Origin of the sequence: Thermodesulfovibrio thiophilus DSM 17215, from assembly GCF_000423865.1 — a bacterium.
In the GTDB taxonomy this organism is placed as follows: Bacteria; Nitrospirota; Thermodesulfovibrionia; order Thermodesulfovibrionales; family Thermodesulfovibrionaceae; genus Thermodesulfovibrio; species Thermodesulfovibrio thiophilus.
Genome location: NZ_AUIU01000014.1, coordinates 1 through 220,938 on the forward strand (window position 1 = coordinate 1; position 220,938 = coordinate 220,938).

Genomic DNA, 220,938 nt, shown 5'->3' on the forward strand with positions numbered 1-220,938 from the left:
TGTTCGCAATAAGGATGGAAAGATGACACCGTTTTCATCTCTAGCCAGTGGGAAATGGATTTATGGATCACCGAGGCTTGAACGATATAATGCTTTTCCATCCATAAATATATGGGGTGAACCAGCTGAGGGAAGAAGTTCAGGTGAGGCAATGAAGGCAATGGAAGAGATTGTATCAAAGCTACCACAGGGGATAGGGTTTGACTGGACAGGGCTTTCCTATCAGGAAAGACTTGCAACAGGGCAGGCACCGTTACTTTATGGTTTTTCATTGTTTATGATATTTCTAGCACTTGCAGCTTTATATGAAAGCTGGACAATTCCTATTACGAATCTGATTTTGTTACCATTTGGCATATTTGGTACTGCAGTGGCAACGTGGTTACTTGGTTTTAAGAATGATGTTTACTTTCAGATAGGATTTCTTGTAACAATGGGACTGTCATCCAAGAATGCAATACTTATCATACAGTTTGCCCGTGACAAGATGCATCAGGGAGAAGATTTATACAAGGCTTCTGTTGAAGCAGCAAGTATAAGATACAGACCAGTTGTTATGACATCACTTGCTTTGATATTTGGAGTATTGCCACTTGCAATATCAAGGAGTGCAGGAGCAGGAGCAATGAATGCTATTGGAGTAGCGATTGAAGGTGGAGTTATTGCAGGAACATTTATTACAATATTCTTCGTACCGTTATTTTTTGTTAAAGTTTTAAAATTCTTTAAAGTGAAGAAGTGATATGAAAAAACTAATGATTAGTTAGCGAATGAATTTTAATGTCTTATAATTTTTCTTTATATTTTTCACGTTTTTAAATAAACACTACTTCTTTCAAGAAACGATCAATATGGAATAAGATATCAAGTTTTTGACAGAAGAATAATTAAGATCATTTGTCAATCTGAATTTTTGACCATACAACATCAGTATCAATTAATTTATGTTTATAATATATAATATAATATAATAAGAAAAGAACAGTTACGTAGAAAAAATTTTAAGGTTTTTTAATCAGTGAGGAGGTATAAGATGAAAAAATTAATAATTTTTCTGTGTTTAATTCTTTTTGCATCCTCTGTAATGGCATTTGATCGCGGTTACAACCCCAAACCCAAACCTATTGGCCCTTATAGGGACCACAGGAGTACTAACTACAGACATTATAAGGAAATGTTTAAAGATTCAAATAGAGATGGCGTTATGCGTAATTTTGATTATCACAATCGAAATTTATATATTCAGGGTCCTTATCAAAAAAATTATTATGGAGATGGCTTTTATAAACACAAAAAAATTTATAGATATTATGGACGGTAACATATTATAAATTTGCAATAACTGATTCTCTAATATAAAAACAGCACTTTTTATAAGAGCTTAATTCTGAATAAAACCGGTTATACAAATTAAGAACTTATTTAGAAAAGAGCTAGTTTTGACCTGGTAATCCATTAGTGTCAATCTGTTTTTGAACGTGTGGATTAAGTGTAACAAAAATCTCAACAGTATTATCCTTTTTCTTGTACACTGTTTGAACAGGTTCTAACACTCCATACACCCATGGAAAATATATCGATTTCAATTCATAGCCAATAATATTGTCTTCATCCTTGATTATTGAACATTTCATTGCACTTACAGAAAGAGAGTTCTTTAAAATTTCGTTTGCTGTCTGTAATGCTGATTTCTCATTTACATTTTTGATAATCATATATTTAAATTCAGGTGCGTATGGAATAATATCAATGTTATCATCAACTCTATCAAGAACTATAAATGTTTCAAGATCATGATCGTATGTATTTGAATAAATAATAAAATTGTAAATACCCTTTATATCCTGCTCATTGCATTTTTCTAGGGTGATGGCATATAAATTTAAAGGTAAAATTAATGCTATTAAAAAACATTTTATTACTCCAATGAGTCTCATAAGTTTATAATACTAAGATCTATGGCTTTAGTGCAAGCAAAGTTGTGCTCTATTTTAAGAGTTTTTTATCATAAAAACCTGTTTACGTACTCATATCCACATTGAGGACATCTAACTCTGCTTGTTGTAAGCCTCCATGTAGAATATAATATTCCAGGTAAAATAAAGCATATCCAGAGTAATAACTCAGCATCTGATGAACCCTTCATAGTTTTTTTTTGCAATACCTTTAAAATTGCAGTTTGGACAACGGATTGTATAACTTTCTTTTGAAATTAACCTGATAATAATAAATCCTCCAATCAGAATAAATAGAAAGGTTAACAGACTTCGATAAGCAACTGCTATTAAAACGATAACTAGAAGAACAAGAATTAATATTATACGCATATTATTCATTTCATTTATATTAAAAATTTTTCTTGCTTTTTTGGGTTTCTTTGATTTTTATCACTTCAAATATTTTGCTATATCTTATTATTAAGATGCCAATTTCATATCTTAACTCATTGTAAATAATGAACACAAATAAAAAGATATATTCCATATTATGGAGAGTTTCCAGTTATAAAGGCTGTAAAACAAAGAAGCAAAAAATAATGTTATAATTAAATATTGCATAATAACTGGGGAATCCTAAGTATGTGATGGCAAAATATGTTCAGATTTTTTTAACAGTTTTTATTGTCTTTTTACTTAAAGAAAATGTCTTTGCTGTTGATGAACTTCAGGAGTGCTTTAATTATCTTAATACACAGAACTATGAACAAGCTATTTCTGAAGGACAGAAAGCGGTAAAGCTTTATCCTGTAAACCATCTTGTGTATGTGTGTCTTGGAAGAGCTTATCTTTCTAGAGAAGAATTTAATCTAGCGATTGATAATTTAAAACAAGCAGAAAAATACGCTATATCATATTCTGATTTGATGTATATCTATAACTGGCTTGGGATTGCATATGACAATAAAGGTGCTGTTGAGCAAGCTCTTTCTTATTACAATAAATCGCTTTCCTTGGCCAGAAATCTTAAAGAAAGGGATATGGAAGCAGCAACAATTAATAATATTGCAGAGATTTTTCACAATAAAGGTGATTTTGAAAAAGCCCTGTCTTTCTATAAAGAATATTTAATTGTTATATCCAGTGAACGATATAAAGCTTTTGCTTATAATAACATTGCCTTGATTTATGCGGCTAAAGGTGATTTTAAAACCGCAATTGAATATCTTCAAAAATCTCTGGATATTTATGAAAAAAATAATGATTATCACGCTTATGCACATGTTGAGCTTAATATGGGTAATACTTACAGGAAATTGAAAGACTTTGATATTGCTCAAAAATATTTATTTGATGGACTGGAAAAAATTCAACAACTTGGAGATAAGGAATGGGAAGGTACCGCATATAAGTATATTGGATGGTTACACTTGGATCAAGGGAATAAAGAACTTTCTAAGGAATATTTCAACAAAGCTCTGGAAATTTTTAAATCAATAGGTGTACAAAAAGACATAGCAGATGTATCGATGGCTCTTTCTATAATTAATGCTAAATAATATTGAAATTAGTCATAAGATTAAATAAATTTAGACCAATGAGTCTTGACAGAGTGACAATACTCTATTTTTAAAGATTAGTTGTTCCAGGAGGATTGACTTCTTCTTCAGAAGAGGAGATTAGTCCAAGATGTTTCATTTTTGTACGAAGTTGTTTACGAGAAATTCCAAGAATTTCAGCAGCTTTTGTTTGGTTCCAGCCTGTTGAATTTAATGCTTTAAGAATAATTGATTTTTCAAGTTCAATGAGATTGAAACTATTTTCTGCAGGTATTGCCCATCCAGTTTTTTCCTGTATTCTTTTCGGTAAATACTTCATGGATATAATGCCAGATGCAGAAAGTACTATAGCTCTTTCAATAACATTAGCAAGCTCTCGAATATTACCTGGCCAATCATAAGATATCAAAGCATCCATAACTTCAGGCTCAAGCTGAGGAATTGGTTTATTGTTTTCTTTTGCAAACTTTTTAAGAAAATGATTAACCAGAAGTGGTATATCATCCTTTCTTTCTTTTAAGGATGGTAGATTTATTCTTACCACATTTAGTCTCCAGTATAGGTCTTCTCTGAATATATTTTCTTTCACATCTTTTTCGAGATTTCTGTTTGTGGCTGATATAATTCTTACATCAACTTTTATTCTTGAAGTTCCTCCTATCCGCTGAAATTCCTTTTCCTGAAGGAAGCGTAAAAATTTTTTTTGTAAAGAAATTGGTAACTCTCCAACTTCATCAAGAAAAACAGTTCCTCCATCCGCAAATTCCATCAAACCAATTTTTTTATCTGTGGCACCTGTAAATGCACCTTTTTCATGACCAAAAAGCTCACTTTCAATGAGATTTTCAGGAATTGTTGTACAATCAACAATTATAAAAGGTTTTGAACTCCTCGTAGATTTTCTGTGAATTGCTCTTGCTACAAGTTCCTTGCCTGTTCCGGTTTCTCCTGTTATAAGAACATTTGCATTGGTTTCTGAAACCATCTCCATAATGTAAAATATTTCTTCCATTGCTTTGCTTTTTCCTATAATTTCAGGAAAATTATGCTGCAATTGTGTGGATAAAACATCTTGCGAATAAAGAGAGTACTTATTTATAGCTTCATTTATAACATTAATTAAAAGTTCAGGATCAACAGGTTTTATTAAATAGTGATATGCTCCTAACTTCATTGCTTCAACTGCCTTTTCAATTGTTCCATAAGCAGTAAGCATTACTGTAGGGACTTTGATTCCTTCTTGCTTTAACCATTTGAGCATATCTATCCCATCCATACCCGGTAAACGATAATCAAGAATAATGCTATTTACCTCTGTTTTCTTCAGAAGAGATATGGCTTCTTCGGCAGTAGAAGCTGTTATGACATCAAATCCTGCTTTTTTAATGATAGCTGATAGAACTTTAAGCGCACTTACTTCATCATCTACATATAATATTTTTGCTATTTTATTCATAGTTTGATAGGTAATTCAATATTAAACTCTGTTCCCTGCCGATTTTTATTGTTCATAACAATACTTCCACCATGATCTTTTACGATTCTTTCAACACAGGCAAGTCCCAGTCCTGATCCAGTTGTTTTTGTGGTAAAAAATGGTTCAAATATTTTATTCACTAATTCTTCAGGGATTCCTGTGCCTGTATCTTTTATTGTTATTCTTACTAGTTTATCAATTTTTTCAGTAATTACTGAAATTGAATCTCCTTTCCCAGTAGCATCCATAGAATTTACTAATAGATTTAAGACAGCCTGTTTTAGTTGATGATGATCAAAATAAAACTGAGGAATGGATTTGTCGAAGTTTATATTGAGAAACTTACCATCTTCCTGAATTTCTGTTTGAACAAGTTTTATTACATCATATAAGGCATTATTAATATCTCCCCTTGTTAAATTCAAAGGAACAGGTCTTGCATAGGAAAGGAAACTACTGATAAGTTCATTGAGACGTTCTGCTTCTTTATCAATTATTGAGAGAAATTCTTTTAAAACCTCTCCTTTAAAATTTGTTTTAAGATAAGATGAAGCAGCTTTTATAGAATTTAAAGGGTTTTTGATTTCATGTGCAACAGTCATTGCCATTTCTGCCATAGCAGAGGATTTTTCCAGTTTTAGTTTTTCCTTTGTAGCTTTATCGAGTTCTTCAAAAGATTTTTTCAGTTTTAAAATCATTTCATTAAATGCTTCAATTAAATATCCAATTTCATCACCACAGGAAGTTTTATATACAAAACAGTTTTTACAATCTATATTATTAACATTTTTACAAGATTCTCTTGCTTCTTTTATGAACCAGCATCTTTCCTTACCATAAGCAAAACAGTCAGTTTTGTCACATTTCCAAATATCTTTACAAAGAACAATAGATTCGTTATGACAAAGTTCAAGTCTGTCTGTTTGAATATTCGACATTTTATCTTTAAGCTTTTGAAGAGGTTTTATTAATGTTTTTGAAAGTTTAAAAGATATAAATACAGTAAGTCCAAGTGTTAATATACTGAGTATAAAAATGTAATTTCTTAGGTTTTTAGTGGCTTCTGTGACATATTGATTTATTTTTTCCTCTGAAATCCCCACCCTTAAAACCCCAATAAATGTATCTCCAGCAAGAATCGGAATATTTAAATGTCTTACTTCACTGTTATCAATAGACTGCCACTTTCTAAAAATATCATCTGTTATTTTTATAAAACTACCGAGTTCTTTTTTATTACTATGGCCGATTATTCTTCCATTTTTATCTGTTATCATAATATAGTCTATACCTGGATTATTCATAACAAGTGTTATTTTTTCGTCAATTGCCAGAGGATCAAAAAATATAAGGTTATCTATAGCATCCTTTGATAAATTTTCTATCAACAGATTTATATTTTTATTAACTTGGGTTTTAAGGGATTTTTTTTGATAATTCAGTATAAGTAAATTAATAGCCACCATTAATATTAAAAAAAGAGTTAAAAAAGAAAAAAAGATTTTTTTCCCAATACTAAGTCTTTTAATTTTTTGTGATAACTCTCTAATCACTGAGTTTTTTAAGAGTTGTAATATCTTCATCTGTAGCTTCTTTAAAACTTTTAATTCTTGCTTTTTTTAATATGAACGGGTCGTCCAATTGTGTAAGTAATTTTTTAACTTTCATTGTTAAATCTGATGCATTATTATTTACAACTGCAAATGGCCAGTTTGGAAGATACTCTCCATAATCAAGAATTTTTATCTTTGATAGATCAACCTCATCTGACCATACGCTTAAGGCTGCTTCTCTTATAAAACCTGCTTCAGCTTCCTGCTTATAAACTCCAATTATTACTTTTTCCTGTCTCTTGGCATCTATAAGCTGAAAATCCTTGTTAATATTAAATCCTCTTTTTTCAAGGTAGATTTTCTGTGAAAGAAAACCACCAGCAGATGTAGGAGAAACTATCATAATTTTTTTGCCTTTAAGATCTTCTATTTTATGAATATTGTTATCTTTTTTTGTAATAATCACTCCTCTATATCTTTCCCCTCCGCAGATCCCTTCATCAGATGTACAATCCTCACCTGCAGTTATTGTAAGAACCTTAATAGGATATTGTTTTGAAACAATAGAAAAAACATACGGATTCTGATATGAAAAGTGAACTTTACCTTCACTGACAATTTTTATAAACTCTTCAAAGTTTTTTGGTATTACCAGCTTGAACTCATAGCCTGTTTTCTCTGAGAGGTATCTCATTAAAGGATCATATCGCTTATAGATTGTTAATGGACTGTAAAGTGGAAGTATGGCAACTTTTATTGTTTTTGGGCCATATTCAATATAATCTTTGCCTTTCAGATTTCTAATAAGTACTCTAATATAATCAAAATCTCTGTCTTCAGCCTGAACAAATTTTTCAACACCTATAGATATTAAAACTTGTTTATCTATCTGACCTAGAATAGTATTTTTGATTGTTTGAACTTCCTGTTGTTGAAAATTGTTAATATAGGCAATTAAAAATCTCGGAGTTGGTTCGGAGTATCTTATTATTTTAAGCCCATCTTTTAGGTATGTATTAGCTGTTATTTCACTCATGGCTCCTATATCATGTTCTCCGATAAGAACAGAAAGAGCTATTTTCTTCTCTTTTTGTAACATATCAACAGATTTAAAATCTTTAATAGAAATATCAACATCTCTTAACATTGAAAGAGGTATCAGATAACTGAATGAGGATTTTTCATCTCCTAATGCAAGTTTTTTGCCGAGAGAATCAAAAATTTTATCTATATTTTTACCCTGTTTGGTAACAAAAACACTTCGTATCTCTGCTATTTCTCCTTCTGGTTTTAGGAGAGGAAAAATTTGCTTCTTCATAGACCATTTAAGCTCGCAATATGTGGCTGGATCAATAATAAGTAGATTAACTTTGTTTTCTCTGATTTTATTCTCTAAATCTTTAAAATCTTTTGCAATCTCAATTAATACTGGTCTTTTGATGCTCTGTGATATAAATTTTTTAAGTGGATAAAGTTTTTCATAAATTACTTTAGGAGACTCCTCAGCAAGTATGCCGATTATAATAGGTTTTCCACTAATTTCTTCAAGCTTGTTTTTAATGTTCTCATTTTGTGAATTTTTATCGCAAGACAAAAGCAGAATACAAATTATAAAAATAAATATTTTATACAACTTCATGATAAAAAGGATTTGTTTTGATTTCAATCTCCAATTTTGTTTTAGGTCCGTGCCCTGGAAACACAACAGTTTCTCCTGGTAAAGAAGATATTTTTTTTAGTGAATCGAGCAATTCTTTCATACTTCCTCCTAATATATCTGTTCTTCCCACTGAACCTGCAAAAAGTGTATCTCCGGTAAATAAATTTCCATTCATATAAATACAGATACTTCCCGGAGAATGCCCTGGAGTATGAATAATCTGTAATATTGCATCATTAAATTTTATATTTTCGCCATCTTGAATAAGCCTATCAGGTTCTGGCTGAGGGTCAATGGCAATGCCGAAAAATTGAACTGCCACTTCAGGAGATTTTCTATATATTTCAAGGTCTTTTTCATGTAAAAGGATTAAAGCGCCTGTTTCTTCTTTTATTTCTTTTACAGCACCAATATGGTCAAAATGACCATGTGTGCAGATGATATATTTAACATTTAAATCATTTTCTTTTAAAAAATCTAGCATTAAATCTGGCTCATCTCCAGGGTCTATTATTATTGCCTGCTTTGCATTTTCATCATATATGGCATAGCAATTTTCAAATAAAGGACCCACTTCAAATTTTTTTATATTCATTTTTCTCTCCTTCTCTTTTTTAAAATATAACCCAGTTCTTCATGTTTCATCAAATAGCAAAGAAGAAGATATAAGAATATCGCTATTATGATAACAGTACCAAGATAGAAAAATTTTAATAGCATTTTCTCACCGTGAGACCAGATGTCAGGGTTCAACTGACATATTAATTTAGCGATGCCTATGCTTATAAGTGATGCAATAGTGCTTTTCATAAAAGATGGAATAATGGAGGAAAATGAAATTTCCGGGACCTGTTTCTTCAAAAAACTTCCAAGCATTAAAAGCTGGGTAGTTGCAGCAAGAGAATAGGCAAGGGCTAATCCATTATGCTTCATTGATTGCATTAATAAAATTGAAAAAATAATATTTATAACCATACCAGAAATAGCACAGATTACAGGAGTTTTTGTGTCCTGTAGAGAATAAAAAGTTGCAGTGATTATTTTTGAACCCACAGTACCAAGAATTCCTATACTGTAAAACAGTAATGCTGAAGATGTTTTAACAGTAGCAGTTAGATCAAAAGCTCCTCTTTGAAATAATGTATTTACAATGGGTTCTTTAAGCATCATCAATCCAATAGTTGAAGGAATAGTAAGAAACAATAGAAATTTCAAAGAAAATATAAAATCGTTTGTGAGCAAATCCCGTTTACCTTCTGCTATATGTTGAGAAAGAGCAGGAAGAACTGCCATGCCAATAGCAACTCCAAAAATTCCTATTGGTAGCTGTATAAGTCTCATGGAGTAGTAAAGATATGTGACACTGCCTTCAGGAAGAAAACTTGCGATAATTGTACTGACAAAGATGTTTATTTGATTGACTGCCATGGCTATAGTGGTTGGAATAACAAGAATAACAATCTTTTTCATTGCGGGATGAAACAAAGCAAAACCAAGTTTGAAATTATTCTTATAAAATGAAGGTAGCTGGACAATCCACTGAAAAATTCCACCACAGGTAACACCAACTGCAACTGAGACTATAGGATTAAAAAAAAATGAACTAAAACCAACAACAAAAACAATTATGGTAATGTTTAAAAAACATGGTGCAAGGGCAGGTACAAAGAATATATTCTGTGTATTAAGTGTACCCATTGTGAGTGCTGCAAAACTTACAAACAGTAAAAATGGAAACATTATTTTTGTAAGTAAAACTGTAAGTTCAAATTTTTGATAATTTTCAATAAACCCTGGTGCAATTACTTTCACAATAAGAGGACTGAAAATGATTCCTAACATGGTTATTCCACCTACAACAATCATGATAAAGGTGAACAGGCTTTTTACAATTTTCTTAGATTCTTCAGCACTTTCCTTAATTTGATATTCTTTTAAAACAGGAATAACAGCTGATGACATAGAGCCTTCAGCAAAAAGTTCTCTCAATAGATTCGGTATACGAAAAGCAACAAAGAAAACATCACTGATTCCTGTGGCTCCAAAGTATTTTGCGAGAATCATATCCTTAATATAACCAAGGATTCTGCTTAGAGAAGTTGCTAAAGAGATTGCTCCAGCAGCTTTTACAATGGTGCCTTTTGCCATTTTTTAGTATTTTAGTATTTCAATAAGGTCGAGGATATCCTCTTTTGACATATTTGCATCACCTGTTTTGAGATCAGCTTCGAGATTTTTTATAAATTTTGCTGTATCTCCTTTTAATGATGGATCAACTTTAATGGCATTATGCAGTGTTTTGGCTGCTTCTGAATATGCATTAAGTTTTTGATATGTAAGAGCCATATATAGATGAGCTGGAATTAAAAGAAAATTTCGTTTTATTGCTTTATCAAACGATTGTTTTGCATCTTCATATTGACCGAGTCTGTAAAAAGACAATCCTTTTCCAAAATATGCCTTGTCTTGAGTAACAAAAACCGGATTACTTAATGCTTTATTGAAAGCATCAATCGCTTCCTTGTGATTATTTAGTTTTTGATAGCATATACCAAGATTAAACCATGCATCAGCATAGTTGGGATCTATTGATAAAGTTCTTAAAAATAAGTCTCTTGCCATCTCATATTCCTGAAACTCCATATGAACAAGTGCCAGTCCATGAAGAGCATCTTTGTTATTTTGATCAACCTCTATAGCTTTGTGGAATTCAGAATACGCATTTTGATATTTTTTTTCAATATAGTATGCAAATCCCATCTCTTTATGAAAATCGGATTCATTCATTTTTCTTACCGTTTCTTCAGGTGTACAGGCAATAACAGTTAAGAGCAGTAATAATAAGATAAAACTTTTAATCTTCATAATTTTAATAGTATATCATTTTTGATCTTCTAACTTTGCAACTATTCGTTTAATCAATAAAATTAATTCATCAAAATCATGAGCAGAAATTTCAAAACCATCTTCATAAAATTTCAACTTTTTTATAATATCTTTCTTTTTAAATCCTGTCAAAATATTTATTAATTGTGGAACAAAATTATTATCAAGATTTTCTTCCATTGTAAATCTGAATGTTTCTTTTTTCTGTTTAATCTGTAAAGCCTTAATTTTTGAAGCAAGTATCCTTACACGTGTAATTTTAAATAGATTTTCAACTTCCTCAGGAAGCCTTCCAAATCTATCAAAAAGTTCTGAATAAGTTCTGTCTATATCAGATTCTTCAGAAATCTGACTCAGTTTTCTATATATTCTTATCCGCATAGAAGTTTCTTTTATATATTCTTCTGGTATAAATGCCTGAACTGAAAATTTAATTTCAGGAAGTTTAATAGAAGGCAAGGCTTCGCCTTTTAGCTCTTTCACAGCTTCATTAAGCATTTCTATGTAGAGGTCAAATCCCAATCTGTTTATTCCAGATTGTTCAACACCAAGAAGCTCTCCAGCTCCTCTTATTTCTAAGTCTTTTAAAGCAATGTGAAATCCTGCTCCAAGATAACTCATTTCCTGAATAGCTTTCATCCTTTTTTTTGTATTTTCAGTGAGCTCTTCTTCTCCGGGAATTATCAGATATGCATGAGCCTGTCTTGATGACCTCCCAACTCTTCCTCTTATTTGATAGAGATCACTCAATCCAAACATATGAGCCTGATCAATTATAATTGTGTTTACATTAGATATGTCTATACCTGCAGCTATAATAGAAGTACATAATAAGACATCAATTTTCCCATCAATAAAATCAAGCATTACCTTATCGAGCACTTTCTCTTTCATTTTTCCATGCGCAATTGCAATACGAGCAGAAGGAACAAGTTGTTGGAGTTTAGAATGGACCAATTCTATGTCATGTATTCGGTTGTGAAGAAAGTATACCTGGCCACCTCTCTGGAGTTCTCTTTCAATAGCCTGTTTAATTATAGCTTCATTTTTTTGAATAATAAATGTTTTAATTGCAAGTCTTTCCCTTGGTGGAGTCTGTATAGTAAAGATATCCCATAATCCGCTTAAGCCTATCTGAAGTGTTCTTGGAATAGGTGTAGCAGTTATTGTAAGGAGATCAACTTTTGGATATTTTTCTTTTATTTTTTCTTTATGAATTACACCGAATTTCTGTTCCTCATCAATAATTAAAAGTCCAAGATCGAAAAATTCAACCTCTTTTAAAATAAGCATATGCGTTCCTATAAGAATATCAACCTTTCCCAGTTTTGTATCTTCGATAATTTTTTTTATCTCTTTTTCAGAGCGAAATCTACTCAAATATTCTATTCTTACAGGGAATGCTTCAAATCTTTTTTTAAATACTCTGTAATGCTGTTCGCACAAAAGGGTTGTTGGAACAAGTATGGCAACCTGTTTACCATCATAAACCGTTCTGAATGCTGTTCTCATTGCAACTTCTGTTTTACCATATCCTGCATCTCCACAGAGAAGAACTTCCATAGGATAAGAGTTTCTCATTTTCTTCAGAATTTCTTCAATCGCTTTCTGCTGGTCCTCAGTTTCCTCATATGGGAAGAATTCATCGAAATTTTTATGCACATCAGTATCTTCAGTATAAACAAAATCTCGGGGAGTTTTTCTTTGAGCATAAAGCGTTATAAGTTTATCCGCAATATCGTGTATTTTTTTTCTTTCTCTTTCCTTTGTTTTCTGCCAACGATTATTGCCTAATTTATCTATAGGAGGAATAAAACCTTCTTTTGCAGAATATCTGTAAATCTTTTCAATTCCCCATATCGGAAGATAAAGGATATCGTTGTCCTTGTATTCAAGAACAAGTACATCTTCTTCAGTACCCTCATATTTCTGCCTTCTTATTCCACGAAAAATTCCTATTCCATGGTCTTTATGAACTACATAATCACCTTCATTTATCTCAAGTCCGTCAACCGGGATTTTCTGGACAGCTGTTTTTTTCTTTTTAAATGGTTTTTCAGCGAATAATTCAAAGTCTGTGAGTATAATCAGGTTTTCTCTGTACAATCCTTCCTGAAGATCAGATATTGTGATCACATATTTACCAGAATATATTCCGATATCAGTTTTATTAATTATTGGAGCAATAATGTCATGAGAAAAAAGAGCTTCCTTTATTGTTTCAGCTTTTCCTCGAGAACTAACAGAAAAGATTATCGGAATGTCTAATTTTTTTAAATTTCTGGGAAAATCAAAAATGGTTTTTCTTTCATTTGGTAAAATTCCCATTCCATACAACGTTTTATCTCCTGTATCGACTGCCTGATTAGAGAACTGAAAAGGTAAATGAGATAATTTTTTAACAATAAATTTTTCGTTTTCAAAATTCTTGTCAGTTGTGAAAACTATATCGAAGTTGAGTAAATCAAGTAAATCAGTGGTCGGTTCTTTTTCTGAGGCGGGTATTATCCATATATCATTTATATCCTTAAATGAACGTTGAGTATCAGGATAAAAAAGTTTTATTCCCTCTATTTCATCTCCAAAAAACTCAACTCTGGCAGGATATTCTTCACCAAGTCCCCATATATCAAAGACCCATCCATGATGAGAAAATTCTCCTTCCTGAGCAACCATTTCAACTTCATTGTATCCTGAACTTAGAAGTCGGTTTTTAAGAATTTCTCTCTCTACAATGTTTCCTTTTTTCAGGTTTAAAAAGATACATTTTGTATCAGGAGATATTCTGGCTGCTTCATATGTTGTGATTATTTTTTTATTTTCACTGTGAAGAATTTTAAAGATAGCAACCATTCTTTCTGTTTCATTCGAGGGTAAAAAGACTATGTTATCAGGTAAATTAAAAAATTCTAAAAAATTTTTTAAACTTATATAAAGTTTGTATGCCTGGTCTTCATTTTCTTCAAATACAATAAATTTATTTTGTTGGTGCGACAAAAAAAGAGCAAACGATGTTATTGAGAGATTATAAAATTCATTACTTGAATCGATAAGAAAAGAAAGTTCTTCAATCTCTTTTTTCAGAGCTTTCTTAATACTCATTTATTATTTTATCACATGTTTTTTGTCAGAAAACGTGAACCTCCCACGACTAAAGTCGTAGGCTTCTAACCTCACGATTAGAATTTCCTGCTTCGTCGTCCTCGTAACCTACTAACTCCACAGGCGTCTTAATTCCGGTAGTTCCTACCGTACTTTGTACCATGTTTAATTCTCTTAATCCTTGATTAAGTATATTTTTAGCAGCGTTTTCATCTCTTTGATGAATAGTACCACAATTACTGCAAACCCATTCTCTTATTGACAATAATTTTACATCTTTGTTTATATGCCCACATTCGGAACATGTTTGAGATGAAGCAAACCATCTGCTAATCTTATGATACGTCCTTCCATACCACATTGCTTTATATTCCAGTTGCCTGCAAAATTCACTCCATGCTACATCTGATATTCTTTTAGCAATGTGAGGATTTTTTATCATACCACTTACATTTAAATCTTCGCTGATTATTACTTGATTTTTGTTAATAATCTTTGAAGATAACTTATGCTGAAAATCCTTTCTGATATTGCTTATTTTTTCATACAACCTTGCTATTTTAATTCTTTGCTTGTTCCAGTTTTTACCTCCTTTTTTCTTTTTAGCGATTTGCCTTTGTAGTTTTGCTAATTTGTTTTCATATTTTGAAATTGCTTTAGGATCTTCTATGTGGTTACCATGAGTATCTATTAGAAATTCTTTTAACCCTAAATCAAAAGCATATACATTATTATTTTGTGGTAATTGTTTTATTTCTGTATCAACTAATATAGATACAAAATATTTCCCGCTTGGTACTTGACTTATTGTAGCTGATTTTATTTTCCCATTAAACTTCCTGTGTATCTTACATTTTACCCATTTAAGTTTCGGAAGTTTTATTTTATTATTATCAAAGTCTACTTCTATATTTCCATTGGTAAAATTAGTTGTATAACTATATCTATATGATTTTTTGCGTTTAAAATCAGGAAATCCAGAATGTTCTTTAAAAAACTTTTGAAAAGCATTATCCAGATCATAAATAGCATTAGTTAAGGCAAATTTATCTACTTCTTTAAGCCATACAAATTCGTTTTTTAGTTCTTTATTACAATGATTATTACAATCTATCTTAGACATGAATTTTTGTTTTGTTTTATATAATTCTATCCTTTTAGCAAGATAATAATTATACACAAACCTGACACAACCAAAAGTTTTAGATAATTGTATTTTTTGTTCTTCGTCAGGATATAAACGATATTTGTATGCTTTTAACATATGGATATATTTACCTACCTTTCTTTTTGAGAATTAATATAGTTTCTTATTTGTTCTTCAGTATTGTCACTAACAGTTGCTACGAAATAAGATGGATTCCATAAATGTCCGCCCCAGAGTTGTTTCTTTAATTCCGGGTATTGTTTAAACAATAACCTTGCACTTACACCTTTTAATGCCTTAATAATATCTGGTATATAGTGCTGTGGATTACATTCTATAAGTAAATGTATATGGTCTAAATCTCCATTGATTTCTTGTATAACAAACCCATTTTCTGTAGAAATTTTATATAGCAATTCTACTAAAGTTTGTTCTATTTTATCACTTAATATCTTGTGCCTGTATTTTGTACACCACACTATATGATATTGAATAGAATAGACATAACCACGTCCATAATGTACTTGTGCCATGTGTTACCTCCTACTTATAGGAGTAACATATGTATAAGTAAAAATCAAGTATTTATATAAGTATAAGGCTATACTATAATTAACATAGGCTATAGCATCCTTACTCATGACTGAAGTCACGAGAATGTGGATGCTAAATTATTCAAATAGAAACAGCCTTAAAAATATTTGTACAGAGTATAGTAAAATACTATTTTTAAGACAGTGTTCTGACAACGAAGAGGAGAATTATTCATGGATTATACAGTTGATTCAATAGGAAGTCTTAAAATTTGTCAACCAATAGAAGGCTACAGATTCAGTATTGATGCTTTGATTCTTGCTCACTTTATTAATTTGAAAAGATTTAGTAAAGCCCTGGATATTGGTGCAGGAACAGGAATTATTGGAATCATTCTTGCAAAAAGCTATCCAGAAGCAAATATCACTTTAATTGAAATTCAGTCAGAACTTGCAGAACTTGCAAAAAATAATGTGAAACTCAATAATCTTGATAGTCGTTCAAGAGTTATATGTATGGATGCAAAAGAGTTTAATGAGACAGATTTTGACATTGTAGTGTCAAATCCTCCTTTTCGAATCCCAGGGACAGGGAAACTAAGCCCACATGAAAAGAGAGCATTAGCAAGGCATGAAATTAGTCTTACTGTGTTAGATATTACAAAAATTGCACAGAAAGTTTTAAGACATAGAGGACGCCTATATATGATTCATCTTCCTGAAAGATTGATAGATATCATCAGGATAATGAGTAAACACAACCTTGAGATTAAAAGAATTCGTTTTGTTCACTCAAAAGAAGGTACAGCAGCAAAGATGGTTTTGATTGAAGCGGTAAAAGGGGGCAGGGTGACATTGAAGGTTGAACCTCCGCTTTTTATTTACGATGAAAAAGGAAATTATACAGAAGAAATACAGAAAATATATATGTTTTAACGTAGTAGTAAAGACATTACATATACGGGTGAGTTCAGAGAAAGTAGTTTTCTGTTTTAGTTTTGCGCAAAGACAATCTGGCAAAATTAGAAATCAAGAGAGGATTAATAATAACGGTATTAATACCTTTAATAACATATTCAGGGTTGGTTGGCTAATTGTGGAATTGCAACAATTTTTTCCACACAAAGTTAAGCACATTTGAAATAACCTCTATAATATCTTTCTAAATATTCTTTTGGGCTATTATATCCAGGAGCAGAATGAAGCCTCTTAGAGATAATAAAAACATTCTATATATTCAAAGATCTCCATTCTGGCATCTACTCTTGATTTATAACCACTTTTAGTATCTGGCACATTTTTTCAAAAGAATATTTATTTTTATAATATTTCATGAAATTATATTTCTCCGTGGATTTTGTGAAAAAATGGCCAAAGCTTTTTTTAATATGTCTCGCTCCTCCATTTGCATAATAAATGGTATGAAACTCCTAAATCTGTAGAATCTAAAGTATGTTCTACTGCTTCAATTTTAAATTGTTTTGTGTAAACTCTTCTTTTAATCATTTTTATTCACATCTCTACTTATTTTTATAGTTGCCTTATCTTTTTGTCTACTAAATTGTAGCAAGTTCAGTAGCAAGTTCACTCTTCGGAGAGAGAAAGGAGGGCTATATGTTAGCCTATGTAATTAACAGACATGGCAAACCTCTTATGCCGTGTCACCCTGCAAAAGCAAGGTTATTACTTAAGCAGGGCAAAGCAAAAGTTATCAAGAGAACCCCTTTTACCATTCAACTTATCTATGGGCTGTTCTGGTGTAGCTTGGTATTTATTTTGGCTTACCGGGTACTCCAGCGGCATATATGGGCTGGTATTTCTTTATGTGGGGACTTTTTACCTTTTTTATGTGGTTCGGAACTTTTGGAAAGAACCGGGCGATCCAATTTGTATTCTTGAGCCTGACGATCTTGTTCTGGCTTCTGGCCATCCGGGATTGGACGGGGGGTTCCGGTATCGGGGTACTCGCCGGTTGGGAAGGCATTATCTGCGGACTTTCGGCGTGCTATCTGGCCATGGCGGAAGTGTTGAATGAGTCCCACGGTAGGATTGTGTTACCCATCGGCGAGATAAAAAAATAATCCACGTTTCCATGTCTTGTAAACAGTGAAAGGGGGGTCCCCCTTTCACTGGGTCCCATAACTAACGTTAGTCGTCTCCGACTATCTTCCAGCCCGTTCCGTAAGGGTTGTTAGGGCTATCGGGAGAGAAGGGATTCCCGGCACCGCACGGATTGTTGACACTATCGGGTGAAAAGGGGCTACCGTACCGTCCAAAGGGGTTAGAAATGGAATCCGGATCATAAGGATTCCGGCTCAACTTGCCTCGGTAATTACCTTTACTGTCATATAACTTCGGCGCACTTGTGGTGTATGCATTGTTGGCGGACCAGGGACTGAATGGGCTACCGTATCGACCGTATGGATTGGTGACGCTTTGGAGATTAAACGGATTTCCTGCTCCGAAGGGGTTACTTATAGACAGCGGATGATAAGGATTTTTGCTCAAGTATCCGAGCTCTTCCGCCGGTGAAATCCCGGCTACGGCAAATACCATCACTATTCCCATAATTAATTTGTTCATGCTTCACCTCCTCCCTTACTTCCATCACGTTATCTGTATTATAGCCAACATCGATTATTTGGGTACGTCCTCGATCCGGTCTCTATTCTCGCTTTCCATGTGCTTTGCCCAAAGCCCCGTGCCGCAATCCCGTTCCGGAAAAGAGGGGAGCCACATCGCGCCAAATCTTATCCGTATCTTGCCGTATCCGCTCTACGATATTTTCAGGCAACGTCCCCTGTTCAAATGCCGCTTCTAAATCGTAGGCCTGCTTTTCCAAAGGGGATTCACGATAATGGTATTGGATCAAGCCCGCGGCCGTAAGCCCGTAGAAAGTTCTCGACCCCCAGGCGTTCCCATTGGACAACATGAACCAACTCGTGAAAACAGAGCCATTCCGGTAGACGTAGAAAACGTACGAAGAACGTATCCTTATACGTAATTCCCGCTAAGTCTTGTTGTTCCATTTCGGCGAATGCCGTCAGACCCATTTGACTGAGAGGAGGGAGCGGGACCGTACCCAATACGGCAACTACTTTTGCGCGCTGGAGCAAGTCTTCGGGGAAGACATGGCCCAGTCTCGGTAAACGAAGGCTCGCCACCGGTACGGCGCAGTTTTGGTATTTGTGTAGCGTATCATCAATCCACGCGACCACGGACGGCAAAATGCGCTCGTATTCCTTGATTAGGGTGGTGACTCTCATTTGTTACCCATATCGCCAAATCATGTTGAGATCCTTACCCACCAGCTTCCTTTTTAAGTATAATTTTTCCATCTATGCCTTGTCAATTTCAACCGTCATGGGTTTTTATATTTAGTCTCGAGTAATTCGTCATTCCGGCGCGTCACCTCGGTGAAAAAGCGGGACGGTATATAGGCTGCCCAATCTTATTTTGTTCCACCGTATCGCAGCCTGCCCCGGAGCATCAACAGCTTGCGGTTAGGTGCAAGCCCCTGAATTTATTCGGGGGTAGTTGACTGTTTACCTTTCCGTTCCTGCATATATTTCTTTATTACTCCTTCATCCCATCAATAAATTAATGGGCTTTCTGTGTGGTTTCTTCGTAAACTTATAACACTTCCCTTTTTTGCTCATTTCCTCTCCTTGAAAAACTTAACTTAATCCCTGTAAAAGTATTACTCACATTGCAAGGTCCTATTCGGGTCTTAAATCGGACCAAATCGGACTGAATAGGACTTTGTTAGCCACTCCCGAATAAATTCGGGAGTATCATTAGCCAATTCCATGATTTCCCTGCCTGATGGGGTAGTTGACAAATGCATGGAGTAATTCTATATATAGATAAATGTAAGGAGGGTTAAGGTCAATCACTGGAATTGCAACAATTTTTTCCACACAAAGTTAAGCACATTTGAAATAACCTCTATAATATTTTTCTAAATATTCTTTTGGGCTATTATATCCAGGAGCAGAATGAAGCCTCTTAGAGTTATAAAAACATTCTATATATTCAAAGATCTCTCTTTTGGCCTCTACTCTTGATTTATAACCACCTTTCTTTAGATAAATAAGTTCTGTTTTTAATGTTTTGAAAAAACTTTCAGCCACAGCATTATCATAACAATTTCCTTTGCTGCTTATGCTCTGTTTCATACCATATGAAATCTCTTTTCAGTCTTTGTAGAATCTAAAGTATGTTCTACTGCTTCAATTTTAAATTCTTTTATGTAAACTCTTCTTTTAATCATTTTTATTCACCTCTCTACTTATTTTTATAGTTGCCTTATCTTTTTGTCTACTAAATTGTAGCAAGTTCAAAGAGTAAATAGGCTATCTGGATATGAACCTCTAGATGACAAAAATTGTATAAAATTGATAGTATGGTACAATAAAAAGTGAAAATTCTTAAACTTTATTTTGATAAAGCTGTTGATAATTATGAGAAAGCAGGCAAACTCCAGAAAACAGTAGCAGAAGAACTTCTTAAGAAAATTAATAAAGACTTTTATTCAACTGTTGTCGAAATTGGAAGTGGTAATGGATTTTTAAGTATTCCTCTAAGTAAACAAATCTCATTTAAGAGGTTTATTAACATTGATATATCTTTAGAATTTCTTAAGAGGTTGAAATTGGAATTAAACGACAAAGCCCTTTTTATAAATGCTATGGCAGAAGCAATGCCTTTAAAGGAAAATCTGGCAAACTTATTAGTAAGTTCATCAAGTCTTCACTGGATTCATAATCCCACAAAAAATTTTAAAGAACTATTTAATATCATTAAAAATGATGGAAGATTTTACTTCTCTATTTTCACCTCAAATACCCTGAAAGAACTTAGATATGTTTCGGAAGTAACAGGTTTTGGTTCTGTTTATCCATTGAAAAAAGCAGAGTTTTATATTGAAACTATTGAAAAAATGGCAATTTCTTTCAATTATGAAACAAAAATTTACAGAGAAATATTTGCTTCTCCAAAACATCTACTTATTTCTCATAAGCTTACAGGAACAAACTATACTGAAAATAAAAATTTTTCTGGTAAACTTTTATTTAAAAAATTTTGCGATTTATATGAAAAGCTTTTCACAACCCATTATGGCGTTTACGCAACATATGAGGTTTTATTTATAGAAGGTCAAAAACTATCTCCCTTTCATTAAGACTTATTATTGAAATTTTTATTGGACCTCTTTTTTGTTGTAAAATTTAGACTATGCTTTTTTATCTTTTAAAAAGGGTGGCTCTTATGATACCCATTCTATTCGGTATCACTCTTATATGTTTTGTTGTTATAAATCTTGCGCCTGGTTCACCTGCAACATTTCAGGAAGAACTTTCTCCTAAAGCTTCTCCTGAGGCGATGGAATCTCTTAAAAAACTTTATGGACTTGATAAACCAATTCATGAGAGATATCTTAACTGGTTGAGAATGGTTGTTACATTAGACCTTGGTAAAAGCTTTGTTGATGGAAGAGCAGTAAAAGAAAAGATTAAAGAAAGACTTCCAATTACTATAATTCTAAATCTGCTTTCGCTTTTATTAATTCTGGTTGTTGCAATTCCAATTGGAATCTATTCTGCTTTTAAATCAGGAAAACTTTTTGATCGATTATTGACAGTTTTTGTTTTTACAGGATTTTCTGTTCCTACTTTTTGGCTTGCTCTTCTTGCAATGATTGTTTTTGGTATAAAATTTGGATTACTTCCTATATCAGGAATTCAAAGCATCGGCGCTGAAACAATGCCTTTTTATGAGAGAATATTTGACTGGATCAAACATCTGATTTTACCTGTAACAATTATGTCCTTTGCAGGACTTGCTGGAATGTCGAGATATACTCGCTCAAGTATGCTTGAAGTGTTAAGACAGGATTATATTCGTACAGCAAGAGCTAAAGGTTTACCCGAAAGAGTTGTAATTATAAGACATGCTTTGAGAAATGCATTGCTTCCAGTTGTTACGCTTCTTGGTCTTGCAGTTCCTGGACTTATTGGAGGAAGTGTTATTTTTGAAAGCATTTTTTCAATTCCTGGAATGGGTCAGTTATTTTACTCATCTGCAATGGCAAGAGATTATCCAACCATAATGGGGATTTTAGTGATTGGAGCATTGTTAACTTTAATCGGTAATCTTCTTGCAGATATTGCATATTTTATTGTTGATCCTAGAATAAGAGTAAAACGAAATGGTTAAATATATTATAAAAAGAGTTTTAAAAAATAAACTTGCTTTAGCGAGTTTAATATTGATTTCTGCAATTTTTATTATTGCAGTTTTCGCTTCTTTCATATCACCTTATGATCCATATAAAATTGATGTTTATCATGTTCTTGAACCTCCTTCAAAGGCTCATTTGTTTGGAACAGATGAGCTTGGGAGGGATGTTTGTTCAAGAATTATTTATGGAGCAAGAGTATCACTTAAGGTTGGATTTCTTGCAATGGGTATTGCTATATTTATTGGCACGTTACTCGGTGCTATAGCAGGATACTATGGAAAATGGGTGGATACAATCATAATGAGGATTGTTGATGTTATGCTTGCGTTTCCTTCATTATTTTTAATTTTGGCTGTTGTGGCTGTTTTAGAACCAAGTATTTATATAATCATGGTGGTGATAGGTCTTACAGGATGGATGGATGTTGCAAGGCTTGTAAGAGCTGAGGTTCTCTCACTCAAGGAAAGAGAGTTTGTTCTTGCTGCAAAAGCAATTGGCGCAAGTTCTAGTAGAGTTATTTTTAAACATATTCTACCAAATGCCATATATCCCGTTATCGTAGCTGCCACTTTCGCAGTTGGTGGAGCAATATTGATTGAAAGCGGATTGAGCTTTCTTGGACTTGGAATTCAACCACCTGAGCCAAGCTGGGGTGGAATTTTAAGTATTGGCAAGGACTATATCACTGTTGCATGGTGGATGAGTTTGTTTCCTGGAATTGCGATATTTTTAACTGTCCTGTCGTTTAATCTTATTGGTGAAGCCTTGAGAGACGCCCTTGACCCAAAACACTGGATAGAGGATTAAATTATACAACCTGTGCTGAGAGTTCGAAATTAAAATACTGCTTTTCTTTTAACTCATAACAGCCTGACTCAATCAGCATTTTTAAAAAGTTTACGTGAGATGTATGACCACCTTTTTCAAAGATAAAGTGTCCCTGTAATGGAAAACCGAATAAATATAAATCTCCAATGGCATCAAGAATCTTATGTCTTACAAATTCATCTTTAAATCTGAGATTTTCTCCAATAACTCCTTTTTCATCCAAAACAAGAGCATTATGCAAAGAACATCCATATGCAAACCCATTTTTAAGCAGATACTGAATATCTTTTAAAAAACCGAATGTTCTTGCTGGGGCTATTTCCTTGAGAAAGTTCTGTTCATTAATATCCAATGTTAACAATTGTTCTTTAATTAGAGGATGTTCGTAGAAGATTTTATATGTGATTTTGAATCCTTTATAAGGTTTTGCAATTATTTTTGAATGAGATTCTTCATAAAATACAGGTTTTGTAATTTTAAGTAGAGGTATTGTTTTGCCCTGTTTTGCAATGCCAGCTTTCAAAATCGCTCTTGCAAAATCAGTAGCACTTCCATCCATTACAGGAACTTCTGAACCATCAATCTCTATAATAAGATTTGTTATTCCAAAGGCATGAAGAGTTGCAAGGAGATGCTCCACAGTTCTTATCTTAATTCCATCAATTCCGATAGTGGTAGCAAATGATGTATCAACTACGAATGGAAGCTTTGCTTTGATTGGAAACTCTTTATCTTTTCTGTAAAAAACTATTCCTGTATCTCGCTGTGAAGGAATCAGCCTGAGATTAATTTTTTTGCCTGTATGTATTCCTACACCAGATAGTATAATTTTTGATTTTATAGTTTTCTGAAAAAACATCAATATAATGCAAACAAGAAAGATGCCAAAATTGATTCGTTGATATTACAGGCTATAACATCTGATTATTGTGGAAATAAGACTACAGGAATGGAAAAAATAAAACAATTACTGTATTTCACCTCCAATAACAATTTCCGGAATTCTTACTGTTGGTATTCCATCTGTGACAGGTACTCCCTGTGAGTTTTTACCGCATGTTCCAATTGAAAACCCAAGATCATTTCCAACCATATCAATATTTTTTAAAATTTCCTGACCTGTTCCAATTAAAAGTACCCCTCTTACTGGTTCACTAATTTGTCCATTTTCAATTAAGTAACCTTCCTGAACTTCAAAAACAAACTCTCCTGTTACAGTATTTACCTGCCCGCCACCCATTTTATTAACAAAAAATCCTTTATCAACTGATCGAATTATTTCCTCTGGAGAATGATTCCCGGGTGCTATTAATGTATTACTCATTCTTGGAATAGGATAGTGTTCGTAAGACTGTCTTCTTCCATTCCCTGTTGATGCTTTACCATCGTTCATTGCTGTATATTTATCATACAGATAATTAGTGAGTATACCTTCGTGAATCAGAACAGTTTTCTGAGAAGGTGTGCCTTCGTCGTCAAATAGGTATGAACCACGCATGTTTGGCAGTGTTGAATCATCAATCACTGTTATAATCTCTGAAGCAATTTTTTCACCAAGTTTTCCGCTATAAACTGAAAGTCCTTCTTGAACAAGATCTGCCTCCAGTCCATGTCCAACTGCCTCATGAATGATCGTTCCGCCTGCCTTTGAAGAGATAACCACAGGCATTCTTCCACCTTTAATTTTTCGTGCGTTAAGCATCATTAGTGCTCGTTGTGTGGCTGCATTTGCGAGGGTTTCAGGTGAGATTTCATCAAAAAGTTCAAGTCCTTTAAGACCTCCATATGCTTCATATCCTGTTTGAATAACTCCATCTTCTGAGGCAACAGCATGAATCAGAAAAAGTGTATGAACTCTTTCTTCTTCAGTAAAGTATTGTTCTGAATTAGCAATCTTTATTTTCTGAAATGTTTCTCCATAAAGAACTTTCACCTGTTTTATTTTCTTGCTTTGCGTCCATGAAATATCATTCGCTCTTTTGACAAACTTAATTTTCTCTGCAATTTCAACATCCTGAGGGTTCTTTTTAATAACAAATTGAGTGGAAGGAAAAACTTTCTTTAAATTTATAATACATTCCGAATGTCTATAGTTCTTAAGAGATGACAATAATTCATCAATTCCTCTTTTTGTTAAATCATTTGTGTATGCATAGAATGTTTTGCCATCAATGATTAACCTGACACCCAGTCCATTATCAAATACTGTCGAGCATTTTTGAACTTTGTTTTCTTCCATTTGAATCTGATTAGCAGTTTTTTCTTCCCAGAATATATCAACATAATCACCTTTCAACGTTTTGAGTATATGATTAAAAAGCTCCATATATCCCTCCACAACGATATTTGTCTTTTATAATATCAGATTATAAATTTATAGACATAAATTTTAATTATAAAAAACTATTTTTATTTGTTTTCAAGAAGTTCCTTTGCATGAAAAAGTGAACTCTGCGTGATACGGCCACTTAACATTCTGGCAATTTCCTCTTTCCTATTCGCTCCTTTAAGAGTTTCAACATTAACAATGGTTTTATTGTCTTTTATGACTTTTTCTACTTTCAAATGATGGTCACCCAGTGCAGCTATCTGGGGCAGATGTGTAACGCATAATACCTGATGGTGTTTTGCAAGCTCCTTGAGTCTTTTACCAACATTTTCTGCAGTAGCTCCACTTATCCCAGCATCAATCTCATCAAATATAAGTGTTATTGATTTGATCATTTTTTTTGCAAATTTAAGCTCAACACATTTAAGGGCAAGCATAAGCCTTGAAAGTTCACCACCAGATGCCACTTTAATTAATGGTTTTGGAGGTTCTCCGGGATTCGCGGAAAAATAAAACTCTATATCATCTTTTCCATTTAGAGTTATGTCTTTTTCCGTTATTCTTATTTCAAAAACCGGATGCGAAAAGCCAAGAAAGTTAAGCTCATCAATTATTTCTCTTTCAATTTCAGTTTTTATTTTTTTACGATGATCTGAAATTTCATCTGCTTGAGATTTTAAATTCTCTGATAGCTCTATTAATTCTTTTTCCTTTTCTTTTAGCTCTTCTTCAGATATTGAAATTCTATTTAGCTCTTTTTTAATATCTTCTGCATAGTTTAAAATCTCTCTTGTTGTTGGACCATATTTTGTTTTCAGTTTATTTATAAGAGTCAATCTTTCTTCAATTTTTTCCAGTGTTACAGGGTCCGATTCATAGCTGTCTTTAAGTTTTCTTAAAATATAAACCGCTTCCTCGCTCTGTGTCAGAGCAGATTCAATTAAATTTTTGGCTTCTTCTGCTTTTGAATCAAACTGGGATAATTCTTTAATAAGATTGAGAACTTTTGATAAAACTGTATAGACTGAGTTTTTGTCTTCATAAAGAAAGCTGAAACATGACTCTGCAAGTTCCTTAAGTTTTAAAACATTTTTAAGAATCTGCCTTTGCTCTGTTAGTTCTTCTTCCTCTTTTTCGTTTAAATTAGCATTATTTATTTCTTCAATCTGAAACTTAAGAAGTTCAATCCTCTGTTTTTTTGAGATGACTTCGTTCTTTATTTTTTCTAATTCCTGTTTGAGAGCTTGAACATTGATGTAAAGTTGATTAAATTTCTCAACTTTTTCCTGCAGTCCAACGATTGTATCAAAGAAAAAGACGTGGTTTTCTTTTTTTAGAAGATAGGTATGTTCATGCTGTCCATGTATGTTAATTATTCTTGAAGCTACTTTTACAAAGCCCTGAGCAGTAAATGCAGAGTCATTTATATATGTTTTTGTTTTACCATGAAGACTGAGAATTTTTTTAAGAATAATGGTGTTATCTTCAATTTCCAAATTTTTTAAATCCACATCAGAGGCAATAACTTCAATTTTTGATTCATTTTCACCATGTTTGACAAAGTCAACTGCAGAGATTTTTTCTCTTAACAAAACACCAATGGCATCTACAATTATGGATTTTCCTGCTCCGGTCTCTCCAGTGAGAACATTAAACCCCTTTCTCAGGGAAACTGTAAGATTATCAATGATCGCAAAATTTTTAATTCTCAGTTCTTCAATCATTAAATTCTAGTATGATTGTCATTAATGAACACACTATCACTTAACTATTATTTAATCAAACCAGCGTTTCGCAAAACCTCCGCAAGTTTTTCCTTATTTGACTGAGACATTTCACATAGAGGAAGTCTGAATTCTTCCGCTATCTTACCTATCATTGAAAGAGCTGTTTTTACAGGAATTGGATTGGTCTCAATAAACATGACTTTATTAATTGGTTCAAGCTTATAATGAAGTTGTCGTGCTTTTGCAATATCGCCTCTTTCCCAGGCATTAAAAAGTTCTGCCATATCCCCTGGACAGATATTTGCTGTAACAGAAATAGCACCTTTACCACCAAGCGCAAGAAGTGTGAGATTGGTAAAATCATCTCCTGAAAGAACAGTGATTTTATCTCCACAGAGGCGTATAATTTCACTTACCTGTTTCATGTCTCCTGTAGCTTCTTTAATGCCCATAATCTGTGGTATTTCAGCTAAACGGGCAACTGTTGATGGAAGAAGATTTACTGATGTTCTTCCAGGAACATTATAAAGAATAATAGGTAAACCGGTTGAACTGGCGATTGTTTTAAAGTGTCTATACAGTCCTTCCTGGGTTGGTTTGTTGTAATACGGAGTTACAATAAGAGCAGCATCTGCACCGAGTTGTTCAGCTTTTTTTGTAATCATAATTGCTTCTTCTGTAGAGTTTGAACCAGTTCCTACAATAACTGGAATTCGCTTATTGACAACTTTTACTGCGATCTCTATTACTTTATAGTGCTCTTCATAATCAAGAGTGGAAGCTTCACCTGTGGTACCGCAGGGGACAATTCCATGAGTTCCTTCTTTGATATGCCATTCTATGAGGTGTTCAAAAGCTTTCTCATCAATTTTGCCATTTTTAAATGGCGTTACAATTGCAACCATTGAACCTTTAAACATTTTTATAACCTCCTGCTGAATTTTTAAAAAATTATAACATTTTAATTATCTGTTTATTATATTTTAATTGCAGATATAAATGATACACTTTTTTATCGCACAGGTGTACTCTGTTTTTTTTAATTAATCGGTAAAAAATGTTATAATTTTTTATGCAGGACATTTTAGAAATAATTAAAACACGTAGAAGTATAAGAAAATTTAAACAAGAGTCTCCTCCGGAAGATTTAATCAAAAAATGTATTGAGGCAGCACTTTATGCACCTTCATCAATGAATTCTCAGCCCTGGTATTTTGTAATTGTCAAAGATAGAACAAAAATTAAAGAAATTGCAAAAGTTCAAAAATTTACAAAGTTTCTTGAAAATGCGCCATATATTATAGTTGCACTTGCTGATGAAAAAAGAAGTAAACACTGGCTTGAAGATATGGGCTGTTCATTGATGGCACTTTTGCTTGAAGCTCACAGTCTTGGGTTGGGTGCATGCTGGGGAGCAGTTTATAATCCTGATAATAAAGACAGAGAAAATTATATCCGACAGATAATTGATATTCCAGAAAATTTAAGGATTATTTCATGTATTGGCATTGGATATCCTGACGAGATTCCTCACCCAAAAAAAGTTAAAACTCTTGAGGAAGCAATAATAAAAATTATTTGAATTATCTTTTTAACACAGATAGCAAAAAACCTTGCTATTCACTATATCAAAATCCTATCAACCAGGTAATCTGCCTTATTTTGATAACCTTGCAAATAATTATAAAGATTTTTAGTGTTTTAAATTATAATGATAGGGATGTGTATGGAACAATATATCTTTAAACCAATAGGCTATATTAAAACAAATACAAAAAATATTCCACGACACTGGACAATTTCAGATCTTGAAGGAGAGATTATTATTAATCCTGAGTATAAAGATGGGTTAAAAGGTATAAAAAAAGGAGATAAAATTGTTGTTATTTTTTATTTCCATAAATCACCCCCATTTACATATGATAAGCTTATTCAGAAACCAGCTCATATTAATGAACAAAGAGGAGTCTTCAGCATCTGTTCACCGCATAGGCCAAATCCAATAGGGCTTTCAGTGCTTGAAGTAGTTGATATTTTCGATAATGTAATCAAAGTACGAAGAATTGATATGTTTGATGGAACTCCTGTGCTCGATATAAAGCCTTATATTGAGATTCAATCTTAAAAAACTTTAATTTTCGTTTTATACTATATTTTCCTTCTATGGTCAAATTAAATTCAAATTAGATTATAATGGTTGACAAATTTTTTAAAAGTAGATAAAATTAGTCTACAATAAGAATTGAGGAGGGAGGTATGGATACAGTTTTATTAAGCAGGTTGCAGTTTGCCATAACTGCAGGTTTTCATTTTATTTTTGTTCCATTGACACTTGGGCTGTCTGTGCTTGTGGCTTACATGGAGAGCAAATATCTTGCAACAGGAGATAAGGATTATTTAAGAATGACTAAATTTTGGGGAAGACTTTTTCTTATTAATTTTGCATTGGGAGTTGTTACCGGTATTACTCTTGAATTTCAGTTCGGAATGAACTGGGCAGAGTATTCTCGGTATGTTGGTGACATATTTGGTTCTCCTCTTGCAATTGAGGCGACTGTGGCATTCTTTCTTGAATCAACATTTCTTGGAGTCTGGATATTTGGATGGAATCGAATTTCACCAAAACTTCATGCCATCTCAATATGGCTTGTTGCACTTGCGACAAATCTTTCAGCATTATGGATTCTGATCGCAAACGGATGGATGCAACATCCTGTAGGTTATGTAATTAATAATGCAAGAGCTGAAATGGTTGATTTTTGGGCAGTTGTTACGAATCCATATGGTTTGCTAAAGTTTGCGCATACTGTGCTATCTGGATGGGTAGTTGCAGGATTTTTTATACTCGGTATATCTGCCTATCACTTGTTACGAAAAAGTGAAATTAATTTTTTTAAAAAATCTCTGAAAATCGGTGCAGTTTTTGCTCTTCTAAGTTCAATATTAGTGGCTGGAGTGGGGCATTTTCATGGACATGAAGTTGCGCATACACAACCAACAAAAATGGCAGCTATGGAGTCTCTTTGGGAAACAACAAAGGATGCACCAATGTATTTATTGCTTATTCCTGATCCTGCAAATGAGAAAAACTCTGTCGAAGCAATAGGCATTCCTTCAATGCTCAGCATTCTTGCAGGACAGAAAGAGGTGAAAGGTTTAAAGGATTTTTCTCCGTCAGAAAGACCTCCTGTAACATTAACATTTATAAGTTTCAGATTGATGGTGGGACTGGGGTTTCTTTTCATTATTATTTCTTTATGGGCTTTTTTTAAATTTAAAACAGTGGAACACAGTAGAACACTTCTGAGGATTTTACTGTGGTCAATTCCATTGCCTTATATTGCGGCACAATTTGGATGGATTGTTGCTGAAGTTGGAAGACAGCCATGGATAGTATATGGAATACTGAAAACATCAGATGCTGTTTCCAAAGCTGTTACACCAGCACAGGTTGTGGCTTCTCTAATAGGATTCACAATATTTTATGGCGCTCTGGGAATAATTGATATTTATTTACTGTCAAAGTATGCAAGAAAAGGACCTGAAAAGGAGGTATAAGATGGAGTTTCAAATTATATGGTTTATTTTATGGGGATTACTCTGGGCAGTTTATTTTGCCCTTGATGGATTTGACTTCGGAGCAGGAATTTTATATCCTTTCATATCGAAAAATGAAATGGACAAAAAAGCTGTAATTCATGCAATAGGGCCTATCTGGAATGGTAATGAGGTCTGGCTTATAACAGCTGGAGGAGCAACTTTTGCTGCGTTTCCCACGACCTATGCTTACATGTTCAGTTATCTTTATACTCCGCTTTTAATAATTCTTTTTGCATTGATTTTTCGTGGAGTTGCTCTTGAGTTAAGAGGTAAGGCAACCACAGATATGCAGAAAAAATTTTGGGATTTCTGGATATTTACAGGAAGTTTCATCCCGGCATTGTTATTTGGTGTTGCATTTGGAAATATTTTCATGGGATTGAAATTTGATGATTCAGGATATTACGGAACACTGCTCAGTCTGCTTAATCCATATGGATTACTTGTTGGTTTGCTTTTTTTATTCACATTTATTGTTCATGGTAGCTTATGGATTTCATTAAGAGTTCCGGATGCTCTTGCTGAGAAAGGAATGAGAAAGGCTAAAAAATTCTGGTATCTTCAAACAGTATGCGCTGTGTTGTTTTTAATTTTGACTGCACCATTTACAAATTTATATGACAATTTTATTAAAATGCCGATCTGGTTTGTTGTTCCTGCTATAGCTGTAGCTTGCCTGCTTTTTACTGGTTTATGCATCAAGAAAAACAAAAATGGTAAGGCCTTTGTTTTTTCTGCTTTATTTGTTATAAGTCTTGTTTTCAGTGGTATTATAGGGCTTTATCCAAATCTTATTCCATCAGCGATTGATCCGAAATACAGTCTGACAATTTTCAATTCATCATCAAGTCCATATACTCTTAAAATTATGACAATTGTGGTTGCCATATTTGTTCCAATTGTTCTGTTGTATCAGGCCTGGACATATAAGACATTTATGTACAAAATAACTGAAAAAGAGTTAAAGGAGGAAAGTTATTAAAGGATTACAGATTACAAGAGAAACAGATTATGCCATCCGAACTGTCCTTTATCTTTCAGGAAGGGAAAATTATTTTGCAAAAGCAGAAGATATTTCAAAGACTATGGATATTCCCAAAAGCTTTTTAAGAAAGATTCTAAAACAGCTGGAAAAACAAGGTCTTCTAAGGATCAAAAGGGGAGTAAGTGGTGGTATAACATTAATAAAGAAACCGGAAGAAATAACGCTTTATGATACTATTATTGCAGTGGAAAAAAATGTTGCTCTTAACAGATGTGTGGTTAATAAAACAGTTTGTAGATTTTCGTCTCAATGTCCTGTGCATCCTGTATGGTTTAAGTTAAGGGACGGGTTAATTAAGGCATTAAAGGAGATTAATTTTTCAGGACTAATATCTCAAGGGACTGTCTTATAGGCAGTCCCTTCAAAAATTAAAAGCCAGTTTTTGAAAATATTTACCTTTTCTTCTCCATATTTTGAAAGATCCTGTATGATTTCTTCCACTGTTCTTATTCTTACTGAACCATCTGGCTCCTTAGAGAAGAATTTATCCGCAAAAGCTATTATTTTTTGTTCCGTAGTAATAGGCATCATATCGAGTGGAGGCAGAGGAAGTTTATTTTTTATAATCTCTTCCTTTGTTATTCCAACTCCAGTATGCCTTTCACATACAAGAGCATGTTCTGGATAGCCTTCTTTTTCAACTATTTCTCTACCAAGGTAACCATGGGCAATATAGGGGAAACTGCCATGACAGTCCAGTTTTGGAGTATCTGTCATAAAAATTCCGATGTCATGTAGCATTGATGCTTCATAAATAAAATTTTTATCAACTTTAAATTTCTCAGCAACCTGCAATGCTTTTTCAGCAACTTTTTCTGAGTGATTTAATAGTATTTTAAATGCCAGAGTATCTGGATTGTAATATTTTTTTATGATGTCCACGGGATTCATTTTTTTTCATTATATCATGCTTTTTGGGATATTTTAAATGCTAACATTCTAAAGATTAGACCTTTTTTGTCATTTTATTTTAAGTGGCTGGCCAGCAATTATTAGATACGCTGTATCTGCAATCTCCATTACTCTCTGATTCATCTGACCTGACAGATCAATAAATGTTCGTCCAAGTTCAGTAGCTGGAATTATTCCAGTTCCAGTTTCATTGGATATAATGAATAAATGAGCATCTTTTTTCAATTTATATGATTTCAATGAACAGAGAAATGATTCTAGGAACTCATCGATAGGATTGCATTCAATAAGCAAATTGGTCAGCCACGCTGTCAGACAGTCAATTATTATGATGGATGACTCAGGAATTTTTTTTAAAGCAGTAGATAAATCAATAGGTTCTTCAATTGTAATCCATCTATTATCACGATTTTTCTTGTGATTCTCAATTCGCTCCTCCATTTCACTGTCTGTGGCTCTTGCTGTTGCGATGAAATAAAAATTTTTATGTGGAAGTTTTTCAGCCTCTCGTAATGCAAAACTACTTTTGCCGCTTTTCATGCCACCAATAATAAATGCGATCATTTAATTCACCAAAAAGAATTTATTGTAAAATAAAAACATATTCTTGGTCAGAATGAATTTTATCATTCAAGCTTTGATTTTAAAAGTAAGAACAGGATTTCATCAATTTTTTCTATAAGTTCTTTGTAACGTCCTCCATAGCTTTTAGTTTTTCCGAAAAGTTTATCCCTGAGCAAATTTATTTCATAGTCATTGCAAAGATTATAAGTTATTTTCTCTTTCTGAAGAGCGATTCTCTCTCTTATTAGAAGTTCTCTGGATTCTGAGAGAAAACTTTTAAGCTCTGAAGATATTTGTGTTAATGCACTATTAATAAATTCAAGATAGTTTAAAGGAGGTTCCTTTATTTCAGTAAAAATCCTGTCAATCATGTAGTGGAGATTTATATATTCAAACCCTCTTATCCCTCTTCTCCACTGATACATAAATGGATATCGTTTAAACCACAAAAAATTTCTTTCACCGAACAAAATAAATGTTTTTATCTGTTCCGAGATCTGTTGTATTAAATGGAAAAGCGATTCTGTATTACCAGGTTTATTATTTATAGAGTCAACAAATGTATTTGAATGAGAAAAATCAGATAATTCAAACAGGCTTTTAATATTTTTAAAAACCTTCAGTCCATCTGAATTTAAAGGAGTATCAAAATGAATCAATGATAAAAAGACTTTGCCTCTTCCATACTCTGTCTCAATCATTATTGGTGCATCTTTCATTTTTTTAGGATTAAGATTAATTCCATAAATAGATTCTAATTCATTCCAGTGTCCCTCAAAATCAGATGCAGGAATATCAGAACTGAATGCACCATCACAGTAATCATTAAAACTTGCAAGAACTTTTATATTTTTATCATTAACAAGAAACTCAGATGGCCACCACAGGTAAAACTCAGGGTTTTTAATATTAATCCATAGTGAATGATCATAAAAAGCTACTTTTACAGGGCCACTAAATCCTGGAACTCTATCTTTTTTTCTTTTGATATTTACAATTCCAATTCCTTCAATGGTTGCAAGACCTGCTCCTCCGCATATTCCAAAATATATGCCTCCATCTTTTATGAACTTTTTTATTAAATCTGCTCCGTTAGTTCCAATTCTCTGAAACTTATTTTTTGCCCAGCCACCTGGAACAAAAAGGACTTTATATTTATGAATGTTTTTTAAATCTTTTGATTGTATAAGCTTAAAAGAAATATCAGTTTTTAGTAATGCATCGTAAAGCCATATCCCCCATAGGTAGGATTCATCCCATAGAAGAGCTGCCAAGTTTGTATTCTCTCTCATATTTTGCCTCATAGCCTCGTGGAGTTATTAACCAGTTTTTATATATAAAACTTTTTGAGTTTCCAATTATAACTGTTGTCTGCATATCAACAGAATGCTCATCCATTTTTTCAAGAGTTGTGAGAACTATAGATTGCTCATCACGAGTTGCTCCTCTTACTATGGCTACAGGAGTCGTATTTGTTCGATACTTCAGTATAATCTCTTTGGCTCTTGTAAGATGATCCTGCCTTGCAGTACTTTTTGGATTGTATAATACAATCACAAAATCGGCTTCTGCTGATTTATCAATTCTTTTCTCAATAACATTCCATGGAGTGAGTCTGTCAGAAAGACTCAACACAGCAAAGTCATTCATAATTGGAGCACCGGAAATAGCAGAACAGGCATTTAAAGCTGAGATGCCAGGTATTATTTCGATTTCAAGCTCAACATTATTTTTGGCAACAATTTCAAGAATTATTCCAGCCATTCCGTAAACTCCAGGGTCTCCTCCACTTATCAGGGATACAATTTTCCCATTTAATGCCTCATTAATTGCTTTTTTAGCTCTCTTTACTTCATCTGTCATCGAATATGCTAATACCTGTTTATCCTCAATCAGAGATTTGATATGTCCGATATAAGTTTTGTAACCCATTATTAATTCTGAATTTCTCAATGCTTTTACAGCTTGCGGTGTTATTGAGTTAAGATTACCAGGTCCTGTACCAACAATGTATAACTTTCCTCTTACACTAAAAATACCCTCTGCTACTGCCACTGTCATATCTTTAAGAATTTGTTTGGCAATAATGAGTTTTCCCTGACTTGCCAGCAGACACGCTTGTTCTGAAACAGATGATACTCCAACAGATTTATATACAATATCTGAATGACTAACAGTTGTAATGCTGTTAAGCTCTTCAGAAGTGTAACTATAAAGTTTTAATCCATATTTTTTACAAAAAGAAAGAAGGGCAGGGTAAGTTGATTTTTTATCTATTGTAGCAATTGCCTGAACTGCTTTAAATTCGAATCCATTTCTATTTAACGCTTCTTTTATTCCTCGTTCAATTTTTTCTTCGGTAATCCATTCATGAAGTCCAATTCCTATAAATAGATTTGTGGGTACAAGAATTAATTTATCTCCTTTAGAGATTTTATTTGTTATGACAATATCCGCTTCTGAGATATTTTCTGTTAATTGAAAACAATTAAGCAGCGGGATTTGAACACTATTTTCCATAAATAACATTAGGTTTTTGTTGTCAATCAATTTTGACATTATCTTTGAAAGTATCTCAGGATTCTTTACTTTAAGAGAGCATCTTTTAATCCATAAATCCAGTGCTGGCAGGTTATTCAAATCTGAGGCAGTTGTTATAAAAGGGGTTGAGTTTAAAAATTTTGCAAGAGTTTTTGCAAGTTCATTAGCTCCTTTAAGATGTCCTCCAATAATTGGAATTATATATTTTCCTTCTTCATCAATTGATAAAACAGCAGTGTCATTTTTTTTGTCTTTTATAAATGGAGCAATGCTTCTTACAGCAATACCTGTTGCCATTATGAATATTATGAATCTATGGCTGTTCCATATTTGAGAGATATCTGTACGATTAAATTTATAAAGTTTGCTATCAGGAAAATACTGTATAATTTTTTCAGCCACAGTTTTTCCTCTTTGAGTCAAATAAACTATAGCTTTATTTCCAGTTGAATTCTCTGTCATAGAGCTTTGACCTTTTTTTAAGTTGCTGATTTATAGCTTTTAGACTTTCTCCAACAAAAATGAGTGATGTTTTCTTTATGTTGTTTTTTTTCATCAGTTCTGAAAGGTCAATGAGTGTGCCATGAATGATTTTTTCTTCATCCCATGTAACCTTGTTAACAATTGCAATAGGAGTTTGAGGAGACATTACTTCAAGAAGCAGTTTCTCAACTTCTTCCACAAGACCTGAGCTAAGAAAAAAAACCATCGTAGCCCTGACAGAGGCAAGTTTTTTAATATCTTGAGAAGATGTTCCTCCAGTTTTTCCTTCGATTCTCGTAAATATGACTGTCTGAGACACTTCAGGAATTGTGAGTTCTATTCCCATTTTTGCCGATGCAGCAAATGCAGATGATATACCTGGTATTATTTCATATGGAATTGATTTTTCTTTTAGTATTTCAATCTGTTCCTGAATTGCACTGTATAAAGAAGCGTCTCCACTTACAAGTCTTACCACTGTTTGCTTATTTTTTATATATTTTTCAATAACTTCAATGATTTGTTCTAATTTCATTTTAGATGAATCATATAGGTCTTTCCTTATACCTTCAATGATCTTTTTATTTAAAAGACTGCCTGGATAAATCACACATTCAGCGGAATTTAATATTTTATATCCTTTAATTGTAAGAAGTTCAGGATCTCCTGGACCTGCTCCAATAAAATAAACCTTCATTTTTTGATTACCACCATCGAAAAATAATCAAGATCAGATTCTTTTATTTCATCAAGACCTGAAAATATAGCTTCTTCGGGCATGGTTGCTTTCTTTATATAAAATACTCTGCAATTTTTAGTTTTAAGAGCTTTTTTTATTCTATCAAGAGTTTTATGCGGTTTCATAAGGACAATAGTATCAAAATTTTCTATATAAAAATCAATTTCTCTATGATAGTTAGCAGGAACAATTGCTATTCTTTCATCTCCAAGAGCTAAACTTGCAGGCAGTCTACATGAACTCGCATTTATGGAACTTACACCCGGAATTAATTCAATCTGAATTTTATCTTTAAGGTATTCATAAAGATAAAAGAATGTGCAGTAAAATGAAGGATCTCCAAGTGTTATAAATGCAGAATCCTCAGTCGCCTGTTCGATTATATTTTCTGCAAGTTCATTCCATACTTTGACCAGATTCTGTTGTTTTGTTTTTAACATTGGAAATTGGAGAGTTATGATTTTTTTTTCTGATAAATCAATCGTTTTTTCAACAATTGAAAGTGCGATGCTATCTTTGCCACCTTTGGGACAGAATATTGTATTTACAGATTCAAGAATTTTTTTTGCCTTAAGAGTGATTAGTTCAGGATCTCCTGGACCTATACCTACAACATATAGCTTCATCTTTGTCCTCTGATAATAAAAACAGGATTTAAAGCCTTAAAAAGCTTTCTTCCATACTTTGTTTCTATTCTTGCCACGTTTATCTGTGATATATCAACCATAAATTCTTTACTTTCAAGTAGATTAATAGCATTATTCAGTGTTTCCATTGATATGCCAGCTATAACAACTATTTTAAGTCTGTGTAGTTGTGAAATAAAATCAAGTATTTCATTTAGTTTTCCTCCGCTACCGCCTATGAAAACTCTGTCAGGTTCAGGAAGTCCGTAGAGAGATGAAGGTGCTTCGCCTTCGATGATTTTGAGATTTCCTAGTTCCAGATTTTCTTTATTTCTTTTTATCAGATCTGTTGATTCTTTTTCAATCGCATAAATTTTTAAACTATCTGAAAGCATGGCAAGTTCAATACTTACAGCACCAGAGCCAGCACCAATATCCCATATTACACCTTTTTTTGGAGGTTTTAGCCTATGAATTATTGATGCTCTTATCTCATCCTTTGTTATCATTCCATTTTCATGAATGATTTCTTTTTCTTCAACTCCGAAAAGATATTTAGAATGAATATTTTGAACGGAATTTTTATTCTCACAGGAAAGAATTACAAAATTAGGTTCATTAAAAGTCTCTGCTGTAACCTGCTTTAAAGAAGCAACTGTAATTTTTTCATCTTCATATCCAAGCCTTTCAAAAACATAAAAATTTAAATCTGTGTATGCTTCTTTTTTATTCATAATTTCTCTTGCTAAAGTATCCGGACTGTTTATGGTATCTGTTAAAATAGCCACTCTATCATGTTTTAATAATGTATCAATAATAAGCTCTATATCAAGCTGCCTTCCATGAAAACTCAATGTTGAAATTCCGTACCAGTTCTTTTTTATAATGCTCAATGCTTTCTGCAGGCATGATAGATCAGGATAAATCTCGATATTTTCATCACCAAAAGTTTCAATTGCCTTAATTCCGATTCCAAAATAAAGCGGATCCCCACTTGCTATTAAAGCAATATTATGGTTTTCAATCCCTTTTTTTATGAAATTAAATGTATCTTTAATTGTTTTTATGTTGGCTATTCTACTTCTAACTGCATCGTATATATCATATTTTTTAAAAACTTCATTAAGTCTTGGAGATACAACAATGAAAGGGCATTGAAGAAGAATATGTTTAACCCTTTCTTCCAGTGGTTTGAACCCTATGCCCACTATGTAAAGTTTATTCATCATTGGTTAATAGATATGTTTCCATAATCCAGCCATTTTCTTTTTTTAATCTGCGTCTTAAGTCAATAAGTTGTTCAATGCATTGATGTAACTGTCCTGAATAAATAGATTCCTTTTCCGTGCCGAGATATGCTCCCCAGTAAATTTTTGGATTTTTTTCTTTAAAAAGTTTGAAAGTTTCATAGTTATCAAGAAGCACAACTATGTTGTCGTTTAAATCTTTTATTTTTTTTAATCCTCTCGGTGTTGTTAGAATCACTGAGCCTGCTATTTTGCTAAGAGAGATTTTATGTCTGGCTGAAAGAAGTTGAATTGATGAAATTCCAGGGATAACCTCAAACTCTAATGAAATATGCTTTTTAAGTTCAAGCATTATATCAATATGTCCATCATATAAAGATGGATCTCCAAGTACAAGGAGACCTGCTTCCTCAATATTCTCTAATGCTTTTAAAATTATCTCAGTTTTTTGGTCTCTCCATTGCTTTACAGATTTTTCATATGGACTGGATTTTTTTCGCTCAGGAAAATCAAGCTTGATTAATTTATAATCTCTATCAGGATGACAATAATCAATAATTCTTTCTCTTATATCTGTGAGTTCTTGTTTCCCACCTTTTTTTAAAGGTACAAGAAAGACATTCAATTTCCTGATTGTTTCAATGGCTTCAACTGTTAAATATTTAGGATCTCCAGGTCCTATTCCAATTAGATAGATTTTTTTCATTGCCTGTTCAACATTTGTAATATCAACATTTTTGCATCCCTCACAGTTAATGGAAGCTTTTTTATATTATCAGATTTATCCTTCAAAGAATAAATGAGTTCAGCAATGAAGGGAAGCCTGAGTCCGAATTCTTCAACATCCTTTGATGAAAAGACATCCTCAGGAGCACCATATTTTACAACGGTTCCGTCATGAAGCAAATAAATTTTTTTTACAAAAAGTGGAATAAGATCAATATCATGTGTTGCAATTACAAATGTTATACCATCAGCATTTAATTTTCTAATTAACTGAACTAATTCTTTCTGTCCTTCAGGGTCAATTCCAGCAATTGGTTCATCAAGAAGAAGAATTCTATGTCCCATACTTAATAAACATGCTATACACAACCTTTTTTTCTGCCCGAAACTCAGTGAATGTATTTCCTTCTGCTCGAATCCTTCAAGGCCAACCATGGAAAGTGCTTTTTTTACTCTTTGCTTTACTTCCTCATCATTGTAGCCCATGTTATATGGACCGAATGCTACATCATCAAATACAGTACTGGCAAAAAGTTGCTCATCAGGATTCTGAAAAAGAAGTCCCATTTTTGAATAAATCTGGCGTGGTGTTAAACTCTTTACATTTTCTCCATCAACTAAAACTTCGCCACTGAAATCCTTTAGAAGTCCGTCCATTATCTTTAAAAGAGTTGTTTTCCCCGACCCATTTTTCCCAACTATTGCCACAATATCGTGTTCTTTAATATTTATTTCTATATTTTTTAAAACTGGATTATTTTTGAAGTATCCAAACTGATTAATTTTAACCTTCAATTTTAACATACGTTTTTTATCATTCGCGAAATTATATAAAACATAGTGTATTTTATCATTTTTCATTTTTATTAACTATTTTATGTCAGCAATATCTGAATGATACATAATTTTGTATTTATTTATTAATTTTAAAAAAGTTAAAATAGATAATAAATGATTCAGCAACCTGTAATATACAATTTCTCTCTATTTACAGATTTTGATATATACCTGTTTAAAGAAGGAAATTACTTTAATGCATATGAAAAGTTAGGTTCTCATATTATTGATTTAAATGGAACAATAGGAACTTATTTTGCTGTATGGGCTCCGAATGCAAAGCAGGTTTCTGTAATGGGAGACTTCAACAACTGGAACAAAGAATCTCATCCATTAACTGCCCGATGGGATAATTCTGGAATCTGGGAGGGTTTTATTCCCGGGATTGAAAAAGGGACAAAATATAAATATTATATAGTATCAAGATATGGCTATCTTCTTGAAAAGGGAGACCCGTATGCATTTTTCTGGGAGACTCCACCAGCCACAGCTTCATTTGTATGGGATTTAGAATATAAATGGAATGATGAAGCCTGGATGAAAAACAGGGCTAAAAATAATAACCTGAATTCACCAATCTCAATTTACGAGATGCACCTTGGTTCCTGGAAAAGGGTTCCTGAAGAAGGGAACAGATTTCTTACATACAGAGAAATGGCTTTATGGCTTGTTGAGTATCTGAAAGAAATGGGATTCAGTCATGTTGAATTTTTACCGATAATGGAACATCCATTTTATGGTTCCTGGGGATATCAAACAGTTGGATATTTCGCACCAACAAGCAGATATGGTACTCCGCAGGACTTTATGTATCTTATTGATCAGTTGCATCAAAATGGGATAGGAGTGATTCTTGACTGGGTTCCATCTCATTTTCCTGATGATGGACATGGACTGAGTTTTTTTGATGGCACATATCTTTATGAACATCAAGACCGCAAAAAGGGATATCATCCTCACTGGCATAGCTATATATTTAACTATGGAAGAAATGAGGTCAGGAACTTTCTAATAAGTTCTGCTATTTTCTGGCTTGAAAAATATCATGTTGATGCTTTGCGAGTTGACGCTGTTGCATCTATGCTTTATCTTGACTATGGAAGAAACGAGGGGGAATGGATTCCTAACAAATATGGTGGGAAAGAAAATTTAGAGGCAATTGGTTTTATAAAACAAATGAATGAAACAATTTATGAAAGATATCCTGACACACAAACAATTGCTGAGGAATCAACTTCATGGCCAATGGTGTCAAAGCCTGTATATTTAGGAGGATTAGGATTTGGGATGAAATGGAATATGGGTTGGATGCACGATACACTTGAATACTTTTCAAAAGATCCGATATACAGAAAGTATCATCACAATAAACTGACTTTTAGCATCTGGTATGCATTTTCGGAAAATTTCATACTATCCCTTTCGCATGATGAAGTTGTTTATGGCAAAGGTTCTCTTTTGACAAAGATGTCAGGAGATGACTGGCAGAAGTTTGCCAACCTAAGGCTTCTTTATGGATACATGTATGCTCATCCTGGAAAGAAACTTCTTTTTATGGGTGGAGAAATTGCTCAGAGGGATGAATGGTATCATGAAAAAAGTCTTGACTGGCATCTTCTTGAATATGAATCCCACAGAGCTATTCAGAGATGGGTGAAAGATTTGAATAATATATATAGAAATGAATTAGCCCTTCATGAACTTGATTGTGAACCATCGGGATTTGAATGGATAGATTTTAATGACTCGATACATAGTGTAATAAGCTTTTTAAGAAAAGGGAAAAATTCAAAAAATATAATTCTTGTTGTCTGTAATTTTACACCTATTCCAAGATTTAACTACATCTTGGGTGTTCCCGAGAATGGTTATTGGAAAGAAATTCTGAACAGTGATTCTGAAGTTTATGGAGGAAGTAACCATGGAAACATAGGAGGAGTAGAAGCATCTATGACTCCCTCTCACGGCAGGCCGTACTCTATTTCTGTCACAGTTCCTCCGCTGGGATTGATATTTTTTAAGTGGATGGCATAAATAATTTTCTAATAAGAGAAAGATTATGGAACGATATATCTGTATTCATGGACATTTTTATCAACCGCCAAGAGAAAATCCCTGGCTTGAATATGTGGAGCTTCAGGATTCAGCATATCCTTATCATGACTGGAATGAAAGAATTACTGCAGAGTGTTATGAGCCAAATACTGCTTCAAGAATCTTAGATCCTGAATGGATGGTTGTTGATATTGTAAATAACTACTCAAAGATAAGTTTTAACTTTGGCCCAACTCTTCTTTCCTGGATGGAAAAAAAACAACCTGAAGCATATGAAGCTATAATAGAAGCTGATAAATTCAGTAGAGAGAGATTTTCTGGACATGGATCAGCAATTGCTCAAGCATACAACCATATGATTATGCCCCTTGCAAACAGGCAGGATAAATATACGCAGGTTTTATGGGGAATTGAAGACTTTAAAAAGAGATTCGGAAGATATCCTGAGGGAATCTGGCTTCCTGAAACTGCTTGTGATACAGAGACTCTTGAAGTTTTGGCAGAATTCGGGATTAAATTTACAATACTTGCCCCAAGACAGGCAAAAAGAGCTAGAAAAATAAAAAGCGGTGCTAGATGGTTTGATGTAAGTGACGGGAAAATTGATCCCTCGACTGCATATTTATGCAGGCTACCTTCAGGAAAAACAATATCAATTTTTTTCTATGATGGCCCTATATCTCAAGATCTAGCTTTTGGAGGTTTACTTGTAAATGGGGAGACTTTTGCTCAGAGGCTTGTTTCCGCATTTAACGAAAGTAGGCAATGGAATCAAATTGTACATATTGCCACGGATGGTGAAACCTATGGACATCATCAAAAATTTGGTGATATGGCCCTTGCCTATTGTCTACACTTAATTGAGTCACAATCCCTTGCAAATATTACAAACTATGCAGAATATCTTGCAAAAAATCCACCTACCCATCAGGTTGAAATTTTTGATAATTCTTCATGGAGCTGTATTCATGGGATAGAAAGATGGAGAGAAAATTGTGGATGTAATACTGGTAGATTTTCTGGGGCATTACAGGCATGGAGAAAGCCATTAAGAGAAGGAATGGACTGGCTCAGAGACTTTCTTATTCCTCTTTATGAAGAGAGGGCTAGAAATTACTTGAAAGATCCATGGAATGCAAGAAATGAGTACATTCATGTGATACTGGATCGCAATAAGGATAATGTGGAGCAATTTTTTAGAGAAAATGCTTTAAGAGAGCTTAGTTTTGAAGAAAAAAAAGACGTGTTAAAGCTTCTTGAAATTCAGAGAAATGCTATGCTTATGTATACAAGCTGTGGATGGTTTTTTGATGAAATTTCTGGTTTAGAAACCACTCAAGTTATGCGTTACGCAGCAAGGGTTATTCAGTTAGCAGAGGAGATATTCGATGTTTCTGTGGAAAAAGAATATCTTCAGTTTCTTGAAAAAGCACCAAGTAACATCCCTGAATTTGAAAATGGCGCAAAAGTTTATGAAATGTTTGTAAAACCGAGTATGCTTGACCTGTTAAGAGTTGGAGCTCATTATTCTATTTCTTCACTTTTCAAAGAATATCCTCAAAGCACGCAGATATTATGTTATCAGGCAGAAAACGAATTTTATGAAAAAACAGAAGCGGGTAAACTGAAGCTTGTAGTGGGAAAAACAAAAATTAAATCTGAAATAACATGGGATGAAGACCTTTTCAGCTTTGCAGTTCTTCATCTTGGTGATCATAATGTAAATGGAGGGATAAGAAAATTTATAGGTGACGAATCATTTTCTTCTATGCACAGAGAAATCAGAGAATCCTTTGATAAAGGAGATATTCCTGAAGTAATACGACTTATGGATAGACATTTTGAAACAAATAACTATTCTTTATGGCATCTCTTTAAGGATGAACAAAGAAAAATCTTACATCAGGTAGTTTCACCTGTTTTTGAAAGCGTTGAAATGTCATTTAGAAAAATATACGAAGACAATTACTCTCTTATGAATTTCTTCCATAGTCTTCAGATCCCTCTTCCAAAACCGCTGGCAGTAACAGCAGAATATGTGATAAACAAGGATCTCAAGAGAATTTTTGAAAACGAGTTAGATATTGAAAAACTGGAAAGTCTGATAAAGGAATTAAAAAAGTGGTCGATAGAAATTGATAAAGCAATAATTACCTTTGTCAGCACATCATGGCTTAACAGTTTTCTTGAGAAAATAAAACAACAGCCTGAAGAAATTTCATATATTGAAAAGGTCGAAAAAATTTTGAGTCTGTTAAAATCATTGAATATTGAACCCGATATATGGAAGCTTCAAAAAGAAATTTTATTTATTGGCAAAAATATCAGTAGTTTAATGAAAGAAAGAGCATTAAAGGGAGATGACTTTGCAAATAGATGGATTGAAGTATTTCAAGCATTATGCAATTATTTAAAAGTAAAAATACAGTAATATTCAAAAGGTAGGTAAGTTGAGAATTCCATGTTCTACATATAGGTTACAATTTAATCATAGATTTACTTTTTCAGAGGCAAAAAAAGTTATTAAATATCTTTATGAACTTGGCATTACTGAAATATATGCATCTCCTTATTTAAAAGCGAGCAAAGGAAGTCTGCACGGTTATGACATTGTTGACTACAATAGTCTGAATCATGAAAGCAGAGTTAAAAAATTTTTATTAACAAAATGGTGCTTTAAAACTTGTAAAAGAATTGATAGAAAACAGAGAAGATGGGAAAATAAAAATGTATGTGATTTATAAAACTCTTAATTTTAGAAAACGCCATAGATATCTTTTTGAAAAGGGAGAATACATACCCCTTGAAGTATTTGGAGAAAGATCAAATAATATTTGCACTTTCGCGCGCCGAATAGGTCAAAAGGTAGTAATAGTTGCTATAGCAAGATTTTTTACAGAACTTATTTCAGACAAAGAAGTTTTTCCTTTTGATGTTGAATGGAAAAACTCATTTATAGCAGTTCCATTTGCTGAAAAGGGAGAAAAATACAGGAATATTTTCACTGATGAAGTAATTGAAGCAAATGATAATGAGAGAACGAATATTTTAATGCTTTCTAAAATATTTGTTACTTCTCCTGTGGTTTTACTTGAGAAGATATAAAACATGTTCAAAGTAAGTCTTGAATAAAATAAAAATAGAAAATTAGTAACTACAACTGTAGCAACCTTTTTGTCTTTTCTGATTCTGAGGAATTAATTACTTTGCAGAGAGATTATATTTGAGGAACATCTAGATTGACTAAAATAAATTTTTACTGGTAAAGTATTTATTAAATTCTTAAAAGAGAGGAGGGGATGAACTGGATGCCCTCTATAAATGTTAGGGATATGGATTCATTTGAATCGGCGTTAAAAATGTTCAAAAAACAGTGTGAAAGGGAAGGAATCCTTTCTGAAATTAAAAAAAGAGAACATTATGAAAAACCGAGTGTTAAAAGAAAAAAGAAAGTTCTTGCCGCAAAAAAGAAATTAGCAAAAAAAATGAAAATGTTATCTAAGTAAATTCTATGTGGTGAATGTAACAGGAGATTCTCATAAAAGAGAATCTCCTGATTTTATTTAATTTTAATCAGGAGGACTAATGAAACTTATAAAGTTATACCAAAAAGCCATTCAAGTAGGGATTGAAAATGATCCAAGAGGTAAAAACGAAGTTTTAAAAACTCTTGAAAAAAGAAAAAAGGATTATCAATCGCTTTCTGACAAGAAAAAGGAGTTTTTTGATATAGAGTCTCTTAAAAATCCATACAGTGATTCGAGAATTCTTTATGGTACAGGTGAGGAAGACATCAAGAACATACTTGTTGGCATAGATATGGAAGTTGGAGAAATTGTTCTAGCAGATTCATTGAGAAAAAATGGTAACAAAGTGGATCTTATTCTTGCACATCATCCTGAAGGTGGCGCATATGCTCGACTTTTTGCTGTAATGGATATGCAAGCAGGTATTCTTGGAAGATTCGGAGTTCCTATAAATATAGCTGAAAGCCTTATAGAAGGGCGGATGAAAGAAGTCGAGAGAAGGCTCATGCCCGTAAATCATACCAGGGCTGTAGATGCAGCAAGATTGTTTAATATTCCATTTATGTGTTTGCATACACCAGCAGATAATATGGTGGCAACATATTTACAGAAACTTTTTGATGAAAAAAAGCCCTATACACTTGATGATGTAATAGAACTTCTTCTTGAGATTCCAGAATACAGAGAAGCTGAAAAGAATAGCGCTGGACCAAAAATTTTAATTGGTAATAAAGACAGAAAAGCAGGAAAAATATTTGTTGATATGACAGGTGGAACAGAAGGCTCAAAAGATATATTTCAGAGCGTTGCTTTAAGTGGTATAAATACAATAGTAGCAATGCATTTAAGCGAAGAACATCGAAAAGAAGCAGAAAAGAATCATATAAATGTTATCATTGCAGGACATATAGCCAGTGATACTGTTGGATTAAATTTACTTCTTGACAGAGTTACTGAAGGAGAAAATATAACATTTTTAGAATGCTCAGGATTTAAACGTATTAAAAGGCATTAAGCCTTTTGGAATGCATTATCAACAACTTTTAGAAGAAATAAAAAATAGGATAGACATTGTTGATTTAATCACTGAATATATTGATTTGCAGAAAACAGGTCAAAATTATAAATCTCTATGTCCATTTCATGCAGAGAAAACTCCTTCATTTGTTGTAAGCCCTTCTAAACAAATTTTTCACTGCTTTGGCTGTGGAAAAGGCGGTGATATTTTTACTTTTCTTATGGAATATGAAAAAATCAGTTTCATTGAAGCTGTTTCAATGCTTGCTAAAAGAGTTGGGCTGGAATTTAAACCTGTAAACAAAAGCATGTCTCAAATTTCTAAAGAAAAACTTTATGAACTTTATGAAACGGCAAGTAATTATTATATTGAACAGTTAAAGTCGTCTGAAAAAGCAAAAAACTATCTGAAAAGTAGAGGAATTAATGAAAAGAGCATAGAAATATTTAAAATCGGATATGCTTCTGGAGAAAAAAATCTTCTATATACCTTTTTAAAGGGAAAAGGCTTTGATGATAATTTAATTAATTCATCTGGTCTGATCAATAACAATAATGACTTTTTCAGAAATAGAATTATTATTCCAATTCTGGATTTAACAGGTAGAGTTGTAGGATTTGGTGGAAGGCTATTAGATTCAACATCCCAACTTCCAAAATATATTAATTCTCAAGATACTCCGATATTTAAAAAAGGAGAAAATCTTTTTGGATTGTGGCACTCAAAACAGTATATTCGTGAAAAAGGATATGTAATGATAATGGAAGGTTATATGGATGTTATTCTCTGTCATCAGTATGGTTTTAAAAATGCAGTTGCACCTTTAGGAACCGCTCTCACTCAGGAACAATTAGAAAAAGCAAAAAGAATTTTTAATAATTTGAAAAAATTTACTAACAGGATATTATTAATATTTGACGGAGATGAAGCAGGAGTTTTAGCTGCGCAAAAGTCGTTATTGCCACTATTTTATGGAGGATTTATTGCAAAAATAGTGTTATTGCCTGATAAAGAAGACCCTGCAAGTTTTTTACAAAAATACGGAGAAAAAGCATTTAAAAATCTTATTTCAAAAGCCTTGTCTCCTGTGGATTTAATTATGAAAATTTATCTAGAAAAAAATTTAAATGAGGGAATTCATAAGTTTCTTATCATTTTAAGCTATATCGAAGATCCAATATACTGTGATGAACTTATAAGAGAACTTTCTGAAAAAACCGGTGTAAATGAGAGTGCACTTAGAGATCAACTTAAAAGGATTGTTTACAGTAAAAGCTCAAAAAGCCACAAGAATTATAATAATGATATCAAAATTCCGTCAGTTCCTAAAGAAGAGGAGATTCTTCTTCGTATAGCTATATCATATCCAGAAAAAATCAATTACATATTTCAGAAGATTAATATTGAAGATTTTGAGAATGAATTGATAAAGAACATTTTTCTTAAAATAGAGACACTACACAATCATGGTCAATTTTCAACAAATAAATTGTTAAATATTCTTAATGAAGCTGAAAAAGCCTTTATATCAAAATTGATCATTAATTCTCAGATTGATGAAGATTTGATAATACAAAATATGAATGATTGCATTAAAAATCTTGCACTAAAATCAATTGATAAAAAAATAAAAAAAACTGCCAAAATAGGTGATGAAAAAATTCTCAGCGAACTTATTAAAATGAAAAAGACTATTATGAGAAACTACAATGGATGAAGATTGTGTAGAGAAGTTTTCAGAAGATGACATACTTATTGATAAATCATCACAAAATTATGATTCCTTAAAGCTTTACTTTAAATGCATAAGTTCATTTCCTGTATTATCAAAACAGGAAGAAACAACTCTTGCCAAGACTATTAGTAATAAAAAAACTGAATTAATAAAAGAACTTCTTTATATTCCTTTTATTCAGAGAAAAATTTATGAGCTAAGTAATATTTTTTCAAGTAATCCTGAAAAAGCTAAAGAAATATTATCTGATGATGAAGAATTAGACATTGAACAAATTAAAGAAATATTTATTAAAGTTTCAGAAAATGTAAAAAAAATTATGCGAAGAAAAAAAACTCGCAAGGATATTTTAAAAACAATTTTTGATATTCCATTGAGAGATGAATTGACAAATATGTTTATAGAAGAGCTTGATCATTTTAAAAGGGAAATCAAAAAGGGCTCTGATTTGCAGATAACTACTGGAATGTCAAATGAAGAATTTCTTAAACATTTCAAAACCATTAAACAGATATTTAATGAATTCACAGAAGCTAAAAATAAAATGATAGAATCAAATCTTAAGCTTGTTATAAGTATTGCTAAAAAATACACTGGAAGAGGATTAACTCTGGAAGATTTAGTTCAGGAAGGAAACATAGGACTTATGAAAGCAGTTGATAAGTTTGAATATAAAAAAGACTTTAAATTCAGTACTTATGCTACCTGGTGGATAAAACAGTCAATTAATAGAGCTATTTCAGAGCAGTCTAAAACAATTAGAATACCTGTTCATGTTATAGATAATATAACTAAAATCAATAAAATATATCGCGAGTTATATGAAAATTCAGAAAAAGAACCTGATCTTGAACAAATTTCATCGACTTTAAATATATCCCGTGATAAAATTGCAGATTTTCTTGCAATCAGTAAAGAACCTGTATCCATCGACATATCAGTGAGAGACGATGACTCTCTATTGAGAGAGTTTATAGAAGACATAAACTCTCCTAATCCATATAAAGAAGCACTACACAATGATTTGAAGTTTTTAATTAAAAACCTTTTTAAAATTCTTAGTCATAAGGAAAAAGAAATATTAATGAAACGATATGGACTAAATGAAGAAAGCCCGAGAAGTCTTGAAGAAGTAGGTAAAACCTATTCTGTATCACGAGAACGAGTCAGACAGATTGAACTAAGGGCAATGAGAAAATTAAAACAGCTATCCAGATTTAAATGGCTTAGAGAATTTATCAGAGAATCTTGACTAATCTACCTTCCTAAGGTTATAGTAATTTGTAATATTTTTATACAAGGGCCCATAGCTCAGCTGGCCAGAGCTACCGGCTCATAACCGGTTGGTCCCAGGTTCGAATCCTGGTGGGCCCATGTTTTCAAAGGGAGATAGTTTAAAGGTGATAGAAGAGCTCAGCAATCTTATTAAGATTCAGGACATAGATTCTCAAATAATCTCATTAAAAAACAAACTTGAACTAATTCCTGCAGAAATTCATAAACTTAATCAAACTATAGTAGAAATAGATAAACAATTTAATAATGAACAGAAAAAACTTACTGATTTAGAAAAACAAAAAAGAGATAAAGAAAGACAAATTGAAGATCTAAATGAAAAAATTAAAAAACTCAAAGAAAGAACCTCCCAAATTAAAACAAACAAAGAGTATCAGGCATTGTTAAAAGAAATTGAAGAGATTGAAAGAGAACTTAAAAAACAGGAAGATAACCTCTTGATTATTTTATATAACATTGACGAAACTAAAAATACTCTTAATGAAGTTAAATTAGGTATAGAGTCAAGAAAAAGGGAAATTAACATCAAAAAAAAGGAGTTAGAAGAACAGATAAATATTCTTAATCAACAAATTGAAGTCTTTAAAGACAGTAGAAAACAGCTTATCTCAAAAATTCCGATAGAGCTATATGACGAATATAGAGAGCTTATGAAAAAGCATAAAGGTCTGGCTGTTAGTGAAGTAAAAAATTCTGTGTGCCAGGGGTGTTTTCTTCATATCCCTCCTCAACTTTATGTAGAAATTAAGATAAACCAATCTATTTATCACTGTCCTCAGTGCGGGCGATTTCTTTATTACAGAAATGAAGATAAATTAGAGGAAACAAAGGTTCAAGCTGAATGAAGGCGAAGATTTACTGCGATGGTGCATCACGCGGTAATCCTGGAGATGCAGGAATTGGCTGTTTAATTATTTTAGATAATAAAAAAATAGAGATTTCAGAGTATATCGGTAAAACAACAAATAATGTAGCAGAATATACAGCATTAATTAGAGGATTAGAAGAAGCATTAAAAGAGAGAGCTGAGGAAATAGAAATAATCTCTGATAGCGAGCTTCTTGTCCGTCAGATTAATGGAATTTACAAAGTAAAAAACACAAAATTGATACCCTTATACGAAAGAGTTAAAGAACTTCTAAATAAATTTAAAAAATATCAAATATTTCATGTCTATAGAGAAAATAACTTCATAGCTGATAGTCTTGCTAAAGAAGCTTCATGCAAACAACAAAAATAAGGTGTAAAATCTGCGGTGCTCTAAACGAAGGAGTAATTCTTAAACACTACAATTTGAAAGTTTGCTTGGACTGTTTTCAAAATTTTTTCAAAAAAAGAGTTCAGGAAATCATAGAAAAATTTAAAATGTTTGACAAAAATAATGATATCCTAATTGCTATTTCAGGCGGAAAGGATAGCATGAGTATAACAAAAGCCTTAAAAGATATGGGGTATACTATTACAGCATTGCACATTAATACTGGTATAAAAGATATTTCAAAAAAATCACAGGAAATTGTTCAAGTATTCTGCAAAAAAGAAAATATCCCTTTAAAAATAATAGAACTATATGCAGAACTTAATGCTTCACTTGAAGAATTATCAAAAGTGTCAAGAAGACCAGTTTGCAGTGTATGTGGCATGTTGAGAAGATATTTATTGAATAGAGAATCAAACAATAGAATCATTGTAACAGGACATACATTGAATGATGAAGTTTCATTCATTTTGAAAAATATGCTGTTCTGGAATGATGAACTCCTTTCAAAAACCTATCCTGTTTTATATGAACGGGAAGGGTTAAGTAGAAAAGTCAAACCGCTTTGTTTAATTACAGAGGAAGAAACCAGATATTTCTGTAAAATATCAAATATACATTATATTGATGAATCATGTCTTCACAAATCTGAAGTTTATGAAGTATTTAAAAATGCAGTAAAACAATTTAATGAAAATTTTCCTGGCTCAATCATTGGATTTTATAAAGGTTTTTTAAATAGAGTAGGAACATTTTATTCCGAAACTGATAAAGATGTGCCTCCTCAAAAATGCCAAATTTGTGGTTATCCAACTACTGGATTAGTTTGTAGTTTTTGCAGACTTAAGGAAAAGTTGTTACAATATAAACATGGATGAGGTCTTAAAAGCAGCAAAAGAAAGAAGAAGCGTGAGGTCTTTTCTCAATAAAGATATTCCAGAAGAAATAATTAAAAAAATTATAGAAGCCATCATTTGGGCACCATCTGCTGGAAATCTTCAGGCAAGAAAATTTTATTTTGTAACAAATAAAGAGATAAAAGTAAAAATTGCTCAAGCAGCATTAAATCAGATGTTTATTGCAGATGCTCCTTTAGTTGTAGTCGGATGTATTGATAAACAAAAAATATATCCAAGATATAAAGAAAGAGGAGTAAATCTCTATGCAATTCAAGATATTGCATGCAGTATTACAAATGCTATGCTTGTAGCCCATGAAAATGGACTTGGTACAGTCTGGATTGGTGCTTTCAGAGAAGAAGAGGTGGTAAAAATGTTAAAATTATCAGAAAATTTCAGGCCTGTTGTGCTTTTACCTATTGGTTATCCTTCCTATATACCTTCTCCTCCTCCAAGAGTTTCATCTAAAGAAGCCATTGAGTTTATTAAATGAAAGATTATCTTTCTATTGGAATACAGGCAGCCAAGCTGGCTGGAACAATTATTCAAGACAGAATTGGTACAATTTCAACAGATGAAATTACTCAAAAAAGTGTATCAGACTATGTAACAGATGTAGACGTTACTTCTGAAAAAACAATTATTGAGCATATAAAAAAGTTTTTTCCCTCACACCAAATAATGGCAGAAGAATCGTCAAATAGTTATCAAAAAACAGAATATCTCTGGATAATAGACCCTCTTGATGGAACAACAAATTTTATTCATGGATTTCCTGTTGTAGCAGTTTCAATTGCATTAATGCACAAAGGAAACATTGTTATTGGAGTAGTTTATGATCCTACAAGAGATGAACTTTTTTATGCTGAACAAGGTTCAGGTGCATTTTTAAATGAAAATAGGATAAAAGTTTCTTCTATAAAAAATGCTTCTTTAAGCCTTATTTCTACTGGCTTCCCTTTCAGAAATAAACAATACATTGACCAATATATGAAGATATTTCGTGAACTTCTTTACTCAGTTAGTGATCTTCGCAGGCCTGGTGCTGCAGCAATAGACCTTGCCTATGTTGCAAGTGGCAGGGTAGATGGATTTTTTGAGTTTGCATTAAGCCCCTGGGATATTGCAGCAGGAAGTATTTTAATAAAAGAAGCAGGAGGAACCGTTTCAGACTTTGAAGGTGCTGAAACTTATCTTAAAACAGGACATATAATTGCTGGAAATCCTGAAATACATCTATTCTTAGTAAATAAAATAAGAAATTATTTTTTATAAATACATTCTAAATTTAATAGTGTTATAGTTAAATAAATTCAGCTGGTGTGCACTTAAACTGCAGGGAATAATTTAGTAGATTTTTTTGAAAATGTAAGATTCTAAATGCTACAATAAAAAATCTGGAGAGGTGCCGGAGCGGCCGAACGGGCGCGACTGGAAATCGCGTGTGGGGTCTAAAAGCTCCACCCAGGGTTCGAATCCCTGCCTCTCCGTTTTTTAATTGTAGGGAGGAAAAATTATGAAGGTAATTGCTTTTAACGGAAGTCCAAGAAAACATGGTAATACTTATCATGCTATTAAAATAGTAGCAGAACAATTGAGCCAAGAAGGTATAAATGTCGAAATTATTCATGTTGGAAATAAACCAATAAGAGGATGTCTTGCATGTTATAAATGCGATCAAAATAAAGATGAAAAATGTGTTATTGACGATTATGTAAACGTATGGATACAGAAAATAAAAAAATCAGATGGGATTATACTGGGCTCTCCTGTTCATTTTTCAGGTATTTCTGGAACTTTAAAATGTTTTCTTGACAGAGCCTTTTTGGTATCATCTGTCAATGGAAATCTATTCAGACATAAAGTAGGCTCTGCCTTAGTAGCTGTAAGGCGTTCAGGAGGAGTAACTGCTTTTAATCAACTTCTTCAATATTTAACTTATGCTGAAATGCTTATCCCTTCTTCAAATTACTGGAATGCTATTCATGGCATGAATCCAGGAGAAGTTTTAAAAGATGAAGAAGGAGTTCAAATTATGAGAGTGCTCGGACAAAATATAGCATGGTTATTAAAACTTGTTAAAAATGGAAAAGATAAAACAAAGAAACCTGTAAAAGAACAAAAAATATTTACTAATTTTATAAGATAAACTTTCTAATTGCCTTGAAAGAAATTTAATGCATTAATTAATTGCTTCTTATTGCCTACATATACAATTATATCTCCTTCCTTTAAACTGAAATCTGAAGGAGGGTTCAAAAATGTTTTTTCACCTCTTTGAACGGCAATTACAGTAACTCCTGCTTTTGATCTTATATCAATTGATTTTATAGATTTACCTATTAGCCAGGAATTTTTTTCTATCTCAAAGCTATCCATCTCTAACCCTTCGAAAATAACACATTCAAGACCTGTTCGTGTTTCAGATATTTCAGGTATCCTTAAAATTTCATATCCTTCTACTCTTATCTGTTCAAGCATTTGAACAATTTTATTTCTGGGTATTCCAAAGTGGTGAAGAACTCTTGAAAAAATCTCCAGAGATGTTTCAAACTCTTCAGGAATCACTTCATTAGCTCCAAGTTTTCTAAGTTCATCAATTTCTGTTACAAAACGTGTTCTAACTATTATATGGATTTTTGGATTTTCTGTTTTTGCAATCTGTACAATTTTTCTTGTTGCTAATGGATCTGATATGGCAATTACTAACATTTTTGCTCTGTGTATTCCCAATTTATGAAGTATTTCAGGGCTTGTTCCATCTCCATAATATATTGGTTCACCCTTTTTTTTCATTTTTCTGACCGTATCTGGATTAAGCTCTAAAATAACATATGGAATGTTTATTTCTTTAAGAATTCTTGCAAGATTTCTTCCATTTAAACCAAATCCAATAATTATCACATGATTTGATTTTTTAACAATAATATCAGTTTCCTTTATTCTTTTTATTTTTTCAAGATTCTTAAAAAAATTTTTTTGCATTAGATAATCAACAACATAAGGAGAGTATCTAATTATCAAAGGAGTAACAAACATTGTTATTACAGATGCAGAGATAAAGCTTTGATAGGCTGTTTCATCTAAAAGTCCTATAGATTTTCCAGTAAAGGCAAGTATAAAAGAAAACTCTCCAATCTGAGAAAGTGCTAAAGCTGATTTAAGTGATAATTTAATAGAATGTATAAAAACATAAACAATCAAAACAATAATTAAAGATTTCAGAATAAAAATATTTCCAACAATTATAGTTTCTTCAACAATATGTTGTTTTATATAATTAATATTTAGTAACATTCCAACAGAAATAAAAAATATTCCAGAAAAAGTTTCTTTAAATGGCAAGATATCTGATACAGCCTGTGCTGAATACTCAGATTCAGAGATAACAATTCCAGCTAAAAATGCACCAAGTGCAAGAGAAAGTCCTAATTTGTATGTAAAAAATGCTGTTCCAAGACATATAAAAATTATAATTATTATAAAAAGCTCTCTACTTCTGGTCTTTACAATTTCATGAAGAATATATGGCACAGCTGCTCTTGAAAATATAAAAACAACCGAGAGTATCAGAAGAGCTTTAAAGATTACTATAAAAAAATTATAATAATTTCCATTTTGACCTGAAAGCATCTGAGTGAAAAGCATCAAAGGAACAACACAGAGATCCTGAAAAAGTAAGATTCCGAGACATACTTTTCCATGTGGAGAATTTAGTTCTCCTCTGTCAAATAAAAGTTTCATAACAATGGCAGTGCTACTTAAAGCGACTATAAATCCATAAAATATGGATATGTTTAAAGATATATTAAAAGCAAGTAGACTTATTAGAGTTATAACAATTATTGTAGTTATGACTTGAAGACTGCCAAATAAAAAAACTTCCTTTTTTAGTGACATTAATCGTGGTATAGAAAACTCAATACCAATTGTAAACATTAGTAACATCACTCCAATTTCAGCAATTACTTCCACATCCTGAGGTTCTTTAATAAAAGCCATCCCATAAGGACCTATAATTGCTCCCGCAATTAAAAATCCAACAACAGAAGGTATCTTAATCTTTCCAAGAAGATATATGATTAGTCCTGAAACACCGAAAATAATCAATATTGGTTGTAAAAAATTATAATCCATTGATCCTCTTTTATATTATGCTTGAAATTTTAAACCATGTTCAAATTATTTAATTTTGAAAAGAGTATATTATTGCCTGTTATAATAAAAAAATGCAGGGTAGGGCAGTATATATTAAAACATTTGGATGTCAGATGAATGAGCATGATAGTGAAAGAATGCTCGGAATTCTGGAGTCAAAAGGATTTATTGAAGTTGATGAACCAAAACATGCTGATATTATTATTTTTAACACCTGTGCGATACGAGAAAAAGCAGAACAAAAATTTATGAGCAGTCTTGGACGAGTAAAATATTTAAAAAAGAAAAATCCAGAGTTAAAAATTATTATTTCTGGATGCATAGCTCAGCTTCAAAGTGAACATCTCTTAAATAAAGCACCATACATTAATTATATTATAGGTCCTGATAATCTGCATATACTTGCAAATATTGCTGAAAATGAACTTCCACAAAAAGTTTTTACTCATGAAAATACTGATATGGCTAATATTGAATTGCCAGCTGTAAGAAAAACTCTGGTAAAAGCATGGGTGAATATTATTTATGGATGCAATAACTACTGCGCTTATTGTATTGTCCCATATACACGGGGTAGGGAAAGAAGTAGGCCAATGGAACGCATCATTGAAGAAGTGAAAGCTCTTGTGGAACAGGGTTATAAAGAAATTACACTGCTTGGTCAAAATGTCAATTCTTATAAAGATAAAGAAGTTGATTTCCCAGCATTGCTTGAAGAAGTAAATAAGATTGAAGGAATCGAAAGAATTCGTTTTGTTACTTCTCATCCGAAAGATTTATCACAACGACTTATTAAGACAATGAAAGATTGTAACAAAGTGTGTGAGCATATTCATCTGCCACTTCAGGCAGGTTCAAATAAAATTTTAAAGCTCATGAATAGAAAATATACCTACGAAGAATATTTTGAAAAGGTTAATCTTCTTCGTGAAAGTATTCCTGATATTTCAATTACTTCAGATATTATTGTTGGGTTTCCTCAAGAAACAGATAAAGATTTTGAAAAGACTCTCAACGCATTAATAGAAATTCAATTTGATGGTATATTCGCTTTTAAGTTTTCAATGAGACCCGGAACAACTGCAGCAAACCTTGATGGACATATTTCAAACGATATTAAAACCAAAAGACTCTCAACTATTCTAAATATTCAAGACGAGATAACGGAAAGAAAAAATAAGTCATTAGAAGGGACAATTCAGGAAGTTCTTATTGAAGGTAAAGATGAAGATGGGTTGATTATCGGAAGAACAAAAACAAATAAAATTGTAAAAATATCATCAGAGCTTCAACGTGGAAAAGTTTTCAAAGTAAAAATTACAAAAGCCAACAGACATACTTTAGAAGGGAATGTTCTTTAATGAAAGTCTGTTTTATAACTTATGGATGCAAGGTTAATCAAGCAGAAGCTCTAAGATGGGAAAGTCTTTTAAGATTTCAAGGCTACATAATTACAGATAACTCGGCAGAAGCAGACTTCTGGGTTATAAATACATGTGCTGTGACCCAAAAAGCAGAGATTCAATCAAAACAAATCATAAATAAAGCCAGAAAACTCAATAAAAAAACTCTTGTTACAGGATGCTACGTAGAACTGTACAAGCCACAACAGACTGAAAATTTAAAAATCATATCAAATTATAAAAAAGATTGTTTAATCAACTACTTTCAGCCAATAAATAAAACTGATACTTCAAATATATCAAGACACAGGGCTATTGTCAAAATTCAAGAAGGTTGTAATCAATTCTGTAGCTATTGTATTGTTCCATATTTAAGAGGTAAGCCAAAAAGTTATCCTGTGAAAGAAATCCTACATCAAATTAAAGATTATGAAAAAATGGGCATTAAGGAAATAGTTTTAAGCGGAGTTAACCTGGGGCTTTATGGAATAGGGCTTGAAGAAAGAGTTAGCCTGAACAGCCTTATTAAAACAATACTTAAAGAAACATCAGGTTTTAGAATGAGATTGAGTTCTATAGAAGTTAATCATATTAATGATGAATTTCTTGAAATCATTTCTGATAAACGCATTTGTGGACATCTTCATATTCCACTTCAACATGGAAGTGATAGAATATTGAATTTAATGAATCGGCCTTATACAATAAGGGAATTCATTGAAAGAATAGAAAAAATTCTAACACATTATCCGGAAATATCAATTGGCGTAGATATCATAGCAGGTTTTCCATCTGAAACTGAAAAAGATTTTAGAAAAACTTTACAATTGATTGAAAATATAGGATTTTCATATTTACATGCCTTTACATATTCAGGAAGACCTTTTACGAAAGCTTCAGAATTGCCAGAACAAATTCCAGAAAATATTAAAAAGGAAAGGACGAATATATTAATTGAGATTGGCAAAAATAAAAAAATAGATTATATAAAAAAATTTATAAATTCAGAGTTAGAGGTTATTGTGGAAAACAGAAAAAAAAATGTATTCTCAGGTACTTCTGATAATTATATCAAATGCCTGATTGATAACAAAGAATTAGTTGAAGGCTCACTTATTAAAGCTTTTGTAATTGGAATGGACGGACAGCATTGCCTTTGCAAATGAAGTTTTAAAATTACAACTTTCGATAAATATTTATAATTCAATCTGCTCAATAGATATTCAAATTATGAACTCCCTATAAAAACAACTAACTTTTGTATTGTTTCAACAACACTATTAACAGATTATTAACATTTTTTGTTTATAAAATTTAGTCCGATAATGTATATTATGTTAAATTTTTAATAAATCAGAAGGAGATAAGATGCAAGATAAAGGGTATTTTTTAAAAGGCTTTGCCGCCTATTCTTTGGTGTCTGGATTACTCCGTATTTAGTGAAATTTATGATATACTTATTTAATATTAAGTTAGTAAAAATATTGGAGGATTTTTATGAGATACTCTAGGCTCTTTATCCCTACAATGCGAGAAACTCCTTCTGGGATTAACGCTATATCGCATATTTTAATGTTTAAAGCAGGATATGTAAGACAACTTGCCGCAGGTCTATTCATATTTCTTCCTCTTGGATGGCGCGTATTAAATAAAATTAATACAATTTTAAAAGAAGAGATGGAAAAAATTGGGGCACAGGAGATATCAATGCCAATTCTTCATCCGGCTGAAATATGGCAGCAAACTGGAAGATGGTACACAATAAAGGAAGAGATGTTCAGACTGAAAGACAGAATGGGGAGAGATATGTGTCTTGGAATGACTCATGAAGAAATCATGACATGGATTGCCTCTAAAGAAATTAAATCATACAGGCAATTACCCCAGATATGGTATCAGATTCAAACAAAATTGAGAGATGAAGCAAGGCCTCGTGGAGGAGTATTAAGAACCAGAGAATTTATAATGAAAGATAGTTACAGTTTTGATGCTGAGTGGGATGGTTTAACAGACAATTATAAACTTCATGCAGAAGCTTATAATAGAATCTTTAATAGATGCGGATTAAAATATCATCAAGTTGAATCAGACCCTGGTGTTATGGGCGACTTAGAGTCTCATGAGTTTATGGCACCTACTCCTGCAGGAGAGGATGAAATTGTTTTATGTGACAAGTGTGGTTATACTGCAAATATTGAGGTAGCAAAAGCTAATCCCCCTACTCTTTTACCTACGAATTTAGAATACAAAAATATTTTTACTCCAGACCAAAAAACTGTTAAAGATGTTTCAAAGTTTATAGGCATTGATGAGTCCTATTTTATAAAAACTCTCCTCGTAATTTCGGAAAAATACGGACCTGTATTAATAATGTTGCGAGGAGATCAAGAACTTAATGAAAAAAAACTTGCAAGAATTATTGGTGATTTTTATTTTGCCACTGCAGAGGAAGTAGAACAATTTTTAAATGTTGAAACAGGATTTATAGGACCTGTAGATCATAAAATAAAAAAACTTGCTGATTTATCTATCCAAAAAGACGTTGCTTATATTTCTGGAGGCAATAAAAAAGACTATCACACTCAAGGAATTATTCCTGGAGTTCACTTTGATGCTCAATGGGTAGACATGAGAAAAGTGAAAGAAAAGGATAGTTGTCCCAAATGTGGAAGTTCTTTACGAATTGAAAAAGCTATAGAAATTGGAAATATATTTAAATTAGGAACCAAGTATTCAGAACCTCTAAAAGCCTATTTCTTGGATAAAGACGGTAAAGAAAAACCAATTATAATGGGAAGTTACGGCATTGGACCTGCAAGAGTTGCAGCTGCTGCAATTGAACAAAATAATGATAAAGATGGCATAATATGGCCTAAAAGCATATCTCCATTTGATATTGAGATTATCCCTCTTAATATGGCTGACAAAAAAACAGTTAATATTGCAGAAGAATTATATGAAAAAATTAACGAAATTTATAACAGTTTTGCAGACAGACATATGGAAGTTTTAATTGATGATAGAGATGAACGTCCCGGAGTAAAGTTTAAAGATGCAGACCTTATTGGAATACCAATTCAGGTAATTATTGGTGAAAAGAATCTTAAAGAAGATAAAGTAGAAATTAAAAAAAGGAGAACAAAAGAAAGTAAAACTGTTACTGTTAATAAGGCAATCATTGAGATAGTTAATAGTTATTATGAAACCTACTGAAAATATTGCTGTTATAGATATTGGAAGTAATACCTTAAGACTTCTTATAGGTAATATACTAAACAATAAAATTAATAAACTTTATTCTGATAGAGTTATTACCAGACTCGGCGAAAATCTGACTAAAAATAGCTTTATTAATATTGAATCAATAAAAACATCGATCGACTCTTTGAAAAAATTTAAAAAACTATCTGAAAAATTTAATGTTTCTTATATCATAGCTGTTGGGACAAGTGCTTTAAGAGAAGCTAAAAACAGCAAATATTTCTGTGAACTTGTAAAAACATCTACAGGAATTAAAATTAATATAATCTCCGGTGAAGAAGAAGCATACTATACAATATCTGGACTGATGGATGAAGAATTCAGGAAAGAAACATGTTTCATAGTAGATATTGGAGGAGGAAGCACAGAGTATGTATACTGGAAGCATCAAGAACTAAAAACAGGCTCTCTTGTTATTGGAGCATTGAAAATTAAAGAAAAGTTTTTCGTTGAAGACCCTCCACCTAGAAATGCTATATTTCAAGCTAAAAACTACATTGAAAAAATAATTAGAACAATATCTTTTCAGTCAAGAATTGATAAATTTATAGCAACAGGTGGAACTGCTTCTACCCTAGCAATGATCAACCTTGGATTATCCAGATACTGCCCTGAACAAACTCATATGAGTGTAATTTATACCAGCAAACTTCAACAATTACTTGAAAAATTATTGTCTCTCTCTTTAGAAGAACGAACCAAGATTGGAGGAGTTCCTGATGAAAGAGTTGATATTATATGTGCAGGATTGCTCATTTTAAATGTAATTGTTTGCTACTTAAACATAGATAAATTATTTATTAGTGAAAATGGCATGCTTGAAGGAATAATGAAAAATTACAAGAATTTTTGCTATAATATCCAATTATGAAAAAGATATTTTCAAAGCCACAATCATTAAAGAATGTCGCATTCAAATACTGTCCTGGCTGTGGGCACAGCATTGCTCACAGGCTTATTGGAGAAGTTATTGATGAACTTCAAATAAGAGAAATAACAATTGGAATCGCGCCTGTAGGATGCGCTGTTTTTGCTTATAATTATTTCGATATTGATATGCTTGAAATACCACATGGCAGACCACCTGCTGCAGCAACAGGAATGAAAAGAGTCTATCCTGATAAAGTAATTTTTGCATATCAGGGTGATGGAGACCTTGCTGCCATAGGAACTGCAGAAATCATTCATGCTGCCAATAGAGGAGAAAACATCACGATATTTTTTATAAATAATGCAAATTATGGAATGACAGGTGGTCAAATGGCTCCAACAACTCTAAAGGGGCAAAGGACAACAACAACTCCACTTGGAAGAAACCCTAAAGTAGCTGGCTATCCAATTCATGTATCTGAACTATTATCACACTTTGAAGGAACTGCATTTATCGCACGAGGATCACTGGATAGTTATAAAAACATCGTGATAACAAAAAAATATATTAAAAAAGCACTCCAGTATCAAATTGATAATAAAGGATTCAGTTTTGTAGAGATGCTATGCCCCTGTCCTACTGATTGGGGAATGAGTCCAGAGGAAGCTCTAAAATGGCTTAGAGAAAATATGATGAACGAATTTAAATTGGGAGAGATAAAAGACAAATGGAGCAACGTATAATAATAGCCGGTTCTGGCGGTCAGGGAATTCTTTTTCTCGGTAAAGTCATCGCTCTTGCTGCTATGAAAGAAAACATGGAAGTAACTTGGTTTCCTTCTTATGGAGCTGAAATGAGAGGAGGAACAGCGAACTGTATGGTTGTTATATCTGATGATATCATAGGATCTCCAATAGTAAAATACGCGAATTATTTAATAGTCTTGAATGAAGCATCATACAACAAATTTATGGACAGATTATCACCAAATGGTTGTATTATTTATGATTCTTCCATAATCAAAAATTCAAAGGCCCCTGATGACATTAACATTTATCCAGTTGACGCATCTAAAGAAGCATCTTTGATTGCGAATCCGCGTCTTGCAAATATGATTCTCCTTGGATCTTTTATAAAAATTTCTAAAATATTAAATATTGAAAGAGTTCTAAAAACCATTGAAGAAATAATCCCGCCTAAAAGAAAAGAAATGATTGAAATCAATAAAAATCTTATCTTAAGAGGTTTTTCCATTATTGGAAATTAGAAAAGCAAAGATAGCTGATATTAAAATAATTCATAAATTAATCAATGAATTTGCCAGAAAAGGTGAAATGCTTCCTCGTTCATTAAATGAACTCTATGAAAATATCAGAGATTTTTTTATTGCGGAAGATAATAATGAAATAAAAGGAGTATGTGCGCTGCATATATTATGGGAAGATCTTGCTGAAATAAGATCTCTTGTTGTAAGAAAAGAATCGCAAAAAAAAGGTCTTGGAAGCATTCTTGTTAAAAACTGCCTAAATGAAGCCAAACAATTCGGTATCAAAAAAATCTTTGTTCTTACATATATTCCAGAATTTTTTAAAAAAACAGGGTTTAAAGAGCATGATAAATCCAAACTGCCTCAAAAAATCTGGAGTGACTGCATAAAATGTCCAAAATTTCCAGAATGTGAAGAAGTAGCTCTCATTTATGAGTTCAAGGAATAAAAATTATTTTAATTTCAACAGTTTCTTTTAACTCTTCAATATGTGCTTTAAGTTTTTCATTTAACTCTTTTTCAAACAAATATCGTTCTATCTCAGTTCTTACAGTTGTATATGGAGCATCTTTAAAATGCTCTTTATTTTTCTCATAGTATTCTATTATTTTATTTTCTGGAATTATAATATATGATTTTATTTGTAAATCAATATAATTATTAATTAATTCTTCTTCTTTTCCTTCAACAAAAAACTCTTTAGCTTTTTTGAGAAGAATAGCTCTATTAATCATAATATTAACAATATCTTCATTCTTAATCTGATTTATATTGTTTTTCATTTTAGTAACCATATTTTCAAAATCCCTGAGCGTGATTGCATAATTATCCACATAAGCAACTATTCTGTCCACAACCTCTGCCTGTGCAATTGTAAAAAAAAACAGACTAAAAAGCGTGACCAATACTGAAATGAATTTCACCATGTGATTCATCTGCCTTTCTGTTTAATTTATATCCATAATCTATTCTTAATGGACCAATAGGAGTTTTATATCTTAAACCAGCTCCTGTAGTGTATTTAATATTTGTAGCATCAACATCACTTGCCCTTTTCCAGACATTACCAAAATCAAGGAAATTAACGAGGAAAAAATTTTTACCAAGAGATGTTCTTAATTCAAGGTTTCCCATTAAAAAAGCATTTCCACCTGTTGGTTGTTCATTATTCCTTGGACCAAGTGTATTCTGATCATAACCTCTCACAGTATCTCTTCCTCCAAGAAAGTATCTCTCATATATCGGCAAGTAATCAGTGCTTCCATAAAGCCAGGCCCATCCGCCTCTTAAAGATGTTGCCAAAACCAGTCCTCTTATTAATTCTGTATATTTGTTTACATAAAATGATGATTTCAGAAAATTAAGCTCCGAACCAAAAAATTCATTACTGAGTTTTGATGTTGCTCCAGTAAGCCAACCTTCCTTAGGATCAAAAGGATTGTCTCTGCTATCATAAATTAATGAAGCCTTTATTCCACTTATAAATAATTTTCCAATATCTTTATCAGAAAGTACAACTTCAGGCATTACGTCCCATGTTTTTGCATATGTTGCCTCATAAAGAAGTTCGGCTTTAAAATGTTCAAAAAATTTTTTTTCAAAACCTGTGGATATTCCATATCTTCTAATTCTATACATAGTATCGTCTGTATCAATATTTTTAACCTCCACTTTTTCAAAAAGCACGGATGATTTAAATGTCAAATCTTTCCATAACCATGGATCCATATATGTAACATAAATACGTTTTTCAAGACTACTTATTTCAGCTCTTGAAAATATCTGTTTATTCAGACCAAATAGATTAATATATGAAAAATCAACGACCCCTTTCAGTTTTTCATAATCTCCGTATCCAAACCCAAACTCAAAAGCTCCTGCAGGTGCTTCTTCAATGTTGTAAATCAAATCTACTGAACCGTCTTTCACCTGAGGCTGAATATCAATGCGAGAAAAAAGACCTGTTTTATAAAGAGCCTGCCTTTCTTCTTCTATTATATAAGGATCATAAGGCTCCTGCTCTTTTGATAAAAGCCTCTGGTAAATAAATCTGGTTTTTGTCTTTTCATTGCCAAGAATAATCGATTTACCAAAATATTTCTTATTACCAGGGTCTATTCGAAAATTTATATTCGCCTCATCATTTTTTATTTCATAGTTACCCTCAACTTTAACTTCAGAATACCCATATTTAATATATATTTCTCTGAGTTTTCTTTTTATTTCTATAAAGATCGCATCATTAAATAGAACCTCATTATATTTTTGTATTACATCCAGAGCTTCTGATTTTAGTAAATCATTTTTAATTTCAAGGTTTATAAGTTTTATTTTAATTTGTTTGCCTTCCTCAACTTTAAAGAAAATTTGTATTCTGTCATTTTCTTCTTTTATTTTAGGAGGAAAAGCCTTAGCATAATAATATCCCTTTGTTTTAAGATATTCTTCAATTCTCTGTCTGTCATTCTCTAATTCTTCAGGATTATATGGCTCGTTTTCCTTGTTAAAAAGAATATTTTTCAGTTCTTTTGTGGATATGCTTGTTTCTATATCAATTTTTTCAATTAATTTTCTGGTCCCTTCATTTATAAAATATATAATTTTCCACTCATCTTCCGATTCTTCCAATAAAGGAATAATCTTTACATCAAGAAAACCATTTGATCTGTAAAAAGTGATTAAACTATTTACACTATCTTTTATGATATTTTCATTTATCTTATCTTGGAAATGAGCTATTGCTATATTTTTCAAGTCGATTGTGCTTAAAGATTCAATCCCTTTAAATTCTATATTAAATTTTTTACCTTCAACAAGTTTTAATATTAGTTCTCCCTCTTTAAAAGAATATGTAATTTCAGAATCAATTAATCCCTGTCTTGTGAAGTATTTTTTGGCAGTAGTTATAAAATCTTCAACTAAAACTGTGTCGAAAGGATCTCCAATATTTAAAGATAAAAAAGCTTTAACATATTCATCAAAATTTCCTTCCCATATTATATTTTTTATTATCAATGGTTCTCCTTCTTCTATAAAAATTGTTATATTGACATAATTTTCATTAAAAATTCTGTCTATTCTAACGTGAGAGTTTATAAAACCTCTTTTTCCAAGAGCTTCTTCTATATTATGTTGACTTCTTTTTATCTCAACCTCCTTTAATCTGTCACCGTTTTTGAAACTAAGAAGTTTTATAAAAAATTTTTCAGGAAAATATTTATTCCCTTTTATTTCTACTTTATTTATGAAAGGCTTTTCTTTAACCGTAATTTTCATTATCTGTTCTTTATGTTCTACAACAATATCGTCAAATAAACCTTTCAAAAAAACTCTTTTGATGCCCTGAGTTATTTCATCTCTGTTAAAGCTTTCGTTCTCTTTCACTCCAAGAAGATAAAGAAATTCTTGTTCTGAAATAGATTTCAAACCTTCTATTTCTATTTTTTTAATATATTCATTTGCGTAAACCAGCCCAGCAATGAATAATATACTAACGAAACTCAAAACGAAACTTAACCGCACCTGAAATACCTCCAATTTCGTCTCTTGTACCAACAAGTGAGATACCCTTTGTCATAAGATATTCAACTTTTATAATTTGTTCAGTAGTCTCAGCAGTTCCTGCTGAATATGTAACATTCAATCTTCCATCCATCAATTTTTTTCCCACTGTTACTCTGGGTGTCATAGATCCTGTTGCTTTTGAAAATCCTGGTTCTACAGTCATCACATCCAGTCCTGTTATTTGTCTAACTCTTTCCTCAATAACTTGTTGCGTCTGTCCTGTAATAAATGAAGTTGCTCCTGAAGCGCCAGGGATACTTTCAGATTGTTTGCCAGATGGAGTAGTGTCATTTTGACCTAAAATCAAGAGATTGAGCAGTTCATTTTCCGAAAGAGGAGGATTAGAGCTTAAAATCAGATTAAACTGGTCAATATATCCATTAAGATTGAGGTTTATATTATATTGAGATACAGTTGTTCTTGCGGTAATAAGAAGATATGGTTTTATTGAATTAGGGTCAGTAAACTGAATAAGAAGTCGGAGAAGATCAAACCTGCTATCTCTAAAATAAATCCATCCATCTTTTGCATTGATCCATCCAATTAAAGATGGTTCAACAATTGTACCTCTTAAAAGAAGATCACTATTCAAATTGATTGTAGCAAGATTGTTATTAACAAAAAAATTATCAGTTTGAATTCTTAAGTTAAACTTTAGATTACTAAGCCAGCTGTCTTTTGCTACTATATTTTTGGATGCATTTGATTGAAGAGCCAGTTTTGTCCATTCAAATCTTTCTGTATAAACCCCTTTTTGAATATTTATCTGTCCTGATAACAATGGCTGAGAATACGATCCTGTAAGATAAATCTGTCCATTAATATATGCCCAGCATCGTGGTGCAAAAATCCACCTTACTGTTGCTAATTTTCCTGATAAAGCAAACTGCTTTATGCTGAATTTATCAAGATACACAGTTCCATCCATCTGTACAGTTCCTTCTGAAAAAGTTCCATATGCTTTTTCAATGACAACTCTATCCTCATTAAATGACAATGTTGCATTTATATTACTTAAAGAAGGAATATTTTTTCTAAAAGTAATGGATGCATTTGTAATATCAGCGCCTCCAGCTATCTCAGGATTGTTTTTATTTTCATAAATATACAACTGTATTGCTGCTCTTCCTCTTATATCATCAACGTTGAATAATGCTTTAAAGGGTCTTAAATCTGTAACACCCTCTACAAGAATGTCAAAATACTCCACTATTTTACCTTTTATTGTTAGCTCGGTAGACTGACCAATAAGAGTGACAGGATTAAAATATATATTTCCGTTTTTTATGCGAACATTTACTGAATTTTTATTATTAAGTCCTATTCCATAAAGTCTTGCAAATATCCTGTTTAAATCAAGTTGAGCATTTATATTTTTGTTAACTATTTCTCCGCTTATTTTGCCGTCCACCAGTACTACGAGATCTTCAGGAAGATTATTTAAAAAAGCTCCAGCCAGTATATCAATTCTCGCTGAATTGAAACTTCCATTAATACTCCACTGATTTTTTACAGTTGAACCTTCAACTGTGAAAAAAATATTTTTCATTAAAATAGACTTTGCTATCAAGTAATTATTTTTATAATTCAAAATAATTGTTCCATCAACTACACGCCCGTTTTTTATTTTCATTATAATATTGGTATTAGCTTTTATTTCAGGACTTTTTAGAGAACCACTGATATCAAAATCAAGGTTATTGAGAACTATATTGTCTACATACTGCATACCTAACTTTTTAGTATAGCTTGCCGTAAAAGCTGTAATATCAAAATTTTTTGATTTACCAGTGAAGTTTATTATACCATCAAAATCAACATAACCTGATGCATACAATATATTCCCGGAGTTATAAATACTTAACTTTTTTATAAAAACAGCATTTTTTTTCAATTCAATCATAGCTTCAATTTTATCAAGAATCTTTTTCTGCTCGATAAATATTGGAGTAAAAACAGTTGTTGCTGTAACGATGCCTTTATCTTTTATAGAACCATCCAAATCTAAATAAGTATTAATATTATTGTTAATAGCTTTTATATATAAATTATTAACCGGAATGCTATTTACTGAAAACAAAATATCATATACTGGATTGTTCATTTCAAAAAGATTTTTTGCTTGGGGAAATAAAACTTTACCTTTAATTGAAATATTATTTCCGGAAATATTACTAAGTAAAAGAGCATTTTTTTTATAGATAATATTGCCAGTCAAATTATTGAATGTAATTGATTGTTCAGGAATTGACTTTTCTATCTCATGCGCAACTATATTTATTTTTTGCGATAGAAAATTAATAGATATTTCAGGATCTGCAAGATTTCCTGATAGTTTGCCTTTAATATCAGTGTCACCATAAATTCCCCTTTGATATGGCATCAAAAGTTCATTTATATCTTTACTGTTTGCAACAAAGTTGAAATCAAGATAATTTTTATTGTTATCTATATAGCCATTTGCAGAGGCTCTGGTTTTAGATAAGGTAATCTCAAGATCATTAAAGCTATAGATTCCGTTAACAGAATAAAAATTACCTTTTATCCATTCAATTTTTCCTCTTAAATCATCAGGAGTTTCTCCTGTTCTTACATAAACAAACGAACCCTCTGGTGAAAACTCTTTTCCTTCGGATAAAAGCCAGCCACTTACTGTTCCATGGGCAATTCCCGGGTTCCATTGAATTAATTCAAAAATCCCATTACTGGATACATTATTCATCTCAATTAAAACATAATGTCTGGAAACTACAGGAAGAGTTATCCAGACGTAAACATCTGCAAGTCCTCCATAAAGATTTGCTTTTCCATTTTTAAACGCAAGTATTCCATTTTGATAAATAGCTTCAGAATTTATTTTATCTACTTTCACTCCAAAGATATTTCCCTGTTTTAGTTTTACACTTGCAGTAATTATCGGGTTAGAAAGTGTTCCCTCAGCTTTTCCATTAGATATTTCAATAAAACCACTTAATTTTTCTGAAACTTTTAAAATCTGCATTAACTGTTCAAGAAGAAATGAGCCATCAAATGTAAGATCGAGCCTGATTCTATCCTGCAAGGACTGAGCTTTTAGGAGTTTTATTTTCCCATCAATATTAAGCTCTCCATAACCACTGGCATTAATGCCAAAAATTTTCATAAGAGATTTAAAAAATATTTTTCCTGAGATAAGAAACTCTCCTAAAAAATTATGATAATTTAAAGTTCCTGAGGATTGAATGAGAGAATCCATATCAAACAATTTGAGTTCTTCAAGTAGCAGTTCATTATCTTTAATAATAAAATGAGCCTTTAGACTAGTCTCGAGGTTTGGATAATCTGATGAATAAAGTTTAATATTAGACATTAATGATATATCAGGCTCTGCTTTTAATACCACCCTACCATATAAATTTTTCAAATTTAATTCTGCATCAGGATTATAAATTAAGCCAGAAATATTATTTATTTCAAAAGAATTAAAGGTAAATTTCAGTGGAAATTTTGCTGGTTTTTTTAAATAATTTGAAATATTGTCAATGCAGTTATTCAGGACTGAATATTTCAGTGAAAAGTTTCCATTATATATAACTGCTCTCCTTACTTCTATTTCCTTATTCAGGATTTTAGTTAATCCGATATAAAGTTTTACTTTCTTCAATATCAGATTATCTTTTTCTGGAGTTAATAGTTGAACCTTGTCAAATTCAACATAAAGGGGAAGAAAACTTAAATAAACTCTGTCAATCACTACTTCCATTCCGGTTATATCTTTAAGCTCATTGGTCACTGTTTTTAAAAGGACAGGAGAGATATCAACTTTACCAAAAAAGAAAAAAAGTATCAGAATTAAAATTACGATCGATATTAAAATCTTTTTTTTCAAATTAAATTCTCCTTTTTAATCTATTCATTCTAAATATCTTTTAATCTCCTGGTCAACTAAGTGTTATACTATTTTTATGAAACGACGATGGATTATTGCGGCAATATTGACTTCCATAATTATTCATATCAGCATAATGATGGCTCTTGGTAAAATACAGCTAAATTTACCTTCAGGGGATATTATTGATACGTATATTTTTCAGAATAAAAAGGTTGTACACCAAGCAAAACCTAACAAACTATCTGAAACTGTTCCAAATAATATACAGCAAAAGCCACAAGAAAAGCCACAAGGTTCCGTAAACTCAGAAAATTCATTAAAAAAAAACTCATTAAACCCTTCTGATGCCATCTCACCTTCCAATGTAGAACCATCAAACAACGTTCAAACTACTCAACCTACTATCCTTATTTCAAAAAACAATCCATTTACTAGATTTATCAATGAAACTATGAAATTTGATATATACTGGATGGGAATTTATGTAGGTTCAGCAATTGTTTATGTTAAAGGTAATGAAAATGAGATTACTATAACATCCATGGTTAAATCTGCAGGTTTTATTTCAAATTTTTATTATGTTAATGACCGTGCAGAAAGTAAAATAGAAGATGGTAAGCCTAAATACTTTGCTTTAGTTCAAAATGAAGGGAAGTACAAAGGCAATAAAGAAACTATTTTTGATTATAATAATAAAGAAATTATTTTTATAAATAATCTTAAAAATAATACAACATACCATAAAAATATAGATAAAATGTTTATGGATGTTCTTTCTGGTTTTTTTTATCTCAGAACCCTGCCAATAAAATTAAATGAACCTGTTTCATTAGACATTTTTGACAGCAATAAATTTACAACAGTTCAGATTCAGCCAATTAAAGAGGAAAAAATAGAACTATCTGACAATAAACAGATTGATGCGATACTTATAAAGCCTAAACTTGATACAGAAGGTCTTTTCAAGAGAAAAGGAGACATTTTAATATGGTTAAGCAAGGATGATAAAAAAATTCCATTGAAAATAGAAACCAGAGTTCCAGTTGGGCATGTGGTTGCTGAGTTAAAAGAATATAAAAATGAATAGAATACAGGATAATATAATAATAAAAGGAGCCAGACAGCATAATCTTAAAAATATTAATCTGACTCTCCCACGAAATAAAATAATTGTTATTACAGGACCTTCAGGTTCTGGCAAATCATCTCTTGCCATTGATACGATATTTGCAGAAGCACACAGAAGATATCTTCAAAGTCTTCCAATAGAATCAAGAACTATATTTGAACAGTTTCAAAAACCTGATATTGATTTTATTGATGGGCTTTCTCCTGCAATATCTGTTGACCAGAAAACAATTTCCAAAAGTCCTCGTTCAACCGTAGGAACAATCACTGAAATTTATGATTATTTGAGACTTCTGTATGCAAAAATTGGAGTATCTTATTGCCCAAAATGTGGTAGGGAATTAATTTCTCAGGATATTAACAAAATGACTGCTTCTTTAATGAATCTTCCTGTAGGAAGCAGAATTCAAATTCTCGCTTCGGTTGTAATTGAAAAAAAAGGTGAACATAAAGAAATCATTGAACGAGCAAAAGCTGAAGGATTTATACGAGCAAGAATCGATGGACAGATTGTTGAATTAACTCAGGATATTTCATTAAAAAAACACGCAAGACACACAATAGAGTTTGTTGTTGACAGAATAGTTGTGAAAGAAAAATATAAAAATCAAATTAAAAGAGCATTGGAACTTGCTATGAGATATACAAATACAGTAGTGATTAACATCGTTGATGATAATAAAGATATAATTTTTAGTAGTTTACTTGCATGTCCCACATGCGGTATAAGCTTACCTGTAATTGATCCAAGGCTTTTTTCTTTTAATAGCAAATATGGTGCATGTCCCAGATGTAGAGGACTTGGATATGAAAATATTGAAGACAATGAAGAAGATATAGATATGTTAAATTTAATTTCATGTAAACTATGCAACGGCAAGAGACTAAGGCAGGAAGCTCTGGCAGTAAAAATAGGTGGTAAAAATATTGTTGAAGTATCAGAAAATTCTCTAGATGAATTAAAAGAATTTCTTTCTCAATTGAAATTTACATCTTATGAAGCCTCGATTGCTGAAAGAATTCTCAAGGAAATCTTTATAAAACTCGAATTTTTACAGAGAATTGGTGTTGGTTACTTAAGCTTAAATAGACCCTCCTTCAGTCTTTCTGGTGGAGAAGCCCAGAGAATAAGGCTGGCAACACAACTTGGTTCACATTTAAGCGGCGTTCTTTATGTTCTTGATGAACCAAGTATAGGACTTCACCCAAGAGATTGCTTGAAACTCATAGAAAGCATGAAAGAGCTATCCAAGAGAAACAATACATTAATTGTTGTTGAACATGATGAAAATACTATACTACATGCGGACCTTATCGTTGAACTTGGTCCAGGAGGTGGTAAAGAAGGTGGCTATTTAATCACAACATCCTCATCAAAACAACTTTTAAAAGATAAAAAATCAATTACAGCAAAATACCTGAAAGCAGAGGAAGGGATTGAGATTCCTGTAGAAAGAAGAAAGCCAAAAGAGTTTATAAAAATTATTGGCGCAGCAGCTTATAATCTCAAAAATATTGATGTCGAAATTCCTCTTGGAGTGTTCGTATGTGTTACAGGAGTTGCTGGTTCAGGTAAAAGCACATTAATATTTGAAATTCTGTATAAGGCACTTGCAAAAAAACTCTATACAGCATCTGTAATTCCGGGAAAACATAAATCAATTGAAGGCATTGAGCAGATAGATAAAGTTGTCTGCATCGACCAATCCCCAATTGGTAGAACATCTCGCTCAACTCCTGCAACCTATACTCAGATTATGACTGAGATAAGAGAACTCTTTTCAATGCTTCCAGATGCAAAAGTTCGCGGATACACAAAATCAAGATTTAGTTTTAATCTTTCAGGTGGTCGTTGCGAATCCTGTCAAGGAGATGGGATGAAAAAAATAAAAATGCATCTGCTTCCCGATGTATATGTTTTGTGTGATAACTGCAAAGGAAAACGATATAATGATGAAACCCTTCAGATTAACTACAGAGGAAAAAACATCAGTGATATACTTGAGATGACAGTTTCAGAGGCATTAGAATTTTTTTCAGTTGTTCCAAAACTCAGGCAGAAACTTCAAATTATGCAGGATATAGGACTGGGATATATAACATTGGGACAGCCTGCAACTACCCTTTCTGGTGGAGAAGCCCAGAGAGTTAAACTATCCAAGGAGTTAAGCAAAAAACCAACAGGTAAAACCCTCTACATTCTTGATGAACCAACAACTGGATTGCATATGTTTGATATAGAAAGGTTGCTTAAAATACTTCAAAAACTTGTCGATTTAGGCAACACTGTAATTGTGATTGAACACGATCTGGATATTATAAAATGTGCAGACTACATAATTGACCTCGGTCCAGAAGGTGGAACGCAAGGAGGTTATATTATTGCCAAAGGAACTCCTGAAGAGATAGCCTTAAATCAAAAATCATACACAGGAAAATTTTTGCGAAAAAAATTAAAATTATGAGTATCTCCATCACAATTCATCAATACGATAAAGGCAAAAGACTGGATATTTGTTTATCAGAACAATTAAAAATTACAAGAGCAAAAGCTCAAGAATTAATTGAAAAAGAGTTTGTTAAAGTAAATGGCGTATCAAAATCAAAGAGTTATAAATTAAAACTTAATGATTTAGTTGAAGTTATTGATGTACTCTATCAATCCGTTTCTGAACAGGAAAAATTGATTCCCCAGAATATACCAATTAATATAATTTATAAAGATGACTACCTCGTTGTCCTGTCAAAGCCTGCTGGAATGGTCGTTTATCCCTGTCCTGGACATAAAGATGGTAGTCTGATGAATGCATTAGCATATCATATTAGCAAACTTGCAAGCGTTGGGGGTCCTTTGAGACCAGGAGTTGTGCACAGGCTAGATAAGGATACTTCTGGAATTATGGTAGTTGCATTAAACGATAAAGCCTATTACAAACTGATGGAGATTTTTAAAAAGAGAGAAGTAAAAAAAGAATATATCGCATTAGTTTATGGAGAGCTTAACGGTTCAGGGGAAATAGTAACACCAATTGGAAGAGCTATTCATGACAGAAAAAAAATGTCAATAAAATCAAAAAAAGCAAAAGAAGCTCAAACCAACTGGGAAGTACTAAAAAGCTTTAAAAATTATACTCTTGTTAAAACAAGAATAATCACCGGTAGAACTCATCAGATAAGGGTTCATTTCTCATCAATTGGACATCCGATTTTAGGCGATAAAACTTATGGAAAGAAAACATACTTAGAGCTTGGCAGACAAAAAATATTTATTCCAAGACAGATGCTTCATGCCCAGAGTATTGAATTCATTCATCCTGTAAAAGGTGATCTTCTCCAATTCGAAGATCCATTGCCAGAAGATATGAATGAAATTATTAAAATTTTATCTTCTGCATGAGGTGAGTTATAATTTAAAATGATTGAGAATTTGATGTTATTTTCGTCGCCTGTTCAGGCTTTGTTTGCAGGGATTTTTACATGGTTTTTAACCGCTGTCGGAGCATCAATGGTTTTATTTGTAAAGCATGTTAACAGAAAACTTCTTGATACTGTGCTTGGTTTTGCAGCAGGCGTTATGATTGCTGCAAGTTTCTGGTCTCTTCTTGAACCAGCAATTGAGATGAGTCAAAAATTAAGTATTCCTTCATGGATTCCGCCTGCTTCAGGTTTTGTTATGGGTGCTGTTTTTTTGAGAATCATTGATATGATACTACCACATCTTCATCTTCAGTCTCCTATTAGTGAGGCCGAAGGATTGAAAACATCTTTTAGAAGAAGCACTCTTCTTGTTTTAGCCGTTACATTACACAATATTCCAGAAGGACTTGCAGTGGGTGTTTCTTTTGGCGCTCATGGAATTGACCCAGGTTCTGTCAACCTTCTTTCATCTGTTATTCTTGCATTTGGAATAGGAATTCAAAACATTCCAGAAGGTTTTGCAATATCAATGCCTCTAAGAAGTGAAGGATTTTCTAAAAATAAAAGCTTTATGTTTGGACAGTTTTCAGGATTTGTTGAGCCTGTATTTGCAGTAATTGGAGCCCTACTTGTTGAATTAATGCAAACCTTGCTTCCATACGCCTTAGGATTTGCTGCAGGTGCAATGATTTTTGTTACTGTTGAGGAGTTGATTCCTGAATCTCAGAGGAATGGGCATTCAGATTTTGCAACAGCAGGGCTTATTATAGGATTTACAATTATGATGATTCTTGATGTAGCTTTTAAATAGCTTAAAACTTATATTGAAAAATATCAGGAGGCATATTATGAAAATAGGATTTATAGGTCTTGGAAATCTTGGCAAAGCAATGGTCAAAAGATTAACTTCTGAAGGATCAGACATTACAGTCTGGAATAGAACAATTGAAAAAGCAAAAGATCTGGGATGTAAAATAGCCTCCAGTCCTGCTGAACTGATATCAAAGGTTGATGTAGTTTTTCTTAATCTTTTAGATAGCAATGCTGTAATGGATGTTATAAGTGGTAAAAATGGCCTGGTATATGGTGAATGTACTGGTAAAATAGTTGTGGATACAACTACAAATCACTTTGAAAGAGTTTTAGAGTTTTACAATATAATGGAAAATAAAAATGCATATTATCTTGAATGTCCTGTTTTAGGTAGTGTAATTCCAGCATTGCAAGGACTTCTAACTATAGTCGTAAGTGGCAAAAAAGAAGTCTTTGAAACGGTTAAACCTCAGCTTGAAAAAATAGGTAAAAATATATTTTATTTAGGGACTCAAGGGCTTTCAACAAAGATGAAGCTTGTAAACAATCTTGTTCTCGGTTCATTTATGGCAACTCTGGCTGAAGCAATAGCCCTTGCTGAGTCATCAGGTATTGATAAAGACAATGTAATTGAGATTCTTCTTGCAGGTGCCGGTAATTCAATGATTCTTAATACAAAAAAACAAAAACTTACTACAAAAGACTTTTCAGCACATTTCTCAACAGAACTTATTCATAAAGATTTACACTATCTTCAAGACCTCTCTCGCTCACTAAAAAAACCTCTGTTTACAGGCAGTATTATCAAAGAACTATACGCTCTTGCTATTTCGAAAAACTATGGGCATGAAGATTTTTCAAGTATTTATAAAATTTTCAAAGATCTTTAATTTTAAAAAATGTTGTTACAATTCGGTAACACAATTTAAAAAAAATGTTAAGATATGGTTACAATTAAACAGTAAAATTATTTATAAACTCAATTTTTAGAATATGGCACTGATATTGCTGTTCTTTTTATAGGATTATTTTCTTAAAGGAGTCAACTATCAGAAAATAGGTGTTAAACATGAGCCACCTCTATACTATGACAAGAAGAATGAAATTCAGGACTAAACGAAACACCCTTTCTGCAGAGGGCATGGATAACTCTTATGAGTTTATTAAGGACTGCTATGATAGCTTTCTTGAAACTTCCAAACTGCTTTTTTTTACGAAGAAAGTATTCCCTGAAGTAAGGGTTCCATTTCACAACACCTACAGTCATCTGAAAGAGGATATTCCTCAAATAAGCGCTACCCTGTTTGCATATGCTCATCCTGGCAGTGTACTTACCAGATTGTTTTACAACTGGATCTGTGCCTGCATACTTTATAATAGACTTAGCATTTGGAAATATTTTTATGTCTCTTACTTCAGCCAGAAACAGTCCTGCAAGCTTCTCAGAGATGCCTTTTATGGAAGAAATCAGTTTCAACTGATCATTATCTGTTTTTTGTATTTCATACATAAGCATCTGTTCAAGTTTTTCTATTCTTGGCTCCAGGAAGAAGAGTTTTTCTATGTAAAGGACAAGAGATTGTGCATAGTAGGGATCTTCAATGCCAATAGAAGTTTTTGCAGTACTGATGAGTTCATCTGGAGCAAAGGAAACTTTTCTGCCTCTTACTATAGAGTTATTGATTATTTTAGCTATCTCATTTGGTTTAGCCTTACTAAGAGTCTTAGCACATGGGTATTTAAGGAGAATATGAAGGAAGGTGTGGGAGTAAATATTAAAGGATTTTTCAGCCTCAGGGAAAAGGACACTGAGGGAGTATTTAATCTGAGTTTTGGCTTCAGCGAGTTCTTTTTTAAGTTTCTGGATAAGTCTTGCAAGACTTCTAAGATTAGACTCATCAGGAGAGGATGTAAGGAATTGAGGGTTAGAGATGGCAAAGAGGGCGATAATTTTAGCATCTTTTTTGTCACACTTAGAGGGGTTGTTTGCAGAGATGAACTCAAAGAATCTGTGAGTTATTTTAGGATTGAGGATAAAAGTCTGGATACTGTTACTAAGAAGGAAGCAGTAAAGAGGGAGATGATATCTCCCAGAGGACTCCATTACTACAACAGGATTAGAGAGAGTGTTCAGAATACTGAGAAGTTGAGAGAATCCATCAGAGGACATAGGAAGCTGTCCAGAGTGAATGGTTTCAGCTTTTTCGTTAATGGCGCAGAAATGAAAGTCATCCTTAGAAATATCAATACCTACATAGTTTTGCATGTTGCTACCTCCTTAAAAGGTATTGAAAAGTTGTCCCTCACAGCATCCTCCCCTGTAGCAGGGGCTTTTGTAGCCCAACCAACTTATTGGAAGTTGAGGGACAGAGGGACATACTCCTTTGGAGGCTCACAGGCCTATAAACAATGGAGTCCTTATCCCTCTTTATTTTATAAAACTCATATCTCATTGAGAGATATTTTAAACTAAATTTATTGCAGGAGGCCAATCTATGAAAAGAAGAGATGCTTTAAAAATTTTTGGTGGTATGTTAGGTGGTAGTTTACTTTTAACAGGTAGTAGCTGGATAGCTGGTAATTTGAATGCTTCACAAACAAACAATATCCCTCCTCTACCCTGGAATTACAAATCTCTTGATTCTAAAAAAGTAGCTGAAAGAGCTTATTCAGGCTTTTACAAAGGCAGATGTTGCTATGGAGCATTTGACGGCATTATTGGATGCCTTCAAGATGAAGTTGGATTCCCATTTACAGGAATTCCAACAGAATTATTTGTATTTGGTAGAAGTGGAATAGCAGAAACTGGATCAACATGTGGAGCTTTGATTGGAGCATCTGCTGCTATTTTCCTTCTAACAGGTGGAATAGATAAGGAAAAACAGGACAGAGCATATAAGCTCATTCAGGATTTATTCCGTTTCTATGAACAGGAAGCACTCCCTAAATACATTCCAGAAAAACCGAAACTAAATGCTGAAATCAAAGCAACAGTAGCTACCTCACCTATATGTCATATCTCAGTTTCAAGATGGTGTGCACAGACTAAATTTAAAGCAGCATCAAAAGAAAGAGACGAAAGATGTGCAAGAATTACAGCAGATTGTGCGCTTTATGCTATTAAATTATTAGAAGCTGAATACAAAGGCACCTTCAAAGGAGCTTATCCTCTTAAAGCCCAAACGAAAACATGCATGAACTGCCATGAGAAAAAAGATGCTCTTAACAATACAAAAGGAAACATGGAATGTGGTACATGTCATTTTGATGGAAGAATTAACAAAGTTACAAAACATCCTCCATATTAAAATAAAATTAAAATAAAGGGGGCTTTATGCCCCCTTGTTCTTATAAATATAAATAAGACTTCTCTTAATTAAAAATTCGGAGTTATTATTAAAGTTCGCTCTTTTTAAGAAAATTCCTGTAAAATTTCTGAAATGTTCAGATTAAATTTCTGTTTTACAAGTGAACAATCTTTAATTACAGGAAATTGCTCTTCAAAAATTGGACGTTCTGTTTTGTATATGACTCCTAGTGGAATTTTATCACCCCATTCAAGAGATTTTTTAAAAGCAACTTCTCTGTCAGTAGGATTATAGTTTTCATCAAGTTTATATACTCTTTGTTTATACCAATCAAAAGTATTTATTTTATTAAAACTAACACATGGCTGAAGAATATCAATTAGAGTAAATCCTTTATGATTTACAGCTTCCTTAATTAGAGTTTTAAGATGTTCTATATCACCTGCAAATCCTCTTGCTACAAAGCTACAATTTAAAGCAACTGCCAATGCAATGGAATTAAACTGTTCCGAGAATACTCCAAATGGCTGAGTTTTAGTTACCATTCCCTTCATTGTTGTTGGAGATGCCTGCCCTTTTGTAAGTCCATAAATCTGATTGTCATGAACAAAAAGCTTTATGTCAAGATTTCGTCTTATTGCATGGACTAAATGATTTCCTCCTTCACCGTAACAGTCTCCATCTCCAGCAACTGCAAATACTTTTAGTTTATGGTTGGCAAGCTTAATTCCTGTTGCAACTGGAAGTGTTCTACCGTGCAGTCCATTAAAAGTGTTACATCTTGTATAATGAGGAAACTTTCCTGCCTGTCCAATTCCTGATACAATAAGAAATTCATGAGGTTCTATGGAAAGTTCAACCATTGCTTCATTGAAAGCTTTAAGAATTAAAAAATTACCACAGCCAGGACACCAGGCGGGTATCCTGCCTTTATAGTCCTCTAACGTTGGCATATACTCTCTCCTTTAGTTCTTCTATAGTAAAAGGTCTGCCATCAAATCGATTTATGTATCTGTCCATTTGTAATCCTGTCTCAGCCCTTAATAGACTAGCAAACTGACTTGTGGCATTCTGTTCAATATTGATTTTCAACTCTACAGTGCTCAATAAATTTAACCAGTTACCTTCTTCAGGTAATGGATAAATCTCACTGAAATGAAGCATCGCTATCTTATATTGATCAGCAAGTTCGTCAATCACTTCTTTTACAACCCCAAACATAGAACCCCAGCAAATCAGAATTATATTAGGATTGGTGTTTCCATAAAGAAATGGAGGTTCAATCTCTTTTCGTATAATAGGCATCTTTTTAAATAATCTTTTTTCAACCATTTTAATCCTTGTTAAAGCATCCTCAATAATATGACCTTCCTCATCATGTTCATCACTATCTGTAACAACAAGATGTTTCGATTCACCAGGAACAGCAAATGGTGATATCCCAGATTCAGTAAAGGCATGTCTTTTATATTCATCAATTTTACCACTTTGTTCTTCTCTGATTCTGTAATCAACAAGTTTCAATCTTTTTAAATCAAATTCTTCAAAACTCCACTGAGAGTCTGCAAGATACTGGTCTGTAAGAATTATTGCTGTTATTTGATATTTCTCAGCCAGATCAAACGCTTTATTGGTAAGATAAAATGCCTGTTCAGGTGTGCCAGGAGCAAATATTACTCTTGGAAACTCTCCATGTCCTGCATAAAGTGCAAATAGAAGGTCTGCCTGTTCTGTTCTTGTTGGAAGTCCTGTTGCAGGTCCAGGTCTCTGGGCAAGTGCTATAACAAGAGGTGTTTCAGTCATTCCGGCAAGAGATATTCCTTCAACCATAAGTGCGAAACCACCTCCAGAAGTTCCTGTCATTGCTCTTACCCCTGCGAAAGACGCACCAATAGCCATATTGATGGCTGCTATTTCATCTTCAGCCTGTTCAACAATAATTCCAGCGTCTTTTGCCTTATCGGCCACATAATTCATTATTCCAGTTGAAGGTGTCATTGGATAAGCAGAGTAAAATTTTAATCCCGAAGCAATAGCACCAACTCCTATTGCTTCATTGCCTGATATAAGCATTTTAGGTTTGTTATATGAAGAAATCATAAATGAACACCGAAGGCATTTTTCTTTTGCATATTCATAACCAGCACGAGCAGACTTGATATTTGCCTCTACAACAGAGTCTCCTTTTTTCGTAAAAGCCTTCTGTATTGTTTTATACATGATATCAGGTTGCATTCCGAGCATTCCAAGAACCGCTCCAACAGCAACAATGTTTGCCATTATTTTGCTTCCTCCATTACTCTGAGCGAGATCAAGCAAAGGCACATTAAGAAAGTTTGGCCTGTCAGATGTCTGCTTGAGCATATCTGAATCATAAAGAACATGTCCATCAGAAGAAAGCTCATTTTCATAAAGAGTGATGCTTTCTTTATCAAGAGCAACAAGAATATTTACTACACTTCTTGAAGCAGTAACTGGTTTATCTGAAATTCTTATTTGATAAAAATTATGCCCTCCCCTGATCCTTGACTCGTAGTCCTGATGGGTAAAAACATGATACCCTGCTTTTGCAAATATACTGGATAGGGTCTCCCCAATTGTCTGGATTCCCTGTCCGGCTTCTCCACCAATTTTTATTGTATAATCCATCATGTTGGAGTTACCCCGTACTTAACAATATTAATTAGTGTCTCATCTGGTTTTGGAAGTCCTGCAAGCTTCCACGCAACAAGAGGATCCATAAAATATTCAGCCATGCACTCATTTGGTTGCTTGACATTTTTACATACTGCATTAAGAACTGGAAAAAAGTTGTAATTTTTGTAGTAATCTCTTATAAACTTCAAAATATCAAGTTGTTGATTTGTTAGCTTCCCAAATCCTTCTCTTTCAGCAAGTACCTGAGCAACTTCTTCATTCCAGTCATCAAAGTTAATAAGATAACCGTCTTTGTCAACACTGATCCTTATTTCTTTATACTTAACCACAGTGATAGATTCTGGCAGTTTTACTTTTTCAAGTTTTGATCTGTCTTCAAAGTTTCTAATAAACTGACCCACCTGAACTCCAAGATAAACACACTTTACATTGTTCATGCAGTCATCAGCATCCTGTCTATCAAGATAGGTAATTAGTTCCTGGCTTTCCTTTTGAAATTTAATAACATAAGCATTTTTCTCCGCACTAAAATAAATCGTAACCGTTATAGAATTATTTTTAATCTCAGGATACATTTCAATAAGTTTATTTTTTAAATCTTCAATTGTATAAGCCATATCCGGATCTCCTATTTTGTTCTTTTTTCTACTTCTGACCAGTTAATATTTTTAAAAAATGCCTCGATATAATCAGCTCGTTTAAGTCCATAGTCAATCATAAAGGCATGTTCAAATACGTCCATAACAAGAAGTGGATTACAACCTGAAGGATGTCCTGTATCATGTTCATTAATCCAGAAATTAATTAACTTTTTAGAAATAATATCCTGATAAAGTATAACCCAACCAATTCCACGCATTGTTCCTGTTGTCTTGAAATCCTTAAGCCAGTTTTCAAAACTACCAAAGCTTTCATTGATAAGGGTTTCAAGCTTACTTCCTTTAGGAAAAACACCATTACCGCCAAGATTTTCAAAGTAGTATTCATGAAGTCTAGCCCCATTCCACTCCCATCCAAGCCTTCTTTTAAGTTCAGCATACTCTGGAGTTCCTGTTTTACCGTCTTTGAGCATTATTTCAAGAGTTTCTAAAACTTTATTTGTGTTCGTGACATAGCCCTGATACAGTGTAAAATGGTTTTTAAGAAGTGCATCGCTAAAACCCTGCATGCCTATAAGTTTTGAATAATCTTTAACCTCATAAGCCATATTGACCTCCTACTTAATTTAGATTATTTATTAAATACTATACAAATAAAAATTTAAGTTGTCAACTTTTTAATTTTTTTGTAATCTCTGTTAGCCTTCTACCAAAAGCCTTACATATATTTGCTTCATTGTCATCAATTTCTCTTTTATTTTCAGCCTCTGCTACATGCCCTGGACCATAAGGAGAACCACCGCCTTTTGTAAGATAAAGGTCAGGTACAGAATAGGGAACCCCAACAATAACAAAACCGAGATGTAGTAGTACAGTCATGAATGTAAGAATAGTGGTTTCCTGTCCACCATGCATTGTTCCTGTTGAAACAAAAACTCCTGCAGGTTTTCCTTCAAATATTTTCTGTATCCATAGTGGTCCAAGCTGATCAATAACATTTTTAAGTTGTGCAGATACATTGCCAAATCTTGTAGGAGTACCGAAAGCATATCCATCAGCACTTTTAAAATCATCAATTGTTATAACAGGAACGTCTTTTTGTATATCTCGACCAGCTTGCATATCAGGTCTCGAATTTATAATGTGATCCGGTATAAGTTCAGGACATCTTCTTATGATAGGTTCTCCACCTGATTCTTTAACCCCTTCCGCAATTAACTTTGCCATCTTATAGGTATTACCGAATGTACTGTAATAAACAATCAATATTTTCATGGTTATCCCCTCAAAAGTTTTTTTAATTATAACAAAAAGATATTATTTTAATATTAATAATTATTATTTGAACTTTTTTAATCTTTTAGTTTAAATTTAAACATGAAAAATTTTAAAGAAACATTAATTTATATAAGCAGTAACATTGAAACAATTGATGAAAAAAATATTGTTATTCGTACAGAACCATCTCAAATAAAAGAAGTTGCAAAACTGCTTGAAATACAGGGAGCAAGATTTATCCATCTTACTGCAATTGATTTCATAAGTCAGAAAAATAAAATCGAGCTTAATTATTTTTTTTCCATTTTACAGGATAATTTAAATATTATAGTAAAAGTTGAAATTGATCCATTAACTCCTTCAATCTCTTCAGTTTCTGAAATAACGCCAGCAGTAATCTGGTCTGAAAGAGAATGTAATGATCTTTTTGGAATTAAGTTTGAAGGGCATCCTGATCCTAGAAGGTTAGTGCTTTCTGACGACTGGCCAGAAGGAATTCATCCATTAAGAAAAAATTTTCAATATAATATCAGTCCTCCTGAAGTAAAACAGCCAGTTGCACTCAAAAAACCAGAAGAAGGAAAAACAGTTATACCTATTGGTCCATTTTATCCATCTCTTGAAGAGCCTGCATATTTCAGGCTTATTGTTGATGGAGAAGAAATTGTTGATTTTGACTACAGAGGATTTTATGTTCATAGAGGGATTGAAAAACTTGCTGAAAGTGCACTAAATTATCAACAGATTCCATTTCTTGCAGAAAGAATCTGTGGTATATGTGGCTTTGTTCACTCCTGCGCATACTGTCAGGCAGTTGAAAAAGCCGGTGGTATAGAAATTCCAGTAAGAGCAAAATTTATACGTAGCATGTTTCTTGAACTTGAGAGACTTCATAGTCATCTTTTATGGATTGGACTCGCGGCTCATATTGTAGGGTTTGATACACTCTTTATGCAGGCATGGAGAATTCGTGAACCGGTTATGTATTTGTGTGAAATGATTACTGGTAATAGAAAAACATATGGAATAAATATTGTTGGAGGAGTGACAATCAATGTACTTCCTCAACATCTAAAAGATATGGAAGGAATCATTTCTCAGATAGAAAAGGAAGTGATACAGTTAAGAGAAATTATTCTTGATGATGAAGTTATACAGTTAAGGTTTAAAAATGTTGGGGTTTTAACACAGAATGATGCAAAAAAATATTGTGTATGCGGTCCTGTTGCAAGAGCTTCTGGAGTAAATATTGATATGAGAATTAACTTTCCTTATGCTGCATATCCTATGTTAAGTTTTAGAGTTCCATTGAATAAATCAGGAGATGTATGGGCAAGAACAATTATCAGACTGGAAGAAATTTTAATATCAATAAGTATTCTCAAACAGATTATTGAAAATATTCCTGAGGGTCCTACATCAATAAAGATTTCAAAAATTGAGCCCTGGAAAGAAGCAATATCCTACATAGAAGCACCAAGAGGACAACTTTTTCACTACGTTATGACAGGTCCTGATGGAAGACCATATCGATGGAGTGTACGTGCTCCATCATATCAGAACTATCAAGCTCTGTCAATTATGCTTAAAGGTGCCTCAATAGCTGATGCTCCTTTAATAATTGGCAGTATTGATCCATGTTTTTCCTGCACAGAAAGATATGAGGCTATTGATATAAGGAAAAAGATTCCCAGAGTCTATTCTGTTGAGGAACTCAAAAGATGTTTAAAAGCAAGATAAAAGCCCTGCTACTTTCATCAAGACAAAAAAAAATAACCAGACCCTACCCTTTTGTTCCTGTTACTCCACCTGAAAACTTAAGAGGAAGGCTTGAGGTGGATGCAAATAAATGCATAGGATGTGGAAGTTGTGTAAGAACATGTCCATCAAGATTGATTAAAATTGAAAATACGGAAGATGAAAGAACAGTGATGTTTACTGCTGGCAGATGTATATACTGTGGAAGATGCGCACAATCATGTCCAGAAAAAGCAATACATATAACCCATGAGTTTGAACTTGCAACTGACAATAAAAAGGACCTTGAGATTATAATTAAAATAAAAATGGTTCAATGTACAGTTTGTGGTAAACCTTTTACATCTTTAAATATGTTAAATAAGCAAATTGAAAGGTTAAAGGACAAAACAGAAGAGGATATTAATAAGCTTAAAATCTGTCCTGAATGCAAAAGAAAGATGCAAACAGGAGGAGGTTCTCCCTCTTGAATTTTCTAATTTTAGCATTAATTACTCCATTTATTGGATGCGGTCTGGCATATATATTCAGAGGGAGATTATCAGGAATTATCGCTTCTATAATAGCCCTTATTACAGTTATATTCAGCATTTTCAGTTTATATGAAATCTCTTTTTCAAAAATCATGATTTCTTATGATGTTTCACTGTTTAAATGGTTAAATACAGAGTCAATTTTTGGACTTCTCTGTGACCCGTTAACCTCAATCATGCTCATTCTTATAACTGTTGTAGGCTTTTTTGTAATTTTTTACTCTCTTGGATACATGTCTCCTTTGAATGCTGATCATGCTTTTTATCAACCCTATGGAAGTTACTATTTTCTTATGCTTCTTTTTATTGGTGCCATGATAGGAATTGTTACAGCTAATAATTTTTTGCAGGTATTTTTTTTCTGGGAGATAACAACACTCTGTTCATGGGCATTAATTTCATATACAAAGGATAAAAAAGCTTCATTTTCTGGTCTTAAAGCATTTATTATGACTCATATTGGTGGCTTATGTTTTCTTGTTGCATTAGCAATTATGTACACCCAACTACAATCATTTGATTTTTCCTGTCTTGATTTATTATCCACAAATTCTAAATTTATTGTTTTTACACTTTTATTTTTTGCAGCATCTGCCAAATCAGCTCAGATACCTCTCTTTACATGGCTTCCAGATGCAATGGTTGCACCAACACCAGTAAGTGCCTATCTTCATGCAGCTGCAATGGTTAAAGCAGGAGTTTATTTAATGGCTAGAACTTATATCTCAAATGCAACATTATCGGGAAATCCTGCATTCTTAATGGGAACAATTGCTATCTTAACAATGATTGTTTCAGTAATTTTATATTATTTTCAGGATGATTTAAAAAAATTGCTTGCCTACTCAACTATAGGACATCTTGGATATATTCTATTTGGTGTTTCACTTGGAATGCTTGGCTCAAAAACAGGAGGCATGGGTGGAGTTTTTCATATAATAAATCATGGATTTGCAAAGGGACTTCTTTTCCTTTCAGTGGGTGCAATTGCTTATGCAACAGGTTCAAAAAGTATCAAAGAACTTAAGGGAGTTTCAAAAAAGTTCCCTCTTTTTACTGCATGTTTTCTTGCTGGAATGTTTGCTATAGTCGGAGTTCCTCCATTTTCAGGATTCTGGAGTAAGTTTATGATTTTTACAGGAGCTTTTGAGCTTAAAAATAGCATTACTAATACTTTTGGTTTACTTGCAATCTTTGAAAGCATTCTTGCTTTTTGCTGGTATATTTTTGTCGGACACAGGGTTTTCTTTGGAGAAGCATCAGAAAAAGTTATTAAGGCTAATAATAATATTCCATTCTCTATGAATGTTAGTTTAATCTGCCTTTTAATTCTGAGTGTTATATCACCGCTAATTGGATATCCATTTGTGAAAGCTTTATTTGGAGGATATTGATGGAGCATCTAAGTTACATATATGCTTCATTTGTTGCTCTGATTGTTTCAACGGTAGGTACCTGTTTTATTAAAAATAAATCTGTCGCCGGATTTTCTGCATCTATTTTAAGTTTGAGTTCCTCAATATGTCTGTTTTATCCAGCGATAGATATTGTTATTGGAAACAAACTGGTTGAACAGACAATTTTTTCACTCAAGCCTTTGATTAATTCCTCTTTTCTTTTGAGCATAGATTCCCTTTCTGCTCTGTTTCTTTTAATAATTTCTTTAATTTCATTCTGCGTCTCTTTATTTTCTTGGAAATATCTAAATGCCTATGAATCACACTCTCCGATAAAATTTTATCCATTTTTGATGTTACTTTTTATCTCATCGATCGGAGTTGTTTGCATAAAAGACATTCTCTTTTTCATAGTGTTCTGGGAGTTGATGACTTTAAGCTCATGGTTTCTGATTGTATTTGACAGAGAAAAGAAATCAGCCATCAAAGGAGGACTTCAATATTTTATTGCAACTCATGTAGCAACAGCATTCCTGATTCTTGCTTCAGTAATACTTTATTCATACAGCAATGATTTTTCTTTTACAGAGATAAAAAAAGGCTTTTCACTACTTATAAATACACAGCCTGCTCTTGCACAGTTTATTTTATTCTGTATTTTTATAGCTTTTATTACAAAAGCTGGAGTTTTACCTTTCGGATTCTGGCTACCAAATGCTTACCCACAGCCTCCATCATCAGCATCTTCTTTTTTTGGTGGTGTTATGTCAAAGCTTGCAGTATACGCTATTTTAAGATTTTTTTGCTCTGTAACCCCAATAACACTCAACAGTCAGATATGGGGATTGATAGTAGCAGTTGCAGGAACTATTTCAATTTTTGTTGGAACAATCGCTGCTCTTACACAGGATGAAACAAAAAGACTTATGTCATTTCATGCAATCGGACAGGTTGGATACATGCTGTTGGGAATCGGTGTTGGAATTTATTTCATAAACATTAATCCTTTCTTAGGCACCGTAGCAATGGTTGGAGGATTATTTCATGTTTTAAACAATTCAATATATAAAAGCCTGTTATTTCTCAATGCAGGTTCAATTTTTTATAAAACAAAAACCACTGATTTGAATAAAGTTGAAGGATTAATAAAGGTAATGCCTCTTGCCGGAATAACCGCTCTGATTGGTTCACTTTCCATTGCTGGAGTACCACCTTTTAATGGTTTTGTATCCAAACTTCTTATTTTTGAATCCTCAATATGGTCAGCAAAACAATCAGAAGTTTTTTTATTGATAAGAATCGTATTTATAATATCTGGAATTATTTCTATCTTTATATCTGCTGTGACGCTTGCATCCTTTCTGAAATTTGTAAATTCTGCTTTTATGGGAAAACTTCCGGATATGTTAGAACAAAAAAGAAAATTACCATGGAGTATGAATGTCCCCCAGCTCATGCTTGCCTTTATCTGTCTTTTTACAGGATTGTTCCCTTTAATTCCATTAAACATTGTTTATAATGCAGTAGTTGCCTCAACTGGAATATCATTACCAGAATTTTCATCAGTTTTTACAGGCAATATTGCAGGAGCAGATATTAATTTTTGTAAAGACTGCCTCGCAGGTAGCTGGTTTCCTATCTTTGTCATGATTCCTATACTAATTCTTTGTGTTATAATCTTTTCTTTTGAAAAATATGCTCAAGCACCAAAAAGAGAGGTTCAGACATGGTATGGTGGCAAAGAACATCTTGCAGAAGAAGTAACATATAGAGGGCACAGTTTTTATCAGCCTTTCAAAGATATGGTTAGCTTCAGAATAGGAAAAATTCAATTTAAAGGATTTTATCCCGTTAATCTTCCTCCAATCAGATTTTCTCTACCGAAATGCTTTTTAAAAATATTTAATATGGATGAATGGCTTTATTATCCATGTGCTAAACAGTTCTCAAAATTGGCTGAAAAACTCAATACAATATATAAGTATATAACTGAAAAGTATATCATATGGCTGATAGCTGGCAGTATTTTTGTAATTGTTTTAATGGTGTATCTGGCAGGAGGCAGAATATGAACTTCGGATTTATTATCTACTCATCAATTGTGAACTTATTTATCGTTTTAATACTGTCTCCATTTTTTGATGGATTTACAAGAAAAGTAAGGGCATTGATACATGGAAGAGTAGGACCTCCGCCACTTCAATCATATTATGACATCATTAAACTCATGGGTAAGGAAGATTTGAAATCTACCATAAATCCACTTTTCAGGCTTTCACCGTATCTTTCAGTTGTGAGCGTTGGAATGGCATCTCTTTTAATTCCAATAACAGATTTAATCCCACCTTTAAACTTCTGGGGAGATATATTTCTGTTCATTTATATCATAACAGTTGTTGGAATAGCGATAATTATTACTGCCTCTGCATCAGAGAATCCATTTGCTTACATTGGAGCATCTCGTAAGATGATGTTACATCTTTCAGTAGAACCAATTCTGGCAATTGCTCTCATAACAGGTGCTATAAATGCTGGCTCATTTAGAATTGGAGATATCGTTAGCTGGTATTATACAAATGGGCCAAATGTTTCAATGCTTCTGGCAACTGTCTGTGTATTTCTTTCACTTCAGGCATTGATTGGTAAGATTCCATTTGATATATCAGAAGCAGAACAAGAAATCGCAGAGGGAGTTCTGATTGAACTAAGTGGTCCAAAGTATGCATGTGTTAAATGGTCAAATATGTCAAGGCAGGTTTTATTCTGTCTTGTTTTCACGCAAATTTTTTGTCCATGGCCAATTACAACTAATTTTTTATTGAATATAGTAATTACACTTTTCAAGCTTACAGTAATTATTTTTATAAGCACACTTATTGAGGCTTTGAATCCGAGATTGAGAATTGATCAGGCATTGAAATACAATTTAACACTGGCTTTATTTTCTCTAACATCTATATTTCTGGCCCTTTTAGGAGTGTAAAGATGGAAATGATTTATATTACAATTTTGTTCTTTACATTTCTTGCAGGAGAAGCTAAGAATTTGAAGTTTTCATCTCTAATCCTCATACCTCATAGTGTTTTTATCGTTATCGCAATTTTTTCTCTTGCATATATTAATAATATTCCTTCTCTTTATTTGATAGGGATAATTGACTTTATTGTAAGAGCTGTATTAATGCCTATTTTTTTGCTCAGGTGTCTTAGGAAAAGACTCGAAGCAGAAGTCAGACCATCTATAATTCATCCTCTTTCCATAGCACTATCAATAGTTATACTTTCTGTAGGTTATCATTTTATTGAAATTTTGAAAGCATCAGTTATTCCTCAGGCGCTTTCAAGCTTTTCATGCGGACTTACTCTTTTTGTTTATGGATTTTATCTTTTTATTTCCAAAAAAGACCTTGTAAAAATGATTGTCAGCTTCTTTATAATTGAAAATGGAATTCATTTGTTAATAATCAGCATGATTCCTCATATGTCCAAATTTATTGAAATTTCTTTAACATTTAACTTTGTTGTTGCCATAATTTTCCTGGTTTACCTTATTCTCAGATTAAATGAAGTTTTTCTTCAGGAAGAAATTAAAAAATTTAAAGAATCAAGCTCTCAGAGGAGTGAGCAATGAGCTTTGAATCAATAATATTTTCCTTAAGTTTTATTGCTCCTATGCTTGCATCTTTGTTGATTTTTCTTTTTGGGAAAAAGGGTTTTATAAAAGAAGGCATCTCATTTTTTGCAATAATTCTATCTGTAGTTTCCACATCTTCATACTGGCATTATATAACTTTAAATAACAATACATTACTGTTATATGAAGAATCCTTTTATATTGATGGATTTAGTATTTTAATGCAATTTATGGTAGAAGCTGTTGCTCTTTTAGTTATTTCTTACTCTGCCAGATATATTGAAAAACTCTACTTTCATAAAAAGGAAAAATTTCATGTTTATTACGGCGTAATTCTTCTTTCAACTGGGTTTATGAATCTTGCATTTATTTTAAATAATCTTTTCTGGGTTTACATTACTCTTGAGTTAAGCAGCATTCTTGCTGTTTATCTAATTGTTTTTAACTTAAATAAAGCGACTTTGAAAGCTGGCTTTAAATATCTTATCTTTGTTAATGTTGGAATTCTTTTCAGCTTGTTGGGAATTATTCTGCTTTTCTATGCAACAGGCAAGCCTGTAATGATAAACAATATTGGACAGGCTGTTAGTAATTTACCTTATACTATAGCTTTAATATGTGCTGTGCTATTTATTATTGGATTTTTTACAAAATCTGGCTTAATACCCTTTCACCTCTGGCTTCCAGATGCATATGCAGAAGCACCTTCAGCTGTAACAGTATTTCTGGCTGGAGCGGTAACAAAAATGGGATTTTATGGATTGGCACGAACAGTTACAATTTTTGCTTTTCATTATGAAGAGATAAAAATTTTAGTGATAATTCTTGCAGCATTAAGTATGCTGTTGGGTGCTCTTTTAGCTTTTAATCAAAAAGACATTAAAAAACTCATAGCATACTGTAGCATTAGTGAAATGGGATTTATCGGTGCAGCTCTGGCTTTAAAAAGCTATGAAGGAATATTTGGAGGCGTGTTTCAGATTGTTAATCATACTCTTATTAAAGGAGTTTTATTCTTTTCTGTCGGTGCAATAATTTATGCCTGTGGAACCAGAAAAATAGAAGAGATAAAAGAATCAATAGGGAAAATTCCTGTAATTGGCATAACCTTTTTTATAGGAGCGCTTGCTGTAGGTGGAATGCCACTTTTTGCAAGTTTTTTAAGCTCAATTACTATATTTTTAGCTCTTGCAAAAGAATTTTTATGGGCAGCTGTAATTTTAATTATTGCGGAATTTATAAGTGTGATTGCTCTTTTAAAAACTGCTATATATATATTCTGGCAGAAAAATGAACATAATAAGGCTCAAAAGAGTTTTATACCTTTTACAATAATTTTCTGTACATTGACTTGTGCAGTTTTAATCATATTATTTGGGATTTATCCAGAGATTATTTATCCTCTTATAGATAGTGCAACTCGAGGAATTATTAAAATTGCAGGTTAAAGGAGGCTACAATGTCATTGCTTAAAAAACTAGCCCAAAAAGCACTGAAAAAATCAATATGGATTTTTCATGTAAATACAGGAGCATGTAATGGCTGTGATATAGAACTTCTTGACGTTCTTACTCCATATTATGATATTGAAAGATTTGGAATGAAAGCTGTGAGTTCTCCAAGACATGCGGATGCTCTGGTTATATCAGGACCGGTAACGCGTCCTACTGTTGATTTTGTAAAGTCAGTTTATGAAGCAACACCTGAACCAAAAATAGTTATTGCTCTTGGCTCATGCGCTACAGCAGGAGGTATATGGTTTGACAGTTATAATGTAGTTGGTGGAGTTGATAAAGTAATTCCTGTAAATTTATATATTCCTGGATGTCCCCCACGTCCAGAAGCGATCATTTTTGGAATTGCTCAAGCACTTGGTATATCAAAAAAGAAAATAAAACCTCTAGTATCTGAACAAATTGAAATTGAATGAATTTTTAAAAAATGTTAAAGGCAAAGTTGTCATTGCAGGAATAGGAAATCCTCTAAGAGGAGATGATGCTGTTGGTTCATATATTGTGAAAGAGTTAAATAATAAATTGCGGGCAATTTTAATAGACTGTGAAGACCAACCTGAAAGATTTATCGAAAAAATAGTAGAAAATAAACCAGAAACAGTCATTTTTATTGATGCCGTACATATGAATCAAAAACCCGGTTCTGTAGTTTTTATGCGGGAAACTGATTTAGAAGAATATACAGGAATATCAAGTCATCAAACAAATCTCAAACATTGTATTGATTATATAAAAGCAAAAATTACATGTAAAATCTTTATAGTCGCAATTCAACCTGAAAATACAGAATTCGGGCGCTCTATGAGTAAAAAAATTCTAGAAGTAGCAGAAACCCTTCGTCATCTTTTCATTCAAACTCTAAATAAAAATTAAGATATAAAAATTTTACTTGCCTGATAACATGTTCGGTTAAGAGCTAAACCAAGTCATCATTAACCAAAATTTTTTATTTATCAGTATCAACAAGACTCTGCCATAAAGGTCTTTCAAGAAAACTTTCTTTTACATTTTCTTCCATTTCTAAAAACATTTCATATGGAACTGTAAATGTAAACAAATTGTCCCCAAGCTGCCTTCTTACATTCTTTCTTGCTGAAAGGTCTGTAAGTCCAATGACTGCTTTTTGAGGATTCGATTTCATTTCGTTATAAGCATAAATTCCAATTGTCTGACATCCTGCACCCCACGGTATTATTACATTGTTAAAACTTTCTCTTCCATAATTAGCAAGAACTACTAAAGCTGAAAGTTGATGAGGATTTACAGGAAAAACAATTACAGCGGGTTTTTCTTCTTCTGTACTTACTTCTTTTAATGGTTTAAATATTACATATTCTGTTGGAATATCTATCATTGGTAATTGTTCTAAAAATTTTTTAACAACATCAGGAGACTTTAAAAATCTCTCACCCTCAAGAAACTCATTAAGAAACTCTTTTGTGGCATAGGGTTTAATATTTTCGGCAACAGTCTGACCTGTATGCCATTGTTTGTTCCCTATAGAAATGAAATAATAAAAACACTCTATTCCACCGGGAAAATCCATGTAAATATTACCAAAGCCTAAACCAACTCCTCCACCCCAGCATCCATAAGTTTTTCTATCAAAAACTGCTACTTTACCTTTGACAGCATTAACTAACATCCACATAACGCATCCCCATTTACCTTCTTTAAATTGCAAGGCATTATCTGGTTTTTTATCTGACCATATAATTGCAACAGGATTTAAATCCATTTTTAAAGCAGTAGCTATCTTACTTTGCATTTTGACCTCCTTTTTTAGATTATTTTACTGCAATAAAAATTTCAAATCAATAACTTTTTTATAATGGTCAACTTTCCCCTACGTGTTTCCTCTCAGAGTTTTGTGGTATAATTTTTATAAAATGCAATCAAAAAAAGTCATTGATATTCCTGTCAGAGTCAAATATGCAGATACTGATAAATTTGGAATTGTATATTATGGGAATTATGCTATTTTCTTTGAGAAAGCAAGAACAGAGTATTTAAGAGAAAAAGGATTTACTTATCGTGAGCTCGAAGAAAATGGTTATCATCTTCCTGTAGTTGAATTTTACGTAAAATATTTTAAACCAGCAAAGTATGACGACCTTCTTACTGTCAAAACTTTTATAAGTGATTTAAAATCAAGAGCTATTGTATTTAATTATGAAGTTTTTAGAGACAGAGAAAAAATAGTGGAAGGTAAAACATATCATATATGTATTAATGGCAAAAATAAACCAGTAGCTCTACCTATTTCATTTATTAACCTTCTAAAAACTTAAAGTTAAACTGTATCTGTCTTCTTTTTTAAAAAATGTTAATATAAAGTTGCAATGTTAGTAAAAAGGGTTCCTGATATTTATGATAAATTGTCCCTTCTTACAAATGGTGCAAAATTTGATGTTTCCTGTTCACCATCATTTGATAGAAAAAATTTTTCAAAAAAAGAAAGTTTCTCAAAGTTCGGAATACATAATATATGGACATCTAATGGAAGATGTATACCGCTTCTTAAAGTATTACTTACAAATTTTTGTATAAATGATTGTGCTTATTGCTTAAATAGAAAAAGGAATGATATCCCAAGAACCATTATTCTGCCTGATGAATTAAGTCGCATTGTCTATGAATTTTACAGAAAAAAACAAATTGAAGGTGTATTTCTAAGCTCAGGTATAATCGGTAATTCCAGAAAAACAATGGATATGATGATAACTACTGCAAAATTTTTACGAACCCGGTATCAATTCAAAGGTTATATTCATTTAAAAATCGTCCCTGATTCAGATGAAGCCTCTATTGAAGAGGCGGTTAAACTTGCAGACAGAGTCAGTATCAATCTGGAGTTGCCAACTGAGGAATCTCTTTCATTAATAGCTCCTGAAAAAAATCTGCATTCGATTCTAAAAACTGTTGAAAAAATTAATAGCATTATTGAAAACAAAGGAAAAACCATACAGACTCAGACCACTCAGTTAATAGTTGGAGCTACTTCAGATACTGATTTTCAGGTTCTTAAATTAACTGAGAATCTCTACAAAAATAATAGTAAACTTAAAAGAGTCTATTACTCAGCATATATGCCTGTAAATGATGATCCAAGACTACCGCAACTATCAAAACCTCCTTTGATTAGAGAACACAGGCTATATCAGGCAGACTGGCTTATAAGATATTACGGGTTTCAGGTTGAAGAAATTGTTTCAGAAGAAAAACCTTTACTGGATGAAAAAATAGATCCAAAACTTGATTGGGCATTAAGAAATATCTGTCTATTTCCAGTTGAAATTCAACAGGCTCCACCTGAAACACTACTCAGAGTTCCTGGAATAGGACTGACATCTGTAAAAAGAATTTTAAAAATAAGAAAGACTTCAACGCTAACTCTTAAAGGTTTAAAAAATCTAGGAGTTGTGATAAGAAGAGCAATGCACTTTATAACAATTGATGGCAAGTACTACGGGAATAAAAACCAGATGAAAGAATTAAGTACGAGTAGTATTGAAAAAAATTTACAACAGTACAGTTTGGATATCTAAATCTTTCATATCAAAACAAAATCATACATTTTAAGGAATCTTTGGCAAGAGCTGTAAGCTCATAGGCTTTCTGAGCATTTTCAATTGTGAATCTGTGTGTAATGAGCAAATCGCTGTTGACTAGCCCTCTTTCAATAAATGAAAGAGCCATTTTCATATCATCAGGTCCACATGAATAGCTTGGTGTGATCGTTATATCATAAAAGTAAATATCATTAACAGAAAAACTGAGTTTTTCATCTGGTGGTGTTGGAGTGAATATTAAAAGAGTTCCTCCCTTCGAAACAACTTTCAAAGATTGCGATATAACCTCAGCCTTTCCTGGTCCAACTATAACAGCCTGTGCCATTAACCCATTAGTAATTTCATGGAGTTTATTATAAAGGTCTTGATTAGAGACATCAATTACATGGTCTGCTCCAGCCTGGATGGCCTTTTCAAGTCTGAAAGGAACCATATCTGCACCTATCACATTTTTAGCACCGAATTCTTTAGCAAGCATTATATGTAACTGCCCCATTACACCAAGGCCAATTACAAGTACCGTATCTTCCTTTTTGATATTTGCTCTTTTTAGAGATTTCACAACACATGCAGTGGGCTCAACCAGTGCAGCCTGTTCAAAAGAGACAGTATCAGACAATTTAAGAGTATCATTTTTTAAGTTAACTTCAGGAATAACGATATATTCAGCAACTCCTCCAGGAATAATTTTTGATTTTTTCCATGTAGCACATTGAACATAATCAGCTCTTTTACAAAAAAAACATTCCATACAGGGTGCATGATGATGAACAGCTACTCTGTCACCTTCCTGCAAAGATAATTCTGATTTAATTTCATCACCTATCTTTACAATCTCTCCTGAAATCTCATGCCCAAGAACTAAAGGTGCTTTTTTCTCAATGTACCATGGCATTACATCACCTGAGCATATTCCACAGGCTTTCACTTTTACAAGAGCATCCCTTGGTCCAAATTCCGGCATAGGCATATCCTCTATTCTAATATCATCAAATTTATAGAGCTTTGCTATTTTCACTTTATACTTTCACTCCTTTAATAGCATCTGTAAGTTTCTGTATTACGTTATTAAGGTTTCCCACTTCTTCTGTAACCATATCTGTTGTTGTTTTTACATCCTGGGCAAGTGAGCTTGAATGTTCTGCAGAACGGGCAACTTCATCACTGGCAGAGGATTGTTCCTCAGTTGCAGTTGCTATCTGTGTTATCTGGTCTTTTACTTTTAAAGAATGTTCAGCAATTCTGTTAAGTGCTTTTTTCACTTCATTTAGCGCTTTAAGTGCTTCAGCAACTTCACGGGCAGTTGCATCCATGTTTTTTAAAGACTCACGGGATTCATCCTGAACAGCTAATATTTTCTGTGCTATTTCATCAGTTGACTTAATGGTCTTTTCTGCAAGTTTTCTCACTTCATCAGCAACAACTGCAAAACCTCTTCCCTGCTCTCCTGCCCTTGCCGCCTCTATTGCCGCATTTAAAGCAAGCAGATTTGTTTGGTCAGCTATGTCTTTTATCACTGTTACAATATCTCCAATTTCTTCAACCCGCTGATTAAGTGTGTTTATTGTTTTTTTAAGCTCAACAGTTGAACGATTTGCAGATTGAACAGTTTTCATTGCATTTTCAGACAGTCCCTGACCATCGCTGGATACTTTCATGCTTTCAGTTGCCAGATCAGATGCCTGAGCAGCATTTTTTGCAATATCTGTTATTGTCTGGCTCATTTCTTCAGCAGCAGTTGCAATCTGATGTGCCTGTGATGTCTGCTCATTGACTTTTGTTTTTACATTGTCAATGTTGGATTCTATTGCGCCAATTACTGACTGAATCATTGGTACAGAGCTTTTAATATCTTTTATAAGTTTATGAACAAATTCTTCCACTTTTATAATGCTTCTTGAAATAAGACCAATCTCATCTTTTCTATTACGATAACCTTTACCAAATCCTATAGTACTAAAGTCTCCGCTGGCAACATTTTCAAGCTTTTGTGCCATGTCTGTAAGGGGTTTCAATGCTTTCTGGGTAACTATTAAAATTAAAACAGAGACCAGTAAAGCACCGACTATGTTTACAGCCCACATGAGATTTCTTATATCAGCTGCCTCTGCGGCAATTTCATCAACATAGCTGCCTGATACAATAAGCCAGTTCCATGCTGGATAGTTTGCATAGGCAACTACTTTCTGTCTTGAAGAACTTTCTCCAAGTTCTTTATTAATCCATGGATAGTAAATTAGTCCTTCTTTTTTCTCAATCATCTCTTTAATAAAACCTCTACCTTCAGCATCCTTTTCGTTAATTAGGTTACTTCCCTCTTTAGCAGGATGTACTATAAGTGTGCCTTTATTTTTTTCTGATGTATCAAGAACATATACATACCCTGTTTTACCAACTTTTATGGAACGAATAAAGTCTTTAAGATGCTTCATTGTTTTTGATATGTCAAATCCTATAAATAAAACTCCTGCAACATTGCCAGAAGTATCCTTTATGGGAACATATTTTGTCATGTAGTCTTTACCAAAAAGTGTTGCTTTACCAATATATGGTTCTCCTTTCATAAGTAAAGAATATCCGGGATGATTTTTCCCAAGAAATGTGCCTAATGCACGAGAACCATCCTCTTTTTTAAGAGATGTTGCTATCCTTAAAAAATCATCTTCTTGTCTTTTAAAAATAGTTGCAACAGACCCACCTGTCATTGCTGTGAATTTGTCAGGAATTGAATTATCAGCTTTAATTGAAGCAGTGCCAGAGGGAAGCATACTTTGAAATATGTTCATGAATTTTTCTGCTGAATCTTTAGTGGATTCATCAAAAACTGCTATCTGCTGCTTTATGAGTAAAACTTCTTCTTTTAAAGATTTGATATTGTATGATTCAATTTTAGATTTTGTCTGTAAAAAAATTGCCAGTGCTACAGCGGAGTAAACAACCAGAATAGAAATAACTGCCAGTATAAATACTTTCTTACTTAAAGAAAGAGAGTTGAATAAATTATAAATTTTCTTTAGCATATTTCACCTCTTAGTCTGTTTAATATTTTTATATTTTCAAAGTTTTGCATTATAATTATATACTATGTCAAGAAGAAAAAAACAGGAAAAATCTTTTTGTGAGATACCTTTAAAAGAAAAAATCAAAAAAAATACAATAATTCGTTTTAAAAAGAGTAAATGGAGTAGTATAAAAAGTATTCCTTATAAAAATACTTCAGGAAACTGGTTTTCAATTGAAAGATTTCCTCTTGTAAGTAGTGAATCAATAAAATTTGAAGTTAGATATTTTGAAATATCCCCAGGAGGAACCTCTTCATTAGAGTATCATCAGCATGCTCATGTGGTTATCTGTCTTAAAGGTAAAGGTAAGGTGAGATTGGGTAAAAGATTTTATATTTTAAACTATCTTGATATCCTCTATATTGCACCAAATAATGTCCATCAGCTTTTAAACCCTTTTAATGAACCTTTTGGTTTCTTATGCATTGTTGATTCTGAAAGAGACAGACCTATTGAAATTGAAAATGATCCTTAAACATTTTTCCCACAGCACTTTTTGTATTTTTTTCCGCTTCCACATGGGCATGGATCATTACGACCGATTTTCTTTGGTTTTTCAATGGGTTGCGAAGAACCATCTCCATTGTTTCTGACTGTTCTATGTCTTTGAGCCACTTTTACCTGAGTTTCCTCTTTAACCTGAATCTTGAATAATCTTGTAAGTATGTCAGATACTATATTTCTTGATATCTCTTCAAAAAGTGCAAACGCTTCTTTCTTGTATTCAACAAGTGGATCTCGCTGAGCATAGCCTCTTAATCCAATACCTTCTTTAAGATGGTCAATTCCGAGAAGATGTTCCTTCCATTTGGTATCTATTACATGGAGGAAAACCATTTTCTCAATATCACGCATCAATTGAGAACCAACTTTCGATTCCTTCTGTTCATACGTCTCTTTGAGCTTTTCAATAATGTATTCTTTTATTTCATCTTTTGATTTATTCTCCAAATCTAAATCAACATCAAATCTTCCCTTTATTTGCTCTTGCAGTTTTTGAATGCCCTGTTCTTCCTGGAATAAATAAAACTCAACCAGTTCATCAATTTCTATTTCGAGTAATTCAAAAACTTTTTCTTTTGTAGAATCACTTTCAAGCACTTCTTTTCTAAATGCATAAATTTCTTTCCTCTGGCTATTCATTACATCATCATACTTAAGAAGATGCTTTCTTATATCGAAATTATGAGCTTCTACTTTTTTCTGAGCATTTTCAATTGCTTTGCTTACCATCTTATTTTCTATAGGAGTGTCATCATCTATCTTCAGAAAATGCATCAGACTTTGAAGTTTTTCTCCACCAAAGAGTCTTAATAACTCATCTTCAAGAGAAAGATAAAATTTTGATGAACCGGGGTCTCCCTGTCTACCTGCTCTACCCCTTAACTGATTGTCAACCCTGCGGGATTCATGCCTTTCTGTTCCAATAATGTGGAGCCCTCCAAGGGAGACAACTTTTTCATGCTCTTTTTCACAAATTTCTTTAGCTTTCTTTAAAGCCTCCTTAAACTCCTCTTCTGTATAATTTTTTCCATTAAGCATCTCACGAGCTAAAAACTCTGGATTTCCACCAAGAAGTATATCAGTACCTCTACCTGCCATGTTGGTTGCTATTGTGACAGAACCAATTCTTCCTGCCTGAGCAATAATTTCAGCCTCTTTATCATGATATTTTGCATTCAAAACACTATGCGGGATTCCCTTTTTCTTGAGCATTTTACTAATAAGCTCAGATTTTTCAATTGATGTTGTCCCAACCAGAACTGGTCTTCCAATTTTGTAACACTCCTCAATCTCTTTTACGACTGCCTCATATTTTGCCTTTTCAGTTTTATATACACCATCTGGATAATCCTGTCTTGTCATTGGCTTATGCGTTGGAATTACAACGACTTCAAGATTATAAATCTCAGCAAATTCTGAAGCCTCTGTATCTGCGGTTCCGGTCATTCCTGCAAGTTTCTTATACATTCTAAAGTAATTCTGAAAGGTTATTGTTGCAAGCGTTTGATTTTCTGCTTCTATTTTTAAACCTTCCTTAGCTTCAATTGCCTGATGGAGCCCATCTGACCAGCGCCTTCCAGAAAGAAGTCTTCCTGTAAATTCATCAACAATTACAATTTTCCCATCTTTTACAACGTAATCAACATCCTTTTTAAAAAAGTAGTGTGCTCTTATTGCCTGATTTATATGATGAACAATCTGAATATTTACGGTATCGTAAAGGTTGTCTATCCCTAAAAGTTTCTCAGCTTTTCTTGACCCCTGCTCGGTGAGAACAACTGTTTTAAGCTTCTCATCAAGTTTAAAATCTTCCTCAGGTTTGAGATACTTAATAATTCTATTTACAGAGTAGTAGATATCAGTTGATTCCTCAGAAGGTCCTGAAATGATAAGAGGTGTTCTTGCCTCATCTATAAGGATGCTGTCAACTTCATCCACAATAGCATAGTTAAGCTCCCTCTGACAGAGTTCATCAATACTGTAACGCATGTTATCTCTCAGATAATCAAAACCAAATTCATTGTTAGTGCCGTAGGTAATATCTGCCAGATATGCTTCTTTTTTGCTGCATGGACGCAGTCTGTCAAATCGTTTATCAGATGTTCTATAGCCAGGATCATAAATAAACGATGCATCAGGCTGGATTACTCCCACATTCAGTCCAAGAAAATTATATACAGGTCCCATCCACTGAACATCTCTTCTTGCTAAATAGTCATTGACAGTTACAACATGAACACCTTTGCCTTCCAATGCATTCAGGTAAGCTGCCAGTGTTGCAACAAGTGTTTTACCCTCACCTGTTTTCATCTCAGCAATCTTTCCTTCATGAAGAACAACTCCTCCAACAAGCTGAACATCAAAATGTCTCATGCCAAGTGTTCTTTTTGCAACCTCTCTTACAGTAGCAAAAGCCTCAGTAAGAAGATCGTCAAGACTGCTACCCTTTGATAGTCTTTCTCTGAATTCTTCTGTCTTTGCTTTTAATTTTTCATCAGAAAACTTTGAAATTTCAGGTTCAAAAGAGTTAATTTCTTCAACAATACTAAATAGCCTTTTAAGTTCTCTTTCGTTTCTTGTGCCAAAAATTTTCTCTAAAATTTTAACCATATTTGTATGTTAAACCACAAACAGTTATTTCTTCAACAAAAATTCCGTGCTTCCAGCCTGATTAATATTAATGATATTGATTTTATACTTGCAATTTAAAGCCTTTTGTATAATATTTTAAAAAAATTTAACTTATGGTAATATATTTTATTACTAAAACTTAATTTATAAATGGAGGGATCAATGATTTTGAAAAAATATTTGCTTGCACCAGGACCCACTCCTGTTCCACCAGAAGTTCTTCTTAGCATGGCTATGCCAGTAATCCATCACCGCAGTGCAGACTTTTTACCTGTTCTTGATTCTGCTAAAAAAGGACTTCAATGGATTTATCAAACAAAAAATGATGTTTTAATTCTATGTAGTACTGGAACTGGTGGTATGGTTGCATCTGTAAATAATTTTTTTTCACCTGGACAAAAGGTTATTGTAATAAATGGCGGTAAATTTGGAGAAAGATGGGTTAAGATTGCTCAGGCATATGGATTAAACGTTATAGAAATTCCTGTTGAATGGGGATATTCTATTGATATTAATACGGTTGAAGAGGAACTTAAAAAACATCCTGATATAAAAGGTGTCTTTATTCAGGCAAGCGAAACCTCTACCGGAGCATACCATGACATTAAAACATTGGGACAACTAATCAAAAATTATGACGACACATTATTTATTGTAGATGCAATTTCTGCACTGGTTGCACATGATATTAAAACAGATGACTGGGCAATTGATGTGATGGTAAGCGGTTCACAGAAAGGTTTCATGCTTCCGCCAGGACTTGCATTCGTAAGTGTGAGTGAAAAAGCATGGAAAAGAAATGAAAAATCAAAAACACCGAGATTTTATTTTAATCTTAAAAAAGAGAGGGAAAATCTTTCAAAAAATCAAACAAATTTTACATCTGCTGTATCTTTGATCATAGGTCTCAATGAAGCTTTGAAATTGCTGCAGAAAGAAGGACTTGATCAGGTATTTAGAAGACATTCTCTTTTAGCTCATGCTACAAGAGAAGCTGTTAAAGAAATCGGGCTTAAGATTTTTCCAAAAGGAACTCCTAGCAATGCTGTAACAGCTATTGAAGCACCTCAAGGAATTGATGGACAGGTTATTTATAAAACATTAAGAGAAAAATATGGAGTTACAGCAGCCGGTGGACAGGATAAACTTAAAGGTAAAATATTTCGATTTGCTCATCTTGGATATGCTGATAAATTCGATGTAATTGTTGGAATATCCGCCTTAGAGATGACACTTAAAGACCTCGGGTATTCCATTGTTTTAGGGAAAGGAGTTGGTAAAGCAGAAGAAATTTTTTCAAAGGAGGATACATTGTGAAGGTTTTAGTAAGTGACAGCATATCTCCCAAAGGAATTGAAATTTTACAAAAGGCAGGGCTTGAGGTTGATGTTAAAACAGGACTAAAGCCTGAAGAACTTAAGGCAATCATCAATCAATATGATGCCTTGATTATAAGAAGTGCAACAAAAGTAACGGCTGAAATCATAGAAGCTGCAGATAAACTCAAGGTTATAGGAAGAGCGGGCACAGGAGTTGATAATGTTGATAAAGTAGCTGCTACAAAAAGAGGAATTGTAGTTATGAATACTCCTGGTGGCAATACTGTCACAACTGCAGAGCATGCTATAGCCATGCTTTTTTCTCTGGCAAGAAAAATTCCTCAGGCTAATGCATCCATAAAAGCTGGAAAGTGGGAAAAGAAAAAATTTATGGGTGTTGAACTATACCATAAAACAATTGGGATAATCGGACTTGGAAGAATTGGCTCAGAAGTTGCAAAGAGAGCACAGTGTATGGGTATGAATGTTCTTGCTTATGACCCATTTTTAAGTGAGGATAGAGCTGAAGAGTTAGGAATTACAAAGACTGATCTTGACAGAATATTTGCAGACTCGGATTTTATTACAGTTCACACTCCTTTGACTGCAGAGACAAAATATTTAATAAACGAAAAAACTATTGCAAAAATGAAACAAGGTGTTTATCTAATTAACTGCGCTCGTGGAGGCATTATTAATGAAAAAGATCTCTATGAGGCGATTCAGTCTGGCAAAGTAGCCGGTGCTGCACTTGATGTTTTTGAAAAAGAACCACCAGAAGAAGGTTATCCATTAACAGCTGATGAAAGAGTAATATGCACACCACATCTTGGTGCATCTACATTAGAAGCTCAGGAAAATGTTGCCGTGGCAATAGCAGAACAGGTAATAGATTATCTTATCAACGGAACTATCAGAAATGCTGTAAACTTTCCCTCAATACCATTTGATCAGGTTCCTCTTATCAGACCTCATTTAATACTTCTTGAACGGATTGGAAGTTTTATATCTCAAATTTTTAATAAAAGTATAAATCAGATTCAAATTGAGTATCTTGGTGAAATTTCCAATTTGAATACTCAAGCATTAACCGCTGCTGCTTTAAAGGGAATTCTTGATCCTATACTCGGTGAACCTGTTAACTTTGTGAGTGCTCCATTTATAGCAAAGGAAAGAGGTATCGAGGTGAAGGAAATAAAAGGAAATGATGCAGGAGATTATCAGAGTCTTGTTACAATAAAAATCTCATCAAAGGATGCTTATAGCACAGTTGCAGGAACGCTTCTAAGCAGAAAAGATCCAAGAATTGTTCAAATTGATGAGTTTTCTCTTGAAGTGATTCCAGAAGGTAATATGATTTTTATGAAAAACTGGGATCGTCCTGGTGTTATTGGCAATATTGGAACTCTTCTAGGACAAAATAATATTAATATAGGCCATATGCATTTTGGAAGAAAAGAACCCGGTGGAATAGCTGTTTCAGTCATAAGTATTGATGCCTTTTTGACCGATGAAATAATTGAAAAAATAAAGAAACTTCCAAATGTTTTAGAAATAAAACCTGTTTATATACCAGTCCACTAAATCAATAAGGAGATTGTAATGTCAACAGTGATTATAATAGGAGCACAATGGGGAGATGAAGGTAAAGGCAAGATTGTTGATTTTCTAACACAGAAGTGTGATTATGTTGTAAGATTTCAGGGTGGTTGTAATGCTGGTCATACAGTTGTTGTAGATGATAAAAAATATATACTTCATCTTATTCCTTCAGGAATTCTTCATAAAAATAAAAAATGTATCATAGGAAATGGTGTTGTTCTTGACCCTGCAGCACTCCTGAAAGAAATTGATACACTCAATAATAAGGGAATTGAAATAGACAATAATTTATATATTGCAAAAAACTGTCATTTAATCATGCCCTATCATATTGCCATAGAAGAGGAGTCTGAAAAAAATGGGAAAATAGGCACAACTAAAAAAGGTATCGGTCCATGCTACACTGATAAAATTGCAAGAAATGGTGTAAGAATGATTGATTTACTTTATCCGGATATTTTAATGAATAAAATTAAAGTAAATCTTGAAATTGTTAATTTTTTGCTTGTTAATTTTTATAATTCAAAACCTTTAAATGAAGAACATATTTTTTCTCAATACCTGGATTATGCAGAAAAACTTAAATATTATATTTCAGATACTGATATAGTGATAAATAATGCTATTGACGAAGGAAGAAATGTGCTTTTTGAGGGTGCACAGGGTACTTTGCTTGATATTGACCATGGAACGTATCCATATGTAACTTCTTCAAATACCATTGCAGGAGGAGCATGTACAGGTACAGGAGTAAGTCCAAAAAAAATTGACAGAATCATTGGAATTGTAAAAGCATATACCACAAGAGTTGGCGAAGGTCCTTTCCCGACAGAGATAAAGGATAATCTTGGTGAAACAATAAGACAGAAAGGTGGAGAATACGGTGCTACTACAGGAAGACCAAGAAGATGTGGATGGCTAGACCTTGTGGGATTAAAGCATGCAGTAAGGGTTAACTGTTTTACAGGCATCGCTATAACAAAACTTGATATTCTTAATGGCATTGACAAATTAAAAGTCTGCGTTGGTTATAAATATACTAACAGACGCATAGATGAATTTCCGAAGGAACTTGAAATTCTGAAACACTGTGAGCCAATATACGAAGAACTTCCTGGATGGAAAGAAGAAATTCAAGGAGTAAAAGAATTTGATCAACTTCCTGAAAATGCAAAGGCATATTTAAATTTTATTGAAGATTTTTTAAAAGTAAAGATTCAAATAATCTCAACAGGACAGAAAAGAGATGAAATTATCATTAAGGAGTTTCCTCTATAATGTAGTTTTTCATGAAACCTGTCCTATCTGTAATAAAAACTCTTATTGGAAAGTTGCTCCTTTTTGTTCTATATGCTGGAATGCGGTAGAGCCTTTTAGTTCGAATCAAATTTTTGCAGGACAGTTTCATGGAGATTTCTGGAAGTATATTGATTCATTGAGTTCATTTGGAGCTTATGATGGTGTGATCAAAGAAGCAATTCACTGTTTCAAATATGGTGGTGTAAAAAGAGTTGGCAAAGAATTAGGCAGGCTACTTGGATCAATTATGCCGCCAGAAATTGATATTTTAATCCCTGTACCTTTGCACATAAAAAAGCTTCGTACTCGAGAGTTCAATCAATCAGCAGTTCTTGCAAAGGAACTTTCAAAAACATGGAAAATCTCTCTATCTCTTACCATGCTTGTTAAAATTAAAGATAATATAGAACAAGCTTCTCTTGAAGCAACTGATAGATACATCAATGTAAAAAATGCCTATGCAGTAACAAATCCTGTTAAAGGAATAAAAGTAGGACTGGTGGATGATGTTGTAACAACTGGAGCTACTTTAATGGAATGTGCGAAGGTATTGAAAAAGGAAGGAGCAAAAGAAATTCATGCTATAACATTAGCAAGAACTATTTAATAGAAAAACTGAATAATGTATCTTACTGCAATATAAACAATCAGAATACTTAAAAGCAGTTTTATGTATTTTTGAGGTACATGTTTTTGAGCTCGTGCACCAAGATATATTCCGACCATTCCTCCAAGACCAAACAATAAACCCAGCAACCAGTCAGGAGTTGTCTGGACTCCTCCTGAAGGCATTATTGCATAATATAAAACACCGAAAACAGAAGCTGTTGCGGTTCCCATCAAAGTAGCTCCTGCTATACTGTGGACAGGAAGTTTAAAGAATGTTACTAAAAATGGAGACATTATTGCTCCTCCACCAATACCGTAAGTACCGCCTATTATTCCTATAATAAAGGAAACAATAAATACCCAGATTGTGCTAAAGGAAAATCTCTCACCCCAGAATTCATACTCAGTCTTTCTTAATGAAAAAGATATGGTTCTGACTGTAGCTTCTTTTGTAAGTTTCTTATCAAACTTTTTCGATGCAGAAGCTGTCTTTTTTTTAAAAAGATCAAGGAATAATCTTACCCCAATATAAAGCAATACCAGACCTACAAAAAATTTAAAAGATTTAGGATCAGGAAGAATTTTTATTCTGATATAGTAGCCGATAATAATACCTGGAACTGTTCCTACCATAATAACCCAAGCAAGCGGCCAGGGTATTCTTTTTTCTTTATGGAATCTATAAACTCCTGATGGAATTGCAACAACATTAAAAATAAAATTTGTTCCACTTGCTCCTGGCGATGTGTAATTAAGGACGCTTACCTGAAATGGCAAAAGTAAAAAAGCACCGGAAACTCCTCCCATTGAAGTAAAAAAAGAAACAACCATTGCAACTAATGGTGGAATTAGAATATTTGTTGTTACTCCTGAAATAGGAAAAGTGTATGTAAGAAGATCTAACATATCGGGATGATATCAGAATGTTTTATTGAATGCAAATTAAAATTTTTTATTAATAAATAAAATTATTTTGAATTGAGTTCCTCAATTAACATGCTTCTAATTCTGTCTTCTGATGGAATAGGAAATCCAGAGTGTTTCAGCTTACCGTTAATAAGCAATCCAGGTATAACCTGGGTATACTTGAAAATCTCTTTAATATCCTTTACATGAGAAACCTCTGCCTGAATACCGAGCTGGGAAACGACTTTGTTTACTGTTTTTTCCATTTTGTTACAATTTGCACACCCAGGACCAAGAATTTTTATTTCCATTAGTCCCTCCAATAAAAAATTTTTTATTTATTTTGTCATAACCTTAAAAATTTTGCAAGTTCTTCAGGAGTACTGATTGGCTCAAAATATTTTGGACCAAGAGATGGAATAATATATCCTCTATCCTCTTCTTTATGAACAATCACTGTAAATGGGCTTACCTGGTAAAGGGTTGCTTTCCCGACATCAGAATTTACAGAGGTATAAAAGTTCAATGTTAGCATGTCAAAATAACTGAGCAATGCTTTAACATAGTAAGGAGAAAGATATGCTGACGCCAAATTTGACATAGCTTTTAAAGCAAAAGTTGCCATATTTTCAAATTTTTCATCTTTCGTTATTGCATATAGTTTTAATAAATTAATTATCATTATTGAATTTGGTGATGGATATGGAGTATCGTGTATATTTTTCTGTCTGATTGACAAAATGAATTCTGGAGAGTCAAAGAAACCGCCATATTTTTCATCCCATAAATTATCTATTGATAGCTCAGTCAGGGTAATTGCCTTATCTAAATAATCTCTGTTTGTTGTAACTTCATAAGCTGAAATCAAAGCTGAAATCATATAAGAATAGTCTTCAAGTAATGCTGCTATGCCTCTTTTTCTGTAAAGCATTTTGTCAATAAATAAAACTGTGAGTGTTTTATCTATAGCTGATAGAGCATAATTGAGTAAATTTTTATCTTTAATCACTCTCCATGCTTTAATGAATGTATCAGCACAAAGCCCGTTTGCAGAACAATAAAGTGATTTATCTATATCGGGTGTTTGTTTCTGTTTTCGTTTAAAAATTAATTTATCTTTTAGTTGCTTAACCAGCTCTCTATCTCGTCCAACAACAATAAATCTTCCATCAACCATTGCATCTGTGCTGACAAGTGCAATTGTCATATCAGAGATTTCTTTTAGTTCTTCTTCACTCCAAGTGTAATAAAAACTATCAGCAAACTGACTTGAATAAAAATAACCCTCTTGTGATAAAAAATTATTTTTCATAAACTCAATTATTTCATAGGCTATATCAAGGTAAAAAGGCTCTTTCAAAATATTATATGCATCCAGATAGTTCATAAGATGCCAGGCATTATCTATGGCAAGTTTTTCAAAGTGTGGCATTAACCACGCTTTATCCACAGCATATCTATAAAAACCTCCTTCAACGCAATCATATATTGCAGAGTGAACCATCCCTTTTAATGTTTTTTCTATAGCATTTAAAACCCACGGCTTTGGTTTTATCCAGTATCTCCATAAAAGAAGATCAATATGGGAATAAATTGGAAACTTTGGTATTTTTTTAAAGCCTCCAAATTCAAAATCAATCTCTTTCACAATATCTTCTTCTGGATTTTGAAGAAGGTCCTCTCTGATTTCAGAGGGAACAACTTCTACTGGTTTTATGGCATCAATAATTGTCTGAGAGCGTTGTAACACCTTGTCTTTATTTGTTTTATACAGTTCAAGAGCCTTTTCTATCATTGTTTTAAAATAGTTCTCACCTTTATCAACCCTGTAGTTAAGACCTGAAAATGGCTTGCCTTCTGGAGTTAGAAAAAGAGTAAGAGGCCAACCACTTCCCTGCCCAATAATATATGAAGCTTTTTGATAGATAGAATCTATATCAGGTCTTTCATCACGGTCAAGATGGACAGGAATGAAATTCTGATTTATAAGTTCAACAATTTCAGGATTATGAAGACAATGTTCTTCCATTTTTTTACAGTAATTACACCATCTTGCAGTGATATGTAAAAAAACCGGTTTATCTTCAAGCTCTGCTTTTTTAAATGAATTTTCATCATAAAATAACCATTCAATCATTTCTAACTCCTTTAAAATTTTTTAATTTTGCCTTTTCAATAAATTTTTTTACCAGTTCATGGTCTTTTTTACCTTTATAAAGCTCCACTCCGCTACTGACATCAACACCATAGGGATTTACTTTTTTTATTGCCTCCTCTACATTGAATACATTTAATCCACCAGACAGTATAATTCTGCCACAATCTTTTAATTTTACCACCACTTGCCAGTTAAAACTTTTTCCGGTCCCACCATATTCATCTTTAACAAAGCTGTCAAGAAGAAATCCAGAGACTCTGTATTGAGGAATAACTTCTTGTAAGTCCCGGCCATTCTGAAGTTTTCCTGTATTATCAACTCTGAATGCCTTTATAACTCTACTAAATTTTTTACAGAATTCTGGTGATTCATCTCCATGTAACTGAACAGTGTCTATTCCTGAAATAGATATTATCCGTTCAATTTCATCAATACTATTATTAACAAATACACCAACAGTATTGATAAATGGTGGCAGAGCTTCAATTATATTTTTTGTTTTTTCTGGAGTTATATATCTCTGGCTTTTTTGATAAAAAACGAATCCTATTGCATCAGCTCCATATTCTACTGCACAAATAGCATCTTCAAGATTTGTTATTCCGCAGATTTTAACCCGAATCATATTTTTAACAGTATCATCTCTGACTTTTCATCAAAGTCACGAATTATCTTAACATTAATAATCTCCATTACTACTGCTTCCAGGACTAGAAATACCTCTGGGGCATCTCTCATACATCCCATTTTAACAGAATCTTCTCTGCCATAGACACCGTGAAGATGAATTTTTGGATCATCTTTATACCAGAAAATTGTACCGATTGCTATAATTTCATGATTTCCATGCAGTTCGCGCCATATTGGAACAGGCGGCAGTTCATCGCTTTCTGGACCTGAAACAAACCTTCCTTCCTTTAATCCACCAATAAGCCAGAAAATTGCAGATTTAATATCTTCTTTTCTTGCAAACTCTGTCAGTTCCTTTAATGGATCTTCTCCGTCTTCAAACCTCGTTATAAATATCCTTCCTGCATTACCACTCTGATATTTCATTGTCGCCTCCAATTAACTATTTTATTGTAAACCATTTCAGGTGTGATACTCTCCATGCATTTTAGATTACTACAAGATTTTTTGAAACATGGACTGCATGAGGTTTCTGATTGTATAATCAAATGTCCATTACCAAAGGGTCCAGTTCTTTCAGCATTGGTAGGGCCAAAGATAGCCACAACATTTTTACCGCAGGCTACTGCCAGATGCATGGTACCAGTGTCCGGAGTTATCACAAAAAGTGATTTATTGAATAATGAAATCAAATCTTTCAGAGATGTTTTTCCCGCAACGGATTTTGCTTTGCCCTCTGAATATTTTTCAATTTCTGATGCCCGAGTTTCATCAAATTTTGTACCGATAATCAGAAAGTTATAAGGTAACATTTTTATTAGTTCAACAAAATAAGAAACAGGCCAGTTTTTTGACTGCCATCTTGCAGACGGTATAATTACAACAAAGTTTTCAAACTCTTCTAACCATTCTGGTATTTTCACATGAGGAAGAGGAAATTTTACAGAGTTGACTCTACATCCAAGAAATCGAGCAACTTCCAGATATCTTAAAACAGCATGTTTATCTATGGAGACTGAGACTTTTTTGTTATAAAAGATATGACTTAGTTCCCTTGCCTCTTTAAATCCAACTCTGATGGGTGCTTTACTTAACCATGTAATAATTCCACTTCTTAATAATCCCTGTAGATCAACAGCAATATCATAACTTTCTTTTTTTAACTGCTTTTTTAACCTGGAAAATTCTTTAATTGTGAAATCAAGATGTTTAAATGACTTCCATTTATCTTTATTGATTACAATAACTCTATCAATCAAAGGATGTTTCGTTAAAATGTCTTCAAACCCATTTGAAACAATCCAGTGAATTTTTATTGAAGGAAAGTTCTCTTTTAATGTATTTACAAAAGCAAGTGAATGAACAATATCACCTAATGAACTTGGTTTTATTAAAAGGAGCTTTTGAATGTTTTTAAGCATTCAAATCTCTTTTTATAATTTCCACAACTTCTTTTAAATCTCTGGCATCCTGTCCAATAAGAATACCTTTTGCACCAATCATTTGAGCTAACTGTATATCTATTTCTTTATCTCCAACAACATAAGAGCTTCTGAAATCAATTCCGTATTTATACCTCGCCATAAGAGGCATTCCTGGATTGGGTTTCCTGCAAAAACATCCATCATCAGGATGATGAGAACAGTAAAAAAAATCATCAAAGCCATATTTATCAATAAAAAATTTATTAACCTCTATGACAAAATCTTCCCTGATAATTCCTCTTGCAATGCCTGATTGATTGGTCACTCCTATGATAAGAAATCCAAGATCTTTCAATTCATTAATCGCTTCAATATGAGGAAAAACTTCAAAATCTTCCCATTTACGGAGATAGTTTGCGTCCTTACACAGTGTTCCATCTCTGTCAAAAAATACAGCCTTTTTTCTTGGCAAAACTTCTTCCACAGCTTTCCAGACTTCTTCAACATCAATAGATTTCATACATTTTATATCAGAACAGTTTCGCTTAAAACACGGGCTACACTGAACACTTGTCTTAATGATTTTGCCTGAAAATTTTGGAGGCCCTGTAAGAGCCGGAGATGTTGAGCCAAATATAGCAACCAGAGGAACACCAAGAGCATACCCAAGATGCATAATTCCTGAATCATTACAGAGTAAAATATCACATTCAGAAAGAAGATGCATCAGATCTGAGAGAGATGTTTTCCCGGCAAAATTATAAATATCTGAATTATCTATTGTTAAACATTCACCTTCTGACCCAAAAACTGCAACAGAGCCATACTGTTCAGTAAATTTTTTAGCTATTTCTATAAATTTTTCAGTCTCCCATTTTTTGGTAATTCCATACTTTGCTCCCGGTGCGATGGCCAGAATTGGTCTTTTAAGTGGTTTTAATTCTTTTCGGGCAATAAATTTCTCTTCAAATGATAGATTTATCCATGGATAATCAGGAGTTAAAGATGGATTAAATCGTTTAGGAATTTCAAAGAAGTAATCAATATGATGCATCGTTCTATCCTCTCCATGATATGGTACTGGATGGGTAAGAAAAAATCTCCTGCAGTCTCTATTCCATCCCACTCGCTCTGGAATACCTGCGAACGCTGTTATTAAAGAAGCACCAAAGGCATTCTGAAGAAGATATGCTCTTTTGAAATTGTTACTTTTCAATTCTTTGATAAGCTTGATTTTATCATTAATTCTTTCTCTGTAAATAATTACTTCATTAACAGAACTCTCAAGTTTAAATAGATCAGAAAGTTTATCTTTAACAATGATAGATATATTTGAATGAGGATGCAACTTACGAATTCCTCGAACAGCTGGCAAACTCATTACAGCATCGCCAAGCCAGTTAACTCCTCTAATTAAAATATTTTCCATATCTGTATTTTAAGCCTATTTAAGCTTCCCTTGCAAATGCTATAATTAAAAAATGCGTGCAAAAATATATCTAAAATTAGGTGATAAAGTAAGACATTTAAATTATTGTAGATGGGGTATTGGCGAAGTCATTGAGGAGAAAAATTCATCTCTTCCTGGAGGGCTATGCCTTGTGAGAATTCTATTTGAGGATGGAATTGAAAGGTCATTTATTAACAACCTTGATAATGAAATGTGCTGTTATTATACCGGGATCAGACTTATTGAGGAATTCAGTATCTGGGAGACATAATTGTCAGTTATTGAAACTCAGGAACTAAGTAAAACATTTAAAATTAAAAATCTCACAATCCCTGCTGTAGACAATCTCAATCTGAAAATTGACACATCTGACTTTTTAGCTCTGGTTGGAGAAAGTGGATCTGGCAAATCAACAGTGGCAAGACTTCTTTTAAAACTTTTAAAGCCTGATGCTGGTAGGATTTTATTTAAAAATATAGATATCTGGCATATTGAAAAAGAGAACCTGAAAAAATTCAGACAGTCAGTTCAGATAATTTTTCAGGATCCATATGCATCTCTCAATCCAAGGATGCGAATATATAACATTTTAGAAGAACCACTGAAAATTCATACACAACTACCTTCAACCGAAGTAAAATCACTAATAAAACAGATAATGCAAAAAATGGGGCTTACTGAAGAATTTCTTTACAGATACCCTCATCAGCTCAGCGGAGGACAGCGTCAGCGAGTTGCCATAGCAAGAGCCCTGATTTTACAGCCTCAGCTCTTAATAGCTGATGAGCCACTCTCTTCTCTTGATATATCATTACAGGCCGGAATTATTAACTCACTCACTGAAATGAAGCATACCAAGCAGTTTGGAATTTTATTCATCACTCACGATTTAAACATTGTAAGAGCTATAAGCAATAAAGTTGCAGTAATGCATCTTGGAAGGATTGTTGAAGAATCTTCAACTAATGATCTTTTCTATGAGCCTCTCCATCCATATACCAGAGTTTTGTTAAACAGTATTCCTGGTTTTCACAGAAGAAACAGAAAGAAAGAACCAAAACTGTCCACTGAAGAGATTCTCTGGAACTTCACAGGATGCCGATTTTACTCAAGATGCAAGTATAAAATGTCTATATGCAAATCCACTCCTTCATTGAAAGAGCTAAATGGCAGAAAAGTAAGATGCTTTCTATTTCAATAAGTTTATCTCTAAACTTAATAATCAGATTTAAGTTTTAAATGAAACATACTTTTATTAATATGTTATCAGCCATTAACAATTTTTCTATCGGCAAATTAATATGCGAATATGATATTATAAAAGTATGTTAGATACTGAGCTATTAGACACGGTCAGATATAATTGTAATGTGTCTGATGCTAATTACTGGGGATATTTTTCACTTTGCAGTCTGCTTTTAAGACTTCGAGAACTTTTTAAAATCGAGAGAAATCTCGAACCATGGGATTCAGTTAAAAATGAAGAAATATTTCCCTGGATTGAAAAAAAAGAAAACACATGGAAAGAACTTGAAAATGCATCATTAACCCCCGTCAGTCTTAATGGCAATTCTTACTCACCTTTTGATATTGATGGAATCAATAATTATCTTGTAAATAATGGCTTTGTCTATGGAGCGGGCTATGCTCTATTTATGAAACCAAGCTTTTTTATCGGAACAATAAATAGATTTGAAAAAATTGATGGATATAATGTTTATGTTGTTGATAAAGAAATTTTGCGGGATATTTTCTCATCTCCTGGAATGAGTCTTGGTAAAACAGTTTATATCAGACTGACTGATATAAAATACAGGCTCTGGGAAAACATACACAGCTGGCTTAGAAAAAAAGGACACATTTATGAGTTTATTCTGTCAAAATTCAATCATCCTTCTGACTGGCATTATCCATTCAAAGAATTCTATAGTATCGTTGATAAATACTCTAATATTGTTCTATATCATGAGATAGCTGAACAGGAAGAAAGCCTACCGCTGTGGGATGAAATAATAAAAGAGTGTGATAATTCAAAAACAGAACATATTATCAGAGGAATTAGAGATTTCATCGCTGATTTTTCTGAAAAAGGTCCTGTATACAGAGCACTGGTTGAAAGAGATAAAGAACTTCTTTATTTATATATCGCATCTCAGGGAGCTTATCAAAAAAAGATTTTACAGCCGGTTTTATCTCAAATTGAAAAAGCCTGCAGTACAAACGATTGGGAAAACATAGAACAGATAAGAACTCTTGAGTTTAAAAAATGGAAAAATAATCAGGAGCATATTTTAGAACTTTTTAAATTAAAGGGCTTTGAAGAAGTCAAAAATTTAACAGATAAAATATTTGAGGTAGGATTGAATTGAATGAGATAGTTGAAATTATTGAAAAACTCTCTCATAAACTAAACAGACAAATAAATTTAATGGAAGTCTGCGGAACACATACAGTATCAATATTCCGACATGGCATAAGAAGTCTTATCCCATCAAATATAAAACTCCTAAGTGGTCCTGGCTGTCCTGTCTGTGTTACACCAGTAAATGATATTGACAAAATACTCTACATTGTTAAACAACCCAATGTTATTCTGACCACATTTGGAGATATGATGAGAGTTCCTGGAAGTGATAGTTCCCTATATAAAGCCAAAGCTGAAGGTCTTGATATAAGAATGGTTTATTCTCCACTTGACGCATTAAAAATAGCTGAAAATAACAGTAATAAAAAAATAGTCTTTTTTTCCGTGGGTTTTGAAACAACTTCGCCATCAATTGCTGCAACACTTTTTGAGGCTGACAGAAAGAAAATCGAAAACTTCTACATATACTCAGTTCATAAATTAGTGCCGCCTGCATTAGAACTATTGGTCAATACTGAGAAATTAAAACTTGATGGATTTATTCTTCCAGGGCATGTCAGTACAATAATTGGAAGCAAAATTTATGAATTCATACCTTCAAAATACAAAAAAGCCTGTGTAATTACAGGGTTTGATGCTGATGATATACTCTTTTCAATAATGATGCTTTTAAAACAGATAGTTGATGATAATCCAAAAGTTGAAATTCAATACAGAGACGCAGTCAGTCCTGATGGAAATCCTAAAGCAGTGGAATTCATTTATCGTTATTTTGAACCATGCGATAGTAACTGGAGAGGAATTGGAGTAATTCCAATGAGCGGGCTTAAACTAAAAAATGAGTTTGCATACAGAGATGCTGAAAAAATATTTAAAATTCCTGTCATACGATCAAAAGAACCAAAAGGGTGCCAGTGCGGTCTTGTCTTAAGAGGAGTCAAAACTCCTCAAGAATGCCCTCTTTTTGCAAAAATATGCACTCCTGAAAATCCAGTCGGAGCCTGTATGGTCAGCTCTGAAGGAAGTTGTGCTGCCTATTATAAATACGGACGAAGTTAATCCACTGCAACTATTTTATATGAATGAATTATCTTTGCCGAGTGCTCAAGCGTTGCCTTAACAGAGCAGTATTTCTCCATGGAAAGCTCAACAGCTTTCTTTACAGCTTCCTCTGATAGATTTTTACCTTTCACTGTAAATTCAATCTCTATTTCAATAAATCTTTTCGGATAATCCTCAGCCTGTTTACCCTGAACATTTATCTCAATTCCTCTTACATCCTGCTTTTTCTTTGAAAGAATGCTGGCTATATCCATTCCACTGCATCCACCTAATCCAACAAGCAAAAGTTCCATAGGACGCATTCCTGTGTCTTCTCCACCATAATCAGGACTTCCGTCCATTACAATTGCATGCCCTGTACCGGATTGACCTATAAACTGTAAACCTCCAGTCCATTTTATCTTTGCTTTAAGCATCCTATCTCCTCCTCATATACTTTTTTCTAATTTTACCATTAAAATAAGTTTAATGCATAGAGTGTTTCTTTCTATAGGTTCAAACATCGGTGAGAAAGAAAAAAATTGTTTTAATGCTATTAAGAGGCTAAAGGAGTGCGGGCTTATTATCAATAAGCTTTCTCCTGTATATATCACCAACCCATGGGGAATAACCAATCAACCAGACTTTGCAAATATGGCAGTTGAGACATTTACTGATTTTTTGCCTGCCAAGCTTCTTTATAAATTAAAACAGATTGAAAAAAAAATGGGCCGTAAGCCTACTATAAAGTATGGTCCAAGACTTATTGACATAGATATAATTTTTTATGATGAACTTGTATACAACAGCGATGAATTAATAATACCTCATCCTTTGATGCATAAAAGATATTTTGTTCTTAAACCTATGAATGATATAGCATCAGATTTTTTACATCCTGTCTTTAACTTAACCATTAAAGAGCTTCTTGACAATTTTTAATAATTGTATTTTAAATTTTAATGGCTATTTTCTTGACTTTTTAAATATGAACTTGTCAAAATCTTACAATTTTAAAAACTTTTAGGAGGGGAAAATATGAGTGATATTTATGTTATCGGCCATAAGGCACCAGACACAGACACAGTATGTTCAGCAATTGTTTATGCAGCACTGAAAGGTTACAAAGCTGCTACTGCTGGTCCAATTAATGAGGAAACTCAGTATGCACTTGATTATTTTAAAGTTTCAGCACCTGAAATTCTTGAAAATGCTGCAGGTAAAACACTTGTTCTTGTTGATCATAATGAAGAAAAACAAAGAGTTGATGGAGCAGAAAAAATTCTCGAAATAATTGATCATCACAAAATGAACTTTAATTATCCTGACCCTATTTTTATTCATGTTGAGCCAGTTGGAAGCACAGCAACTGTTATCGCAAAAATGTTTTCAAATGAGGTAAAGGCAAACAAGACATATGCTGGATTACTTTTAAGCGCTATCCTTTCTGATACAGTAATATTTAAATCTCCGACAACTACAGATGTGGATAAAAAAATTGCTCAGGAACTTGCTCAGGTATCAGGAATCTCTGACATGACCAAATTCGGAGTTGACCTCAAGAAGGCCAAAGCAAGCATTAAAGGAAAACCAATCGCAGATGTTGTTCATGTGGATTTCAAAGACTATGATTTCAAAGGCAAAAAAGTTGGAATTGGTCAAACAGAAGTTGTTGATATTGAAGAAGTATATGAGCGTAAAGATGAATTCATTAAATATCTCAATGAACTTAAAAACAGCAAAGGTTATGATATGGTTATATTCATGGCAACAGATATCATAAAAGAAGGAACAGAACTTTACTATGTTGGAGATAAGACAATCATTGAAAAAGCATTTAATATCCAGGCATCTGGTCCATCTGTATGGTTACCTGGAGTGATGTCCCGTAAAAAACAGGTAGCACCACCAGTTGAAAAGGTTTATCTCGAAGGTTAAAATAAAGAGAGGGGGTTATTCCCCCTCTCTTTATGATTGGAAATATAAAAAATAAAAAAATAATTCAAATTATTCATCATCTTCAGCATTGTCTTCAAGGCAAACAAACCGCGATCATATTATCCTTAATTGCAATATTTTCAAAAGGACATCTTCTAATTGAAGACTTTCCAGGTCTTGGTAAAACATCGCTTGCAATAGCTCTCTCTAAAGCTCTGAATTTAAGTTTTGGAAGAATTCAATGTACAAATGACCTTTTGCCAACAGATATTACAGGACTGTCCATTTATAACAAAAATACAGGAGAGTTTGAGTTTAAGCCTGGTCCTGTATTCAACAATATAGTGCTGGTTGATGAAATAAATAGAGCCACGCCAAAAACTCAATCAGCCCTTCTTGAGGCAATGGCAGAAGAGCAGGTCACAGTAGATGGAAGAACATATAAACTTCCAAAGCCCTTTTTTGTAATAGCAACTCAAAATCCAGTAGAAATTTACGGAACATTCCCTCTACCAGAAAATCAACTTGATAGATTTATAATGAAGATAAGCATTGGTTATCCGGATATAGAATCAGAAAAACAGATTCTTAAAGCAGGAAGTTCAAGAGAAAAATTATATACACTTACCGCTGTTATTGACAGAGATGAAATAATAAAAATTCAGGATGAAATAAAGCAGATTTATCTATCCGATAAGATTATTAACTGGATTCTTGAGTTTGTAAACAAAACAAGACAGGACAACCGCATTCTTCTTGGTCTCTCAACGAGAGCTGCTCTTGCAATTACCTATACTGCGAAAGCCTATGCCTATTTTAGATCAAGAGACTATGTTATTCCAGAAGATGCAAAAGAAATGATACCTTTTGTTGTGCCACATAGAGTCATACTCAAAGAAGAGCCTATTTCAAAAAACGAGGTGATATTATCAATCCTGCAAAGCATTCCAACACCACCGTAAAGATTACAAAGTCTGGCTGGATATACATAGTCATCACACTTCTGATTGGTTTTGCAGCGGTAAATACAGGAAATAACTTATTATTTTTAATAGTATCTTTTCTTTTAAGTATTATGGCGTTAAGTGGAATGCTTTCATTTTTTAATCTAAGAAACATTGAGTTTTCAATTCTATCACCAGAAGATATCTTTGCTCTTAAGGCTGCAACTATAAAAATAAAAGCAAAAAATAAATATTTTTTTGAAGCTTTTCTTCTGAGAGTCAAACTGTTAAACAGTGAAACGATAATTCCATATTTAAAAGGTGAGGGAATATTTAATATTGTCCTAGCATTCCCCAAGCGAGGTAAATATGCTATCAAAGAACTGACTGTTTCATCTTATTTTCCCTTTTATTTTTTTAAAAAACAGAGAAATATTCAACTAAAATATGAAGTTACAGTCTTACCCTTTCCTTTAAAATGTGATATTTTATCTTTAATTGCAGACGGTAAAACAAAAACAGAGTCAAATATTTCACAAGGAAAAGCCTATGAAGGTGAGCTTACCGGAGTAAGAAGTTATAATCAGGGAGACTCGTTAAAGTATATTCACTGGAAAGCAACAGCCAAAACTTCTGAAATTAAAACCAAAGAATTCGCACCTCCAGCTGGAAATCCTGTCATCATTAATCTAAATGATTTCACCGGTTCTACTGAAGAAAAGATTAGTAGAGCAACATATGCATTAATTGTTCTTTCAAAAGCTGAAAATCCTGTTGGATTAAAACTAGGTGACGAAGTCTATAAACCTGAGACAGGACAGTCTCATCTGAGGAGAATGCTCTATGCACTTGCAGTTTATCAGCAGGAATAAAGTTGATAATGTTATTTTTATTTTAAGTATCTTTATTGCAATCATACCTTTTTCTGCAATCATCAAATATATTTCTTTTTATGCGAATTTTATATTTATCTTAATAATTATAGTATCTATATTTTTACATATAAAGAAAGTTTTTATACCATTATGGATACTCAATACTGTATCTCTTCTGTTAATTATCCTGCCTTTTTTGAGTTCTTCTGTCGAAGACATTATTTTGCCATCAATAGAAGCTTTAACATTAATTCTTTCCATAAGATTTCTGGGGAGAAAAACTTCAAGAGAGTATTTTCAAATATATCTGTTGTCAGTTCTTCTTTTAGGTGGTTCTTCACTTTTTAATATGTCATGGATTTTTTTTATAAGAATTTTTTTAATGCTTATTTTTACAGTTTTTGCAATTTTGCTTCTCACATATATTAGAGAAACAAAAGAAGAGTTTATAAATTCTAAAAGGTTTTTAAACATTTTAAAAGTTGCATTTACAATCTCCATTGTTTCAATTCCTCTGAGTGCTCTATTTTTTATTATCCTACCAAGAACTCCTGTCCCTTTAATGAATATAGGTTTGAGTAAAACCAAATCAGGATTTTCATCAAATGTAAATCTTGGTTCTGTATCAATGATAGAAGAGGATAGATCAATACTAATGCGCGTAAGCATCAAAAAATTCCCTGAAGAGGTGCTTTACTGGAGAGTTATCACATTTGATAAATTTGATGGTAAAAACTGGCAAAAAACTCTCTCAAGACTGGTTAAATCAAATGTTTATGGAGAAAAAATAAATTATACTGTAACCCTCGAACCAACAACAGAACATTATCTGCCAGCTCTTGATTTTCCATCAAATATTTACATGAGAAATGTTTCCTATGAATATCCTGGAATTTATAAAACTAATTTTTCAATTGAAAAAACTCTCAAATATAATGCTATATCTTTCATAAATTACAAGATACAAGAACTTTACATTCAAGATGAGTATCTTCAGATTCCTCCAGGACTTTCTCATAATATAGTAAATCTTACTCAAAAAATTACAACAGGTGCTTCCACAGAAAAAGCAGTTGTAGAAAAAATCTTAAAATTTTTAAGTGGATATAAATATTCATTGAAAAATCTGCCCAAAGGGGATAACCCTGTTGAAGACTTTTTATTCAAGAAAAAGAGTGGAAACTGTGAATATTTTGCAACAACAATGGCTTTGATGTTAAGAATAAAGGGAATCCCATCAAGAGTTGTTGGAGGATTTAAGGGAGGAACATATAATTCTTTTGGTAACTATTACATTGTAAGAGCATCTGATGCACATCTCTGGGTGGAAGCATGGATTAATGGACAATGGATAAGATTTGATCCTTCAGGGAAGATACCTCGACCTGTTGAACCTGTAATTTTTCATCTTATTGATTACCTCTGGAATAGCATTGTAGTTGATTATGACGTCAGGGCTCAGATGAAGCTGGCAAAATCAATCAAAACTCCGCATATTAATTTTAACAGAAAAGTTTTTATATTACCTCTGGCTTTAATTATCATATTTATCATCATAAAAAGTTACAAATATATCCTTAAAAGAAAAAATCCATTAAACAAATTTTTTGATATAATGAAAAAACACGGCTTTGAAAAACAGAGTAATCAGGGACTTGAAGAGTTTATTTCTACTATAAAAGACACAGCCATAAAAGAAAAAGCAAAAATATTTATCAAGGAATATGAAGAAATTTATTTTCAGGATAAAAAATTTAAAAAAGAAGATTTAAAAAAACTCAAGGAACTGCTCAAGGATATAAAATGAGAATTGTAAAAGTTGAAAACGCATCTATTATAAAAGTGTTAGATACGCTGCAAAATGGTGGAATAATAGTTTATCCAACAGAAACTCTTTATGGTATAGGTGTCAAATATGACCTTAAAGAAGTTCTCAAAAAAGTTTATGAAATAAAAAAACGTCCTCATGAAAAAGCATTTCCTCTTATTGCTGATTTAAAGCATCTTGAATTAGTTGCTGAGTTTATACCCTATGTTGCTCAAAAACTTATTGAAAAATACTGGCCAGGTCCATTAACCCTCCTCTTACCTGCTAAAAACAATTTACCTGAGGAGATAACAAGAGATGGCAAAGTAGCAGTTAGAATGCCAGGGCAGTCTTTTGCATTAAATCTCATTCAAGCATCTACATTTCCAATTACAGCTACTTCAGCAAATATTTCTGGATATAAAAGTGCTGATAATATAGATGATGTCTTAAAATATTTTAAAAATGAGGAAATTGAACTTATAATTGATGGAGGAAAGCTTTCAGGAATTCCTTCAACAATAGTTGATGTAACAGTTGAACCTCCAAAAATAATCAGAAAAGGTGCCATACAGTCAGATTTATCTCTGCACTGATATAACCTCGTTGATCTGTGATATTTTATTGATTATATCTGAAAGATGAGCTCTATTTTTTACCTCAATTGTGAAATCAATTAAGGCTCTCTTGTCTGCTGTAGAGTTTGCTTTAACAGCAGTAATATTAACCTGATTTGCTGACAGAAGAGCTGTAAGGGTAGCAAGGATACCTGGTGCATCAATACATTCTACAGTTATCTTTGTTTGAACTTTTGTATTATCATCAGTTGTCCAGAAAACTTCTATGAGTCTGTCATGTTCAAGATGCTTTATGTTTATACAGTCTTTTCTATGTACTGAAATACCCTTACCTCTTGTAATAAAACCTATTATTTCATCCCCTGGCACAGGCATACAACATCTTGCAATATGGTACAGAACTTCATCCACTCCTCTAAGAGAAATAAACTCTTTATGTTCTTTTTGAGGAGAAACTTTTTTAGAAATAACAACTTCCTCTTGCGGCATTTCAATAGAAAGTCTATTTATTACCTGATGAACAGATATTTTCCCATGACCTATCAGAAGATATAAATCTTCAGTTGACTGAATGCTGAAAGAGTCAAGAACTTCTTTGATTTTTTCAGTTTTAAGAATGGATGGTTGGATACCATGTTTGCGAAGCTCAGTTTCAAGAAGTTGTTTCCCTATATCAATACCCTGCTGTCGCTCTTCCTGCCTCAAAAAATGTTTTATTCTGTTTCTTGCTCTCTGAGTAACAACAAACTGCAGCCAGTCCTTTCTTGGTTTTTGATGAGGACTTGTTATAATTTCAATCACATCACCACTTTGAAGTTGATAATTAAGCGGAACTATTCTTCCATTAACCTTTGCACCCGCACATTTTGACCCAACTTCAGAATGGATTGCATATGCAAAATCTACAGGTGTAGATCCAACAGGAAGTTCCTTGACATCACCTTTTGGAGTGAATACATAGATTGTATCGGGCACGACTTCAGCTTTTACAGCATCAAGTAGTTCTTTAGGGTCTGATATTTCCTTAATTAAATCCCTGAGCCATGCAACAATCTTTGTTTCTCTTTCAGTTAAGTCCTTTCGTTCCTTATATCTCCAGTGCGCTGCTATACCTTCCTCCGCAATTATATCCATCTCCTCTGTTCTTATCTGAAACTCTACCCTTTCACCACCAGGACCTATAACTGTTGTATGAAGAGATTGATAGTAGTTTGACTTTGGAAGACTTATAAAATCTTTAAATCTACCAGGGATCAATGTCCATAGTGAATGAATAATTCCAAGAATATCATAACAATGAGGAATTGTGTCTGTAATGATTCTTATTCCTATAACATCATAAACCTGTTCGAATGGAATTTTTTGTTTAATGAGCTTTTGATATATACCATAATAATGCTTTACTCTTCCATATATTTTAAATGGAATATTCATTGTTTCAATTTTTTCAGAAAGAATTTTTATAACATTATCAATGTACGCTTGCTGATCTTCTTTTCTTTTTGCAACTTTTCTTGCAAGCTCTTCATATTTCTCAGGGTAAAGAACTTTGAATGCAAGATCTTCAAATTCCAGACGCATCCAGCCAATTCCAAGTCTGTTTGCAAGAGGAGCATATATTTCCAGAGTTTCCTTGGCAATTCTCTTCTGTTTTTCCGGTGGAAGAAATTCAATAGTTCTCATATTATGTAATCTATCAGCAAATTTAATTAATATAACCCTGATATCTTTTGACATTGCAAGAAACATTTTTCTGAAACTTTCTGCCTGAGCTTCTTCAACTGTTGAGAATTGAAGCTTACTCAGTTTAGTAACAGCATCAACAAGAAAAGCAACATCAGGACTGAACATTTCAGCAATATCTTCAATTATCATTTCAGCATCTTCTACAGTATCATGAAGTAGTCCTGCTGTTATGGTTGTTGAGTCCAGTTTCATATCAGCAAGTATTTTAGCTACTGCGAGTGGATGATAAATATAAGGGATTCCTTCTTTTCTTTTCTGAGCACAGTGAGATTCCCTTGAAAAAATATAAGCCTTTCTAATAAGCTCTACATTAGCATTGGGCCTGTACTGTAAAACCGTATTAATTACATCATTTATAGTAAGCATATTTTCTTATCCTCTTCTTTTAGTTTAATATATTTAACATGGATAAGCTACTTATTTCTGGCAGAGCTTCTTTAAAAGGTGAAATTAAAATAAGTGGAGCAAAAAATGCAGCGCTTCCAATAATGGCATCCACTCTTCTTGCTCCAGGAGTTCATACTCTGAAAAGAATTCCCAGACTCAGAGATGTTTTTACAATGACTGAACTTATTAGAAGAATGGGTGGTAGTGTTCATTTTGATGGAGTATGTATAATTGATACAACAAAAATAAATAAATTTGAAGCATCATACGACCTTGTTAAAACAATGAGAGCATCAATTTTAGTGCTTGGTCCTCTTGTAGCAAGATTCGGTAAGGCAAAGGTCTCTTTACCTGGTGGATGTGCTATTGGTGCCAGGCCTGTCAATTTACATATAAGAGGACTTGAAAAAATGGGAGCTAAAATCTCCCTTGAAGAAGGATATATTTTTGCAACTGCACGAAACCTCAAGGGAACAAAAATATATTTTGACATTCCAACTGTAACAGGAACTGAAAATCTTATGATGGCTGCAACTCTTGCAAAAGGAACCACGGTTATTGAAAATGCAGCCAAGGAACCAGAGATTGTTGATCTTGCAAACTATTTAATAGAAATGGGAGCTAAAATAAAAGGTGCAGGAACTAGTATTCTAACAATAGAAGGAGTACCAGAACTAAAACCTCCTTCAGAGTATGAAATTATACCGGACAGAATAGAAACAGGGACTTTTATTGCAATTGCAGGTGCGTGCGGAGCAGATATAGTATTGCAAGGATGCAGAATTGACCATATTGATGCTATAATTTTAAAAATGAAGGATGCTGGAATAACATTTAAAGAGACAGAAAATGGATTAAGAGTTATAGGGTCCAGAAGACCACAGGCAGTTGATGTTAAAACAATGCCATATCCTGGATTTCCAACTGATATGCAAGCACAGTTTATGGCAATGATGACTATAGCAAACGGAACCAGCATAATAAAAGAAACCATTTTTGAAAATAGATTCATGCATGTCGCAGAGTTAAAAAGAATGGGTGCAAATATAACAATAGAAGGCAACACTGCTACTGTTCGTGGAGTTAAAAAATTAAAAGGGGCACCTGTTATGGCAACTGATTTAAGAGCATCAGCATCACTTGTCATTGCAGGTTTGATTGCTGAGGAAGAAACCATTATTGATAGAATTTATCACCTTGATCGTGGATATGAAGAGCTCGATAAAAAACTTATTAAACTTGGTGCAAAAATAAAAAGAATAAAATAAACAAATTGTTTCACTTGACAAATTATTTTCTATCAAATTAAATAATCAGAATAAGAAACTTTTCAAAATGGAGGAAAAATGAGTTTAGAAAATTACAAGTTTCACAAAGAACATAGCTGGGTAAAGCTATCAAGCAAAAGCAAAAAAGTAAAAGTTGGAATTACTGATTATGCTCAGGAATCTCTCGGAGATATAATCTATATTGAATTGCCAGAAGTTGAAACACATGTTGAAGTAGATACAGAATTAGCTGAAATTGAATCCACCAAAACATCATCTCCTGTGATAGCACCTGTGAGTGGCACAATAGTTGAGATAAACGAAGAGCTGATAGATCATCCTGAGATCATTAATGAAGATCCATATGGAAAAGGATGGATTGCTGTTATAGAAATGGATAACCCAGAAGAACTGGAAGAGTTAATGGATTATGAAGAATATGAAAGTTATCTGGAAGAAGAAAGCTGATGAGATTAACAGTAGTTGGAGGAGGCCCTGCAGGCTATGTTTCTGCACTTACAGCAAGACGACTTGGTGCAGATGTATTTTTGATTGAAAAAGAAGATCTCGGCGGTACATGCCTTAACAAAGGCTGCATTCCAACAAAAACATTAATTCACTCGCTTGAGATTTTAAATAAATTTAAAAATCAAAAATACAATCAAGAAAATACACAACTTGAAATTGCTATTGATTTACCAACATTAATGCAAAGAAAAGACAATGTTGTTGAAACTCAAAAAAGAGCTCTCGCAACACTTTTAAAACAATCAGGAGTGAAAATTATCAAGTCAGATACAACATTGATAACTCCAAAAACTTTATTTCTCAAAGATACATCAGAAAAAATTGAAACTCAGAGACTTATCATAGCAACTGGCTCAAGACCTGCTGAACTTCCGATGCTTAAATTTGATGGAGAAAAAATTCTTTCAAGTGACGATTTATGGAATCTTCGCACAATACCTGAATCTATTGCCATTATAGGAGCTGGTGCTATTGGCTGTGAGTTTGCATGGATATTCCATCTTCTGGGTAGCAAAGTTTATATATTAGAATTAATGCCAAGAGCTTTACCAATGGAAGATGAAGAAATTTCAAAGGCTGTTGAAAGGCTTTTTAAGAAGAAAAAAATTGAATTCTATTCTGAAGTTAAAATTACTGATTTAAAGCATGTAGATAATTCCGTTGAACTTAGTTTATCAAATGGAAAAACTGTTCATACAGATATCGTTCTTGTTTCTGTTGGGAGAGCTTATAATACTGAATTTTTAATAGATAGTGAAATTAAACTTGGAACAAAAAAAGAAATTATCGTAAATGAAAAAATGCAAAGCAGTGTTGAAGATATTTTTGCAGCAGGAGATATAAATGGTAAATTTCTTCTTGCACATGTTGCTTACAGAGAAGGTGAAATAGCTGCAAAAAATGCATTGGGATATAATGAAAAGATGGATTACAGCGTAATTCCTTCAACAATTTTTACAATTTCAGAAGTTGCCTCTGTAGGTTTAAGGGAAAATGAGGCAATACAAAAGGGATTCAAAATCAAAAAGGGAATCTTCCCCTTCAGAGCTATTGGTAAAGCCCATGTTATTGGAGAAATTGACGGATTTGTAAAAGTAATTGTGAATGCTGAAACTGACATTATCATCGGAGCTCATATTATAGGACCAGGTGCTTCAGAACTCATTCATGAACTTGCACTTGCTGTAAAATCTACAATAAAAGCAAAAGATTTAAAAGAATTAATTCATTCTCACCCAACACTCTCTGAGTGCATAGGTGAGGCAGTAGCCGATATTTCAGGTGAAGCAATTCACAAAATAAAATGATTGATATACTTAAAGTTTCTCTTATTTTTGTCTTTATTGTCTTTTTGCTTCGTAGAAAAATCAATATAGGATATGCACTTATTGCTGGTTCTTTGCTATTTTTTATTCTTTATCCATTTCATTTAAAAAAAACAGGAATAGCACTTTTCAATGCTTTAATTTCGCATACTTCAATCAATCTGTATCTGTCTCTCACTTTAATAAAATCTTTTGAATACTCATTAAGACAAACAGGATTAATGCAAAAAATGACAGAAGCTTCACAATCACTTCTTGGCAATAAAAAGCTCTCTATAATCTCGATGCCTCTTGTAATGGGCATGTTACCATCTCTTGGTGGAGCGTATCTTTCAGCACCAATGGTTGATTCTGCAACAAAAAATCTAAACATGGCTAAAGAGGAAAAAGCATTTATAAACTACTGGTACAGACATCCATGGGAGCTTATTTTACCACTATATCCAGGAATTGTTCTTGCGTCTGCTGTATCAGGCGTTCATTTAAGAGAATTAATAATATTGAATCTTCCTGCTGCTATGATACTGTTTCTTGCCGGTTTTGTTTTAAGCATGCGTAATGTAAAAGACAAAAATCAATTAAGCACATCAAACCGCAATTTTAAAAGTTTATACAGTTTTATTCCGATTATTCTGGTTCTTTTTCCAGTAATAGTATTCAAAATCGACCTTTACATATCTTTTATTTTTAATATCATTTTACTTTGTCTTTATTACAGAAAAAGTTTTAAAGAAATTTTGTCCATTATAAAACATGGTTTTACATCTGATATTTTTTATCTTGTGATTGGAGTAATAATTTTCAAAGAAATGCTTCAAGTTTCAGGAGCCGTGGATGGCATAGCAAGAGCTATAACTCAATCAGGAATTCCTTATTTGATAGTATTTACAATACTGCCTCTTTTCGTAGGACTTATTACAGGTATAACGATCGGATATGTTGGAAGCACATTTCCTTTAATCATGACCCTGAAGCAGACTTTGCCTTATGAGATTTCAATTGCTTTTGTTGCAGGATATTTAGGAGTGCTCATTTCTCCACTTCATTTATGTTTAATTCTCACAAAAGAATACTTTAAGGCAAATATTATTGGAATGTACAGAAAAATAATTCCAGGCTGCTGTATAATATTGTGCATTGCATTGATTGAATTTGTCATTTTGAGATATTATAGTTAAACTTCACTTAAAGGGAGGTCTGCTATGGGAGAAATTATTGAAATAATTGCAAGAGAAGTTCTTGATTCCAGAGGGAATCCAACAGTTCAGAGCGATGTGTATCTTGACAGCGGTTTTTTTGGAAGAGCAACAGTTCCATCTGGAGCATCTACTGGAATAAGAGAAGCTCTTGAATTAAGAGACGGTGATAAAAAAAGATATTCCGGCAAAGGAGTTCAAAAAGCAGTTGAAAATATAATCAACGAGATAGCTCCTAATATTATAGGATTGGATTGTCTTGACCAGGAAGGAATTGATAAATTCCTGATAGAGCTTGACGGAACAGAAAACAAAAGCAGACTTGGGGCCAATGCAATCCTGGCGGTATCAATGGCCGTGTGCAGAGCTTCTGCAGAAGAACTCGGAGTTCCTCTTTACAGATATATCGGAGGAACACATGCAAAGCTTCTTCCTGTACCAATGATGAATATAATAAATGGTGGTGCCCATGCAGATAACAATCTTGATATTCAGGAGTTCATGATTGTTCCTGCTGGCTTTACCAGATTCTCCCTTGCTTTAAAAGCAGGAGCTGAGGTTTTTCATACTCTTAAAGGAATTCTTAAAAAAAGAGGACTGAGTACAGCAGTCGGTGATGAAGGTGGTTTTGCTCCTATGCTTCAAAGCAATGAAGAAGCCATTCAGCTTATTATTGAAGCGATAAAACAGGCCGAATATGAACCTGGAAAAGAGATTTACATTGCTTTAGATGCAGCAGCTTCTGAGTTTTTCAATGAAGGATTCTACCAAGTTGAAGGCAAAAAATTAAATTCAAAAGATATGATTGATTATTATGAAGATCTGATCAGTAAATATCCAATAATTTCTATAGAAGATGGAATGAGTGAGGCAGACTGGGAAGGATGGGAATTACTCAGTCAGAGATTAAAAAACAGGATTCAACTTGTAGCAGATGACCTGGTGGTTACAAATCCAAGAATAATTAAAGAAGCAATAAATCGTTCAATTGCAAACTCTATCTTAATTAAACTCAACCAGATCGGAACAGTTTCAGAAACGCTTGAAGCAATAGAGCTTTCAAAAAATAATAAATATACAGCAGTTGTCTCTCATCGTTCTGGAGAAACAGAAGATACTACCATAGCAGACCTTGCAGTTGCCTGTAATACTGGTTTTATAAAAACAGGTTCTCTTTCAAGAAGTGATAGAATTACCAAATATAACAGACTCTTACAGATAGAAGAAGAGTTAAATGATATAGCACAATTTAGAGGACTTTCAGCATTCTATAATCTTGGTTTATAGAGTGAGAAAGTATTCTCTAAGAGAACAGCTTGTAAAAGAAAAAAAAAGAAGAAATAAAATATTTCTTTTCATAGTCGTTTCAGTAATGATTTTTCTTGGTTATAGTTTCTTCTTTGGCGATATGGGTTATTTAAAATATAAAAAATTAAAGCAAAATGAACAAAAACTTTTAAAAGAAATCAATGAGATTTCGGCTGAAAACACAGCCATTAAAAATGAAATAAATCTCCTTAAAAATAATCCTTCTTACCTGGAAAAATACTCAAGAGAAAAGTTTGGACTTGTTAAACAGGGAGAAATGGTTTTTCAATTTCAGAAAGAAGACAGATGAGCATCAACTTAGCAATTCTCTGGCATATGCATCAACCCTACTATTATGATCCATTAAAAAATAAATTCATGCTTCCATGGGTAAGGTTACATGCAACAAAAGACTATCTTGATATGCTTCTTATTGTAAAAAAATTTCCTGAAGTTAAAGTTACCTTTAATTTGGTTCCTTCATTACTAAAACAACTTAAAGAATATGAAAATGGCTCAACAGATATATTTATTGAACATACCATTATTCCTGCAGAAGAACTCAGTGAGGAACAAAAAGCTTTTATTCTTGAAAACTTTTTTCTTGCAAACTGGAAGAATATGGTCTATATTTTTCCACGATACAGAGAATTACTTGAAAAAAGAGGGAAAGTCTATGCTGATCCCAAAAAATTGTCGAAAAAGTTCACACCTCAAGAAATGAGAGACCTTCAGGTTTTTTTCAATCTTGTATGGATAGACCCATTACACAGGAAAGAAGATCCCTTTTTAAATGACTTACAACAAAAAGGAAAAAATTTTACTGAGGAAGAAAAAATGCTTCTTCTTGATAAACATTTTGAAATTATAAAACGCATAGTCCCCTCTTACAAAGAAATGGCTTTATCTGGACAGATTGAACTATCTGTTTCACCATTTTATCATCCAATATTACCACTTATTTATGACAATTACAAAGCCAGAGAATGTATGCCGCATGCAGTACTGCCACAACATAACTTCAGAGCACCAGAGGATGCAGAAGCTCAAATCACCATGGCTATAAATTACTTTGAAGATATGTTTGGATTCAAACCTAAGGGAATATGGCCATCTGAAGGCTCTGTAAGTGAAGAAGTTATACAATTGATTGCAAAATCAGGAATTAAATGGATAGCAACCGATGAAGAAATTTTGAGCAAATCAATAAATGAAAAATTACGGACTGGAGATAATCTAATCAATCCTTCAGTACTATATCAACCATATGAGTTTGAAGGAGTAAAAATTTTTTTTAGAGATAGAATTCTTTCAGATTTAATAGGCTTTGTCTATTCTGGATGGGAAGCTCAAAAAGCTGCTAATGATTTTTTAAATCGTATTGTTAATTCGCAGATAACGTCAGGTATTATCTCAGTCATTCTTGACGGAGAAAATGCATGGGAGTATTATGAAAATGATGGCTGGAATTTTCTTGAAAAACTTTATCAAGCTCTGGATCAAAATAAAAATATTAAAACAGTTACATTTTCTGAATACCTTAATCACACTCCTGATATAAAGCACTTAACTAAAGTTTTTCCTGGTTCATGGATTAATGCTGATTTTTCAATATGGATTGGCAGAGCAGAAGATAATCTTTCATGGGATTATCTTTACAAGGTTAGGCAAGAACTTATTTTGTATCAAAAAGAAAACCCGGATAAAGATATCAAAGAGGCATGGGAAGAAATATATATCGCAGAAGGAAGTGACTGGAACTGGTGGTATGGTGATGAACATTATACAGAAACTAAAGAAGTTTTTGATGAAATTTACAGACATCATTTAACTGCAGTTTATTTGAAAATGGAAAAAGAACCACCCGCTTTTCTTTATGTGCCTATAAGTAAAAGAATGAGAGAGATTAAACCTGAAATTGAACCAAGAGGTTATATAACTCCTAAAATTGATGGTAAGGTTACAAATTATTTTGAATGGCTTGAAGCAGGAAAGTTTAATCTTCAGAGAATGGGAGGAAGTATGCACAGATCAGAAAGCCTTTTTTCTGATCTGTATTATGGATTCAATCAGCAAAGTCTTTTTCTCAGACTTGATCCATATCATCTAGATTCACTAAATGCTTTTGAGGATTTAAAAATCCAAATACAGATTATCGAACCTAAAAGAATGAAAATATTGTATGAAAAACTAAATGTCCAGAGAGCTGAAGTGTTTGTTCAGGAGAATGAAAACTGGACAAAAAAACATACATTAAAAAATGTTACATTTAATGAAGTCTTCGAAATCGAACTGCCATTTAATTTACTAGAAGTAAAGTCTGGAGAATATCTTATTTTTTTTATTGATATTTTTAAAAACAGTTATTTAATAGACAGAGTGCCTATTATTGGCTTTATAAAAATTCGCATTCCTCCTCCTGATTTCGATAGACTTATGTGGCTTTAATAGAAAAAATCTATTTTACTTTTTGGAAATATCTATCTTAAATTAATGGTGCGGGATGTGAGAGTGGCACTCTTCTTCTGGTCTGCAAAATCAGAGATGCGTGATGTAATATTCATGCAGTGGGTTCAATCCCACCATCCCTCTCCATTAAATCTGTATTTGGGTTTGAAAAAGAACGTCACAAATTTAGTTTTAGTCATTATTTTCCATTCAAAGTTTTTATCCAATATCGATGCATTATGCAAGATCTTTAATTATTTGATATACTGTTATTAATACAACTAAATTATAGGAGGGCAAAATGATTGATCGAGAAAAACTTGAAGATGAAATCAGACAGCTGGCTTATGAACTGTATGTTAAAAGTGGATTCATTCCTGGAAGAGACTTTGACAACTGGTTTGAAGCAGAAAGAATTGTTATAGAGAAATATAAAATCATGGAATCAGAAGTAGAAGATAAGCCTCAATCTGAAAGAAAACCCAAAAAAGCAGCAACAACTAAAAAAGCTTCAACTACTTCTAAAAAACAACGTGGCGGTAGAACTAAAAAATAATGAAAGAAGCTTTGTTCTATGAAAAGCTTCCTGATCAAAAAGTTAAATGCCTGTTATGTAACCATTACTGCATAATATCACTTCATGGCCGAGGTATCTGCGGAGTAAGAGAAAACAGAAATGGCACACTATATAGTCTTGTTTATGGAAGAATCATAGCCAATCATATTGATCCTATTGAAAAAAAACCTCTTTTTCACTTTTATCCTGGTTCTTTATCATATTCAATTGCTACAGTAGGGTGTAATTTTAGATGTCTTCATTGCCAGAATTTCACCATATCTCAGCATCCAAAGCTCTATAAAGATATTTCTGGAGAGGATTTTACTCCTGAGGATGTTGTAAAAGAAGCCATAACAGGTGGATGTAAAAGTATTTCCTACACTTACACTGAGCCAACAATTTTTCTTGAGTTTGCTCATGACTGTATGGTTCTTGCACAGAGAAAAGGCATTAAAAATGTTTTTGTAAGCAATGGTTACATATCAGAGGAAGCTTTGCGGTTCATAGCTCCCTATATTGATGCAATAAACATTGATCTTAAAGGCAATGATGATTTTTATAAAAAAATTTGTGGAGCAAGAGTTGAACCTGTATTGCAAAATATAAATCTATTTAAAGAACTCGGGGTATGGGTTGAGATTACAACTCTAATAATTCCTGATTTAAATGATTCAGATGAATTTTTAAGACAGACTGCAAAATTTATTAAATCAATAGATCCGTCAATTCCCTGGCATGTAACACAGTTTTATCCAACATATAAACTTCTGAATAAACCAGGAACTCCTGTTTCAACTTTGAAACAGGCAAGAAAGATTGGTTTTGAAGAAGGACTAAAATTTGTTTATACCGGAAATATACCCGGAGAAGCCGGTGAAAATACTTACTGTCCGGCATGTAAAAATGTTGTTATAGAAAGATTTGGATTTTCTGTAAATAAAATAAACATTAAAAAGTCCCGCTGCACAGGTTGCGGAACCATTATTGAAGGAGTTGGTTTGCCTTAAAGTTTATAGCTAATTTTTCTTAAAAACTCCTTCCGGTACTGTCTGTCCTCTGGTTTTTCAACTCCCTTTGGTGCAAATCCATCAATTACTCCAAGAATTCCTTTACCAAGCTCAGTTTCCGCAACTATTACCTCAAGAGGATTTGCAGTTGCACAGTAAATATTGCATACTTCCTGACACATCTTAATTGCATTTAATACACTTATTGGAAATGCACCTTTCATCAATATGCAAAATACATGACCCGCTCCAATGTTCTGTAAATTTTTAATGCATACTTCTTTGAGTTGTTCATCGTTTCCTTCAGCACGAATCAGACAGGGACCTGATGCTTCTGTAAAAGCAACAGCAAATTTAGCATGAGATATATGAGTTGCTAAAATTTCATAGAGATCTTCAGCAGTCTTGATAAAATGAGTTTGCCCAAGAATTATATTACATTGTTCTGGAATCTCAACCTTTACTGAGTAAAACTGCATATCACACCTCCTCATGGCTTGATCTTTTATTTGATGTAATAGGATTATATCACAATTGTTATTTTATGACAATTTTGTTGGTTTAAAGCTTTATATTAAAAATAAAGGAAGAACACCTAAAACTGTAACTCCTATAACACAAACAAGAACTGCTATCTCAAGCTCTTTTGAAAAAACTGGCTGTGGCATTTTTACAGGCTCTTTCATGTAAATGTACATCACTATTCTTAGATAGTAGTAAGCTGATATGACTGTAAAAATCACAGCAACTATAACAAGCCAGGTAAGGTCTGCCTTTATAGCTTGAAGGAAGATATTGAATTTGACAATAAATCCTGCAGTTGGTGGCACTCCTGTTAACGAAAACATAAATATGAGCATTGCAAGAGCAAGTGCAGGATGAAATTTATGAAGCCCTTTATAGTTTTCTATGTTTTCTTCATTGAATAGTATTACCATTGCAAAAGCACCGATATTCATTAAAGTATAAATAAGCATGTAAACAACAACCGCATTAAATCCTGTTTGAGTTCCTACAATTAATCCAAGAGTTATATAGCCAGCATGTGCAATGCTTGAGTAAGCAAGCATTCTTTTAATATTTTTCTGAGGAAGAGCAACCAGATTACCCACAGCCATTGTAAGAATTGAAAGGACAATTAAGAAACTGCTCCATTCAAAATAGTAGCTTTTAAAAATTTCAATCAAAATTCTTCCAAATGCTCCAAGTACAGCAACTTTTGGAACCGTTGATATAAAAGCTGTAACAGGAGTTGGAGATCCTTCGTAAACATCAGGTGCCCACATATGAAATGGAACAATGGCTATTTTAAAACAGAGCCCCACTATAAACAGAACAAGTCCTGTAAGACTCAGCATCGGATAATTTGATATTGAGTTTATAATGTCGGAAAAATCTGTTGTATTTGTGGCTCCATAGATAAAAGCTATTCCAAAAAGCATGATTGCTGTGGAAAGTCCGCCAAGCATAAAATACTTGATTGCAGCTTCATTTGATCTGGGATCGTATCTTCTTATCCCAGCTAAAATGTAGATACTTAAAGACATGAGTTCAAAAGAAACAAAAAAACTCATTAACTCTCTTGCTGAAACCATAAGCATCATTCCAAGAGCAGAAAAAAGCAAAAGAGCAATGCTCTCATTGAGTAAAATCAATCTTTCCTTTAAGTATGAAGCAAGAACAAGCAAAGAAATGGCAGTTCCTGCAAGAATTATAATTTTTAAATATATAGCAATAAAGTCATTAAGAAACATCTCGCCGAATGATTTTCCTTCAAAAGATGGAATTAATATCGTAAGAACCAGTAAAAATAAGACAGAGCTCCATAAAAGAATTTCATTTCTAATTTTAAAGAGTCCAACAAGTAAAATCAATGATGCAAAACCAGTAAGGGCTATCTCAGGTATAAGAGCTTCAAAGTTTAAAGGAATCTGCGGTATGTTCATTTCATAGCCTCCGTTACAGTTCTTACATGCTCAATTAATTCTTTAACCGAAATGTCCATAAAACTCAATAAAGCATTAGGATAAAATCCTATCCAGACTACCGCTATCATAAGAGGAAGCAGTGTAATTATCTCCCTTGCATTAAGGTCTCCATAATCATCTATGTGATGCAAAAACTCTGGATTGGTCTTTTCAAAAAACACTCTCTGATAAAGCCAGAGCATATAAACTGCACCGATAATCAATGCAATGGCTGCAAGAACACACATGAGCTTCCATGCTTTGAACGCTCCAAGAAGTATCAAAAACTCGCCAATAAACCCATTTGTACCTGGTAATCCAATGGATGCCAGAGTAAAAGTCATAAAGAATGCTGAATAAGCAGGCATTATTGTGGCAACTCCTCCATAATTCTTTATCAGTCGAGTATGCGTTCTCTGATAAATCATTCCTATGCATAAAAATAGAGCACCGGTAACAATTCCATGATTGACCATCTGGAGAATTCCACCTTGAATTCCCTGCTGATTAAGTGCAAAAATGCCCAGTGTTACAAATCCCATGTGACTTACCGAGCTGTATGCAATAAGGCGTTTGAGGTCTTTTTGTACCAGACATATCAGAGCACCGTAAATTATCGCAATAACTGAAAGAATCATCATAAATGGCTTCATTGCAATAGACGCTTCTGGAAACATTGGAAGATTAAACCTTAAAAATCCATAAGCTCCCATCTTGATAAGAATTCCGGCAAGAATTACACTGCCTGCAGTCGGTGCTTCTGTATGAGCATCAGGAAGCCAGGTATGCACAGGCCACATTGGCACTTTAACTGCAAAAGCTGCAAAAAATGCAAGGAACAACCAGAACTGCATTCTGTAAGGATACGCAGTCTTCATGAGAGTGAGCATATCTGAGGTTCCTGTATACAGATAAAGCACTATTATCCCAACAAGCATCAAAAGACTTCCCAGAAAAGTATAAAGAAAGAACTTTATTGCAGCATAGATCCTGTTTGGTCCACCCCATACTCCAACAATCAAATACATTGGAATAAGCATTGCTTCCCAGAAAATATAAAAAAGGAAGATATCAAGACTCATAAACACTCCGATCATTGCAGCATGAGTGAGAAGAACAGCTCCGTAAAACTCCTTTATTTTCTTTATAATTTCATTCCAGGACACTGTTATACATAAAATTGTAAGCAAGCTGCTTAAAAGAATGAAAAGAACACTTATTCCATCAACACCAAGGCAGTACTTGATTCCCCACTGAGGAATCCATAAATGCTCCTCTTTAAATTGCATCTGAGCAGTTGTTCTATCAAAAGATATGTAAAGAGGAATAGTCAAAACAAACTCAACAATTGCGATTAAAAGTGCTGAAAGTTTTATTAACTCCTCTTTATCTCGTGGAATTATAGCAATAAAAGCAACACCGACTACAGGGAAGAATATAAGTGTGGAAAGAACAGGATACTGTAGATTCTTCGCTGCAAAACCAAAAGCAACAATCACACTACCAACAAGAATAAGAACAACCAAAGAAAGCAGAAGATGTTTTCTGAGCTCAAACTTTATCCTTCCATTAACTGCTACTTCTTCATGCATAGTTTTAACCTCACCTACTAAGGAGAATTAGAATAAAGATACAAATCCCTATAATCATGAATATCGCATACTGCTGTAAATAACCCTTATGAATCCGTCTTGCCCATAATCCAGCATTATAGCAGAGCTTCGGAATTCCATTAACTATTCCCTCTATTATCCTAATATCTGTAAATCTTTCAATGAATTTATCCGCAAACCATATAGTTGGTTTTACAAAAAGGAAGCTATAAGCTTCATCGACATAATATTTATTCCATAGAACCTTATAGATTCCCTGAAAAGTTTTAGCAAGCCTTTCTGGAAGCTGAGGTTTAAAGATATACATGTACCAGGCAATCATAATACCAGAAATCCCGGCAATTATTGAGATTATCATGACGAATCTTTCCTGGGCATAATTTGCCATGACAGAAACCTTACCAACAATAGGTTCCAGAAAATGAGGAACAGAGAAGTATCCAACTAAAACTGAACCAATTGCCAGTACTACCAAAGGAATGGTCATTATCAGTGGAGACTCGTGAACATGCTTAAAATCTTCAACAGTTCCTCTGAACTTTCCATGAAATGCAACAAAAAGAATTCTAAAAGTGTAAAATGCTGTCAGAGCTGCTGTAATTGTTCCGATGGCCCATAAAAACTTTCCATATGGCTTCCCTGACGAAAAAGCAAACCATAGTATCTCGTCTTTGCTGAAAAATCCGGATAATCCAGGAATTCCGGATATTGTAAGAGCAGCAATGAGAAAAGTAATATATGTAACCGGCATTTTTCTTCTTAATCCACCCATTTTATAAATATCAAGCTCTCCAGACATTGCATGCATCACGCTTCCAGCACACAGAAATAAAAGAGCCTTAAAGAATGCATGAGTATAGAGATGGAATACTCCAGCACCATAGGCTGCAACACCACAGGCAATAAACATATAGCCAATTTGACTTATTGTTGAATAGGCTATGATTCTCTTCATGTCTCGCTGTACAAGTCCCATTGTTGCTGCAAATAAACTTGTTATGCCACCTATAATACCAACAACTGCCAGTGCTGTATCTGAGAGTCCGTAAAGGGGATTGAGTCTAGCAACCATGAATACCCCGGCTGTCACCATAGTGGCAGCATGGATTAGTGCACTAACAGGAGTTGGTCCTTCCATTGCATCAGGAAGCCAAACATATAGAGGTATCTGAGCGGACTTTCCAACTGCACCACAGAAGAGAAGCAAAGCAATTAAGGTGATTAAATCAACATCCCAGCCAAGAATATTTATAGTCTTACCCTGAAGAAAAGGAATTTTATGAAATACTTCACTATAATTCAAGGCATAAACACTTACAAATAAGAGGAAAATTCCTAAAGCAAAACCAAAATCTCCTACCCTGTTAACAATAAATGCCTTTTTACCGGCATCAGCTGCTGATTTTTTCTTATACCAGAATCCAATCAAGAAATACGAACAAAGCCCAACAGCCTCCCATCCAAAATAAAGCTGAACAAGATTATTACCCATCACGAGCATGAGCATTGAAAAAACAAAGAGATTAAGATAGGCAAAATATCTTGGATAACCTGGATCTCCATGCATGTACCCAACAGAATAAATATGAATAAGCCAGCCAACAAAGCAAACAACAAAAAGCATTACAGCAGTAAGCTGGTCTATCAGATAACCGAAGTTTATCTTTAAATCCTCAGAGAGTATCCAGGTATAGACATTGTATTCAATGGTTTTACCTGACATAACATCAAAAATTGCAAACATTGAAACTATTGCAGACCCAAATATTGACATCACACCAACCCAGCTTGTCCACTTCGGACGGACAAATCTGCCCACAATAATGTTGAATAAAAATCCCGCAAGTGGAAAAAGCAGTATTAAAATGTAATATCTTTCATCCATTTTAACCTCTCAAGTTAGTAATCTCATCAGAATGGTTAATCCTCATATTTCGCACTAATGCAAGCACTATAGCAAGACCGATAGCAGTTTCACAGGCAGCCACAGCAATTGAAAAAAGCACAAAAATCTGTCCTGTTAAACTAGCATTGTAGTAACTGAAAGAAGCAAAACTGATATTCACGGCATTAAACATAATCTCAAGACACATAAGCATGACAATAAGGTCTTTTCTGACAATAAAACCCACTAAACCAATCGTAAACAGAGTAGAGCTTAAAATCAGATACCAGTTAAGCGGTATCATTTTTCCTCCCTTGGTAACTTTTTGGCTATGATTATCCCTCCAACAAGTGCAACCAGTAAAACCAGGGAAAGTATTTCAAATGGCAAAAGATAGTAAGAATAAAGTAGCCTGCCAATCAAGTTTACATCCACGGGTGGAAGAGTCTCCTGAGGTGTTCTGGCTCCTTTAATAAACAGGTATATACCAATAAAAAATAAAAAACCTGTTATCAATCCAGCTCCAGCAAACTTCACAAATTTTTTATGCCTGAATTCTTCTTTTATATTCATCACCATAATCGCAAATACAAACAAAGCAAGAACTCCTCCAACATAAACGATAATTTGAATTACCATCAAAAACTCAGCATTTAAAAATAAAAAAAGTGCTGCAACATGTAGAAGAAAAATGAGCAGGAAAAACGTACTGTGCATGATATTTTTTGAAATAATTACCGACAGGCTGAGAAAGGATAAACTAATAAAAAAGTATATAAAAAATATCTGTTCAATTATCGGCGGGTTCACTATTATCCTCCTTCTTTATTTCAACCACTCTTCTAAGGGGAATAGGCTTCTGTTCCCTCTTTGCCTTTGGCCACCTTGATGGATCAATGCCCGGAGGCTGCCAGAATTTATTAAAATACAAATCTTGAGGCCATTTCTGGACAAACTCGTCCCAGTTTTTAAGAAGCTGTTCTTTATTAAAAATAAGAGTGTTTCGTGAATATGTTGAGTATTCAAAGTCCTCGGTTAAAACCAGTGCACAGACAGGGCATGCTTCAACACAGTATGCACAGAATACACATCTTGAAGCATCTATTATATAGTCCGTAACAGCCATTTTATTTTCAACCTTTTCTCTTTTTATATAGATACATCTGGATGGACACACAGTTGAACATCTCATACATCCAATACATTTGGTATTATTTGTAAAAGGATCTCTTATTAGAGCATGTTTACCTCTAAATCCAGGATATACTTTTCTTCGCTCAAATGGATATTGAATTGTTACTGATTTGCTAAAGAGCATTTTAAGAGTCAATGACAAGCCTTTAATAATCTCAATCAAAAATATCTTATTTAAAATTTCCTTTAGCTTCATAATGTTCTCATAAATAATATTTTAATATTGAAGTCAATACTATATTTACCAGTGCCAGAGGAATAAGAACTTTCCATCCTATTGCCATAAGCTGATCATATCTGTATCTTGGAAGTGTTCCTCTGATCCACAGAAACAAAAAGATATGGAAATAGAGCTTTAAAAGGAACCATACAATACCCGGTACTTTTTCGAGAAATGGAAAAGCTTCTATCAAAAATGGCGGAACAGTCCATCCTCCCCAGAAACATATTGCAGCAAGAGCTGACATACAGAACATTGCTGCATACTCGGCAAGATAAAAAAGTGAGAATCTTGCGCCAGAGTACTCAACAAAATATCCTGCAACAAGCTCTGTCTCTGCTTCAGGCAGGTCAAAAGGCAGTCTATTGGTCTCAGCAAGCATTGCAACAATGAAAACAAAGTATCCGATAATTTGAGGCAGTAAAAACATTCCATACCAGTATTCACTCTGCTTATTCACTATTTCAGTCAGATTAAATGATTCAGCCATTAAAATTACTCCAACAAGGCTAAGACCGAGAGCTACCTCATAGCTGATCATCTGAGCTGCAGAACGAAGACCCCCCAGAAAAGCATACTTTGAATTGGATGACCAGCCGGCAAAAACAATTCCATATACGCTTAGTCCTGCAATGCCCAAGACATAAAGTAATCCAACATCTATCTCTGAAATAACCCAGTTCTGATTTACAGGAATTACTGCAAAACTGCTCAATGCAGCTGTTAAACTTATAAGAGGTGCAACTTTAAAAATGAATTTATCCACTCGTGACGGCACGATATCCTCTTTAAAAATAAGCTTAACCACATCAGCAATTGGCTGAAGTAATCCATGGGGGCCTACAACCATAGGACCAAGTCTCAATTGAATATGCCCGATAATTTTTCTTTCAGCATAGGTGGCATAAGCGATGTGAAGCAAAAGAATACCAAAATAAATCGCGGTGTAAATCACACTTAGAAAAATTAGATTAAGTGTTTCCATTATCGGTCACACTCTCCAAGAATAATGTCTATTGAGCCTATATTTGCTATTACATCAGCAATCAACGAACCCTCGCATAGTTTTGGAAGAACTCCAGCATGAACAAATGAAGGAGCACGTACTCTCACTCTAAAAGGTTTGGAGGAGTTATCACAAACTATATAAAATCCAAGTTCTCCACGAGGAGCTTCTACAGAGGCATAAACTTCAGGAAATTTTTCAATGAAACTCTCTATTTGCTTATCTTCAATATATAACTCAAAACTAATGTCCTGTTTATCAATTTTCAATGGAGATTCAGGCATTCTTATTCGCAGAGCATTTTCAGCAAGAATAGAACCTGAAGGAATCTTTTCTATACACTGTTTGATGATTCTTGCTGACTGCCTGAATTCAAGCATTCTGCATCTGTATCTATCATAGATATCTCCATTTTTACCAAGAGGAACTTCAAATTCAACCTGATCATAAGCATCATAAGGGAAAAATTTCCTCACATCATAGTAAACACCTGAACCTCTTAAAACCGGACCTGTAAGACCATAGTTTATTGCTTCTTCTGCTGAAATAACCCCAACTCCTTTTGTTCTTTTTAACCATACTCTGTTACGGTCTATCAGTGTTTCATATTCTTCAACTCTATCAGGAAATTCATTTATAAATTTGCCAAGTTTATCAAGAAATTCGTCATTTATATCGCATCTAACGCCACCAATTCTGGAATAACTTACTGTTAATCTTGCACCTGCTATCATTTCAAAAAGTTCTAACAGGTATTCTCTATCTCGCATTGCATAGAGAAAAACTGTCATCGCACCAATATCAAGTGCATGTGTGGCAAGCCATACAAGATGACTGCATATTCTTGTCATCTCTGACATAATGGTTCTTATAAATTTTGCCCTCTCAGGAACATTTATGCCAACAAGTTTTTCAACCGCGAGAGCAAATCCAACATTATTTACCATACTTGAAAGATAATCCAGCCTATCAGTTAGAGGTAAACTCTGCACATACGTCAGATCTTCAGAAAGCTTCTCAACTCCCCTGTGCAGATAACCAATATAGGGAGTGCATTTTTTAATAATTTCACCTTCAACTTCAAGAACAAGTCTGAGAACACCATGAGTAGCAGGATGTTGTGGGCCCATGTTAACAATCAACTCTTTTTCAGCGAGATTGTTATTTTTCATTTTCTTTCCAGCCTCTTGAAGTTTCTTTTAATTCCCTGTATGTTTCCCATTCCTTGTCTCCAAGAGCACTTTTAACCGGATAGTCTTTCCTTAAAGGAAATCCATTCCAATCCTCGGGCATAAGTATTCTTCTAAGATCAGGATGCCCTGTAAACATAATTCCAAACATATCAAAACACTCTCTTTCAAACCAGTTTGCTGTTGCCCATAAATCTGTAATCGAGTCTATGCAGCATCCTTCCTCTGGTACCTGTGCTTTAACTCTTATTTTATGTTTATATTTAATGGACATGAGGTGATAAACAACATCAAAACGAGGCTCTCTAAAACCAAGATAATCAGTTGCAGTAACGTCAACAAGATAGTCAAACTCTAAAGAAGGAGTTTTTTTAAGATATACTAAAATTTCTTTAATTTTTTCTTTTTTAACAGTAATTGAATATTCTTCTCTAAAACATGTTAGCCATAAAATTTCTTGAGGAAACTTATCCTTGATCTTTTTCACTATATCTGTTAGATTCATGTTTGCTCCGTTTAAAATCATTATCTATTAAACATATAGTTGATTGACTGCCCTTTTTAATGTATGACTCATTTTTAATTTTTTCCTGTAATTTTAGTATTCCCTGAATTAATGCTTCAGGCCTTGGGGGACATCCGGGAATATATACATCGACAGGTAAAATTTCATCTACTCCCTGAGCAGTGCTATAGGTATTAAAAATTCCTCCGCTACAGGCACAGCTTCCCATTGCAATTACATATCTGGGTTCAGGCATTTGATGATAAAGATTTACTACTACCGGAGCCATTTTTTTTGTGACAGTTCCAGCCACAATCATAACATCTGCCTGTCTTGGCGTTGCTCGCATTATAATCCCAAATCTGTCAAGGTCATAATGAGATGCTGCAGCTGCCATCATCTCTATAGCGCAACATGCAAGACCGAAGGTAAGAGGCCACAGAGAAGACATCCTCCCCCAGCTTGCTATTTTATCAAGCGTTGTTATAATTGTATTCGCTGCTGGAATTACTCTAATTCCTTCCTCAACTTCAACAGGCTCTGTTACTGTGTCAATAATATGAATCATTCCTTACTCCAGTTAAAAACATTTTTACCAAGCGCATAAAAATAACCAATAAATAAAATAACAATAAAAAGATACATCTCTATCAAAGCATAAAACCCGATTTTTTTATAGGCAATTGCCCATGGATATAGAAAAATTGTTTCTACATCAAATATTACAAACACTATTGCTACAATATAAAATTTTAAATTAAATCTTTCCCATGTATCTTCAACTGAAGGAATTCCGCATTCATATGGAGTCAGCTTTAATGTATAAGGTCTTTTAGGACGAACCAGCTTGCTGATAACAATTATGCTCATACCAATAATAATTGATATAATTATCACTATCAGAACAGGTAAATATCTGTGTGTTAAAGCCTCAGAGCCCATTTACCACCTTTATAAAAAATGATAAGGAATATTATAACAAAAATAAATAGAAAAAAAAATGGCTCTCTGCAACAAAAAACAGAGAGCCAGAAAGATTGTTTATTTGGTTTCTTCTTTTGGAGCAAACATCTCTTCTTCTTTAAGAAGCTTTTCCCAATTATTATCAATCATCTGCTGAAGTTGTTCAACAAGTTTTTCTTTGCCCGGTTCAAAAAGATGTCTAAATCTTCCCTGAGCCTTCAGAAACTCTGTTATAGGTTTTTTCTCTCTAGGTTTGAATGTAACTTTTGTTACTCCATTTTCAACTTCATAAAGTGGCCAGAAACAGGTCTCAACAGCAAGTCTACTTAATAGAATTGCATCATCTGTTCTTGTTCTCCAACCACGATTGCATGGTGTAAAAACATTTATGAATTTTGGACCTTCAATTTCAAGAGCTTTTCTTACTTTTTTCATTAAATCTGGCCAGTGACTTGGAGAAGCCTGTGCAACATATGGAATCCCATGTGCTGCCATAATTTTTGTTAAATCCTTTCTCTGCTGAGGTTTCCCCGGAATAACCGCACCTGCAGGGCAGGTTGTTGTATCAGCAAAAGTCGGTGTTGCACCTGAACGTTGAATTCCAGTGTTCATATAAGCTTCATTGTCATAACAAACATAAAGCATATTATGCCATCTTTCCATTGCTCCAGAAAGACTCTGAAAACCTATATCATATGTTCCACCATCACCTGAAATTGCTATAAATTTTATATCTTTATCAATTCTACCCTGTTTTTTTAGTGCTCTATACATTGTCTCAACTCCAGAAAGTGTGGCTGCAGCATTTTCAAAGGCATTATGAATCCAGGGAGTTTTCCATGCTGTATATGTTGATATACAGGAAGAAACCTCAAGACAACCTGTAGCTGATGCTGCAATAACCGGATAATCACAGGCTGCGAGAAGTACCATCTTTACAACAGTTGGTGCTGCACATCCTGCACATAACCTGTGTCCTGAAGTAAATCTTAATTCTTTTTTCGATAATTCTTTAAGATTTAAAGGTGTTGTCATATTACTCCCTCACTCCAATATATTCTTTAAAGCTTTTTACTTTACCAGTATCTGCAATCTGAATTAATTCATCAATAACTTCCGCTGCATGCTCTGGCATATAATCTCTTCCACCAAGTCCGTAAATTCTATTAATCACTAAAGGCCTTTTACTGTGGTTACAAAGACTTGTTGCTATGTCAAGGTAAAGAGGGCCAAAAGAACCTCCAAAAGCATCAGCTCTGTCAAGAACACAAACTGCTTTCAAATGTTTCAGAGCATTCCCGATCTGTTCATAAGGAAACGGTCTGAAAAGTCTTGGTTTCAGTAATCCAACCTTAACTCCTTTATCTCTGTATTCATCTATAACATCCTTAGTTGTTCCTGCTGCAGAATTTAAAATAACAATTCCAATCTCTGCATCATCAAGTCTGTATGATTCAAAAAGTTCGTATTTTCTACCTGATATCTTTTCAAAATCCTTTGCTATGGATAAAACAACATCAGGAACTTTTTTATAAACTTCTGAATGTGCTTTACGCACTTCCATATAGAGATCTGTTAAAACCAGTGGACCATAACTTTTTGGATGATCAATATCAAGAAGAGGATAAAGAGGTTTATACTCACCAATAAATTTTTTCACAACTTCATCGTTAAGATACTCAATTCTCTCTATAGAATGACTTATTATAAAGCCATCATAACAGACCATTACAGGAAGTCTTATATCCATGTGCTCAGCAATTCTGAATGCCTGAATTGTATTGTCATATGCTTCCTGGGCATTTTCACTCCATAGTTGAATCCATCCACTGTCTCTTGCCCCCATTGCATCAGAATGATCACAGTGTATGTTTATCGGTGCTGAAATAGCTCTATTTACAACAGGCATAATAATTGGTAATCTTAATCCTGAAGCGATAAACAAAATCTCCCACATTAATGCAAGTCCCTGAGACGATGTTGCTGTAGCAACTCTTCCACCTGCAGCTGCAGCACCAACGCAGGCACTTAAAGCAGAATGTTCACTTTCAACAAGAATGAGCTCGGTTTTAACCTGCCCATTTGAAACAAACGCTGCAAACCTCTGCATTAATTCAGTTTGAGGAGTGATTGGATAGGCTGCACATACATCAGGTTCTGCCTGGCGAAAAGCATTTGCCACGGCCTCATTTCCTGTAACTGCCACAATTTTTGTCATTATTTTACCTCCTCTTCCATTACAATTGCTTTGTTACCTTTTTTACCTGGACACTCTAAAGCACAGATTCCACATCCTTTACAGTAGTCAAAATCAAAATCCTGTCTTTTGCCATCTTGAACTTTCACAGCATTATCAGGACAGTAAAGCCAGCAATTCAAGCACTGAATGCAGTTTTCCTCTATCCATCTTGGTTTATATGCTCTCCATGAACCGGTTTTAAATTTTAAAGCTGAACCAGGCTCAAGAATAACCATTCCTGGTGGTATTTGTTTCCATCCTATCATCCTTCCTTCACCTCCTCGTAACCTCTCTTGACAGCAAGAAGGTTACCATCAATTATTTTCTGTGAAAACTTTTTGCCAAAACTTTTCTTTACATCCTCAAAAAGAGTCTCAAGCTGAACAAGTCCTGTAGCTCTGTTCAAAGCACCTACCATTGGTGAATTGGGCATAGGTCTTCCAAAACATTCAATTGCAATTTTTGTGGCATCAACAACATAAAGTTTTTGGGTTGGTTTTAAATTAAGCTTTTTTCTGAGTTCTCCAGGATCTTTTGATGAATTAATAATAAATATCGTATTATCTTTGGCACCTTCTGTAACATCAATACTTTCAATTAAAGTAGTATCAACCACTGCAACCACATCAGGATTTGACACAGGACAATGCATTCTTAATTCCTTTGAGCTTATTCTATTGTATGCTCTAAGTGGTGCTCCTGCTCTTTCTGGACCGTATTCAGGAAAAGCCTGAACATATCTTCCACCGCTAAGACATGCATCAGCAAATACCTTAGCAGCTGTGACAGTTCCCTGCCCTCCTCTTCCATGCCATCTAATCTCTACTTTTTCCATAAAACACCTCTCAAAAAAGAGTTTTGACTATTTTAGCAAAAAATTTCTGAAATTATAAAGATTTTCCAAGATAAAATTTATGACTGTGAACTATTATTCCCTTTTATCAAACACTTGTATGATAAATAAATAATTATCAGAATAACTACAAGAATAACTAAAAAACCAACAATATATTCCATATACAGCATTCCTGTTTGAACACTTTCCAGAAATTTGCCGCCAAGATATCCAGCAGTAATCATAATAGAGAGAACTACTGCAGAGCCAAATGAGTCAATAATTAAAAATTTTATCATTGAAACCCTTGTAATTCCTGAAAGTAAAAAAACCTGAGCACGAAAACCTACAAGAAGTCTTCCAAGCAACATTATCAATGTGCTGTGTTTTCTAAATTTTTTTTCAAGAATCCTTAACTTGGCAGGAGATAAAATTCTCTCGAATCTAGGGTTAGTTACTATTTTTCTTCCGAATTTTCTTCCAGCCCAGTAAAGCATAAAATCAGAGATAATAAGCCCTGCATAAGAAATCAATACTGCAGGAACAAGTTGAATAATATCAAGAGAAATCATAACTCCACATGCAATAAGAATTAAATCTTCAGGAAAGAAGGGCACTCCGATTCCACCAAGAATCAGTAAAAAAAACAAACCAGGATAAGAAAACTGAGATATAATTGAATAAGAATCCATTATGTCAGAAAACGGAGAGGCAGGGATTCGAACCCTGGGTGGAGCTTTTGGCCCCACAACCGCTTAGCAGGCGGCTGCCTTCGACCGACTCGGCCACCTCTCCAAAGTTTAATTAATAATACCATTCTTTACCTGAGTCTTGCAAGATAATCACTCTTAAGCTGGTCTAACATTCTGTTTAATCTCTCACTATTTCTCTGTGCTTCCTGAAGCAGTTTATTCACTCTTTCATGGTCTCCTGAATTATGTGCTAAGATTATATCCCGTCCAAGGATATGACATGCTTTATGAATATCCTCAAGCTCTTTAAATCCCGGTAAATCTCTAAATCTCTGTCCCTCTTCTCCATAATACCACTTTCCTACACCACAGGAATGATAATCTGCAAGTCTTTCAGGATCAAGTTTTTCTATACCTTTTAAATGAGCATTAATTCTGATCATCAGTCGTTCATGGTCTCCTTTAAATATGTCGAAAAGCATCTCCTGTGTTCTTTTTGTTTTTACTGTTGAAGCAGTATGCCTTAGATCAGAAGATACATGAAGAATTGCATAAGAATCTTTAACTATTGCTTCAGCAAGTTTTTCTATCTGAGAAGCAATCTTTGCAGATTCTTCAATGTTTCTGGTAACTTCCTCGCTTGCAGCAGATTGTTCCTCAACAGCTGTTGCTATCTGAGTTATCTGGTCTTTAACCTTTTCAACATAGGAAAGTATTTCCTCCAGAGCATTACCTATACCTTTTACAGATTCTGTTACATCTTTAACCTCTGTTAATTCTTTATTCATAGACTTAGCAGTCTCTGCTGTTTCTTTTTGAATCATGTTTATCTTTCCAGAAATTTCATCAGTTGAACGAATTGTTCTCTCTGCAAGCTTGCGCACCTCATCAGCAACAACTGCAAATCCTCTTCCCTGCTCTCCTGCCCTTGCCGCCTCTATTGCTGCATTTAAAGCAAGTAGATTCGTCTGATCAGCTATATCTTTAATAACAGTAACAATCTCTCCAATTTCAGAAGCAGATTTATTAAGTTGGTCTATCATCGTACCAAGTTCATTAGTTGTCTGATAAACATCACTGACCTTTTTAATAGCATTCTGAGAGACTCTCTGTCCATTTTTTGCGATTTCCATGGCTTCTGTTGCAGTTTCAGATGCTTTTGAAGCATTACTGGCTATATCTGTTATGGTCTGTGTCATCTCCTCAGCTGCAGTGGCAATCTGATTTGCCTGTTGTGTTTGCTTTTTTGCTCCTTCTATTGTCTCATCTATAACCTTATTGCATCTGTCAACTGAATCAGCAAGTTTCTGAGAGTACTCTAAAGCTTTATCTGTAAGATTTATAAATGTCTGTAAAACCTTTTCAATACTCAAAGCAAGTCTACCAACAATATCAACTCTGTCCTTAAATCCAACACTAACAGTTAAATCTCCTTCAGCGATTTTTCGTAGTGTTCTTTCAAGAAGATTAATAGGTTTGTGGGTGAACATGTAAGTTACATAAACTGTTACTGATGCTCCAATAATGCCTAAAAAACCTAGCACAGCAAAAACAAGCTGAAAAGTTCTCACCTCTTTTATTACAGTTTCTGGAACTTCTTTAGCACCAAAATGAACTGCTGTATTCTGAGCTATTTTTTGAACTCCGTATCCCGTAACAACTAAAGTTGCTATCACTCCAAACGCGATTGCCAAAGCCAGAGGAATTACCATTTTCCAGCGCAGCTTAATCTTTCTATCCAACTCGTATAAAAATTTTTTCATCCCACACCTCCCCCAAATTATACTTTAAATCTGAATGTTATTATGTCTCCATCTTTTACCTCATACTCCTTTCCTTCCAGTCTTAAAACTCCTTTTTGTTTTGCCACAGTAAAATCTCCGTCTACTGAAATGAAATCATTATAAGATATTACTTCAGCACGAATAAATCCTCGCTGAATATCGGAATGAATCTTGCCTGCTGCCTCTGCGGCTTTAGTTGACTTTCTGATGGTCCATGCCCTGACTTCCTTTGGTCCTGCAGTAAAAAAAGATATGTAGTTAAGTATTTCATAAGCTTTTCTTACTATTTTTTTGCTTACAGGTTCATCTATGCCCATAGCATTTAAAAAATTTGAAATTTCATCATCTGGCAGTTCTATAATTTCATTTTCTAAAGTACCGCATATTAGCAGGAAACCAGTATTTTTAAATTTTCCAGTATTAAATGAGTCCTCATCAGCATTTATAACCCCAAATGCTGGCTTCAAGCTCAGAAAATTTAAATGTCTTATTTCGCGCATTTGTTCCTCTCTGAGTTCAACTGTCCTCAGAACACGGCCATTTTCAAGATGCTCTTTTAAAAATTCTAAAACTTCCATCTCTTTCTCATTTATCTTCTGTCCCTTCTTTTTTTGTTCGGCCATTCTCTCAATTCTTTTAATAACCAGTTCCAGGTCGAGCATTATAAATTCATACTCAAGTTCATTAAAATCTCTTACAGGATCAACTGTATTAAACTGGTAAGGAACTGACAAGTCTTCAAATCCTCTTAAAATATATATCAAAGCATCAGCATCCATTATTTGCCCTATAACTTTTGCATTGTGAGATGGATTGTCTTTGATTAATCCTGCTGTATCGAAACACTCCACAGTAGCAAAAGTAGTTTTCTTGGGATTTATAAGTTCAGCTATCCTCCTTAATCGTAAATCATCAACCTGTAACACTCCTTTGTGTACAACATCAGCAGGTGCTGGATAGAGAGATGTCTCAATTTTCTGATGAGTCATAGCATTAAAAATAGTTGTTTTGCCTGAGTTAAAAAATCCAGTAAGTGCTATCTTCATACTCTGCCTTCCATAAAATTTTTAATAACAACCATAGCCTGATAAAGCCTCTGAAGTTTCATATTTCTCTTCCTTATTAATAATGGGTCATTGAATGGAAAAGGCTCTCCCCTTATCTGCCTTTCCTTTTTTATCAATACATCGCGAAGTTCTTTAAGCTCTTTTTCTGGAAATTGTTTTAGAAATAAAGGATTTACTGTAACAAATCCTTCAGCAATGTCAGAAGCAATAGATATTAACGATTTACTCCTTCTCTCCATCTTTTCTTCCTTTTTTATTTATCAATATAGAAGCCCATATTCCGACTTCATAGAGAATTATCATGGGAACAGCCATAAGAGTCTGGTTAAATGCATCTGGAGTTGGTGTAATCATTGCCGCTGTTACAAAAGCAAGAATTATTGCTAATTTTCTATATTTCTTTAATGTCTGAGGTGTTATGAAACCCATTCTTGTAGCGATAACAATAAGCACAGGAAGTTCAAAAACAAGACCAAAGGCAAGAAGAAACTTTAAAAGGAAATCTATATAAAGGCCGACAGAAAGCATTGGCATTAAAAAATCGCCAACTTTATAATTGAGCAGAAAATCCATTGCATAAGGAAGAACTATAAAATAGCAAAAAGCAACACCGATCAAAAAAAGTCCTGTTGCAGTTAAAACAAATGGTAATACATATTTTTTTTCATGCTGATATAGCCCTGGCGAAACAAACTTCCAGAGTTGATGGAAAATTATTGGAATTACAATAATAAAACCACTTACCAGAGCAATCTTCATGTTCATCCAGAATGCCTCTGCAGGAGCTAAAAAAACAAGCTTAGTATTGTGCAGCTTCTGATCAGTAATAAAACTTATACCTTCTTTTAAAGAAAACCTGGGAGTATAATTAAGAGGGAAAAGCAAAAGCTTGAAAAGATCTTCAGAATAACTAAATGTAAATATAAAAGCTACTAATAGTGCTCCAAGACATATTACAATCCTCTTTCTGAGTTCTGAAAGATGATTTATTAAAGACATCTTCTGTTCTTCCATCCATCATTACTCCTTTTTCTCAATCTCTTTTCTTGCGATGTTTTCAATATGTTTGTCTATTCTTAAATCTGAAAAGGAGGGCATATCTTTGAAAAGCTCGTTTTTTAGTTCAAGTGGATTTTTTATGTCCTGCTTAATCTCATCAACTGTATTTTTTACTTCATTGATTTCCTGTTCCATTTCAGACTTTGCACCCTGAAAAGCCTTTTTCAGTTCGTTTATTGTTTTTCCAAGTGTATAACCAATTTCAGGGAGTCTTTTGGGTCCTACCACTAAAAGGGCTACGATAAAGATTACAATAAGTTCTTGAAAACCCAAATCAAACATGAATTATTATAACATTAATCACTATCTTCTACAATTCTCTTAAGCTTTTGTTTTTCACCCGGTAAAACAACACTAATACTGAACATAAGCCTCAAATCAGGACTTCTATCTTTTATATCAAAACCAGCTCCTACAGTAGTATAAGAACAATCTGTTATTTTCACCCTATAGCCAAGTCTCCATTCTAAAAGGTCTATTTTGTTTTCATCAATAGCTTTTCTGCCTATGATTTCAAAGAGAATACTTGAGTTATAACTTACACTCAGTTCTGAACCCAGATTAATATTCCATGTCTCTTTTAAATCTTCTCTATTTGGATGAAAATACATTACATTTCCATGTACTTTAACCGGTCCTATTTTTTTTGTAAGAATCAAACCACCACCAGCCCCTCCCTCAGTAGAAAATTCCTCCTTACCGATGTCTCCTGCAATATAAAGCATATATGCAAAAGCTGGTATATATGTAGTTTCATCAATTATCCTGTGTTTAAAGCCCAGATTAATGTCCTCTGCACCAGCATCATCTCCTGAGTTTTTATATGAAAGATTGTATGGAAGATTAGTTATAATTTCAAGATTATTGGTTAATCCATAGGAAATATTTAAATTTGTTCTTTCTATATCAGGATTATTTGCAACTTCAAATCCAAGATCAATCGCTACCTGCTTTTTTTTGGGAGATTCTGCAGAAAAAGTAGAAAATACTGAAAATGGCGCTGTTGGTGAAAATCCTTTTCTATCAAAGGAGTAAGCATTAGAAGTTAAAAACACAATAAAAATAAAAACAGCCAGCAGTCTTTTCATTTAAGAAAAGGATATCAAAAAAAACAAAATCTGTCAAATGTTAACATAATTCTGCTAAAATGTCTGCATGGATATTCATCAACTTCAAATTTTCATATCTGTATTTAAAAATAAAAGTTTTTCAAAAGCTGCTAAGGAACTCTTTTTAACACAACCCACAATAAGTGAACATATAAAAACAATTGAAGAAGAATTAAACTCTAAATTATTTGATAGAATCGGTAAATCTATCATTCCGACAACAGAGGCAGAACTGCTTTATGATCACGCAGTTAGAATTATAGAAAAAGTTGAAAAATTAAAAGATGATTTACAGAAAATCAAATCAACTCCATCAGGTAATCTGCATATTGCAGCAAGTAGTATTCCCGGAACTTATATTCTTCCTAAGTTAATATCTTCCTTCAAAAACATCTATCCTGATATTTCAATTCAAATAAGCATATCAGATTCAAAAACTGTATCAGACAGCCTGCTTTCTGGACAGATTTTCATGGGAATAGTCGGAACAAAACTTCATCAATCAAAAATTGAATATACACCTTTTATGAATGATGAACTCGTTATAGCCAGTCCTGATTTTATTAATGAATCATTTATTGAACCTGAAGAAATTCTCAGATATTCTTTCATAATGAGGGAGGAAGGTTCAGGAACAAGAAAAGAAATGGAACGCTGGTTTAATGACATAGGAATAGATATTGAAAAATTAAAAGTGGTTTGTATTTTAAGCAGCACAGATGCTGTAAAACAGGCGATAAAAAATGGTGTGGGTATTTCGATTCTTTCAATTCATGCCATTAAAGACGAAATAGAATGTCAGAAACTAAAAGCAATAAAAATAAAAAACTATCAGATGAATAGAGCCTTTTATATAGCTAGTTCTACTAAAAGAACTTTACCTCATATATATAAACTTTTTTATGAATTTTTAAAGAAAAATTCCTTTACTTTATAATATTGTCAAGCTCCTGAGGTGAAAAGCCCATCAGGCGTTTCCCATTAAAAGAGATAAATGAAGGCGTTCCATTTATATTAATTTTTTTCATAAGTGCTATTGAATCTTCTATCTTTTTAACACCTTCTGAGCATTTATTTCCTGTCCATCTGGAATTCAAATAATCATCATATTGCATTCCTGAACAGACTGCTTTTATGGATTTATCTTTCGCCTGAGGATGAAGACTTTCAAGAGGCAAAAGGATCACCTTTATTTCAACCTTGTTTGCATCAGCCCATTGTTTAACTGCTGCTTTAGTTTTTTCACAGAATGGACAATCCGGATCAGTAATCATATAAATATATTTATTGTATCCTTCTGGTTTATAAGAAAAAGCAACAACACTGTCTATTTCTGATAGAAAATTTTTAAAAAGCTTCTCCTGCATTCTTTCCAGAGTTGCTTTACTTAAAAATGTACCATCTTTATAAATATCTCCAAAGATAAAAGTTTTTCCATCAGGATATGCATAAAAAATACTAAAACCTCCATTACGTTGAACTACAACCTGACAGAGATTAGTTCCTTTAATTTCATTTTTTTCAATAATACTATCAAAATTAATCTTCAAAGTTTCTTTTAAATCCTTCTCTTTTACAGTTGAACATGGATTACCACTTAAGTTACAAGCAGACAACGCAATCATTAAAAATATTAAAAAAAATCCTACTTTTCTCATATTTAACCACCTTCTTTTGAGTTAGTAATTAATTAAAATAATTATAGTTAAGTTTAAAAATTGTTATTCATAAAAATCAAGAAAATATAAAAAGGTTGTGATTACGTTAATGAAGCTGATTTTTATATAGATAAAATTGTTTTATAACTTTAATTTTTACAGGCTTTTGTTTTATTATTGAATTAAATTTTTTACCAGTTTAGATGATTAGAGATGAAAATATATATAAATAATCTATTAAAAGAGAAAAAACAATTCGGCGTTTCCCGAGTAAAAAATGAACTCTATAAAAGATTGCCAAAATATTTATCAGAGTTTGATATTAAATGGGTAGAGTGTGATTTACCGACTTATGGAAGTCTTTTAAAAAATTGCATAAGAATTCTACTCACTGAAGCTTTATCTTTTAAAAAAGGAATATTTTTTAGTGCGTATTCTGAATTTCCATTTTTCAGCAAAATGAAAAAAGTTATTCTCATCCACGACATCAATCCTATTAAGTATCCTTATTTCAGATTTTATTCAAAATATTTTCATCTTATCTTAAAAAGAAGTTTTGAAAAGGATGTTCAGATAATTGCTGTTTCAGAGTTCACTAAAAATGAAATTATTAACTGGTCTGACAGTCACGGAATGAAAATTTTTAATAAAATTGAAGTGGTTCATAATGGATACGATAAAACTGTTTTTAAAATGTCGGATGAAAAGAAAAATCTCGCAAAAGCTATGTTTGGCGTAGAAAATTATTTTCTATTTGTTGGAAATACGGAGAAATCTTCTAAAAATTTTAAAATATTAATAGAAATATGGGAAAACAGTAATTTAAAAAAAAATTTTTCACTTGTAGTAGTTGGGAAAATAAATCAGCATTATAATTTGCCTCAAAATCATTATATAAAGTTCATTGGTTACTGTAGTAATGAAGAATTATCAACTTTATATAATAATGCTATTGCTTTAATTCATCCTGGAATTAATGAGGGTTTTGGATTAACTCCATTAGAAGCAATGGCATGTGGTTGCCCTGTAATAGTGGCTGACAGCGGTGCTTTGCCTGAAGTTGTGGGTGAAGCTGGTATTTTGGTAAATCCAGAAGATAAAAAATCAGTATATGATGCTATCTGGAGCTTTGGTAAAGACACATTAAAAAGGAAAGAATATATTGATAAGGGTTTAAAAAGAGCTCAAATGTTTGACTGGGAAAAATCAGCAGAAAAAATCGCAGAAATTATCAGAAGGTTTATGAATGAATAAGTTCAATCATTATCATGAAATAAAAGGAGGCAAATTTCATGTATTAACAGAAAACTGGACATCAATATTTATACCTCCTACTTCTATAAAACTAACTCGTTATGGCACTAATTTTTATGATTATTATACCCATATAAGACCGTACACAAAAAAATCTTTATATCGTTTGTTTGTATCAGTAGGTTTTAAAGATATTTCTATTAAAGTAGAAAGAAATTTATTTATTATATTAGCCTTGCCCCTGCTTCTTATTATGCAACTGACAAAAAAGTTTGATATAGGAAGATTACTTTATGAAATATTCGGTTGCGATTTATTCGGTGAAGCTCGCAAATGAAGATTCTTCATCTAATCTATGACCATATAAATAATCCATGGATTGGTGGAGGTGGAGCTGTAAGGGCTTATGAGATAAATAAACGATTAGCCATGAAAGGGCATGAGATTTTAACTATTTCAGGAAAATATCCTGATGCAGAGAATTATGAAGAAGATAACCTCAGATTCAACTTTCTTGGTAGTGATAAAAACTATATTTTAAGCGTATTTTCCTATGTTTTTAAGGCTATACAGTATCTAAAAAAGCATGCCTATGATTTCGATATAGTCATTGAAGATTTTGCTCCCTGGAACCCTGTGTTTTCATCCTTTTTTCATAAAAATGTTATTTTACAACTTCACCATAAAGAAGGTCGTAACATCTTAAGAAAATATTTTATTTTAGGGCTGCCTTTTTATCTAATTGAAATGTTTTATCCAAAATTATTTTCTAATATTATTACAGTTTCAAATAAAACCAGAGATAATTTTAGAGTTAACAGCGCAGTAATTCCTAATGGAATTTCGGAAGTTTTGCTATATGAAAAATCTTTAAATCATGATTATATTGCCTATATTGGAAGAATTGATATCTATAACAAGGGATTAGATGTACTCCTTACTGCTGTAAAAAATATTAAAATCAAAATATTAATTGCTGGTAAAGGAAAAGATGAAAATAAACTTACAAAAAAAATAAAGAATTTAAACATCACAAACATTCATTTTATTGGTTTTCTGGCTGAAAACAAGAAGGTTTCGTTTATTTCAAAAGCAAAATTTTTAATCATGCCTTCAAGATTTGAAGGACAGGGAATTGTTGCATTAGAGGCTGCATCTATGGGAAAGCCTGTTATAGTCAGTGACATACCTGAACTAAGATGGGTTGTTGAAGCTGGATTTGGTATAAGTTTTAAGAGCGAAGATGCTACTGATTTAGCAGAAAAAATCAATTTTCTTTTACAAAGGGATGATTTAATCACAGAGATGGGCAAACGCGGTATTGAGTATGCAAAGCAGTTTACATGGGATAGAATTGCAGAAAAATATGAACACTATCTTCTTTCCTTGCATAATAAATTTTCTCATGCAGAAAATCTTAGTCTTAAACAAAGATGAATGTTTAAAGATATCTCCTCTGTAAGCCTTGCATTTTTATATGTCAACATTCTCGGCTTTTTTTTTCACTCGATAGTGAGCAGAAGTCTTGGACCAGCAGGATATGGAGAATTTATGGTTTTATATTCCTTTATGCTGGTAGTTGGAAATATAACAGCACTATTAAGCACAGTTGGAGTAAAAACTGTAGTTGAAAATCTTTCAAACAAATTTGAAGTTTTACGCTCTTTAAGACAGTACGGAATTTTTATAGGAGCCTTTTTTGCATTTATTGCCTGTATAATGTCACCAGTTTTTAAAAATTTCTTAAATGTAACAGAGATTTATTACTTTTTTATAATCGCATTTATATGGCTTGGTATGTTTAGTCTTGCTGTTGAACGAAGTTTTCTACAGGCAACCGGAAAATTCCATATTTATGCATTTTCTACTGCTTTTGAATGCACAATAAAGCTTCTAGCAGCAATTATAGCAACATATATTGGATTAAAGATTGGCGGTGTTCTTTCTGCTTCTGCCGTTGCGATTTTTTTATCACTGTTATTTCTTGTTTCAATTAACAGAGAGCTTTGGGGCAAAAAGATTAAATTAAGTATAAAAAAAATGATCAAGATTGCTGTTTATGTATCACCATCTGGCCTGTTTGTATATGCTGATGACATTTTTATCAGAAGAATATTTGATTCCCATACTGCAGGACTCTTTGCATCTGCATCTATAATTGGAAAAATACTTATTTGGTTCAGTCTGTCCATTCTTGCTATATACTTCCCTAAATTTGTTCATTCTAAAACCTCGTCAGCACTGAAAAAATTCGCTTTACAGATGTTTGGTATTGTTTTAATAACTGAATTGGGTGCTCAAGTTGTTTTTTTCATTATCGGAAAACCTTTGTTTTTAATGCTATTTGGCAGTAAATTTGAACCCGCTCTACAATTTATACCATACTATTTTCTAGCTATTTTACCGCTAATTATAGATATGATTTTTATAAGCCTGGCAACAGCAGTTGAAAAAGGTCTTACTTTAATTTATATTCATCTAATTGTGTTTTACAGTCTGTTTATTTTCCTATCATTTAGTTCAATCTTTGACTATCTGGAATATATTTTTTCAATCAATCTATTTTTTTTCTTTTTATATCTATGGATGTTTAAAAAAGAAATTTTTATTACTAACAAAGATAGCCAGCATTAGTATTTAAGCGGTTTTTGGACATTAATAAACCTTAAAGCAGCAAGTGGATGTGCTGCGAGAATGAGCGAAAACTCATACCATCTGTCAAAGCATCTTTTCAGCACCAAAAATTTCAAAATCTGTTAAAATTAACAGATGGATATTCTTAAAAAAGTCAAGCAAACAATTGAAAAATATAATATGATTACAAAGCAAGACCATGTTCTAATAGGTTTATCCGGTGGACCTGATTCTGTGTTTCTTCTTCAGATTTTAAGCATGCTTAAACCTGAATACAGATTAAATATTTCAGCCGCATATATAGACCATGGATTAAGACCCGGAGATGTTCCAGATGAAATAGAATTCTGTAAAAATTTATGTAACAGTTTTGATATCAATTTTTATACTCAATCGATAGATGTTAAGAGTTATGCTCAAAAACAGAGAATGAATATTCAGGAAGCAGCGAGAATCCTTAGATACGGAGTATTAGATCAGATAAGCATTAACATTAACGCACACAAGATTGCAGTTGCTCATAATGCTGATGACCAGGCTGAGACAGTTATAATGAGATTGCTCAGAGGTGCAGGACCTGCTGGACTAAGCGGAATTCCACCTGTAAGAAAAAAAATCATCAGACCTATTATAGAAATTGAAAGAGAAGAAATCGAAAGATTTTTATCAGAAAAAAATATTCCTTTCATTATTGACCCTTCAAATGCAAGTCTGAAATATTTAAGAAATAGAATCAGACACAATTTAATGCCTGTAATTAAATCACTCTCTCCACAGGCTACAAAAATCATTTCAAAGACCGCTGATATCCTGAGAGAAGAAAATGATTATATCAATGTTAATGTTACAAAAGCTCTAATGAGACTTATGAGCAGAAGAACGGATAAATCAGTGGAACTATTCTGTAATCCAATGGAAGTTTTAAACCTTGTAATACTGAGAAGAGCTTTAAGATTTGCAATTGACAGTGTCGCAGGGTTAAAAGGATTAACATTTGACCATATCGAAGACATAGTAAACCTGATTAAAAAGGGAAAATCAGGTGATAGAATCTATCTTCCTAAAGGTATTCGAGCAATCAAGGGATATTCAACTTTAACTATAACAGCAGAACCTCCGGGAAAACTTTCAACATATAAAATAACAGAACCTCATGATATTTATCTTAAAGAATCTTCAATTGTTTTAAGTCTGAAAGAAATAAAAAGGGAGGATATTCAAAATCTTGGCGACGGTAAAAATACAATCTATATTGACAGGGATAAGATTGAGTTTCCATTAATAATACGAGCAAGAAAACCTGGAGATTATTTTTATCCCTTTGGTTTTGGCAGACGAAAAAAGCTTCAGGATTTTTTTGTTGATGAAAAAGTTCCAAGAGATGAACGAGATACGATACCGGTAATTGAAAGCAAAGGAGAAATTATATGCATTGCAGGATACAGACTTGACGACAGATTTAAAATTGATGATAATACGAAGATATGTTTACAGATAAAAATTATGCCAAAGTTATAATCACATTTTTCATTATAATCTCGGTAATTTTATTTTCAGCCGGTAATTTATATTGTGCAGAAACCCTATCAGATTCAATAAAAAATAAGCTTGATACAATTTATCAAAAATATTCAAATTCTATTATTCCTATAGATGGAGCTATGGCTACTGCAATAGATAAAAATTACGCAATAATACCATCAACAGTTTCTGAAAACACAAAAAAGATTTCATTGGTAGCATTAGACTCAAAACTAGGTATTGCAGTAATAAAACTTAATAGAGATTTAACTCCGATAAATTTCGATCTTCCATCATCAAAGGACAATTTATTTTTTCTTCTAACAATCCTGGAAGAGCCTGCTGTGATGCTGGTTAAAGGAAAATTTGAAGATAACAAAATTCAGATACAGGGCAAACAGATTCCGGGTTCACTACTGCTTTCTTTCGATTTAATTCCTTTAGGCGTTGTAATTAAGAGCAGTAATGTTTCAGAAGTGTTATTAATTAAACCTTTTTACCAGGAAATCTACAAATTAATCAACAGGAAGCCAGGATGGTTAGGACTTCAGGGGCAAACAGTCACTGCTGAATTAGGCAAAGCACTGTCTGTTTACGAAGGTGTTGTAATCACAAACATATATGAAGGTGGCCCTTCAGACAAAGCAGGATTGAAAAGAGGAGATGTGATAGTTCAGGCAGACGGTTTTAAGATTAAAGAATTAAAAGATCTGCAAAATCTGATTTCAACAAAATTTGCAGGTGAGTCTGTTAATCTTACAATATCACGGGAAGGCTCTCAAATGGAAGTCTCAGTAACTCTTGGAGAATCTCCAGACAACGTAGCTCAAACAAAAGCTTCGTATATAATACCACAGATAAAAGGCACTGACATTGTAGAAATTCCGGAAAATGTTAGAGCAAAGCTGAAAAAATCCATAAAAGGCGTATTCGTTAAAAAAATAGATGAAAACAGCCCGGCACTGGGTATATTGAAAGTTGACGATATAATTGTTGAAATCAATAAAAAATCCATAACCAACCTCAAAGACTTCAACGAAGCCATTTCAAAAGCTGGACAAAATGACCTTCTCATCCTTGTTTACAGGCAGGACAGTTTTCAATATGTAATAATACCCGGGCAAAAATCTCATTAGAAAGAATCATCCCTTTATCTGTAAGTCTCACTCTATTACCTGAAATTGAAATCAAGTTCTTATACTCAGGACTTCCAAGCATCTCAATAATGCAGGGATTTGTTAAGATAACCCCGTCTTTCATTCTCAATCCAAGAAAAACTCTTTCTTTCAACTCCTCAGTTTTATCAACCGTGTAATCATTTATCCATGCAGGTTTGCCATCAATTAAATGTTCTGCATATGAAAATAAGTTTGATGGATTATGAAATCTCTTTCTATCAATAAATGAATGAGCCGAAGGACCAATACCAAGATATGGCACAGCTGACCAGTAGTTAATATTATGTCTGCACTGAAATCCAGGCTGAGCAAAGTTGGATATTTCATATTTTTTAAATCCTCTGCTTTCAAGAAATTCTGTCGCAAATTCATACATTGCAACAGTCTCTTCTTCAGGAGGTAAAGAAAAATTACCGGAATCAAGCTCTTTTGCTATTTTTGTATGCCTGTCAATCGATAATTCATAACATGAAATATGTTGTATATCCCTGGTTACCAGTTTATTAAGAGTTGTTTTCCAGCTCTTTAATATCTGACCGGGAATACCATAGATCAAATCAATAGAAATGTTGTCAAACCCCTCATTCACTGCAAGATCAACTGTCTTAAGTGCATCGTCTGAACTGTGAATTCTTCCCAGAAATGAAAGTTCTCTATCATTTAATGACTGAACTCCTATGCTTAATCTATTGATTCCATAACTTCTCATCAACTTCAACTTTTCCTTATCCACTGTTGCAGGATTTATCTCAATTGAAAACTCAATATCATTTTTTGTTTTAAAATTTTCTCTCAGACTAACAAAAAGCTTTTCAAGACTTTCAATACTCAAACATGACGGAGTTCCGCCTCCTATATATAATGTTTCAAGCAGATGTAAAAACTCCTTTGTAAGTTCAATCTCTTTAAGTATTGATTTAAGATAGAGACCTTCTATCCCTTGATTCCAGTTTATTGAATAGAAACTACAATAGTTACACTTTTTCAGACAAAAAGGAATATGAATATAAAGAGATGAAAAAAACATAGCCATACTTTATAATACCGTAAATGAAATTTATTGAAAAAATTTTGATGCCACATCTTGAATGGGTTCAGCTTGAAGTCTCAAGTCTTTGTAATGCTTCATGCTTTTACTGCCCGCATACAACACATAGAAAGCAATGGACTGGAAGGAATATAACTCTGAATGAGTTTCTACAAATCATGCCTTATCTTAAAAAAATTAAACTTCTATATCTTCAGGGATGGGGAGAGCCTTTCTGTAATCCGGATTTTTTTAAATTTGTTGAGATTGCAAAAAAATATGGATGCAGAACAGGAACAACAACAAATGGAATGCTCATTGAAGAAGCTCACATTGAAAAAATAATTGACTCAAGCATGGATATAATAGCATTCTCACTTACAGGAATAAAGAAAAATGATACTCTGCGGACAGGAACAAAAGCCGGGAAAGTTTTTAAAGTTATTGAAAGATTAAATGAAGAAAAAATAAAAAAGGCAGTTTCAAAACCAGAAATTCACATTGCTTATATGCTGCTTAAATCAAATTTTGATGAACTTGAAGAAATTCCTGAAACTCTTACTAAATCTGGAATTGATCATGTAGTTATTAGCATTCTCGATCTGGTTTCCGATTCATCTCTTAAAGACGAATGTCTTGTTCCTGAAACAGAGGAAGAATTTAATGTCTTAAAAAATAAAGCCTTACATGTTATAAACAAAGGAAGGAAACTCAATATAGCAGTAGCTTTTAATCTTTCACATCCATTTAAAAAAGGAAAAACCTGTTCTGAAAAACCTCTGCAGTCAATTTTTATAAACTCATCTGGACATGTTTCTCCATGCGTATTTACAGGTATTCCATCAGAGGGATTTAAAAATTTGTATTTTGGTAACATAAATGAACAATCATTACCATCTATCTGGAGAAGTCGTGAATATAGAGAATTTCGCAAGAAACATCTTGAAGATGATAAGTCCTTACCATGCAATATCTGTCCTAAACGTAGAGTGGTTGAACTAGCTTAATTTTTTTAAATATTCAGGGAAGGCTTAGCCTTCCCTGAATATTACTGTGAGACTATTTCTTTAGTTCTTCTGTTGATTTCTGTGCAAGATATTTAATAAAGGAAGATGTTGTTGAATCGCTTCGTCCTACAAGTGTTCTGAGCACAGAGCCCCAGAAAGCAACAGACTCAGATATACGTGGATTTTCAGCAAGCTTGTAAACCTTCGGTGAATCCTTAAGGGCAAATACTATACCTAATCCACCCAGGTCTGTCTCTCCGTAAAGTTTAAATCCCTTTGCTTTGGCCTCTTTTATAAGAGCCTCTCTGTCGCCGAATTTTATTGCTCCAGTTGGACATGTTTTAGCGCAGGCAGGAGTGAGATTTGCTTTTACTCTGTCTAGACATAGATGACATTTAGCTATCTTGCCCTTCCCTGCCTGATCATATCTTGGAATATCAAAAGGACAGGCAGATCTACATGCATGACAGGCAATACACTTGTTTTTATCATAATAAACAATTCCGGTTTCCTTATCTTTCATCAAAGCTCCAACAGGACATATCTGTACACAGGCAGGCTCTCCGCAGTGCATACATCTATGACTTACAAATAACCATTTTACTCCTTTTGCATCAGAGCTCTCTATAAACCTGATTCTATTAAATGTATTTGCATCAAGGTCTGGTGGATTTTCATGTGTTCCATTATTCTTTGTCTTTGTTACACCAAGTTGATTCCATTCCTTGCATGCAACCTGACAGGCTCTGCATCCTATACATATATCTGGAGTTATCAATAATCCCTTACGTGCCATATTTCACCTCCTATGCCTTCTCTATGTTGACCATGAATGCCTTTGTTTCGGGTATCATGGTATTTGGGTCACCTACTGATGGTGTAAGCAGATTTGCACTATCACCGCCGGAACCGTCTTTAGGCCATTGCCATCCATAGTGCCATGGCAAACCAACCTGATGTATTGTCATTCCCATAACTTTAAATGGTTTTAATCTATCTGTGACGATTGCAATTGCCCAGAGCTTTCCTCTGACAGATGAAACTACTACTTTATCTCCGCTGTTTATCCCCTTTTCTTTTGCAAGTTCTTTGCTCATCTCAATAAATATCTGAGGCTCAAGCTCAAGCAGCCAATCTGTATGTCTTGTCATGACCCCGGTCTGCCAGTGTTCTGTTACTCTGTAGGTTGTGCAGACATACGGATATCTTGTATCACAATAAATAAATGCGTCAGCATCTGTTCCAAATAACTTTACAGTAGGATTTATCCTATGTTTTTTATAAAGTGGGTTTTCCTGAAATGGACACTCAAGTGGTTCATAGTGTGTTGGGAATGGTCCATCAGCCAATCCAGTTCCAAATATTGCACCCACGCCAAGAGGCTTCATTATAAATGGAAGTTTTCCACCTTCCATTGCAAGTGGTGGAGCTGGTCCATCTGGAATATCTCCCAACCATTTTTTATTTGCTGTATCCCACTTCAGCAATGGTCTCTTTGGATCCCATGGATTACCCTGTGGATCAACACTTGCACGATTATAAATTATGCGTCTGTTTAGAGGCCAGCACCATGCCCAGTTTAAATAAAGTCCGAGTCCTGTTGGATCTTCCTTGCCTCTCCTTGCCATCATATTTCCTTTTTCAGTGTAGCTTGCACAGTACAACCAGTTACCTGAAGAGGTCTTCCCATCGTCTCTTAAAAATACAAAACTTGGAACAAGCTCCCCTTTCTTTCCTATAAGTTTTCCATCCTTGTCATATACATCCTCAAGATAGTATCCATTTATCTCTTTTGCAATAAGATTGATATTAATATGCTTTATTTTTCCCTGTCTGTCCTTCTCGCCATAATCCCATGTAAGATTTACTATTGGTTCAGGAAATGCTCCTTTTTCTTGTTCATAAAGTTTCTTTACTCTGAAGTAAAGCTCATTCATTATTTCAGCATCTGGTAGAGTTTTTCCTGGTGGATTCACTGCTTTATATCTCCACTGGGCAAGCCTTCCAGAGTTAGTGATACTTCCCTCTTTTTCAACTGAGCTGGCACATGGAAGGAAGAAAACTTCTGTTTTTATTTTTTTGGGATCCATTCCAGGACCTCTCCAGAATGAAGCTGTTTCATTATCCCAGAGATTGACAGTAACAAGCCAGTCAAGCTTTGCAAGAGCTTTTCTTGTTTTGTTTGAGTTAGCACCAGAACACGCTGGATTCTGTCCCCATGAAAAGAATCCTTTAATTTTTCCTTTGTACATCTGATCAAAAATCATGAGCCATGAGTAGTCCTGACCATCATCTCTCTTTGGCAAGTAGCTATAGCAAAAGTCATTATATTTTGTTGCCTTATCCCCATAGATGGCTTTCAAGTAGCTTACTATATATTTTGGTCTGTTAGACCACCAATTTACGCTTCTTGGTTCTTTTGTTTTTGGTGTGTATTTTTCAATATATTTTTTTAAATCAGTATCACTTGCAACTGGGATGGGATTGTATCCTGGAAGAATATGGAAAAGTATTCCATAGTCAGTTGAACCCTGGACATTGGATTCGCCTCTGAGGGCGTTCACTCCTCCTCCAGCCATTCCAACGTTACCAAGTAGCAGCTGAACAATTGTAAATGTTCTTATGTTCTGAACTCCAATTGTGTGCTGCGTCCATCCCATTGCATAGCATTCTGTCATTACTCTATCTGGTTTACCAGTGGATGCTAAAATTTTATACGCCTCTTCAATTTTATCCTTTGGTGCTCCTGTAATATCTGAAACTGTATCTATGGTGTATCTTAAATAATGCTTTTTAAGAAGCTGAAACACACAGTTTGGATCCTGAAGTGTTGGATCTTTCTTTGGAACGCCATTTTCATCAAGCTGGAATTTCCATGTTGATTTGTCATAGCTTCTTTTTTGCTCATCATATCCGGAGAATACTCCATCAAGGTCTTCAGGAGTTTTAAAGTTGGGGTCAACAAGAAAAGATGCATCTGTGTAGTTTACAACATAATCTTTAAAATACAGATTGTTATCTATAATGTACTTGATCAATCCTCCAAGAAATACAACATCTGATCCTGAACGAATTGGAACATAAAGGTCTGCTTTTGATGCTGTTCTTGTAAATTTGGGATCAATAACTACAAGTTTTGCACCTCTCTGTTCCTTTGCTCTCATTATCCATTTCATTGATATTGGATGATTTTCTGCAGGATTACCACCCATGACTAAAACCACATCTGCATTTTTGAGGTCAATCCAGTGATTTGTCATTGCTCCTCTGCCAAACGACTCTCCCAGAGCCGCTACAGTGGCAGAATGTCATATACGAGCCTGATGTTCAATATAAACAAGCCCCCAGGAACGCATGAGCTTCTGCATTAGATAGCACTCTTCATTATCCATTGCAGCTGATCCAACATGAGCAATTGAATCAACTCTGTTTACAATCTGTCCTTTTGCATTTTTTGTGATGAAATATTTATCCCTTGTTTGTTTAACAAGCCTGGCGATTTTATTCAGAGCTTCTTCCCAGCTAATTTTTTTCCATTCTGTTGCACCAGGTGCACGATACATGGGTTCAGTTACTCTGTAAGGATTGTTCGCCATCTGATAAATTGATGCCCCTTTCGGGCACAGTGCTCCCTCGTTAATTGGACTGTCCGGATCACCTTCTGTGTTAATTACCTTACCCTCTTTAGCAAAGACAATGATACTACAGCCAACAGAACAGTAAGGACATATCGTCGTTGTCTCCCTGGCACCCTTTGTTCTCAGCTCCGCTGCATAGGCTTTTGCCGGTTCAAGATTAAGCCCGATTGAGCTGAGAAGAAGAGCACCTGTAGAGATTTTCAAGAAACCTCGTCTGGTAAGCTCCATAAAAACTCCTCCTTTTTATTTGATTAAAATAAAAAAGGGAAGTTTCGAGAGTTTATACTCGAAACTCCCCCCTGACCATCCGATTAAACTTCTCAGGGGGATGCATGGAAGATTTAATCGGCTCATAGCTAATTATATAAAGCAAGAAATTTGCCTGATTATTTTCTCTGAAAAATCAAATAATTATAAAATTAAACGGATGCAACTTTTTTTGCTATGAAGGTAAAATGTCAAAAATTGTTTCAGGGAGCATTGGTTTTACGAATTCTTCTGTTAAGAGCCTGTCTTGTAATTCCAAGCATTGAAGATGCAAGCCCCTGATTTCCCTGTGCACGCCTCAAAGCTTCATCTATAAGAATCTGTTCCATTTCCTTAAGCGTGGGTAGTTTATCAGGAAATCTCATCTGAATATAGAATCTTACAATCTCGCTTTTCAGCTCTTTATCAATTGAGTTACTTACATCAATCATATCTTTAAAACTCTCCAATGACAGAATGCTAGATTTACACCTTGTAACAGCATCATAAATCATCATTTTAAGCTCTCTTACATTACCCGGAAATAAGTGATTCATCAAAAGCACAATCAGTTCTTCAGGATATTTCAAAAGCTTCTTTCCAAGAGAGATTGATGCTTCTTTAACAAAATGATCAACCAAAACAGGGATATCATCCTTTCTTTCTCTCAATGGAGGAAGATGAACATGATGTGCTTTAAGCCTGTAAAATAAATCTTTTCTGAATTTTCCGGATGATACCATCTCATTAATATCCTGATTTGTTGCAACTATTATTCTTGCATCACTGTTTTTTGCCATGTCAGAGCCAAGAGGATAATAAACATTCTCCTGAATAACTCTCAACAGCTTAATCTGAGATGCTTCAGACATATCACCAATCTCATCAAGAAAAAGAGTTCCACCCCTTGCTCTGGCTATTAATCCCTCTCTATTTGACATAGCACCTGTAAATGCTCCTTTTCTGTGCCCAAAAAGAGTATCTGAAAACATTGTATCATCAAGTCCTGCAATATTTACCGCCACAAACTCTCCCTTTTTACCACTTACTCTGTGAACTGCTCTTGCAATGAGTTCTTTTCCTGTTCCAGTCTCTCCGGTAATTAAAACCGGCTGATCTGTTCTGGCAATAACTTCTACATATTTAAAAATTCCTTTCATTTTTTGATTGACAGTCACTATTTCTGAAAAAGCATCTTTGTGTTCAATGTCATCCAGAAGGAGGCTTTCTTTTAAGCCTGTTATTTCTTCTTTAAGTCTGTTTATTTCCAGTGCCTTATGAATTGAAGTAATGAGCCTGTTTTTTTCAACCGGTTTAACAAGATAATCAAATGCTCCAGCTTTTATACACTCTACAGCCGAGTTTATCTCGTTTATGGCTGTAATAACAATCACAGGAATTTCAGGATACTCAACAACTATATATTTCAAAAGCTCAAAACCAGAGATATATGGCATTGATAGATCTAGCAAGATAACGGAAAAAGAACGCTCTTTAAGAATTACAGGCACCTCACGAGCATCCTGAATACATGTAATATCTTTTATTCCATTTGATTTAAGAATAACAGAATAAGTATAGAGAGCATCAGGCTCATCATCAACAATTGCAACACTGCCGCAAAATTGCTTTTCTTTAATTGCCTTCATACAGGTAAATAAACTTTAACCTGAGTACCTGCTGCTTTTTCTGATTCAATTATAATATCTCCATTATGCTCTTCAACTATTGCTCTGGAAAGATACAGCCCAAGCCCTGTTCCGCCTGATGCATGTTTTGTAGAAAAAAAAGGTTTATATATATGCTGCATGTCTTCTTCTGAAATTCCTCTGCCTTCATCTTTTATTTCCAGATATATTCTCTTTTTATCCGACTGAAACGAAGTTAAAATTGACACAGCTTTTTTTCTATCTGGAAGGGATTGTAAGGCATTCATTAATAAATTAATAACCACCTGCTCAAGTTTTTGAACATTACCATTTATCTTTGGCAAATTATCCTGAAGTTGCATTGAAAAATTTTCAGTATGAAGAAAAATAGTATGACTCAGTATCAACACAACTCTTCTTACAACTTCATTTATATCAACCATAGTATTTTCAGAGGTTACTCCATTCTGAACATGTTTTTTAAACTCTTCAAATGTTTCTCTGATTCTGTTAGCTCCATCACTAACAGCCAGAATCAGCCGGGGCATTATTTTATCAAATTCCTGAGAAGATATACCTCCAATCATAAATTCACCATATTCTTCCTCGTATTCTTTAATTATTGAAAAAATATCCTGCCAGGCATTGTAGGTAAGCTGAAGATTGTTCAGCATAACATTACAGATATTATTTATCTCATGAGCCACACTTGAAGTTATTAAATTAAACGCCCTCACTTTATTTTTAAAAATAAGCTGTGCTTTATTTTCCTTTATGTCCCCTTTTTTTGTCAGTTCTTCTGTTATGTCTCTGAATCTGCAAAATGTAACCCTGTAGTCTTCATATAAAATGGGAAAAATATCAAAAAAAAGCAACCCTCTTGCACCATCAGGTTTTATAAAATTAATTGTTCCAGAATACTCAAGTCCCTGACAATCTTTTATCAGGTTGATAAAATTCATATATTCATTTTTTTCAAAAACTCTTGATAAATCCAGCTGTTCTCCAAAAAGGTTATACGCATTCTGATTAGCATATAAAATATCAAAGGTTTCAGATTCAAAAATAACTAAAGGCTCAAGAAAATGTTCAACAAATTTTAAAAAAATCCCGGTTGAAAGGCTTTTTTGAAATATTTTCATACAAGCAGTACTTTACCATCTCCTTTGACTATTCCACCGATTAACCATGCACAATAGCCATTCTGGTTTAAAATATTCAGAGCTTTATCCGCATCATCACTGGGAACAACAAATACAAAACCTACACCCATATTAAAAACTTTAAACATTTCTTCTTCATCAATTTTACCGATGTTTTTAATAAGCGTAAAAACTGATGGAGCTATCCAGCTACTTTTTTTTATTCTAGCTGAAACGTTTTTTGGAAGTATTCTTGATAAATTACCAGGAATTCCTCCTCCTGTAATATGAGCCATTCCCTTTGCTTTAACTTTATCTTTAAGGCTCAAATAGGCTTTAACATAAATTTTTGTTGGTTTTAAAAGTTCCACTGCAAGACTGCATTCTAATTCTGAAACATATTGATCAAGCTTGAACTTGCCAGTATCAAGAAGAACTTTCCTTGCCAGTGAAAAACCATTGCTGTGCAATCCAGAAGATGCCACGCCAATTAAAATATCTCCTTCTTGAATTTGACGGCCGTCTATAATCTCACTTTCCTCAACCACTCCGACCGCAAAACCAGCAAGATCATATTCATTTTCTTTATAAAAACCCGGCAACTCTGCTGTCTCTCCACCTATCAGAGCACAACCTGACTCTTTACAACCCTGCACAATTCCTTTTATAACATCAGAAGCCTTTTCTGCCTTCAATTTTCCTGTAGCAAAATAATCAAGAAAAAATAAAGGTTCTGCACCAACTGTTAAAATATCATTCACACACATTGCAACAAGATCAATTCCAATGGTATCATGCCTGTCAGCTTCAAAGGCAATTTTTAACTTTGTTCCCACTCCATCTGTTCCACTTACAAGCACTGGTTCTTTATATTTTTTAGTGTCAAGCTTAAAAAGTCCTGCAAACAGTCCGAATTTCCCGGTAACTTCTTTTCTGAACGTAGTCTTAACCAGAGGAGAAATCATACTCACAAATCTATCTGCTTCTTCAATATCAACTCCTGCCTGTTTATAGGTAATGCTCATATAACCTTCCTTATTTTCATACTTATATCCACTGCTTTTGCTGAATGTGTTAAACAACCCACAGATATGAAATCAACACCGGTTAAAGCTACATCCCTCACATTTTCAAGACTGACACCCCCTGATGCTTCAAGTAAAACCCTGCCTTTTGCAATCCTAACAGCTTTTTTCATTGACTCAATGTCCATATTATCAAGCATCACAATATCCGCATTTGCGGATATTGCTTCTTCAAGCTCTTCAAAATTCTTTACCTCAACCTCAATCTTCTGATAAACAGCTGAGTTTTTAGCTTTCAATACAGATTCCTTTACAGATCCTGCTATTTTTATATGGTTATCTTTTATCAATATCGCATCATATAAAGCAAATCTGTGATTATAACCACCACCAGTTTTTACAGCATATTTTTCCATGAATCTTAATCCTGGAGTCGTTTTTCTTGTATCAAGAATTTTTACAGGAATTCCTTCTATTTTTTCAATAAACTGTTTTGTTAGCGTGGCAATTCCTGAAAGCCTCTGAAGTATATTTAATGCAATTCTTTCACCGGCAAGCAAAAACATTGCATTGCCTGTCAGAGAAGCAACCACCTTTCCCTTTTCAATAAAATCACCATCTTTACAGTGTTCTTCAATATAAATATCTGATGAACTGAAATAATCAGCAAGTATGGAAAAAAATCTTTTCACAAATGGCATCCCTGCAAGAATCATATCTTCCTTGCATATAATTTCTGCATGCACATTGAGATTTTCAGAAACAAGAATTTGAGAGGTTATATCTCCAGTACCTATATCCTCTATAATGGCGAGATTTAAAACTTCATCAACAAGTTGATTGAATATCATTTCTTAAGGAAAAGCCTTAAAAGTCCGTAAACTCCTCCAGCAACTAAACTGACAGATAGTGCGCTTTTCCAGTCAAATAAAGTTGTAACATTGCCTTCTATATTTTTACCTATAACAATTACACTTGCAGAATTTTTAACCTCCACATTGCTGCCAATTACTATACCTGCTGCTGACTTCTTCACCTCTGCTTTTGTCTTGCCTATTGACATAGGACAGATTGAAGCATTGATTTCAGCATGTTCTGCAAGTGAAACACCGGTTATGCACTGATTGAGGGATAGTTTATTTGCTCTGACAATTCCTATTGCTCCCTGTGTAACTTCAGCTTTTTCAGAATCAATGCTCAATGCACATATCTGCTGCATTTCCGCATTACCCGCTTCAACTGCTTTAATTGTGCTCTGCTTTATGTTTAAAAACTCAGTTTCCAGTATATCTATACTCTGACCTTCAATATCAATTTTTTGTTCCATTGTTGTACCTCCTAATTTATTAATTCTTCAAGAACTGACACGTTTTCTTTTATTTTATCACTTTTAATTAAAAGTTCCTCATACTTTTCTTTATCCTTGTTCACAACATCCTGCGGAGCATTTTTTATAAAGTCCTCATTCATCAGCTTTTTATTGAGAAAAGAGATTTCCTGATCCATTTTCTGAAGTTCCTTCAAAAGTCGTTTTTTCTCCTGTTCAATATCAATCAATCCCTTAACAGGTATATAAATCTCAAAATCTTTTTTAACTGATATTGCAGAACCCTTTTGCCTGACTATATCCTTTCCTATCGTCAAATTCTTTGCCCTGGCAAGTTTCAAAATAAATTGATTTCCCTCATGAAGAATTCCCTCAGCTTCTGAGCTGAGAGATTTAATATACACATCAAGAGTTATTGATGGAGCAATGTTCAGCTCTCCACGAATACTTCTGATACCTGTCACCGCATCCATAATATATCTCATCTTTTTCAGAGATTCTTCGTCTTTTTTTATAGAATCCGATCCAGGATATGAAGAAATCATTATGGATTCAGTTTTACCAAGGATATTAAACCATATTTCCTCTGTCACAAATGGCATAAATGGATGAAGAAGCTTTAAAACAGTTTCAAAAACATAAAAAAGACAGTTAATCGTATCTTTTGCTTCATCGCTCTCAGAATACAGAACAACTTTCGACAACTCAATATACCAGTCACAGAATTCATGCCAGAGAAATTGATATACTGTATTGGCTGCATCATTGAATCTGTAAGCTTCAAGTGCTTTATTGGTTTCATCTATTGTCTCAGAAAGACGTGATAAAATCCATTTATCCTTGAATGATTTCATATCATCCACAGTAATGCTTTCCTCAGTTCTTAAATGCTGGAAACTCATTATAAACTTCATTGCATTCCATATTTTATTTATGAAATGTCTGTATCCTTCGACTCTTTCTTCTGAAAATTTAATATCTCTTCCCTGAGCTGCAAAAGCTGCCAGTGTGAATCTGAAAGCATCAGCTCCGTATTTTTCAATCATAACAATGGGGTCTATCACATTTCCTTTAGACTTGCTCATCTTCTGTCCCTTTGAATCCCTTATAAGTGCATGAATGTAAACATCTCTGAATGGAACTTCTTTCATAAACTTCAATCCCATCATTATCATCCTTGCAACCCAGAAAAATATTATGTCAAACCCTGTAACAAGCACATTTGTAGGATAGAATCTCTTCAAATCTTCTGCTTCATCAGGCCATCCAAGAGTGGAAAATGGCCATAATGCTGAAGAAAACCATGTATCAAGAACATCAGGGTCCTGAATTAATTCCTCGCTACCGCATTCAGGACAGTGTTTAACCTCATCTCTTCCTGCAAATGGTTTGATCTCTTTTGGAATCCTGAGCATTTTTGCTCTCTGTTCAATTTCATGTTTTGTAATTCCGAGCTTTCGCAATTCATTATAAGTGCCGCTCCAGATTTCTTTTCCATTAACTATAAATGGTTTATAAAATCTGATCTCAATTAAATCTCCATGCTCTCTGCCATCAGCAGTTTTACATTTTGCGCAGTACCACACGGGAATTCTGTGTCCCCACCACAGTTGCCTTGAAATACACCAGTCCTTTATATCCCGCATCCATGCGTAGTAGTTGTTAACCCATCCATCAGGAATAAATCTTATTCTGCCTTCTTCAACCACCATCAGAGCCTGTTCAGCAAGTGGTTTTATTTTTACATACCACTGAACTGTCTGGAAAGGTTCAATGACTGTTTTACATCTATAACAATGTCCTACTGAATGTTTATGTTTTTCAACCTTATCAAGAAGCCCAGCTTCAGTAAGATCATCGATAATTTTTTTCCTTGCCTCATATCTATCAAGAGCTTTATACTGTCCGGCTTCATCTGTCATTTTACCTTCTTCATCTATAACACACACATATGAAAGATTATGCCTCTGAGCCATCTCTGCATCATTGAAATCATGGGCAGGAGTTACTTTAACAGCTCCTGTTCCAAATTCCATATCAACAGCACTATCAGCAATAATCGGTATTTCTCTGTTAATAAGAGGAAGAATAATCGTATTGCCAACCAAATTTTTATATCTTTTATCTTCTGGATTAACTGCAACTGCTGTATCACCAAGCATTGTTTCAGGACGAGTTGTTGCAACTGTGATAAATTGAGATGGGTCATCTTTGAATGGATATTTTATATAGTAAAGTTTTCCTTCTAATTCCTCATGTTCAACTTCAAGATCAGAAAGAGCAGTATGACATCGTGGACACCAGTTTATAAGCCTCAAATCCCTGTAAATCAATCCTTCATCAAAGAGCCTGAGGAAAACCTCTCTAACCGCCTTTGAAAGTCCCTCATCCATTGTAAATCTCAGCCTTGACCAGTCACATGATGCTCCGATTCTTTTGAGCTGATCAATTATTCTACCCCCGCAGTTTTCCTTCCACTGCCAGACTCTCTCCAAAAAAGCATCTCTTCCGATGGTGTATCTATCAACTCCCTCAGAAAGCAGTTGTCTTTCAACAACGTTCTGAGTTGCAATTCCAGCATGGTCTGTTCCTGGAATCCACAGAGCATCGTATCCGAGCATTCTCTTCCAGCGAATTAAAATATCCTGTAACGTGGCATTCAAAGCATGCCCCATGTGAAGAGTGCCAGTAACATTTGGAGGAGGAATTACTATACAGTAAGGTTGTTTTTTTGAATCTAAAGCTGGTTTAAAAAAACCCTTTTCTTCCCATAAACTGTAAAGCTTTTCTTCAATTGTTGCGGGTTGATAGGTTTCATTGATTGACAACTCTTTCTTTAACACGATTTTGCTCCATACCCTCCAGAAGTTGTTTAAAAATACTGTATATCTCAGTCTGTACTTCCTGTTTTATATATGGCCTGAATTTGTTAATTAATTCATTTTCTGATTCCTCTATAGAGCTCACATTGACTTTAGTTAGTTTCTCCTGAAACAGAAAATATTCCACTTTCTCCTTGAATTCTTCCCGACTGAATGGTTTAACAATAAAATTAACTCCTGAATTTTTAAACTGTTCAGTATTAATAGAAGAATAAAAATTCACAATCATAAGAACAGGCAACACCAGAGAATATCTTTGTCTTAATGTTTGACAGAAGTTCAATAACTCATTCTCATCCATTTCATCAGTCAAGATAACAAGTTCAGGATTAATATCTTCAATACTCTTTAACGCTTCATCAATATCTGAAAATGATTTAATCAACAATTGATCTTCAAATAAATTTTCCAGAAGATCTGATACAACATTTGATTTTTCAACCAGAAGAATCCGGTACATTTTACTTCTCTCTTGTGACTTCTTCTATCTGTTTACTCTTCATCCTCTTTACAAGCTCCTGATATGAATAGTTACGGATGATTTTATTGAACTGGCTGCGATAATTGCTTACAAGGCTTACGCCTTCAATGACAATATCGTAAACTTTCCACTCTTTACCATTAAAATAAAGCCTGTAATCAATTGGAATTTCTTTCTGATCAGTTGTAATCACTTTTGTCCTTACCTCAGCATATTTACCATCAATATTCTCATCAGTATAAATTACTTTTTCATTGGTGTAAGCTTCAATTTTATTGGCATAAGATCTTTCAAGCAAATCCTTATATAGCGCAATAAACTCCTTTTTCTCAGCAGGAGTTCTTTCCTTCCAGTAGACACCTAAAGAGCGTTTTGACATCTCTTCAAAATCAATGATTTTTCCTATTTCAGCTCTCAAAGCAGCTCTTCTTTGCGGAGTTTTGCTCTCTCCTTTATATTTTGGATCTTTAACAATGTTTATTACTTTATCAACAGCTATCTTAACTTCCTCTTTAGGAGAAAGCACAGCAAAGGCGGTTGACAAAGAAAATACAGAAATCAGAAATAAAATTAGTATAGCTCTTTTCATGCTATTTAACCTCCCTTTCATTTTTATCTAATCCTGAAGCCTGCATTAAGTTTGCCACAGCAATTTTTTGGTTATAAAGAGCCTTTAAATGGTTTACTCTGGTCATTGTATAGGCAAGCACAGCATCTGTGAGATCTTTTGTTTCTCCAATGCCCATATCAATATTTGCATCAGCGATTACAAGCCATTTTTTTGCGTTACTGTAAGCTTCTTCCATATTTTTTGCACTTTTTGATGCTTCCTGAAGCTCATAGTAAGCCTTCCTAATCTGAACCGGAATACCGTTTTCTGCAAGCTTTTTCTTTTCAATAACTTTCTGATGCTCAATCTCAGCTTCTCTTATTTTACCCTTTGTTATTCCGAAATCAAGACTAAGTTTCAGACCAACAACAGCAGCCAGCATTGGCTCATTAAGGGGATCATAAATATAAGGATTATCAATGTCGTCTCTGTTTGTTGCTTTTGCTACACTACCTCTTACAAGAAAAAATACCTGTGGATAAAGATTGCTCTTTTCAACATCAATCAGAGCCTCTCTTGCTTTAAGTCCTTCTTTAATCTGAGTCATCTCAGGTCTAAACATAAAAGCCTTTGAAATTAAGTCATCAGGCTGCATATAAATATCTTCATATTTTAAAGTTTCAGTCATTACATCAAGCTTGGCATTTGGTGAAAGTCCTGTCATAAATTTTAAAGCTTCAATAATTATTGCTTCATTTTTATCAATCTCATTTAAGTTTCTCAGCACTTCACCATAGTAAGTTTTAAGTTTATAAAGTGTGAGTTCATCAGCAGATGGAAGCTCCTTTTTCAGATCTTCCTCTGTTCTTTTTATTGCTTTTTCAATTTCATCCTTAATTTCATTTGCAAGTGTTCTCAGATCCCTTAGCATGGCAAGACTCCAGTAAATCTCCTTTGTCTTAAAAATAATTTCCGAGCGTTTCTTTTCAAGCTCTGCCTCAGAGACTTTTATCCCTCCTTCTGCAGCTGTTTTATAACCTGCAATCTTTCCGAATGTGTAAATCGGTTGCAATGCCTGCATTATAATAGTTCCAAAAACACCGTTTATTGTTGTTGATACATCAGTCTTTACCCTGGGAGATATATCCTCTTTCTCAGCTTCCGGAGAAGGACCTCCAAGAGCCATAATCTCAATCTGAGGTAATGCTGCTGCTTTAGCCTGATCCAGTTTTGCTTTATAGATTTCAATATCCTGTTTATACTCTCCAAGCTCTGGATGAAACTTAACCGCTCTTGCAATGCACCCTTTCAGATTAAGAACAATCTTGTCCTCTTTGTCTTCTGCAAAACAAACAGCTGAAAATAAAAATACACCCAAAATAATTAAAAACCTAAATTTTCCCGAACACATATTTGGATAACACCTCCTCTATGTCTATTGATGATTCAGTTTCTCTAATTTTACCATTTTGAGCAATATATTGCTCAGAACCTCCAGGTGTGATCTGAATATATTTTTCACCGATCAACCCCTTTGTTCTTATTGATGCAATGGAATCATCAGGAAGTTTTATTGAATTTAAGATTTTTATCTCCACCTCCGCATGATATTTATCATTAATTCTAACACGTTCAACAGAACCAACAGGAACACCGGCAATCTCGACAACAGAGCCCTTTCTGATTCCTCCTATCTTGTCAAACTCTGCGGAAACAGTATAGTAACCAGATGAAAACATATCAATCTTGCCAAGTTTGAAAGAAAGATACCCAAGTGCAAGAACCCCGATCAGGACAAATATTCCCACTGCTATTTCAAGATTCTCTCTTTTCATTTGCACCTCCATTTTCTATACTCATTAAAAACTATTCAATAACTCAATAAACCCTGAAAATCAAAAAACTACAGGCATCCTTATTTTTCACCTGCCCCACCTTGTCCTTCTGATCGTCCGCTCCGTCATTCTTAAGTATTTATTCTGTCCTTCTGAGCCTTCTATTTTGTCATTCTGAGCGTCAGCGAAGAATCCCTTCCTCTATCCTTCCAAGCGTCCACTCTATCCTTCTGATCGTCCGCTCCGTCATTCTTAAGTATTTATTCTGTCCTTCTGAGCCTTCTATTTTGTCATTCTGAGCGTCAGCGAAGAATCCCCACCTTTGTTTCAAGGAGAAGACCCTTCACTTCGTTCAGGGTGACAGATAAATAATATGTACTGTCATTCTGAGCATCCACTCTCTCCTTCTGATCGTCCGCTCCGTCATTCTTAGCATTTATCCTGTCCTTCTGAGCCTTCTATTCTGTCATTCTGAGCGTCAGCGAAGAATCCCCTCCTCTGTTTAAAGGAGGAGACCCTTCGGCTTCGCCTCAGGGTGACAAAAAAAACACTCGGTGACAAAAAAACACTCAGGGTGACAATATCAACCTTATTATTATTTAACAACCTTCAACCTTCAATACCCATTATAAAATTTTTTACAACAATATTATCACTTTTCTGAATTTCTTCAGGAGTTCCTACTTCAACAATTCTTCCATCATGAAGCATCGCAACTCTATCTGAAATCTCAAATATCTCAGGAATTTCATGGCTGATTATCAAACCTGTGAACTCATACTGCTTTTGAGTGTCCCTTATAAGTTTATGAATTGAACGAACCAGTATCGGATCAAGTCCTGTTGTGGGTTCATCAAACAAAATTATCTTTGGATGCCCTATTAATGCTCTAGCAAGCGCCACTCTCTTTCGCATTCCTCCGCTGAGTTCAGCAGGATATTTATATTCCATTCCCTGAAGTCCGACATCACTCAGGGCTTTCATCACTTTTTCGTGAATCTCCTTTTTATCCAGCTTTGTCTTTTCTGTAAGAGGAAACGCAACATTGTCATAAACAGTCATCGAATCAAAGAGTGCTCCACCCTGAAAAACAACTCCGATATCTGATCTTATTTCATCAAGCTTTTTTCCTGTGAGCTTCGTTATATCCTCTCCTTTTATAATTATACTTCCGCTGTCAGGCTTTAGCAATCTGATAATATGTTTAAGAAGAACTGATTTACCTCCACCGCTTCTTCCAATTACAGCAGTTACCTCACCCTCGTTTATAACAAGATTCACTCCCTTTAAAACCTGCTGATGACCAAATGATTTGTAAAGATTTTTTATTTCAATCATAACAGAAATGCTCCAAGCATGTAATCCCAGAGCAGTATTATGACACTTGAAAGAACAACAGCATTTGTGGTTGCCCTGCTCACTCCTCTTGCTCCATAGCCAGCGTAATATCCCATGAATGTGCAAATCCATGTAACAAGAAGCCCGAAGCTCAGGGATTTATAAAGCCCTATCCTTATATCCTTAAAATCAACATAGAGCTCCATCTGAGAGAAATATGTTCCTTCACTTAACCCAAGAGCATGAATTGATACAAGATAGCCTCCATAAATCCCAACAACATCAAAAATTGCTGTAAGAAGCGGAAAAGTAACAATGCCTGCGATGATATTTGGAACAACAACATATTTCATCGGATTTACAGCCATCACAGTCAGAGCATCAATCTGCTCGGTAATTCTCATAATTCCAATCTCTGCTGTAATTGCAGAACCAGCTCTTCCTGTAATCATTAAAGCACACAGCACAGGACCAAGCTCTCTTATAAGGCTCAGAGCAACAGCGGGTCCTAACAATGCTTCAGCACCGAATTTATTCAGAGCATAAAATCCCTGAAGAGCAAGAACCATTCCGCTGAATGCTCCTGTAAAGATTACAACAATCATTGATTTATTGCCAAAAAACCTTACCTGTCTGAGGAGATTTTTGAACTTAAACGGTGGAATAAAAACATAATAAATAGCATCAACAAGGAAAATAAACATTTTCCCCAGAAATAAAAAAAGCTCTACGCCATACCCGCCCAGCAATCTTATAAATTTAATCATTGACATATAAGATATCTATTTAATTTTTATTTTGTCAATAGTCAGACGCTATAGGTAGTGTCAAAAATTCAATCTTATGCAGCCATAAACATTATTTTTGACCTACCCCACTCCGTCATTCTGAGCGTTAACCTGTCATTCTGAGCCGAAGGCGAAGAATCTCCACCTTTGTCATTCTGAGCGTCAGCGAAGAATCTCCATCTCTGTTTAAAGGAGGAGACCCTTCGGGACTCCGTCCCTCAGGGTGACAGAATGTACTGTCATTCTGAGCATTTATTTTGTCATTCTGAGCATTTATTCTGTCATTCTGAGCGTCAGCGAAGAATCCCCACCATAAAAAAAATGTTATAATCCCCTCATGAAAGAACAATACTATGTCTACATAATGACAAACAAATACAATACGGTCCTATATGTTGGAGTTACAAACGACCTTGTAAGAAGAGTTTATGAACATAAAAATAAACTCGTAAAAGGTTTCACTGCAAAGTATAACATTGTGAAACTTGTTTATTATGAAACACATGAAGATATCAAGGAAGCCATCAAAAGAGAAAAACAAATAAAGGGCTGGTTACGAGCAAAAAAGGAAGAATTGATTAAAACCATGAATCCATCATGGAAGGATTTGTATGAGAAAATAGTATGAGATTGAGGAGGAGACCCTTCGGCTTCGCCTCAGGGTGACAGAATGTACTGTCATTCTGAACATTTATTTTGTCATTCTGAGCATTTATTCTGTCATTCTGAGCGTCAGCGAAGAATCTCCCCTCTGTTTAAAGAAGGAGACCCTTCGGGACTCCGTCCCTCAGGGTGACAGAATGTACTGTCATTCTGAGCATTTATTTTGTCATTCTTAGTATTTATTCTGTCATTCTGAGCGTCAGCGAAGAATCCCCGCCTTTGCTTAAAGAAGGAGACCCTTCGGCTTCGCCTCAGGGTGACAGATAAATAACAGGGTGACGATATCAAACGGTGACGATATCAAACGGTGACAACATCAAACCCTATTTATTATTGCACAGCCTTTTTCCACTGGTAATTCACTTGATGAGCCTATTTTCTTCCATGCCTGAAATTTAGATGCTTCTGCGTTACAGAAAAACAACAACACAAAAATAATTTACAGCACTATATCTAATATTCTCTAATGAACTCTCACTCTCTTTGATAGATGAATATCTCTAAATACCCATATGGCATTAAGCATCAACAATCCTCCTGTAATGAAAAACACTGAACGCAGTCCAAACCACGCTGATACCAGACCTCCCATTACAGCTCCAAAAAATGAACCAAGAAACTGAGCTGATTGGGTATATCCAAATATCTGACCAGCAACTTCATCAGGAGTAATTCTCTTTATCAATGTATTTATTGAGGGCATCAATCCTGCTGTTGCAAACCCAAGCAGAAATCTTAAACCCATCAACTCCCACGGTGTACGCACAAATGCCTGTGGAATGAATACCAGCCCTGCAAGAACAAGTGAGCCAAGTATAACCCTGTATGGTCCAATCCTGTCTGCAAGCTTACCAAGAAATGGTGCTGATATTATGTTAGCCACTCCTGTTGCTGAAAAAACAATTCCTGATATAAGTGCCAGATTGGGCAATCGTCCTGCAATATCAGCTATATAAACTGTAATGATTGGCTGAATTGAAGTGAGTGCCATCTGCGAAATAAAAGTTGTTACAAACATGGCTTTAAGTACCTCAGGAGCTGTAACACTCTGCCATATGGATTTTAATCTTACATGTGTGTGCTCAGTACGTGGAGTAAAATCCTCCTTTACAAAAAACAGTGAAGTTACAAATGAAATCACTAAAAATCCACCCATTACAAAAAACTGATGACGTATACCAATGATTCCCTCTAAATATCCACCTAATAACGGACCAAGCAGCATTCCTCCAACAGCACCGGTAAAAAGAACTCCCAGTGCCCAGCCAGAGTATCTTCTTGGTGTCTGTATAGCAACAAGTGTTATGGAAGCTGAATAAAAACCCGAGATTGTGCCCTGAAGCATCCTTAAAAAAACAAGCTCAAAAACATTATGCACAAGCCCTATACATGTGATAACAACGGTCATACCAAGGCTTGCACGCAAAAGCATTGGCTTACGACCGTATTTATCAGACATTCTTCCCCATAATGGAGAAAAAATTGCCAGTGTTACAAATGTAACTCCAAAAGCAATGCCTGACCAGACTTCAACCTGATTTATATCATGCACACCGAGCTCTTCTATATAAAGAGGTAAAATTGGCACAAGCTGGCTTGTTCCAAGAGACATAACAAAAACACCAAACCAGCAAACATAAAGATTTCTCTTCCATATCTCCATAAATTAATCCTCCGGGAAAACAGTAACCATATTTTATTATTTTACATAAAATTGAGCTCTCACATTCTGAATGTAGTTTTTTTACAACATAATGTGGCAGAAAACACACAAAAAGCAGACAGATAAATCATTGAAAATAGTGAGATTTCTATGTGGCAAAAAAATTGCTACTTTTATTTATGTGAAAGCTGGAAATCATAGAAATAAAAATTGTAAAAAATGTATTGACAATTTCATTAACAAAATGATATATTGTTTGCAATATGAATTTTCTATTATCTGTCACTCTGAGTGTTTATCTGTCACCCTGAGTGATAAAAGTTGTCATTCTGAGGGACGAAGTCCCGAAGAATCTTAGAGAGCATTAAAAGAAAGAGATTCTTCGCTGACGCTCAGAATGACAGAAATAGACGCTCAGAATGACAGAGTGCAAGACGCGGAATGACAGAATGGATGCTCAGAATGACGGAGCGGACGATCAGAAGGAGAGAGTAGGAGATCAGAATGACGGAATGGAAGACACGGAATGACGGAATAGGAGCTTAGAAGGATAGAATGGAAGACGCAGAAGGACAGAATGGATGCTCGGAATGATAGGATGGAATGACAGTACATATTATTTATCTGTCACCCTGAGGCAAAGCCGAAGGGTCTCCTCCTTAAAAGAGAGGTGGGGATTCTTCGCTGACGCTCAGAATGACAGGATGTGGTAAGGGTGAAAACTAAGAATGTTTGTAGTTTCATGATTTTAAAGACTTAGTGAGTTTTTAAACAGACTCTTAAAAAGGAGGTGATAAGACAAACACGGTGAAAAAAGAAGGAGTTCCTCTGAAGGTCATAGCCTGAAGAAGCTCCGGTTTATCTGTTTTACCACCGTCTTTGACGGTGTAACTGAACTAACCTGAGGAGGTTAGGAAGTGAAAAAGTATGCAGGTATTTTAGCTGTACTTGTTCTTCTATTAGGTCTTGCTGCACTGAGTTATGCAGCTCCAGCAGAAATCCCATCAGACACAACAGCAGTAATCTCAAAAGGAAAAACCCAGATTACCCTTGGCGGTGAGATCAGAATAAGAGGTATGTACGGAAGAAATCTGGATGTAATTGATGATAATGCGTATAAGACTGAATATGAGTATGTATCTGTACCTAAAACGGATGAGAACGGTAAACCTATAACTAAACCTATAACTATACCTCTATATCTAGTGGATGATGAGGGTAACTCTTTTACTGTACCTATAACTCTATTGGATGAGAACGGTAAACCTCTAACTGAAACTGAGTATAAAAAAGTAAAACAAGGAAGAAAAGGAAAAAGCAGAAATCAGTCTTACTATGAATACCGTGTAAGACTCAATATGGAAGCCAAAATTTCTCCCAACACAACTGGATATGTAGAACTTGAAAGCAGTAATGAGAATGAGAGAAATACCTCAGAAAATACAAAATGGGGCACCGGTACTCAAGGTCCAAGAGGTAATTATCCATTTGGTAACTGGCATGATGAATCAAGTGTCTATATTCGTCAGGCATGGATTCAGCATCAGGGTACTGGACTTCTTGGCGTTCCTTTAGGAGTGAAAGTTGGAAAACAGCTAATCAAGCTCGGAAATGGACTGTTCTTTGACCACACATATTTTGGTGATGATGCAATCCTTGCATTTGTTCAGCCATTAAAAGAGCTTACAATTGCCGCTTACACAATCAAATTTGATGAAAACAACATATACTTCAATGATGATTCAACAGCATACGGACTTCTTGCTTCATACGCAGGACATGGCTGGGGTATCAGTGCTGATGCAACCTATGTTGACCATCAGAATGTATCTGGGTTGTATTTAAATAATAAGAACTTCTATGATACGAATGCTTATTATATAAAAAATGATGGTACTGTTGGTTATAATGTTAATCTTTATGAAGCAGATATTCATCTGTGGAACTTTGGCTTAAGAGGCAACTATGATGACATTGCTGGAACAGGACTTGGCATCAGAGCAGATGTTGAATTCCAGACCGGAAAAGTTGAATTGCCTGGTAGTAAAGACCTTGACTTAAAAGGCTGGGCAGTTTTAGGTGGACTTGACTACAAATTTAAGTCAATACCTCTCATAATTACTGCTGAGTATGCAAGAGGTTCAGGAAATGAAGATGAAAAAGACATAGATGCATTCATAACTGCTCTTGGTCCAGAACAGCACTACACATTCGTGTATGAATATTTAGCTCCTTCAGCATGTAACTTTGGCGCAAACTTTAGAACAGGTCTTTGTAATACCCAGTATGTAAAACTCGGTGCTGCATCTGACATAACAAAAGATCTCAAAGCTGAGGTTTATGGTTACTGGTTAAAAGCTGTTGAAGATGTATCAATCCATGGTGGCAAAAAAGACGATGATCTTGGCTGGGAAGTTGATGGAAAAGTAACCTATCAGCTTGACAAAGGACTTATTTACTGGGTTGAGGGTGGTTACTTCTGGGCAGGCGATGCCTATGATATGGAAGGTGGCAAGAGTGCTGATGATGCATGGGCAGTAAGACACGGCATCCAGCTCAAATTCTAAAACAGTATTATCCGAGGCTGACATAATTGTCAGCCTCAAAATTTAAAAATTCACCGTGTTTGTCTAACATAAAGGCGGGTCAAAAACCCGCCTTTTTTTATCCGTCAAAACCCCCCTATTCCGTCATTCTGAGCGTCAGCGAAGAATCTCCTCCTTTGTTTTAAGGAGGAGACCCTTCGGCTTCGCCTCAGGGCGACAACAAAATAATATGTCCTGTCATTCTGAGCCTTCCACTCCGTCATTCTGAGCGTTCCACTTTGTCATTCTGAGCCGAAGGCGAAGAATCTCCACCTCTGTTTTAAGGAGGAGACCCTTCGGGACTCCGTCCCTCAGGGTGACAGATAAAAATGTTTCAGAGTAACAGAAAAATATTCACGTGACAGATAAAAATGATATGTACCGTCATGCCAAGCATTTATGTCTGTCATTCCGCACGTCCATTCCGTCATTCTGAGCGTCAGCGAAGAATCCCCTCCTTGTTTAAAGGAGGAGACCCTTCACTTCGTTCAGGGCGACAACAAAATGATATGTCTGTCATGCTGAACGTTTATTCCGTCATTCTGAGCGGTCCACTTTGTCATTCTGAGCCGAAGGCGAAGAATCCCCACCTCTGTTTAAAGAAGGAGACCCTTCGGCTTCGCCTCAGGGTGACAGATAAATGTTTCAGAGTAACAGAAAAATATTCACGTGACAGAAAAAAATGACATGTACTGTCATTCTGAGCGTTTATTCCGTCATTCTGAGCCGAAGGCGAAGAATCCCCACCATAAAAAAATGTTATAATCCCCTCATGAAAGAACAATACTATGTCTACATAATGACAAACAAATACAATACGGTCCTATATGTTGGAGTTACAAACGACCTTGTAAGAAGAGTTTATGAACATAAAAATAAACTCGTAAAAGGTTTCACTGCAAAGTATAACATTGTGAAACTTGTTTATTATGAAACACATGAAGATATCAAGGAAGCCATCAAAAGAGAAAAACAAATAAAGGGCTGGTTACGAGCAAAAAAGGAAGAATTGATTAAAACCATGAATCCATCATGGAAGGATTTGTATGAGAAAATAGTATGAGATTGAGGAGGAGACCCTTCGGGACTCCGTCCCTCATGGTGACAGATAAATATTCAGAATAACAGAAAAATATTCACGTGATAGATAAAAATGACATGTACTGTCATTCTGAGCGTTTATTCCGTCATTCTGAGCGTTTATTCTGTCATTCTGAGCCGAAGGCGAAGAATCTCCACCTTTGTTTAAAAAGGAGGAGACCCTTCACTTCGTTCAGGGTGACAGAATGTACTGTCATTCTGAGCCGAAGGCGAAGAATCCCCAGGAGGAGACCCTTCGGGACTCCGTCCCTCAGGGTGACAGATAAATATTCAGAGTAACAGAAAAAAACACTCAAGGTAACAAAAACACTCATAATACCAGAAAAAACATTCAGAATAACATTAAACATTCAGGATGACAGCAAACATTCAGAATAACAGCAAACATTCAGAATAACAGCAAACATTCAGAATAACAGTAAACATTCAGGATAACAGCAAACATTCAGGATGACAGCAAACATTCAGGATGATAGCAAATATTCAGGATAACAGCAAAACATTCAGGATGACAGATAAAAAATGTTCAAGGAAGCCAAAAAACACTAAGGCTGGACCGGGCAGGATAAGGCATTAAATGTCAAAAACTATCTCTCTTTCACTCAGGCTCACTCTTGAAACTCTCACATTAAGAGATGTGCCAATTGTAAATTTCTTCTTTCTTTTAACCCCTGTAAGGCAGTATCTATTTTCATCATACTGATAGAAATCATCACTCATGTGGGAAACAGGCAGAAATCCTTCAATATAGTATTCTTCAAGCCTCACCCTCAATCCCTCTGGAGTGACCATCGTAACCCTGCCCAAAAACTCCTCTCCAATCTTATCTTTCATGAACCATACTCTCATTATCTGAATTGCGTCTCTTTCAACGTCATCAGCTCTTCTTTCCATTCTGGAACTGTGTATGGCTATATCAGGCAGAATTTCTTTTAATTCCTCTGTCTTTTCATTTGATAGTTTTCCTTTTAGTAAATATTCTTTTAGAATTCTGTGCACAACAAGGTCTGGATATCTTCTTATTGGAGAGGTGAAGTGTGTGTAACATCTTGACGCCAGTCCAAAGTGCCCAACATTTTCAGGGCTGTAACGAGCCTGTTTGAGACTTCTTAAAATCAGATAGTTTACTATTTCCTCTTGCGGTGTTCCTTTAATCAACTCAATGAACTCGTAAAACCCGGATGGCTTCAGATCTCCTTTCAGCACTCCGAGATTTCTTATAATCTTTGTGAGATACTGGATTTTATTTGCCTCTGGCTCTTCATGAACTCTGTAAAGTGCTGGAATGTTTTTTGAAAACAGAAACTCTGCAACAGCTTCATTAGCTAAAATCATGAATTCTTCAATTATAAAATGCGCAAGATTTCTTTCAGCCTTGATGATTGCCTGAGGATCTCCTTTTATGTCCAGCAAAACTTCTGGCTCTGGAAGGTCAAAATCAAGACTGCCTCTTTTCCTTCTCTTATCCTTTAAAATCTCACACAGCTCAGCCATCCTTTCAAAATGAGAAACAAGAGCCCTGTATCTTTTAATCTCCTCTTTATCCTTATCTATCAAAATTTTTTTAACTGATGTATAGGTCATCCGTTCTGCTGTCTGGATTACGCTTGGATAAAATAAACTTTTTTTTATATGTCCTGAATTATCAAGATGCAGCTCAACTGTAAATGTGAGTCTTGGAGTTTTTGGAATGAGGCTACACAGATTTTCGCTCAGCTCTAGAGGAAGCATTGGTATAACTCTGTCTGGAAGATAGACACTTGTTGCCCGCTGCCTTGCTTCGATGTCTATCGGAGAGTTCCACGTTACATAGTGACTCACATCAGCTATGTGAACCCACAGAATAAAGCCATTTCTTGTTTTCTTGATTGAGACAGCATCATCAAAATCTTTTGCATTCTCGCCATCTATTGTTACTGTTGGAAGATCTCTCAGGTCAACTCTGTCTTTAAACTGTCTTCTGGAGATGCCTCTGTCAGCAACTTCTTTTGAAAGAGTTGATACATTTTGAGGAAATCTCTTTGGCAGTTCATATTCATAGACCAGAATTTCAGTATCTTCTTTTGGTGTTTTTGGCTTTTCAAAAACTTTAAGCAGTCTGGCAACCAGAGGTTTATTGAGTGCCTGATATGTTGTAATCTCTGCAAGGACAAGGTCTCCTGGCTTAACTTTCATATCCTGAGGAGCAAGAATTATCTGCTGGGTTATGTTTCTCTTTCTTGGCTGAATGTAAAAAATCGGTCCTGATTTTTCAACTGTTCCAACAATGCGTTTTACAGTTCTTTCAAGAATTCTGATTATTCTTCCTTCTCTTTTCCTTCTGTGTTCCAGTCTTGCAACAACTCTGTCTCCATGCATTGCTCCCATTGTGGCATTGGGCGGTATGAAAATGTCAGTGTCTTTCGGAGAATCAGGAATTACAAATCCAAACCCGTTTCTGTGAGCTTCAAAATATCCTGTTACCAGCTTTGCCTCATGAACAGAAAAATAAAGCCCTTTTCTATTTCTGATAAGTTTGCCCTGTGCAATGAGTTCATTGAGGATTCGCTTGAGTTTTTTTCTTTCAGATGCCCTGAGAGTAAATGCATCGGATATCTCTCTGAAACTTACAGGTTTTCCAGCTTTTTTGATAAATTCTGAGATGGTCTCAGGGTTCAATTTTTATCCTGTGGAAGATCAAGGTAGACTACCTGACCAGTTTCTCCAAGTCTGTCGAGTTCTTTATTGTTAAATAGAACTTTCACTCCGCCGGCATTTCCAATGTGAAGTTTAAATGACTTCTTAGCCTGTAGCTCCACTGCCTGTCCTGGATTTAATAGAAACTCTTTTTTTTCTTTATCATCGATTGTGATTCTCATCCAGACCTTATCTGTTGCTTCAATTTTAAGCAACTGTTGCTGGGAAACAGTTTCCTGCTTCTGCTCTGCTTTTTCTTCAAGTTTTGCGATTTCTGATTCTGTTGACAAAGGTGTCTGTGTTACAGGTGGAGGTGGTGGGATGGTATGGTCTTTTTTATCTAACTGAAGGAATAAAACCACGATAACAATTACAGCTAAAATAATGACTGCTGTTACTCCCCATGTGGGCATTTTCCAGGAAAAAGAAAAACTTTTTTTGTCTGATTTTTTCTTTTCAGGTTTTGATTCAATTCTTGAGATTTTCACTACATTTTGTTTCTTTGATTTAAGATATTCCTCATAATCTTTTAAAATGGCAGATGAATCAACTCCGAGAGTTTCAGCATACATTTTAATATATGCTTTTGTATAGACCTCTGTTGGCATCTCATCAAACTTACCCTCTTCTATTGCAATCAGACAGCTTTTTTTTATCTTTGTCTGCTCGGCAATTTCTTCTAAAGTTTTTCCGAGCTCTGTTCTTTTCTTTTTTAATTCTTCATACATTTACAGGCTTCCTTCCTTCAAGAGCTTTTGACAATGTTACTTCATCAGCAAACTCTATGTCAATACCTATTGGAAGCCCGTAGGCAATTCTTGAAACCTTTACATGATATTGTTTCAATAAATCTGCAATCCATTGAGCTGTAAGCTCTCCTCTGGTGTTTGGACTTGTTGCAATGACCACTTCTTTGACTGCTCCGGTTTTAACTCTTTCTTCAAGCTCCTTTATTTTCAATTTATCAGCAGTTAACCCATCAACAGGTGATATGGTGCCACCAAGCACATGATACACGCCTTTGTATCCTGTTTTTTCAAATAAAACTATATTGCCTGGTTCTTCAACAACACATATTGTTGAGTGGTCTCTTTGAGAGTTAGCGCATATATTGCATCTTTCATTTTCTGTGATATTGAAACACACAGGGCAATATCTCGCATTTTTTTTTAAATTAATGATTGCCTGAGCAATCTCAAGAGCATCATCTTCAGACATACTCATCACAAAAAAAGCAAGCCTCTGGGCAGTCTTTCTGCCAATTCCAGGAAGTTTGCAGAAGTTGTCAATGAGTTTTTCTAAAGGATTGCTCATAGTTTACCAAGAAGACTGCTTAAATCAGGCATTCCAGGAAGATTGAAAGGCATTGAAACTTTTGCCATTTCAGCCTGAGCAAGTTCATGAGCTCTTTTCAGTGCTTCATTGACAGCAGCTAAAACCAAATCTTCAAGCATCTCAATATCATCAGGATTTACAACTTCTCTGTCAATTTTGATTGACACTATTTGTCCTGCTCCATTTGCCTGAACAGTAACCATTCCACCGCCTGATGTTGCTTCAACAGTGATCTTTTTTACCTCTTCCTGTTTTTTCTGGATCTCCTCCTGAATTTTCTGAGCCTGTCTCATAATATCACCAAACATCTTTTTAGACATTATTACCGCCTCCTTTTTTAGGTATTATATTAAAAATTCTTCCTTCAAAAAGTTGTAATGCTTTTCTGACAAGAGGATGATCAATAGCCTCCTGCCTGACATTCTGTTTTTGTTTATTTTCTTTCTCATGTACTGTTATATTAACATCCAAGCCAGATTCTTTCAACAGATTTTTGATTTCTGAAAGATGCTCTTTTACAGATTCAGCATGAACTGATGCGCCTCCATTGTAAATCATCTGGATTTCGTCCTTTGCAAACTTAACCTCAGCATGCTTTATCTTTGTTGCAAGAATATGATTTTGCTCTTCGAGTCTTTCAAGGAATTCTCCCCAAATCCTGGAGATTGACATGCTCTTTTTAGTAACCTGAACCGGCTTTTCAGACTGAGCTGGCAGAGGCTTTTTTATTTGCGAAGTTTCAACAGGTTCTTTAACCTCTTTTATTGCTTCATCAATATTTCTGAAATGAGAAAGCAGGCTCAGTTTGAGAAGTGTTATCTCAAAGATGACTCTTGGAAAAAACGAATTTTTTATTGAGTTTTCAGAATTAATCAGCTCCTTAAGAAGAAGTATCAGATGCTCTTCTGATGTTTTACTGCTCAAATCCTCAATTATATGAGCTTCTGATTCAGTTAAACAAAGTCTGTAATTCTTCGTGATCTTAGCAATGAGAATATTTCTGAGAAAAAAAATCAAATCCCTTGTAAGCAGTTTAAAATCCGTTCCAGCGTCATTGAGTTTTTCTATGTTCAATATAATATCTGACCTCTTACCCTCTATAACATAATTCATTAAATCATAGAGAGTTTGTGTGTCAGTTCCACCAATCAACAGTCTTACATCTTCCTGAGTTATATTTTCAGTAAAGGATGTAATCTGATCAAGCAGTGTTAGAGCATCTCTCATACTTCCTTCAGCATTTAATGCTATATCATAAAGTGCTTCTTCTGTAGCATTTATGCTTTCTTCATGGCAGATGAACTGAAGCCTTTCTTTTATCAGATTAACAGAAATCCTTCTGAATTGAAGATGCTGACAGCGGCTTATCACAGTGAGAGGAATTTTTCTTGGCTCAGTTGTTGCCAGAACAAATACCACATGAGGAGGTGGTTCTTCAAGAGTTTTCAGAAACGCATTGAAGGCGGACTGACTGAGCATGTGAGCTTCATCTATGATGTAAACCTTGTAAAATCCCTCGGCAGATGCGTAACGAACATTTTCTCTTAAATCCCTTATGTTTTCAACTGAGGTATGTGATGCAGCATCTATTTCTATGACACTCATCGCCTTACCCTCTTTTATGGCAATGCAGGAAGGACAGTTATTACAGGGCTTATTATCAGGGTCAGTGCAGTTCAGAGCTTTTGCAAGAATTCTTGCTGTTGAAGTTTTACCAACTCCTTTTGGTCCTGAAAAAATATAGGCATGTGAAATTTTCCCTGTTTGTAAGGAACTCTGTAGAATTTTTACGACAACATTCTGTCCTATGAGGTCAGAAAAATTTTGAGGTCTGTATTTTCTCGCAAGTCCAAGATAAGCCATTTTTTATATCCTGATAAAGGGACCGACCTTCTGCAACACACAGAAATGGATGCTTACCGTTGCTTCCTTCCGGACCTGGCGGGGTTCGCATTTTTCTGTTGCGCAGGGTCGGTCCCAGCTGAGATTTCATTCAGTTTTATTTTAACCTTACAGGATTTATTATGGCAAATTAAAAATTCCTCTCCACTTCTATCCCTTCTCTTTAACATATAAGAAGCCTTGCATTCAGGACATTCATGCAGTACTGGTTCACTTGGAAGAATGAATTTACAATCAGGATATTTTGAACAGGCCCAGAAAATTCTGCCCTTTTTATTCTGCTTCTTTATAATGTCTCCTCCACACTGAGGACATTTTATCTGTGCGGTGATAGGCTGAGTATACTTACATTCAGGATATTTTGAACAGGCAATAAACTCCCCTCTTCTTCCATTTCTGATTACAAGCTGAGCTCCGCACTGAGGACATGCTTTGTCAATGGGCCTGGCTTCACTGCCATTGTTATCATTTGTTATGGACTTTGTATTCTTGCACTCAGGATAACCTGAACAGGCTAAAAATGGTCGTCCATTGCTCCATCTTATTACCATATCCTTACCGCATTTATCACATTTAACCAGGGTTATTATCTCTTTAGGCTTTGTTCTCTTTGCGATTTTCATTGCTTCTTCGAGGTTTTTTTCAAACTCTTTATAAAATTGCTCAACTATCCTGTTCCACTGAGCCTCATTCAATGAAATCTTATCAAGGTCTTCTTCCATTTTTGCAGTAAAACTATAGTCCATAAGTTCAGGAAATTTATCCTCAAGAAGGTCATTGACAACAAAACCAAGATATGTTGGATAAAGCCTCTGCTTGATTTTTTTTACATAGTCTCTTTCCTGAATTGTGCTTAGTATCGCAGCATAGGTTGATGGTCTGCCAATTCCCTTTTCTTCAAGTGCCCTGACAAGTGTTGCCTCTGTGTATCTTGGAGGAGGCTCTGTTGTGTGTTTTTCTGAGTTAACTTCGATAAGTTTCAATGGAGATTTTTCTTTAATCTGAGGCAGGAGATTTTCCTCTTCAGATTCTTCATCTTTGTATAGCACAAGGAAACCGGGAAACAGGATAACACTTCCGCTTACACGGAATTGAGCTATCTTATCAAAATCTTCAATGATATAGGTGGTCTGCTCAACTTCTGCTGGTGCCATCTGGCTTGCGAGAAATCTAACCCATATTAGTTTATATAAAGCATACTGGTCTTTGGTAAGATATTTTTTAACATATTCAGGAGATTTATCCGGATATGTAGGTCTTATGCATTCATGAGCATCCTGTATTGAGCCGGCTGATTTTTTCGATGTCCTGCCAGTGCCATTTCCAACAAATTCCTTTCCAAAGCTTTTTTCAATGAGTTTTCTTGCCCATGCAGTTGCTTCCTCTGCAATCCTTGTTGAGTCAGTTCTCATATAGGTGATGAGTCCCACTGTGTTGCCTTCTATATCTATTCCTTCATAGAGCTGCTGAGCGAGAGTCATTGTTTTCTTTGGAGAAAATCCAAGTATTGAGGATGCTTGAGCCTGAAGGGTTGCTGTACGAAAAGGTTCAGGTGGATTTTTCTTCTTCTTTTTCTTCTGAATACTGGAAAGTGTATAGCTTAATTTTTTAAGTTCCTGAACAATCTGCTGGGCGGTTTTTTCGTCAGTAATGAGGAATTTCGCCTTTTCAAAAGATGATTCGGATTTTCTTTCAATAAGCAATCTGTCTCTGTATTTATACAGATTTGCCTGAAGTACCTGATTTTGCTCGTCGGAAAACTTTCCGCTTATGGTCCAGTAGTTCTGAGGTTGAAATGTGAGTATCTCTTTTTCTCTCTCAACAACCAATCGTAAGGCAACAGATTGAACTCTGCCTGCGGAAAGTCCTTTTTTAACCTTTCTCCACAAAAACGGGCTCAGATTGTAACCAACAAGTCTGTCAAGAATCCTTCTTGCCTGCTGGGAGTATACTTTGTTTATATCTATCTTTGTAGGATTTTCGATTGCTGATTTTACAGCGTTTGGAGTTATTTCATGGAACACAGCTCTGAACACTCTGTCTTCTGGAGCTTTTATTTCTTCAGCAATATGGTAGGCTATAGCCTCACCCTCTCTGTCAGGGTCAGTTGCAATGAATATTTTTTTAGCCTTTTTTGCAGACTCTTTCAGCTCTTTAACAATTTTTTCTTTCCCGGGAATTATGATGTACTCGGGTTCAAAACCCTTTTGTATATCAACTCCAAGTTTATCCTCAGGAAGGTCTTTTATGTGTCCTACTGATGCTTTAACCTGAAAATCATCTCCAACAATTTTGTTAATTGTTTTTGCTTTTGATGGTGATTCAACAATTATTAGATTTTTACCTTTTAATTCCATACTATCTCTTTCCCTCTGCTAAAAACAAAACTGTATATGTCATCATCATAAATGTCTGTTTCCTTCATAAGTAAGTAAACAAGAAGAGCTCTGATCATGTCAATCTCCTCGCGATCAAGAAGGTCGCTGCCTTCAATAAAGTTAAGTTCTTCTTTGACCTCATTCAGGTCAATATCAAGAAGAGAAAAGTTATTCAGGGCTTCATCACTGTAATCATTATCAATAAGCTGTCTTGCAAGAACTCTTAAAAAATCAAGAAGCTTCATTTAAATCCTCCTTACGTATCTGCCTTCTATTTTGTTAATTAATCCGCTTATTTCAAGTTTGAGAAGAATCTCAAGAACTTTTGCTATATTTATGTTTGTTTTCAATACGATTTCATCTAAATTCAATGCTTCATCAAGTACATTAAATATAGCTCTTTCTTCTTCATCAAGATCAACTGTCTCGTAAATGAGGCTCTCATTTACTGACTTTTTTAATGATGGAATAAACTGTCCAATTTCTTCAAGTATGTCTTCTCTTTTAGTTACAACTTTTGCTCCTTTTTGAATTAAATTGTTTGTTCCTTCGGAATTTTTTGATGTAATATTTCCAGGTACAGCAAAAACCTCTCTACCTTGCTCTAACGCAAAAGATGCTGTTATGAGTGCTCCTGAGTTTATTGTTGCCTCTGTAACAACTGTTCCAACAGTCATCCCGCTAAGTATTCTGTTTCTTCTGGGGAAGTGCTCTTTTCTGGGTCCTTCGTCAGGATAAAACTCGCTCAATATAGCTCCATTTTTTATGATTCTTTCGGAAAGTGCTTTATTTTCAGATGGATATATGCAGGAAACTCCACTTCCAAGAACTGCCAGAGTTCTTCCTCCTGCAGAAAGTGCTGCATTATGAGCAACACAGTCAATTCCTCTTGCAAGCCCGCTGACTATGGTTAATCCACATGAGGCAAGTTCGTATGCAATGCGTTCTGTTACTCTTCTACCATATTCACTGAGTCTTCTTGAACCCACAACTGCCAGACCAAAATGGTCTTCAGGTTTGATCTCGCCTTTAAAGAATAAAACCACAGGTGGGTCATGAATCTCTTTTAACAGTTGAGGATATTCTCTGTCAAGATAAGAGTGGATTTTTATCTCCCTCTGTTTGCATAGATTGAGTAGTTTATCTATGCTTTCCCATCTGTTAAACTCTTTTATTCTTTTTGCCCTGTCAACTCCTATACCTTCCACAGAGGCAAGTTCCTTCATCTCTGCATTGAAAACCTCTCTGGCAGAGCTGAATTTCAATAAAAGCCTCTTTATTAAAACAGGACCGAGCTCTCTTATTTCATTCAAAGCAAGACAGAATCTTGTCTCTTCACTGAACATTAAATCTCTTTGCCATCCTCAATCTTAAAGCATTGATTTTTATAAATCCTTCTGCATCTTTCTGATTGTAAATACTGTCTTTTTCGAATGTTGCAAGTTCCTGATTGTAAAGCGAATAAACTGACTTCCTTCCTGCAACCATACAGTTACCTCTGTAAAGTTTCAGTCTGACAGTGCCTGTTACATTTTTCTGAGTTTCATCAATCAATTTCTGCAGAGCCTGTCTTTCAGGTGAAAACCAGTATCCATAGTAAACAAGCTCAGTGTATTTTGGAACAAGGCTGTCTCTTAAATGCATCAGCTCTCTATCCATTGTTATTGACTCAACTGCTTTATGCGCTATTTGTAGCACTGTTCCGCCAGGAGTTTCATATACACCTCTTGATTTGATTCCAACATAACGATTTTCAACAATATCGATCTTTCCGATACCATTTTCACCTGCGATTTTGTTCAGTCTTTTAAGGAGCTCAGAAGGAGAGAGCTTTTCACCGTTTAGAGCCACTGGATCACCATTTTCGTAATCTATCTCAATATAGGTGATTTTATCAGGAGCTTTCTGTAGTGGTTGAACCATTGTGTACATATCATCCGGTGGTTCATTCCATGGGTCTTCCAGAATACCTCCTTCATAGCTTATGTGAAAGAGATTCCTATCAATGCTGTAGGGTTTTTCCTTTGTTGCCTGAACAGGAATATTATGTTTTTGAGCATACTCAATAAGACTGCTACGGGAGTCAAACTCCCACTGTCTCCAGGGCGCGATTACTTTTATATCAGGTTTCAATGCATAGTATGTAAGTTCAAACCTTACCTGGTCATTTCCCTTTCCTGTGGCACCATGAGCAACTGCTTCTGCATTTTCTTTTAATGCGATTTCAATCTGCTTTTTCGCTATGAGAGGTCTTGCAATTGATGTTCCAAGAAGATAACCTGTTTCATATATAGCATTTGCCCTCAACATCGGGAAGATGTAATCCCGTACAAACTCTTCCTTTAAATCTTCAATGTAAACATTTGATGCACCTGTTTTTAAAGCTTTCTGTGCAATTTCTTCAAACTGTTCTTCCTGACCAATATCAGCACAGAATGCAACTACCTCTGCATTATACTTTTCCTTTAACCAGCTGATTGCAACTGAAGTATCAAGCCCTCCTGAGTATGCAAGAATGATTTTCATTGTTCTATGACCTCCTCATTATTTTATATTACAGCGGCAAATAAGCCCTTGCATTAAGAAATAGATCGGAGCTTTCACCTCTTAAAAATCTATGATATCCGCTTACTGCGATCATAGCAGCATTGTCTGTACATAACTGTTTTGAAGGAAGATAAACTTCTATTCCTTCCTCCTTTAGCATCTGAGCCCGTCTTCTTAGCTCGCTATTTGCAGCAACTCCGCCTGTAATAACAACCCTGTTTAATCTCTCAGAAGACACAGCCCATTTTATTTTTTCTATAAGCACATCAACTACTGAAGCTTGAAAAGATGCTGCTATATCTTTTTTAACATCTTCGGCAACATTTTTTCCCTTTACATCAAGTTTCATCAATAAAACCTTGACAGCTGTTTTTAACCCACTGAAACTGAAATCAAAGCTACCATTAAGATACGGTCTTGGCAGATTATATTTATCAGGATTACCTTCTTTAGCAAGCGCATCTATTACAGGTCCTCCTGGATATCCAAGCCCGAGCATTTTTGACACCTTATCATAGGCTTCTCCAGCAGCATCATCACGGGTTCTTCCAAGCTCTTTATAGCTATTAAGATCATTTACACGGTAAAGACTTGTGTGTCCGCCAGAAACAATGAGAGTTAGAAATGGAAATTCAGGATACTCTTTTTCAAGAAAAATAGCATGAATATGCCCTTCAAGATGATTTATGCCAATAAGGGGTTTCTTTGATGCATAACTTAAAGATTTTGCAAAACAGAGCCCTACTAAAAGCGAACCAATAAGTCCAGGACCGTGACAGACACTGACCAGGTCAATATGTTTTAAGGCTACGTCTGCTTTGCTTAGAGCATTCTCAGTAACATCCATTATCCATTCAATATGTTTTCTTGATGCAATTTCAGGAACAATTCCGCCATATTTAGTATGAATTTTGATCTGTGAGGATACTATGTTGCTCAATATCTTTCTATCTTTAACCACAGCCGCGGATGTATCATCACAGGATGTATCAATTCCGAGTATTAACATAAACTACATACTTCCATAGGAATGCAGTCCGCTCAAAAAGAGGTTCACCCCAAGATATGTAAATATTGTTATAAGAAAACCGCTTACTGCTATCATTGAGGTCTTTACTCCTCTCCATCCTTTTATGAATTTAGCATGAAGGTAGAATGCATAAACAAACCATGTAATCAATGACCATGTTTCTTTAGGATCCCATCCCCAATATCTTCCCCATGCCTGATCAGCCCATATTGCTCCAAAAACAAGCCCACCAATTGTAAATATCGGAAATCCAAAAGCAATCCCTTTATAGGTGATATCTTCAAGAAAATCTGAGTTAATTTTCAATCCCTTCAGTGTTTTTGTTATAAAATCCCCGAATTTCCAGAATATAAAAACTAAAGCAATCAGGAATATCCAGCTCAAGACAGAAATAAACATTGATTGATTTCCAAGTGTTGAATGAAAAATTCTGACAGATCTGGGATTTGAAGCAGTAGCAATGTCTATTATCATTGATATAAATATGAAAACCATAATGCTCAATACTGATGTTGAGAAAATGTATTTTAAAGATTTTTTATTTTCAGAAACCATGATTACATGAAGAAGAGCTGTTATAAAACTCAAAGCAAAGGCTGCATAGGATATAAAACTCAGTGTAACATGTGCAAGCAGCCAGTTACTCTTTAACGCTGGAACAAGTGGCTGCACTTCCTTTGATATTCCGAGCAAATCTGTAAGTCCGATTATAATTCCTACAAGTATTGAAACAATTACGCCAAAGCTCCTGTTTTTGTATTTCCATTCAATAAAAAGATAACCAATTACAAGACATAGAACAAAAAACACAAGACTCTCATAGAGATTTGTAATTGGAATGCTTCGCATGAATGAATGATTTATTGCATACATCTCTTTAAATCTCTGGATAAATCCGTAAATGTGAATCAGACAACCAGCAGACAGAGTAGCTGTTGCAAGATATCCTAATTTATTGTTTTTTGTAAGTACATAAACAATATAAACCGGCATTGCCAGTACATAAAGAAGTCCTGCAATTGATATTATATGGTAACTCATTATGCCTCCTTTTGAATTTTTTGTATTATTTTATCGATTTCTTTCTCTCTCATTATGATTCCCTTGCCTGAAGGATGGTAGAAAGTGATTTTATTATCTCTGACCATCACAAAGTAACTGACAGGACGAAGGAAAAGAGTTATAAAAAGCCCAATACACATTAGAATTGAGCCAGCATAAATCAAAGGCACTCCAGGATCTCGTCTCAGTTGAAGCCCTGTGAACTGAGCTCCCCATAGCTCATCAAATTTGAGTTTCCCAAAAGGTGTCTGCCATGTCTCAGGTATTTTTGCAAGTATCCACTGTTCTGATTTTTTCCCGTTATACTCAAACTGAACAAGAACAGCTGGATTTATCATTTCTGAACTCATATTAAAAAATCTTCCCTGTTCATCCATTCCCAGAGCTGGAGAAAAATCTATTACCGAGGCTCTAACAGATGTTCCCGGAATCTGAAAACTTTTTTCAAAATTAGCACTGATTCTGTATTCCTTATTGCTTGTGTCAAAATATGTGAATCTGAATTCTGCATGCTCTGCAGGTTGAAATCCATAGGTTGCCTGATAGAATGTGATACCTTTATAGGCGAATGGTTCATTTACTTCAATAATAAATCTGTCTTTCCCTTCAATTGTGACGGGTTGACCATTTTCAATTATTTTAATGTAGCTTCTATAGGCTTTAGGCATTGCTGAGTTTTCATAAAATTCCACCTCAAATTTATCACACCTTACTTCAAAAGGAAGCGGAATAGCTTTCCCATCATCGGATATTGCAAGATTTGATGATGTTCCCTCAACTATGTTCATGGAACCTCTTAAACCCAAAAATGTCCCAATGAGTGCTCCTACAAGAATGATGAAAATGCTCAGATGAGTTAAGTACACTGCAAGTCTTGTTTTAATCCATTTTTTACACTGAATCTGCACACCATCAGAATATGCAAATGTGAATATTGAAAAACCTTTGTCTTTTAAAACAGCCATCAATTTCTGTGCTAAGTCCTTTGAATTAGCTGATAGATTGAGCTCTCTTTTTAAAGGCATTTTTTCTAAAACTTCCGGCAAAAGAGCCTGAGGACTGGTTTTAAAAGATTTTAACAGAATTGGAAGTCTGTCAATGGAACATACAGTTAAGTTTAATGCAAACATAAAAAGCAAAAATGTAAACCACCAGCTGTGGTATACGTTGTTAAGGTCAAAAAGATTTACTATTTCATACAGTTTCATTGAGCTATTCAGCGACATAAATCTGGAGAAAAATCTTATCGTAGCTTCAGGGTCAGATTGTTGCGGAATAACAGTTCCAATGGCAGCGCCAATTGAAATAATAATAAAAAGTGCCACAGCAAGATCAACAGAAGCAAAAAAATTCCAGATTTTTTCATTCAATTTTTTTAAATCAGCCATTATCCCTCCTAAGGGTTTTCTTTACAATTACAACAAAATCCATATACTGAAGAATAACAGAACTCCGATGAATCCTTGTCCTTAAAGGATGACAGTCTTCAGCGTCAAATCTCATCGTTAAAGAATATTTACCCAAATCCTCCCTCATCAAATTATAGTAGTATTAAACTGGCATAATTGATTAATTTATCATACCTGTGCTATATTTTTCTATGAAGAAGTTTGTAAATATTGCAGTTGTCATATTAGGTGTTTTTCTAATTATTACCTCTGCCTATAGTGGAAGCAAAAAAAAACCTATTATACTTTATCTTTTCTGGGCTGAGGGATGTCCTTACTGCGAAAATGAGAAACACTTTCTATTAACTCTGAAACAGAAATATTCCAATCTTGAGGTTAAAGATTATGAAGTTCTGTACAATCCTTCATCAAAACAGCTTCTCCAGACAATATCTAAAGCGTATAATATTAAACCCTCCGGTGTTCCTGTTACTTTTGTTGGAAACAGAGCTCTGGTTGGATTTACAGAAAAAATAGCATCCCAGATTGAAGAAACCATAGAGTATTGCAACAAAAACAGTTGCGAAGATCCCCTCTATAAAAAATAACTATTAATCAATTTAATCAATTCTTAAAAAAATTTTTATGACTATCTGTTTAATAAATCATTGATATTCTTTTAATGTTGTGGTATAATGTTGCAAACGTTTGAACAAAAATAAAAAAGGAGCGAGGGATGAGGGGAATAACGATTTTGAGTCTAGTTATTTTTTGTTTTCTGTTTTCGTATTTTCTTCCGATTAAAGATGCTGTTTCAGATGATACAAAAAGCTGTTTGCGATGTCACTCTGTAAAAACACTATCAAAACAATTAGAGAATAAAGAATCCCTTTCGCTTTATATTGATGGTTCAAAATTTGAAAAATCCGTGCATGGAGCAATGGATTGTTCATCCTGTCATACCGATATAAGTTTGAAAAATCATCCAAAACCTAAAAAAATAGCCAGTAAAAAAGCATATGCTAAAGAGGTTTCTCAGAATTGTTTACAATGTCATCCTCAGGATAGTTTGATGAAACCAGAAGTTCACGGAAAGATTGTTAAAAAGAATGAAATCTTTTGCTCAGAATGTCATGGTTCCCATTACATCACGTCAATGAAGGATTGGAAAAAGAAAGCAGGTTTCTCCACTTACTGTATGACCTGTCATCAACATGCAATAACGAAAACATTGCCAAGCAAAGAAAAATTATCCTTAAAAGTAAACGAATCAGAGATCAAAAAATCAGTACACGGCAAATTTGAGTGTATTGTGTGCCATAGTGATTTTTCAAAAATAAATCATCCAATATATAACTACAAAACAAAAGCTCAATATCGCACTGAAATGACTCAAATATGCACAAAGTGCCATAAGGACCAGGACTTACAGAAAAATCCAGCGCATTATGCATTAACAAAAACTGCTTCATGTATAGAATGCCACGGCTATCACGGAGTTAAACCAGCTAAAGTTGCTAAAAGTCTTCCGGAATCACAGTACTGTCTTAATTGTCACAGCAGAGCAATCTCAATGAAGATGAAAAATGGTGAAACTATGTCCGTACAGGTCAAGGAAGAAGACCTTCTTAACTCTACTCATAAAAAGCTTAAATGTACTGATTGCCATAAGGAGTTTTCAACAACTCAGCATCCTATGAGAACCTTTGATTCAATTGCGGATTATAGAGCCAAATCAAAGGAAGTTTGCAATAACTGTCATAAAGAGGAAGTTCTTAAATATGATAAGAGCATCCATGCAATGGCTTTTAAGAAAGGAAACGCTCAATCACCTGATTGTTTAAAATGTCATGGTTATCACAAAGTTTCATGGATAACACCTGATAAATCAGCAAGAAATGAACTTTGCGTAAAATGTCATACCAGAGAGGGTGATGCTTTTAGTTCAAGTGTTCATAATCTTGCTTTAAAACAGGGTAAAAAAGATGCTCCAGTATGCTCTTCATGTCATAACTCTCACGATGTAATGCCAACTAATATCGCAAATCTCAATGCTTCCTGTCTAAGGTGTCATAAAGATATCAAGACCAGTCATAATAAATGGCTCTGGAATCCTCCTGTAAGACTTACAACATTTGTTGATACTCATTTCAATTCAGCATCCTGTGCATCCTGCCATACTCAGACAAATAAAGCGGTTTATCTTACAGTTGTTGACAGGGCTAAGAAAAAAGTATTGACAGAAGATGAAATTGCTAAAATTTTTGGAGTAAATTCAAATGAAGTAAAGGGCAAGATTGATTTTAATGGAGATGGAAAAATTCAGGAGCAGGAACTCTGGCAGTTTATGAGTAGTTTAAAAGCAAAGACCCATGCAAATCTTGCTGGCAGAATTGATGTTTTAGACCCAAATGATGCCCATAAAATTGAACCAAAATCAAAAACAGTCAAAGATTGTGCTGTATGCCACAGCTCTGGAGCTCAGTTGAGCGGTAAGATTGAAATAAATAAAGAGGGAACAAAAGCTGTTAAATTTGATTTTGAACGGACAGCATTGAATTCAGTATATGCAATACCAGATATAAAAGACTTCTATGTACTTGGATTAACAAAGATTAAGATTCTTGATATTCTGTTCTTTATTGCAGTTCTTGGTGGAATAGCTGTACCTGTAGGTCATATAACACTCAGAATTCTAACTGCACCGATTAGAAGAAAAAGAAAGGAGGGAAAATAATGAAAAAGATTTATCTTCATCCATTACCTGTAAGAGTGTGGCACTGGATAAATGCGATAGGATTTATAATTCTCATCTTAACAGGAGTTCAGATAAGATTTGTTGACCAGGTAGGGTTAATGAGTTTTGAAACTGCAGTTCAGATTCACAGCTGGCTTGGATTTATTCTCCTTGCAAACTATTTTATCTGGTTTGTTTATTACATATTTACAGGAAAATTCTTCAAGATATATATTCCTCCGTTCTGGAAACCTGTTGAATTTATTAAAATTTGTATCAGGCAGGCAAAATACTATGCCTACGGAATCATGATTGGTGATGAAAATCCTCATCATCCTGTTCCAGAAAACAAATTCAATCCATTACAGCAGATTTCCTATCTGTTTATTATGGCAGTGCTAATTCCAGTCCAGATTATTACAGGGCTTATGCTCTGGGATCCGCAGCTTTTTGGCTCAGTGGTGAGTTTAATTGGAGGAATTCAGGTTGCCACATTGATTCATACTGCACTATGGATATTTTTCAGTGCTTTCATAATTGTTCATTTCTACCTCGCAACACTTGGAGTTACACCAATGACACATATTAAAGCCATGTTTACAGGTTACGAAGATGAGCATTAAACATATAATACAAGAAAAGAAAGGAGGTGAAGAAATTTGAAAGCCGCCCCGAAAGGATTGATTATTCTAATGACAGCTTGCTTTCTTTTTGCAATTTCTCTTGCCTATGCTCAGCAACCTCAGGATGTTTACGATTTAAAGCTCGAAGGAGCAAAATTTCCTCCTGTAAAGTTTAATCATGCAAAACATACTACAGATTACAAAGTGGACTGTAAAGTATGTCATCACAAAGAAGCAGATCCAAAAGTAAAAGTACAGAAATGTACAGATTGTCATGACCCTGCAGAAGTAAAAGATGGATCACCAAAAGCAATGGATGCATACCACAAAACATGTATAGACTGCCATAAGAAACAGGCAGAAGCTGGAAAAGCAGCTCCAACAAAATGTAACGAATGCCACAAGAAATCTTAATCTTTTATTTTTAAGAGGAGACAGTTAATGTCTCCTCTTTTTTATTGTCTGAATTTCAAAAAATCCAGAAGTTATCCAAACATACCACCATCAGCTACAAGCACTTGTCCTGTAACATAGTCAGAATCAGAACTTGCAAAAAAGAGGAAAGTACTGACAAGTATATCAGCCTTTGAAAGATTTTGAAGCCTTTTGCCTTCAGCAATTCCGAACTGATTTGCATAAAAGACTGAAAGGGCTTCAGTCATTCGAGTTTCAGCAACAGGGACAACAAAATCGATAAGTTCATGAGCAACATTTTTTGTGAATGCAACAATGCCACCCTTTGCTGAAGCATAATCAGTCACGCCAAAATACCCTCTGAATGCCGCTGGAGCAGCAAGATTGATAATTTTTCCACTCAATTTTTTAAACATCATTAAAATTTGCCGCATCATAAAGTCCACCTTCTCCTTGTACTTCAAGTCCACGAATTTCCTTAAGTACTTCATCCAGGCCCTGTTTATCCTCTTTAGCTGTTAAAAAGATATCAGCTCCCTGTCTTGCAAATCCAATGGCAACAGCACAACCGATACCTTTGCTAGCACCTGTTATCAAAGCTTTTTTCCCTTTAAGCCTCATAAAAACACCTCTTCCATAAAATTATAACCATATTTGATTATTTCAATAATTTAACTATCGCGTTACCAAACTTATCTGCTGCCTTAGGACCAGAGGCAGTAACAATTTTTCCATCCACCTCAACATCCTTTCCGGTATGGATTGCTCCTTTTGCTTTCAATGCCTCTATTTGAGAATGAAAAACCGTTGCTTTCTTTCCTTTAAGAATTCCAGCTTCAGCTAAAATCCGAGGCGCTATGCATATTGCTCCAACTACTCTACCCTCTTTGTATGCTTCCTGAGCAATCTTTAATGCGACAGGATTATGAAAATACTCTTCTGCTCCAGGACCACCAACAAATACAACTGCATCAAATGTTTTTACATTTACATCCTTTATAAGTATATCTGGTTTAACTGTCGCACCAAGTGTGCCTTTAGCAGTATTCAGAGAAGAGGATGCTACTATTACATTGAATCCTGCCTTTTCAAATATTTGTTTTGGTGTTAAAAACTCTTCATCCCTGAAATTCTGTGAGGCAATAATCATCAGCACTTTTTTACTTTCTGAGGCATATGTCGCAGAAATCAGGGTTAACAGTAAAAATAAACAGATAAAAACTTTTTTCATCATTTAAAAACCTCCTGAATGTTATTTTTTATTATAGATTAAAAAAGTTAGATTTCAAGTCGTTCCATAAAAACATAATTAGCTAAGTGCTCAATACCTTTTCCTTTTATAGTGATAATCTTAGCCTCAATAATATTGAAATAGGGTTTGAAAAGCACAATCAGCTCATCAATGGATGAAAAATACAAAACAGTACCAATTCCAGTTTTTCTATATCTTCCAGTGCCACCAAAACTTCTATCTCCTTCATTAAAACATACAGATAGATACTTTCCTCCTGGATTTAAAAGTTTATGTACATTTTTAGCGTATGTTTCCCTGTCACCAGGAAAGATGTGATGCAACAACTCCCAATCATAAGCGAAATCAAATGTTTCATCTATTTCATGAAGATCACCAAGAAGGTCTGTAACCAGGAATCTGCATTTAACTCCTTTTTTAAGAGCATTTTCCCGTGCATGCTTTATAGCAACTGGAGAGATATCAACTCCTGTAACATCAAAGCCTTTCCCGGCCAGGTATATAGCATAATTACCAGCTCCACAACCCAGATCAATTGCCTTGCATGGCTTAAGCTTCCCACTCTGCACTAACTCTACTAGAACTGCTGGAGGTGTTTCAACATTCCATGGAATTTTTTCCAATGGAATCATTTCATAGACTTTGTTCATTTCTCTAGAATATATACCTTCAGGAATTATTTCCATTCCACTCATCTCTTGCTCAGTTTAAAATTTAGTGTACATCTTTTTCAAGAAAAAATTTTTATTAATAAATGATAAAATAAGCTTACCTTATATTTGATTGAAAATCCTGTTTAATGTTAAATTAAATAAATTTAAAATTCTAAAAGGAGTCAATGTATGAAAGGTATTAAAATTTTCATTTTGCTTTTTACTTTTGCATTTATTTTTGCCTGTAGTCAAAGCAAAGATGATGTAATTATCAAAGCCGGTTCTTCAAAACTTACCAAACAAGACCTTCAGGAAGACCTTAAAAGCTTTCCTCCTCAGACAAAGGCATTTCTCAGTTCCCCTGAAGGATTAAATCGTCTTAAAGATGAATTGATTAAAAGAGAAGTTTTATATGAAGAGGCAAAGAAAAAAGGTTTGGCCAAATCAGAAGACTTTAAAAAAAGAATGGAAGAATTTAAAAAAATCACATTAATAAATATGCTTCTTGAGCAAGAACTCAAAGCAGTACAGCAGGATGTAACAGAAAAGGAAGCAAGAGAATATTATGATAAACATAAGGATGAATTTATCAAACCAACAGAACGAAGACTGAGCCAGATTGTTGTAAAGAATGAAGATGAAGCTAAAAAAGTTTATGAAAAAATCGATAAAGGTGAAGAATTCGAAAAAATTGCAAAAGAACTTTCAACTGATGAAAAAACAAAGGCATCTGGGGGAGATATTGGATTTTTTAAAAAAGGACAACTTAATCAACAGATTGAAAATGCTGTATTCAGTCTGAGAAAAGGTCAGGTTAGTATGCCTTTAACTTACAAAGGAGAACTCTATATATTTAAGGTTACTGATGTTAAAGGAACTCCTGTTGAGTTTGATCAAATAAAATCTCAGCTTATTGAACAGCTGAAAGCTAAAAAACAGCAGGACTGGTTTGATAGCTACATTGAAGAGTTAAAAAAGAAACATAAAGTTGAAGTTAATGAAAAAACATTACAGGAAATATTAAATCAGACTGTAAGCGGGAATTAACTATTTACCGATGCAAAACTCACTGAAGATAAGATCTAAAATTTCTTCAGTGGTAACAACTCCAACAATTTGACCTAAAAAGCTGAGCCCCTCTCTGAGAAACATTGCAGTAATCTCAAGGGGCTCTTTTCTTTTAAAACTCTCAAGAGCATTATTCAATGCATTCAATGTATCTTCAAGAGCCACTTTATGTCTCAATTTAGTTATCAATAAACCTTCCTGTGTATATCTTCCTGTCATTGTTGTTTTAAAAATGAGTTTTTTAAGTTCATTAATTCCTTCTGACATTAAAGCTGAAATTTCAAGTGCTGGTTTATCTTTAAGAGAATCCGGAAGCTTGAACTCTTTGCTTTTTATATCCTTTTTATTTATCACAACTATGACTCTTTTATTTATGATCTTGCTTATAATCTCCTCATCCAGACAGTCTATTGGTCTGCTTGAATCAAGAATTAAAAGTATAAGTTCAGCCTGCTCAACTGCCTTCATGGTTCTTTTTATTCCTTCTGCTTCAACAATGTCATGAGCCTGTCTTATACCGGCTGTATCAACTATTTTAAGAGGCATTCCATTGATATTTACATATTCTTCAATTATATCTCTTGTTGTGCCTGGAATCTCTGTAACAATTGCTCTTTCTTGCATCAAAAGAGCATTCAAAAGAGATGACTTGCCCACATTGGGCTTTCCAACTATGGCAGTTGTAAGTCCTTCTCTATAAATTTTCCCTTTTTCATATCCTTCAACAAGGCTTTTAATTTCATCAATTATATGGTTAATTGACTCTTTAATCGCTTCTTCGGTAAGACCATCAATATCTTCCTCTGGAAAATCAATATAAGCTTCTATATGCGCACAAATTCTCATCAAGGATTGTCTTAATTGGTTAATTTTATCTGAAAGCCTGCCACTTAGATGTTCAAGAGCTATTTTTTGTGCCTGATCAGTTTTTGCCCTGATAATATCAATTACTGATTCAGCCTGACTCAAATCAATTCGTCCATTTAAAAATGCTCTCTTTGTAAACTCTCCTGGTTCTGCTAGACGAACATCATGTTCAAGAACAATATCAAGAATTCTTTTCAATGTAATGTAACCGCCATGACAGTTTATCTCAACAACATCTTCTCTTGTATAGGTATTTGGAGCCCGCATAACAGTAACCAGAACTTCGTCAACTTTTTCCTCTGTAAAAGGGTCAACTATAAAACCATAGTGAATTGTATGCGTTTTTACATTATTAAGATTTATTCCTCTAGGAGATCTGAAGATTTTACTTACAACTGATATGGCTTCATTTCCACTTATTCGAATTATTCCAATACCGCCCTCTCCTAAAGGAGTGCTTATGGCAGCTATTGTGTCAGATTCTGAAGCAATCACGCAGTTTTTTTGATCTTCTTATTTATATAAAACTGCTGGGCAATTCCAAATATATTATTGATAAGCCAGTAAAGAATAAGTCCTGATGGAAAGCTTATAAACATAAAAGTAAATACCACAGGCATAATCAGCATTATTTTTTGCTGTGTTGCATCAGCTGTAGAAGGTGTCATCTTTTGCTGGATTAGCATAGTTAAACCCATCAGTATTGGAAGCACATAATAAGGATCTTTTGAAGAAAGATCATTGATCCAGAGCATAAATGGCGCCTGTCTTAATTCTATAGCTATTATAAGAACCTTGTATAAAGCAAAAAACACAGGAAGCTGAAGAATTAATGGAAGACAGCCAGTCATAGGATTTATTTTGTATTTTCTATAAAGCTCCATCATCTCTTTCTGCAATTTCTGAGGATCATTTTTATATTGCTGTTTTAGTTGCATCAATTTAGGCTGAAGTTCACTGAGATGCTTCATTGATTTCTGTCCACGATTAACTATTGGAATAAAAGGAATCCTTATAAGAATTGTGAGTATTATGATAGCAACTCCATAATTACCGGTAAGTCCATAAAGAAATTTTAGAAACCAGAATAGAGGTCTTGAAATTATTGAAAAAAATCCAAAATCTATAATATGTTCAAGTCCTACATTAAATTTTTTCAGATAATCATACTCTTTAGGACCAACAAATACTCTGTAAGTGTTCGTACCATCATGCAATTCAACTCCTGTAACAGCATCTCCATTATATGGCATCACAATAAATTGACTTAAATTACTTACTGGCACAATTGCAGAAAAAAAGTATTTATCTTCCTGAGCAATCCATTTTACACCTTCTTTATAAGTAACTGCATCTTTTACCTTTGCTGGATTGAGTTCAATTCTATCAGTCTCTTTTAAAATTACAGGACCCCAGTGTGGTGAATCTTCTTTTTGATAAATACCAAAATCCTTCCCCAATGTTACATAATAACTGTCCATGCCATTTACTTCTTCCTTTACATCGATTACATAATCAGCTTTATTAAAGGTAAATGTTCTTTTTAAAAAGATATTATTATCACTGTAACTAAAAACAACCATCGCCTGATTTGAATCTTTCAAGGAAGCCCTTGAATCATCTATACTAAATATGATTTTTGAATAATTAACAGTTCCGTCTTTTAAAATTGAAAGAGCCTTGATTTCAGAAGAAGTTAGCTTTATTGGCATTCCATTCTTATCTTTATACTTTTTTAACTCAACTGATTTTATTGTTGCGCCTTCATTAGAAAGTATGATTTTAAAAACATCATTTTCAACTAAAATTTCTTTGTATTGTGCATCTTTAACAATCTGTTTTGGAGCTTGTCTTTGGACCGGTTGAACCTGTTGTGGTTGAGGCAAAACCACTTTCTCTTCTTTTTTTATTATATCCTGAGGAGCTTCAGCAGGTATATTTTTGGGTTTATAGTATTTTGTGTATAGATATTGACTCCCAAATAAAATAGCCATGCTTAAAATAACTGCTAAAAATGCTCTTAATCCTGCGTTTTCCATAGTTTTACCTTAATGGATCATATCCTCCTGGATGAAATGGATGACATTTCAGTATCCTTTTTACTGCCCAAAAAATACCTCTTACTCCATATTTTTTAATGGCCAGTTCAGCATACTCTGAACATGTTGGAGTAAACCTACATGAAGGAGGCATTAGTGGTGAAATATACCTTCTGTAAATTTTTATTGGAATTAATAAAAATTGACAAGCTATGGAGTTAATCTCCATCTACCTTTTGCTCTTCTTCTTTTTATAACTCTTCTTCCTCCGGGTGTGCTCATTCTTTTAAGAAATCCGTGAGTTCTTTTCTTTTTGAGCTTGTGAGGATGGTAAGTTGTATATGTTCCCAATTTTTACCTCCTGTTAAAATTTATATGGAATAAGTAATTTTATAGATTTATACATCGTCTCATCGACCTCAGCTGCATGCCTCAGATGTCTCATTCTCTTTGAAGGCTTGCCCGTAAGTAAATGACTTTTGTTTGCTCTTCTCCGCATGATTTTTCCACTACCAGTAACCTTAAACCTTTTTGCCGCTCCTCTGTGTGTTTTAAGTTTTGGCATAAAGAACCCTCCTCAGCAAGTTTAGATAAGTATTTTAATAAATTTTTTGATAAAATATCAATCTTTACCAGGAGCTATAATCATGCTCATGGTGTTTCCTTCAAGACGAGGCTCCTGTTCAATTTTATGAGCAAAACCAATAAGAAGAGCTTTTATTTTATCAAAAATTTTCATACCTGTTTCTGAATGAACAATTTCTCTTCCTCTGAAAAAAAGTGTTACTCTTGCTTTATTTCCATCTTCAAGAAATCTTTTAATATGTTTAACTTTGAGTTGCAGGTCATGGTCTGAAATCTGTGGTCTTATTTTTATCTCTTTTACAGTGGATGTTTTCTTTGATGACGTTTTCTTTTCAAGTTGATACTTATATTTTCCATAATCCATGATTCTGCAAACCGGTGGGTTTGTATTAGGTGCTACTTCTACAAGGTCATACCCTCTTTCTCTTGCCATCTGAATAGCCTCTCTAACGTTTACAACTCCCAATTGTTTTCCATTTTCATCAACCAGTCTTACTTCTTTTACCCTGATTTCCTCATTTACTCTAATATCCTTTGTTGCTATGTTATCACCTCCAGTGATTATTTTTTATCTTTTATGTCTGTATAGAGAAACTCAATGAACTTTTCAAACTCTAAAAGTTCAAAATTCTCTCCATCTCTTTTACGAACAGTTATCTTCCTGGATTCAACCTCCTTATCACCAACTATCACCATATACGGTATTTTATTTAAAGTTGCCTGCCTTATTTTATAGCCAATTTTTTCGTTATCAACATTCAATTTAACCCTGAAATCTTCTTTAATAAGTCGATTATAAATTTTAGTTGCATATTCAACATGTTTCTCAGAAATGGACATAACTTCAATCTGAACAGGAGCAAGCCATAGAGGAAAAGCTCCAGCGTAATGCTCAATGAGCACACCCATAAATCTTTCAAGCGAACCCATCAATGCTCTATGTATCATAATTGGTCTGTGTTCTTTTCCATCTTTCCCTCTGTATGTAATATCAAATCGCTCCGGAATATTAAAATCAACCTGAATTGTGCTGCACTGCCAGGACCTGTTAAGAACATCCCTTATTTTTATATCAATTTTGGGTCCGTAAAAAACACCTTCCCCGGGGTCAATATGATAAGTCAGTCCTCTATTTTTGAGAGCCTGTTCTAAAGCAAGAGTAGCCCTATCCCAGTTTTCAAGATTTCCCACATATTTTTCAGGTCTTGTAGAGATATAAATTTCGTAAGAACTGAAACCAAATGTAGAGAGCATAAACACTGTAAAATCAAGAACTTTCTGAATTTCATCCTCAAGATGTTCCTCACTACAAAAGATATGTGCATCATCCTGAGTAAATCCTCTTACTCTTAAAAGCCCATGAAGAACTCCTGACCTTTCATATCTATAGACAGTTCCAAGCTCTGCAAATCTTAATGGAAGCTCTCTATAACTGCGAAGTTCTGACTTATAAACCTGAATATGAAATGGACAGTTCATTGGTTTTAACTGATAAAAAATCTCGTCAATCTCCATAGGAGAAAACATATTTTCTTTGTAAAAATCAAGATGACCGCTTTTTCTCCATAAATCAAGTTTTGCAATATGAGGAGTATAAAGAAGTTGATACCCTGCTTTTAAATGTTCATCCCTCCAGAAATCTTCTATAACTTTTCTAACTATCGCTCCATTTGGAAGCCATATTATAAGCCCTGGTCCTATATCATCACTTATCTCAAAAAGTTTCAACTGTTTACCTAGCTTTCTATGATCTCTCTTTTTAACTTCTTCGAGAAACTTCAAATACTCATCAAGCTCTTGTTTCGTTGGAAATGCTGTCCCATATATTCTCTGAAGCATCTTATTACGCTCATCACCTCTCCAGTAAGCACCTGCAACGCTCAAAAGCTTGAATGCTCTGACAATACCTGTATGTGGGATGTGAGGACCTCTGCATAAATCAATAAAATCACCTTCTTCGTATATTGAAACTTTATCATCATTAATCTCATTTATGATTTCAATTTTATAAGACTCCCCAAGACTCTTAAAAAGATCTATCGCCTCTTCTTTGGACAACTCCTTTCTTATAAAAGGTTGCCTTGATTTTATAATTTCATGCATTTTCTTTTCGATTTTCTGAAGGTCTTCTTCTGTAAATGGTATATCTCTATCAAAATCATAATAAAATCCATCCTCAATAGCAGGCCCTATTGTTACCTGCACTTCGGGAAATAACATTTTTACTGCATGCGCCATAATATGAGCTACAGAATGCCTTAAAATCTCAAGACCCTCAGGATCTTTTGGTAAGATAATTTCAACTTCTTCATCACCATTAAGGGAGTATATAGATGACAGATCCTTTAGTTGTCCGTTTACTTTGACAGCTATTGCCTGATTTTCTGTCAAAAAATTTTTTAACTCATCAGGTTTTAGCTCAAATATTCTACCTTCTTTTTTTATCTTAATTAGCTTCCTCCTTCAAAATTTTTCAACATTTATATTAATCCAAAAACCTTACCACAATCAACTAAAATTTGTCTTGCTACAACCTTTCTATATAGTTCAGTTATCAAAATTTTTTCTATCATCAATCAGGATAACAGCATTCCATCAATCATTTTAAATTTTCTTGTACATTTCTGGGCAAGCGATTCATTATGAGTAACTATTATAAAAGTTGTGCCAGCCTCTGAATTAATATTCTGAAATACCTCAAAAAGTTCATTGGCTGATTTAGAATCAAGATTTCCAGTTGGTTCATCAGCAAGTACTAATGAAGGGTTTTTAAATAAAGCTCTTGCTACTGCCACTCTTTGCTGCTCTCCTCCAGAAAGCTCACCTGGCCGATGATAAACTCTATGGTCTACCCCCAATTTTTTTAATATTTCAACTGCCCTATCCTTTAATTCAAGCTGATTTTTTTTATTCCTTATATTATCAGTTGCAATCAACTCTGGCATCATTACATTTTCTACCACATTAAACTCTGGTAAAAGATAATGAAACTGAAAAACAAAACCAATATGTCTATTACGAAACTCTGCAATAGCATCCCTTGAAAGATTTAAAGGCTTTATTTCCTTATCAAAAAAGTATGAAATCTCTCCTTCAGTTGGAAGGTCAAGAGTCCCAATAATATGAAGAAAAGTACTCTTCCCAGCTCCACTTGCTCCTGTAATAGCAACAATCTCTCTATTATAAGCCATGAAGTCAATTCCATTTAATACCTGAATTGGACCTGCTTTTGAGAAATAGCTTTTTTTAAGGTTTCTTGTTATCAGGATCTCTTTTTTCATTACGAAATGGTTTTCCATAATCATCTATTTTTTTTAAAACAGATTTATGAATGTTATCTGCTTTGTCTGCTGCGTAGTGAAATGTTTTCTTAACAAATCCTGTTGTTTTATCTCCTATTGATCTTATTTTCCCGCCTCCGGATAACAGAGCTATGATAAAAAATACAATAAAAACAATGATACAGAGACATCCAATATTTCTTATAAATCGAAACATCACTCATACCTCAAAATCTCAACAGGATTTAGTTTTGAAGCTCTATGAGCTGGATAAATTGTTGAAATCAGACTGATTAAAAGAGCACTGGCAGATATCAATGCAACATCCAGAATTTTCACTTTAACTGGCAGTTTGCTCAGGTAATAAACATCAGCAGGAAGTTTAACAATATCATATGATTTTATAATCTCGCACAAAGCCAGTCCTCCTGCAAGACCAAACAAAGTTCCAATTAACCCAATGATAAGACCCTGAGACATAAAAATCAATTTTATCAAATTATCTGTTGCTCCCATTGATTTTAATATTGCAATATCTCTCTGTTTTTCAGTAACGTTCACCATCAGCATACTTATTATATTAAACGACGCAACCAGTACAATAAGTATTAAAATAACAAACATGGCGAATTTTTCAAGCTTTAATGCAGAGAAAAGATTCCTGTTCATCTGCATCCAGTCTTTCACGTAAAAGGAATCTCCCAGCTGTTTTGTAAGAGTTTGGCTAATTTTATCTGCTCTATAAACATCTTTAAGCTTAAGTTGAATTCCAGTAACTTTATCTCCATAATCAAAAAATGTCTGCGCTGTTTTCAAATCTGTTATTGCAAGATTTGTATCATACTCAAACATTCCTATTTCAAAAATTCCAGTAACAATAAATTTCTTCACCTTTGGAATAACACCTAATGGACCAATTGTTCCCATTGGCGATATAACTGTTACTGTATCTCCTGGTAGAACTCCAAGTAGATTGGCAAGCTCTTTTCCAATGATTATCCATGGTAGGTCTGTATAATTCTGATGTTTGTATTTGATATGCTGGAATATCTCTGTTGTTTGTCTGTCATACTCAGGGATAATGCCTCTGATATACAGTCCGTGAGCTCTTTTACCTGAAGAAACCAGAACCTGTCCCATTACAAAGGGAGAGTACGCTTTAATCTCATCTTTGTTTGATAATAATTCCATCAAACTTCTGTAATCACTTATTCCTCCAGAATAGCTCAGAACAACAGCATGTGCCTGTGTACCAAGTATTTTTTTCTGTAAATCCTCATGAAAACCACTTACAACAGATATAACAACTATTAAAGCCATAACACCAAGCGCAACACCACTTATAGAAATTACAGTGCCAAAAGAAAGTCCTTTTTTTCGACTTTTTAGATATCGTAAGGCAATAAAAAAAGGAAGTCTCATTTTGTTTCTGGTCTTAAAAGAGGAAAAAGTATAACATCTCTTATTGAATGAGTGTTTGTTAATATCATCACAAGTCTGTCTATTCCAATACCTTCACCAGCTGCAGGAGGCATCCCGACTTCAAGAGCTCTTACAAAATCTTCATCCATTTCTGGAGCTTCTTCATCACCCTGAAGTCTCTCCTCAAGTTGACGGAGAAATCTCTCTTTCTGATCAATAGGGTCATTCAGTTCTGAAAAAGCATTAGCTATCTCTCTTCCAGCAATAAAAAGTTCAAATCTTTCAACAAGTTCAGGATCGTCTTTCTTTCTTTTTGCAAGAGGAGAAAGCTCGACAGGATAATCAATAATAAATGTGGGCTGTATAAGCTCTGGTTCAACTATTTCTTTGAATATCTCATCAAGAATTTTAGTAAGACTGCTATCTTTAGGAATCTCTATTCCCTTTTGTTTAGCCCATTGTGAAGCCAGATTGTGATTCTTCATAATTTCTTCAGGCACTCCCTTTTCTTTCAAAGCATCATACATAGATACTCTTTTGTATGGAGGGGTTAAATCAATCATATAATCTCCATACTCTATCTGAAGGCTTCCGCAGACTTTTGAAGCAACATAACCGAAAAGCTTTTCTGTAAAATCCATAAGCCAGTGATAATTTTTGTAGGCAACATAAAACTCTATCATTGTAAATTCTGGATTATGCTTTGTTGATATTCCTTCATTACGAAAATTCTTCCCAATTTCAAATACCTTTTCAAAGCCACCAATAAGAAGTCTTTTTAAATAAAGCTCTGGAGCAATTCTCAGGTAAAGTTCCATATCAAGAGCTTCATGATATGTTTTAAATGGCTTTGCTCGTGCTCCTCCTGCAATTGTATGCATCATGGGAGTTTCAACTTCAAGAAAACCCTCATTTTCAAGAAATTCTCTCATATATTTTATTATTTGCTGTCTTTTAATAAAAATTTCTTTTACAGATGGATTTACAATGAGATCAACATATCTCTGTCTGTATCTTGCCTCAATGTCCTTAAGACCATGCCATTTTTCAGGAAGAGGCCTTAATGATTTACTTAAAAATACAACATCATTAACTTCAACTGTTAATTCATTTGTCCTGGTTCTGAAAAGTCTTCCCTTAACTCCTATGATATCTCCTATGTCAAGATTTTTTATCAGCGTGAATTTTTCTCCCAAAATATCCTTTCTGAGATAAATCTGAATTCGTCCTCTGGAATCCTGAATATGAGCAAAGGATGCTTTGCCAAAGTCCCTTAAAAGAATAACCCGTCCCGCAATAGAAACGTTTATATTTGTATTTTCAAGATGCTCTTTGTCTAATTCACCATATTTTTGAATAATCTCCTCTGTACTATCAGAAGGCTGAAAATCTCCATTGTATGGTTCTATACCAACACTTCTTAAATTTTCAAGTTTTTTAGTTCTCTGTTGAATTAGTTCTGTTAAAGGTGTTTCCTGCATTGTTTTAAATTATACCCCCTCGTAAATTATTAGTCAATTAATTAAAAAATAATTAAAAAATCGGGGCGAGCCGATTTGAACGGCCGACCACTCGCACCCCAAGCGAGTGCGCTAACCAGGCTGCGCTACGCCCCGATTCAAGAAAGCATATCAAGTATTTCTTTTAATTTATATTTAACCTTTTCTATTATATCTTCTTTTGTTAATTTATCAGAGTGATTTAGTCTATACATTTTTTCCAATTTCTGCCTTACACCCTGTATCGTATATCTATCATCATAAAGCATTTTTTTAATCAAAAACAGTATTTCTATATCCTTTTTAGTATACAACCTCTGCCCTGATCTGGTCTTTACAGGCTTTAAAAATGGGAACTCAGTTTCCCAGTATCTTAAAACATAAGGTTCTAATCCAGTAATTCTGCTTGTTTCTCCAATTTTATAAAAAAACTTATGAGGAAACTCTTTCTGTAAAGGCTCTCCCATTTTAACTCATATTTTTCTTAATTATCTTCTTTAATTGTTCAGAAGCTCTAAAACTCACAACCTTTCTTGGTTTAATTTCAACGGTCTGCATGGTTTTTGGATTTCTACCTATCCTGCTTCCCTTTTTTCTGACTGTAAAAACACCAAATCCTGATATTTTCACCACTTCTTCTTCTACTAAAGCTTCCTTCATTGTTTCAAAAACAGTCTCCACTATTTTTTGTATCTCTGTTTTTGGTAACCCGACTCTTTCAAAGATAAAATTCACAAGATCTGCTTTTGTCATTTCTTCCTCCTTCACATAACAATTCATTGAATTTTATCTTATTTTATTGCAATATTGTCAAGCTTAAGTTCTTTGACTTATCTTGATTTTTTATGTTAATTTTTTAAGAGATAAACGAAGAAAGGAGGGAGATTATGCATACATTGAAGACAATGGTTTTAATGGTTTTTCTGACAGTTTTCTTTATATTTGTTGGCTCATTAATCGGTGGTAAGCAGGGTGCTACATTTGCTTTAATAATTGCTCTGGGTATGAACTTTTTCGCCTACTTTTTCAGTCATAAGATAGTACTTTCTATGTATAGAGCAAAAGAGATTACCGAGGCAGAGGCTCCAGAGTTATATAGTATTATAAGAAGACTCACACAGAAAGCAGGACTGCCAATGCCAAAGGTGTATATAATAGATTCTGATCAACCAAATGCCTTTGCCACTGGCAGGTCACCAAAGCATGGTGTTGTTGCTGTTACAACTGGAATTATGAGAATTCTTTCCATGGAAGAACTTTCCGGTGTCATAGGACATGAACTCGCTCATATAAAACACCGAGACATACTTATTAGCACAATTGCTGCAACATTTGCTGGTGCTATATCATATCTTGCTCAAATGGCTCAATGGGCATTAATTTTTGGCGGAGGAAGACACGATGACGACGAGGGCGGAGGACATCCTATAGTTGCCCTTCTTATGATGATAATTGCACCTCTAGTGGCAATGATTATCCAACTTGCTATAAGCAGATCAAGAGAATATGCTGCAGATGAAGAAGGAGCATCAATTGCTGGAAATCCATTATATCTAGCAAATGCTTTAAAAAAACTGCACTATGCATCACAGGCAATACCCATGAATGCAAATCCTGGAACAGCTCATCTTTTTATTGTTAATCCTCTTTCCGGTAAAAGTTTAATGAAACTTTTCAGCACTCATCCTCCAATTGAAGAAAGAGTTGCTCGTCTTGAAGCAATGGCAAGAAGCAGGAGGTACTAATGGCAAAAGTTTTAATTCTCCTGGGAAGTGATAGTGATTTTGAGATAATGAAAAAAACAACAAAAGTTTTTAAAGAGATGGATATCACTTTTGAAATTGATGTTTGTTCTGCTCATAGAACTCCTGATAGAGCAAGAAAATATGCGGAAGAATCTGAAACTCAGGGGATTGAAATAATTATTGCTGCTGCCGGAATGGCAGCACATCTGGCTGGTTTTATAGCTGCTCATACTGTGATTCCTGTTATTGGTGTTCCTGTAGCAAGTGGTGCACTAAATGGAGTTGATGCTTTACTTTCAACAGTCCAGATGCCTCCCGGAATTCCAGTAGCTACTGTAGGAGTAAATGGAGCAGAAAATGCTGCTTATCTTGCATGTGAGATTCTTTCTATAAAATATCCTGAAATAAGAGATAAATTGAAACAGAAGCGAATTGAAATGCATAATAAAGTTCTTGAAAAATCAAATAAAATAAAGAAAGAAGTTCTTTAAAAGCCTCTCATTAAAACCATCAAAAGTTATTTAAACTGAAGAAGAATAATTATATCCCAAATCCAGCGATAACTTCTATTTGAATTATTTCTAATGTTCTTCAAATCAGATATACACAAGGTTTTGGATATCATGTAAAATATCTTTAAAGTTATCACCTGGAGGGTGAAGATGAAGAAGATCAAAAAGATTAACACCGCCAAGAGAGTCAAGATAATTCTTGAGCAAGACGAAACTCTCGTCAGTCATGGCGGGGGAATCCTCATAGACGAATTTATCCACAGGCTTGGACTGGCAGAGATGATTGATTCCACAGTCAGGGTCAAAGAAAGAGAGCGTGGATACAGGGAGTCTGAGGCAGTACTGGGACTGGCAGTGAGCATGATAACAGGAGGAGGCTGTCTTGATGATCTTGTA

General features: G+C 34.0%; 209 protein-coding genes, 4 tRNA genes, 1 other RNA gene and 4 pseudogenes. 97 read left to right on the plus strand and 121 right to left on the minus strand.

Annotation, left to right across the window (positions count from 1 at the left end):
• On the plus strand, nt 1-742 hold a 742-nt coding region (locus G581_RS10750; protein ID WP_038065280.1), incomplete at its 5' end, for an efflux RND transporter permease subunit.
• A gap of 291 nt (nt 743-1,033) precedes the next feature.
• Nucleotides 1,034-1,321: a hypothetical protein gene (locus G581_RS10755; protein ID WP_051178928.1), complete on the plus strand. Its 288-nt coding sequence runs from the start codon at nt 1,034-1,036 to the stop codon at nt 1,319-1,321.
• Nucleotides 1,322-1,433: 112 nt separating this feature from the next.
• Here G581_RS10755 and G581_RS0105615 read toward each other — a convergent pair whose 3' ends face one another.
• A complete protein-coding gene (locus G581_RS0105615) occupies nt 1,434-1,937 on the minus strand; it encodes a hypothetical protein (RefSeq protein WP_028844982.1) in 504 nt (167 codons plus the stop codon).
• A 186-nt stretch (nt 1,938-2,123) separates the two neighbouring features.
• Complete coding sequence (locus G581_RS10760) at nt 2,124-2,336, minus strand: hypothetical protein (protein ID WP_169368396.1); 213 nt, start codon at nt 2,334-2,336, stop codon at nt 2,124-2,126.
• A 248-nt stretch (nt 2,337-2,584) separates the two neighbouring features.
• On the opposite strand from G581_RS10760, the gene G581_RS10765 reads away from it, so the two are divergent.
• Entirely contained in the window at nt 2,585-3,496 is a 912-nt protein-coding gene (locus G581_RS10765; RefSeq protein ID WP_051178931.1) for a tetratricopeptide repeat protein, read from the plus strand.
• Between the two features lie 70 nt (nt 3,497-3,566).
• Here the strand turns inward: G581_RS10765 and G581_RS0105625 are convergent, their stop codons facing one another.
• Genes G581_RS0105625 through tnpA form a run of 9 tightly spaced genes read right to left on the minus strand, consistent with a single transcriptional unit; the run spans nt 3,567 to nt 15,854 of the window.
• Nucleotides 3,567-4,952 carry a sigma-54-dependent transcriptional regulator gene (locus G581_RS0105625; protein ID WP_051178932.1) on the minus strand — a complete coding sequence of 462 codons (1,386 nt, stop codon included), beginning with the start codon at nt 4,950-4,952 and terminating at the stop codon, nt 3,567-3,569.
• Nucleotides 4,949-6,556: an ATP-binding protein gene (locus G581_RS0105630; RefSeq protein ID WP_028844984.1), complete on the minus strand. Its 1,608-nt coding sequence runs from the start codon at nt 6,554-6,556 to the stop codon at nt 4,949-4,951. Before G581_RS0105630 ends, G581_RS0105625 begins: the two co-directional genes overlap by 4 nt.
• On the minus strand, nt 6,519-8,165 hold the full coding sequence (locus G581_RS0105635; protein WP_028844985.1) for a PhnD/SsuA/transferrin family substrate-binding protein: 1,647 nt from the start codon (nt 8,163-8,165) through the stop codon (nt 6,519-6,521). Before G581_RS0105635 ends, G581_RS0105630 begins: the two co-directional genes overlap by 38 nt.
• Complete coding sequence (locus G581_RS0105640; RefSeq protein ID WP_028844986.1) at nt 8,152-8,781, minus strand: MBL fold metallo-hydrolase; 630 nt, start codon at nt 8,779-8,781, stop codon at nt 8,152-8,154. The genes G581_RS0105635 and G581_RS0105640 overlap by 14 nt, the downstream gene beginning before the upstream one ends.
• On the minus strand, nt 8,778-10,334 hold the full coding sequence (gene murJ, locus G581_RS0105645) for a murein biosynthesis integral membrane protein MurJ (RefSeq protein ID WP_028844987.1): 1,557 nt from the start codon (nt 10,332-10,334) through the stop codon (nt 8,778-8,780). The genes G581_RS0105640 and murJ overlap by 4 nt, the downstream gene beginning before the upstream one ends.
• 3 nt (nt 10,335-10,337) lie before the next feature.
• Nucleotides 10,338-11,051, minus strand: a complete 714-nt coding sequence (locus G581_RS0105650; RefSeq protein ID WP_028844988.1) for a tetratricopeptide repeat protein — start codon at nt 11,049-11,051, stop codon at nt 10,338-10,340.
• Nucleotides 11,052-11,066: 15 nt separating this feature from the next.
• Entirely contained in the window at nt 11,067-14,174 is a 3,108-nt protein-coding gene (mfd, locus tag G581_RS11645) for a transcription-repair coupling factor (RefSeq protein ID WP_051178935.1), read from the minus strand.
• Between the two features lie 49 nt (nt 14,175-14,223).
• On the minus strand, nt 14,224-15,438 hold the full coding sequence (gene tnpB, locus G581_RS10775; RefSeq protein ID WP_239639040.1) for an IS200/IS605 family element RNA-guided endonuclease TnpB: 1,215 nt from the start codon (nt 15,436-15,438) through the stop codon (nt 14,224-14,226).
• A gap of 14 nt (nt 15,439-15,452) precedes the next feature.
• The gene (gene tnpA / locus G581_RS0105665) at nt 15,453-15,854 is read right to left on the minus strand and encodes an IS200/IS605 family transposase (protein ID WP_028844989.1); all 402 of its coding nucleotides are present in this window, start codon (nt 15,852-15,854) and stop codon (nt 15,453-15,455) included.
• Between the two features lie 234 nt (nt 15,855-16,088).
• Here tnpA and G581_RS0105670 point away from each other — a divergent pair, with 234 nt between their 5' ends.
• The 3 genes and pseudogenes from G581_RS0105670 (at nt 16,089) to G581_RS11905 (ending at nt 17,935) form a co-directional block, all read left to right on the plus strand.
• The gene (locus G581_RS0105670; protein WP_028844990.1) at nt 16,089-16,790 is read left to right on the plus strand and encodes a tRNA1(Val) (adenine(37)-N6)-methyltransferase; all 702 of its coding nucleotides are present in this window, start codon (nt 16,089-16,091) and stop codon (nt 16,788-16,790) included.
• A 678-nt stretch (nt 16,791-17,468) separates the two neighbouring features.
• Nucleotides 17,469-17,603 (plus strand): annotated as a pseudogene (locus G581_RS12430) (RRXRR domain-containing protein); the annotation flags it as partial.
• A gap of 56 nt (nt 17,604-17,659) precedes the next feature.
• Nucleotides 17,660-17,935, plus strand: a complete 276-nt coding sequence (locus G581_RS11905; protein WP_083962637.1) for an acetate uptake transporter — start codon at nt 17,660-17,662, stop codon at nt 17,933-17,935.
• A gap of 67 nt (nt 17,936-18,002) precedes the next feature.
• On the opposite strand, the gene G581_RS0105685 is transcribed toward G581_RS11905, so the two are convergent.
• A complete protein-coding gene (locus G581_RS0105685) occupies nt 18,003-18,437 on the minus strand; it encodes a hypothetical protein (protein WP_028844993.1) in 435 nt (144 codons plus the stop codon).
• Nucleotides 18,438-19,780: 1,343 nt separating this feature from the next.
• Nucleotides 19,781-20,038, minus strand: a pseudogene (locus G581_RS0105700) (IS3 family transposase); the annotation flags it as partial.
• A gap of 236 nt (nt 20,039-20,274) precedes the next feature.
• Here G581_RS0105700 and G581_RS0105710 point away from each other — a divergent pair.
• From G581_RS0105710 to opp4C, 3 genes are read left to right on the plus strand one after another with little or no spacing between them, the layout of a single operon-like run.
• Nucleotides 20,275-21,039 carry a methyltransferase domain-containing protein gene (locus tag G581_RS0105710; RefSeq protein WP_028844995.1) on the plus strand — a complete coding sequence of 255 codons (765 nt, stop codon included), beginning with the start codon at nt 20,275-20,277 and terminating at the stop codon, nt 21,037-21,039.
• A 53-nt stretch (nt 21,040-21,092) separates the two neighbouring features.
• Nucleotides 21,093-22,073, plus strand: coding sequence for an ABC transporter permease (locus G581_RS0105715; protein WP_028844996.1), 981 nt, complete (start codon nt 21,093-21,095; stop codon nt 22,071-22,073).
• Nucleotides 22,066-22,905, plus strand: coding sequence for an oligopeptide ABC transporter permease (gene opp4C, locus G581_RS0105720; RefSeq protein WP_028844997.1), 840 nt, complete (start codon nt 22,066-22,068; stop codon nt 22,903-22,905). The genes G581_RS0105715 and opp4C overlap by 8 nt, the downstream gene beginning before the upstream one ends.
• A gap of 1 nt (nt 22,906) precedes the next feature.
• Here opp4C and lpxC read toward each other — a convergent pair whose 3' ends face one another.
• The 4 genes from lpxC to dapA all read right to left on the minus strand — a co-directional run bounded on the left by lpxC (nt 22,907) and on the right by dapA (nt 27,902).
• Nucleotides 22,907-23,785 carry a UDP-3-O-acyl-N-acetylglucosamine deacetylase gene (gene lpxC, locus G581_RS10785; RefSeq protein ID WP_051178937.1) on the minus strand — a complete coding sequence of 293 codons (879 nt, stop codon included), beginning with the start codon at nt 23,783-23,785 and terminating at the stop codon, nt 22,907-22,909.
• A gap of 108 nt (nt 23,786-23,893) precedes the next feature.
• Nucleotides 23,894-25,252 carry a TldD/PmbA family protein gene (locus G581_RS0105730; protein WP_028844998.1) on the minus strand — a complete coding sequence of 453 codons (1,359 nt, stop codon included), beginning with the start codon at nt 25,250-25,252 and terminating at the stop codon, nt 23,894-23,896.
• Between the two features lie 83 nt (nt 25,253-25,335).
• On the minus strand, nt 25,336-26,979 hold the full coding sequence (gene recN / locus G581_RS0105735) for a DNA repair protein RecN (RefSeq protein ID WP_028844999.1): 1,644 nt from the start codon (nt 26,977-26,979) through the stop codon (nt 25,336-25,338).
• Between the two features lie 47 nt (nt 26,980-27,026).
• Nucleotides 27,027-27,902 (minus strand): 4-hydroxy-tetrahydrodipicolinate synthase, encoded by an 876-nt coding sequence (gene dapA, locus G581_RS0105740; RefSeq protein ID WP_028845000.1) that lies wholly within the window; start codon nt 27,900-27,902, stop codon nt 27,027-27,029.
• Between the two features lie 152 nt (nt 27,903-28,054).
• On the opposite strand from dapA, the gene G581_RS0105745 reads away from it, so the two are divergent.
• From G581_RS0105745 to G581_RS0105765, 5 genes are all read left to right on the plus strand, one after another.
• On the plus strand, nt 28,055-28,564 hold the full coding sequence (locus tag G581_RS0105745; RefSeq protein ID WP_028845001.1) for a nitroreductase family protein: 510 nt from the start codon (nt 28,055-28,057) through the stop codon (nt 28,562-28,564).
• Nucleotides 28,565-28,708: 144 nt separating this feature from the next.
• Complete coding sequence (gene tsaA / locus G581_RS0105750; protein WP_038065286.1) at nt 28,709-29,107, plus strand: tRNA (N6-threonylcarbamoyladenosine(37)-N6)-methyltransferase TrmO; 399 nt, start codon at nt 28,709-28,711, stop codon at nt 29,105-29,107.
• A gap of 131 nt (nt 29,108-29,238) precedes the next feature.
• The gene (locus G581_RS0105755; RefSeq protein WP_028845003.1) at nt 29,239-30,540 is read left to right on the plus strand and encodes a cytochrome ubiquinol oxidase subunit I; all 1,302 of its coding nucleotides are present in this window, start codon (nt 29,239-29,241) and stop codon (nt 30,538-30,540) included.
• A gap of 1 nt (nt 30,541) precedes the next feature.
• Nucleotides 30,542-31,564 carry a cytochrome d ubiquinol oxidase subunit II gene (cydB, locus tag G581_RS0105760; protein ID WP_028845004.1) on the plus strand — a complete coding sequence of 341 codons (1,023 nt, stop codon included), beginning with the start codon at nt 30,542-30,544 and terminating at the stop codon, nt 31,562-31,564.
• Between the two features lie 10 nt (nt 31,565-31,574).
• Complete coding sequence (locus G581_RS0105765; RefSeq protein WP_028845005.1) at nt 31,575-31,979, plus strand: RrF2 family transcriptional regulator; 405 nt, start codon at nt 31,575-31,577, stop codon at nt 31,977-31,979.
• Here the strand turns inward: G581_RS0105765 and G581_RS0105770 are convergent.
• From G581_RS0105770 to G581_RS0105810, 9 genes are all read right to left on the minus strand, one after another.
• Nucleotides 31,961-32,518 (minus strand): HD domain-containing protein, encoded by a 558-nt coding sequence (locus tag G581_RS0105770; protein ID WP_028845006.1) that lies wholly within the window; start codon nt 32,516-32,518, stop codon nt 31,961-31,963. The two genes, G581_RS0105765 and G581_RS0105770, sit on opposite strands and share 19 nt — an antisense overlap.
• Nucleotides 32,519-32,587: 69 nt before the next feature.
• Nucleotides 32,588-33,103 (minus strand): bifunctional adenosylcobinamide kinase/adenosylcobinamide-phosphate guanylyltransferase, encoded by a 516-nt coding sequence (gene cobU / locus G581_RS0105775; RefSeq protein ID WP_028845007.1) that lies wholly within the window; start codon nt 33,101-33,103, stop codon nt 32,588-32,590.
• 62 nt (nt 33,104-33,165) lie between these two features.
• A complete protein-coding gene (locus G581_RS0105780; RefSeq protein ID WP_028845008.1) occupies nt 33,166-34,395 on the minus strand; it encodes a hypothetical protein in 1,230 nt (409 codons plus the stop codon).
• On the minus strand, nt 34,355-36,046 hold the full coding sequence (gene cobJ, locus G581_RS0105785) for a precorrin-3B C(17)-methyltransferase (RefSeq protein ID WP_169368398.1): 1,692 nt from the start codon (nt 36,044-36,046) through the stop codon (nt 34,355-34,357). Before cobJ ends, G581_RS0105780 begins: the two co-directional genes overlap by 41 nt.
• A 34-nt stretch (nt 36,047-36,080) precedes the next feature.
• On the minus strand, nt 36,081-36,824 hold the full coding sequence (gene cobM, locus G581_RS0105790; protein WP_028845010.1) for a precorrin-4 C(11)-methyltransferase: 744 nt from the start codon (nt 36,822-36,824) through the stop codon (nt 36,081-36,083).
• Nucleotides 36,821-37,492 carry a precorrin-2 C(20)-methyltransferase gene (cobI, locus tag G581_RS0105795; RefSeq protein ID WP_028845011.1) on the minus strand — a complete coding sequence of 224 codons (672 nt, stop codon included), beginning with the start codon at nt 37,490-37,492 and terminating at the stop codon, nt 36,821-36,823. Before cobI ends, cobM begins: the two co-directional genes overlap by 4 nt.
• Nucleotides 37,489-38,721, minus strand: a complete 1,233-nt coding sequence (locus tag G581_RS0105800; protein WP_028845012.1) for a bifunctional cobalt-precorrin-7 (C(5))-methyltransferase/cobalt-precorrin-6B (C(15))-methyltransferase — start codon at nt 38,719-38,721, stop codon at nt 37,489-37,491. Before G581_RS0105800 ends, cobI begins: the two co-directional genes overlap by 4 nt.
• A complete protein-coding gene (cobF, locus tag G581_RS0105805) occupies nt 38,711-39,445 on the minus strand; it encodes a precorrin-6A synthase (deacetylating) (RefSeq protein WP_028845013.1) in 735 nt (244 codons plus the stop codon). Before cobF ends, G581_RS0105800 begins: the two co-directional genes overlap by 11 nt.
• Nucleotides 39,442-40,269 (minus strand): energy-coupling factor ABC transporter ATP-binding protein, encoded by an 828-nt coding sequence (locus G581_RS0105810; RefSeq protein WP_028845014.1) that lies wholly within the window; start codon nt 40,267-40,269, stop codon nt 39,442-39,444. The genes cobF and G581_RS0105810 overlap by 4 nt, the downstream gene beginning before the upstream one ends.
• Nucleotides 40,270-40,416: 147 nt before the next feature.
• Between G581_RS0105810 and glgB the strand changes: the two genes are divergently transcribed.
• The 16 genes from glgB to G581_RS0105890 all read left to right on the plus strand — a co-directional run bounded on the left by glgB (nt 40,417) and on the right by G581_RS0105890 (nt 54,239).
• Nucleotides 40,417-42,336, plus strand: a complete 1,920-nt coding sequence (gene glgB / locus G581_RS0105815; protein ID WP_028845015.1) for a 1,4-alpha-glucan branching protein GlgB — start codon at nt 40,417-40,419, stop codon at nt 42,334-42,336.
• 25 nt (nt 42,337-42,361) lie between these two features.
• Nucleotides 42,362-44,788, plus strand: a complete 2,427-nt coding sequence (locus G581_RS0105820; RefSeq protein ID WP_028845016.1) for a DUF3536 domain-containing protein — start codon at nt 42,362-42,364, stop codon at nt 44,786-44,788.
• A gap of 19 nt (nt 44,789-44,807) precedes the next feature.
• The gene (locus tag G581_RS0105825; RefSeq protein ID WP_028845017.1) at nt 44,808-45,101 is read left to right on the plus strand and encodes an alpha-amylase family glycosyl hydrolase; all 294 of its coding nucleotides are present in this window, start codon (nt 44,808-44,810) and stop codon (nt 45,099-45,101) included.
• Nucleotides 45,085-45,462, plus strand: coding sequence for a hypothetical protein (locus G581_RS0105830; protein WP_028845018.1), 378 nt, complete (start codon nt 45,085-45,087; stop codon nt 45,460-45,462). The genes G581_RS0105825 and G581_RS0105830 overlap by 17 nt, the downstream gene beginning before the upstream one ends.
• Nucleotides 45,463-45,665: 203 nt before the next feature.
• A complete protein-coding gene (gene rpsU / locus G581_RS0105835; protein ID WP_028845019.1) occupies nt 45,666-45,863 on the plus strand; it encodes a 30S ribosomal protein S21 in 198 nt (65 codons plus the stop codon).
• 79 nt (nt 45,864-45,942) lie between these two features.
• The gene (locus G581_RS0105840) at nt 45,943-46,899 is read left to right on the plus strand and encodes a Nif3-like dinuclear metal center hexameric protein (protein WP_028845020.1); all 957 of its coding nucleotides are present in this window, start codon (nt 45,943-45,945) and stop codon (nt 46,897-46,899) included.
• A gap of 10 nt (nt 46,900-46,909) precedes the next feature.
• A complete protein-coding gene (gene dnaG / locus G581_RS11655) occupies nt 46,910-48,619 on the plus strand; it encodes a DNA primase (RefSeq protein ID WP_051178941.1) in 1,710 nt (569 codons plus the stop codon).
• Complete coding sequence (locus tag G581_RS10795) at nt 48,612-49,889, plus strand: sigma-70 family RNA polymerase sigma factor (protein ID WP_051178943.1); 1,278 nt, start codon at nt 48,612-48,614, stop codon at nt 49,887-49,889. The genes dnaG and G581_RS10795 overlap by 8 nt, the downstream gene beginning before the upstream one ends.
• A gap of 48 nt (nt 49,890-49,937) precedes the next feature.
• Nucleotides 49,938-50,011: transfer RNA gene (locus tag G581_RS0105855), tRNA-Ile, on the plus strand.
• Nucleotides 50,011-50,778 (plus strand): zinc ribbon domain-containing protein, encoded by a 768-nt coding sequence (locus G581_RS0105860; protein WP_028845021.1) that lies wholly within the window; start codon nt 50,011-50,013, stop codon nt 50,776-50,778. The genes G581_RS0105855 and G581_RS0105860 overlap by 1 nt, the downstream gene beginning before the upstream one ends.
• On the plus strand, nt 50,775-51,173 hold the full coding sequence (locus G581_RS0105865; protein ID WP_028845022.1) for a ribonuclease HI family protein: 399 nt from the start codon (nt 50,775-50,777) through the stop codon (nt 51,171-51,173). The genes G581_RS0105860 and G581_RS0105865 overlap by 4 nt, the downstream gene beginning before the upstream one ends.
• Before the next feature lie 125 nt (nt 51,174-51,298).
• Nucleotides 51,299-52,069 (plus strand): PP-loop family protein, encoded by a 771-nt coding sequence (locus tag G581_RS0105870; RefSeq protein WP_169368400.1) that lies wholly within the window; start codon nt 51,299-51,301, stop codon nt 52,067-52,069.
• Nucleotides 52,062-52,583, plus strand: coding sequence for a nitroreductase family protein (locus G581_RS0105875; RefSeq protein ID WP_028845024.1), 522 nt, complete (start codon nt 52,062-52,064; stop codon nt 52,581-52,583). Before G581_RS0105870 ends, G581_RS0105875 begins: the two co-directional genes overlap by 8 nt.
• Complete coding sequence (locus G581_RS0105880; protein ID WP_028845025.1) at nt 52,580-53,365, plus strand: inositol monophosphatase family protein; 786 nt, start codon at nt 52,580-52,582, stop codon at nt 53,363-53,365. The genes G581_RS0105875 and G581_RS0105880 overlap by 4 nt, the downstream gene beginning before the upstream one ends.
• Nucleotides 53,366-53,489: 124 nt before the next feature.
• Nucleotides 53,490-53,580, plus strand: a tRNA-Ser gene (locus G581_RS0105885).
• Nucleotides 53,581-53,606: 26 nt separating this feature from the next.
• Nucleotides 53,607-54,239, plus strand: coding sequence for a flavodoxin family protein (locus tag G581_RS0105890; RefSeq protein ID WP_028845026.1), 633 nt, complete (start codon nt 53,607-53,609; stop codon nt 54,237-54,239).
• Between the two features lie 5 nt (nt 54,240-54,244).
• On the opposite strand, the gene G581_RS0105895 is transcribed toward G581_RS0105890, so the two are convergent.
• Nucleotides 54,245-56,227, minus strand: a complete 1,983-nt coding sequence (locus tag G581_RS0105895; RefSeq protein ID WP_028845027.1) for a monovalent cation:proton antiporter family protein — start codon at nt 56,225-56,227, stop codon at nt 54,245-54,247.
• Nucleotides 56,228-56,319: 92 nt separating this feature from the next.
• Between G581_RS0105895 and miaB the strand changes: the two genes are divergently transcribed.
• The 7 genes from miaB to G581_RS0105930 all read left to right on the plus strand — a co-directional run bounded on the left by miaB (nt 56,320) and on the right by G581_RS0105930 (nt 63,498).
• Entirely contained in the window at nt 56,320-57,609 is a 1,290-nt protein-coding gene (miaB, locus tag G581_RS0105900) for a tRNA (N6-isopentenyl adenosine(37)-C2)-methylthiotransferase MiaB (protein ID WP_028845028.1), read from the plus strand.
• Complete coding sequence (mtaB, locus tag G581_RS0105905) at nt 57,609-58,817, plus strand: tRNA (N(6)-L-threonylcarbamoyladenosine(37)-C(2))-methylthiotransferase MtaB (protein WP_028845029.1); 1,209 nt, start codon at nt 57,609-57,611, stop codon at nt 58,815-58,817. The genes miaB and mtaB overlap by 1 nt, the downstream gene beginning before the upstream one ends.
• 331 nt (nt 58,818-59,148) lie before the next feature.
• Nucleotides 59,149-60,864 (plus strand): proline--tRNA ligase, encoded by a 1,716-nt coding sequence (locus G581_RS0105910; protein WP_028845030.1) that lies wholly within the window; start codon nt 59,149-59,151, stop codon nt 60,862-60,864.
• Nucleotides 60,851-61,783: a Ppx/GppA phosphatase family protein gene (locus tag G581_RS0105915; protein WP_028845031.1), complete on the plus strand. Its 933-nt coding sequence runs from the start codon at nt 60,851-60,853 to the stop codon at nt 61,781-61,783. Before G581_RS0105910 ends, G581_RS0105915 begins: the two co-directional genes overlap by 14 nt.
• Nucleotides 61,780-62,526, plus strand: a complete 747-nt coding sequence (locus G581_RS0105920; RefSeq protein WP_028845032.1) for a thiamine pyrophosphate-dependent enzyme — start codon at nt 61,780-61,782, stop codon at nt 62,524-62,526. Before G581_RS0105915 ends, G581_RS0105920 begins: the two co-directional genes overlap by 4 nt.
• Nucleotides 62,511-63,050 carry a 2-oxoacid:acceptor oxidoreductase family protein gene (locus tag G581_RS0105925; RefSeq protein WP_028845033.1) on the plus strand — a complete coding sequence of 180 codons (540 nt, stop codon included), beginning with the start codon at nt 62,511-62,513 and terminating at the stop codon, nt 63,048-63,050. Before G581_RS0105920 ends, G581_RS0105925 begins: the two co-directional genes overlap by 16 nt.
• The gene (locus G581_RS0105930) at nt 63,040-63,498 is read left to right on the plus strand and encodes an N-acetyltransferase (protein ID WP_028845034.1); all 459 of its coding nucleotides are present in this window, start codon (nt 63,040-63,042) and stop codon (nt 63,496-63,498) included. The genes G581_RS0105925 and G581_RS0105930 overlap by 11 nt, the downstream gene beginning before the upstream one ends.
• On the opposite strand, the gene G581_RS0105935 is transcribed toward G581_RS0105930, so the two are convergent.
• From G581_RS0105935 to G581_RS0105945, 3 genes are read right to left on the minus strand one after another with little or no spacing between them, the layout of a single operon-like run.
• Nucleotides 63,488-63,976, minus strand: a complete 489-nt coding sequence (locus G581_RS0105935) for a hypothetical protein (protein WP_028845035.1) — start codon at nt 63,974-63,976, stop codon at nt 63,488-63,490. The two genes, G581_RS0105930 and G581_RS0105935, sit on opposite strands and share 11 nt — an antisense overlap.
• Nucleotides 63,939-66,572: an outer membrane protein assembly factor BamA gene (bamA, locus tag G581_RS0105940; RefSeq protein ID WP_156875214.1), complete on the minus strand. Its 2,634-nt coding sequence runs from the start codon at nt 66,570-66,572 to the stop codon at nt 63,939-63,941. Before bamA ends, G581_RS0105935 begins: the two co-directional genes overlap by 38 nt.
• Nucleotides 66,541-70,482: a translocation/assembly module TamB domain-containing protein gene (locus G581_RS0105945; RefSeq protein ID WP_028845037.1), complete on the minus strand. Its 3,942-nt coding sequence runs from the start codon at nt 70,480-70,482 to the stop codon at nt 66,541-66,543. Before G581_RS0105945 ends, bamA begins: the two co-directional genes overlap by 32 nt.
• Nucleotides 70,483-70,558: 76 nt before the next feature.
• On the opposite strand from G581_RS0105945, the gene G581_RS0105950 reads away from it, so the two are divergent.
• From G581_RS0105950 to G581_RS0105970, 5 genes are read left to right on the plus strand one after another with little or no spacing between them, the layout of a single operon-like run.
• Entirely contained in the window at nt 70,559-71,572 is a 1,014-nt protein-coding gene (locus G581_RS0105950) for a DUF3108 domain-containing protein (RefSeq protein ID WP_083962639.1), read from the plus strand.
• The gene (gene uvrA, locus G581_RS0105955) at nt 71,565-74,078 is read left to right on the plus strand and encodes an excinuclease ABC subunit UvrA (RefSeq protein ID WP_038065296.1); all 2,514 of its coding nucleotides are present in this window, start codon (nt 71,565-71,567) and stop codon (nt 74,076-74,078) included. Before G581_RS0105950 ends, uvrA begins: the two co-directional genes overlap by 8 nt.
• Entirely contained in the window at nt 74,075-75,010 is a 936-nt protein-coding gene (locus G581_RS0105960) for an RluA family pseudouridine synthase (protein WP_051178947.1), read from the plus strand. Before uvrA ends, G581_RS0105960 begins: the two co-directional genes overlap by 4 nt.
• An 18-nt stretch (nt 75,011-75,028) precedes the next feature.
• The gene (locus tag G581_RS0105965; protein ID WP_028845041.1) at nt 75,029-75,841 is read left to right on the plus strand and encodes a ZIP family metal transporter; all 813 of its coding nucleotides are present in this window, start codon (nt 75,029-75,031) and stop codon (nt 75,839-75,841) included.
• A gap of 37 nt (nt 75,842-75,878) precedes the next feature.
• Complete coding sequence (locus tag G581_RS0105970; protein ID WP_028845042.1) at nt 75,879-76,733, plus strand: NAD(P)-dependent oxidoreductase; 855 nt, start codon at nt 75,879-75,881, stop codon at nt 76,731-76,733.
• A 173-nt stretch (nt 76,734-76,906) separates the two neighbouring features.
• On the opposite strand, the gene G581_RS0105975 is transcribed toward G581_RS0105970, so the two are convergent.
• Nucleotides 76,907-78,109 (minus strand): IS110 family RNA-guided transposase, encoded by a 1,203-nt coding sequence (locus tag G581_RS0105975; RefSeq protein ID WP_028845043.1) that lies wholly within the window; start codon nt 78,107-78,109, stop codon nt 76,907-76,909.
• Nucleotides 78,110-78,338: 229 nt separating this feature from the next.
• On the opposite strand from G581_RS0105975, the gene G581_RS10800 reads away from it, so the two are divergent.
• Complete coding sequence (locus G581_RS10800) at nt 78,339-79,151, plus strand: C-GCAxxG-C-C family protein (protein ID WP_051178949.1); 813 nt, start codon at nt 78,339-78,341, stop codon at nt 79,149-79,151.
• Nucleotides 79,152-79,255: 104 nt separating this feature from the next.
• On the opposite strand, the gene G581_RS0105985 is transcribed toward G581_RS10800, so the two are convergent.
• The 5 genes from G581_RS0105985 to wrbA all read right to left on the minus strand — a co-directional run bounded on the left by G581_RS0105985 (nt 79,256) and on the right by wrbA (nt 83,683).
• Entirely contained in the window at nt 79,256-80,104 is an 849-nt protein-coding gene (locus G581_RS0105985) for a 2-oxoacid:ferredoxin oxidoreductase subunit beta (protein WP_028845044.1), read from the minus strand.
• The gene (locus tag G581_RS0105990) at nt 80,082-81,800 is read right to left on the minus strand and encodes a 2-oxoacid:acceptor oxidoreductase subunit alpha (protein WP_028845045.1); all 1,719 of its coding nucleotides are present in this window, start codon (nt 81,798-81,800) and stop codon (nt 80,082-80,084) included. Before G581_RS0105990 ends, G581_RS0105985 begins: the two co-directional genes overlap by 23 nt.
• Nucleotides 81,800-82,426 carry a TusE/DsrC/DsvC family sulfur relay protein gene (locus tag G581_RS11660; protein ID WP_051178952.1) on the minus strand — a complete coding sequence of 209 codons (627 nt, stop codon included), beginning with the start codon at nt 82,424-82,426 and terminating at the stop codon, nt 81,800-81,802. The genes G581_RS0105990 and G581_RS11660 overlap by 1 nt, the downstream gene beginning before the upstream one ends.
• Before the next feature lie 11 nt (nt 82,427-82,437).
• The gene (locus tag G581_RS0106005) at nt 82,438-83,016 is read right to left on the minus strand and encodes a superoxide dismutase (RefSeq protein WP_028845046.1); all 579 of its coding nucleotides are present in this window, start codon (nt 83,014-83,016) and stop codon (nt 82,438-82,440) included.
• 61 nt (nt 83,017-83,077) lie between these two features.
• Nucleotides 83,078-83,683, minus strand: a complete 606-nt coding sequence (wrbA, locus tag G581_RS0106010) for an NAD(P)H:quinone oxidoreductase (protein WP_028845047.1) — start codon at nt 83,681-83,683, stop codon at nt 83,078-83,080.
• A 102-nt stretch (nt 83,684-83,785) separates the two neighbouring features.
• Between wrbA and G581_RS0106015 the strand changes: the two genes are divergently transcribed.
• Genes G581_RS0106015 through G581_RS0106055 form a run of 9 tightly spaced genes read left to right on the plus strand, consistent with a single transcriptional unit; the run spans nt 83,786 to nt 93,394 of the window.
• Nucleotides 83,786-85,426, plus strand: a complete 1,641-nt coding sequence (locus G581_RS0106015) for an NADH-quinone oxidoreductase subunit D-related protein (RefSeq protein WP_028845048.1) — start codon at nt 83,786-83,788, stop codon at nt 85,424-85,426.
• Nucleotides 85,408-85,914, plus strand: a complete 507-nt coding sequence (locus G581_RS0106020) for a 4Fe-4S dicluster domain-containing protein (RefSeq protein ID WP_038065299.1) — start codon at nt 85,408-85,410, stop codon at nt 85,912-85,914. The genes G581_RS0106015 and G581_RS0106020 overlap by 19 nt, the downstream gene beginning before the upstream one ends.
• Nucleotides 85,911-87,371, plus strand: coding sequence for a hydrogenase 4 subunit D (locus G581_RS10815; protein WP_051178955.1), 1,461 nt, complete (start codon nt 85,911-85,913; stop codon nt 87,369-87,371). The genes G581_RS0106020 and G581_RS10815 overlap by 4 nt, the downstream gene beginning before the upstream one ends.
• The gene (locus tag G581_RS0106030; RefSeq protein WP_028845050.1) at nt 87,371-89,446 is read left to right on the plus strand and encodes a complex I subunit 5 family protein; all 2,076 of its coding nucleotides are present in this window, start codon (nt 87,371-87,373) and stop codon (nt 89,444-89,446) included. Before G581_RS10815 ends, G581_RS0106030 begins: the two co-directional genes overlap by 1 nt.
• On the plus strand, nt 89,443-90,357 hold the full coding sequence (locus G581_RS0106035) for a respiratory chain complex I subunit 1 family protein (protein WP_028845051.1): 915 nt from the start codon (nt 89,443-89,445) through the stop codon (nt 90,355-90,357). Before G581_RS0106030 ends, G581_RS0106035 begins: the two co-directional genes overlap by 4 nt.
• A gap of 2 nt (nt 90,358-90,359) precedes the next feature.
• The gene (locus G581_RS0106040) at nt 90,360-91,004 is read left to right on the plus strand and encodes a hypothetical protein (protein WP_028845052.1); all 645 of its coding nucleotides are present in this window, start codon (nt 90,360-90,362) and stop codon (nt 91,002-91,004) included.
• A complete protein-coding gene (locus G581_RS0106045) occupies nt 91,001-92,455 on the plus strand; it encodes a complex I subunit 5 family protein (RefSeq protein ID WP_028845053.1) in 1,455 nt (484 codons plus the stop codon). The genes G581_RS0106040 and G581_RS0106045 overlap by 4 nt, the downstream gene beginning before the upstream one ends.
• A gap of 11 nt (nt 92,456-92,466) precedes the next feature.
• Nucleotides 92,467-92,937 carry an NADH-quinone oxidoreductase subunit B family protein gene (locus G581_RS10820; RefSeq protein WP_038065301.1) on the plus strand — a complete coding sequence of 157 codons (471 nt, stop codon included), beginning with the start codon at nt 92,467-92,469 and terminating at the stop codon, nt 92,935-92,937.
• Entirely contained in the window at nt 92,930-93,394 is a 465-nt protein-coding gene (locus G581_RS0106055) for a hydrogenase 3 maturation endopeptidase HyCI (protein WP_169368402.1), read from the plus strand. Before G581_RS10820 ends, G581_RS0106055 begins: the two co-directional genes overlap by 8 nt.
• Nucleotides 93,395-93,467: 73 nt before the next feature.
• On the opposite strand, the gene G581_RS0106060 is transcribed toward G581_RS0106055, so the two are convergent.
• Nucleotides 93,468-94,289 carry a DUF169 domain-containing protein gene (locus G581_RS0106060; protein ID WP_028845055.1) on the minus strand — a complete coding sequence of 274 codons (822 nt, stop codon included), beginning with the start codon at nt 94,287-94,289 and terminating at the stop codon, nt 93,468-93,470.
• Between the two features lie 121 nt (nt 94,290-94,410).
• On the opposite strand from G581_RS0106060, the gene G581_RS0106065 reads away from it, so the two are divergent.
• The gene (locus tag G581_RS0106065; RefSeq protein ID WP_028845056.1) at nt 94,411-94,812 is read left to right on the plus strand and encodes an acyl-CoA thioesterase; all 402 of its coding nucleotides are present in this window, start codon (nt 94,411-94,413) and stop codon (nt 94,810-94,812) included.
• Nucleotides 94,813-94,863: 51 nt separating this feature from the next.
• Nucleotides 94,864-96,069 carry a putative DNA modification/repair radical SAM protein gene (locus tag G581_RS0106070; protein ID WP_028845057.1) on the plus strand — a complete coding sequence of 402 codons (1,206 nt, stop codon included), beginning with the start codon at nt 94,864-94,866 and terminating at the stop codon, nt 96,067-96,069.
• A gap of 10 nt (nt 96,070-96,079) precedes the next feature.
• Here the strand turns inward: G581_RS0106070 and G581_RS0106075 are convergent, their stop codons facing one another.
• Entirely contained in the window at nt 96,080-97,111 is a 1,032-nt protein-coding gene (locus G581_RS0106075) for a zinc-dependent dehydrogenase (RefSeq protein ID WP_028845058.1), read from the minus strand.
• Nucleotide 97,112: 1 nt separating this feature from the next.
• A complete protein-coding gene (locus G581_RS0106080) occupies nt 97,113-99,113 on the minus strand; it encodes a methyl-accepting chemotaxis protein (protein WP_028845059.1) in 2,001 nt (666 codons plus the stop codon).
• Between the two features lie 64 nt (nt 99,114-99,177).
• Between G581_RS0106080 and G581_RS11665 the strand changes: the two genes are divergently transcribed.
• Nucleotides 99,178-99,630, plus strand: a complete 453-nt coding sequence (locus G581_RS11665) for a cupin domain-containing protein (RefSeq protein ID WP_051178957.1) — start codon at nt 99,178-99,180, stop codon at nt 99,628-99,630.
• Here G581_RS11665 and secA read toward each other — a convergent pair.
• Nucleotides 99,627-102,269, minus strand: a complete 2,643-nt coding sequence (secA, locus tag G581_RS0106090) for a preprotein translocase subunit SecA (protein WP_028845060.1) — start codon at nt 102,267-102,269, stop codon at nt 99,627-99,629. The two genes, G581_RS11665 and secA, sit on opposite strands and share 4 nt — an antisense overlap.
• A gap of 183 nt (nt 102,270-102,452) precedes the next feature.
• On the opposite strand from secA, the gene G581_RS0106095 reads away from it, so the two are divergent.
• Genes G581_RS0106095 through G581_RS11670 form a run of 4 tightly spaced genes read left to right on the plus strand, consistent with a single transcriptional unit; the run spans nt 102,453 to nt 107,117 of the window.
• On the plus strand, nt 102,453-103,607 hold the full coding sequence (locus G581_RS0106095; protein WP_028845061.1) for a pyridoxal-phosphate-dependent aminotransferase family protein: 1,155 nt from the start codon (nt 102,453-102,455) through the stop codon (nt 103,605-103,607).
• Nucleotides 103,604-105,193, plus strand: a complete 1,590-nt coding sequence (serA, locus tag G581_RS0106100; protein WP_156875215.1) for a phosphoglycerate dehydrogenase — start codon at nt 103,604-103,606, stop codon at nt 105,191-105,193. Before G581_RS0106095 ends, serA begins: the two co-directional genes overlap by 4 nt.
• A gap of 18 nt (nt 105,194-105,211) precedes the next feature.
• Nucleotides 105,212-106,489: an adenylosuccinate synthase gene (locus tag G581_RS0106105; protein WP_028845063.1), complete on the plus strand. Its 1,278-nt coding sequence runs from the start codon at nt 105,212-105,214 to the stop codon at nt 106,487-106,489.
• The gene (locus G581_RS11670; RefSeq protein WP_051178959.1) at nt 106,458-107,117 is read left to right on the plus strand and encodes a ComF family protein; all 660 of its coding nucleotides are present in this window, start codon (nt 106,458-106,460) and stop codon (nt 107,115-107,117) included. The genes G581_RS0106105 and G581_RS11670 overlap by 32 nt, the downstream gene beginning before the upstream one ends.
• Here G581_RS11670 and G581_RS0106115 read toward each other — a convergent pair.
• From G581_RS0106115 to waaF, 7 genes are all read right to left on the minus strand, one after another.
• Entirely contained in the window at nt 107,114-108,025 is a 912-nt protein-coding gene (locus G581_RS0106115; RefSeq protein ID WP_028845064.1) for a sulfite exporter TauE/SafE family protein, read from the minus strand. The two genes, G581_RS11670 and G581_RS0106115, sit on opposite strands and share 4 nt — an antisense overlap.
• Nucleotides 108,026-108,087: 62 nt before the next feature.
• Complete coding sequence (locus G581_RS0106120; protein WP_028845065.1) at nt 108,088-108,336, minus strand: thioredoxin family protein; 249 nt, start codon at nt 108,334-108,336, stop codon at nt 108,088-108,090.
• A 35-nt stretch (nt 108,337-108,371) separates the two neighbouring features.
• The gene (locus G581_RS0106125; RefSeq protein ID WP_028845066.1) at nt 108,372-110,162 is read right to left on the minus strand and encodes a thioredoxin domain-containing protein; all 1,791 of its coding nucleotides are present in this window, start codon (nt 110,160-110,162) and stop codon (nt 108,372-108,374) included.
• Nucleotides 110,155-110,808 carry a phosphoribosylanthranilate isomerase gene (locus G581_RS0106130; protein WP_028845067.1) on the minus strand — a complete coding sequence of 218 codons (654 nt, stop codon included), beginning with the start codon at nt 110,806-110,808 and terminating at the stop codon, nt 110,155-110,157. Before G581_RS0106130 ends, G581_RS0106125 begins: the two co-directional genes overlap by 8 nt.
• Nucleotides 110,805-111,239, minus strand: coding sequence for a PPC domain-containing DNA-binding protein (locus G581_RS0106135; protein WP_028845068.1), 435 nt, complete (start codon nt 111,237-111,239; stop codon nt 110,805-110,807). Before G581_RS0106135 ends, G581_RS0106130 begins: the two co-directional genes overlap by 4 nt.
• Nucleotides 111,236-112,234 carry a lipopolysaccharide heptosyltransferase I gene (waaC, locus tag G581_RS0106140; protein WP_028845069.1) on the minus strand — a complete coding sequence of 333 codons (999 nt, stop codon included), beginning with the start codon at nt 112,232-112,234 and terminating at the stop codon, nt 111,236-111,238. The genes G581_RS0106135 and waaC overlap by 4 nt, the downstream gene beginning before the upstream one ends.
• A complete protein-coding gene (gene waaF, locus G581_RS0106145) occupies nt 112,227-113,666 on the minus strand; it encodes a lipopolysaccharide heptosyltransferase II (protein ID WP_028845070.1) in 1,440 nt (479 codons plus the stop codon). The genes waaC and waaF overlap by 8 nt, the downstream gene beginning before the upstream one ends.
• A 52-nt stretch (nt 113,667-113,718) precedes the next feature.
• On the opposite strand from waaF, the gene G581_RS0106150 reads away from it, so the two are divergent.
• The 4 genes from G581_RS0106150 (at nt 113,719) to hypD (ending at nt 117,111) form a co-directional block, all read left to right on the plus strand.
• A complete protein-coding gene (locus G581_RS0106150) occupies nt 113,719-113,958 on the plus strand; it encodes a hypothetical protein (RefSeq protein WP_028845071.1) in 240 nt (79 codons plus the stop codon).
• Nucleotides 113,959-114,888, plus strand: coding sequence for an ABC transporter ATP-binding protein (locus G581_RS0106155; protein WP_028845072.1), 930 nt, complete (start codon nt 113,959-113,961; stop codon nt 114,886-114,888).
• Between the two features lie 124 nt (nt 114,889-115,012).
• Nucleotides 115,013-116,056: an Sfum_1244 family protein gene (locus G581_RS0106160; protein ID WP_156875216.1), complete on the plus strand. Its 1,044-nt coding sequence runs from the start codon at nt 115,013-115,015 to the stop codon at nt 116,054-116,056.
• Nucleotides 116,053-117,111 carry a hydrogenase formation protein HypD gene (gene hypD / locus G581_RS0106165; protein ID WP_051178960.1) on the plus strand — a complete coding sequence of 353 codons (1,059 nt, stop codon included), beginning with the start codon at nt 116,053-116,055 and terminating at the stop codon, nt 117,109-117,111. The genes G581_RS0106160 and hypD overlap by 4 nt, the downstream gene beginning before the upstream one ends.
• On the opposite strand, the gene G581_RS0106170 is transcribed toward hypD, so the two are convergent.
• Nucleotides 117,108-117,530, minus strand: a complete 423-nt coding sequence (locus G581_RS0106170) for an OsmC family protein (RefSeq protein WP_028845075.1) — start codon at nt 117,528-117,530, stop codon at nt 117,108-117,110. The two genes, hypD and G581_RS0106170, sit on opposite strands and share 4 nt — an antisense overlap.
• 52 nt (nt 117,531-117,582) lie before the next feature.
• On the opposite strand from G581_RS0106170, the gene folK reads away from it, so the two are divergent.
• The 6 genes from folK to G581_RS10835 all read left to right on the plus strand — a co-directional run bounded on the left by folK (nt 117,583) and on the right by G581_RS10835 (nt 123,253).
• Complete coding sequence (folK, locus tag G581_RS0106175; protein WP_028845076.1) at nt 117,583-118,035, plus strand: 2-amino-4-hydroxy-6-hydroxymethyldihydropteridine diphosphokinase; 453 nt, start codon at nt 117,583-117,585, stop codon at nt 118,033-118,035.
• A 96-nt stretch (nt 118,036-118,131) separates the two neighbouring features.
• On the plus strand, nt 118,132-119,031 hold the full coding sequence (locus G581_RS0106180; RefSeq protein ID WP_028845077.1) for a manganese-dependent inorganic pyrophosphatase: 900 nt from the start codon (nt 118,132-118,134) through the stop codon (nt 119,029-119,031).
• Between the two features lie 32 nt (nt 119,032-119,063).
• Nucleotides 119,064-119,993: an AAA family ATPase gene (locus G581_RS0106185; RefSeq protein WP_028845078.1), complete on the plus strand. Its 930-nt coding sequence runs from the start codon at nt 119,064-119,066 to the stop codon at nt 119,991-119,993.
• 113 nt (nt 119,994-120,106) lie between these two features.
• A complete protein-coding gene (locus tag G581_RS0106190) occupies nt 120,107-120,847 on the plus strand; it encodes a DUF58 domain-containing protein (RefSeq protein WP_083962643.1) in 741 nt (246 codons plus the stop codon).
• A complete protein-coding gene (locus G581_RS0106195; RefSeq protein WP_028845080.1) occupies nt 120,819-122,657 on the plus strand; it encodes a transglutaminase TgpA family protein in 1,839 nt (612 codons plus the stop codon). The genes G581_RS0106190 and G581_RS0106195 overlap by 29 nt, the downstream gene beginning before the upstream one ends.
• Nucleotides 122,654-123,253 (plus strand): L-threonylcarbamoyladenylate synthase, encoded by a 600-nt coding sequence (locus G581_RS10835; protein WP_038065303.1) that lies wholly within the window; start codon nt 122,654-122,656, stop codon nt 123,251-123,253. Before G581_RS0106195 ends, G581_RS10835 begins: the two co-directional genes overlap by 4 nt.
• On the opposite strand, the gene G581_RS0106205 is transcribed toward G581_RS10835, so the two are convergent.
• Nucleotides 123,239-125,347, minus strand: a complete 2,109-nt coding sequence (locus G581_RS0106205; RefSeq protein ID WP_028845081.1) for a RelA/SpoT family protein — start codon at nt 125,345-125,347, stop codon at nt 123,239-123,241. The genes G581_RS10835 and G581_RS0106205 overlap by 15 nt on opposite strands.
• A 38-nt stretch (nt 125,348-125,385) precedes the next feature.
• Between G581_RS0106205 and murA the strand changes: the two genes are divergently transcribed.
• From murA to amrS, 9 genes are all read left to right on the plus strand, one after another.
• Nucleotides 125,386-126,636 carry a UDP-N-acetylglucosamine 1-carboxyvinyltransferase gene (gene murA, locus G581_RS0106210; protein ID WP_028845082.1) on the plus strand — a complete coding sequence of 417 codons (1,251 nt, stop codon included), beginning with the start codon at nt 125,386-125,388 and terminating at the stop codon, nt 126,634-126,636.
• A gap of 78 nt (nt 126,637-126,714) precedes the next feature.
• Complete coding sequence (gene gcvH / locus G581_RS0106215; RefSeq protein WP_028845083.1) at nt 126,715-127,104, plus strand: glycine cleavage system protein GcvH; 390 nt, start codon at nt 126,715-126,717, stop codon at nt 127,102-127,104.
• A complete protein-coding gene (gene lpdA, locus G581_RS0106220; protein WP_028845084.1) occupies nt 127,104-128,471 on the plus strand; it encodes a dihydrolipoyl dehydrogenase in 1,368 nt (455 codons plus the stop codon). The genes gcvH and lpdA overlap by 1 nt, the downstream gene beginning before the upstream one ends.
• Entirely contained in the window at nt 128,468-129,667 is a 1,200-nt protein-coding gene (locus G581_RS0106225) for a DUF401 family protein (RefSeq protein ID WP_028845085.1), read from the plus strand. Before lpdA ends, G581_RS0106225 begins: the two co-directional genes overlap by 4 nt.
• A 24-nt stretch (nt 129,668-129,691) precedes the next feature.
• A complete protein-coding gene (eno, locus tag G581_RS0106230; protein ID WP_028845086.1) occupies nt 129,692-130,972 on the plus strand; it encodes a phosphopyruvate hydratase in 1,281 nt (426 codons plus the stop codon).
• Between the two features lies 1 nt (nt 130,973).
• Nucleotides 130,974-131,303, plus strand: a complete 330-nt coding sequence (locus G581_RS0106235; protein WP_038065305.1) for an FtsB family cell division protein — start codon at nt 130,974-130,976, stop codon at nt 131,301-131,303.
• Nucleotides 131,300-133,441 (plus strand): glycoside hydrolase family 57 protein, encoded by a 2,142-nt coding sequence (locus G581_RS10840; RefSeq protein WP_051178962.1) that lies wholly within the window; start codon nt 131,300-131,302, stop codon nt 133,439-133,441. The genes G581_RS0106235 and G581_RS10840 overlap by 4 nt, the downstream gene beginning before the upstream one ends.
• Nucleotides 133,442-133,742: 301 nt before the next feature.
• The gene (locus G581_RS0106245) at nt 133,743-133,997 is read left to right on the plus strand and encodes a DUF2934 domain-containing protein (RefSeq protein ID WP_028845088.1); all 255 of its coding nucleotides are present in this window, start codon (nt 133,743-133,745) and stop codon (nt 133,995-133,997) included.
• Nucleotides 133,997-135,007, plus strand: a complete 1,011-nt coding sequence (amrS, locus tag G581_RS0106250; protein ID WP_028845089.1) for an AmmeMemoRadiSam system radical SAM enzyme — start codon at nt 133,997-133,999, stop codon at nt 135,005-135,007. Before G581_RS0106245 ends, amrS begins: the two co-directional genes overlap by 1 nt.
• Here the strand turns inward: amrS and G581_RS0106255 are convergent.
• The 24 genes from G581_RS0106255 to G581_RS0106370 all read right to left on the minus strand — a co-directional run bounded on the left by G581_RS0106255 (nt 135,004) and on the right by G581_RS0106370 (nt 154,314).
• The gene (locus G581_RS0106255; protein WP_028845090.1) at nt 135,004-135,486 is read right to left on the minus strand and encodes an adenosine-specific kinase; all 483 of its coding nucleotides are present in this window, start codon (nt 135,484-135,486) and stop codon (nt 135,004-135,006) included. The two genes, amrS and G581_RS0106255, sit on opposite strands and share 4 nt — an antisense overlap.
• Before the next feature lie 90 nt (nt 135,487-135,576).
• On the minus strand, nt 135,577-136,953 hold the full coding sequence (locus tag G581_RS0106260) for an NADH-quinone oxidoreductase subunit N (RefSeq protein ID WP_028845091.1): 1,377 nt from the start codon (nt 136,951-136,953) through the stop codon (nt 135,577-135,579).
• Nucleotides 136,950-138,566 carry an NADH-quinone oxidoreductase subunit M gene (locus G581_RS0106265; RefSeq protein WP_083962644.1) on the minus strand — a complete coding sequence of 539 codons (1,617 nt, stop codon included), beginning with the start codon at nt 138,564-138,566 and terminating at the stop codon, nt 136,950-136,952. The genes G581_RS0106260 and G581_RS0106265 overlap by 4 nt, the downstream gene beginning before the upstream one ends.
• A 10-nt stretch (nt 138,567-138,576) precedes the next feature.
• Entirely contained in the window at nt 138,577-140,472 is a 1,896-nt protein-coding gene (gene nuoL, locus G581_RS0106270; RefSeq protein ID WP_028845093.1) for an NADH-quinone oxidoreductase subunit L, read from the minus strand.
• A gap of 1 nt (nt 140,473) precedes the next feature.
• On the minus strand, nt 140,474-140,776 hold the full coding sequence (gene nuoK / locus G581_RS0106275; protein ID WP_028845094.1) for an NADH-quinone oxidoreductase subunit NuoK: 303 nt from the start codon (nt 140,774-140,776) through the stop codon (nt 140,474-140,476).
• The gene (locus G581_RS0106280; RefSeq protein ID WP_051178965.1) at nt 140,773-141,282 is read right to left on the minus strand and encodes an NADH-quinone oxidoreductase subunit J family protein; all 510 of its coding nucleotides are present in this window, start codon (nt 141,280-141,282) and stop codon (nt 140,773-140,775) included. The genes nuoK and G581_RS0106280 overlap by 4 nt, the downstream gene beginning before the upstream one ends.
• A complete protein-coding gene (locus G581_RS0106285) occupies nt 141,263-141,862 on the minus strand; it encodes a NuoI/complex I 23 kDa subunit family protein (protein WP_028845096.1) in 600 nt (199 codons plus the stop codon). Before G581_RS0106285 ends, G581_RS0106280 begins: the two co-directional genes overlap by 20 nt.
• A 7-nt stretch (nt 141,863-141,869) precedes the next feature.
• Nucleotides 141,870-142,871, minus strand: a complete 1,002-nt coding sequence (gene nuoH, locus G581_RS0106290; protein ID WP_028845097.1) for an NADH-quinone oxidoreductase subunit NuoH — start codon at nt 142,869-142,871, stop codon at nt 141,870-141,872.
• A complete protein-coding gene (nuoD, locus tag G581_RS0106295; protein ID WP_028845098.1) occupies nt 142,871-144,064 on the minus strand; it encodes an NADH dehydrogenase (quinone) subunit D in 1,194 nt (397 codons plus the stop codon). Before nuoD ends, nuoH begins: the two co-directional genes overlap by 1 nt.
• A complete protein-coding gene (locus tag G581_RS0106300; protein ID WP_028845099.1) occupies nt 144,054-144,587 on the minus strand; it encodes an NADH-quinone oxidoreductase subunit C in 534 nt (177 codons plus the stop codon). The genes nuoD and G581_RS0106300 overlap by 11 nt, the downstream gene beginning before the upstream one ends.
• Nucleotides 144,550-145,155 (minus strand): NADH-quinone oxidoreductase subunit B, encoded by a 606-nt coding sequence (locus G581_RS0106305; protein ID WP_028845100.1) that lies wholly within the window; start codon nt 145,153-145,155, stop codon nt 144,550-144,552. The genes G581_RS0106300 and G581_RS0106305 overlap by 38 nt, the downstream gene beginning before the upstream one ends.
• Nucleotides 145,152-145,529 (minus strand): NADH-quinone oxidoreductase subunit A, encoded by a 378-nt coding sequence (locus G581_RS0106310; RefSeq protein WP_028845101.1) that lies wholly within the window; start codon nt 145,527-145,529, stop codon nt 145,152-145,154. The genes G581_RS0106305 and G581_RS0106310 overlap by 4 nt, the downstream gene beginning before the upstream one ends.
• A 99-nt stretch (nt 145,530-145,628) precedes the next feature.
• Nucleotides 145,629-146,585: a thiamine pyrophosphate-dependent enzyme gene (locus G581_RS0106315; protein WP_028845102.1), complete on the minus strand. Its 957-nt coding sequence runs from the start codon at nt 146,583-146,585 to the stop codon at nt 145,629-145,631.
• Nucleotide 146,586: 1 nt separating this feature from the next.
• Nucleotides 146,587-147,768 carry a pyruvate ferredoxin oxidoreductase gene (gene porA, locus G581_RS0106320; RefSeq protein ID WP_028845103.1) on the minus strand — a complete coding sequence of 394 codons (1,182 nt, stop codon included), beginning with the start codon at nt 147,766-147,768 and terminating at the stop codon, nt 146,587-146,589.
• Nucleotides 147,768-148,055, minus strand: coding sequence for a 4Fe-4S binding protein (locus G581_RS0106325; protein ID WP_028845104.1), 288 nt, complete (start codon nt 148,053-148,055; stop codon nt 147,768-147,770). Before G581_RS0106325 ends, porA begins: the two co-directional genes overlap by 1 nt.
• Entirely contained in the window at nt 148,052-148,624 is a 573-nt protein-coding gene (locus G581_RS0106330; protein ID WP_028845105.1) for a 2-oxoacid:acceptor oxidoreductase family protein, read from the minus strand. Before G581_RS0106330 ends, G581_RS0106325 begins: the two co-directional genes overlap by 4 nt.
• Nucleotides 148,625-148,701: 77 nt before the next feature.
• Complete coding sequence (locus G581_RS11910; RefSeq protein WP_028845106.1) at nt 148,702-149,316, minus strand: DedA family protein; 615 nt, start codon at nt 149,314-149,316, stop codon at nt 148,702-148,704.
• A 12-nt stretch (nt 149,317-149,328) separates the two neighbouring features.
• Nucleotides 149,329-149,419 (minus strand) — tRNA-Ser (locus G581_RS0106340).
• 25 nt (nt 149,420-149,444) lie between these two features.
• Complete coding sequence (locus G581_RS0106345; protein WP_028845107.1) at nt 149,445-151,079, minus strand: methyl-accepting chemotaxis protein; 1,635 nt, start codon at nt 151,077-151,079, stop codon at nt 149,445-149,447.
• A gap of 17 nt (nt 151,080-151,096) precedes the next feature.
• Nucleotides 151,097-152,146, minus strand: coding sequence for a DUF933 domain-containing protein (locus tag G581_RS0106350; protein WP_028845108.1), 1,050 nt, complete (start codon nt 152,144-152,146; stop codon nt 151,097-151,099).
• Nucleotides 152,143-152,406, minus strand: coding sequence for a hypothetical protein (locus G581_RS0106355; protein WP_028845109.1), 264 nt, complete (start codon nt 152,404-152,406; stop codon nt 152,143-152,145). The genes G581_RS0106350 and G581_RS0106355 overlap by 4 nt, the downstream gene beginning before the upstream one ends.
• Nucleotides 152,390-153,181, minus strand: coding sequence for a twin-arginine translocase subunit TatC (gene tatC / locus G581_RS0106360; protein WP_028845110.1), 792 nt, complete (start codon nt 153,179-153,181; stop codon nt 152,390-152,392). The genes G581_RS0106355 and tatC overlap by 17 nt, the downstream gene beginning before the upstream one ends.
• 6 nt (nt 153,182-153,187) lie before the next feature.
• Entirely contained in the window at nt 153,188-153,508 is a 321-nt protein-coding gene (gene tatB, locus G581_RS10845) for a Sec-independent protein translocase protein TatB (protein ID WP_051178966.1), read from the minus strand.
• Between the two features lie 14 nt (nt 153,509-153,522).
• Entirely contained in the window at nt 153,523-154,314 is a 792-nt protein-coding gene (locus tag G581_RS0106370; RefSeq protein ID WP_028845111.1) for a hypothetical protein, read from the minus strand.
• Nucleotides 154,315-154,381: 67 nt separating this feature from the next.
• Here G581_RS0106370 and G581_RS0106375 point away from each other — a divergent pair, with 67 nt between their 5' ends.
• Nucleotides 154,382-155,272, plus strand: a complete 891-nt coding sequence (locus tag G581_RS0106375; RefSeq protein WP_028845112.1) for a selenium metabolism-associated LysR family transcriptional regulator — start codon at nt 154,382-154,384, stop codon at nt 155,270-155,272.
• On the opposite strand, the gene G581_RS0106380 is transcribed toward G581_RS0106375, so the two are convergent.
• Complete coding sequence (locus tag G581_RS0106380) at nt 155,262-155,993, minus strand: thioredoxin fold domain-containing protein (RefSeq protein WP_028845113.1); 732 nt, start codon at nt 155,991-155,993, stop codon at nt 155,262-155,264. The two genes, G581_RS0106375 and G581_RS0106380, sit on opposite strands and share 11 nt — an antisense overlap.
• A gap of 213 nt (nt 155,994-156,206) precedes the next feature.
• On the opposite strand from G581_RS0106380, the gene G581_RS0106385 reads away from it, so the two are divergent.
• The 6 genes from G581_RS0106385 (at nt 156,207) to G581_RS0106410 (ending at nt 162,538) form a co-directional block, all read left to right on the plus strand.
• A complete protein-coding gene (locus G581_RS0106385; RefSeq protein WP_028845114.1) occupies nt 156,207-157,247 on the plus strand; it encodes a glycosyltransferase family 4 protein in 1,041 nt (346 codons plus the stop codon).
• Nucleotides 157,240-157,584 (plus strand): hypothetical protein, encoded by a 345-nt coding sequence (locus tag G581_RS0106390; RefSeq protein WP_028845115.1) that lies wholly within the window; start codon nt 157,240-157,242, stop codon nt 157,582-157,584. Before G581_RS0106385 ends, G581_RS0106390 begins: the two co-directional genes overlap by 8 nt.
• Nucleotides 157,581-158,684 (plus strand): glycosyltransferase family 4 protein, encoded by a 1,104-nt coding sequence (locus G581_RS0106395; protein ID WP_028845116.1) that lies wholly within the window; start codon nt 157,581-157,583, stop codon nt 158,682-158,684. The genes G581_RS0106390 and G581_RS0106395 overlap by 4 nt, the downstream gene beginning before the upstream one ends.
• Nucleotides 158,685-159,881 (plus strand): MATE family efflux transporter, encoded by a 1,197-nt coding sequence (locus tag G581_RS0106400; RefSeq protein ID WP_028845117.1) that lies wholly within the window; start codon nt 158,685-158,687, stop codon nt 159,879-159,881.
• Nucleotides 159,882-160,016: 135 nt separating this feature from the next.
• Nucleotides 160,017-161,399 carry a tRNA lysidine(34) synthetase TilS gene (tilS, locus tag G581_RS0106405; protein ID WP_028845118.1) on the plus strand — a complete coding sequence of 461 codons (1,383 nt, stop codon included), beginning with the start codon at nt 160,017-160,019 and terminating at the stop codon, nt 161,397-161,399.
• Complete coding sequence (locus tag G581_RS0106410; RefSeq protein ID WP_083962650.1) at nt 161,366-162,538, plus strand: PDZ domain-containing protein; 1,173 nt, start codon at nt 161,366-161,368, stop codon at nt 162,536-162,538. The genes tilS and G581_RS0106410 overlap by 34 nt, the downstream gene beginning before the upstream one ends.
• On the opposite strand, the gene hemW is transcribed toward G581_RS0106410, so the two are convergent.
• Complete coding sequence (gene hemW, locus G581_RS10850; RefSeq protein ID WP_051178969.1) at nt 162,474-163,607, minus strand: radical SAM family heme chaperone HemW; 1,134 nt, start codon at nt 163,605-163,607, stop codon at nt 162,474-162,476. The two genes, G581_RS0106410 and hemW, sit on opposite strands and share 65 nt — an antisense overlap.
• 23 nt (nt 163,608-163,630) lie before the next feature.
• Between hemW and G581_RS0106420 the strand changes: the two genes are divergently transcribed.
• On the plus strand, nt 163,631-164,614 hold the full coding sequence (locus tag G581_RS0106420; RefSeq protein WP_028845120.1) for a radical SAM protein: 984 nt from the start codon (nt 163,631-163,633) through the stop codon (nt 164,612-164,614).
• A gap of 52 nt (nt 164,615-164,666) precedes the next feature.
• Here the strand turns inward: G581_RS0106420 and G581_RS0106425 are convergent, their stop codons facing one another.
• The 14 genes from G581_RS0106425 to G581_RS0106500 all read right to left on the minus strand — a co-directional run bounded on the left by G581_RS0106425 (nt 164,667) and on the right by G581_RS0106500 (nt 181,494).
• Entirely contained in the window at nt 164,667-165,410 is a 744-nt protein-coding gene (locus G581_RS0106425; protein ID WP_028845121.1) for a 4Fe-4S dicluster domain-containing protein, read from the minus strand.
• A 10-nt stretch (nt 165,411-165,420) separates the two neighbouring features.
• Entirely contained in the window at nt 165,421-168,480 is a 3,060-nt protein-coding gene (fdnG, locus tag G581_RS0106430; RefSeq protein WP_083962647.1) for a formate dehydrogenase-N subunit alpha, read from the minus strand.
• Nucleotides 168,481-168,722: 242 nt separating this feature from the next.
• Nucleotides 168,723-170,147: a sigma-54-dependent transcriptional regulator gene (locus tag G581_RS0106440; RefSeq protein WP_051178971.1), complete on the minus strand. Its 1,425-nt coding sequence runs from the start codon at nt 170,145-170,147 to the stop codon at nt 168,723-168,725.
• Nucleotides 170,144-171,289 (minus strand): ATP-binding protein, encoded by a 1,146-nt coding sequence (locus tag G581_RS0106445; RefSeq protein WP_028845125.1) that lies wholly within the window; start codon nt 171,287-171,289, stop codon nt 170,144-170,146. The genes G581_RS0106440 and G581_RS0106445 overlap by 4 nt, the downstream gene beginning before the upstream one ends.
• Nucleotides 171,286-172,308 carry a phosphoribosylformylglycinamidine cyclo-ligase gene (gene purM, locus G581_RS0106450; RefSeq protein WP_028845126.1) on the minus strand — a complete coding sequence of 341 codons (1,023 nt, stop codon included), beginning with the start codon at nt 172,306-172,308 and terminating at the stop codon, nt 171,286-171,288. Before purM ends, G581_RS0106445 begins: the two co-directional genes overlap by 4 nt.
• Nucleotides 172,309-172,310: 2 nt before the next feature.
• The gene (nadC, locus tag G581_RS0106455; RefSeq protein ID WP_028845127.1) at nt 172,311-173,165 is read right to left on the minus strand and encodes a carboxylating nicotinate-nucleotide diphosphorylase; all 855 of its coding nucleotides are present in this window, start codon (nt 173,163-173,165) and stop codon (nt 172,311-172,313) included.
• Nucleotides 173,162-173,641 carry a hypothetical protein gene (locus G581_RS0106460; RefSeq protein ID WP_028845128.1) on the minus strand — a complete coding sequence of 160 codons (480 nt, stop codon included), beginning with the start codon at nt 173,639-173,641 and terminating at the stop codon, nt 173,162-173,164. Before G581_RS0106460 ends, nadC begins: the two co-directional genes overlap by 4 nt.
• Nucleotides 173,642-173,652: 11 nt before the next feature.
• Complete coding sequence (locus tag G581_RS0106465) at nt 173,653-176,484, minus strand: valine--tRNA ligase (protein WP_028845129.1); 2,832 nt, start codon at nt 176,482-176,484, stop codon at nt 173,653-173,655.
• Entirely contained in the window at nt 176,456-176,983 is a 528-nt protein-coding gene (locus G581_RS0106470; protein WP_028845130.1) for a response regulator, read from the minus strand. Before G581_RS0106470 ends, G581_RS0106465 begins: the two co-directional genes overlap by 29 nt.
• 1 nt (nt 176,984) lies before the next feature.
• The gene (locus G581_RS0106475; protein ID WP_028845131.1) at nt 176,985-177,593 is read right to left on the minus strand and encodes a Tgt2/MlaC family protein; all 609 of its coding nucleotides are present in this window, start codon (nt 177,591-177,593) and stop codon (nt 176,985-176,987) included.
• 1 nt (nt 177,594) lies between these two features.
• Nucleotides 177,595-178,965, minus strand: coding sequence for a TolC family protein (locus G581_RS0106480; protein WP_028845132.1), 1,371 nt, complete (start codon nt 178,963-178,965; stop codon nt 177,595-177,597).
• The gene (gene mlaD / locus G581_RS0106485) at nt 178,946-179,389 is read right to left on the minus strand and encodes an outer membrane lipid asymmetry maintenance protein MlaD (protein WP_028845133.1); all 444 of its coding nucleotides are present in this window, start codon (nt 179,387-179,389) and stop codon (nt 178,946-178,948) included. Before mlaD ends, G581_RS0106480 begins: the two co-directional genes overlap by 20 nt.
• Nucleotides 179,390-179,998: 609 nt before the next feature.
• Nucleotides 179,999-180,727 (minus strand): ABC transporter ATP-binding protein, encoded by a 729-nt coding sequence (locus G581_RS0106495; protein WP_028845134.1) that lies wholly within the window; start codon nt 180,725-180,727, stop codon nt 179,999-180,001.
• Entirely contained in the window at nt 180,724-181,494 is a 771-nt protein-coding gene (locus G581_RS0106500; RefSeq protein WP_028845135.1) for an MlaE family ABC transporter permease, read from the minus strand. Before G581_RS0106500 ends, G581_RS0106495 begins: the two co-directional genes overlap by 4 nt.
• A 358-nt stretch (nt 181,495-181,852) precedes the next feature.
• Between G581_RS0106500 and G581_RS0106510 the strand changes: the two genes are divergently transcribed.
• Nucleotides 181,853-182,143: a GIY-YIG nuclease family protein gene (locus tag G581_RS0106510; protein WP_028845137.1), complete on the plus strand. Its 291-nt coding sequence runs from the start codon at nt 181,853-181,855 to the stop codon at nt 182,141-182,143.
• A 498-nt stretch (nt 182,144-182,641) separates the two neighbouring features.
• Here G581_RS0106510 and G581_RS0106515 read toward each other — a convergent pair whose 3' ends face one another.
• The gene (locus G581_RS0106515) at nt 182,642-183,841 is read right to left on the minus strand and encodes a multidrug efflux MFS transporter (RefSeq protein WP_028845138.1); all 1,200 of its coding nucleotides are present in this window, start codon (nt 183,839-183,841) and stop codon (nt 182,642-182,644) included.
• Nucleotides 183,842-184,758: 917 nt separating this feature from the next.
• Here G581_RS0106515 and G581_RS0106525 point away from each other — a divergent pair.
• Together G581_RS0106525 and G581_RS0106530 are read left to right on the plus strand one after the other, a co-directional pair.
• The gene (locus G581_RS0106525; RefSeq protein WP_028845139.1) at nt 184,759-186,408 is read left to right on the plus strand and encodes an alginate export family protein; all 1,650 of its coding nucleotides are present in this window, start codon (nt 184,759-184,761) and stop codon (nt 186,406-186,408) included.
• Between the two features lie 790 nt (nt 186,409-187,198).
• Entirely contained in the window at nt 187,199-187,489 is a 291-nt protein-coding gene (locus G581_RS0106530) for a GIY-YIG nuclease family protein (protein ID WP_028845137.1), read from the plus strand.
• Between the two features lie 611 nt (nt 187,490-188,100).
• Here G581_RS0106530 and rnr read toward each other — a convergent pair.
• The 13 genes and pseudogenes from rnr to resB all read right to left on the minus strand — a co-directional run bounded on the left by rnr (nt 188,101) and on the right by resB (nt 201,845).
• Entirely contained in the window at nt 188,101-190,185 is a 2,085-nt protein-coding gene (rnr, locus tag G581_RS0106540) for a ribonuclease R (RefSeq protein WP_028845140.1), read from the minus strand.
• Nucleotides 190,182-190,931 carry a helix-turn-helix domain-containing protein gene (locus G581_RS0106545; protein ID WP_028845141.1) on the minus strand — a complete coding sequence of 250 codons (750 nt, stop codon included), beginning with the start codon at nt 190,929-190,931 and terminating at the stop codon, nt 190,182-190,184. Before G581_RS0106545 ends, rnr begins: the two co-directional genes overlap by 4 nt.
• On the minus strand, nt 190,924-191,517 hold the full coding sequence (gene recR / locus G581_RS0106550; RefSeq protein WP_028845142.1) for a recombination mediator RecR: 594 nt from the start codon (nt 191,515-191,517) through the stop codon (nt 190,924-190,926). Before recR ends, G581_RS0106545 begins: the two co-directional genes overlap by 8 nt.
• The gene (locus tag G581_RS0106555) at nt 191,514-191,858 is read right to left on the minus strand and encodes a YbaB/EbfC family nucleoid-associated protein (RefSeq protein WP_028845143.1); all 345 of its coding nucleotides are present in this window, start codon (nt 191,856-191,858) and stop codon (nt 191,514-191,516) included. Before G581_RS0106555 ends, recR begins: the two co-directional genes overlap by 4 nt.
• Nucleotides 191,851-193,401 (minus strand): DNA polymerase III subunit gamma/tau, encoded by a 1,551-nt coding sequence (gene dnaX, locus G581_RS10855; RefSeq protein WP_051178973.1) that lies wholly within the window; start codon nt 193,399-193,401, stop codon nt 191,851-191,853. The genes G581_RS0106555 and dnaX overlap by 8 nt, the downstream gene beginning before the upstream one ends.
• A 16-nt stretch (nt 193,402-193,417) precedes the next feature.
• Nucleotides 193,418-193,516, minus strand: an RNA gene (gene ffs / locus G581_RS11915) — signal recognition particle sRNA small type.
• A 25-nt stretch (nt 193,517-193,541) separates the two neighbouring features.
• Nucleotides 193,542-195,797 (minus strand): annotated as a pseudogene (gene topA / locus G581_RS12435) (type I DNA topoisomerase); the annotation flags it as partial.
• Entirely contained in the window at nt 195,788-196,063 is a 276-nt protein-coding gene (locus G581_RS0106570; protein WP_028845144.1) for a hypothetical protein, read from the minus strand. The pseudogene topA and the gene G581_RS0106570, both read right to left, overlap by 10 nt.
• Entirely contained in the window at nt 196,064-197,164 is a 1,101-nt protein-coding gene (gene dprA, locus G581_RS0106575; RefSeq protein ID WP_028845145.1) for a DNA-processing protein DprA, read from the minus strand.
• Complete coding sequence (locus G581_RS0106580) at nt 197,154-198,344, minus strand: argininosuccinate synthase (protein WP_028845146.1); 1,191 nt, start codon at nt 198,342-198,344, stop codon at nt 197,154-197,156. Before G581_RS0106580 ends, dprA begins: the two co-directional genes overlap by 11 nt.
• Nucleotides 198,345-198,372: 28 nt before the next feature.
• Entirely contained in the window at nt 198,373-199,374 is a 1,002-nt protein-coding gene (gene tsaD, locus G581_RS0106585) for a tRNA (adenosine(37)-N6)-threonylcarbamoyltransferase complex transferase subunit TsaD (protein ID WP_028845147.1), read from the minus strand.
• Nucleotides 199,375-199,377: 3 nt separating this feature from the next.
• Nucleotides 199,378-200,436 carry a c-type cytochrome biogenesis protein CcsB gene (gene ccsB, locus G581_RS0106590; RefSeq protein WP_028845148.1) on the minus strand — a complete coding sequence of 353 codons (1,059 nt, stop codon included), beginning with the start codon at nt 200,434-200,436 and terminating at the stop codon, nt 199,378-199,380.
• The gene (gene resB / locus G581_RS0106595) at nt 200,436-201,845 is read right to left on the minus strand and encodes a cytochrome c biogenesis protein ResB (protein ID WP_028845149.1); all 1,410 of its coding nucleotides are present in this window, start codon (nt 201,843-201,845) and stop codon (nt 200,436-200,438) included. The genes ccsB and resB overlap by 1 nt, the downstream gene beginning before the upstream one ends.
• 212 nt (nt 201,846-202,057) lie before the next feature.
• On the opposite strand from resB, the gene G581_RS0106605 reads away from it, so the two are divergent.
• The 4 genes from G581_RS0106605 to G581_RS0106620 all read left to right on the plus strand — a co-directional run bounded on the left by G581_RS0106605 (nt 202,058) and on the right by G581_RS0106620 (nt 205,619).
• A complete protein-coding gene (locus G581_RS0106605; protein ID WP_028845150.1) occupies nt 202,058-202,453 on the plus strand; it encodes a glutaredoxin family protein in 396 nt (131 codons plus the stop codon).
• Between the two features lie 128 nt (nt 202,454-202,581).
• Complete coding sequence (locus tag G581_RS0106610) at nt 202,582-204,582, plus strand: multiheme c-type cytochrome (protein WP_028845151.1); 2,001 nt, start codon at nt 202,582-202,584, stop codon at nt 204,580-204,582.
• Nucleotides 204,582-205,205: a cytochrome b/b6 domain-containing protein gene (locus G581_RS0106615; protein WP_028845152.1), complete on the plus strand. Its 624-nt coding sequence runs from the start codon at nt 204,582-204,584 to the stop codon at nt 205,203-205,205. The genes G581_RS0106610 and G581_RS0106615 overlap by 1 nt, the downstream gene beginning before the upstream one ends.
• A gap of 36 nt (nt 205,206-205,241) precedes the next feature.
• Entirely contained in the window at nt 205,242-205,619 is a 378-nt protein-coding gene (locus G581_RS0106620; RefSeq protein ID WP_028845153.1) for a cytochrome c3 family protein, read from the plus strand.
• A 71-nt stretch (nt 205,620-205,690) separates the two neighbouring features.
• On the opposite strand, the gene G581_RS0106625 is transcribed toward G581_RS0106620, so the two are convergent.
• The 4 genes from G581_RS0106625 to G581_RS11675 are packed head-to-tail and all read right to left on the minus strand — an operon-like array spanning nt 205,691 to nt 207,557.
• Nucleotides 205,691-206,056 carry an SDR family oxidoreductase gene (locus G581_RS0106625; protein ID WP_169368404.1) on the minus strand — a complete coding sequence of 122 codons (366 nt, stop codon included), beginning with the start codon at nt 206,054-206,056 and terminating at the stop codon, nt 205,691-205,693.
• The gene (locus tag G581_RS0106630) at nt 206,028-206,240 is read right to left on the minus strand and encodes an SDR family NAD(P)-dependent oxidoreductase (protein WP_028845155.1); all 213 of its coding nucleotides are present in this window, start codon (nt 206,238-206,240) and stop codon (nt 206,028-206,030) included. Before G581_RS0106630 ends, G581_RS0106625 begins: the two co-directional genes overlap by 29 nt.
• A 37-nt stretch (nt 206,241-206,277) precedes the next feature.
• A complete protein-coding gene (locus tag G581_RS0106635) occupies nt 206,278-206,853 on the minus strand; it encodes a DJ-1/PfpI family protein (protein ID WP_038065311.1) in 576 nt (191 codons plus the stop codon).
• Nucleotides 206,854-206,897: 44 nt separating this feature from the next.
• Nucleotides 206,898-207,557 carry a class I SAM-dependent methyltransferase gene (locus tag G581_RS11675; RefSeq protein WP_239639042.1) on the minus strand — a complete coding sequence of 220 codons (660 nt, stop codon included), beginning with the start codon at nt 207,555-207,557 and terminating at the stop codon, nt 206,898-206,900.
• Nucleotides 207,558-207,713: 156 nt separating this feature from the next.
• Between G581_RS11675 and G581_RS0106645 the strand changes: the two genes are divergently transcribed.
• Nucleotides 207,714-208,571 (plus strand): peptidylprolyl isomerase, encoded by an 858-nt coding sequence (locus G581_RS0106645; protein WP_028845157.1) that lies wholly within the window; start codon nt 207,714-207,716, stop codon nt 208,569-208,571.
• Here the strand turns inward: G581_RS0106645 and mnmE are convergent, their stop codons facing one another.
• From mnmE to G581_RS0106715, 14 genes are all read right to left on the minus strand, one after another.
• Complete coding sequence (gene mnmE / locus G581_RS0106650) at nt 208,572-209,954, minus strand: tRNA uridine-5-carboxymethylaminomethyl(34) synthesis GTPase MnmE (RefSeq protein ID WP_028845158.1); 1,383 nt, start codon at nt 209,952-209,954, stop codon at nt 208,572-208,574.
• Nucleotides 209,951-211,498, minus strand: a complete 1,548-nt coding sequence (gene yidC / locus G581_RS0106655) for a membrane protein insertase YidC (protein ID WP_028845159.1) — start codon at nt 211,496-211,498, stop codon at nt 209,951-209,953. The genes mnmE and yidC overlap by 4 nt, the downstream gene beginning before the upstream one ends.
• Nucleotides 211,499-211,502: 4 nt before the next feature.
• Entirely contained in the window at nt 211,503-211,727 is a 225-nt protein-coding gene (gene yidD, locus G581_RS0106660; protein WP_038065313.1) for a membrane protein insertion efficiency factor YidD, read from the minus strand.
• Nucleotides 211,709-211,849 (minus strand): 50S ribosomal protein L34, encoded by a 141-nt coding sequence (rpmH, locus tag G581_RS0106665; protein WP_028845161.1) that lies wholly within the window; start codon nt 211,847-211,849, stop codon nt 211,709-211,711. Before rpmH ends, yidD begins: the two co-directional genes overlap by 19 nt.
• A 13-nt stretch (nt 211,850-211,862) precedes the next feature.
• On the minus strand, nt 211,863-212,063 hold the full coding sequence (rpmI, locus tag G581_RS0106670) for a 50S ribosomal protein L35 (protein WP_028845162.1): 201 nt from the start codon (nt 212,061-212,063) through the stop codon (nt 211,863-211,865).
• Between the two features lie 57 nt (nt 212,064-212,120).
• Complete coding sequence (gene infC / locus G581_RS0106675; protein ID WP_338065328.1) at nt 212,121-212,648, minus strand: translation initiation factor IF-3; 528 nt, start codon at nt 212,646-212,648, stop codon at nt 212,121-212,123.
• Entirely contained in the window at nt 212,645-214,474 is a 1,830-nt protein-coding gene (gene thrS / locus G581_RS0106680; protein ID WP_239639044.1) for a threonine--tRNA ligase, read from the minus strand. Before thrS ends, infC begins: the two co-directional genes overlap by 4 nt.
• Nucleotides 214,475-214,659: 185 nt before the next feature.
• Nucleotides 214,660-215,364: an ABC transporter ATP-binding protein gene (locus tag G581_RS0106685; RefSeq protein WP_028845165.1), complete on the minus strand. Its 705-nt coding sequence runs from the start codon at nt 215,362-215,364 to the stop codon at nt 214,660-214,662.
• Nucleotides 215,330-215,584, minus strand: coding sequence for a hypothetical protein (locus G581_RS0106690; RefSeq protein WP_169368406.1), 255 nt, complete (start codon nt 215,582-215,584; stop codon nt 215,330-215,332). The genes G581_RS0106685 and G581_RS0106690 overlap by 35 nt, the downstream gene beginning before the upstream one ends.
• Nucleotides 215,581-216,786, minus strand: a complete 1,206-nt coding sequence (locus G581_RS0106695; protein ID WP_028845167.1) for a lipoprotein-releasing ABC transporter permease subunit — start codon at nt 216,784-216,786, stop codon at nt 215,581-215,583. Before G581_RS0106695 ends, G581_RS0106690 begins: the two co-directional genes overlap by 4 nt.
• The gene (lysS, locus tag G581_RS0106700) at nt 216,783-218,267 is read right to left on the minus strand and encodes a lysine--tRNA ligase (protein ID WP_028845168.1); all 1,485 of its coding nucleotides are present in this window, start codon (nt 218,265-218,267) and stop codon (nt 216,783-216,785) included. The genes G581_RS0106695 and lysS overlap by 4 nt, the downstream gene beginning before the upstream one ends.
• Before the next feature lie 60 nt (nt 218,268-218,327).
• A tRNA-Pro gene (locus G581_RS0106705) sits at nt 218,328-218,402 on the minus strand.
• Nucleotides 218,403-218,404: 2 nt separating this feature from the next.
• Nucleotides 218,405-218,752, minus strand: a complete 348-nt coding sequence (locus tag G581_RS0106710) for a MerR family transcriptional regulator (protein ID WP_028845169.1) — start codon at nt 218,750-218,752, stop codon at nt 218,405-218,407.
• 1 nt (nt 218,753) lies between these two features.
• Nucleotides 218,754-219,065, minus strand: a complete 312-nt coding sequence (locus tag G581_RS0106715) for an integration host factor subunit alpha (RefSeq protein WP_273040259.1) — start codon at nt 219,063-219,065, stop codon at nt 218,754-218,756.
• Between the two features lie 107 nt (nt 219,066-219,172).
• Between G581_RS0106715 and htpX the strand changes: the two genes are divergently transcribed.
• From htpX to G581_RS0106730, 3 genes and pseudogenes are all read left to right on the plus strand, one after another.
• Nucleotides 219,173-220,030 (plus strand): zinc metalloprotease HtpX, encoded by an 858-nt coding sequence (gene htpX / locus G581_RS0106720; RefSeq protein WP_028845171.1) that lies wholly within the window; start codon nt 219,173-219,175, stop codon nt 220,028-220,030.
• Nucleotides 220,030-220,521 (plus strand): 5-(carboxyamino)imidazole ribonucleotide mutase, encoded by a 492-nt coding sequence (purE, locus tag G581_RS0106725; RefSeq protein WP_028845172.1) that lies wholly within the window; start codon nt 220,030-220,032, stop codon nt 220,519-220,521. The genes htpX and purE overlap by 1 nt, the downstream gene beginning before the upstream one ends.
• A gap of 171 nt (nt 220,522-220,692) precedes the next feature.
• Nucleotides 220,693-220,938, plus strand: a pseudogene (locus tag G581_RS0106730) (hypothetical protein); the annotation flags it as partial.

Excerpts from the sequence above, each read along its gene's own strand:
- G581_RS0106150 (WP_028845071.1), top strand. The coding sequence starts at position 113,719 with ATGCGTGCAAAAATATATCTAAAATTAGGTGATAAAGTAAGACATTTA.
- G581_RS0105650 (WP_028844988.1), bottom strand. The coding sequence starts at position 11,051 with ATGAAGATTAAAAGTTTTATCTTATTATTACTGCTCTTAACTGTTATT.
- G581_RS0105730 (WP_028844998.1), bottom strand. The coding sequence starts at position 25,252 with ATGGAGCTTTTTAATCATATACTCAAAACGTTGAAAGGTGATTATGTT.
- G581_RS0106070 (WP_028845057.1), top strand. The coding sequence starts at position 94,864 with ATGTTAGTAAAAAGGGTTCCTGATATTTATGATAAATTGTCCCTTCTT.
- dnaX (WP_051178973.1), bottom strand. The coding sequence starts at position 193,401 with ATGGCTTATCTTGGACTTGCGAGAAAATACAGACCTCAAAATTTTTCT.
- G581_RS10835 (WP_038065303.1), top strand. The coding sequence starts at position 122,654 with ATGAGAATTGTAAAAGTTGAAAACGCATCTATTATAAAAGTGTTAGAT.
- G581_RS0106710 (WP_028845169.1), bottom strand. The coding sequence starts at position 218,752 with ATGGGAGAGCCTTTACAGAAAGAGTTTCCTCATAAGTTTTTTTATAAA.
- mtaB (WP_028845029.1), top strand. The coding sequence starts at position 57,609 with ATGAAAGTCTGTTTTATAACTTATGGATGCAAGGTTAATCAAGCAGAA.
- G581_RS0106500 (WP_028845135.1), bottom strand. The coding sequence starts at position 181,494 with ATGATTAAATTTATAAGATTGCTGGGCGGGTATGGCGTAGAGCTTTTT.
- G581_RS0105920 (WP_028845032.1), top strand. The coding sequence starts at position 61,780 with ATGAAAAAGATATTTTCAAAGCCACAATCATTAAAGAATGTCGCATTC.
- G581_RS0106495 (WP_028845134.1), bottom strand. The coding sequence starts at position 180,727 with ATGATTGAAATAAAAAATCTTTACAAATCATTTGGTCATCAGCAGGTT.
- G581_RS11675 (WP_239639042.1), bottom strand. The coding sequence starts at position 207,557 with ATGGAAATAATTCCTGAAGGTATATATTCTAGAGAAATGAACAAAGTC.
- recR (WP_028845142.1), bottom strand. The coding sequence starts at position 191,517 with ATGAGCAATCCTTTAGAAAAACTCATTGACAACTTCTGCAAACTTCCT.
- G581_RS0106015 (WP_028845048.1), top strand. The coding sequence starts at position 83,786 with ATGAAAAATTTTAAAGAAACATTAATTTATATAAGCAGTAACATTGAA.
- G581_RS0105880 (WP_028845025.1), top strand. The coding sequence starts at position 52,580 with ATGAAAGATTATCTTTCTATTGGAATACAGGCAGCCAAGCTGGCTGGA.
- htpX (WP_028845171.1), top strand. The coding sequence starts at position 219,173 with ATGCATACATTGAAGACAATGGTTTTAATGGTTTTTCTGACAGTTTTC.
- G581_RS0106135 (WP_028845068.1), bottom strand. The coding sequence starts at position 111,239 with ATGAAATATCAGAGTGGTAATGCAGGAAGGATATTTATAACGAGGTTT.
- G581_RS0105635 (WP_028844985.1), bottom strand. The coding sequence starts at position 8,165 with ATGAAGTTGTATAAAATATTTATTTTTATAATTTGTATTCTGCTTTTG.
- G581_RS0106170 (WP_028845075.1), bottom strand. The coding sequence starts at position 117,530 with ATGCTTAAAGCAAAGATAAAATGGACTGGAGGTTTACAGTTTATAGGT.
- G581_RS0105985 (WP_028845044.1), bottom strand. The coding sequence starts at position 80,104 with ATGCCAACGTTAGAGGACTATAAAGGCAGGATACCCGCCTGGTGTCCT.
- recN (WP_028844999.1), bottom strand. The coding sequence starts at position 26,979 with ATGATTGAAGAACTGAGAATTAAAAATTTTGCGATCATTGATAATCTT.
- G581_RS0106330 (WP_028845105.1), bottom strand. The coding sequence starts at position 148,624 with ATGGAAAAAGTAGAGATTAGATGGCATGGAAGAGGAGGGCAGGGAACT.
- purE (WP_028845172.1), top strand. The coding sequence starts at position 220,030 with ATGGCAAAAGTTTTAATTCTCCTGGGAAGTGATAGTGATTTTGAGATA.
- G581_RS0106475 (WP_028845131.1), bottom strand. The coding sequence starts at position 177,593 with ATGAAAAGAGCTATACTAATTTTATTTCTGATTTCTGTATTTTCTTTG.
- mlaD (WP_028845133.1), bottom strand. The coding sequence starts at position 179,389 with ATGAAAAGAGAGAATCTTGAAATAGCAGTGGGAATATTTGTCCTGATC.
- waaF (WP_028845070.1), bottom strand. The coding sequence starts at position 113,666 with ATGGAAAATATTTTAATTAGAGGAGTTAACTGGCTTGGCGATGCTGTA.
- G581_RS0106065 (WP_028845056.1), top strand. The coding sequence starts at position 94,411 with ATGCAATCAAAAAAAGTCATTGATATTCCTGTCAGAGTCAAATATGCA.
- tnpA (WP_028844989.1), bottom strand. The coding sequence starts at position 15,854 with ATGGCACAAGTACATTATGGACGTGGTTATGTCTATTCTATTCAATAT.
- G581_RS0106605 (WP_028845150.1), top strand. The coding sequence starts at position 202,058 with ATGAAGAAGTTTGTAAATATTGCAGTTGTCATATTAGGTGTTTTTCTA.
- G581_RS0105640 (WP_028844986.1), bottom strand. The coding sequence starts at position 8,781 with ATGAATATAAAAAAATTTGAAGTGGGTCCTTTATTTGAAAATTGCTAT.
- G581_RS0105910 (WP_028845030.1), top strand. The coding sequence starts at position 59,149 with ATGAGATACTCTAGGCTCTTTATCCCTACAATGCGAGAAACTCCTTCT.
- G581_RS0106255 (WP_028845090.1), bottom strand. The coding sequence starts at position 135,486 with ATGCAGTTTTACTCAGTAAAGGTTGAGATTCCAGAACAATGTAATATA.
- G581_RS0106060 (WP_028845055.1), bottom strand. The coding sequence starts at position 94,289 with ATGCAAAGTAAGATAGCTACTGCTTTAAAAATGGATTTAAATCCTGTT.
- G581_RS0105875 (WP_028845024.1), top strand. The coding sequence starts at position 52,062 with ATGGATGAGGTCTTAAAAGCAGCAAAAGAAAGAAGAAGCGTGAGGTCT.
- lpdA (WP_028845084.1), top strand. The coding sequence starts at position 127,104 with ATGAGATTAACAGTAGTTGGAGGAGGCCCTGCAGGCTATGTTTCTGCA.
- G581_RS0106185 (WP_028845078.1), top strand. The coding sequence starts at position 119,064 with ATGATTGGAAATATAAAAAATAAAAAAATAATTCAAATTATTCATCAT.
- G581_RS0106545 (WP_028845141.1), bottom strand. The coding sequence starts at position 190,931 with ATGTATGAAGAATTAAAAAAGAAAAGAACAGAGCTCGGAAAAACTTTA.
- G581_RS0106645 (WP_028845157.1), top strand. The coding sequence starts at position 207,714 with ATGAAAGGTATTAAAATTTTCATTTTGCTTTTTACTTTTGCATTTATT.
- G581_RS0105685 (WP_028844993.1), bottom strand. The coding sequence starts at position 18,437 with ATGAACAAATTAATTATGGGAATAGTGATGGTATTTGCCGTAGCCGGG.
- G581_RS0105925 (WP_028845033.1), top strand. The coding sequence starts at position 62,511 with ATGGAGCAACGTATAATAATAGCCGGTTCTGGCGGTCAGGGAATTCTT.
- G581_RS0105830 (WP_028845018.1), top strand. The coding sequence starts at position 45,085 with ATGTATGTGATTTATAAAACTCTTAATTTTAGAAAACGCCATAGATAT.
- G581_RS0105800 (WP_028845012.1), bottom strand. The coding sequence starts at position 38,721 with ATGATGAATAAACTTTACATAGTGGGCATAGGGTTCAAACCACTGGAA.
- G581_RS0106380 (WP_028845113.1), bottom strand. The coding sequence starts at position 155,993 with ATGAGAAAAGTAGGATTTTTTTTAATATTTTTAATGATTGCGTTGTCT.
- G581_RS0106580 (WP_028845146.1), bottom strand. The coding sequence starts at position 198,344 with ATGAAAATCATTCTTGCATACTCAGGAGGGCTTGATACTTCAGTTGCA.
- dnaG (WP_051178941.1), top strand. The coding sequence starts at position 46,910 with ATGCATTATCAACAACTTTTAGAAGAAATAAAAAATAGGATAGACATT.
- cobU (WP_028845007.1), bottom strand. The coding sequence starts at position 33,103 with ATGATCGCATTTATTATTGGTGGCATGAAAAGCGGCAAAAGTAGTTTT.
- G581_RS0106390 (WP_028845115.1), top strand. The coding sequence starts at position 157,240 with ATGAATAAGTTCAATCATTATCATGAAATAAAAGGAGGCAAATTTCAT.
- G581_RS0106205 (WP_028845081.1), bottom strand. The coding sequence starts at position 125,347 with ATGCTTACTATAAATGATGTAATTAATACGGTTTTACAGTACAGGCCC.
- G581_RS0106260 (WP_028845091.1), bottom strand. The coding sequence starts at position 136,953 with ATGAACATACCGCAGATTCCTTTAAACTTTGAAGCTCTTATACCTGAG.
- G581_RS0106040 (WP_028845052.1), top strand. The coding sequence starts at position 90,360 with ATGGAAATGATTTATATTACAATTTTGTTCTTTACATTTCTTGCAGGA.
- G581_RS0106325 (WP_028845104.1), bottom strand. The coding sequence starts at position 148,055 with ATGATAGGATGGAAACAAATACCACCAGGAATGGTTATTCTTGAGCCT.
- mfd (WP_051178935.1), bottom strand. The coding sequence starts at position 14,174 with ATGAGTATTAAGAAAGCTCTGAAAAAAGAGATTGAAGAACTTTCTTTT.
- murJ (WP_028844987.1), bottom strand. The coding sequence starts at position 10,334 with ATGGCAAAAGGCACCATTGTAAAAGCTGCTGGAGCAATCTCTTTAGCA.
- G581_RS0106245 (WP_028845088.1), top strand. The coding sequence starts at position 133,743 with ATGATTGATCGAGAAAAACTTGAAGATGAAATCAGACAGCTGGCTTAT.
- G581_RS0106005 (WP_028845046.1), bottom strand. The coding sequence starts at position 83,016 with ATGGCTTATGAGGTTAAAGATTATTCAAAACTTATAGGCATGCAGGGT.
- G581_RS0106300 (WP_028845099.1), bottom strand. The coding sequence starts at position 144,587 with ATGAATCTAACAGATATAGTGAAAAAGATCAAGGATAAGTTTCCTCAA.
- G581_RS0106285 (WP_028845096.1), bottom strand. The coding sequence starts at position 141,862 with ATGAAGCTAAAGGAAATTTTAAATAAGATATTTTTGATTGAGATTATT.
- rpsU (WP_028845019.1), top strand. The coding sequence starts at position 45,666 with ATGCCCTCTATAAATGTTAGGGATATGGATTCATTTGAATCGGCGTTA.
- G581_RS0106385 (WP_028845114.1), top strand. The coding sequence starts at position 156,207 with ATGAAAATATATATAAATAATCTATTAAAAGAGAAAAAACAATTCGGC.
- G581_RS0106125 (WP_028845066.1), bottom strand. The coding sequence starts at position 110,162 with ATGATTGAATGGTTATTTTATGATGAAAATTCATTTAAAAAAGCAGAG.
- G581_RS0106480 (WP_028845132.1), bottom strand. The coding sequence starts at position 178,965 with ATGTGTTCGGGAAAATTTAGGTTTTTAATTATTTTGGGTGTATTTTTA.
- wrbA (WP_028845047.1), bottom strand. The coding sequence starts at position 83,683 with ATGAAAATATTGATTGTTTATTACAGTACATTCGGTAATACCTATAAG.
- uvrA (WP_038065296.1), top strand. The coding sequence starts at position 71,565 with ATGAATAGAATACAGGATAATATAATAATAAAAGGAGCCAGACAGCAT.
- G581_RS0106400 (WP_028845117.1), top strand. The coding sequence starts at position 158,685 with ATGTTTAAAGATATCTCCTCTGTAAGCCTTGCATTTTTATATGTCAAC.
- gcvH (WP_028845083.1), top strand. The coding sequence starts at position 126,715 with ATGAGTTTAGAAAATTACAAGTTTCACAAAGAACATAGCTGGGTAAAG.
- G581_RS0105935 (WP_028845035.1), bottom strand. The coding sequence starts at position 63,976 with ATGGTGAAATTCATTTCAGTATTGGTCACGCTTTTTAGTCTGTTTTTT.
- G581_RS0105625 (WP_051178932.1), bottom strand. The coding sequence starts at position 4,952 with ATGAATAAAATAGCAAAAATATTATATGTAGATGATGAAGTAAGTGCG.
- G581_RS0106630 (WP_028845155.1), bottom strand. The coding sequence starts at position 206,240 with ATGAGGCTTAAAGGGAAAAAAGCTTTGATAACAGGTGCTAGCAAAGGT.
- G581_RS0106625 (WP_169368404.1), bottom strand. The coding sequence starts at position 206,056 with ATGATGCGGCAAATTTTAATGATGTTTAAAAAATTGAGTGGAAAAATT.
- G581_RS0106160 (WP_156875216.1), top strand. The coding sequence starts at position 115,013 with ATGTTAGATACTGAGCTATTAGACACGGTCAGATATAATTGTAATGTG.
- G581_RS10840 (WP_051178962.1), top strand. The coding sequence starts at position 131,300 with ATGAGCATCAACTTAGCAATTCTCTGGCATATGCATCAACCCTACTAT.
- G581_RS0106080 (WP_028845059.1), bottom strand. The coding sequence starts at position 99,113 with ATGCTAAAGAAAATTTATAATTTATTCAACTCTCTTTCTTTAAGTAAG.
- G581_RS0106555 (WP_028845143.1), bottom strand. The coding sequence starts at position 191,858 with ATGTCTAAAAAGATGTTTGGTGATATTATGAGACAGGCTCAGAAAATT.
- nuoL (WP_028845093.1), bottom strand. The coding sequence starts at position 140,472 with ATGGATGAAAGATATTACATTTTAATACTGCTTTTTCCACTTGCGGGA.
- eno (WP_028845086.1), top strand. The coding sequence starts at position 129,692 with ATGGGAGAAATTATTGAAATAATTGCAAGAGAAGTTCTTGATTCCAGA.
- G581_RS0106105 (WP_028845063.1), top strand. The coding sequence starts at position 105,212 with ATGTCAACAGTGATTATAATAGGAGCACAATGGGGAGATGAAGGTAAA.
- yidD (WP_038065313.1), bottom strand. The coding sequence starts at position 211,727 with ATGGAGATTAACTCCATAGCTTGTCAATTTTTATTAATTCCAATAAAA.
- G581_RS0106515 (WP_028845138.1), bottom strand. The coding sequence starts at position 183,841 with ATGGAGATATGGAAGAGAAATCTTTATGTTTGCTGGTTTGGTGTTTTT.
- G581_RS10765 (WP_051178931.1), top strand. The coding sequence starts at position 2,585 with ATGGCAAAATATGTTCAGATTTTTTTAACAGTTTTTATTGTCTTTTTA.
- G581_RS0106570 (WP_028845144.1), bottom strand. The coding sequence starts at position 196,063 with ATGAAGCTTCTTGATTTTTTAAGAGTTCTTGCAAGACAGCTTATTGAT.
- G581_RS0106615 (WP_028845152.1), top strand. The coding sequence starts at position 204,582 with ATGAAAAAGATTTATCTTCATCCATTACCTGTAAGAGTGTGGCACTGG.
- G581_RS0106115 (WP_028845064.1), bottom strand. The coding sequence starts at position 108,025 with ATGTTAGATCTTCTTACATACACTTTTCCTATTTCAGGAGTAACAACA.
- tsaA (WP_038065286.1), top strand. The coding sequence starts at position 28,709 with ATGGAACAATATATCTTTAAACCAATAGGCTATATTAAAACAAATACA.
- G581_RS0105745 (WP_028845001.1), top strand. The coding sequence starts at position 28,055 with ATGCAGGACATTTTAGAAATAATTAAAACACGTAGAAGTATAAGAAAA.
- G581_RS0105820 (WP_028845016.1), top strand. The coding sequence starts at position 42,362 with ATGGAACGATATATCTGTATTCATGGACATTTTTATCAACCGCCAAGA.
- G581_RS0106460 (WP_028845128.1), bottom strand. The coding sequence starts at position 173,641 with ATGGAACAAAAAATTGATATTGAAGGTCAGAGTATAGATATACTGGAA.
- yidC (WP_028845159.1), bottom strand. The coding sequence starts at position 211,498 with ATGGAAAACGCAGGATTAAGAGCATTTTTAGCAGTTATTTTAAGCATG.
- G581_RS0106440 (WP_051178971.1), bottom strand. The coding sequence starts at position 170,147 with ATGAAGGCAATTAAAGAAAAGCAATTTTGCGGCAGTGTTGCAATTGTT.
- G581_RS0105965 (WP_028845041.1), top strand. The coding sequence starts at position 75,029 with ATGATTGAGAATTTGATGTTATTTTCGTCGCCTGTTCAGGCTTTGTTT.
- G581_RS0106530 (WP_028845137.1), top strand. The coding sequence starts at position 187,199 with ATGAAAGAACAATACTATGTCTACATAATGACAAACAAATACAATACG.
- opp4C (WP_028844997.1), top strand. The coding sequence starts at position 22,066 with ATGGTTAAATATATTATAAAAAGAGTTTTAAAAAATAAACTTGCTTTA.
- G581_RS0106045 (WP_028845053.1), top strand. The coding sequence starts at position 91,001 with ATGAGCTTTGAATCAATAATATTTTCCTTAAGTTTTATTGCTCCTATG.
- G581_RS0105870 (WP_169368400.1), top strand. The coding sequence starts at position 51,299 with ATGTTTGACAAAAATAATGATATCCTAATTGCTATTTCAGGCGGAAAG.
- G581_RS0105715 (WP_028844996.1), top strand. The coding sequence starts at position 21,093 with ATGCTTTTTTATCTTTTAAAAAGGGTGGCTCTTATGATACCCATTCTA.
- G581_RS0106445 (WP_028845125.1), bottom strand. The coding sequence starts at position 171,289 with ATGAAAATATTTCAAAAAAGCCTTTCAACCGGGATTTTTTTAAAATTT.
- G581_RS0105950 (WP_083962639.1), top strand. The coding sequence starts at position 70,559 with ATGAAACGACGATGGATTATTGCGGCAATATTGACTTCCATAATTATT.
- tatC (WP_028845110.1), bottom strand. The coding sequence starts at position 153,181 with ATGGAAGAACAGAAGATGTCTTTAATAAATCATCTTTCAGAACTCAGA.
- tsaD (WP_028845147.1), bottom strand. The coding sequence starts at position 199,374 with ATGTTAATACTCGGAATTGATACATCCTGTGATGATACATCCGCGGCT.
- G581_RS11670 (WP_051178959.1), top strand. The coding sequence starts at position 106,458 with ATGAAATTATCATTAAGGAGTTTCCTCTATAATGTAGTTTTTCATGAA.
- G581_RS0106715 (WP_273040259.1), bottom strand. The coding sequence starts at position 219,065 with ATGAATTGTTATGTGAAGGAGGAAGAAATGACAAAAGCAGATCTTGTG.
- amrS (WP_028845089.1), top strand. The coding sequence starts at position 133,997 with ATGAAAGAAGCTTTGTTCTATGAAAAGCTTCCTGATCAAAAAGTTAAA.
- secA (WP_028845060.1), bottom strand. The coding sequence starts at position 102,269 with ATGGTTAAAATTTTAGAGAAAATTTTTGGCACAAGAAACGAAAGAGAA.
- G581_RS0106470 (WP_028845130.1), bottom strand. The coding sequence starts at position 176,983 with ATGTACCGGATTCTTCTGGTTGAAAAATCAAATGTTGTATCAGATCTT.
- G581_RS0105630 (WP_028844984.1), bottom strand. The coding sequence starts at position 6,556 with ATGAAGATATTACAACTCTTAAAAAACTCAGTGATTAGAGAGTTATCA.
- G581_RS0106120 (WP_028845065.1), bottom strand. The coding sequence starts at position 108,336 with ATGGAAATAAAAATTCTTGGTCCTGGGTGTGCAAATTGTAACAAAATG.
- G581_RS0106395 (WP_028845116.1), top strand. The coding sequence starts at position 157,581 with ATGAAGATTCTTCATCTAATCTATGACCATATAAATAATCCATGGATT.
- cobF (WP_028845013.1), bottom strand. The coding sequence starts at position 39,445 with ATGAAAAAAATCTATCTAATTGGAATAGGACCTGGAGATCCTAAATAT.
- resB (WP_028845149.1), bottom strand. The coding sequence starts at position 201,845 with ATGGCTGATTTAAAAAAATTGAATGAAAAAATCTGGAATTTTTTTGCT.
- G581_RS0106510 (WP_028845137.1), top strand. The coding sequence starts at position 181,853 with ATGAAAGAACAATACTATGTCTACATAATGACAAACAAATACAATACG.
- G581_RS0106035 (WP_028845051.1), top strand. The coding sequence starts at position 89,443 with ATGAACTTCGGATTTATTATCTACTCATCAATTGTGAACTTATTTATC.
- G581_RS0105970 (WP_028845042.1), top strand. The coding sequence starts at position 75,879 with ATGAAAATAGGATTTATAGGTCTTGGAAATCTTGGCAAAGCAATGGTC.
- G581_RS0106265 (WP_083962644.1), bottom strand. The coding sequence starts at position 138,566 with ATGCATGAAGAAGTAGCAGTTAATGGAAGGATAAAGTTTGAGCTCAGA.
- G581_RS0106095 (WP_028845061.1), top strand. The coding sequence starts at position 102,453 with ATGATTTTGAAAAAATATTTGCTTGCACCAGGACCCACTCCTGTTCCA.
- nadC (WP_028845127.1), bottom strand. The coding sequence starts at position 173,165 with ATGATATTCAATCAACTTGTTGATGAAGTTTTAAATCTCGCCATTATA.
- G581_RS11905 (WP_083962637.1), top strand. The coding sequence starts at position 17,660 with ATGGGCTGGTATTTCTTTATGTGGGGACTTTTTACCTTTTTTATGTGG.
- G581_RS0106355 (WP_028845109.1), bottom strand. The coding sequence starts at position 152,406 with ATGGAGAGAAGGAGTAAATCGTTAATATCTATTGCTTCTGACATTGCT.
- G581_RS0106420 (WP_028845120.1), top strand. The coding sequence starts at position 163,631 with ATGAAATTTATTGAAAAAATTTTGATGCCACATCTTGAATGGGTTCAG.
- G581_RS11660 (WP_051178952.1), bottom strand. The coding sequence starts at position 82,426 with ATGGCTTATACAATTGAAGATTTAAAAAATAAACTTATTGAAATGTAT.
- G581_RS0106685 (WP_028845165.1), bottom strand. The coding sequence starts at position 215,364 with ATGAAAAAAGAGATCCTGATAACAAGAAACCTTAAAAAAAGCTATTTC.
- G581_RS0106190 (WP_083962643.1), top strand. The coding sequence starts at position 120,107 with ATGGCGTTAAGTGGAATGCTTTCATTTTTTAATCTAAGAAACATTGAG.
- G581_RS0105770 (WP_028845006.1), bottom strand. The coding sequence starts at position 32,518 with ATGAATCCCGTGGACATCATAAAAAAATATTACAATCCAGATACTCTG.
- tnpB (WP_239639040.1), bottom strand. The coding sequence starts at position 15,438 with ATGTTAAAAGCATACAAATATCGTTTATATCCTGACGAAGAACAAAAA.
- G581_RS0105860 (WP_028845021.1), top strand. The coding sequence starts at position 50,011 with ATGTTTTCAAAGGGAGATAGTTTAAAGGTGATAGAAGAGCTCAGCAAT.
- G581_RS11910 (WP_028845106.1), bottom strand. The coding sequence starts at position 149,316 with ATGGATTCTTATTCAATTATATCTCAGTTTTCTTATCCTGGTTTGTTT.
- G581_RS0106370 (WP_028845111.1), bottom strand. The coding sequence starts at position 154,314 with ATGAAAAGACTGCTGGCTGTTTTTATTTTTATTGTGTTTTTAACTTCT.
- G581_RS10755 (WP_051178928.1), top strand. The coding sequence starts at position 1,034 with ATGAAAAAATTAATAATTTTTCTGTGTTTAATTCTTTTTGCATCCTCT.
- G581_RS0106410 (WP_083962650.1), top strand. The coding sequence starts at position 161,366 with ATGTTTACAGATAAAAATTATGCCAAAGTTATAATCACATTTTTCATT.
- G581_RS0106695 (WP_028845167.1), bottom strand. The coding sequence starts at position 216,786 with ATGAGACTTCCTTTTTTTATTGCCTTACGATATCTAAAAAGTCGAAAA.
- G581_RS0106180 (WP_028845077.1), top strand. The coding sequence starts at position 118,132 with ATGAGTGATATTTATGTTATCGGCCATAAGGCACCAGACACAGACACA.
- G581_RS0106195 (WP_028845080.1), top strand. The coding sequence starts at position 120,819 with ATGCACTTGCAGTTTATCAGCAGGAATAAAGTTGATAATGTTATTTTT.
- nuoK (WP_028845094.1), bottom strand. The coding sequence starts at position 140,776 with ATGATACCGCTTAACTGGTATCTGATTTTAAGCTCTACTCTGTTTACG.
- cobM (WP_028845010.1), bottom strand. The coding sequence starts at position 36,824 with ATGAAGGTTTATTTTATTGGAGCAGGTCCAGGAGATCCTGAACTTCTT.
- G581_RS0106345 (WP_028845107.1), bottom strand. The coding sequence starts at position 151,079 with ATGAAAAAATTTTTATACGAGTTGGATAGAAAGATTAAGCTGCGCTGG.
- G581_RS0106225 (WP_028845085.1), top strand. The coding sequence starts at position 128,468 with ATGATTGATATACTTAAAGTTTCTCTTATTTTTGTCTTTATTGTCTTT.
- G581_RS0105960 (WP_051178947.1), top strand. The coding sequence starts at position 74,075 with ATGAGTATCTCCATCACAATTCATCAATACGATAAAGGCAAAAGACTG.
- lpxC (WP_051178937.1), bottom strand. The coding sequence starts at position 23,785 with ATGTTTTTTCAGAAAACTATAAAATCAAAAATTATACTATCTGGTGTA.
- G581_RS11665 (WP_051178957.1), top strand. The coding sequence starts at position 99,178 with ATGTCAAGAAGAAAAAAACAGGAAAAATCTTTTTGTGAGATACCTTTA.
- G581_RS0105890 (WP_028845026.1), top strand. The coding sequence starts at position 53,607 with ATGAAGGTAATTGCTTTTAACGGAAGTCCAAGAAAACATGGTAATACT.
- G581_RS0105670 (WP_028844990.1), top strand. The coding sequence starts at position 16,089 with ATGGATTATACAGTTGATTCAATAGGAAGTCTTAAAATTTGTCAACCA.
- G581_RS0105865 (WP_028845022.1), top strand. The coding sequence starts at position 50,775 with ATGAAGGCGAAGATTTACTGCGATGGTGCATCACGCGGTAATCCTGGA.
- rpmI (WP_028845162.1), bottom strand. The coding sequence starts at position 212,063 with ATGCCAAAACTTAAAACACACAGAGGAGCGGCAAAAAGGTTTAAGGTT.
- hemW (WP_051178969.1), bottom strand. The coding sequence starts at position 163,607 with ATGTTTTTTTCATCTCTTTATATTCATATTCCTTTTTGTCTGAAAAAG.
- G581_RS10760 (WP_169368396.1), bottom strand. The coding sequence starts at position 2,336 with ATGAATAATATGCGTATAATATTAATTCTTGTTCTTCTAGTTATCGTT.
- G581_RS0106310 (WP_028845101.1), bottom strand. The coding sequence starts at position 145,529 with ATGGGCTCTGAGGCTTTAACACACAGATATTTACCTGTTCTGATAGTG.
- G581_RS0106610 (WP_028845151.1), top strand. The coding sequence starts at position 202,582 with ATGAGGGGAATAACGATTTTGAGTCTAGTTATTTTTTGTTTTCTGTTT.
- G581_RS0105895 (WP_028845027.1), bottom strand. The coding sequence starts at position 56,227 with ATGGATTATAATTTTTTACAACCAATATTGATTATTTTCGGTGTTTCA.
- porA (WP_028845103.1), bottom strand. The coding sequence starts at position 147,768 with ATGACAAAAATTGTGGCAGTTACAGGAAATGAGGCCGTGGCAAATGCT.
- cydB (WP_028845004.1), top strand. The coding sequence starts at position 30,542 with ATGGAGTTTCAAATTATATGGTTTATTTTATGGGGATTACTCTGGGCA.
- glgB (WP_028845015.1), top strand. The coding sequence starts at position 40,417 with ATGATTCAGCAACCTGTAATATACAATTTCTCTCTATTTACAGATTTT.
- murA (WP_028845082.1), top strand. The coding sequence starts at position 125,386 with ATGGATAAGCTACTTATTTCTGGCAGAGCTTCTTTAAAAGGTGAAATT.
- G581_RS0105990 (WP_028845045.1), bottom strand. The coding sequence starts at position 81,800 with ATGGATTATACAATAAAAATTGGTGGAGAAGCCGGACAGGGAATCCAG.
- G581_RS0105810 (WP_028845014.1), bottom strand. The coding sequence starts at position 40,269 with ATGTTAAAATTGAAGGTTAAAATTAATCAGTTTGGATACTTCAAAAAT.
- G581_RS10795 (WP_051178943.1), top strand. The coding sequence starts at position 48,612 with ATGGATGAAGATTGTGTAGAGAAGTTTTCAGAAGATGACATACTTATT.
- G581_RS0106030 (WP_028845050.1), top strand. The coding sequence starts at position 87,371 with ATGGAGCATCTAAGTTACATATATGCTTCATTTGTTGCTCTGATTGTT.
- cobI (WP_028845011.1), bottom strand. The coding sequence starts at position 37,492 with ATGAAGCTATATGTTGTAGGTATAGGTCCAGGAGATCCTGAACTAATC.
- G581_RS0106350 (WP_028845108.1), bottom strand. The coding sequence starts at position 152,146 with ATGAAGATAGCACTTACTGGATTTTTTAACTCAGGCAAAACAACTATT.
- G581_RS0105615 (WP_028844982.1), bottom strand. The coding sequence starts at position 1,937 with ATGAGACTCATTGGAGTAATAAAATGTTTTTTAATAGCATTAATTTTA.
- dapA (WP_028845000.1), bottom strand. The coding sequence starts at position 27,902 with ATGTTTAAAGGTTCAATGGTTGCAATTGTAACGCCATTTAAAAATGGC.
- nuoD (WP_028845098.1), bottom strand. The coding sequence starts at position 144,064 with ATGAAAAATAACAATCTCGCTGAAAAAGAGTTGATTGTTAACATGGGC.
- G581_RS0106020 (WP_038065299.1), top strand. The coding sequence starts at position 85,408 with ATGTTTAAAAGCAAGATAAAAGCCCTGCTACTTTCATCAAGACAAAAA.
- folK (WP_028845076.1), top strand. The coding sequence starts at position 117,583 with ATGCATAGAGTGTTTCTTTCTATAGGTTCAAACATCGGTGAGAAAGAA.
- G581_RS0106635 (WP_038065311.1), bottom strand. The coding sequence starts at position 206,853 with ATGATGAAAAAAGTTTTTATCTGTTTATTTTTACTGTTAACCCTGATT.
- G581_RS0106130 (WP_028845067.1), bottom strand. The coding sequence starts at position 110,808 with ATGATTCGGGTTAAAATCTGCGGAATAACAAATCTTGAAGATGCTATT.
- G581_RS0106375 (WP_028845112.1), top strand. The coding sequence starts at position 154,382 with ATGGATATTCATCAACTTCAAATTTTCATATCTGTATTTAAAAATAAA.
- G581_RS0106425 (WP_028845121.1), bottom strand. The coding sequence starts at position 165,410 with ATGGCACGTAAGGGATTATTGATAACTCCAGATATATGTATAGGATGC.
- G581_RS0106315 (WP_028845102.1), bottom strand. The coding sequence starts at position 146,585 with ATGACAACACCTTTAAATCTTAAAGAATTATCGAAAAAAGAATTAAGA.
- G581_RS0105840 (WP_028845020.1), top strand. The coding sequence starts at position 45,943 with ATGAAACTTATAAAGTTATACCAAAAAGCCATTCAAGTAGGGATTGAA.
- ccsB (WP_028845148.1), bottom strand. The coding sequence starts at position 200,436 with ATGAGTTACCATATAATATCAATTGCAGGACTTCTTTATGTACTGGCA.
- G581_RS0105755 (WP_028845003.1), top strand. The coding sequence starts at position 29,239 with ATGGATACAGTTTTATTAAGCAGGTTGCAGTTTGCCATAACTGCAGGT.
- nuoH (WP_028845097.1), bottom strand. The coding sequence starts at position 142,871 with ATGGAAACACTTAATCTAATTTTTCTAAGTGTGATTTACACCGCGATT.
- tilS (WP_028845118.1), top strand. The coding sequence starts at position 160,017 with ATGGATATTCTTAAAAAAGTCAAGCAAACAATTGAAAAATATAATATG.
- G581_RS0105915 (WP_028845031.1), top strand. The coding sequence starts at position 60,851 with ATGAAACCTACTGAAAATATTGCTGTTATAGATATTGGAAGTAATACC.
- lysS (WP_028845168.1), bottom strand. The coding sequence starts at position 218,267 with ATGCAGGAAACACCTTTAACAGAACTAATTCAACAGAGAACTAAAAAA.
- G581_RS0105780 (WP_028845008.1), bottom strand. The coding sequence starts at position 34,395 with ATGAGAGAGAATACAAACTTGGCAGCTCTTCTATGGGATGAATCCTAC.
- G581_RS0106305 (WP_028845100.1), bottom strand. The coding sequence starts at position 145,155 with ATGATTCATATTATTGACACAGTAACAGAGCCTGTTGAAGTTGAGGAA.
- G581_RS10820 (WP_038065301.1), top strand. The coding sequence starts at position 92,467 with ATGTCATTGCTTAAAAAACTAGCCCAAAAAGCACTGAAAAAATCAATA.
- miaB (WP_028845028.1), top strand. The coding sequence starts at position 56,320 with ATGCAGGGTAGGGCAGTATATATTAAAACATTTGGATGTCAGATGAAT.
- G581_RS10800 (WP_051178949.1), top strand. The coding sequence starts at position 78,339 with ATGAAAAGAAGAGATGCTTTAAAAATTTTTGGTGGTATGTTAGGTGGT.
- waaC (WP_028845069.1), bottom strand. The coding sequence starts at position 112,234 with ATGCTTAAAAACATTCAAAAGCTCCTTTTAATAAAACCAAGTTCATTA.
- dprA (WP_028845145.1), bottom strand. The coding sequence starts at position 197,164 with ATGTTCAGTGAAGAGACAAGATTCTGTCTTGCTTTGAATGAAATAAGA.
- G581_RS0105975 (WP_028845043.1), bottom strand. The coding sequence starts at position 78,109 with ATGCAAAACTATGTAGGTATTGATATTTCTAAGGATGACTTTCATTTC.
- tatB (WP_051178966.1), bottom strand. The coding sequence starts at position 153,508 with ATGTTTGATTTGGGTTTTCAAGAACTTATTGTAATCTTTATCGTAGCC.